The sequence below is a fragment of the Myceligenerans pegani genome (assembly GCF_014892515.1).
GTDB lineage: Bacteria > Actinomycetota > Actinomycetes > Actinomycetales > Cellulomonadaceae > Myceligenerans > Myceligenerans pegani.
The window spans coordinates 1-216,708 of sequence record NZ_JADBGR010000107.1; the positions used below are offsets into that span (position 1 = coordinate 1).

Consider the following 216,708-nt stretch of genomic DNA (forward strand, 5'->3'; position numbering starts at 1 on the left):
CCGTCGCACGTCCCGCCGGAGACGACGCTCACGGGCTCGTACCCGACGGCGCCGCCCGCCCGGCGGGCGCGCCACTTCGCCTGATCGCGCGGGACCTTCAGACCAGCGAGTCCTGCCACGCCGCGTTCAGCGCGGCGAACCGGCCGCCCCGGTCCACGAGGGCGTCGGGGCTGCCGTCCTCCACGACCTCGCCCTGCTCGAGCACGAGCACGCGGTCGGCGATCTCCACGGTCGACAGGCGGTGGGCGATGATGATCGCCGTGCGATCCGCGAGCAGCGACTGCAGGCCCCGCTGCACGAGCCGCTCCCCCGGCAGGTCCAGGGAGGACGTCGCCTCGTCCAGCACCAGCACCGTCGGGTCGGCCAGGAAGGCCCGTGCGAACGAGAGCAGCTGCCGCTGCCCCGCCGAGACGCGCCCGCCGCGCTTGTTCACCTCGGTGTCGTAGCCGTCGGGCAGGCCGGTGACGAACTCGTGGGCGCCGACGGCGCGTGCCGCCGCCTCGATCTCCTCGCGCGTGGCGTCCGGGCGGCCGAGCGCGATGTTCTCCGCGACCGACCCGCTGAAGAGGTAGGCCTCCTGCGTCACCATGACCACGTGGCGGCGCAGCACCGGCGAGGCGATGTCGCGGATGTCGACGCCGTCGACCAGCACCCGCCCGCCGGTCGCGTCGTAGAACCGGGTCACCAGCTTCGCGATCGTGGACTTGCCCGCCCCGGTGCTGCCCACGAGGGCGACCGTCTGCCCGGCGGGAATCGTCAGGTCGAGACCGGGGAGCACCACCGGGCCGTCCCCGTAGCCGAAGCGCACGTTCTCCAGGCGCAGCTCGCCCCGCGGATCGCGCAGGTCGACAGGCTCGGCGGGTTCGACGACGGTCGGTTCCTCCGCCAGCAGCCCCGACACCTTCTCCAGCGCCGCCGCCGCGGACTGGAAGGCGTTGTAGAACATGGCGATCTGCTGGATCGGCGCGAAGAACCGCTTCACGTACAGCAGCACGGCCACCAGCACGCCGACCGCCAGTGTGCCCTCCAGCACCCGCCAGCCGCCGACCGCCAGCGCGATGACGACGGTCACGTTGCCGATGAGGAGCAGGCCCGGCGCGAACCGTCCGTTGATCCCGAAGATGCGGAGGTTGGCGTCGCGGTACTCCTGTCCGATCCGGTCGTAGTCCCGCTCGGTGGTGGATTCGCGGTTGAACGCCTGGACGGCCCGGATGCCGGTCATGGTCTCGACGAACTTCACGATGAGGCGCGCCGACCAGGTGCGCTGCTCGCGGTAGGCGATCTGGGAGTGCTTCCGGAACCAGCGCACGAGGAACCAGGCAGGCAGGAGCCCGACCATGAGCACCAGTCCGGACGGCGGATCCAGGATCGTGAGCCCGACGGCGGTGAGGAGCATGACCAGCAGGGACGAGATGACGCCGACGAGACCGCCGTCGAGCAGCTCGCGCAGGGCCTCGAGGTCGCTGGTCTGGCGGGAGATGATGCGCCCCGACGTGTAGGACTCGTGGAACTCGAGGCTGAGCCGCTGGGTCTGGCGGAAGACACGGCGGCGCAGGTCGAGGAGGACGTTCTGGGCGATCCTGGCGGCGACGCGGCGGTACGTGCCGATGGCGACGCCGGCGAGCACGGCCGCGGCCAGGTAGGCACCGCCGACCGCGGCCAGGGGGGCGACGTCGCCGGGCAGGGCGGGCAGTGCGACGTCGATCGCCAGGGAGACGAGCCACGGGCCGGCGACCTGCGCGGCGCTGGAGGCGGTGACCAGGACGGCGGCCCACGCCAGGATGCGGACGTGCGGGCGCAGGAGGCTGCCGAGCAGCGCGAGGGACCGGCGCCGGACCGCGCGGGAGGTGACGCGGTCGAAGCGGGTCTCGTCGTCGTGCGCGGCGTCCGTGGGGCGACGGCGGCCGCCGGCCGCGCTCACGCGCTCACCTCCTCGCCGGCGGGCGCGGCAGGGGCGGCGGACGAGCCGGGATGGTCGTGCGACACGTAGTCCTCCTCGAGGCTGGAGATGACGTGGCGGTAGTGGGCGCTGGTGGCGAGCAGTTCGCTGTGCGGCCCGACGGCGGTGATGCGGCCGCCCTCGAGGACGGCGACCCGGTCCGCGAGGGCCACGGTGGACGGGCGGTGGGCGATGACGAGGGTGGTGGTGCCGCGCAGCACGTCCGCGAGGCGGTGGGTGACGGCCTCCTCGGTGGTGACGTCGAGGGCGGAGAGCGGGTCGTCGAGCACGAGGACGCGGGGGCGGGCGGCGATCGCACGGGCCAGGGCGAGGCGCTGGCGCTGGCCGCCTGACAGGGAGAGCCCTTCCTCCCCGATGCGGGTCTCGACGCCCTCGGGCAGGTCGTGGACGAAGCTCGCCTGGGCTACCTCGAGGGCCTCGTGCATGCGGCGGGTGCGCTCCGCCTCGTCGACCGCGTCCGGCCCGGACTCGGGGACGCCGAGCAGGACGTTCTCGCGGACGGACGCCGAGAACAGGGTGGGGTCCTCGAACGCGACGGCGACGTGCCGGCGCAGGTCCTCGCGGGTCAGGTCGCGCACGTCGACGCCGTCGAGCAGGACCTCGCCGCCGGTGACGTCGTAGATGCGCGGGACGAGCATCGCCAGGGTCGACTTGCCGGAGCCGGTGAGGCCCACGAGGGCCGTCGTCGTCCCCGCGGGCAGGTCGAGGTCGACGCCCTCCAGGACGCGGGCCCTGCGATCCGCGTCGGGGTAGGCGAAGGACACGTTCCGCAGGGCCACGTCGCCGCGCCGGCCGGCGGGCAGCGCGGCGGGCCGCTCGGGATCGGTGAGGTCGGGCGCGGTCTCCATGACCTCGAAGTACCGGTCGACGGCGCTGCGGGCGTTGATCGTCATGGACAGGCTCATGCCGAGGTCGACGACGGGCCCGTTGACGACGGCGGTCGTGGCGAAGAACAGCACCAGCTCGCCCACGGTGACCTGGCCCGTGCCGGCCAGCCACACGCCGAGCACGAGGCAGACGCCGAGCGTGAGCTCGGGGATGAGGGTGAGGGCGGCCATGAGGCGGGCGTCGACGGACGCCTTGTGCAGCTCGGTCCGGCGCAGCGTGTCGGCCTGGCCGGTGAACGAGTGCAGGGCGTCGTGCCCCCGGCCGAAGGCCTTGAGGACACGGATGCCGTGGACCGACTCCTCGACGGTGTTGGCCAGGTCGCCGGACTGGTCCTGGGAGCGCCGGGAGATGACCCGGTACCTGCGGGAGAAGCGGTACACGATCACCACGACCGGCAGGGCGCCGGCGAGGTACACCAGCCCGAGCCAGCCCGCGGTCGCGACCAGCACGCCCACGCCGACCGCGATCGTGCAGACGTTCAGCACGAGCTGCAGCAGGCCGAAGACGAGCCAGCGGCGCAGCGTGCCGAGGTCGCCCATGACGCGGGACAGGAGCTGGCCGCCGGGCCATCTGTCGTGGAACGCGGCGGGAAGGTCCTGCAGATGCCGGAACATCGCCATGCGCATCGCGTGCTCGACACGCGTGCCCGGGTACATGACGAGGTTGCGGCGCAGCGCGACCAGGCCGACCTCCGCGAGCCCGAACGCAAGGACCAGCACGACGGACCAGGCCAGGCCGGTCCAGTCGCGCGTGGCCACGCCCCGGGTCAGCGGGCCGTCGACGACGTACTGGAGCACGTGCGGGATCGCGAGGGCGGCGAGGCTCGCACCGAGGGCGGACAGCAGCCCGCCGGCCAGCGGCGGGATGGCGGTGCGGACGTACGGGAGGAGGCGTCGAAACGATGCGAGCGTGGACAGGGTGGATCCGGCTGGAATCGATGGCATCGATTCAATTGTCTCACCGGAGGGCAAGTCATTTGCCCGGGCGAACCGTCGGCGTTTCGTGCTTGGCACACTTTTTCAGGTCGTGCGCCAACCTACTGGCGCGCTCGCTCCCGCGTCAGGTACGCCATCACCGCGTCCTTCGGGCCGTGCGGGGACTCGAAGTGCACCCGCTCGCCCGCCTCGAAGCCCATCGCCACCATCCGGGCCAGCGCCGCCGCGTTGTTCGCGTCCGGCTCCCCGATCAGGCGCCGCGTACCCGGCCCGGCGAACAGGAAGCCCGCGAGCGCCGGGCCGAGGACCGCCCAGCTCTCCTCTCCCCCGCCGGCGTGGTCGGGGAGGGTGGGTGCGCGGAAGAAGTGGAGGCCGAGGTCGCCGTCGGCGACGGGGTAGGCGGTGGCGACGGGGTCGTCCTCGGGGTGGTAGGCCTGGATGAGTGCGACGGGGGTGTGGTCCCAGCGGATGAGGTAGGCGTTGTGGGTGGGCAGGGAGTCGACGAACTCGTAGGTCTCGCGCAGTTCGTCGCGGGTGAGGTCGCCCAGGCCCCAGAATCGGGCGCGGGGTTCGGTGACCCAGGCGTGGAGGGTGTCGAGGTCGGCGTCGGGGTCGAGGATGTGGGCGGTGATGACGCCGTGGGGTGTGGTGGTGCGCCAGACCTCGGCGCCGCGGGGGCCGTGCAGGAGGCGTGGGGCGGGGGTGGGTGGCGGCGGGGTGTCCGACGGCGGGGTGTCCGACGGCGGGGTGTCCGACGGCGGGGTGTCCGACGGCGGCGCCGTGTCAGTCCTGTCGTCCATGCGTGTTCCTTCTCGGTTCGGGGTGCGGTTCGGAGGGCCGGCCGGTCTCGATCGGGCCGGGGTCGACGGGCTCGAGCCGGTCCCAGTCGGTCTCGACGGGGATGGTGTCGCCGGCGGCCCAGGTCGCGTGCTGGTCGGCGGTGTGGGGGTCGCCGGGTACGCCGCTCGCGCCGAAGGGCACGACCCAGCGGCTGTTGCGACGGTCCGTGAGGTCCCAGATCCAGCGCGCCACCGAGCCGCGAGCCGCTTGCGGCGAGACGCCCGGTGTGCTTCCGGTGCATCGGACGGTGTCGTTGTCGCCGGAGATCGGTGCGGTGGGGTAGGTGAGTTCGGGGCCGCCGGGCAGGCGGGTGGGGGCGAGGGTGTGCAGGTCGCCCCATGCCGCGGTCGGGGTGTTGTGGGCCGGGTCGTCCGGGTCGCCGGCCCACAGGGTGTCCAGGTCGAGCGAGTCGCTGCCCACGTCCAGGGCGTCCGGGAGTCGCGGCAGGCCGAATCCGATGGCGGTCTCGGGGACGAACCAGGGGGCGTAGATCTCGCCGTACGGTGATCCGGTGCCGTGCGGGTCGGTGGGGCGCAGGCCGTCGAGGCGCGGGTCGTTCGCGAGGTGCCGCACGATGGCGTCGCGCCATCGGGCGAACGTGGCGGCGTCGGTGCTGTCCGCGTCCATCGGGGCGCCCGCTTCCGCCCAGGGCCGGAGCGGCTCGGGGGTGCCGAGGCGTGCCATGAGGGCGAGTGCGGCGCTGCTGGACACGTCGGCGTGGATGCGGTGCTGGGTGAAGGGTGTCTCGCCGCCGGCGGGCGGGTTCGCGAGCAGGTGGCGGATGCGGTCGGCGCGGTAGGGGGCATAGGACCAGCCGAGGGCGTGGGCCTCGCGGTTCGGGCGGCGGTCGCGCGGCCGGCCGGCTCGTCGGCCGTCGCCCTCTCCGGGCGGGTCGTCCGTCGTCGTGTCCGGGCGCGTCACGGGTCGTTCGTTGGCGTCGACGGCGACGCCGGTGGTCACTCGCTCCGGTTCGGGGAGGCGGACCCAGGGGCGTTCGCGGGCGGCGTCGGTCCAGGCCGGGACGGGCAGGACGCGTTCGTCGGGGGCTCGTTCGGTGATGCGGCCGGCGGTGAGGCTGAGGATGTCGCCGCCGGAGTCGGCGGTGAGGACCCGGTTGACAGGGTCGACCCAGCCGTCGCCGAACGTGGCCGCGACGTCGCGGGCCGATCGGGCGCGCAGGAGGCGACGCCACGCGGGGACGCCGGCGTCGGCGAGGACGCGGACGGGCCATCGGATGGTGAACTGGCGGGTTTCCTCGTCGGGGGTGGTGTCGTCCTGCCGGGTCGCGATCCACACGCCTCGCGAGGTCTCGATCCACGGTACGGACTCCCGGAACGGAGGCTGTTCGCCCCGCCCGGCCGTCTCGCCGTCGACGTCGCGGATCTCGATCGTCTCGCGTCCGCTCGCGGCGGGTTCCCAGCCGTCGGGGCCGTGGGCCTCCCAGCCGCCGTCGGCGCCGCGGCGGAGGCGTTCCTCGAAGACCTCCACGTGGTGAGCCATGGCGTTGGTGATGCCCCAGGCGACGCCGCCCGCTCCGTCGTCGGGGTGGCCGCCGGGGTGGCCGCCGTCGGCGAGCGCGTACCCGAAGTGCTGCACGCCGGGGACGCCGGGGAACGCGAGTCCGAGGACGTCGTAGGGGACGTCGTCGTCCTCGGCCGTGCAGGCGAGGCGGATCTGCTGGTAGGTGCCGGGGAGCTCGAGGACGCGGTGGGGGTCGCCGGCGAGCAGGGGGCTGCCCGACGCGGTCGCGTCCGGTGCGATCGCCCAGGCGTTGGAGCCGGCGTCGCTGCCCGCGCCGGGACCGCCGTCGGACGCGAACCACTCGGCCAGGGTCGCCGGCGGCACGCCCGGGAACCGGGGGCCGAGGGTGCGGGCGACGTGGTCGCGCCAGAGCACGGCGGGGAACCCGTTGAACAGCACGTGGTCGACGAGGAACAGTCCGATCGGGGTCCACGTGCGCCAGGGGCCGTCGTGGTGTCCGAGTCCGGCGTTCACGCCGCGGGCGTAGGCGGCGAGCCACTCGCGTTCGGGCGTGGCGAGGGCATCCGCGACCCGCCGTGCGGTGTCGGCGAGGCGGACGCGCACGGCGAAGCGGTCCCAGGCGAGTCCGTCGGGGCCGATCCGGGCGGCGAGGCGCGCCTCGGCGCGGAGACGTCCGGTCTCGAGCTGGTCGGCGCGGTCGAGGGCCGTGACGTAGCCCTGCCCGTAGGCGAGGGCGCGTTCGCCCGCGGCGCGCACGTGCGGGATGCCGTGCGCGTCGCGGAACAGCTGGAAGGGGGGTGTCCGGGGAGGTTCGTGCGGCTGGGTCACGCGGGAACGGTAACTCCTATCGGGTTCCGCAGGCGTCCGGCGTAGATGAGGGACGAGGCCTGGTCGGTCAGGTCGACCATCTGGCGGGTGTCACGCAGCTGGAGGCGGTTGAGGCAGGAGTGCGCGAAGGTCTCGGCGCGCAGGTCGACGCCGAGGCCGCGGTCGTGGCGCGCCGCGATCGCGGGATGTTCCTCGCGGTGCCGCTCCACGACCTCGCCCACGAGCGCCCAGAAGCGCGCCGTGGGCAGGACGCCGTCCGCGGCGAGGATGCCGGACAGGTGCCGCAGCACGCCGTCGAACATGTCGGTGAACACGCCCAGCGCCTTCTCGTCGTCGGACACGACGGCGCGCACGCGCTCGATCCGCTCGGGCAGCGGACGCGGCCCGAGCACCGCCACCTCCTCCCCGATGTCCTTCATGAACACCCGGGTCACGACGTGGTCGCGCAGCACCAGCACGAGGTTCTCGCCGTGCGGCATGAACGCGAGGTCGTGCGCCAGCAGGCAGTGCACCAGCGGGTAGAGGTAGGCGTCGAGGTAGGACCGCACCCAGCTCTCCGCGTCCAGGCCGGACGCGCGGACCAGCGACGTCGCCAGCGCCGTGCCGGACGCGTCGCGGTGCAGCAGCCCGGCCATGGTCGCCACGCGCTCCCCGCCGGCCAGCCGCGGCAGGGGCGACTCGCGCCACAGGGCCGCGAGCATCTTGCGGTACGGGTTGTTGTCCCGCGTGCGATGGTAGACGTCGCCGGTGTAGCCGACGGCGGCCAGCTCGCGCAGCACCCCGAACCCGGCGCGCCGCAGTGTCTCGTCACCGGTCACGACGCCGGCCACCCAGTCGTTCACGGCCGGCGTGTCGCGCATGTACCTCGGGGACAGCCCGCGCAGGAAGCCCATGTTCTGGATCGCGGTGGCCACCTTGACGTAGTGCCGGTCCGGGCGGGTCGTGTTGAACAGGGTGCGGATCGACTGCTGCGGCGTGTACTCGTCGGCTCCGGGCCCGAGGGGCACCAGGTCCTCGCGGGCGACGTCGGCGGCGAACGTGATCGCCACGCGATGCTCCCACTGCCACGGGTGCACGGGCAGGTACAGGTAGTCGTCCGGGTCCAGGCCGCGCGCGGCCAGCCGGGCGGCGAACGTGGCGCGCTCGGCGCCCGCCAGCTCCCCCGCCGACGACGCCGTCCCGTACAGCCCGGACTCGCTCTCCCCCGCGCCCAGCGACAGGTGCGTGTGCTCCCGCCGGGCGGCAAGCCACATCAGGCGCAGCCGGCCCGCGCGCTCGGGCGCGTAGGCACGGTAGTCCGACAGCGAGAACCCGATCCGCCCGTTGTTCGCGACGAAGCCCGGGTGCCCCTCGGTCATCGCGGACTCCACGGCCTGGAAGGCACCCGCGACGTCGCCGCCGGCGAGCGCGTCCACCAGCCCCGGCGACGACGGGGACGCGCCCAGCGCCTCCCGCTCCCGCTTCGCCATCGCCCCGGCCAGCGTGGACGACAGCTCCTCCAGGTACACCGGGAACAACTCCTCCGGCACCCGCAGCAGCGGCTGCAGCTCCGCGACCAGCTCCAGCACGTCGATCGGCGCCGCCCGCCCGGCGTCGCTCCCGTCCGGCAGCGTACGCGTGCGCCGCAGGCTGGACTCGTCGATCACCCAATGCTCCAGCGGGTAGCGACGCGCGGCGAACCGATAGGTGACCCGCCCCCCGCCCCGGGCGTCGTCGAGCACCAGGACGTACTCGCGCGGATCGTCGTGGGTGACCTCCCGGGCCGCCTCGGTCGCGGCGCCGTCCGCCTCCGCGGTCCCTGCCGAAACCGGCTCCGGCAGGAACAGGCGCTCGTGCGTGAACTCCGCGAGCGCCTTGGCCACCAGGTGCCGGTGCGCGGCGCCCGCGAGCGCCGGGCGCAGGTGGGCGGCGGGTTCGGCGCCGAGGGGGCCGGTGCCGTCCCCGAGGGGTGAGGCGGCGAAGTCGTCGCGGGTGCAGATGCTGAGGCGGGCGCGTTTGGCGTGGCCGTCGGTCACCAGGTCGATGTCGCGCAGGACGCGGAATCCGGCGGCGGCGTTCTTGGCGTGGATCGCGCTGTTGCGGGCGTCGGGTTCGACGACGACGCGCAGGGCGCCGGGCCCGGGCGTCGCGAAGCAGAATCGCATGACGGTGGCCATGACGGCGTCGGTGAGTCCGGGGATGCGGCCCCGGGCGCCCTCGGCGGGTGGCGGGGGTGCGACCAGGACATGCATGCCGAGGTCGCCGGGCCGGTGATCGAGGACGTCGGGCGGCACGCCGTCCAGGACGGTGCGGGCGGGGTCGTAGGTCTCGGCGTAGGCGATCGGTGTGCCCTGGCGGCGCAGGAGCCAGCCGTCCTGCGCGTCGTCGTCGTTCACGGCCGTGAGGTAGTCGCGCACCTGGCCGGGCGTGAGGTCGCCCATCTCCCAGTAGCGGGAGGCGGGGTGGGCGAGCCAGTCGTGCAGGAGGGTGGCGTCGCGGGCGGGGTCGACGGGTTCGACGGTCATCTCGCCGACGCGCGTCGCGGTGCGGAAGGTCGTGTTGCCGTTCGCGTCGCTCATCGCGTCGCCTCCTCGCCGGACAGGACGTCCCAGTCCAGTCGAAGCGAGTCCGGCTCCGGAGAACAGAGCCCGAAGGTCTGGAACGCGATGCGGCGCTCGATCGGGTAGGGCTCGCGACCGGTGACGGCCGCGAGGATGACGGAGGCGCGCCAGGGGGCGAAGCCGAGGTCGGGGGCGGTGACGCCGTGGGTGTGTTCCTCGCCGCCGGCGACGAAGACGCGGCGTGCGGCGTCGACGGTGTAGTCGCGCCGCACGACGAGGCGGCCGCGGGCGTCCAGGTCGATCCGGTCCAGCACGGGCACGAGGAACTCGGGCGTGGAGTGGGCGTAGCCGGTGGCGGCGACGACGGCGCGGGTGCGGTGCTCGGTCTCCTTGCCGGTCTGGCCGTGGCGCAGGGTCAGGACGTACTCGCCGGTGCCGCCGGCTGCGTCGGGGTCGAGGCGGGCGGCGGTGACCTCGCAGTCGGGCAGGAGGGTGGTGGGCAGCGGTGTCCCGAGGGCGGACTTGCGGTAGAGGGTGTCGTAGATGTCGTCGACGAGGTCGCCGCTCATGCCCTTGTACAGGTTGCGCTGTTCGCGGCCGAGCCGGTCGCGCAGGTCCTGCGGGAGGGACACGTAGTGGTCGGTGTACTCGGGCGAGGTCATCTCGAGGGTGAGCTTGGTGTACTCCATGGGGAAGAAGCGGCTGCTGCGCGTGACCCAGTCCAGGCGGTAGGGGCTCGCGCCGCCGGGCCCGGTCGCGAGGCCCTCGAGCAGGTCGCGGTACACCTCCCCCGCGGACTGCCCGCTGCCCACCACGGTCACGGAACCGGCCGCGGTCAGCGCGTCCCGGCTGGGCAGGTAGTTGCCGGTGTGCACCACGGGCCCGGCGCCGGCCAGGTCCCGCAGCACGGCGGGCAGGCGCGGGCTGGTGCCGGTGCCCAGCACCAGGTGCTTGGCACAGTATTTCTCTTCGGTGACACCGTCGTGGCCCGCGAGCTGCGCGGTCACCACGAAGACGTCGCCCTCCGCATCGTGCTCGACGGCGGTCACACGCCGGCCCCAGCGCAGCATGCCGGGCGCGGCCTCGGCGAGGCGGGCGGCCGCCCAGCGGCAGTAGGCGTCGTACTCGGCGCGCAGCGGGTAGAAGGACTCGCGGATGTAGAACGGGTACAGGCGCCCGGTCTCCTTGAGCCAGGCCAGGAACGAGTAGGGCGAGGTCGGGTCCGCCATGGTGACGAGGTCGGCGAGGAACGGCACCTGGAGGGTGGTGCCTTCGATGAGCATCCCGGGATGCCAGGAGAAGCCGGCCCGCTGGTCGAGGAAGACGGCGTCCACGTCGCCGAGGGGTTGCGCGAGCGCGGCGAGCCCCAGGTTCATGGGGCCGATGCCGATGCCGGCGAGGTCGTAGGTGCGCATCAGGCGTTCTCCTCCCGTGCGGCGTCGCGGGACAGGCGCGGGTGGACGTCCCGGCAGGGCGGCACGTCGAGGCCGGCGAGCTCCTCACCGGCCAGCAGGCCCTGGGCGGCCGAGCGCACCAGGTCCAGGACGGCGCGCACGTCGTCGAGCGTCGTGTCGGGGTTGAGCAGGGTGAGCTTGAGGCAGGGACGCCCGTCGGCCACGGTCTTGGCCACCAGCGCCCGGCCCGAGTCGAACAGGACGCGGCGCACCTGGGACACGAGCGCGTCGGCGTGCTCCGGGGCGAGCCCGTCCGGCTCGTAGCGGAACATGACGGTGGACAGGTCGGTCCGCGCCACCAGCCGTAGCTCCGGGTCGCGGGCGAGATCGGCGTGCACGGCCGCGGCCAGGTCGTAGGTGGCGTCCACCAGCCGCCCGAGGCCGTCGGCACCCAGCGCCCGCAGGGTGACCCACAGCTTCAGGGCGTCGAACCGGCGCGTGGTCTGCAGGGACTTGCCCACCTGGTTCGGGTCGGGGTTGAGCTCGCCGTTCTCCCGCTCGGGGTTGAGGTAGTCGGCGTGCCAGGAGCCGCGTGCCAGGTCGGCGGCCTCGCGCACGATCAGGGCGCTGGAGGAGACCGGCTGGAAGAAGGCCTTGTGGTAGTCGATCGTGACGCTGCGGGCACGCTCGATCCCGGTCAGCAGCCCGCGCCGGGTGGGGCTGACCAGCAGCCCGCAGCCGTAGGCGGCGTCCACGTGCAGCCAGGCGCCGGTCGCGTCGGCCAGGTCGGCCACCGGCAGGATCGGGTCGACGCACCCGCGGTCGGTGGTGCCCGCGGTCGCGACGACCGCCATGGGTGTGTCGCCGGCGCGCGCGACGTCGGTCAGCGCCCGGCCGAGCGCGTCGGGGTCCATGCGGCCGTCGTCGTCCCCGTCCACCGCCACCACGGCGTCCTCCGACAGGCCGAGCAGCAGCGCCGCCTTCGCGACCGAGAAGTGGCTCGCCCCCGTGGCCAGGATCCGCAGCCGGGCCTGCGCCACCGCCCGCTCGGCGCCGCTCAGGCCCTCGAGCGCGCGCTGCCGGGCCAGGAACATCGCCTGCAGGTTGGACTGCGTGCCACCGGAGGTGAAGACGCCGTCCGCACCCGCGGCCTCGCCGCGCTCGTCCCTCCCGACGGGGAAGCCGATGCGGCCCGCCGTCCAGTCGATCAGGCGCCGCTCCATGAGGGTCGCGGCACCCGACTGGTCGTAGGTGTCCAGCGACGTGTTGATGGCCGACGCCATCGCGTCCGCGGCGACCGCGGGCACGGCGACCGGGCAGTTCAGGTGCGCGGCATAGGCCGGATGATGGAACCACACCGCGTTGCCCGCGTACAGGTCGCCCGCCTCGGCCAGCGCGGCCTCGGTCCCGATGCCCGGCGCGTCCAGGTCGACGGCGTCGCAGCGCTCGCCGAGCTCCGTCCGCGCCGCACCGCTGAACGGCTGGCCGGCGGCCGCCACGCGGCGGGCGACGTCGTCCACCACCGCCCGCGTCACACGGGCGTACTCGGCGGCGGTGGCGCCGCGCAGCAACGCGGTGCCGTCGTGCCGGATCCCGGACGACGGCGGCACGGACGCGGTGCCGCGGGCAGCGGCGGACAGGGGTGAGGACATGCGCGAAGCTCCTCGCGTGAGGGCCGACAGGACGAGTGGCACACCTCGAACCGGCGCGACGGCGGCCGCCACACGCGACCGCCGCACAAGCTAGTTAGGCATGCCTGACCTAAGTTAGCCGACACTTCACCCATGTCCAACAGTCCCGCACTGTGCCGGACGTCACCCCACGCACACCGGGCGCGAGCGGCCTCTGCCGCGCGGGCGTCGAACGCGGTGCGCGTCGTGCCAGGATGTCCGCCGTGACCAGCACACAGGAGCAGGAAGCCTCGCCCGTCTCCCGGTCCGGGACGCTGCCGGCCTCCACGGCCGTCCTCGTCGGGGTCGGTGCCGCCCTCACAGGACTGCTGCCCTGGCTGCTGACCGGGATGCGGCTGCCGCTGCAGAACCTGTGGGCCTCGCCCACCCTGCCCGAAGACATGCCCGTCGCACTGCTCCCGTTCAACCAGTACATGGTCCTGGCGCTGTTCGGACACGATCCTCGCCGTGGTCTCCTACCGGGCCCACCTCGGCGACGCCCAGGCCATGGCCCACATCGCCCTGAGCAACCTCGCACGCGGCCTGCCCACCGCATGGATCGACACCGCGGTCGCCGCGGCCATCGGGACGGCCGGCGTGGCCGCACGGCTTACGAGAGCGCCGTCGGAAACGCCGCACCTGCCGAAGTAGTCGACGCAGAACCGGCAGAGCAGTACGTTTCCCCCATGAGCGAGGAGCGCCAGATCACGTCTGACGACAACGACGCCACGGAGAACGCCACCGACACCCGCGACGACGCGCGCGGTGACTCCCACGACGAGGGCCGCATCGAGCGGCTGCGGGAGCTCCTGACCGCGCCGATCAAGATCCCCGAGTCCGAGAGCGGCGCCCGCGGCGGCGAGGAGTCCTCCGACCCCGAGGACTACCCGGCGCCGTCCGTCGACATCCCGCCGCACGTGCGCGCCGCCGCGGAGGCCGCCGCGCACGCCGGCGACGACGAGCAGCTCCGCGACGAGAGCCGCCGGACCAAATCCGGCAAGAAGCGCCGCACCTGGGCCGACGCGTTCCTCGACACCGGCAGGCGGGACCTGTCGGCCGCCGGCGACGACGCCGCCACCCAGCTCCTGACCCGGCTCGACGAGCTCGACCGCCGCACCGGGGAGGACATCGCCCACGTCCGGGCACGCGCCGAGACGGCCACCGAGACCGCCGCCGGAGCGAACGGGACGGCCGAGGCCGCGCTACAGGGCCTCGAGGCCACGACCGCGCGCATCGACGACGTCGAGCAGCGCGTCACCGCCGCCGGCGAGACCGCCGAGGCCACCGACCGGGCCGTCGCCGCCCTGCGCGAGCATGCCGACGCCGTCCGCGACGAGATCACCCAGCTCACCACCTCGCTGGCCGACGCCGAGCGGTCCGCCGCGACGGCCCGCGACCAGGCGGCCGCCGCGGCGAAGAAGGCGGGCACGGCCACCGTCGTCGCCGTGATCGCGGTCGTGCTGGCGCTGGCTGCCCTGGGCGCGGCGTTCGCGCTCTGACCGGGCACGCCCGGACGCACCACGGCGACGTCCGCGCTGGTACCTTCTTCGCCATGGCGCCCCTCGACGAGTCCCCGCGGCACGCGTCCCCCAGGCCCCAGCGGATGTCCTGGGACCCTCGACCCCTCCTGGCGGACCTGAAGGCAGGCGTCCAGGCGCAGCTCGCCCGCACCGAGGCGCCCGGGGCCGACCCTCGCCACCCGGGCGACGCGACGGTCTCGCAGCCCACCGTCGACGCCGGCCTGAGCGACCCCGCGGGCGCGGACGGCGCGCGCGTCGGCGGCTCCGCGATGGTGCACGCCCCCACCGCGGCCGAGAACAAGGACCGCAAGCACCTGCGCCGTGCCGCCGAGGCCGCGGAGGCCGCCGCCGCACAGGCCGCCGGCGCCGCGTCCCAGGCCGCCATCACCGCCGAACGAGCCTCGTCCGACGCGCGCACCGCCCGCGAGCAGGCCGCCGCGGCGCACGCGACCGCGAACTCGGTGGTCGCGGAAATCGCCGCCGCCCGCGAGGAGACCACCGTGCTGCACCAGGCGCTCGAACGGGTCCAGGCCCGCGCCCGCCGCGACGTGCTCATCGCCTGGACCGCGGCGGGGGTGGCTCTGGCGCTCGGCGTGGCCGCCCTCGCCATCGGGTAGACGGACGGCCGTTCGGCAGGGCCGCGCAGACCTCGTTCAGGACTCCAGGGCCCGGGCGCGCACGCCCGCCGCGTCCCAGAGCATGCCCAGGTGGTCCACCGGGCCGTGGCCGCCCCGGCCGCCCACCCGCAGGCTCTCCCCCCGGGCGATCGCCGCACGCAGCCACGTCGTCGCACGCCGCAGCGCCTCCGGCCACGAACCCGTCACCACCCGCAGCGTCGCCAGCGCCGCCGACAGCGAGCACCCGGTGCCGTGCGTGCTCGTGGCCACCAGACGCGGGCCGCTGACACCCACCACCTCGCCGTGGGCCGAGACCAGGGCGTCCGGCGTGTCCGAGGTGAGCAGGTGGCCGCCCTTGGCCAGGACCAGCACGTCGTGCACGGCCGCGACCTCGCGCGCCTGCGCGACCGCCTCCTCCCAGGTGACGGCCTCCGGCCCGCCCGTCAGCACGGCCAGCTCGGGGATGTTCGGGGTGACGACGTCGGCCAGCGACAGCAGGTCCCGCAGCGCCGCCTCCGCCCTCGGTTCCAGCAGGCGGTCACCGCTGGTGGCGATCATGACGGGGTCGAGCACCACGACGGGCGGGCGGACGCGCTCCAGCCACACGCCGACGACGTCCGCCGCACGCGCCGTGCCCAGCATCCCGATCTTGACCGCGTCGATCTCGATGTCGTCGCTGACGGCGTCCAGCTGCTGGGCGACGAACGCGGCCGGCGGCGTGTGGACGGCCCGCACCCCCTGGGTGTTCTGCGCGGTCAGGGCAGTGATCACGGCCATCCCGTAGCCGCCGTGGGCGGCGATGGACTTCAGGTCGGCCTGGATCCCCGCCCCGCCCGAGGGGTCGGATCCGGCGATCGACAGCACTCGCGGGACGCTCATCGCGCCACCGCCGTGCCCGGCATCAGGTCCGGCATCACGTCTGACATCATCTCCACCGTAGCCGCCACGACCGCGGCAGGAGGACGACGACTCCCGGTTCTGCGCATCTCGACATTCCCTTCGCCGGCACTACCTGGATCAGGTTCGACGGGTGTGTTCTCAGCTGCCACGACGGCGGCACCCCGTGTCGATTTCTTTCCTAGTTTACGCAGCAGAAGACTGGTTTGTCGACAAAAGTCCGGCTCGCCACGGTGTCCGATCCGTCACACCTCAGTCAAGTGTGCCTCGGGAAAGGGCAATCCTTCATCCCCTGGCGCGCTCCAGGACCGCCCGGGCGTGACGCAGGACCGGCTCGTCCACCATCACGCCGTCCAGCGTGAACACACCCGTGCCGCCGGCTCCCGCACCTCCCGCTCCCCCGGCCTCGTGACCGGCCGCCGCCGCGAGGATCCGCTCGGCGCGCACCACCTCGTCCGGCGTCGGCGCGTACGCCTCCCGGATCGCCGCCACGTGCCTCGGATGGATGCACGCCGTGGCCGCGAACCCGGAGGCGACGGCGTCGGCCGCCTCCGCGCGGAGGCCGTCGAGATCGTCGATGTCCAGATGGACCGCGTCGATCGCCTGCTTCCCGGCCGCCCCCGCGGCCAGCAGCACCGCCGCCCGGGCGTGCCGCGCCACGTCGCGGTAGGCCCCCGGGGCTCGCTCGCCCGGACCGAACCGGCTGGACGCCCCGCCCAGAGAGGCCACGAGGTCCTCCGCGCCCCACATGAGGGCGACGACGTCGTCCCGCCGGGCCAGCGCCGGGGCGTCGACGACACCGGCCGCGGTCTCGCACAACGCCACGACCCCCAGCCCGTCGAGCACGGGCAGGCTCGCGTCCGCCTTGGCGACCATCACCGTGCGGAACGACGTGGCGCGCACGGCGGCGAGATCCCGCTCGTGGTCCGGCGTACCGGGCGGGCTGATCCGCACGATCGTGCGCTCGGGCAGGAGGGCGGGCCCGTGGGCCACGAGCGCCTCGCGCGCGGCGGGACGCGCCCCGGGCGCGACGGCGTCCTCCAGGTCGAGGATGACGCCGTCCGCCCGGGACGCGGCCTTGGCGAACCGGTCCGGCCGGTCCGCCGGGCAGAACAGGAGGGCGGGACCAGGAATCGAACCCGGCATCGAGCTCGCGATCACCACTGGTCCCCCGCGTCCGGCACGTCGTCCGGCCCGGCCGGGCCCTGCGCTGCCCGACCCTGCACGGGACCAGCCTCCGCCTCGGCGGCCTCGTGCGCCGCCCGCGTCCAGAACAGGCCGTTGCGCACCGCTCGCGCCACGACGACGTCGTCCTGGTTGCGGCCCACGTGCTCCAGCGTCACGATCCCCTGCCCGGGGCGGGACGCGGACGCACGTTTGGCGAGCACGTTCGTCTCGGCGTACACCGTGTCGCCGTGGAACACCGGGGCCGGGAAGGTCACCTTCTCGAACCCGAGGTTCGCCACCAGCGTGCCCAGCGTGACCTGCCACGTGGACAGCCCCACCAGCGTGGACAGCGTCCACATGGAGTTCATCAGCCGGCGGCCGAACGGCTGCGTGGCCGCCCACGCCGCGTCCAGGTGCAGCGGCTGGCCGTTCATCGTCAGGGTCGTGAACTGCACGTCGTCGGCCTCGGTGGCGGTGCGCCCGGGGCGGTGCAGGTACCGGTCGCCGACCTCCAGCTCGTCGAAGTACCGGCCCCGCTGCAGGATCTCGCGGCCCTGCCCGGCCGCCGCGCCCTCGCCGGCCGGCGTCGTCGGATCCGTCACTGCAACCCCATCTCCCGGGCCAGCACCATCAGCTGCACCTCCGTGGTTCCCTCGCCGACCTCCAGCACCTTCGCGTCCCGGTAGTGCCTGGCCACGGCGTTCTCGTTGAGGAAACCGTACCCGCCCCAGATCTGCGACGCGTCGTGCGCGTTCGCCACGGCCGCCTCGGAACCGATGAGCTTGGCCAGCGAAGCCTCCGCCTTGAACGGGACGCCCGCGACGAGCTTCTGCGCCGCGTCCATCCACGCCAGCCGCGCCGAGTGGGCGCGCGCCTGCATCCGCCCGAGGGTGAACGCGACGTGCTGGTTCGACCCGATCGGCCGGCCGAACACCTTCCGCTCCTTGGCCCGCGCGAGCGCCTGCTCGTAGCAGCCGAGCGCCGCCCCCGCGCACAGCGCCGCGAACGCGACACGGCCCTCGTCCAGCGCCCGCAGGAAGTTCGCGTACCCGCGCCCCCGCTCCCCCAGCATCGCCGAGTGCGGCACGCGCACGTCGGTGAACGTCAGCGGATGGGTGTCCGACGTGTGCCAGCCCACCTTGTCGTAAGCCGGGCCCACCTCGAAGCCGGGCGTGCCCGTCGGCACGATGAAGCAGGTCAGCTCCGGGCCGCCGTCCTCCCTGCGGCCGGTCACCGCGGTGACCGTGACCAGCGACGTGATCGGCGTGCCCGAGTTGGTGATGAACTGCTTGGACCCGTTGACGACCCACTCGTCCCCGTCACGCACCGCCGTCGTGCGCGTGGCGCCGGCGTCCGACCCGGCCTCGTCCTCCGTCAGCCCGAACCCCGCGAGCGCCCGCCCGGACAGCAGGTCGGGCAGCCAGCGCTGCTTCTGCTCTTCGGTGCCGTGCCGGAAGATCGGCACGACGCCGAGCCCGACGCCCGCCTCCAGCGTCACGCCGAGCGACTGGTCCACCCGGCTGATCGCCTCCACGGCCAGGCACAGGGAGACGTAGTCCTTGCCCTGCCCGCCGTACTCGGTGGGGAACGGCAGGCCGAACAGTCCCATGTCGCCCATCCGGGCGATGATGTCGACGGGCAGCTCGCGCTTCGTGTCGTAGTCGTAGGCGCGCGGCGCGACCACCTCGTCCGCGAAGCGGCACACCTCGTGGTACAGCTTGGTCTGCTCGTCGGTGAGCAAGTACTTCATGGTTCCTCCCAGGGGTGTCGGGATCAGCGTGTGATCGGCCGGGACCGCGGGGGTGTGCGGGCCCGGGGGTCTTCGGGTGAAGTTGTCAGCCGGCGGCAACGGTGGCGACCACCTGGTCGCGCCGCACCAGGTCGCCCACGGCCACGCGGATCGTCGCGGCGCCCTCGTGCGGTGCGACGAGCGGGTGCTCCATCTTCATGGCCTCCACGACGACGAGCGTGTCTCCCGCGCCGACGTCGCCGTCGTCCGCGACCCAGGCGACCGTGCCGGGCATCGCGGCGCGCACCTCGGGCCCGGCAACCTCACCGCCTCGGGCGCCACCGGCCCGCACGGCCCGGCGCGCCGCCGACGCCTGCGAGCGCGTGGGCGCGGCCAGGGCCAGGGTGCGCCCGGCCCGGTGCAGCCAGACGGTCCGGACGGCACGCCCGGTCTCCTGCACGACGGCGGTCGCGGACGAAGGGCTGCCGGGGGAGGCCACCCACCCGCACTCGTCCTGGACGGGTCCGTCGGTCGTGACCAGGCGGCCCGCGATCTCGTACCGCACCGGTTCGGGCGGCGCGCCCGGACGGAAGCCGTCAAGGGCCCACGGGCCGCGTGACGGGATCGCACCGTCCCTGGCCGACGCCGTGCGCGCTCCGGCCACCGGCGGCCACGTCCGCCCGCTCGTCGGCGCCACCGCGAACGCGGCCCCCCGCGGATACCCGGCAGCCTCTGTGCCGCGCGCCACGAGCACCCGTGCGGCCACCGTGAGATCGGCGTCGTCCGGTGCGGGTTCGGCGGGGTCGCCGGCGCGTTCGATCAGGCCGGTGTCGAGCCGGCCGGCGCGCACGTCGGGGTGGGCGAGGAGTTCCCGGAGCCAGCCGGTGTTGGTCTCGACGCCGAGCACGACGGTGCCGGCGAGCGCCCGGTCGAGCCGGTCGGCGGCCTGGGTGCGGTCGGTGCCGTGGGCGATGACCTTGGCGAGCATGGGGTCGTAGTCGCCGCCGACGACGCTGCCGGTGGTGATGCCGGAGTCGACGCGGACGCCGGGGCCGGACGGTTCGGCGTAGGCGAGGACGGTTCCGGTGTCCGGGAGGAACCCGCGAGCGGGGACCTCCGCGTAGACGCGGGCCTCGACGGCGTGGCCGTCCAGGACGACGTCGTCCTGGGCGAGCGGAAGTTTCTCGCCGGCGGCGACGCGGAGCTGGAGCTCGACGAGGTCGAGCCCGGTGACGGCCTCGGTGACGGGGTGCTCGACCTGCAGGCGGGTGTTCATCTCCAGGAACCAGAAGGCGAGCGAGGTGGGGTCGGCGTCGGGGCCGGCGGGCCGGCCGGGCACGAGCATCTCGACCGTTCCGGCGCCGACGTAGCCGCAGGCGCGGGCGACCTCGCAGGCGGCCTCGCCCATGCGGGCGCGGACGACGTCGGCGACGTCGTCGGGCAGGCCGGCGAGGAGGGCGGAGGGGGCCTCCTCGATGACCTTCTGGTGGCGGCGTTGCAGGGAGCACTCGCGTTCGCCGAGATGGACGACGTTGCCGTGGGTGTCGGCGAGGATCTGGATCTCGATGTGCCGGGGGTCGGGCACGTAGCGTTCGAGCAGGAGGGAGTCGTCGCCGAAGGCCGCGGCGGCGACGCGGCGGGCGGAGACGAGGGCGGCGGGCAGCGCGGCGGCGTCGTCGACGACCTGCATGCCCTTGCCGCCGCCGCCCGCGGCGGGCTTGACGATGAGGGGGAAGCCGACGCCGCCGGCGGCGGCGAGGAGGTCCTCGTCGGTGGCGGCGGTTGCGCCGGTTCCGGTCTCGCGCGTGGTGCCGGGCAGGACGGGAACACCGCGGGCGGCCACGAGGTCGCGGGCGGAGATCTTGTCGGCCATGGCCTCCATGGCCTCGGGCGGCGGGCCGACGAGGGTGACCCCGGCGCTCGCGCAGGCGCGGGCGAAGGCGGGGTTCTCGGACAGGAAGCCGTATCCGGGGTGGACGGCGTCGGCCCCGGTGGTGCGGGCGGCGTCGACCACGGCGTCGATGTCGAGGTACGACGACGTCGCGGGCGCCGGGCCGATCCGCACCGCGGTGTCGGCGAGGCGGACGTGCGGCGCTCCGGCGTCGGCGTCGGAGTACACGGCCACGGACCGGATACCGAGGCGGCGCAGGGTGCGGATGACGCGCACGGCGATCTCACCGCGGTTGGCGACGAGGACGGTCCCGAACGGGCGGTCGACGGGCGAGCCGTCGTCGTGACGGGCGCTGCTGCTCACGGTCGTCTCCCTCACATCCGGAACAGGCCGAAGCGCGGGGTCGCGCCGGCGTCGTCGAACGGGACGCGGGAGCACACGTCGAGGGCCATGCCCAGGACGCGGCGGGTGTCGGCGGGGTCGAGGATGCCGTCGTCCCAGCCGCGCGCGGTGGCGTGGTACGGGCTGCCGGCGCGTTCGTAGGACTCGCGGACGGGGGCCTCGAAGGCGGTCTGCTCGTCGTCGGACCACGTGCCGCCGTCGGCCTCGATCTGGTCGCGCTTGACGGTGGACAGCACGGAGGCGGCCTGCGGGCCGCCCATCACGGAGATCCGGGAACCGGGCCAGGACCACAGGAAACGCGGCGAGTAGGCGCGCCCGCACATCGAGTAGTTCCCGGCGCCGAACGAGCCGCCGACGATGACCGTCAGCTTCGGCACGCGCGTCGAGGCGACGGCGGTGACCATCTTGGCGCCGTCCTTCGCGATGCCGCCCGCCTCCGCGTCGCGGCCCACCATGAAGCCGGTGATGTTCTGCAGGAACAGCAGCGGGATGCCGCGCTGGTCGGCGAGCTCGATGAAGTGGGCGCCCTTGCGGGCGGACTCGCCGAACAGGACGCCGTTGTTCGCGAGGACGCCGACCGGGTGGCCGTGCAGGCGGGCGAAGCCGGTCACGAGGGTGGTGCCGTAGCCGGGCTTGAACTCGTGCCAGTCCGGGACCGGGCCGTCGGGGCCCGGCTCCGGGGCGGCGTCGACGAGGCGGAAGATCACCTCGTGCGCGTCGTAGGGGGCGTTCACGTCGACGGGGACGACGTCGTACAGGCCCTCCGGGTCCGACGACGGCGGCAGCGGGCGCGGGTTCACGTCCCAGACGGGGTCCGGGTCGGGCGGCAGGGTGCGCACGATGTCGCGGACGATCTCGCACGCGTGCTCGTCGTCGGCGGCGAGGTGGTCGGCGACGCCGGAGCGGTGGGCGTGCAGCTCTCCCCCGCCGAGCTCCTCCGGGGTGACGACCTCCCCGATCGCGGCCTTCACCAGCGGCGGGCCGCCGAGGAAGATCGTGCCTTGGTCGCGCACGATGACGGTCTCGTCGCTCATCGCGGGCACGTACGCGCCGCCGGCGGTGCAGGAGCCGAGCACGGCGGCGATCTGCGGGATCCGCTCGGCGGACAGGCGGGCCTGGTTGTAGAAGATGCGGCCGAAGTGGTCCCGGTCGGGGAACACCTCGTCCTGCAGCGGGAGGAACGCGCCGCCGGAGTCGACGAGGTAGACGCAGGGCAGGCGGTTCTCGCGGGCGATCTCCTGGGCGCGCAGGTGCTTCTTCACCGTGGCCGGGTAGTAGGTGCCGCCCTTCACGGTGGCGTCGTTGCAGACGATCATGACGTGCCTGCCCGCGACGACGCCGATGCCCGCGATGACGCCGGCGCCGGGGACGGCGAAGTCGTCGTCCGGTGCCTGGGGGCTCGCGTACATGCCGTAGGCCGCCAGCGGGGAGAGCTCCAGGAAAGGGCTGCCCTCGTCCAGCAGCCGCGCCACGCGGTCGCGTGGCAGCAGCTTGCCGCGGGCGAGATGCTTCTCGCGGGATCGAGCGGGGCCGCCGGCGGCGGCGCGAGCGATCCGCTCACGCAGCCCGGCGGCGAGGTCGCGCTGCGTCGGCGGTGACGCGGCAGTGGTGGTCGCCATGGGGGCAGCATAACCCGGCTCGGTTAACGATGGTTAACCGACGGGCCGCTCTCCGGCATAGACTGCCGCCGTGACACCCCGGCGCCGGCAGATCCTGGACACCGCGGCGGACCTGTTCGCCGCCCGCGGGTTCCACGGCGTGAGCGTGGGCGACATCGGGGCCGCCGTCGGCATCTCCGGGCCGGCCCTGTACAAGCACTTCGCCGGCAAGGAGGACATCCTCGGGCAGTGCCTGCTGCACGCGTCCGAGCGGCTGCTGGAGGGCGCCCGGGCGCTGACGGCGGACGGCGGCGAGACCGTTCCCGGGGACGCCCTGTCCCAGCTGATCGCGTTCCACACCGACTTCGCGCTGTCCCAGCCCTCCCTCATCGTGGTGCAGGAGCGCGAGTGGGGCGCACTCGGCGAGCAGGCCCGCGCCCAGGTCCGCGAGCGCCAGCTCGCCTACATCGACGTGTGGACCCGGGCGCTGCGCCCGCATCGGCCCGAGCTCTCGGCGGCGCAGGCGCGTGCGGCGGTGCAGGCGGCGTTCGGCCTGCTCAACTCGACCCCGCACTCGGCCCGCATCAGCCGCACGGCGATGCGCGACCTGCTGATCCGCATGGCCCGGGCGGCCCTGGTGACCTGACCGGGGAACCGCTGGGGAACTGCTACAGGAGGAGTCCGCCCACCGCACCCGCGGCGACGACGACCGCCCAGGGCGGCGTCCTCCATTGCGTCAGGGCCACGTAGGCCGTCACCACGAGCGCGAGGGCCGATGGTGGGGACGGGGCGGCGAGGACGCCCTGGGTGAGGACCGGGTCGTAGAAGGCGGCCGCCAGCAGGCCGACCACGCCCGCGTTCACCCCGGCCAGCGCCCGCTGCGCGCGGACCGCGCGGCGCAGGCGGTCCCAGTACGGCAACGCGCCCACCACCAGCAGGGCCGACGGCGTGAACACCGCCACCAGTGCGATCGCCGCCCCCAGCGCCCCGCCCGGGCCCGACGTCGAGACCGCGCCGAGGTATCCGGCGAACGTGAACAGGGGGCCCGGGACGGCCTGGGCCGCGCCGTACCCGGCGAGGAACTCGTCGTGGGTCACGGTGCCGGCCGTCTCCGCCTGCAGCAGGGGCAGCACGACGTGTCCGCCGCCGAACACGAGCGACCCCGCGCGGTAGAACGTGTCGACGAGCCCCGCGATCCCGCCCGCGCCGGCGACCGCCGCCAGCAGCGGCAGCACGGCCAGGCCGAGGCCGAACACCACCAGGCACGCGATCGCGGCGCCGGGCCGGACCGCGCCGGCCAGGCGTTCGCCGTCGGCGGCCCCGCCCTCCGCGACCGACGACGGCGGCGCGACCCACCACAGGCCGGCAAGCCCCGCCGCGACGATCACGGCGACCTGGACGAGGGCGAGGGGTGCGCCGGTGGCGGGCAGGAGGAGCAGCGCGATCACGGCGCCGCCCGCGATGGTGGCGGTGCGGGGCCCGGAGGCGAGGGTGCGGGCCATACCGAGCACCGCCTGCGCGACGACGGCGACCGCCGCAGCCTTGAGCCCGGTGATCCAGCCGGCGCCCTCCAGGTCACCCATGGCGCCGACGCCGTACGCGAACCCGAGCAGCAGCAGGGCGGACGGGAGGGTGAACCCCGCCCACGCGGCGAGGAGTCCGCGGATGCCGGCGCGCCGCCAGCCGATCGCCATCCCGACCTGGCTGGAGGCGGGTCCGGGGAGGAACTGGCAGAACGCGACGAGGTCGGCATACGCGCGCTCGCTCAGCCAGCCGCGGCGCACGACGAACGCCTCGTGGAAGTATCCGAGGTGTGCGACGGGCCCGCCGAACGAGGTGAGCCCGAGCCGCGAGAACACGCCGAGCACCTCGAGCGCGCTCCCGGGGCGGCGGCTTCCGGTGATGTCCATCGCGGCCAAACTACCTCCTACCTGTGACGACGGGGAGCGCTCCGCGCTTGGCACACTTTTACCGCATGGTCGATGCCGACGTGCGGACGTCAGCGGTAGCGGTTGCTCACGTAGGCGCGGGAGTAGTCGCCGGGGATGGTGAAGTACTCCGCCATGACGCGGGCCGGGTCGGTGGCGAGCTGGCCGCGGCCGGGGACGTCGTCGCCGTCGTCCCAGCCCCAGGGCGCGTTGGCGGCGTTGGTGGAGCAGCCGATCGCCCAGTCGCCGCAGCCGCCCGAGGAGTTGCCGGCGAACGTGCCCCAGCTCGCGAACGGCGCGCCGTCGCGGCGCTCCCACAGGCCACCGGGGGCGAAGATGTCGATGAGGCCGTAGCGCACGTCCCGGTCGTCGGGGTGCTCGGGCGTCTCGCCGGTGGCCGCCGGGTGGTAGACGACGCCGTCGCCGACGATGTCGTACCCGCCGCGCGCCTTGAGCCCGTGGCCCTTGGCCTCCTGCGCGGTGACGGGGTGGGAGGCGCCGTCGTGCGGGCTGGTCGCCATCGGGAGGGTGCCGTCGATGTCCTCGCCGCCGCCGGACCAGGTGCTGCCGGCGGGCACGTAGGAGTAGAAGTCGGTGTGCGCCACGGTGACCGCGGCCCGGAGCGTGCCGTGCTGCGAGCCGTCCTTCTCCACGGCGAGCAGGACGCCCTCGGCGTCGTTCTCGTGCTCGGTGTCGAAGAACGAGTCGGTCCAGTCGCGCGGGTGGAAGAACATGTAGACGAGGAACCAGTGGGTCTCCGTCTCCACGGCCGACCAGTAGGCGTACGCGTCCAGCGACCCGGAGCCGGTGTTGTCCCAGTTGTTGGTGCCGTTCCAGTCGCCGTCGAAGTCGACGCGCGTGATGTAGTCGCTGCGCCCGCCCAGGGCGTGCGAGCCGGTCTGGTCGACGTCCTGGTAGTGGATGGGCGCCCAGCGGCGGGCGAGGTCGGCGGTGGACGTGGCGGAGACGGTGGCGTGCTCGGCGGTCGTGGCCGACGGCGCGGCGGCCGCTGGCGTGAGGAACGCCACCGGCACGAGGAGTGCGCCGGTGGCGAGGGTGGCGGTCAGGGCACGGTGCATCGGGATCCTCCAGGGTCGTCGGAGCGAGCGCGTGGCCGGCGACGGCGACGGCGCCGGCCACGCGCCATGGTCCGTGCCGCCGGTTGCCGCCCGACGGCGCCGGGCGGACCATCGGGTGAATATTTCACCCGGGGTCAGCGACGACAAGGGCCCCTGTGCCCACTCCTCCCGCCGTCACGGGCAGGCGCCCGGCAGCCTCGTCAGGCGTCCTGGAGCAGGGAGAAGAGGTCCTTCGGGTCGGACGGTTCCGCGATGAGGTCCAGGTGCGCCAGCAGCTCCGGGCAGCTGGCCGCGACGTCGGACGCGACGAACTTCAGGGTGGTCCAGTCCTCCACCGCGAAGCCCACCGAGTCCCACACCACCAGTTCGTCGTCCGAGCGGCGGCCCGGCTTCGCGCCGGTGACGACCTCCCACAGCTCCGTCACCGGGAAGCCCGGCGCCTGCTTCTGGATCTCGCCCTCGATCCGGGTCTGCTCCGCGTGCTCCACGAACACGCTCGCGCGCGCGATCGTGGCCGGCTCCAGCTCCGTCTTGCCCGGGCAGTCGCCGCCGATCGCGTTGACGAACACGCCCGCGTTCGCGCCGTCGCGCAGCGCGGCGTCGGACAGCACCACCGCGTTGCGCTTGTCCGCCGTGCACGTCGTCACGACGTCGGCCCCGCGGGCGGCCTCGGCCGGATCCGCCGCGATCACGACGTCGAACCCGAGATCCTTCGCGTGCCGCGCGAGCTTCTCCGACGCCGCCGGGTCGACGTCGAACACGCGCAGCGTCTCGATACCGAGCTCCGCGCGCATGCCCAGCGCCTGGAACTCCGCCTGGGAGCCCGCGCCGATCATGGCCATGACCCGCGAGTCGCGACGCGCCAGGTAGCGCGCCGCGAGCGCCGACGCGGCCGCGGTGCGCAGTCCGGTGAGCAACGTCATCTCGGCGAGGAAGGACGGGTAGCCGTTGTCGATGCGGGCGAGCATGCCGACCGCGGTGACGGTCTGGAAGCCGCGGGCCGGGTTGGCGGGGTGGCCGTTGACGAGCTTGAAGCCGTAGGTCTCGGCGTCGGCGGTGGGCATAAGCTCGATGACGCCCTCGGCCGAGTGGGTGGCGATGCGGGGGCGCTTGTCGAGTTCGGGCCAGCGGGCGAAGTCGCGGTCCATCGCGTCGGTGAGGCCGGCGATGACGGCCTGCGGGCCGCGGCGGGCGGCCCAGGCGGCGGCGCCCTTGACGTCGAGGAAGGGGACGGTGGTCATGCGGACTCCTCCGGGTCGGCGGCGCAGTCGGCGGCGGGGGTGTCGGGCCGCAGCTCGAGGGTGCAGCACTTGACGGAGCCGCCGCCCTTGAACAGCTCGGACAGGTCGACAGGGACGACGTCGAAGCCGGCGGCGGCGATGTCGTCGGCGAGGCGGCCGGCGCGGTCGGTGAGGAACACGTGCTTGCCGTCGGAGACGACGTTGAGGCCGAGCACGGCGGCGTCGTCGTCGGACGCGAGGATGGCGTCGGGGTAGAGCCGTTCCAGGGTGGCGCGGGAGGCGGGGGTGAACGCGCCGGGCAGGTAGGCGAGGAGCGGGGCGTTGCCGGTCTCGCCGGTGTCGAGCACGGCCAGGGCGGTGTCGAGGTGGTAGTAGCGCGGGTCGACGAGTTCGAGGGGGACGACGTCGATCCCCTGCTCGGCGAGCCCGAGGCGGCGGGCGGCCTCCTCGTGGGCGGCGCGGGTGGTGCGGAAGCCGTGGCCGGCCAGCAGCGTGTCGCCGACGAGCAGGAGGTCGCCTTCGCCCTCCTGCGTCTCGCCGGACTGGCCGGCGGACGTGATGCCGCGCGCGCGGGCGGCGGGGCCGGTGAACCAGGCGTCGTAGGCGGGGCCCTCCTTGGCCCGCTCGGGGTAGGTGAAGCGTGCGGCGAGCGCCTGCCCGCCGACGACGATGCCGCCGTTGGCGGCGTACACCATGTCGGGCAGTCCGGGTTCGGGATCGATCACGTCCACGGTGTGGCCGCGGGTCTCGTAGGCCTGCTTGAGGGTCTCCCACTGGGCCAGTGCCCGTCCGGTGTCGACGGGGACGCTCGTGTCCATCCAGGGGTTGATGGCGTAGACGACGTCGAAGTGCTCCGGGGGGCACATGAGGAAGTGCCGGTTCACGGCACGGCGCGTGACTGTGTGCGTCATGGCGGCGACGCTATCGACCGCGGTGTTGCGCGACGGCGGTGTTTCGTTGCGTCCTGACCGCGGATTTCCTTCGGGATCAACGCCCTGGCTGAACACATCGCGACCGGTGCCCGACCTGCGCGGACGTACGTTCCGGGCACAGCGGCGCACGCCCTGGGGCAGCGGGTCGCGGTGGGGTGCGGGCCGGCGGACGAGACCCGCCGAGGCGGTACCCCTCGCCGCTGGGGTACCGCCTCGGCGGGTGCACGGCGGACTACTTCTCGAGGTCGAAGCGGTCCAGCTCCATGACCTTCTGCCAGGCGGCGGCGAAGTCGCGGACGAACTTCTCCTTGGCGTCGTCGGAGGCGTACACCTCGGCGAGCGCGCGCAGCTCGGAGTTCGAGCCGAACACGAGGTCGACGCGGGACGCGGTCCAGCGGCCGTCACCGGAGGTGTAGGTCTTCTCCTCGGCGTCCGGCTTCCACTCGATGCCGAGCTCGAGCAGGTTGACGAAGAAGTCGTTCGTCAGGGTGCCGGGCGTGTCGGTCAGCACGCCCAGGGCGGAGCCGTCCCAGTTGTTGCCGAGCGTGCGCAGGCCGCCGACCAGCACCGTCATCTCCGGGGCGGTGAGGCCGAGCAGGTTGGCGCGGTCGATGAGCAGGTACTCGCTCGGCAGCTTGAGGAAGCCGCTGTCGTAGTTGCGGAACCCGTCGGCGACCGGCTCCAGCCAGGCGAAGTTCTCCGCGTCGGTCTGCTCCTGCGTCGCGTCGACGCGGCCCGGGGTGAAGCCCACCTCGACGTCCACGCCGCCGGCCCTGGCGGCCTGCTCGACGCCCACGCCGCCGGCGAGGACGAGCACGTCGGCGAAGGAGACCGGCACCTCGCTGGCCGCGTTGAACTCGGCCGTGATCTCCTCGAGCTTCGCGATGACCGGCGCGAGCTGCTCGGGCTGGTTGACCTTCCAGTCCTTCTGCGGCGACAGGCGGATGCGGCCGCCGTTCGCGCCGCCGCGCTTGTCCGAGGTGCGGTGCGTGGCCGCCGCCTTCCAGGCGGTCGACACGAGCTGGCCGACCGTCAGGCCGGAGTCGGCGACCCTCTGCTTGAGGGCGGCGATCTCGGCGTCGCCGATCGTCCGCTCGGGGGCGGCGGGCAGCGGGTCCTGCCAGGGGAGGTCCTCGGCCGGGACCTCGGGGCCGAGGTACCGGGCCTTCGGGCCCATGTCACGGTGCGTCAGCTTGAACCAGGCACGCGCGAACGCGTCGGCGAACGTGTCCTGGTCGGCGAGGAACCGGCGCGAGATCGCCTCGTACGCCGGGTCCATGCGCAGCGACAGGTCGGTCGTGAGCATGGTCGGCAGGCGCTTGGCGCCGCCCTCGTTCGGGGCGGGGATGACGGCCTCGGCGTCCTTGGCGACCCACTGGATCGCGCCCGCCGGGGAGGTGGTCTGCTCCCACTCGTACCCGAAGAGGTTCTCGAAGAAGTGGTTGCTCCACCGCGCCGGGGTCTGCGTCCAGGTGACCTCCAGGCCCGAGGTCAGCGCGTCCTCCAGGACGCCGCTGCCGTGGCCGTTCTTCCAGCCGAAGCCCTGCTCCTCCAGCGGCGCGGCCTCCGGGTCCGGGCCCTGCAGGTCGTCCGCGTGGGCGCCGTGCGTCTTGCCGAAGGAGTGACCGCCGGCGATCAGGGCGACCGTCTCCTCGTCGTTCATGCCCATGCGGCGGAACGTCTCGCGGATGTCGCGGGCCGCGGAGACCGGGTCACCGTTGCCGTTCGGGCCCTCCGGGTTGACGTAGATGAGACCCATCTGCACGGCGGCGAGCGGCGCCTCCAGGTCGCGGTCGCCCGTGTAGCGCTCGTCGTCGAGCCAGACCTTCTCCGGGCCCCAGTAGACGTCGTCGTCGGCCTCCCACACGTCGGGGCGGCCGCCCGCGAAGCCGAAGGTCTTGAAGCCCATGGACTCCAGCGCCACGTTGCCGGCCAGGATCATCAGGTCGGCCCACGAGATCGCCTGGCCGTACTTCTTCTTCACCGGCCACAGCAGGCGGCGCGCCTTGTCGAGGTTGCCGTTGTCGGGCCACGAGTTCAGCGGGGCGAAGCGCTGCTGGCCCGCGCCGCCGCCACCGCGGCCGTCGTGCGACCGGTAGGTGCCCGCCGAGTGCCAGGCCATGCGGATCATCAGGCCGCCGTAGTGCCCGTGGTCCGCCGGCCACCAGTCCTTGGAGTCCGTCATGACGGCCGCCAGGTCCGCCTTGACCGCGTCCAGGTCGAGGGCCTCGAAGGCGGCCTGGTAGTCGAAGTCCGGGTCCAGCGGGTCCCGCTCGGCGGTGTGCTTGGCGAGGATCTTCAGGTTCAGCCGGTTCGGCCACCACTCGGCGTTGGCGTCGCCTCGTGTCGGGTGCACGCGGCCGGCGCCGTGCGCCACCGGGCACTTGCCCTCGGTCTCGGTCGGGGCCGCGGGGGTGTTCTCCGTCGGGGCGACCGGCTTGTTCTCAGCCGTGCTCTCGGACATGGGGGACTTCCTTCCAGGTACAGGAAACCGTTCATTCGGTCGTCGTGGCACGGCACTCGGGGCACAGCCCCCAGTAGACGATCTCCGCCTCGTCCACGGCGTAGCCGTGGTCGTCCGCCGGGGTCAGGCACGGGGCCTCGCCGACCTCGCAGTCGACGTCGACGATCGCACCGCAGCTCCGGCACACGAGGTGGTGATGGTTGTCCCCGACCCGCGTCTCGTACCTGGCCGTCGCCCCCGACGGCTGGATGCAGCGCACCAGCCCGGCGGCGGTCAGGGTGTGCAGCGAGTCGTAGACGGCCTGGTGGGACACGTCGGGCAACTGCTCGCGCGCCGCCGCGAGCAACTCGCCCGCGTCGGCGTGCGGATGATCCGCCACGGCGGCCAGCACGGCCACACGCGGCCGGGTCACGCGCAGACCCGCCTCGCGCAGCCGCCGCTGCATCCCCTCGGTCGTGCTCACGCCCCCATCCTCACCCCTTTTCTTGAACGAGTCAAAAGAAGGCCCCGACGACGGCGGCAGCCGGGTCGGTCATCAGGCGACCGACCACGCCCCCTGGGCTTCTACCGCCCGTGTCCGACAGTGCCGCTACGGTTGCGCCCATGACAGGGAGCCCCGCCACGATCACCGACGACCCCGACGACACGGGCACCGTCGTCGGACAGGGCGCGCCCGAGCCCGGGTCGGCCGGGTCCACGCGTCCGCCCCGGTGGCTGCCGCGCGCCCTGCTCATGGGAATCGTCGCGGTCTTCGTCGGGATCTTCGCCTGGCACGCGCTCGGGGCGCTCGAGAGCCTGTGGGTGGCGGTCCTCATCGCGTTCTTCCTGTCCCTCGCACTCGAGCCCGCGACCGTCTGGCTGGTGCGGCGCGGTTGGAGGCGTCCCGCCGCCGCGGCCGTCACCCTGCTCGGGTCGCTGACCGCGATCGGCGCGGTCATGGCGCTGTTCGGCAACCTGTTCGTGCAGCAGGTCGTGGCGCTCGGCAGGACCCTGCCCGAGTACTACGAAACACTGCGCACGTTCGTCCTCGGGTTCGTCGACCTGCCGCTGCCCGAGCGCGACGACCTCGTCGGGCAGGGCCTCGACCAGTTCGGCAGCGACCTCGCCGCGAGCGCGCTCGTCGTCGGCAGCGCCCTGCTGAGCGGGTTGTTCTGGAGCATCACCATCCTGCTGGTGGCGTACTACCTGCTCGCGGCCGGCCCTCGGTTCCGGCGGGCGGTGTGCCGCTGGGTGCCCACCGGCCACCAGGACGAGGTGCTGCACCTGTGGGGCGTGGTGCAGCGCAAGGTGTCCGACTACCTCGGCACGCGGCTCGTGCTCGCCGTCATCTCCACGATCGTGACCTGCGTGTTCCTGCTGATCCTGCGCACGCCGTACGCGTTCCCGCTGGCGGTGTTCGTGGGCGTCGTCTCGCAGTTCGTGCCGACCATCGGCGCCTACCTGGGCGGCGCGCTGCCCGTCATGGTGGCGCTCACCGGGCAGGGGGCGTGGCAGGCCGGGGCGGTGCTGGTGTTCGTGGTGGCCTACCAGCAGGTGGAGAACCTGTGGCTGGCGCCCATGCTGTCGGAGCGGGCACTGGAGATGAACGCCGCGGTCAGCCTGCTCGTGGTGCTGGCGTTCGGCGCGGTGTTCGGCGCGCTCGGCGCCTTCCTGGCGCTGCCGATCGCCGCGACGATCCAGGCGATGGCGACGACGTACCTGCAGCGGCACGAGCTGATCGAGTCACACATGTTCAGCGACCCGGAGGACAGGTGGGTGGCGGCGGGCTGAGGCGGGCTGGAGGCCGGTCAGTCCCCGGTGCCGAGCTCCGGCGGCAGCGTGCCGTCGTGGCGGACCACCAGGGAAGTCACCGCGCGGGTGAGGCAGACGTAGAGGCGACGCAGGCCGGTGGTACGGTCCGGCTCGCCCGCCACGATGCCGGCCGGGTCGGCGACGACGACGTGGTCGAACTCGAGCCCCTTGGCCAGGGACGCCGGGACGAGATCGACGTGCGCGTCGAACTCGGTGCGGTCGTCCGCCGCACCGCCGGGCCCCGCTGGCGGCACGTCGTCGTCCGCGGGCTCCTCGCCGACGACGGCGAATGCCAGCCCCGCCCCGGTCAGGTCGCCGCGGGCGGCGGCGAGACCGCCGTCGGGCACGATCACGCCGACCGAGCCCTCCGCACCGGCGAGCCCGGCGACGATCGGACCGAGTTCCTCCGTCGTCAGCGTGAGTCGGCCGCGGGAGCGGCGCACGGCGACCGGCGGGGCGAGGTCCGGCGCGACGTGGGGCAGGAGGCGCGCCGCGAAGTCGATGACGTCGCCGGGCACCCGGAACCCGGCGGTGAGCTCCTCGACGTGCCCGTCCGGCCTGCCGAGGTGCTCCAGCGCCTCGGTCCAGGACGTGCTCGCCCAGGGCGTGGTGGCCTGCGCGAGGTCGCCCAGCACCGTGAGCGAGCCGGTGCGGGCGCGCCGGCCCAGCGCGCGCAGCATCATCGCGGACAGGTCCTGGGCCTCGTCGGCGACGATGTGCGCCAGCGGGGTGGTGCGGTCGAGCAGGTCGGCGATCTCGTCGAGCAGGACGAGGTCCGCGAGCGTCCAGCGGGCGGCGCCCGGCGTGCGGGGTGGGCGATCCCACAGCAGGGCCTCGCGCTCGGCGGCAGTCAGGTCGTCGCCGGCCGCCGCGGCGAGGAAGTCCGCGTCGGACAGCAGGCGGTGCAGCAGCTTGGCGGGCGTCACCACCGGCCACAGCTCCGCCACGTAATTCCGCACCGCGGGCGTGCGGGCGATCCGGTCCCACGCCGTCTCGTCCAGCGCGTCGCCGGAGGCCTCGATCTGCAGCAGGATGCGGTGCGCGAGCGTGTGCCGGAGCTGCTCGCGGCCGGCGTCGTACCGCGGGTCGCGCCCGACCACCTGCACCATCGCCTCCCGCGCCGCGTGCGCGGCCACCCGCCAGCGGCGCGAGCCGCGCGGCAGGACCAGCGGCTCGGACGGCTCCACGAGGTGCGACCACAGGGCCCGGCGCAGCACGCCCGCCATCCGCGCGTCGCCCTTCAGCGTCGCGACCGCGGCGGGCTCGTCGCCGCGCAGCCGACCGTGACCGGCGACGAGCTCGGGGACGGTCGTCTGGGTCGCGTCGATCTCGCCGAGCGCGGGCAGGACGTCGCGGATGTACCGCAGGAAGGACCGGTTCGGCCCGACGACGAGCATCCCCCGCCGCGTGACCTGCTCCCGGTGCGCGTACAGCAGATAGGCCGCGCGGTGCAGCCCGACCGCCGTCTTCCCCGTCCCGGGCGCCCCCTGCACGACGACGGTCCGGTCCAGCCCGGCACGCACGATGACGTCCTGCTCGGGCTGGATCGTGGCCACGATGTCGCGCATCGGGCCGGTGCGGGGGCGCTCGATCTCGGCCTCGAGGATGGTGCTGTGGGCGGGGGCGTCGGCGTCGGGGCTCGTGATGCCGGGCGGGGCGGACTCGCCGGGCGGCGTCGCGGTCGGCATGGTGATCGCCTCGTCCTCGTAGCCGGTCAGGACGCCGCGAGCGAAGCCGTAGCGACGGCGCGCCGCGAGTCCCATGGGCTCGGCCCGGCTCGCCCGGTAGAACGGCACGCTGACGGGCGCGCGCCAGTCCACGACCATCGGGTCCCCCGCCGGGTCGGACACATGACGGCGCCCGACGTGGAACGTCTCGCCCCCGGAGGCGGCCGTGTGGTCGATGCGGCCGAAGAACAGCGGCACCTCGGGGTCGTCGGCGAGCTGGGCGAGCCGGCGGGCCAGCGTCGCCTCCAGCACCTCGGCCCCGAACCGGTCGCCGGCCATCCCCGGGCCGAGGCGGGCGGTGCGCTCGCGCATGAGGGCGAGATTCACCCGGGCGTCCGCGAGGAACGCGCGCTCCCGCTCCAGTTCCGCGCGCCCCGGCTCGCGCGGATCCGGCCCGCGGCCTGCGCCGTGCGTATGCTCCACCTTCTCCGAGACGGCGCCGGACACGGGAGACCTCCACAAGGACGACGAGGGGGAAACCGCCCGAGCCTAACGGCACGACCGTCCCGCCGCCCAGCGAATAACCCCATTCCCCCTCCCGCGCGCCCGGCCGATCCGGCGCGGCCTTGGCCCACGATCAGTGGACGAGCTCCTTCTCCCGGTCCGAGTCCGACGACGCGGCGGCCGCCGGCGGCGCCGCCGCGGCCCCGGCCCGCCTGCCGTGTGCCAGGTACAACGTGAGGCCCACGAACGTGAAGCCGCCCACGAGGTTGCCCACGACCGTCGGGATCTCGTTCCACAGCAGGTAGTCGGCCACGGTGAAGTCGCCGCCGAGCAGGAGCCCGGACGGGAACAGGAACATGTTCACGATCGAGTGCTCGAAGCCCATGTAGAAGAACAGCATGATGGGCATCCACATCGTGATGGCCTTGCCCATGACGCTCTTGCTGATCATCGCGGCGGCCACGCCGGTGGAGACCATCCAGTTGCACAGCACGCCCCGCACGAACAGGGTGAGCATCCCGGCGGCGCCGTGGTCGGCGTAGCCGACGGTGCGCCCCTCGCCGATGGTGCCGATCGCCTGCCCGACGGCGTCCGGCTCGGTCGAGAAGCCGTACGTGAAGTAGATCGCCATCAGCACGGCGACCAGGAACGCCCCGGCGAAGTTCCCGACGAACACCAGGCCCCAGTTGCGCAGCATCGCCGGCCAGGTCACCCCGGGCTCCCGGTTCAGCCACGCGAGCGGGACCAGCGTGAACACGCCGGTGAGCAGGTCGAAGCCCATCAGGTAGAGCAGGATGAACCCGATCGGGAACAGGATCGCACCCGCGAGCGGGTTCTCGGTGCGGACGGAGACGGTGACGGCGAACGCGGCCGCGAGCGCCAGGATCGCGCCGCCCATGAAGGCGCGCACGAGGGTCTCGCGGGTGGTCAGGAAGACCTTGGAACGGCCGGCGTCGATCATGGCGGTGACGAGGTCGGCTGGTTTGACGTAGGGCACGGTGCCTCCCGGGAGGGTCGGGCCCGCTGGAGCGGGCCGGGATTCGGGCCTGCCCCGTAGGGTCCCGCCGGGCGGTTTCCCCCGGCATCCGACGACGTAACCTCTGCGACACGGAGATCTCACACCCCGGCCGGGCCGGAGGTGAGAAGCGGCCGGGTCACGCGGTCGCGGCGCGGCGGGCCTCCAGGAACGTGCGGGTCGGCGGGTCCGTCGTGAGGGCGACGGCCTTGTCGTAAGCCGCCGCGGCGGCGGGGTCGCCCGCCGCCGCGAGCAGGTGGGCGCGCACGGCCCACCAGGGCTGGAACCGGTCCGCGGCCCGGTCCCCCGCCGCAATCGCGACCAGCTCGGCAAGGCCGGCCGCGGGGCCGTCGACGCGGCCCCGCACGGCCGCGCGCGCGACGCGGCTGCCGAGGGTCGGCGCCACCGCGACCAGGGCGCGGTGCAGGGTGTACAGGGCAGGCCAGTCGGTGACGCCGGTGCGGGCGCGGGCGCAGTGGGCGGACTGGATCGCGGCCTCGAGCCGGAACCTGCCGGGCGGCTCGTCGGTGGCGAGCGCGCGGCGCAGCAGTGCCTCCCCGCGGGCGATCAGCGCCCGGTCCCACAGCGCCGGGTCCTGGTCCTCGAGGGGAACCAGCACGCCGTCGTGCACCCTGGCCGCGGACCGCGCGACCGAGAAGCACAGCAGGGCGGCCAGCCCGAGCGGTTCGGGCTCGGGCAGGAGGTCCGCGAGGAGCAGGGCGAGCACGAGGGCCTCGCCGGTGAGCGAGTCGCGCACCTCGGGTGCGGCGCCGCGCCAGTCGATCGCGTACGCGCCGTAGACGGCCTCCAGCACGGGCGGGAGGCGGTCGGGGGTCTCCTCGCGGTCGGGGACGCGGAACGGGATGCGCGCGTCGCGGATGCGTCGCTTGGCCCGTACGAGGCGCTGCGCCATGGTGGGGGCGGGCACGGCGAACGCCCGCGCGATGTCGCGGGCCTCGACTCCGAGCACGGTCTGGAGCATGAGCGGGGTGCGGATCCCGGCCTCCACGGCCGGGTGCGCGCAGACGAACATCAGCTCGAGGCGCCGGTCGCCGATCTCTCCCGGGTCGGGTTCCTCGGGGCCGACGGCCGGCTCGGCGGCGGAGGGTGTGTCGTCGCCGGCACCGCCGTCGGGCAGCGGTGCGTCCTTGAAGGACGCCGCCTTGTACAGGTCGCGCAGCCGGTTGCGGGCCACGGTCAGGAGCCAGGCGTCCGGGTTGCGCGGGACGCCGTCGTCGGCCCACGTGGCGAGGGCACGCTCGAACGCGTCGGCGAGGGCGTCCTCGGCGCGGGAGATGTCGCCGTCGCGCGCCGCGAGCAGCGCGAGCAGGCGGCCGTACGAGGCGCGGGCCGCCGTGTCGGCAGCGGCCCGCGCCTCGTCGGCGGAGGGGGACGTCACCCCTGGCCTCCCGCGGTGGTCCAGGCTCCGTCCGCGAAGTGCGTCGCCGAGGGCCGCACCTCCACGGTGCCCCACTGGACCGAGGGCGCCTTGGCCGCCCAGGCGATCGCCGCGTCCAGGTCCGGCACGTCGATCACGAACGTGCCGCCGAGCTGCTCCTTCGTGTCGGCGAAGGGGCCGTCCTGGACGCGCAGCTCGCCGTCGCGCACCGTCACGGTGGTGGTGGCCGACGACGGCTGCAGCACCTCGGCGGACAGCAGCACGCCCGCGCCGTCGAGCGCCTTGGCGTACGCGTCGAAGGCCGCCTGGCCCTCGCTCCAGCCCTCGGCGCCGATGTCCTCGGGCGTCATCTCCGCGTAGTGCAACAGGATGGTGTAGCGCATGATGTCGTTCCTTCCGATGTCGTGCGACTGCGTGGACACCGTGGTGACGATCGAGCGACACCCCGATCGACAGCTACGACGAGGAAGCCGCCGCGAGGCGGTCCGCGTAGGCCTCGCCCCAGGTGTTCAGGCTCTCGACCAGGCCGGCGAGGGACTCGCCCAGCGGGGTGAGGGAGTACTCCACCCGCGGCGGCACCTCCGGGTACACCTCGCGGTGCACGACGCCGTCGGCCTCCAGGTCGCGCAGCTGGCGGGTCAGGACGCGGGGCGTCACCGGGCCGACCGCGCGGTTCAGGGCGTTGAACCGCAGCGGGCCGCCGAGCAGGTGCTTGACCACGGTCATCTTCCACGACCCGCCGACGACGGCGATCGCCACCTCCACCGGGCACGCCTCCGCGGCGCGGCGGACAGGTTCCCGCATGGCCCGCTCCCCTCCTTGACCCTCTGACCTCCACGCTATCCATTCCGTCACTACTGGACGGCAATGTGCGTACTTGCCACCACCGTAGCGCGGCGCGACGCTGGACGCACCCGACCGGCCACCACGTGAAGGAGACTCGCCGTGCGCATCCTCTGGGTCCTCGCCCATCCCGACCCCGCCTCGCTCAACGGGCAGCTGCGGGACGCCGTCGTGCCGCGGCTGCGTGAGCTCGGGCACGACGTCGTCGAGTCGGACCTGTACCGGATGGGGTTCGATCCCGTGCTGAGCGCCGCGGACCTGCTCGGCGATCCGCCCGAGCCGGGCACGCCGGTCTCGGACTGGCAGCGCACCGGTCACGAGGAGGGACGCCTGGCGCCCGACATCCGCGCCGAGCAGGCCAAGATCCGGGCCGCCGAGCTCATCGTGCTGCAGTTCCCGCTGTGGTGGTACGGCTTCCCGGCGATCCTCAAGGGCTGGATCGACCGCACGCTGGTCAACGGCTTCGCCTTCGGCGTCGTGGACCCCGCCAGCGGGCACGTGCGCAAGTACGGCGACGGCGGCCTGGCCGGCCGGCGCGGGCTCGCGGTCGTCAGCGCGGGCGACCGGACCGGGGCGCTGGGTCCCCGCGGCATCAGCGGCCACATCGACGACGTGCTCTGGCCACTGCTGCACGGCACGTTCCACTACACCGGCACCGCGCCGCTGCCCGCCCACCTCCTCAGCAGCGTGCACCACTGGCCCGGCGGGCAGTTCGAGCGAGAGGTGGAGCGGCTGGTGGAGCGCGTCCACGGGGCGGACACCGAGGGGCCGATCCCCTACCGCACCCTCGCGGGCGGCGACTACGGCCCGGACTACGCGCTCCGCCCCGACATCGCCCCGGGCGTGACGGGCAACGCGGCCCACCTGCTCGACCCGTCGCGCGTATAGGCCCGACGCCGCATGGTCGGTCCGATGTCGCATGGTCGGCCGCTCGGGGGACCGACCTCACGACATCGGGCCGACCCTGCGACAAGCCGCCGACCACGTCGGCGGCAACCCTTGCGCAGCGACGGAACGGATCGCGAGTACCCCTTGCGCCATCCTGGCTAATGCGCGTAGCTTTACAGCTATGGACACGAGCGTAAGTTTCCTCCGGCGCCCTGAGGGCGCCGTCGCCTACACCGACTCCGGCACCGGGCCCCTCGTCGTGGCCGTCCCCGGCATGGGCGACCTCCGCTCCGCCTACGACGACGTCGTCCCCGCGCTCATCGGCGCCGGGTACCGGGTCGTCGTCGCCGACCTGCGTGGTCACGGCGACTCCGACACCACGTTCCGCACCCACGGCGACGACGCGACCGGCGACGACCTCCTCGCCCTGGTCGAGCACCTCGGCGCCGGACCCGCCGTGCTGCTCGGCAACTCCATGGGAGCCTCGGCCGCCGTGTGGGCCGCCGCCGAGCGACCCGACCTCGTGCGCGGCCTGGTCCTGATCAGCCCGTTCCTCCGCGAGACCGTCGGACCCGCCACGCAGCGGCTGCTGCGGACGCTCTACCGTGTGCTCTTCGCCGGGCCGTGGGGGGCGGCGGCCTGGGCGTCCTACTACTCGTCGATCTCGAAGGGGCGCCGCTCGCCGCGGCACGCCGAGCACGTCGCGGCCGTGCGCGCGGCCATGCGCGAGCCCGGGCACCTGCGGTCGTTCCGGCACCTGGCGGTGGCCCTGGACCACTCGGTCGTCGAGGCGCGCCTGGACGAGGTCGTCGCCCCGGCGCTCGTCGTCGTCGGCGAGCTCGACCCCGACTACCCCGACCCCGCGGCCGAGCTCGACCGGATGACGGCCGCGCTCGGCGCGGACGGACTGCTCGTCCCCGAGGCCGGGCACTACCCGCAGCACCAGGCCCCCGACGTCGTCGCGCCCGCCGTGCTGCGGTTCCTCGCGCGGCTCGCCGACACTCCCGAACAGCCCGAACGGTCCGCGCGGAACGGCGGGCACGGTGCCTAGGGCCGGCCTCTCGCACAACGCCGTGGTCCGACTCGCGTGCGAGGTCGTCGACGCGGGCGGCCCGCGCGGGTTCACCGACCTCACCCTGGCGAAGGTCGCCGCCGAGGCCGGCGTCGCGCCGCCCAGCCTCTACAAGCACGTGGGATCCCTCGCGGCCCTGCGGCGCGAGGTCGCCGTGATCGCCGTCCGGGAGCTCACCGCGGCCGGGACGGCGGCGACCGTCGGCCGCGCGGGAGCCGACGCGCTCCGCGCACTCGCGCACGCCTGGCGCCGCTACGCCGTCGAACATCCCGGCCGGTACGCCGCCACCCAGATCGGCGCCGACCCCGACGACCCCGCCGACGCCCGGTTGAACGAGGCCGGCGCGGAGAGCGTCCAGGTCGTCGCCGCCGTGCTCCAGGGCTTCGGCCTGCCCGAGGAGCGCCTCATCGACGCGATCCGCGCGGCCCGCTCCAGCGTGCACGGCTTCGTGACGCTGGAGCTCGGCGGCGGGTTCCGGATGCGCCACGACGTCGACCAGAGCTTCGACACGCTCGTCACCATGCTCGTCGCGGGCATCGAGGCCCTCGCCCGGAACGACCACGAGTCCTCACCCCCAAGGAGTCCCCGATGACCGCCTCCCGCTGGACCCAGGCCGCCTTCCTCGCGGCCGGCCTCGCCTTCCTCTTGTTCCCCGTCCTGCGTCCCTGGCCCGACGAGACCACCGCCACCGCCGAGCTCGCGGCCGCCTTCGCCGCCGACCGCTGGGTCGTCTCCCACCTGAGCGGGATCCTCGGGCTCGGACTCCTGGCGCCCGCGTTCCTCGGCCTGCGCGGCGTCCTCGCGGGGGCCGCCGGCACCGCCGCGACCACGTGGGCGCTCGTGACCGCGTGGATCGGCGCCGGGCTCTCGTCGCTCTACTTCGGCGCCGAGATCTTCGGCATCCGGACCATCGCCGAAGCGGCCCTCCCGTCCGCCGAGTTCGGCCCCATGCTGGCCGACGTCGAGACGCTGCGCATGCAGCCCATGGCCGTGGCCGTCTTCGGCGCGGGCCTGCTGCTGCTCGCCGCGGCCGGGATCCTCGCCGCCGTCGCGCTCGTCCGCGCGGGTGCCGGGGGCCGCACCTGGCCGCGGTGGGCCGGCCTCCCGCTCGCGCTCGGCCTGCTGCTCCTCCTCCCCCAGTTCTACGGCGGTCCGGAGATCCGGATCGCGCACGGCGTCCTCGTCGCGGCGGGCTGCGTCCTGCTCGCCGCGGCGGTCCGCCCCCTGACCATTGCGGCGGACGACGCACGCCAATAGCGTGACGCCCATGTACACGGTGCTCACCGTCGCGTCCGTGACCCTGCTCGGGATGTCGGCCGGGGTCTTCTACGCCTTCTCGTCGTTCGTCATGAGCGGCCTCGACCGGGCCGGGGACCAGGCCGCGGGCGAGTCGATGACCGGGATCAACGACACCGCCGTCCGCCCCGCGTTCATGAGTCTGTTCTTCGGGGCGCTCGTCGTGGCCGCGGTCACCGCCGTCTACGGCCTCGTCATCGACGACGGCGGAGCGGGCTGGGTCCTCGCCGCGGCCGCGGTCTACCTGGTGGGCGCATTCGGTGTCACCGCCGTGCGCAACGTGCCGATGAACAACCGGCTCCTGGCCGCCACCGACAAGGCCGCGGCCTGGCACGACTACTACCGCCCCTGGACCGCCTGGAACCACGTGCGGACGATCGCCTCGGGCGCCGCGACGGTCCTGGCCGCGATCGGGCTGCCCTGAACCCGTGCCTGAATCCCTGGCCGAGGACGGGCCGGCCGCGGCGGCACACGGACCGCCCGGCATGCTGTTGCGTTCTGCATCGACGACTGTCAATATAGAGCCATGTCGATGCAGCATGCCTCCCGGCGGCAGTACGTCTCCCGGCGACGGAGGTCCTGGCGATGACGGAGAACCCCGTGCACGAGGAGCGGGCGCTCCGGATCGTCGTCGTCGGCTCGGTCGCGGCCGGGACGTCGGCGGCCGCCAAGGCCCGCCGCAACACCGAGTCGGCCCGCATCACGGTGTACGAGCGCGATCACGACATCTCCTACTCGGGCTGCGGCCTGCCGTACTTCGTGGGCGGGGAGGTCGAGAGCGTCGACCGGCTCACGCCGCGGGACCCCGCCTGGTTCGCGGCGCGGTACGGCGTCGAGGTGCGCACCGGGCACGAGGTCGTCGCGGTCGACGCCGCGGCCCGCACGGTGACGGTACGGGAGCCGACCACGGGCCGCACCTTCGAGGACGACTACGACGAGCTCGTGCTCGCCACGGGCGTGCGCCCCGTCGTCCCGCCGATCGACGGCATCGACGCACCCGGCGTCTTCCCCGTGCGCACGCCGTCGGACGCGCGGGCGATCGACGCCTGGATCACCGAAAGGGGCGCGCGCCGGGCCCTGGTCGTCGGCGCCGGGTACATCGGCCTCGAGATGACCGAGCAGCTCACCTCCCGCGGCCTGGAGGTCACCGTGGTCGAGACGGCCGAGCACGCGATGCCCCGGATGGACCCGGACATGTCGGCCCGCGTGGACGCCGAGCTGCGCCGGCACGGCGTCGACCTGCGGCTGTCCACGACGGTGGCCGGCGTCCGCGCCGACGACGACGGCGTCACCGGCGCCGACCTCCAGGGGCGCGACGGCACCGCCGACCAGGTGGCCGCCGACCTGGTGATCGCCTCGGTGGGCGTGCGCCCGAACACGGAGCTGGCGCGCCAGGCCGGGGCCGAGCTCGGCCCCACGGGCGCGATCGCCGTCGACCGGCGCCAGCGCACCAGCGTGGAGCACGTCTGGGCGGTCGGGGACGTCGCGGAGTCCTTCCACGTGGTCACGGGAGACCCCGTCTGGGTGCCGCTGGGCTCCACGGCGAACAAGACCGGCCGGATCGCCGGCGACGCGATGACCGGAGGCACGCTGGAACATCGCGGCATCCTCGGCACGTCGGTGGTCCGGGTGTTCGACCTCGGCGTCGCGCAGACCGGCCTGACCGAGCAGCAGGCCGGTGCCGCCGGGTACGACGTCGAGGTGCTGCACAACATCAAGCCCGACCGTCCCGAGTACCTCGGCGGGCGGCCGCTCGTGATCAAGGCGGTCGCCGACCGCGCCTCGGGCCGGCTCCTGGGCGCGCAGGCGATCGGGGCGTCCGGGGCGGACAAGCGGATCGACATCCTGGCCACGGCCATCACGTTCGGCGCCGATGTCGCCGACCTGTTCCACCTCGACCTGGCCTACTCCCCCACCTACGCCACCACCAAGGACCCGGTGCACTACACCGGGATGGCCCTCACGAACGCCATCCACGGCCAGGCGCCGCTGATCACGCCCGCCGAACTCGACCGGCGCCGCCACGACGGGGAGCAGATCCAGGTCGTGGACGTGCGCTCCGCCAAGGACCGCGCCAGGTCGGCCGTCCCCGACTCCGTGCACATCCCGCTGGCCGAGCTCCGCACCCGCGCCGCCGAGCTCGACCCGGCCCTGCCCACCGTCACCTACTGCAACAAGGGCGTCACCGGGAACGCCGGCCAGAACGTGCTCCGCAACCTCGGCTTCACCGACGTCGCCAACCTCTCCGGCGGCAACCAGAACTACCAGGCCCACGCCGCGCTACGTCCCTGACCCCACGGCCGGCGCGCACCCCGCCCGAGCCGGACGACGGATAGATCATCATGGATCGCACGATATTCTCCACGGGTGAGCAACCACGCCGCCCGGGCCGCGTCGTCCGGCGCGAAACCGGACCGCGGCGTCCAGCCGGCCCTCCGCTCCGCCCTGAGCCGGGAGCAGGCCGAGGGCACCGCGGCGCTCCTCCGCGTGGTCTCGGACCCGACACGGCTGCAGCTCCTCTCGCTCATCCACCACAGCGAGGAGGGACGCGCCCGGGTCGCCGACCTGACCCGGGCCCTGGGGCTGCGCCAGCCCACCGTGTCCCACCATCTCAAGGTGATGAACGAGGCCGGCATCCTCTCCCGCGACCCGGTGGGACGCGAGGTCTGGTACGCCATCGTGCCGGCTCGCCTCGACGCCATCGCGGACCTGCTGCGCTGACCGCGGCGCACCCGAGGCCGGGCGGTTCCCCGATCGTGCTCACGACCAAGGAGGGCGTGTGACCGACCTCGACCTGCTCGCCGCGCAGACCGCGGTGATGGCCGAACCCGACCGGCTGCGCCTGCTCGCGCTCGCGCTCACCGACCCGTCCGGGCAGCCCACCGCGGCGCAGCTCGCCGGACCGGGCGGTCCCGTGGGCGACGTCGTCCACCATCTCGAAGTGATGGCCGACGTCTGGCTGCTGGTCCGGGTCGGCGACCCGGACGCCCCCGGCTACCGCCCCACCCCCGACGCGATCGTGCGTTTCGGCGGTGCCGCGATCGGCACCCCGCCGCGCGGCGCCGCCGTCCCGGCCACGGACCCGGGCGACCACCAGCCCCTGCTCGACCGGATCGTCGACGAGCTCACCGATCGGTTCGCCGACGTGTTCGGCCGGGAGACCGTGGCGCGGTTCGTCACCGAGAGCTACGCGCTCCTGGCCTCCCGGGCCTCGGTGCAGCGGTTCCTGCCCGCGCTCACGGCCCGGTTCACCGCCGACCGCCTGACGGCGCTCGCCACCCCGTTGGGCGACGGCGCGCCCCGGGACGGCCGGCTGCTCTCGTCCGTCTTCGCCGCGCAGGTCAACGTGCTGTTCGTGTGCTCCCAGAACGCCGGGCGATCGCAGATCGCGGGCGCCGTCCTGCGCTCCCTGGCCGGCGACAGGGTGCTCGTCCGCACGGCCGGCACCGCATCGTCCGGCCCGCTGGACCCGGGCGTCCGGGCGGAGCTCGACCGGCGCGGCCTGGGCGGGCTCGCCGAGCTGCCCCGGCCCCTGACGGACGAGGTGGTGCGCGCGTCGGGCGTGGTGGTCACGATGGGCTGCGGAGACGCCTGCCCGGTGCTGCCCGGACGGCGCTATCTCGACTGGCCGCTCGACGATCCCGCCGGACGCTCACCCGCCGAGGTGCGCCGGATCGCCGACGACATCACGGAGCGCGTCCGTACGCTGCTGGACGAGCTCTCGGCGTCGGAAATCACATAGACTGCCATCTATCATTCTGAGGACGGTTCGACCGCGGCGGCGATCACGTCCGAGTCCAGCCGGTACCCCACGCCGCGCACGGTGTGCACGGCACCGTCGATCCCGTAGCGCTCGAGCTTGCGGCGCAGCCGGGAGACCGCGGCGACCAGGACGGCCTCCGGGTCGGACGAGCCGGGCGCCAGCCGGCGCCGGAGGCTCTCGTGCGGCACCACGTGGTCGGTCCGGACGGCGAGCCCGTGCAGCAGGGCGAACTCGAGCGCGCTCAGGTCCAGACCGTGCCCGTGCAGATGCACGTCCAGGGTCGAGGCGTCCAGCCGCAGCGGGCCCACGTGCACCACCGGCGGGGGCGGCGGCACGGGCCGGACCTCGTGGAGCGCCGCCACCACCGCGTCTGCCGCGTAGGGCCGGGTGAGCAGCGGCCGCGCCCCCGCGAGGACCGCCGGCCCGATCGCGTCCGTCTCCCCGGGGCCATGGGCGACGACGACGGGGATGTCGAGCTCTTCCCGGGCCGCGCCGACGACCATCACCAGCAGTTCCGTGCCGAGCCCGGCGGACAGCACGAGCATGTCCACGTCGCCTGCACCCAGGCGCGCGAGGGCCCGCAGCACGTCCGTGTAGACGTGCAGGGCCACGTCGCGCTCCCGGAGCCGTGCCGTGAGCGCCGGCTCGCCGTCCATGCCGGGGTCGACCAGCACGACGGTGCCCTCGTCGAACCCGCGCCGCTCCTGGAGGCGGCGGGGCACGACGCCGGGCCCGCGTTCCGGCACGATGGCGACCATGGGGCTCCCCGTCAGCCGAACCGGCCCGAGATGTAGTCCTCCGTGCGCCGGTCGGCCGGGCTCTCGAAGATCTTCGTGGTCAGGTCGTACTCGACCAGGGCGCCCGTCCGGTCACCGGTCTCGCTCTTCTGCTGCACGCTGAAGAAGGCCGTGCGGTCCGAGACGCGCGCCGCCTGCTGCATGTTGTGCGTCACGATGATGATCGTGTAGTTGTTGCGCAGCTCGGCCATCAGTTCCTCGATCTTCAGCGTGGCGATCGGGTCGAGGGCCGAGCACGGCTCATCCATGAGGACGACGTCGGGCATGGTGGCGATGGCTCGCGCGATGCACAGGCGCTGCTGCTGCCCGCCGGACAGGCCGTTGGCGTTCTGCTTGAGCTTGTCCTTGACCTCGTCCCAGAGCGCCGCGCCGGTCAGCGCGCTCTCCACGAGGTCGTCCATGTTCTCGACCTTCATGCCCGTGACCCTCGGACCGTAGGCGACGTTGTCGTAGATCGACTTGGGGAACGGGTTCGGCTTCTGGAACACCATGCCGATCCGGCGGCGCACCTCGATCGGGTCGACCCGCTCGCCGTAGATGTCCAGGCCGTGGTAGCTCACCGTGCCCGCCACCCGGGCGGTGGGAATCAGGTCGTTCATCCGGTTGAGGCACCGCAGCACCGTCGACTTGCCGCACCCGGACGGGCCGATCAGCGCGGTGATCTCGTTCTTGCCGAACGACAGGTCGACGTCGGTCACGGCGTGGAAGTCGCCGTAGTAGACGTTGAGCTTGTCGGTGACGAACACGGGATCCCGCGGTAGCGCTGCCATGGCGTCGTCCCGGGTGGTGTGGTGCGTCTCGGGCACCGGGCTGTGGCGTTCGGTCAGGTCAGGCATGGGAAACCTCTTTCTGGGGCCCGGCTCACGATTCGCGCGAGAATCGCGCCCGGAGCCAGATGGCGACGGAGTTCATCAGGAGCAGCAGCACGACCAGCACGAGGCAGCCCGCGGCGGCGAGCACGCGGAACTCCTCCTGCGGGCGGACGACCCACTGGAAGATCTGGACGGGGATGGCCGTGTAGCGGCCCTCGAGCGGCCCCTCCGGGAGGAACTGGACGAAGGTCGTCGCCCCGACCAGGAGCAGCGGGGCGGTCTCGCCGATCGCCCGGGACATCGACAGGATGGTGCCGGTGAGGATCCCGGGCACCGCTCCGGGGATCACCTGGCGCCACACGGTCTGCCACTTGCTCGCGCCCAGCGCCATGGACGCCTGCCGCAGGGTGCTGGGGACGGCCCGGATCGCCTCGCGCGAGGCGATGATCACCGTCGGCAGCACCAGCATCGTCAGGGTGAGCGAGCCCGCGAACGCGACGGGCCCGAGCGCGAGGGGAGCACGCACGATGAAGGCGAGCCCGAGGATGCCGAACACGATCGACGGCACGGCGGCGAGGTTCTGGATGAACACCTCGATGGCCCGGTTCCACCACCGCTCGGTGTCGGCGTACTCCTCCAGGTACAGGGCCGCGCTCACGCCCAGGGGGACCACGGTGACGAGGACGCCGAGCATGATCCAGATCGTGCCCACGATGGCGGGCAGGAAGCCGGCCGTGGTCAGGTCGATGCTGGACGGCATCTGGGTGAACAGGTTCAGGTCCAGCCGGGGCCACCCGCGCCACGTGACGTACGCCAGCAGCGTCGCCAGCATGAGGACGCCCAGCACGATGCACAGCAGCAGGACCGCCCGGAACAGTTCGCCCGCGACGTCGACCCCGCGCTTCTCCAGGCGGAGCGAGCTGTCGCGCACCGCCTGGACCGCGGTCCGGGTGCGTACTGACTGGTGGCTCATTCGTAGACCTCTCGGAACTTGCGGACCAGGGCGATGCTGATCAGGTTGACGACCAGGGTGACCACGAACAGCAGGGCGCCCACGGCGAAGATCGAGTAGTACGTCGTCGTGCCGTAGGCGATCTCCCCGGTGGACGTGCGCCCGATGAAGGCCGTCATCGTGAACACGGGGTCGTTGGGCAGGATCGACAGGTTCGCCATGGCCCCGGCCGCCAGGAGCACGACGATGGTCTCGCCGATGGCGCGGGACAGCCCCAGCACGAAGGAGGCGACGATGCCCGACAGCGCCCCGGGGACCACGACGCGGGTCGCGACCTGCATCCGGGTGCTGCCCAGGCCGTAGGCCGCCTCGCGCAGCCCGCGCGGGATGGCGGCCATCGCGTCCTGCGACACCGAGGCCACCGTGGGGATGATCATGATGCCGAGCACCACGCCTGCCGCCAGGATGAACTGGGTGCCCGGCTCCTCGCCGAGCTGCCCGGGCAGCCAGGTCCACCAGTTGTCCTTCATCAGCGGGGCGACGAAGGCCACGGCGAAGAAGCCGTAGACGACGGTGGGGATCCCCTCCAGGATCTCCAGCAGCGGCTTGAGCACCTGGCGCACCCGAAAGCTCGCGTACTCGTTCATGTAGATCGCGGCGCCCAGCCCGGCGGGCAGGGCGATGATGCACGAGTAGAGCACCGCCGCGCCGGTACCGGCCAGGAGACGCAGCACGCCGAACTCGGGGTCGGCCTGGGTGGGTGTCCACCGCGCCGTGGAGAAGAACTCGGTGACCGAGACGAACCTGAAGAACTCGGCCGCCGGCTCGAGGAGCGCGACGACGATCGCGATGGTGATCAGGACGGCCGCGAGCGCGGCCAGGAACAGCCACGCGACGATCGCCTTCTCACCGACGCGCCTGCTCTGCGGCTCGAGCGACAGTCCGGCAGGGCTGTCGGCCGTTGACGAGGCCATATCGGATGGTTCCTGCCTTTCTGGGGCGGGCACGGCCCGAGGCGTACCCGTTCGCGGGGTACGCCTCGGGCGCGTGTCACATGGTCAGCTCGGCCAGGGCGTCGGTGGCGACCTGCTCCTGCTCCGGGTTCAGCGGGATGAACCCGGCCGTCTGCGCGATCTCCGCCTGGTTCTCGATGTAGAACTCGACGAAGGCGACGACCTCGGGCTTCTCGAGCCCGGCGTCCGAGGGGTAGATGTAGAGCTGGCGGCCCAGCGGGTTGTAGGAGCCGTCCATGACGGTCTCCTCGGACGGGGCCACGCACTCGCCGGCCTCGTTCTCGATCTCGACGGCCCGGATGGTGTCGCCGGCCTCGTTGACGAACGAGAGCGGGATGTAGCCCGTGGCGCCGGCGTCGCCGGCCACGCCCTGGACCGCGGCGTTGTCGTCCTCGCCGATGTCGTTGTAGTCGGGCGTGATGGCGCCCTCCTCGCCGTTGATCGCCTCGGTGAAGTAACCGAAGGTGCCGGAGTCGGTGCCCGGGCCGTAGAGCGTGATCTCCTCGTCGGGGAAGCCGTCGCGCACGTCGGCCCAGTTGGTGACCGGCTCGTCCGGGCGCCACATCGACGAGACCTCGTCCACGGTGAGGCATTCGGCCCAGTCGTTCTCGGGGTTGACCGCCACGGCAAGGCCGTCGTTGGCGACGCCCAGCTCGGCGTAGGAGACGCCGGCCGCCTCGCAGGCCGCCGACTCCTCTTCCGAGATCACGCGGGAGGCCTCGGAGATGTCGGTCTCCTGGTTGCAGAACTTCTCGAACCCGCCGCCGGTGCCGGACACCGCGACGGAAACCTGGACGCCGGGGTGCTCCGCCATGAAGAGCTCGGCCGCGACCTCGGTCAGGGGGGCGACGGTCGACGAGCCGTCGATGACGACCGAGCCGGACAGCTCCTCGCCACCCTCGGTTGCTTCGCCGCCGGGGGTCTCGGTGCCGCCGCTGCACGCGGCGAGGGGGAGCATGAGGCCCGCGGCACCCGCGAGGGCCGCGGCGCGCTTGGGGAACTTGAACACGTGAGTGATCCCGTCTGCTGGGAGGCGGGAGGGGTCTCCCACCTGTGTGTCTGTCGGACACTATTGATAGAACGCGATCTATGTGAACCTAGGATGAACTGCCGCCCAAGGAGCCATAACCAATCGATCACAATCTATGACTCTGCTCGCCGGGCGTCGTCACCCGGCACCCGGCACCCGGCACCCGGATGCGTCGTCAGCTCCCGCGGAGCAGGTCCGCCAGGCTCAGCGGCGGCGTGCCGGTGAGGCGTTCGACGTCGTCGGTCACGACGTCCAGCTCGCCCGCCGCGATCGCCGTGTACGTCGACACCCACGCCTCGACCTGCCAGTCCGGCGCGCCGTACGGCTCGCGCGAGCGGTACGCCTGCTCGAGGGTCTCGTCCTCGTACGTCGTCGTGCGACCCGTCGCCTGCGCGATGACGCGGGCGATCTCGCTCAGCGTGAGCGCCTCGGGCCCGGTGAGCTCGTAGGTGCGCCCCTCGTGCGCCGCGGCGTCCCTCAGCACGACCGCGGCGGCGCGGGCGACGTCGGCCCGCGCCACGGCACCCACGCGGCCGTCGCCGGCCGGGCCCCGGATCACGCCCTCCTGACCCGCGAACAACGGGAAGACGTCGAGGTAGAACGAGTTCCGCAGGAACGTCCACGCCATGCCCGACTCGCGCAGGTGCTGCTCGGTGGCCCAGTGGGTGCGGGCCAGGGTGAACGTGGCGTCCGCGGCGGCGCCGAGGAACGACGTGTAGACGACGTGCCGCACGCCCGCCGCCGCCGCGGCGTCGACGAACGTCCGGTGCTCGTCGAGCCGGTCCGCGCTCTCCGCCGCCGACACCATGAACAGCACGTCGATCCCGCGCAGGGCCGCCGTCGCCGCCCCGCGGTCACCGAAGGACGCCTCCGCGACGTCGCGGGCGCCCTCCGGCGCCCGCTCGGCGTCGCGCACCACGAGGCGGATCGGGAGCCCCGAGTCGCGCAGGTGCTCGAAGACGGCTCCGCCGACGTGGCCGGTCGCGCCGGTGATCGCGAGGTTCGGGTGCTCGTTCGTGGCCATGCCCCTCATCCCACCGGCCCGAACCGCGCTGCGCAACCGGCCGCGCAACGCTCCACTGCTTTACCGACCGGGCCGCCAGGCTGGTACCGCGTAGTCGTCCAAGCTGGTGACCCGCGCGATCGAGATCGGTTCGCGCCATCCCGGTTCGGTTGAGCGTTCGACGATGAGGGCGATCCGTCCGTCCGCACCAGACGGGATCGCGCACAGCTCGCTCGATTCCAGTGCGATGACGTCGACAGGCGTTTCCACACCGTCCACGACCAGGCTGGCGCGGCGTGAGGCGGCGTCGCGGCGGCGGGCGTTCACCTCGAACCGCGACCCGCGCCATAGGACGATCACCCCGCGTCGCGGTCCAGCACCGCCTGCGCGGCCGCCAGGGCGCCGGCGATGTCGAGTTCGAGCTCGGCGCCGCCCCAGCGGACCGTGGCCGACGGCCGGCCGAACGCCAGGGTGACCGCCGGGTTGTCGAGGTGGGGCTCCGTCTCGGGCCGGCCGTCGGCGAAGCCCTGCGGCACGCCGTCGACGAGGAACGGGCCGTCGAAGCTCAGTTCGAGGCCGGGCGCGTCGTCGCGGGACCAGCGCACGCCGGGGTCCCGCTCCCCCTCGGGACACCAGTCGAGCTCGCTCGCCACCAGTCCTCGCATCCAGCCGGCGAAGTCCCCCGCCACGGCGCGCCGCCCGATCGTGGCGACCCAGGCGCTGCCACCCCCTCGCGCGCTCCCCCGCGGCCGCCATTCCTGACGCGCCGTGTCACCCGCCGTCACGGCGCGCAGGCCGCCCGGCGTCGCGACCGCCACGTAGCCGTCGCCGATCCGGCCGCACAACCAGTCGCCGTCCGCCACGATCTCGTCGAACTGCGCCGACGGGAACCAGAGGTGGGTGGACGCGGCGGGATCGCTCGGGGTGAAGCGCTGCACGTGGACCACCGCGTCGCGGTGCTGGTGCACCCGGCCGAGCACGCGGTGTCCCGCCCAGCCGTTGGGCCGGGCGGCGGATCCCGTGTCCGCGTTCGCCGGATGGGTGACGAACACCTGCGCCTCGCGCCCGAGCGTGGCTCCCCAGAGATGCTCCTGCAGGCCGGGCAGCCCGCTGCGGTAGTCCTGGACGCTCGACAGCATCGCGTCCGGCGTGCGGAACACGCGCACGTCCGACCGGTAGGGGCGCTCCAGCAGATCACGCTCGAACGCCAGGTGCCCGCGGTACACCTGGCGCCCCTCCCACTCGTCCGGCAGGCTGCGCGCGAGCTCGCGCACCACGTCCGGGATCTCGTACCGCTCCGCGAGCGCGAGGGCCGTGACCGGCAGGACGGCGTCGTTCAGCGTGCCGAGGCCGCCGATCAGGCGCAGCAGCGGCGAGGTCTCCTCGTACCGGCTGCTGCGCAGGGTGTGCACGTAGGAGCGGCCGTGCGCCGTGCCGTGCACGCCGCGCCACGAGTTGCTCGTCAGGGTCACGAGCACCTTGTCGAGCAGGGTGCGCGCCGCGCGGCGGAGATCGTCGTCCGACCCCAGCTCGATCAGCGCGACGAGCGCGTAGGTGTCGATGGCGAGGTACGCGTTCGAGTCGAACTCGCTGAACCCGCCCTCCAGCTTGCGAGTGATCCAGGCGGCCGCGCGCGCCCGCGCCTCGGTGGCGTGCTCGGCGCCGGTGCGGCCGTCGACGGCGAACGTCTCATCGGGATACGTCTCCCCCGCCAGCGCCTCCGCGACGTGCCACACGAGCTGGTGGTTCTCGGTGAAGTAGCACATGGCGTCCAGCCCGGGCTGGGTGATCCAGTACTTCATGCCGGTCAGCTCGCGCCGCACCGCGTCGCGCAGCCCGGGCGCCCACGATCCGGCGGGGATCCGGTGCCACGCGAGCAGCAGCGCGACGGCCTCGAAGTCGGCGCAGTCGCCGCGGGTGACCACGCGGCGGCGGGCGGAGGCGAGGTCGCCCGCCGTCACCCGCGTGGCGGGATTCGTCGCGTGGCGCGCGAGCACGCCGGCCACGCCCGGCTCGCGCACGCCGGCGTCGTCGCGCACGAGGTGGGACATCACCTCGGCACGCCACTGCCCGGCGTCGCCCTCGCTGGTGACGCGGCTGTCGCGGGGCAGCCGGGCGACGCGCAGGCGCACGGTCTGGGGGCAGCGCTCGTCGGCGACGCCGACCTCGACCATCGACTCCCCCGTGCTCAGCATCGAGGCGCCCGCGGACCGCGCGACGTCGCCGCCCTCGTCCTCCTCCTCGGCCGCGCCGGCGAGCGAGTACGTGGCGCGGCCCGCGCCGTCGGTCGTCACGTGCTGCCACGCCCCGTCGCCGACGCGCACGCGCAGGGCGACCCCGGGCGGGGCCTCGAGCACGGCCGACTCGCCCTCCTGCGCCCAGCTCGCCGACGCGACGCGGGTGAGCACCGTCTCCGCGAGCCGGGCCGCGGTCTCGTCCGCGCCCGCGGACGGGATGACGACGCGCACCGGCAGGCCGGCGACGCGCAGCCGTGCGATGTGCCGCACCTCGCGGAACGCGACCTGCGCGGTCGCCAGGTGGATCGTCGTCGTGCGCGAGTGCAGCCGGACGCGCACCTCGTGCGCCTCGGGCTCCATGTACGACACGGTGTCGCCCCGCAGCACGGGCTCGCCGTCGACCCAGAGCACGAACGGTCCCGTGCTGTGCACGACGAGCGTGCGCCACTCGGCCTGGTCGACCTCCAGCACGGTCGCGGTGATCGACGCGCGGTACTCGGGCGTGAAGCAGAAGGCCGACCAGTCGACGTAGCCGTCCCAGCCCGTGCGGATCCGGCGCCAGTGCCCGTCGAGCCGCGTTCCGAGCGCCTCCAGCCCGACCGTCCCGCCCTCGGCGATCTCCGGCAGCGCCTGCGCCGCGTCGAGGGGGCGCGCCGCCAGGAGCCGCTCCTTGAACGGGCCGACGTCGGGTCCGTTGGTCAGGACCCAGCGCCCGTGGCCGGACGACGGCAGGCCGTCGGACGCGCGCGCGTCCCGCCACGGCGGCCCGTCGAGCGGGAGGAAGTCCCCCAGGTCCTCGCACGGGAGCGCCCACGGCGGCGAGGCGAGCCAGTCGCGCACGGTGCCGTCGGCGTCGGTCAGGTGGACGGTGCGCCCGGTCGGCGCCGTCGGCTCGGTCATGACTCCTCGCAGTTCCTCACTTGAGCCCGGTGTTCGCGACGCCGGTGGCGATCTGCTTCTGGAAGATCAGGAACAGCACCAGCACGGGCACGGTCGAGACCACGCCCATCGCGAGGATCAGGTTGAAGGGCACCGTCAGCTCCGCGTTGAAGCGCGCGAGCGCGACCGGGAGCGTGTAGACGACCTCGCTCTGCGCCACGACGAGCGGCCACAGGAAGTCGCTCCAGCGCCACATCACCGAGAAGATCGCGACCACCGCGAGCGCCGGCGTGCACAACGGCAGCACGATCGACACGAAGGTGCGGAACTCGCCGGAGCCGTCGACGCGTGCCGCCTCGATCAGCTCGTCGGGGATGGACAGCATGTACTGCCGCAGCAGGAACACGCCGGTGGGGGTGGCGGCCGCGGGGATGATCATGCCCCAGAGGGTGTTGACCAGGCCGAGCGACGCGACGACCTGGTACACGGGGATGAGGATCACCTGGAGCGGGATCATGATGGTGGCGAGGGTGAGCAGGAAGAGCGTGTTCTTGCCCCGGAAGTTGTACTTCGCGAGGGCGTAGGCCGCCATGGAGTTGATCACGAGGGTGAGCAGGGTCGCGAGGACGGTGACGACGACGCTGTTGGTGAGGTAGAGGGTGAAGTCGAAGCGGTCGAGCGCCTCGGTGTAGTTCGTCGGTGCCCAGGACTCGGGGAGGAAGGTCGGCGGGCGTTGCGCCAGTTCGGTCGGCGACTTGAACGAGCCGAGGAACATCCACAGGAGCGGGACGACGCAGGCGAGTCCGCCCGCGGTGAGGACGACGACGCGCAGGGCGTCGGAGAGTCGTACGGGCTTGGCCTTCGTCGTCGTCCAGGTGCGCCTGCGGCCGTCGTCGGGGGCGATCAGCCGGGGTCCGACGGGTCGCGACCCGGTGCGGGGCTCGTTCATACGGCCTCCCTCCGGCGGCTGATCAGCCAGTTGGCCAGGGTCAGGGTGAACACCACGAGGAACAGCAGGACGCCGCCGGCGGTGGCGATCCCGTACCGGATGGGCGACTGGAAGCCGTTCTCGTAGATGTACTGGACCATCAGCGTCGTCGCGCCGACCGGCCCGCCGCCGGTGAGGGTCCAGATGAAGTCGAAGGACTGGAAGCCGTGGATCGTGGCGAGGACCACGACGACGACGATGGTCGGCTGCAGCATGGGGATCGTGATGACGCGGAACTGGTCCCAGGCGCCCGCGCCGTCCATCCGGGCCGCCTCGTAGAGGGTGGGGTCGATCGACTGGAGGCCGGCGAGCAGGATGAGCATGTAGAAGCCCACCTGCATCCACATGCCGACGGCGACGATCGAGACCATCCCCCATGCGCCGTCGACCAGCCAGGGCACGGGCGGGATCCCGGTCGTGGACAGGGCGTTGTTCACGAGGCCGTTCTGGCGGTCGAGCATCCAGTTCCAGATGAGGCCGACGACGACGGGCGAGACGAGCACGGGGACGAAGTAGACGGCGCGGAAGAGCGTTCGTCCCCGCCGCTGGGCGTTGATGAGGACGGAGATGACGATCGCGAGCACCGTGCCGAGCACCACGTAGGAGGTGGCGAAGACGGCCGTGTTGCGCACGACGCCCCAGAACTCGCCGGAGGTGAGGATGCGCTCGTAGTTCCCGAGGCCCTCCCACGCGAACACGCGCCCGTTGCTCGACGAGTACAGCGACATGTTGAAGCCGTTGAGCGCCGGGTAGATCGTGAACACGGCGAAGATCACCATGTTGGGGAGCAGGAACAGGTACGGCGCGAGCCGGATGCCCCAGCCTCCCGTGCGGGTGGCGGCGGCCGTCACGAGCTCGTTTCCTCCACGAGGACGTCGATCTGCTCGCTGAGGTCCTCGAGGGCGGGGCGGAGCTCCTTCTGCCCGTCGACGACGGCCGAGACCTCCTCGACCAGGGCATCGGCCGACGGGCTGAACGCCGGGTTCCCGTTCGCCTCGAACCCGCTCTCGGGGGTGACGGCGAGGTCGGCGAGGAAGGTGTCCATGGCGGCCTGCGCGGCCTCGTCGGTGTAGGTGACGCCGTTGGCGGAGAGGTCGGTGCGCGTCGGGAGCTGCCCGCTGACGCTGACGAACTCCTCCTGGTGCTCGGCGTCGTTCATGAACCGGATGAACTCGGCCGCGAGAGCCGGGTTCTCGGCGTCGGCGAAGGAGGCCATGTACTTGCCGCCGGGGAAGCCGCCGCACTCCTCCGCACAGGGGTTCGGGGCGGCGGCCCAGTCGAAGGTCGCCTCGCCGGCGAACTGACCGACCTGCCAGTTGCCGGACAGGTAGATCGGGGTCTCGCCGGCGAGGAAGATCTCGTTGGCGCCCTCGTAGCGGGTGCCGGAGCCGAGCCAGAAGTCCCGGGGCATGTCGTCGTCGGCCATCAGGTCGACGAGGGGTCGCAGGGCGGCCTCGGCCTTGTCGATGTCGAGGGCGTTGCCGCCCGAGTCGACGAGCTGGGTGCCGTACTCGCTGAGCACGGTCGAGAGGCGGTGCCCGGACTTGTCCATCGCGAAGGCGTACGGGACGCCCGTGGCGTCCTGCACCTCCTGCGCGGCGTCGATCATCTCGCCCCAGGTCCACTCGTCGGGCACGTCGACGCCGGCCTCCTCGAAGAGGTCGACGTTGACGAAGGGGCCGTTCATCGTGAGGTCGCTGGGGACGGCGACGAGCTGGTCCTCCGCGTTGATGGCGCCCGAGACGGGGCCGGGCAGGAACTCGTCGCGGTAGTCGTCGCCGAGGTAGGGGTCGAGCACGAGCAGGTCGTCGCGGAAGTCGGTGAGGCTGGTCAGGCGGACGACGTCGGGCGGGTTGCCGCTGGAGAGGCGGTTCAGGGTGGAGGTCACGAGGTCCGCGTAGGGCAGCACCTCCAGCTCGACCGTCACGTCGTACTGCTCCTCGAACTCGGCGATCAGGTCGCGCGTGGCCTGTTCGTCCGGCCCGTCGGTGAAGTACAGGTACTGCAGGGTGAGGCCCGCGAAGTCCTCCGGGGCGAGTTCCTGGACCTCCTGCTCGCCGCTGCTCTCGCCCTCGAGCTCGCCGGGCGCGCAGCTCGCGGTCAGCAGGGCGACCGATCCCAGGGCGATGCCCGCCAGGGCGCGCAGTTGTCTCGTGGCCATGGTTCCCCCTTGTTGGACTGTCGGCGATGACGGTCACGGGGAGCGTATCGCGCGCCTATTCGATCGGGAAGCGTTTGCCGAGGTGGTCACGCTCCCACGTTGACGGCGCTGTTCGAGTCGAGGTCAAGGGTCCAGTTCTGGCCGACGAGGTCGTGGCCGAAGCTGTGGCGCTGCTCCTCGTCGACGACGACGAAGCCGGCCGCCTCGTAGATCCGGTGCGCCGAGGCGAGGTTGCCGGTGGTGAACAGCGTGATCCGGCGGTAGCCGGCGGTCCGGGCGAGGTCGACGCACTCCTGGACCAGCCGCGTGCCGAGGCCCAGACCTCGTGCCCGGGGCGTGACGAGGAGCACCCGGAGCCTGGCGACCTCGGGGATCTCTCCCGCGACGAGGAGGACGCATCCCGCGCGCTCGCCGTCGACCTCGGCGATCCACGCCGCCTCCCGTGCCGGGTCGTGGGCCTCGGCGTAGTCCGCGACGATCCTCGCGACCATCGCCTCGAACTCGGCGTTCCAGCCGAACTGCTCGTGGTAGATCTCGCCGTGGGCCATGAGCACCCAGCCCAGGTCGCCGGGGCGGTCGGCCCGGCGGATGGTGACGTCCGGGTTCTGCGGCTCTCGCGTCATGGTTCCTCCAGCGGTCCCGATCTACTGACACAGTCGTTTCAGTAGACGATAGGCTAGGCACGTGACGGAGGAATCGACAAGACCCTCGGCCCGCAGGACGGAACTGCTGGAGGCCGCCTACGCCTACGCGCTCGAGCACGGCCTGACCGACCTGTCGCTCCGGCCCGTCGCGGCCGCCGTCGGCTCCAGCCCCCGCGTGCTGATGTTCCTGTTCGGCAACAAGGACGGGCTCGTGCGAGCGCTGCTGGCGCGCGCCCGCGCCGACGAGGTGGCCCTCGTCGAGCCGCTCCGGGACCGTCAGGCGGAGGCGATCGGACTGGAGGCGGCGGTGGAGCGGGTCTGGGCGTGGCTCGCCGACCCGAAGCACCGGCCGCTCCTGCGGCTGTGGGCGGAGGCGTACGCGCGCTCCCTCGTCGAGCCCGACGGCGCGTGGGCGGGCTTCGCGGAGGCGACCGTGCGGGACTGGCTCGGCGTGCTCGCCGGGTGCCAGCCGGAGAACGAGCGGGACACCGCGGACGGCGTGGCACGGCGGACGCTCGCGCTCGCGGTGCTCCGGGGAGCGCTGCTCGATCTGCTCGCCACCGGGGAGACCGAGCGGGTGGGGGCGGCGGTGCGCGGCGTCACCGGCGGCGGAGGCTGCGCCGGGCCCGCCACGACATGATGCCGAAGATGGAGAAGCCCGCCAGGATCATCGCGGCGATCCACAGGTAGACGGGCCAGTAGGTCGCGACGTCCCAGGCGGACGCGTTCCTGTCGACGTCGATCGAGTTCATCCCCAGGTACCCGAACAGCACCGTCACCGGGACCGCCACGGTGGACAGGAACGCGACCACCACGCCCCATCGCAGCCTGCGGGCGTCGTCGGCCATGCGGTGAATCGTCTCCAGGGCCGTGGCCTCCGACCGCACGGCGTTGGCGAGCTGGTCGAGCATGTGGGCGACCTTCACCGCGTTGGCGTTCAGCCCCATGCTCTCCGTCAGGGCCGAGTGGAAGCTGCTGATGCGCAGCGAAGGCACGCGCAGGCTCACGTCGCAGACGCCCTCGACGCCGAACGTGAGCCGGAGCTGGAGATCGCCGAGCCGGTCCGCGGTCTGCTCGAGCTCGTCCTGGCGGTCCCGGGGGTCGGCCGCGACCTGGACCTTCTCGAACGACTTCGACATCGCGAACGCCGCGTCGCTGATCTGCGCGAGCGCCACGAGAGCCGAGAGGGCCTCCACGGCCGACACGAACGCGGCGTTGTCCTCGTCGTGGCTCAGACGGTCGTCGCCGCTCTTGAGGCCGAACAGGACGCTGACGTACGGGCCGACGGCGACGGTGGCCTCGGGCCCGCGGTTGACCTCGGGCGGGAAGTGGATGCTGCTGTAGTCGACGTCGATCGCGTGGTCGTACCGGTAGATGATCCGGCGCACGAGATCCTTCCCGTCCCGCTTGAAGACGTGCCCCAGCCGCGGGCCCACGACGAGCTGGTGCCGGTAGGGCCCGAGGACGCCGTCGCCGGTCGTGGCCGAGCGCTCCGCGGCGAGTGCCGCCAGCGTCGAGCTGAGCGGGTCCCCGTCGACGTTGACCGCGAGGCTGTACAGGTCGTCGAGCAGCGTGATCAGGTCGAGCTGCCGGAGCAGGTTCCCCTTGCGCGGCGCGCCCGAGTCCGCGGTGTCGAGCTCGATCGTCACGGCGGGCACCACGAGGCCCGTCGGAGCGACGAAGAGCCACACCCGGGCGCCGGTGATGTGGTCCATGTGCGTCCACGTCGTGAAGCGGAGGGTGGCCGGGTCGAGATCGATCACCGCCGCGACCCGCGGCATGCGGCCGCTGTTGCGCTCGTAGTGGGTCGCGAGCCCGCCCATCTCCAGCCGCTCGGTCACCGGCCCGGCGTCGTCGAACGACATCAGCCAGTCCGTGCCGTACAGGCTCGTGATCCGCAGCAGACGTTCGCCCGTCACCGGAGCGAGCTCGATCGTGAGCCGCGGCGCTCCGTCGCGTTCGTCACCTTCGTCTGGCATGGGCGCCATGATGATGGCGGCGGCGCAGCAGGTCAACGCCCGAAACAGCAGATCGATCCGTGGCATCGACCCGAATACGGTTGCGGTCGGGACTCGCCGGGCTGGAGGCTGCGCTCATGAGGACGTTTGACGAGCTGGTCACCGAGGCGGAGACCGCGGATGTCGCCGGCTGGGACTTCGGCTGGCTGGACGGGCGGGCGACGGAGGAACGGCCGCCGTGGGGCTACGCGCGACTGCTGGCCGAGCGGCTCGGCGGGGTCCGGTCCGCGCTGGACATCGACACCGGCGGCGGCGAGGTGGTCGCCGAGGCCCAGGTCCTCCCTCCGCGGATGGTCGTCACCGAGGGCCGGCCGCCCAACGCCGAACGGGCCCGCGCCCTGCTCGGACCGCGCGGCGTGCAGGTCGTCGAGTCCGACGGCGGTCCCCTGCCCTTCGCCGATCGGTCGTTCGAGCTCGTCACCGCACGCCATCCCGTCCGCCCCGACTGGGACGAGATCCACCGGGTCCTGGCGCCCGGCGGACACTACTTCGCGCAGCACGTCGGACCGTCGTCGGCCTTCGAGCTGATCGAGTTCTTCCTCGGGCCGCTTCCCGAGACGCGCGGCGACCGCCACCCGGATCGCGAGGTGGAGGAGGCGGAGCGGGCGGGCCTCGTCGTCGAATCGCTGCGGACCGCGCGCTGCCGCATGGAGTTCCACGACGTCGGCGCCGTGGTGTGGATCCTGCGCAAGTGCGTGTGGTGGGTGCCGGACTTCACCGTCGCCCGGTACGCCGGCAAGCTCCGCGAGCTCGACGAACTGCTCCGCGGCGGCGAACCGTTCGTCGCCCACTCGACCCGGCACCTCATCGACGCCCGGCGCTGAGCACGCATCGGTCCCGACCACCGACAACCTTGCCCTGACCTGCTGCGTCATAGAGTCATGCGACACACACGTAGACGCACGATCCTTCTGACCGCCGGCGTCGTCGTCGGCCTGACCACGGGCACGGCGGCCGTCGCCGCCGCCGTCTCCGGCCCGTCTCCGGCGGACGAGACCACCGCCCTGGCCTCCGAGACCGCCGAGCAGGAGGCGGCCGGAGCTGACCTGTCGATCGAGATCGACCCCGCCGAGGCCGCCGAGCTCGAGGCCGCCATGGCCGCCCAGTCCGACCTTTCCGACCTCACCGAGGACGAGCGGGCCGCAGAACTCGACGAGTCGGACGGGTCCGACGAGCCCGAGTACGTGGAGACCCCGATCGAGCTCGGCGACCCCACGCCGGGCGCCACCGACGACTGGCAGACCACCGAGACCGCCGGCGTCGGCTACGCGGTCCCGGCCGACTGGACCGGCAGCGAAGCCGTGGGCGACGGCGGCAGCGGCCACGAGTGGCGGTCCGCCGAGCTCGCCGGGTCCAACCCGTTCGACGATCACTGGCGGATCCTGGTCCAGTCGCCCTTCGTGTCCCAGGAGATGCCCGACCCCGCCGAGCTGAACGAGATCGGCTACCACGCGTCGTCCATCGAGATCGAGGGGGCGTCCGAGGCGGTCCTCGTGGCCGCACAGGGCGGGGTCGAAGGATCGGCCGGGCACATCGACTTCGAGGTCTACGTCCGCTCGGCGAGCACGGGCGTCGTCACCCGGTTCATGGGTGAGCTGCCCCCGGGCGAGGAGGGCCAGTTCTTCCTGGACAACTTCGTGCCCACGATCCAGCCCTGACCGAAGTCCGCACAACCCGATGACCGGGGCGGGTCCTGGGACTGCTCCCAGGGCTCGCCCCGGCCCGCGCTACCGGACGTGATCCGCGATCGGCAGGGACAGCGCGGCCGCGCCCTCCGAGACGATGCGCGCCATCTGTTCGGCCCCGTGGTCCGAGAAGTGCGTGTTGTCGGTGATCCCGTCGGGGTAGGCCGGGTACTCGCCGGGGCTCAGGTGCATGAACACGTCCTTGGCCGCCTCGGGACCGATCGCGTCGAGGTACGCCCGCGAGCGTGCCGACAGGTCGATCATCGCGACGCCGGTCTCGTCGACCAGCTCGTACACCTTGTCGACGTAGTCGGGGAACGAGACCCGGAACCGACCGTTCGAGTCGTAGTCGCGCCGGGAGACTGGCGTGAGCAGGACCGGCGTGGCGCCGCGCGCGGTCGCACCGGCCATGTAGTCGTCGCGCAGGTACCGCTTGTAGTCCTCGGGCGGGGTGTACCGCTCGGGGTTGCCCGAGCTGGCGTCGTTGTGCCCGAACTGGACGAACAGGTAGTCGCCCGGCTGGATGGCGTCCAGGATCGTGTCCAGTCGCCCCTGCTCGATGAACGAGCGCGACGAGCGCCCGCCGATGGCGTGGTTGGCCACGGTCGTGTTCGCGTCGAAGTAGTTCGCGAGCTTCTGGCCCCAGCCCGTCATCGGGTAGCGCGAGGAGTTGTAGGTCTGGGCGGTCGAGTCCGAGGCGATGTAGATCGTCGGCGTCCCGTCCGCCGGCGGAGCGCCGACGGCGATCGCCCGCCACTGCTGGTTGGCGCCGCCGTTGTCGTCGTACTGCGAGATCCGGTCGCCGGCGGTGGTGGACCGTTCCCACACGTCGAGGGCCTTGCCGGAGTTGCGGTTGACGAAACGCAGGTACGTGCCGTCGTCGACGATCCGCCACTGCTGGTTGGTGCCGCCGGTCGCGCTCCACTGGACGACGTCGGCCCCGTTCGCGGTGCTCCTGGCGGAGACGTCGAGCAGCAGGTTCGAGTGGCGGGCCTGGATCTCGTAGTAGCCACCGCCGGCGTCGAGGAAGCGGAACTGCTGGTTGGTCGCGTCGGTGCGGTTCCACTGCACGAGCATCGCGCCGGCCGACGTCGACCTCCCCTCGATGTCGAGGACCAGGCCGGAATGCCGGGACTGCAGGACGTACCAGGTACCGGTCCGGAACGCCGCGTGCGCCGGGGAGGCGGCGAGGAGGCCGCCGGCCGCCGCGGCGGCCCCGGCCGCGAGACCGAACACCGACCTGCGAGTGACTCCGGCCCCGAGCAGGCCATGGGTTTCGGGAGTGCGCATCTGTGCTCCAGGTGTATGAGGGGTGGGCCTCGGCGCCGTCGCCGAGGCCCACCAGGGAGGAATCGCGCCCTGTGCTACAGGTACTGGTCGATGACCGGGGCCAGCAGGCCGGCGATCTTCCGGTGACCGGCGTCGGTCGGGTGCACGTTGTCGTGGGTGTCGGCGGCCGGGTCGACCCAGCCGCTCGTGTCGACGAAGTGGACCCGCGTGTCACCGGCGTCGACGCGTGCCTGGACCGCGTTCCGCGTCTCGGTCACGTACCGGTTCCGGAAGACGCCCATCGCGAAGATCTCGGCGTTCGGGTACGCCTGGCGGACCCGCTCCAGCATGACGACGTAGTTCCGCTGGAACTCGGGGGTGGAGACGCCGTGCCCGACGTCGTTGGTGCCGAGGTTGATGACGACGGCGGTCGCCTGGTAGGTGGAGAAGTTCCAGTCGTCGCGGTCCACCCAGGCCGACGAGCGGCGGAACCAGTCCATCATCCCGTAGCAGCCGTCCGAGGTGCTGACCAGGCACGCACCGCCCTGGGCCACCTGCGTGTGCCCGGCGCCGAGCGCCTCGCCCACCAGGTACGGGTAGGCCGTGAAGGGCCGGTTCCCGTTGGGCTGTCCGACGGTGATCGAGTCGCCGATGAACTCGATGAAGTCCGCCGGGCGCGCGAGCGACGTCGTCGAGCCGCCCGAGGCCAGGTCGAACCCGCCGAACGCCGGGTCACCGGTGTACGACCCGGCCCGCTCGCGGAATCCGATGCGGACCGTGTGGGTGCCGCCGCCGAGGCCTGAGGCGATGGTGACGTCCCCCGACACGCCTCGCCGCCACTGCTCGGCCGCGCCGTCGACCGAGTAGTACATGTCGATGGTGCCCCGCAGGTGGACGCCGATCGAGGAGCCGGTGAAGGCGGCCTCGACGTAGCCGCCGGCCCAGCCCATCGTGCGCCAGGAGCCGTCGGTGGCCCAGCGGCCGTAGTACTGGAGGTTCGGGTCGGAGACCGAGCCGTCGCCGGACGCACCGCCGTCGTCCCCGACGGGGATCAGCCGCCAGCGCTGCGCGGCCGAGCCGTTGCGGTCGTACTGCGAGACGCGGTCCCCGGCGGTGGTGGACCACTCCCAGTTGTCGAGGGCCTTGCCGGAGTTGCGGTTGACGATCTCGTAGGAGCCGTCGGACTGCTCGTTCAGCTGCCACTGCTGATTGGTGCCGCCGTTGGCCGGCCACTGGAGGACGTCGGCGCCGTTCTCGGTGCTCCTCGCGGAGACGTCGAGGACCTGACCGCTGTGCCGGGCCTCGATGCGGTGGTACCCGCCGCCGGCGTCGACGAAGCGGAACTGCTGGTTGGTGGCGTCGGTGCGGGTCCACAGCAACGCCGCGGCCCCGTTGGCCGTCGACCGGCCCTCGATGTCGACCGCGAGCCCGGAGTGCTCGTTGACGATCGCGTACCAGGTGCCGGGGGTGACGGCCGCGGTGGCCGGAGGGGCGAAGCCGGGCAGACCCGCCGCGACGAGGATCGCGCCGATCGAGGCGGCGATCCAACGCAGGGGGTTCTTCCGTCGGGAGGAGGGAGGGCGCAACGGTCGCTCCGATCTCGTCGATACGTCATTGTGAATCGATACAACGAACGGCTCAGGCTAGCTCGTACATCGTTGAAGTCAAGGCTCCGCGAGACCACCTAATCGTTTCAACCAGCCGAAACCCGCCCACCGCCGGACCCACGGCGGTCTCGTTGTCGGTGTCCCGGCCTACGGTGCGGCCATGACCGCACACGAATACCGCCGCACGGTCGAGGCCCTGTGGTCCGCCGCCGAGGCCCGTGACTGGACCACCTATGCCGGGTTCTTCGACGACGACGTCGTCGTCGACATGCCGCCGACCCGCGAACGCGTCGTCGGCCGCGACGCCTGGGTCCGGTTCAACTCGGAGTACCCGGACGAGTGGCACGCCGAGGTCCGGCGCGTCGTCGCGGACGACGACGGCGCGGTCTCCTGGGTCGAGGTCCACGTGGGCGAGGGGTCCGAGACCGGCATCTCGTTCTTCACGTTCGACGACGCCGGCAAGGTCGCGGCGATCCGCGACTTCTGGCCGGTCGCGTACGACCCGCCCGCGGGACGCGAGCACCTGGTCGAACGCTACTGACGGCGCGGCGGCACGTGGGCCCCTCCAGGGGTCGCGCTCTGCCACGATGGCCCGATGAGCCGACGTGACCTGCGGATCAGCCTGGACGACGCCACCTGGCGCGGACTGCACGCCCTCGCGGAGATCTACCACGCGACGCCGGAGCGCATGGTGCGCAGCTGGGCGGAGAGCGAGGTGGCCACGCGGCTCGGCCAGCTGCTCGCCGGCATGCCCGCCGAGCTCGTCGTCCCTTCGGTGGGCACGTTCGTCGAGGTCCCGGCGCCCGCCGAGCACCGGTGCTGGACGATCGGCGGCTATCGACCGCCGGGCACCGAGGAGTCGCTGACCACGAGTGTGATGGTGGCCTCGGGTGAGCTACCGCCGGATCTCTCCTTCGTGGCCCGGACGATGCGACGGTGGTCCGAGCACGGCGCGCTCGCGCGCGGTACCGCCGTGGCGCGGCTGGGGCCGGCCGACGGCGCGGCCCTGGGCGACCCCGAGCTGACCTTCCGCTCCGGGCGGCGCTGGACGGTCCGCCTCGTCCGGCCCGACGCGTCCGGCCGGACCGGGCGTGGCGTGCTGGTCGAGTTCGACGGCGCGAAGGTGACCGGCGTCGAGGACCTCACCAGCCGATGAGACCCGCCGTTCGACGTCGTACCTGATCGCGACGAGCGAATGAGCGCGACGGCCCGGGCAGGCCGAGGGACAGCCCTACCCCCTCCGGGGGCGCGCACGGTGTCCCGGCCGCCCGGCCTCGCGAAAGCCTTGCGGCATGGCAACCAAGAATCTCGACCGGGTCACGCCACACGCGGACGCGATGCCCGCGGCCGAATCGCACACCCGATGGAACGCCCGCCTCGTCGGCCTCGTGGCCGTCCTGGCTCTCGTGAACTTCGTGGTCGATTCAGCCGTGACCGCACCGCTGCTCGTGCTTCCCGAGATGCTCGACCACTTCGGTACCAGCCAGGCGGCGTGGCTCAATGCCACGGCGATGCTGGCGGGGGTGATGTGGGCGCCACTCCTCGGCAGGAGCGCCGACATCCACGGCAGGCGCAGAGTACTCGTGCTGACGCTGCTCATCAGCGCCGCGGGCGCCCTCGTCTGCGCGATGGCACCCAACATCTGGGTGTTCGTGGCGGGGCGCATGCTGCAGGGGGCCGCCCTGGCCGCCATGTTCCTCTCCGTCGCCATCGTCCGAGGGGTCACCGCACCGCGCCTCGCGATGCTCGTCGTGGGCATCGTGACCTCCGGTTCCGCCGCGCTGAACATCGCTTCCCGGTTCCTCGTCGAGCAGCTGGCCGTGGAGTTCGGCTTCCAGGTCCTGTTCGTCATCGCCGGGATCGTCGCGATCGCGATGGCGGTCTGCGTACGCTGTCTGGTCCCCGAGTCCCCGGTCAGGACGCCGGGCTCGATCGACGTGGGCGGCGCCCTGCTCCTCGGCGGAGGCCTCGCCGGCGTGCTCGGCTACATCAGTCTGGCGGCGGATCTCGGCTGGTTCACCGCCGGCCCGCTCGCCCTCCTCGCCGCCGGTGCCGCAGCGCTGATCAGGTGGTTCCGGGTGTCGAGCCGGAAGCCCGACGCCCTCATCGACCTGCGGGACCTCGGGCGGCCGCTGATCCTCACCCTCCTGGTCGTCTTCCTCGCCGCGGGGTCGTACCAGAGCATGCTCCAGCTCCTCCCGCTCCTCGGCGACGTCTCCGCGCACCAGGAGCTCGGGTACGGCCTGGCCGACCAGGGCTCGGTGGCGCTGCTCCTCGCGGCGCCGGGAATCGGCGCCACGCTCGGCGGGCCGGCGGCCGGGTGGCTCGCCACGCGCCTCGGCACCGCCCGGACCCTCGCCGGGGCGGTCGTGCTCGGCTCGGCCGCGACCGCCGGCATGTTCCTCGGCGCGTCGCAGCTCCCCGCCGCGCTCTGCTGCGGGTTCCTGCTGGGCGTGACGGTCGGGGCGCTCGGCACGGCCGGCTTCAACATGGCGGGCAGCCTGGCGCCTCCGGAACGTCAGGGCATCGTGTCGAGCCTCGTGATGGTGATGGTCTCGATCGGGGCCGTCGTCCTGAATTTCGTGGGGGCAGCGGTGCTCACCTCGACTGCCACGCCCGCCACCGGGGAGCAGGTGAGCTCGGCCGTCGGCGTGCTCGCGTACATCGGGATCGCCTCCAGCGCGTTCCTCATCGCCGCGGTCCTCGCCGTCGTGCTCGTGCGCACGACCGGCCGCGGGCGCCGGTACTCGGGCGGGGAGCGTGAGGGACGATGACGAGAAACGGATCGACGACCGTCCTGGTGTCCGGCGCGAGCGTCGCGGGTCTCACCCTCGCGTCCTGGCTGCGCCGGTACGGGTTCACGGTGACCGTGGTGGAGAAGTCCGCCGCGCCGCGGACCGGCGGGTACCCGATCGACGTCCGGGGCACCGCGGTGGAGGTGGCCCGCCGGACGGGAATCCTGCCGCGGCTCCACAAGGCACACATCGAGTCGCGCCGGATGACCTTCCTCGACGCCGGCGGTGCCGCGGTGGCGGTGCTGTCTCCGCAGGTGGTGGCCGGCGGGGTCGAGGAGCGCGACGTCGAGCTGCCCCGCGGCACGCTGACCGGCATCCTGTACGAGACCGTCCGGGACGAGGCGGAGTTCGTGTTCGACGACTCCGTCGAGGGCCTGGCCGAGCGCGACGGCGGCGTCGACGTCACGTTCCGCAGCGGCACCCGGCGCAGCTTCGACCTGGTGATCGGGGCGGACGGCCTGCACTCGCGGACGCGCGAACTCGTCTTCGGCCCCGAGCAACGGTTTCACCGCTACCTGGGGTACTGCTTCGCGATCTTCACCATGCCCGACCGCTGGGGACTCTCCCGGGAGGTCGTGATGTGGAACGCGCCCGGCCGGGCGGCGGCCCTCTACGCCGTCGGGGACCGCGACGACCTGCACGGGTTCCTCACGGTCGCGCATCCGGAACCACCCCTGCCCGTCCGCCGCGACCCGGTGGCGATGCGCGAACTCGTCACCGCGGCCTTCGCCGGCGACGGCTGGGAGATCCCGGCCGTGCTGGACGCCATGAGGGACGCGAGCGACGGATTCCTCGACACGGTGAGCCAGATCCGGATGCCGCGCTGGTCCGCCGGCCGGGTCGCGCTCGTGGGCGACGCCGCCTTCGCGCCGTCGTTCCTGACCGGACAGGGGACCAGCCTCGCCCTCGTCGGGGCCTACATGCTCGCCCGGTCGCTGGCCGTCCACGACGACCACGCCACCGCCTTCGCCGCGTACGAGCGCGACGTCCGCCGATTCGTCGAGCTGAACCAGGCTCTGGTCGGACAAGGCGATGCCGCGCTCTTCCCCGCCACGGCAGAGGCGCTGGAGCGGCGCAACCAGAGGCTCCGCGGCCTCGCCACCGCGCCGCCGAGGGCCGGGCGCCCGGCCCACACCGCACTGGCCCTCCCCGACGCGGCAATCCAGAACACGGGGGACAGCCCTACCACCCGGCAGGGCGCACACCCTGACGCGGCGACCCGCCCACGAGGGAGCGTGGCACCATGACGACCATGACCCACGACCGGCCCGCGGGACTCGGGGCGGTGCCCGGTCGGCGGCTCCTCGGCGCCCCGCTCTCCCCCGGCACGTGGCGCTCGTACGCCTACCTGTGGCTCGTGCTGCTCCTGGCACCCCTCGCGCTCGGCTACGTGCTCCTCACCGTGCTGCTCTCGGCGGCGACGGCGGTGACCGTCGTCGGGCTGTACGGCGCCGGGTGGCTCGTGGGCGGCGGACGACTGTGGGGTGCCGTCTACCGTGGGCTGGCGAGCCGGCTTCTCGGCGTGGACGTCGCCGCGCCCCTCCCCCGGCGCCCGCGCCGGGGGCCGTGGCGGACGCTCGCCGACGCCGCGGGCTGGCGGTCGATGCTGTTCATGGTCGCGTCGATCCCGCTGGCGCTCGCCGGACTCGTCGTGAGCACGGCGTTCCTCGTGATGGGGCTCGGCAGCGTCACCTACTGGTCGTGGCACCGCCTCCTGCCGGCGGAGCTGGCCATGGACGACTCGTGGCACACCCCGGGAGGGCTCGCGGTCGTCGCGGCCGGCGGCCTCGCCCTGGTCCTCCTCTGGCCCTGGGTCGTGCGACTGGCCGTGGTCCCGCTGACCCTCCTGACCGGCGCGCTGCTCGGGCCGACGCCGTCGAGCCTGCGCATCGCCGAGCTGGAGCGGTCGCGGGCGGGCACCGTGCAGGATGCCGACGCCCGCCTGCGCCGCATCGAGCGGGACCTGCACGACGGCACCCAGGCACGCCTCGTCGCGGTCGGCATGCAGCTCGGCGAGGCACGCGAGTTGCTGGCCGCCGGGGACCCGGCCACGGTCGCGGATCTCCTCGAGATCGCGCACGCCTCCACCAAGGACGCGCTGACCGAGCTGCGCGAGCTCGCGCGCGGCATCCACCCGCCCGCCCTGGACAGCGGGCTGTCCGTCGCCCTGGAGACCCTCGCCTCGCGAGCGCCCCTACCCGTCGGGGTGCACGTCGGCCCCGACGTCGAGGCCCCCGGCCGCCTGGCTCCCGCGATCGAGTCGATCGTGTACTTCTCGATCGCGGAGCTGGTCACCAACGCCGCCAAGCACGCCCGTGCGTCGCGCATCGACGTGCGGATCGAGGCGGCCGACGGCGACGCCGTGCGGATCCGCGTCCGGGACGACGGCCACGGCGGCGCGACCGTGGTCCGGCCCGACGGATCCGGGCTGCGCTCCGGCCTGGCCGGCCTCGCCGAGCGGGTCCGGTCGGTCGACGGCGTGTTCGACCTGTCCAGTCCGGCCGGCGGGCCGACGGTCGTGACCATGAGCCTCCCCGCGATGCGCGCCGCGGCGGACGCGGCGGCCCGGCCGCAGGACGGCACGTCGTGACCGGGCCGGCCGCGACGCCGCCGAGTCCCCTGCGGGTCGTGCTCGCGGAGGACACCGCGATCCTGCGCGACGGCCTCGTCGCGCTGCTGACCCGCCGCGGGCACGAGGTGACCGCCGTCCCGGACGGCGAGCGCCTGGATCGCGAGGTCACCCGGCTCGCGGCGGACGGGACCCCGCCCGACGTCGTCGTCGCCGACATCCGCATGCCGCCCGCCTTCACCGACGAGGGCCTGCGCGCGGCGGTGGTGCTCCGTGCCCGGTACCCGGGGCTGCCCGTCCTGCTCTTCTCCCAGTACGTGGAGACGCGGTACGTGGATGCGCTCCTCTCGGACGACGCGCGTGGCGTCGGCTACCTGCTCAAGGACCGCGTCCTCGACGTGGGGGAGTTCGCCGAGGCGCTCGGGCGCGTGGCCGGCGGCGAGACGGTGCTCGACCCGGAGGTGGTCTCCCAGCTGATGGGTCGCCGGGACCGGCACGACGGGCCGGCCGGACTGACCGCCCGTGAGCGCGAGGTGCTCGCCCTCATGGCGCAGGGCCGTTCCAACGGCGGCATCGCGCGGGAGCTGTACGTCTCCCCGAAGACCGTGGAGAAGAACGTCGCCACGATCTTCCAGAAGCTCCGCATCCCGCACGACGCCGCGGACCACCGCCGGGTGCTGGCCGTGCTGCGCTACCTGAGGGAATAGGTCAGGTCGTCGCTCGCGCCCGCGGCGAGTCGCGCCCACCGCGCGATCGGCCGGCCGGGCTCAGCGCAGCTCAGCGCAGACGTGTCGCGATGAGGCCGCCGTCGACGTCGATCGTCGCGCCGAACACGAACTCGCCCTCGTCGGAGACGACATAGCGGACGGCGCGTGCGATGTCGATCGGGCGCACCGCGACGCCGGCGGGCGTGGCCTCGGACATCGCGGCGAGCTGCGCGTCGGCGTGCGCGTTCCCCGGCGTCGCCGTCCCGCCCGGCGCGACGCCGGCCACGCGGACGCCACGCGGCCCGTACTCGGCGGCCCACGCGCGGGTGAGCTGCTCGATCGCCGCCTTCGTCGCCGGGTAGAGCGCCATCAACGGCACGCCCACCCGCCCCATCCACGACCCGATGTTCACGACGACGCCGCCGCCGCGCTCCACCATCGCGGGCGCGAGCTGCGCCATGAGCACGTGGGGCGCCCGGATGTTGGTCGCGAGCACGGCGTCGAGGACGTCGTCGGCCACGCCCTCCGTCGGACCGGCCGGGTACACGGCGGCGTTGTTCACGAGGATGTCGACCCGGCCGCCGAGGGCCTCCGTGGCGCGCCGTGCGAAGTCCCGCAGCTCGTCGGGCGCGGCGGCGAGGTCGGCGGTCACGGCCGTCGCCCGCTCGCCGCGGGCAGTGACGATGTCCACCACCCGGGCCGCACGCTCGGCGTCCCGGCCCGTGACGACGACGTGCGCCCCCGAGGCCGCCAGCACGCGCGCGATCGCCTCACCGATCCCGCTGGACGAGCCGGTGACGATCGCGGTGCACCCGGCGAGCCGGTCGTCGGACGGGAGGGCGGACAGGAGGTGTTCGTTCGATGTTCGCTGGTCCAGTGCGTTCGATGTCATGCTCCCACCGTCACACCGGCCGGGCGGGCGTGGTTGCCTGATCACGTCAGATCCTTGCCGGCTTCGGGCGCACCCCGGCGTGCGTGGCGCCCGTGGCGTTCAATGGTGCGGTGACGGATGCAGGAACCGATGCAGTGACCGATGCAGTGACCGACGCGGTGGACGCGCACCTGGACCGAGCCGCCGCCGGCGTCCGGCGACACCTGGGCAACCCGGCACGCGCCGAGGCCCTGGGGCTGCGGCTCAGCCGGGTCGAGGAACTCACCGGACTCTCCTACCAGCACTACACGCCGTCGCTGGCGATGGTGCTCAGCGGGCGCAAGCGGTCGATCGTCGGCGAGCACGACCAGCGCTGGGGCCGCGAGCACTTCCTCATCACGCCTGTCGACCTGCCGGTCTCGGCCGGGGTCGTCGAACTGGACACGCGCGGCGAGTTCCTCTCCGCGATCTGGCGGCTCGACCCCGCGATCGTGAGCGAGGTGGCGGGATCGATGGCGCGTACGGCCGGACCGACGCCGGACGAACCGCCCCGCCTGGGCACCTGGACCCCGCAGCTCGCCGACGCCGTCGCGCGATTCCTCGGGCTCCTCGACGCCCCCGAGGACATCCCGGTGCTCGCGCCGCTCCTCACACGCGAGGTGGTGCTGCGCCTCCTGCAGACCGAGCAGGCACCACGGATGCTGGCCGCCGTCGGCACCCCACGCAGCGGGATCGTGGTGCGCGCCATCGAGGCGCTCAACGACTCGATCGACAAGCCGTGGTCGCTCGCACGCCTCTCGACGGCCGTGGGGGCCAGCCCGTCCACCCTGGCACGGCGCTTCAAGCAGGTCACCGGGATGACCCCGCTGCACTACCTCAAGCGGCTCCGCCTCGGCGAGGCGCAACGGCGGATGGTCGTGCTCGGCGAGTCGGCCGGCCAGGCCGCCGGCGCCGTCGGATACCTGAGCGCCTCGCACTTCTCCCGCGACTACCGCGCCGCCTACGACGCGACGCCGGCGGCGGACGCCGCCCGGGTGCGGGCCCGCCTCCGCTCCGTGGCCGCGGCCGGATACCGTGGTGACGTACCGGCGATCCGCGAAGCAGCTGAACAGGAGTGAGGAATCATGGCGGCAGACCTCGACCTGCTGCGGCGCGGTGCGGCGGGCGTCAGCGCTGGCGGGCCGGGCGGACGACGATCTCGTTGACGTCGACGTCCGCCGGCTGGTCGACGGCGTAGGCGACGGCACGCGCGATCGCGTCCGGGGAGATGGCGTGGGCGCGGTAGGCGACCATCGCCTCGGCGGCGCCGGGCTCGGTGATCGAGTCGGCGAGCTCGGAGGTGACCACCCCCGGTGAGACGGTCGTGACGCGGATCGAGGGGTCGCTCTCCTGCCGCAGGCCTTCGGTGATGGCCCACTGGGCGTACTTGGTGCCCGAGTAGACGGCGCCGGTGGGGACGACCTCGTGGGCGCCGACGCTCGCGATGGTGACGAAGTGGCCCGAGCCCTGTGCGGTGAAGTGCGGCAGCGCCGCGGCGATGCCGTGCAGCAGGCCGCGGACGTTCACGTCGATCATCCGGTCCCACTCGTCGACCAGCAGGGAGTCCAGCCGCGAGAGCGGCATCACGCCGGCGTTGCTCACAAGGACGTCGACGCGCCCGGTGAGGTCCAGGGCCGTCGCGACGAAGGCGGTCAGGTCCTCGCGGTCGGTCACGTCGAGCCGGACGGGGTGCAGGTGGCCGTCGGTGCGCTCGGCGAGTGCCTCGAGCCGATCCAGGCGCCGGGCGCCGGCGACGACGTGATGGCCCGCCTCGGCCAGGCGCGCGGCGACGGCCTCGCCGATCCCGCTGCTGGCGCCGGTCACGAGGACGGTCTTCGGTGCTGTGGTGTTCATGTCCACCACGATGAGGATCGCCGGGCCGCCGCGGGAGGCCGCCGCTCTCGTGGGAGTGACGCACCCAGGATGTTCCCGCCGGCCCGGCCTACGATGCCGACATGGCTTCCTCCGAGCTCGGCGACTACCTCCGCGCCCGCCGCGCCGCGATCCGGCCGGACGAGGTGAACCTCCCCTCGTACGGGTCACGGCGCGTCCCGGGCCTGCGGCGGGAGGAGGTCGCGCTGCTGGTCGGGGTGAGCGTCGACTACTACGTGCGGCTCGAGCAGGGCCGTGAGCGCAACCCGTCGGCACAGGTCGCCGACGCGTTGTCGAGCGCGCTGCGGCTGGACGAGGACGGTCGCCGGCATCTGTTCCGGCTGGCCGGGCTGAGCCCGCGGGCCCGCCCGGCCGCGGTACCCGACCGGGTCGACCCCAGCCTGCTGCAGCTCATGGACGCCTGGCCCGGCAACCCCGCCGTCGTCTACAACCGCGCCTACGACGTGCTGGCGTCCAACGTGATCGGGGACGCGCTGTTCCACGACTGGGCCCATTCGCGCAACCTGATGCACGTCGTGTTCACCGACCCGACCGCGCGGACGTTCTACCAGGACTGGTACGACGTCGCCCGCAACTCCGTGGCGGGGTTCCGGCTCGGGTACGGCGAGGCCCCCGACGACCCGCGGGTCCAGCACGTGCTCGCCGAGCTGCTCGACGCGAGCCCCGCGTTCGCGCGCCTGTGGACCGGCCACGACGCCCGCGGCAAGACGCTGGAGGCCAAGCGCTTCCGGCATCCCGCCGTCGGACCGCTGACGCTGACGATGCAGACCTTCGACGTGCGGTCGAGTCCCGGCCAGGCGCTCGTCGTCTACCACGCCGAACCCGGCTCCCCCAGCGGCGAGGCGCTCGCCCTGCTCGGCTCGCTCGCCGCGACGGCACGTTCCTCCGGAGGAGACGCCGGCGCGGTCAGTCCGCGCGGACCAGGCCCGCGCGGAACGCCGTGATCACCGCGTGGACGCGGTCCCGGGCGCCGATCTTCGTGAAGATCCGCCCGACGTAGTTCTTCACGGTCGACTCGGCCAGCAGGAGCTCGCGGCCGATCTCGGTGTTGGTCATCCCGGACCCGATGGCGACGAGGATCTCCCGCTCCCGGTCCGTGAGGCGGCCGACGGCGGCCTGCGCGCGCAGCCGTTCGCCGGAGGCCGTGGCGGGCGCGTCCGCCGTGCGGGCGGCGAGCCGGCCCAGCAGTCGCCGGGTGGCGCTGGGCGCGATGACGGCGTCGCCGGCCGCCACGGCCCGGATCGCGGAGAGCAGGTCGGCGGGCTCGGCGTCCTTGGTGAGGAATCCGCTGGCGCCGGCCTCCAGGCCGGCCAGGACGTACTCGTCGACGTCGAACGTCGTCAGGAGCAGGACCCAGGGGCCGGTGCCGGGGTCGTGCTTGGCCGCGACGATGCGACGGGTGGCGGCGATGCCGTCCAGACGGGGCATGCGGATGTCCATCAGCACGACGTCGGGCCGCAGCCGCTCGGTGTGCTCGACCGCCTCGTACCCGTCGGCCGCCTCGCCGACGACGGCGATGCCGTCCTGACCACCGAGGAACATCGCGGTGCCCAGGCGCTGCAGCGCCTGGTCGTCCGCGATGAGCACCCTGGTCGTCGTCCCGGCACCGGTCATCGTCGCGGTTCCTCGCTCTCGCCGTCGTTCCCGTCGGCGCCGATGCGCGCCACGACGCTCCATCCGCCTCGCACGGGCCCGGCCTCCAGGGTCCCGCCGTACGTCTCGGCGCGTTCCCGCATCCCGAGAATGCCCTGGCCGGGGACCCCGGCCGGTGTGCGGCCGCCGGGGTCCGCTCCCGCGGGGCCGACGTCGTCCACCCTGACCACGACGTCCGCGCCGTCGCGCCGGATGGCGACGCCGACCCGGCTGCCCGCGGCGGCGTGGCGCAGAACGTTCGTCAGCGACTCCTGGACGATCCGGTGGACCGCGAGCTGCCGGCCCGCCGAGAGTTGCCGCAGGGAGCCCACGCGGCTCAGGGTCACCGGCAGCCCCGCGGCGCGGACGGCCTCGACCAGTTCAGGGATCTCGCGCAGCCCGGGCTGAGGGCTGAGCGCTGCGCCCTCCGCGCTGCGGTCGTGCCGCAGCACGGCCAGGACGCGCCGCACGTCCCGCACCGAGGACCTGCTGACCGCGCCGATCGCGTCGAACGCCGCCGCGGCGTCGTCGGGGGCGTTCCTGACGGCCACCGCTCCCCCGGTGGCCAGCGAGGTGATGACCGAGAGGTTGTGCCCGATGATGTCGTGCATCTCCTGGGCGATCCTCGACCGCTCCGCGACGACGGCGGCGCGCGCCGCCTCCTCGCGCTGCGCCGCCAGTTGCTCGCGCCGGCCGCGGATCTGCAGGCCCAGGAGGAACGACGCGGCGCACATCGCCAGGACGGCGACCGACGCGCGCACCCGCTCCTCCGTGTCGATCGCGCCGCTCGCACCGGCGCCCGCAGGGCTGACGGCGCTCGTCAGGGTGACGAGGCCGACGACCAGGCCGACGACGGCGAACCGCGCGCGTTCACGCAGGCCGCCGTCCCGCAGGCCGACATGGAACAGCAGCACCCAGACGGCGAGGTACGCCCACGGCACGGCGGTCCCGGTGAGCACCGCGGCGACGGCGCCGACCACGACCGCCGACGCCGCGGCGACCAGCGCGGGCAGGGGCCTCCGCCTCCGCAGGACCAGCGCGCCGTGGACGACGACCAGCAGGGCGACGCCGGGCGGGTGCAGGTCGCCGCTCGCGTTCGCGGAGACCGACCCGACCCCGCACGCCAGGGCCACGTCCCAGGACAGCGGGTGGCGCCGGTCGAACGCGCGCACCCGCCGCAGCGGTCCGGTCGTGTCCACGGGCCTCATCGTCACACGACGTGTCAGACGTCGCGGCTCCTCAGGAGCCACCACGACGCGCCGCCCAGCACGCCGATCCAGGCGGCGGCGACGAACGCGGCCGTTCCCGCTCCGTAGGGCTCGGAGGTCAGGCCGCCGGCCCGCAGCACGTCGAGCGCGGCCAGGGGCATGTAGTCCAGCACGCCGGCGAGCGAGTCCGGCAGGAAGGCCGGGAGGATCTGCGGCCCCATCTGGAACACGCCGAAGTAGAGGCAGATGGCGGCGGCCGCGTTGCGGACCAGGCTGCCCAGCACGATCCCGAGGAGAGCACCGTACGGGAGCACGAGCGTGCCGCCGAGCACGCCCCAGAACATGTCGGGGTCGAACAGGGACACCCCGCGCGCCGCCGGAACGGTGCCGGCGAGCTGCAGCAGCCCGTGGAGCAGGACTGAGGTGCAGACGCCGAGCACCGCGGCGACTCCCGTGGCGACGGCCGCCTTCGCCAGCAGCACCCCGGTGCGGCGGGGCGCGGCCACCATCGTGGTACGGATGGAGCCGCTGCTGTACTCGCCGGTGACGCCGAGCACCCCGAACACCACGAGGACGAGCATGCCCACCGGGTAGATGGCGGTCCAGCCGAACGGGATGTCCTGGGCCTCCTCGCTGCCGAGCATCTCGCCGTCGACGATCATGTAGGCGCACAACCCGATCGTGAGCGCGAAGGCCGCGGCGAGCGTGAGCCACAGGGATCGCACCGACCACAACTTCGTCCACTCCGACGCGAGCAGGCCGCGGGCGCTGATGCGCGCCCCGGTCATCGTGCGGCCTCCTGCGGCGTGCGGTACTCCAGGGCGTTCCGCGTGATCCGCATGAACGCCTCCTCCAGGGTGAGGCTGCGGGAGAGCAGCTCGAAGAGGACGACGCCGTGGTCGGCGGCGATCCTGCCGACGTCGCGCGCGTCGAGCCCGTGGACCTCGAGCGTCGCGCCGTCGATCGACGTGACCGTGACGCCCGGTCCCTGCAGCGCCGTGGCGAGGTCGGCGCTCTGCGGGGACACCACACGGACGGTTCCGGCGCCGGCACGCGCGACGAACTCCTGTGCGGTGCCCGCGGCCAGCAGCCGGCCCTGGCCGATCACCACGAGATCGTCGGCGATCAGGGAGAGCTCACTCATCAGGTGCGAGGAGAGGAACACCGTCCGTCCCTCGCGGGCCAGGCCTGCGAGCAGCCGGCGGATCCACAGGACGCCGTCCGGGTCGAGCCCGTTGACCGGTTCGTCGAGCACCAGGACCTGGGGATCGCCGAGCAGGGCGGTCGCCACCCCGAGGCGCTGGCTCATGCCGAGCGAGAAGCCGCCCGCGCGCCGGCGGGCGACCGCGCTCAGGCCCACCAGGTCGAGCACCTCCGCCACCCGGGAGTCGGGGATGCCGTGCGTCCGGGCGACGGCCAGCAGGTGGTGGTACGCGCTGCGCCCGGGGTGGACGGCCCGGGCGTCCAGCACCACGCCGACGTGGCGCAGCGGGTCGGGCAGGTCGCGGTACAGCGTGCCGTCGATCGTGATCCTGCCGCTGGTGGGGCTGTCGAGTCCCACGAGCATCCGCATCGTGGTCGACTTCCCCGCCCCGTTCGGCCCCAGGAAGCCGGTGACCGCCCCGGGACGGACCGCGAAGGACAGGTCCTCCACGGCCCGCTTCTCGCCGTATCTCTTCGTCAGGTGCTCCGCCGTGATCATGCCCGCCACGCTAGGAAGGCGCCGGCGCGAGCGCGTCTGACCGGGGTACCCGATACGGCGGGAGGGGAGGTACCCGGGTCGCAGTACCTGGGCACCTCCCTCGACGGTCAGCCGCGTGCCAGCAGCTCCAGCGTGTCGATCACGCGGTTCGAGAAGCCCCACTCGTTGTCGTACCAGGCCACGACCTTGACATGCCTGCCGTCGGCGCGCACCAGGGCCGCGTCGAAGACCGCCGAGGCCGGCTGGCCGGTGATGTCGCTGGAGACCAGCGGCTCGTCCGAGTAGTCCAGGATGCCCTGGAGCCGGCCCTCGGCCGCGGTGCGGTAGGCGGCGAGCACGTCGTCGCGCGTGACCTCGCGGGACACCGTCGTGTTGAGCTCCACGAGGGAGCCCACCGGGACGGGGACGCGGATGGAGTCGCCGGACAGCTTGCCGTCGAGCTTCGGCAGCACCAGTCCGATCGCCTTGGCCGCGCCCGTCGTGGTGGGCGCGATGTTCACGGCCGCGGCGCGGGCCCGGCGCAGGTCGCGGTGCGGGCCGTCCTGCAGGTTCTGCTCCTGGGTGTAGGCGTGCACCGTGGTCATGAAGCCGTGCTCGATCCCGGCCAGATCGTCCAGCACGGCCGCCAGGGGCGCCAGCGCGTTCGTCGTGCACGACGCGTTCGAGACGATCACGTGCCGGTCCGGGTCGTACGCGCCCGTGTTCACGCCGTAGGCGAGCGTGACGTCGGCGCCGGCGGACGGGGCGCTCACCAGCACGCGTCGCGCGCCCGCGTCGAGGTGCGCGCGGGCGGCGTCCGCCGAGGTGAACCGTCCGGTGGATTCCAGCACGATGTCGACGCCGAGCTCCGCCCACGGGAGCTTGCCGGGCTCGCGCTCCCCGAGGACGCGGAGGCGGCGGCCGTCGACCACGAGCTCCGCGCCGTCCACCTCCACCGGGCGGTTCAGGCGGCCGAGCGCGCTGTCGTACCGGAGCAGGTGAGCGAGGTCGTCCGGGGCCGTGAGGTCGTTGATCGCGACCACGTCGAGGTCGCTGTCGCGCTCGAGGAGGGCACGCAGGGTGTTGCGGCCGATGCGGCCGAAGCCGTTGATGGCGATGCGGGTCATGAAGCCTTCCTTTCGTCGCCTCCATGCTCGGCGGCCCGGAGGGAGGCCGAAAGTGGCTCGAACGCCATGGTGCGCAAGGATCCCGCCGGACATTGCGCCATGCGCCGCAAGGATCTCGCCACGATCATGCCGAGAACGTGTGCCGGTACTCCGTCGGGGAGGTGCCGAGGATCCGTTGGAAGTGCAGGCGCAGGTTCGCGGCCGTGCCGAGCCCGACCCGGTGCGCGACCTGCTCGACCCCCAGGTCGGTGCGTTCCAGCAGCTCGCGCGCCAGGTCCACGCGGGCGCGGAGCACCCACTGCATCGGCGTGTACCCGGTGTCCTCCGCGAAGCGCCGCGAGAAGGTGCGCGCCGAGACCCGCGCGTTGCGGGCGAGCGTCTCGAGGGTCAGCGGCTCGGCCAGGTGCTCCAGGGCCCACTCCCGGGTCTCGGCGAACAGGTCGCCGAGCGGCTCGGGCACGCTGCGCGGCACGTACTGCGCCTGTCCCCCGCTGCGGTAGGGCGCCGCCACCAGCCGCCGGGCGACATCGTTGGAGAGCCCGACGCCGTGATCGCGCCGCACCAGGTGCAGGCACAGGTCGATGCCCGACGCCGCTCCCGCCGAGGTGAGCACCTCGCCCTCGTCCACGAACAGCACGTTCCCGTCCACCTGCACGCGCGGGTACCGCTCGCCGAGCGCCCGCGTGTAGTGCCAGTGGGTGGTCGCCCGCTTGCCGTCGAGCAGCCCGGTCGCCGCGAGCGCGAACGCGCCGGTCGAGATCGCCGCGAGCCGCGCCCCGCGGGCATGGGCGTTCTTGAGCGCGTCGACGACGACGGCGGGCGGGTCGGCGTCGGCCGGTGTCCGGTAGCCGGGGACGAAGACGGTGTCGGCGCGTTCGAGGGCGTCGAGCCCCTCGGCCACGTGGTACGAGAGCCCGTCGCCACCCGTGACCAGGCCGGGCGCCGCGCCGCACACCCGCACCTCGTACGGCATGCCCGGCCGGTGGGAGAACACCTGGGCCGGGATGCCGACGTCGAGCGGCTTGGCGCCCTCCAGCACGAGCACGGCGATCTGGTGGTTCCTCCGGCCCGAAGCGCTCACCCGATGGATCCTAGGCCGCGGATCCCGGACCTCGCCCCTCCCGCTGCGGCCGGGCCCGATCCCCGCCCAGGCGCCGCGCCAGTTCCGGCACTCCGGCACCGGCGAGTCCGCGGAGGTAGGCGCCACGGCCTGCCATCACCATGACGAGCCCCAGCAACGGACCTTCCACCAGAGGCAGGGCGGGGTCGTCGTTCGCGGCGAACGCCGCGTCGGTCGCCCGCAGGCGCAGCCCTTTGATCTGGGACCGGCTGTTCACCGCGTAGTCACGACCCGCGAAGAACTCCGCCACCCGGGTCAGACCCACGTCCGAGTACGTGTGCTCGATGCCGAGGGGACGGCGAATATCCTCTCCGTGCACGACGATCTCCCCCAGCCAGGGGACGGGGTTCCTGGTCGGCATGCGCACGGGCTCGCCGCCCGCGGACCCGAGCGCCGCGAACCGGCGCAGCGTGTCCTGCGGCGTGGAGCCCCGGAACCGTTCCAACTGCCTGCGGTTGTGCACGGCGGGCCGGAAGCCGGCACGCACGATGCTGCGGATCCAGCCGGCAGCCCCGATGGTCATCGCGGACCCGAGGTGCGCCACGACGTCCTCGACGGACCATCCCGCGCACAGCGACTCCTGGATCCAGTCCTCATCCGTCAGGTGCCGCAGATCCTCCGCGATCGCCTGCCGCTCCGACCCGATGATCGCCCCGAGCACGTCTCGTTCCATGGCCGTCACCGTATCCCTCGACTCGGACACTCCTGCCCCGTCTCCTCGATCCTCCGTCCACGCGCGGCCGTCCCCTCCGAGCCGTCTCCGCCTACGGTGGGGCCATGACCGGCTCCGACCCGCACACCGCCCCCGGCCGCGCGCTGGCCGTCGCCGACTGGCGGCGGCGCGTCTTCGCCCTGTACGACGACGTCCGCGCGCGGGCGGGCGCGGATCCCGCCGAGGCGCACGCCGCCTGGGTCGCCGGGCGGGACGAGCTGTTCGCCACGCATCCCGCGTCACCGCTCCTGGACGCGGACCGCACGGGGTTCACCGGGCTGCGCGTGGCACCGTACGACCCGGCGTGGCGCTTCGAGACGCGGATCGTTCCCGCTCGTGAGCCGAGGCGGCTGGAGGTGCCCACCGGCACGGACGGCGTCGTCCCCTTCGAGCTGCTCGGGGCCGTCGAGTTGCCGGGCGCCGGATCGCTGGACGTGTGGCGGCTCGCCTCGTACGGCGGCGGGCTGTTCGTCCCGGTGAAGGACGCCCTCGCGGGGCGGCCCGGCGGGACGTACGGCGGCGGGCGGTACCTCGTGGACACGATCAAGGGTGCGTGGCTCGGAGAGCCCGGCGACGACGGCGACCGCCTGGTCCTGGACCTCAACTTCGCGTACAACCCGTCCTGCGCGTACGACCCGGCCTGGGCCTGCCCGCTCGCACAGGCCGGCAACACCCTCGCCGTGCCGGTCCCGGTGGGCGAGCTCATGCCTGCCTGAGCGCGCGACTCGCGTGGTCGGCGGCTGCCGGGTGGTCAGGCCGCGCCGTCGGTCGCGGGCGCGAACTGGGTCCGGTACAGGTCCGCGTACAGCCCGCCCGCGGCCAGGAGCTCGGCGTGCGTGCCCTGCTCGGCGACGCGCCCGTCGTCGAGCACCACCACGAGGTTCGCGCCGCGGACCGTGGAGAGGCGGTGCGCGATGACCAGTGAGGTACGGCCCGCGAGCGCCTCGTCGAGCGCGGCCTGGACGGCGGCCTCCGAGGCGGAGTCGAGGTGGGCCGTGGCCTCGTCGAGGATGACGACGTCGGGAGCCTTGAGCAGGAGCCGCGCGATGGCGAGACGCTGGCGCTCGCCGCCGGAGAGGCGGTAGCCGCGGTCGCCGACGACGGTCTCGATGCCCTGCGGGAGCCGGGACACGAGGTTCCAGATGCGGGCGCGGCGCATCGCCTGTTCGAGGTCGGCGTCGGTGGCGTCGGGCCGGGCGTAGCGGAGGTTGGCGGCGACGGTGTCGTGGAAGAGGTGGGCCTCCTGGGAGACGACGCCGACCGTGGCCCGCAGGGAGGCGAGCGTGACGCCCCGCAGGTCCTGGCCGGCGATCGCCACGCTGCCGGACGTCGGGTCGTACATGCGCGTGACCAGGTGACCGGTGGTGCTCTTGCCGGCGCCGGAGCGGCCCACGAGCGCGACCATGGCGCCGGCCGGGACGGTGAAGGTGAGATCGCGCAGCGTGTCCGACGCCGGCTCCTGGGCGGGGGCGGCGACGGCCTCGAGGGAGGCGAGCCCGACCTCGTCGGCCTTCGGGTACCGGAACGTGACGCGGTCGAGGGTGATGCTCACGCCGTGCCGGGCGACGGCGTCGCGGAGGTCGGTGGCGTCGTCGGCGTCGGTGACGGTGGGCTCGAGGTCGAGGACCTCGAGGACGCGTTCGAAGCTGACGAGTGCGGTCATGATGTCGACCTGCACGTTCGCCATGGCGGTGAGGGGGCCGTAGAGCCGGTTCAGGTAGGCGGCCATGGCGACGACGACGCCGACGGTGAGGGTGCCGGCGATGGCCTGGAGGCCGCCGAGTCCGTAGACGACAGCGATCGCGAGGGAGGCCATCGTGGTGAGTCCGACGCGGAACCAGGTGCCCAGGAGCGCGCGCCGGACGCCGATCTCGCGCAGCGCCTCGACCGGGCGGGCGTACTCGGCGGCCTCGCGGGCCGGGTCGCCGAAGACCTTGGCGAGGTGGGCGCCCGCGACGTTGAAGCGCTCGTTCATGAGCTGGCCGACGTCGGCGCTGAGCTCGTAGGTGCGGTGGGTGTAGTCGGCGAGGCGGCGCCCGAACCAGCGGGCGGGCAGCACGAACAGCGGCGTGACCAGCAGGGCGAGGAGGGTGAGCTGCCAGGACATGGCGAACATGGCGGCGAGCGTGAACACGACGGTCAGCGCGTTGGACACGACGGTCTGCAGGGTGGAGGTGAACGCCTGCTGGGCGCCGAGCACGTCGCCGTTGAGGCGCTGGACGAGCGCGCCGGTGCGCGTGCGGGCGAAGAACGCGAGCGGCATGCGCTGCACGTGGCCGAACACGGCGGTGCGCAGGTCGACGATGAGTCCCTCGCCGATCCGGGCGGAGACCCAGCGTTCCGCGACGGCGAGTCCGGCGCTCACGAGCGCGAGCCCCGCCGCGCCCGCGGCGAGGGCGACGACGAGGCCGGAGTCGCCGGCGGCGATGCCGTCGTCGATCAGGTAGCGGAACAGCAGCGGGACGGCGGTGCCCGCGGCGGCGTCGAGCACGAGGAGGATCGCGAAGATCGCGAGCTGCCCGCGGTAGGGGCGGGCGAACGCGAGGATGCGCCGGACCGTGCCGCGGCCCAGCCGGTGACGCGCCACCGCGCGGTCCTGCATGAAGGCGCGCATGGTGCTGCCCTGGCCCATGCCGCGCGAGGAGTTGTTCATGGTCACGCGGCAACGCTATGCCGGGGCACTGACATTCCCCGCGACGTGCCGCTCCGCGGGCCCCAACGGTTCCGGGCCCTCACTCGTGGTGACGGGTAAGGGTGCGGCGGTCCGACCCCCCGTTGCCGCCGCACCCGCCATCCGCCTGCTGCGCCTGTCGTCGATGTCCGACACCCGGCATAGCCTTCGGTCATGTCCTCACCCGTGGTTCTCTCCCCCGACGCCGCCCGGCGGCTCCGGTTGCGCGCGCAGGGGCTGGTGGCGCGCCGCGACCTGTCTCCGGCCGAGGTGGTGCGGCGGATGGTCGCGCTGCAGGGGCAGGATCTCCCGGCGGTCCTGCGGGCCATCGCGATCCGGTGCCGTCCCGGTACGACGCTCGACGACGTCCGCGCCGCGTTCGACTCCGGCGAGCTCGTGCGCGGCTGGACGCAGCGCGGCACGCTCTTCGCCACGACGCCCCGGGACCTGGCGGCGCTGCTCTCGCTGACGGGCGAACGCGTGCGGCGCAAACTGCGCAAGGTCCACGCCGACGAAGGTCTGGACGACGACGTCGTGCGGCGGGCTGCGGCCGTGGCGCGGGAGGCGCTGGCCGACGGCGCCGTGTCGCGCGCCACGTTGATGGATCTCTGGCAGCAGGAAGGTGTGCCCACCCAGGGGCAGCGGGGCTACCACCTCATCGTGATGCTCGCGCTGGACGGCCTGCTGCACTGGGGACCGTTCGCGGGGACGCAGCAGCTCATGGTCGCCACGGCCGGTGCGCACGCCGTCGACCGGTCCGGGGAGCCCCGCGGGGACCTGCACCGCATCGCCCGCGCCTACTTCGCCACGCGCGGACCGGCCACCGTCGACGACCTCGCCTGGTGGCTCGGGCTCCCGAAGACACCCGTCCGCGCCACGGTCGCGGAGATCCCGGCTCTCCAGGAGGTCGAGGTCGAGGGCAGGGCGATGCTCATGGCGAGCGGGGCGGCCGAGCCCGATGCCGAGGCCGCGGGGGTGGCGCTCGTACCGGGTTTCGACGAGATCGTGCTCGGCTACCAGGATCGCGGCCTCGTGGCCTCGAAGGAGGCGATGCGGACCGTCGTCCCGTTCACGAACGGTGTCTTCCGCCCGGCGGTCCTGCTGGACGGGCGCCTGGTCGGCACCTGGCGCCGCGCCCCGAAGAAGGACGAGCCACCGTTCGAGCTGATCGACGGAATCCGCGCCCGCGACCGCAAGGCGATCGAGCGGGCGATCGCCACCTGGAAACACGGCTGAGCAGGCGGGCCGTCAGGCGACCGAGCGGCCCACCTCGCGGAACGCGTCGAGGACGGTGCGGACCGCCAGGCGTTCGGCCCGGTCCGGGCGCGCCATCGCCACGATGTGCCGGCCCGCGGCGATTCCCGCCACCGGGCGGAGCACGAGCCGCGGGTCCGACGTCGTGTACCGCGGCAGCACGGCCACCCGGTCGCCCGCCGCGACGAGGGCCTCGATGAGGCGGTTGTCGCGCAGGCGCTGCACCACCGTCAGCGGCAGGCCCGCGGCCGTCTCCACAGCGAGGCGCAGGCTGTCGAACGGGTAGCCGGCCGGCACGCCGTACCACTCGCAGCCCGCCAGCTCCACCGGGGTGACCTCCCGCCGCACCGCCAGCGGATGCCCCACGCGCATCGCGATGTCCAGCGGCTCCCGCAGCAGGGCGACCGTGGTGAGGTGCCCGGCGCCCTCGGGCACCTCGGAGGTGAAGCTGTGCCCGACCACGATGTCGTGGTCCGTCACCAGCTCCGCGTACGTCGTCTCGGCCACGTCCACGTCGGTGCACTCCAGCAGGACGTCCGTCCCGGCCAGCCGCTCCAGCACCCCCGGCAGCAGGACGGCCGCCGCGCTCGCCAGCATCGCCACCGTGACCGTGCCCGACGGCGCACCCACGTACGCGTCCCACCGCGCCTGGACCCGCGCGACCGCCCGGGCGACGTCGCGCCCGCCGTCCGCCAGGAGCCGGCCGGCCTCGGTGAGCCGCACCCCCCTGCCGTCCGCCTCGACGAGCCGCACGCCGCCGAGTTCCCGCTGTGCCGTGCGGAGCTGCTGCGACACCGCGGACGGCGTGCGGAACGTCGCCGCCGCGACGGCGGTCACCGACCCGCGGTCCGCGAGTTCGCGCAACAGGTCCAGGTGCCGCGGGTCGACACGACTCAATTCCATGAAGGCAGCCTACAGAGAGATGTAGCAAGTTTCACTTGTCCTACAGAGCAGTCCGGCCGCAGACTCGGGTCATGCCGCTCACCCACCGCCTGCTGGCTTTCTCGGTCGCCCTGATGTGGGGACTGAACTTCATCGCGATCAACGCCTCCCTGCAGCAGTTCCCGCCGTTCCTGCTCGTCGCGCTCCGCTTCGCGGTCGTGGCCGTCCCCACGCTCCTCCTCGTCCCCCGGCCACCGGTCCCGGTGAAGTGGCTGATCGGCTACGGCCTCGGGTTCGGCACACTCCAGTTCCTGTTCCTGTACTGGGGCATGGCGGCCGGCTTCCCGACCGGCCTGGCCTCGCTCGTCCTGCAGTCGTCGGCACCGTTCACGGTGCTGCTGGGCGCGACGGTGTTCCGCGAGCGCGTCTCGGCCCGTCAGCTCGCCGGGCTCGGCGTGGCCACGGCGGGGCTCGCCGTGGTCGGCTGGCAGCAGGCGCAGGCCGCCGCGTTCGGCCCGTTCCTCCTCGTGCTCGCCGCCGGGTTCGGCTGGGCGATCGGGAACGTGTCCAACGCCCGCGCGATGGCCGGGGCCGCGCAGCGGCCGAACCCGCTGCACGTCACGCTCTGGATGTCCGTGGTCCCGCCCGTACCGATGGCGCTGCTGTCGCTGGCCGTCGAGGGCCCGGCGGCGATCGCCCGGTCCTTCTCGCCCGGACCCGAGCTGCTCCCGGCGCTCGTCGGACTCGCGTACACGGTGGTGATCGGCACGCTCGTCGGGTCGGGGATCTGGACGTGGCTGATGGGCCGGCACCCGGCGGGGATGGTGGCGCCCTTCTCCATGCTCGTGCCGGTGGTGGGGCTGAGCGCGTCGGCGCTCGTGCTGGGCGAGCAGCTCGGCGTGCTGCAGCTGGTCGGAGCGGCCCTGGTGATCGCGGGGGTGCTGTGGGGCTCGCGATCCCGTCGCGGCGGCCCGGTCCGGCCCGTCCCCCGGACCCGGAGCGCGAACGAACCGGCACGAGCCGCGGCCGGCACCCGCTGACGAGACCGGTTGTCGAGGGGTCGATCGGCTGTCCGGGCGGCCGACCTCTCGACGTCGGGCCGACGGCTCGGCGATCGGCCGGCCGCATCACCCGGCGTCGGCCGCGACCTCCCACCACAGGTCGGCAACCATGTCGCCGGTGCCGTCGCCCCGGGCCGTCAGCATCACCCGGTACTCGCCGGCGGGCAGCTCCGGAGTGACCAGCCACCAGCCGTCCTCCTGCCGTTCGGCCGGGAGGCTCGTCCAGTCCCCGTCCTCCTCGATCATGCCGTCGGCCTCGACATCGTCGGTGGCCAGCACGTCGAACCCGTCCAGGCCCTCAGCCGTGACCTGCACGTGGATCGCCGACGGCGACCCGACGGACGGCGGATCCGAGTCGAACCCGTCCACGCACTCGGTCGTGTAGCAGTACGTGTGCGGGCCGAGCTCCAGTTCCTGGCCGTCGTACACGACGCGGAACGGGGACGGCCCGCCCTCGCGACCGATCACGTCGTGCGTGGTCGTCACGGTGGGCTCCGGTGCCGACGCGGGCGGAGGAACACTCTGCGCACCGCCGGCGCACCCCGCGGCCAGGACTCCGGGGAGGATGACGACGAGAACGGCTGAGACGCCGCGGTGTCTGTTCATACCCGGAATGTGTCCCCGCACCCGCGAGGATTGCGTCCTCCGGACGCCGCCCCGGCGCGTCAATCCTTCTGCCAGACGGAGACGTGCTTCTCGCTGTCGGCCGTGAACGGCGAGCCGTCCCAGTCCGCCCAGCGGTCGACGAGCCGCATCCCGGCGATGCGCGCCATCAGGTCCATCTCGGCCGGCCAGGCGTAGCGGAAGGGAACGGAGTAGACGCGCCCGGCGCCGTCGTCGGACACGCGCACGTGGACGGAGCGGAACCGCTGCGTGGCGACGTCGTACTGGTCGAAGCCGACGTATCCGGAGGTCAGCCCCTCGCCCGTGGTCTCCACGGCGAACGGGACGGTGTCCTGGCCGGGCGGCAGGCGCCGCAGGCCGGGCACGCCGACCTCGACGAGGAACCGTCCGCCGGGGCGCAGGTGGGCGGCGGCGTTGCGGAACACGTCGACCTGGCCGTCCTGGGTGGTGACGTTGCTGATCGTGTTGAACACGAGGTAGGCGAGGGCGAACTCGCCGGGGGCGATGTCGCCGTCGGCGCGCGTCCTGGTCATGTCGCCGATCGTGACGTGGATCCGCTCGGCACCCGGCTTGCCGTCGATGCGGCGGGCCATGGCGCGGCTCAGTTCGATGCCGTGCACGGTCGTGCCGCGCGCGGCGAGCGGGGCGGCGATCCGGCCGGTGCCGATCGCGAGTTCGAGGGCGGGGCCGCCCTCGGCCAGGTCGTGGAGCACGTCGACCGTGCGGGCGACGACGGCCGGGTCGAACTCGGCGCCGTCGTCGGAGTCGTAGCCGGCCGCGACGGTCTCGCCGAACAGGCCGTCGGCCGGGTCGTCCAGGGGCTGCTGGTCGCGCTGCGCGTCGTCGTTCACGGAACCCGACCCTAGGCACCCGCGCGGCCGGACGCCCGTCCTTTTTCGACGCCCGTAGCATAGGGTCATGAACGGTGCGGACCTGCTCGTGGACGCGTTCGGCCGGATCCGCGAGGAGGTGCACGCCGCCGTCGCGGGCCTGACGCCGGACGAGCTCGCGTGGCGCGCCGACCCCGACGCGAACTCCGTCGCCTGGCTCGTCTGGCACCTCACGCGGGTGCAGGACGACCACGTGGCCGACGTCGCGGGCGTCGACCAGGCCTGGACGCACCACGGCTGGGCGGACCGCTTCGGCCTCCCGCTCCCGATCCGGGACACCGGCTACGGCCACCGCCGGGAGGAGGTCGCCGCGGTCCGCGCCACCCCGGACCTGCTGACCGGCTACCACGACGCCGTCCACGAGCGCACCATCGAGTACGTCTCCGGCCTCACGGACGGCGACCTCGACCGCGTCGTCGACACGTCCTGGGACCCGCCGGTCACCCTCGGCGTCCGCCTGGTCAGCGTGTTCGACGACGACGCCCAGCACGCCGGCCAGGCGGCCCTCGTACGTGGCATCCTCCTGCGCCGCCGCGACTGACGACGCGGCCCGGCGGGGCACTTGACCTCAACCTCGGTTGATGTTCGAGACTCCTCGCATGGACGCCGTCATCCTCCGCGACTTCGGACCCGCCGAGAACCTCGAGCTCGCACAGGCCCCGGACCCGGTGCCGGGCCCGGGCCAGGTGCTCGTCGACGCCGTCGCGCACGGCGTGCACCTGGTCGACACCAGGCTGCGCGCCGGCGAGGCGGGCCCGCTCCCCCTCCCCCGGCTCCCCGCCATCCCGGGACGTGAGGTCGCCGGGACCGTCTCGGCCGTCGGCCCGGGAGTCGCGCCGTCGTGGATCGGCACGGCCGTCGTCGCCCACGTCGGGCCGCGGCCCGACGGCGGCGGGTACGCGAGGAAGGTCGCGGTCGACGAGGAGCGGCTGCACCGCGTTCCCGCCGGGCCGGACGGCGCCACCATGGAGCCGGCCGACGCGATCGCCATGATCGGCACCGGCCGGATGGCGGTCTACACGCTCGACATCGCGTCGATCTCCGCGGCGGACGTCGTCGTGGTCACGGCGGCCGCGGGCGGGCTCGGCACGCTGTTCGTCCAGGAGGCGCTGCGGGCCGGTGCCCGCGTCCTCGCGCTCGCCGGCGGCGAGTCCAAGCTCGGCGCCCTGCGGGCCGTGACCGCGGGGACCGACCGGATCGCGCTCGTCGACTACTCCGCCGAGGGCTGGGAGGAGACCGCCCGGGCGGCGCTCAGCTCGCTCGACGCCACGGACGGCGCCACCCTCGTGCTCGACGGCGTCGGCGGCTCGCTGGGCACCGCCGCCACCCGCCTGCTCGGCGGGCGGGGCGTGCTCGTCGTCCACGGCTGGGCGTCGGGCGGCCCGAACGCGTTCGCGACGAACGCGGCCGGGGCCGGCACCGGTGCCCCCGAGGTCGAGGTCCGGTACGCCGTCGGCCCCGACGCCCCGCCGATGAGCGACCAGCGTCCCTATCAGGAGCGGGCGCTGGCCAAGGCGGCGTCGGGCGAGTGGCGCGTCCTCACCCACCGCGTCCCCTTCGCGGAGGCCGCGCGCGCCCACCGCGAGCTGGAGGAACGCCGTACCACGGGCAAGGTGGTCCTGGTGTGACGGCCCGGGGTCACGCTCGCGCCAGCCGCTCCTTCAGCCGGCCGATCGACCCCTCGTAGACCGACGGGTCGATCGGCAGGAGCCACTGCTTGACCTTGACGCCCCGCGAGACGTTCAGGTCGATGTCGTCGAGGGTCTCGTCGACGTTGTGCATCGAGAACGGGATGACGCACGTCCCGCGCGCGTGATGCCCCTGGGTGCGCTCCTCGGTCCAGCGCAGCCGCGCCTCCACCAGCTCCCGCCGCTCCTCCAGCGGCGGCAGCGGCACCTTCCCCGCCAGGTGGGCGCCGATCCAGAGCGCTCCCGCCTCGGCGCTGAGCGGGCTGAAGTAGGACGAGTTGTAGCCGTTGAAGGTCAGGTTCGGCACGTCGTGCGGGAGGATCTGCCGCCACAGGTGGAAGTTGCCGTCGTCGTCGAGCAGCCGCTTCTGGATCTTCTGGTCGAGGAACGGCACCCGCTGGTGCCACCCCGTCCCGCACACGACCAGGTCCGCCGGGACGATGTGGCCGTCCGACAGCTTCGCGTACGGGCGCCCGTCCCTGATGACGAACCGCTCGATCACCGTGTCCCGGTGCACGACGATCTTCCCGCTGCGGATCTGCTCGAAGAACTGGTCGCTGACGAGCGAGACGGACTGCCGGGCGATGTCGGTGAACACGCCGTGCGGCACGAGGCCGAGCTTGCGCAGCGTGAGCTGCCGGGTGGTGATCGTGGCGATCGAGCCGATCATCGCGCGGGTGACGAGGCGTCCCCGGCCGTGCAGGAAGTTCTCGATCCCGACCGGCGTGATGTAGCGGAACAGTCCCTCACCGAGTCGCGTGAGCAGGAGGTACTTGAAGTTGAGCACGCGGCCGATCTTCTTCGGCATCTTCCACAGCAGGCTGCGGGCGACCACCCGCGTGCTCGCCGCGATCGGCCCCAGCGACGTCGCGATGTCGCACGCCGACTTGCCGTAGCCCACGACCAGGACGTGCCTTCCCGCGCCCTCCGTGATGTCGTTGAGCTGCGAGGGCGCCAGCAGCCGCCCGCCGTGCCGCACCAGGTCGGAGTACCCCTCGTACTTCGGCAGCACCGGGTCGGAGAAGATCCCGTTGGCGACGACCAGGTGGTCGAACCGCTCCGGCGCCTGCAGCGAGCCGCCCGCCGGGCGTACCGTGACCAGCCAGCCGTCCTCCGCGTCGGTCGGTTCCGTCCGGACCACTTCGGTGGACAGCCGCAGGCTGGGCCCGAGGCCGAACTTCCGCACGTATGCCTCGAGGTACGCCTGCACCTGCGCCCCGGACGGCCACTCCGGGTACTCCGCCGGCATCGGATGGTCCGAGAACGTGTAGGTGTCCTTGTTGTTCTGCGTCGTCAGCCCCGAGTACCGGCGCGTGCGGCTCCACACACCGCCCACGTCCGGCGCCTTCTCGAAGACCACCACCTCGTGGCCCAGCTCCCGCAACACCTTGAGTACCGCCAGCCCGGCGAACCCTGCTCCCACGACCGCGACCCGCACGTCCGCTCACCTCATCCCGTCGACGTTTCCCGATGTCAGGGACCGAACCGTAACGATGTGCCAGGAGCTCGGACTCCACGGCAGTAATTGACAAGGCCGGATATGAGCGATATGCACGAAGCTGGGTACGCGACCGCCCGGCTACGCCGCGCCGAACGCCACCGGGTCGTCCGGCCGCCGCGGCCGCAGCTCCGCGGGCGCCGGCCAGCCGAGCTCGACGCGCTCGACGACGGCGTCGACCGCGCCGAAGTCGTCCGTCTGCACGACGACGCGGCCCGGGCGCACGTCCACGATCCGGACCCGGAGCGGGTCCTGTCCCGGACGCTCGAGCGTCCAGATCTCCGCGAGCCAGCGCAGCCCGAGCTCGTCGAGCACCTCCTCGGCCTCGACCCAGCCGACGGCGCCCGACACGTCCCTCCCCAGCAGCGAGACCGCCACCCAGTCGTCACCCTCCGGCCGGATCCAGCCGACCAGCTCTCCGTCCTCCCGCCGGTGCGGGATCCACCCCTGAGGAACCATGCCGCCGACGCTAACCGCGTCGCCCCGCCGCGGCCAGCGTTTTCGGCGTCGCCGGCACGAACGCCGTCACATCCGTGGCCGCCGGGTTGTCGGACGGGGAACGGACGAGAGGATGGCCCCATGACCGAGGACACCGCCGGGACCCGCATCATCGACGACGACGCCCTCGACCGGCTCCGGCCGCTGTCGTTCGCGGTGGCCTACCGCATGCTCGGGAGCGTGGCCGAGGCCGAGGACGTGGTGCAGGAGGCGCTCCTCAAGGTCGCCCAGCAGGCCGACGAGCCGGGCGGCGTGCGCAACCCGGACGCGTTCGTCACCACGGTCACCACCCGGCTGTCGATCAACGTGCTGCGCTCGGCGCGCGCCCGCCGCGAGACGTACGTGGGGCCGTGGCTGCCGGAGCCGCTCATGGACGCGACCGCCGTCGCGCACGCCGCTCCCGCACCCGACGCCGCCGCGCACGCCGAGCTCGCCGACGACCTCTCGACCGCCTTCCTCGTGGTCCTCGAGACGCTCACGCCGACCGAGCGGGCCGCGTTCCTGCTGCACGACGTGCTCGGCTACCCGCACGGCGAGGCCGCCGAGATCATCGGGACGACCGCCGTCTCGGCCCGGCAGCTCGCCTCGCGGGCACGGCGGCGGATCGAGGCGAAGCGGTCCGAGGCCCTGGGCCGCACGCACGCCCGCCGGGACCGGGAGGAGGCGAACCGGCTCGTGGGCCGCTTCCTCGCCGCGATCGAGGAGGGGAAGGTCGAGGCGTTCGTCGACGTCCTCGCCGACGACGTCGTCTTCACCGGCGACGGCGGCGGCAACGTCCCGCCCGGGTTCGCCATCAGCAAGCCGATGTCGGGCCGCGAGCGCGTCGCGAAGCTGCTCACCGGCTTCACCCGGCGCGGCATGTCGGGCCTGGCGTACTACGTCCCGGAGGACATCAACGGCGCGCCGGGCCTGGTCATCATGGCCTCCGACGACCTGGGCGGGGGTGTGCTCGGCACGCTGTCCTTCGAGATCGGCACGACGGCGGACGGCTCGGCGCGGATCGCCGCCGCCCACGGCGTCGTGAACCCGGCCAAGCTCGGCCACCTGGGACGCCTGGCGGACCTGGACCGCATCGCGGCGTACGTGCGCGGCGGCCGGTAAATTCCGTTGAGGCCGGCGGAGCGGCCTGGTTACCGTGCCTGCCATGTTCATGGTGATGGTGCGCCGTGGCCGGGCAGCGGTCGAGGCGCGAGTGGGGATGGCACCCGCTCACTGACGAGTTCGCCCGCCGGGTCGTGGCCGACGCCCGTGTCCGCCCCGGCGAGCTGGTCCTGGACCTGGGCGCGGGCACCGGGGCACTGACCCGGCCGCTCGTGGACGCCGGGGCGCGCGTGCTGGCCGTCGAGCTGCATTCGGGCCGCGCACGGCGCCTGCGGGAGCGGTTCGCCGACGACGACGTCCGGGTGCTGGAGATCGACCTGGCCGACCTACGCCTGCCGCGGCGGCCGTTCCGCGTGGTGGCGAGCCCGCCGTACGGGATCACGACGGCGCTGGTGCGGGCGCTGACGGTGCGCGGCTCGGCACTGCGGCGGGCCGACCTGGTGGTACAGCGCCAGGCCGCCCGGCGCCTCGCGGAGCGGTACGCCCGGACGCCCCGGTGGAGCGTCACCGCGTGGCGCCCGCTGCCGCGCCGCGCGTTCCGGCCGCCGCCACGGGTGGACTCGTGCCTGCTGACGGTCCGGCGGGGCTGACGACCTGGGGTAGCGTGCCTCCGTGACCCGCGCTCGCCTGCCCTGGACACGGATCGGTTTCGTCGGCCTGGTCACCACCTCCCTCGTGCTGGGGGGCTGGGGCTTCGCGCTCGACACCGCGGACGTCCCCGGCCGCACCTGGTTCGACGTCCTCTACTACGACCTCCAGCTCTTCGTGCTGGGCGCCGACCCCGCGAGCGACGGCGGCGCCCTGTCGTGGCAGCTCCAGGTGGCCCGTTTCGTGGCCCCGGCGACGGCGGTCTGGGCGATCGTCGAGGCGGTCCGCGCGCTGTTCGCCGAGCGCATGCGGCGCATGCGGGAGCGGCGGACGAAGGGCCACGCGATCGTCGTCGGGCGGACCGACGCGGCCGTGGCCGTGGCCGACGCGCTCCGCACCGGGGGTCACACCGTCCTGCGGGCGGACGGCGACGACGACCTGGACGACGCCGGCCTGCGAGGCGCGGCCGTCCTGTACGCGTGCGCCGACGACTCGGGCAACCCGAGCGTCAACGTGCTGACCGTCGCCTCCGTCGCGAACACGGTGCGCGAGCGCGGCCGCGGGCCGCGGCGGCTGTACGCGCACGTCGGCGACCCGGACCTGGCCGCCGCGCTGCAGGCACGCCACCTCGCGGGCGAGTCGACGGGCGTCGACTTCTTCACGCTCGACGCGCTGGCCGCCCAGAGCCTCGCCGCGCGCGAGGCCGAGGCGCTGGCCGCCGCGGCGGCGGTGGCGGTGATCGGATCGGGCGACCTGGCCCGCGCCCTCGTCGTGGCGCTGGCCCGCGAGTGGGAACTGGTGGCGGGCGTGCGAAGCCGCCTGACGATCCTGCTCGTCGCCGACGACGCCCCCGCCGTCGCCACCGAGCTGACCAACCGCTGGGGCGTCGTCATGGAGGCGTGCGACCTGCTGCCCGTGACCGAGCTGCCGGACTCGGCGGCGCCGGACCGGATCTACGTGTGCCCGGACGACGAGGACGCCGCGCTGTACACGGCGCTCACGGACACGAGGCTGTGGCACGGGGCACCGGGATCGCTCGTGCTGGTGCTCGACCGCCTGGCGGGGCTCGGGGGCGTGCTGGACGGCGACGGCGCCCGCGTGCTGGACGACCTGGACGGCCGCCTGCGGACGGTCGTGGTGCACGACCTGCTCGCGCACACCCGCTATCCCGAGCCGCGCATCCACGAGGACGTGTACGACCGGCTCGCGCGCGCCGTGCACCACGTCTACCTGCGCAACCAGCTCGAACGCGGCGTCGTGTGGGCGAGCACGCCCGCGATGCGCCGGTGGGAGGACCTCACCGAGGACCTGCGCGAGTCCAACCGCGGCTGGGTGGTCGGCCTCCCGGACCGCCTGGCGCGCGTGGGCGGCACGATCGCGCCGCGCGACGGCGGCACCGACGCGGAGATCTCGGGCCCGATGCTGGACCGCCTCGCCAAGGCCGAGCACGACCTGTGGGAGGCGGTGCGCATCGACCTCGGCTGGCGCTACGGCCCCGTGCGCGACGACGCGAAGCGGCTGCACCCGATGATCGGCGTGCCGTGGGAGGACCTGCCCGAGCTCGAGAAGGAGAAGGACCGCGACGTGATCCGCAACCTCCCGGAGATCCTGGCGGAGTTCGGCCTGGAGCTCGTCTTCTACGACCACGCCACGGCGCAGGTTCCCTGACGGTGGCGCCTACGCGGCCGGCCCGTCCGCGCCCAGGTGACGCAGGACCGCGAGGACACGGCGGTGGGCCGTCGCGTCCTGCGGCAGGTCCAGCTTCGTGAAGATCGCCGCGACGTTCTTCTCCACCGCCCCGTACGACAGCACCAGCTCCTGCGCGATCGCCCCGTTCGACAGGCCCTGCGCCATCAGCCCCAGCACCTCCCGCTCCCGCGGCGTCAGGCGGGCCAGGCCCGGGTCCGCCGCGCTGCGCGCCGCGCCCAGCAGCTGCGTCACCACCTCCGGGTCCAGCACCGTCTCCCCCGCCGCGACCCGCGCCAGCGCCGACGTGAAGTCCCGTACGTCCGCCACCCGGTCCTTGAGCAGATAGCCCACTCCGCGGGCGTCCGCCTCCAGCAGCCGCGACGCGTACGTGGTCTCGATCCACTGGGAGAACAGCAGCACCGGCAGGCCCGGCAGCCGCTCCCGCAGCGCGAGCACCGCCCGCAGCCCCTCGTCGGTGTGCGACGGCGGCATCCGCACGTCCGCCACCACCACCTCCGGCGGCGCGCCGGCGTCCGCGAGCGCCGTCACCTCCGCCACGAGGGCGTCCCCGTCGGCCACGGCCGCGACGACCTCGTGGCCGCGGCGCGCGAGGAGGGCGGCCAGTCCGTCGCGCAGGATCACGGAGTCCTCGGCGATGACGACGCGCAGGCCGGGCGTCACGGGCGGGTGCTGGTCGGCAGTGTCACGGTCACCACCGTAGGCCCTCCGGCGGGGCTGGCCAGGTCGAACGCGCCGTCGATGGCGCGCACCCGTGCCATGAGGCCGGCCAGGCCGGTCCGTTCCCCGGCGCCGTCGCCGACGACGACGGCCCCGCCCCGCCCGTCGTCGCGCACCTCGAGCCGCAGCGTGCCGTTCGCGCGTTCCACGCGCACGGCGACGGCGTTCGCGGCGGCGTGCTTGGCGGCGTTGGTGACGAGCTCGGCGACGGTGTAGTAGGCGATGGACTCGACGGCGGGGGCGAGCCGGGGTTGTTCGACGCCGGGCGCGATGTCGACGGTGACGGGCAGCGGCGCCCGGGCAGCGAGCGTGCGGAGCGCCACGGCGAGTCCGCTGTCGAGGGCGGCGGGGTGGATGCCGCGCGCGATCTCCCGCAGTTCGGCGAGGGTCTCGAGCGCGGACGCGTGGGCGGTGTCGAGCAGGCCGGACGCGAGCTCGGGCGCGCCGTCGGCGAGGTGCTCGCGCGCCTCGTCGACCTGCATGGCGACGGCGACGAGGCGGGCCTGGGTGCCGTCGTGCAGGTCGCGCTCGATGCGGCGGAGGCGTGCGTCGGCGCCCTCGACGGCGCCGGCGCGGGAGGCACGCAGCTCGGCGACGCGCAGGGCGCCGCGGGTCGGGCCGAGGAGGGCCTGGCCGAGGATCTGCAGCAGCATCGTGAACAGGCGCATCACCCACGGCCACAGGTACAGCACGAGGATGCCGGCGGCGACGCCCACGGCGATGCGGTCGGGCGTGTCCACGAACCAGTCGCCGAACGACGCGCCGCGGTGCCAGGAGCCGTCGCCCGCCTGCTGCGGCGGGAGCCAGCGGTACCAGGCCGGGTAGGTGATCGCGCCGAGCGCCGTGCAGACGAACACGGTGCTCACGACGAATCCGATGACCGTGACCGGGAACGAGACGAACAGGAACAGGAGCGCGCGCCAGCCGGTGCTGTCGCCCAGCAGGGATCCGAGGCCGCGCCAGAACCCGCGTCCGCGCCGGAAGGGAGGCGGCTCAGCGATCTCGGTGCGGAGCGTCTGCCGCAGGAGCCCGCGGTGGAGGGCGCCCCAGCCGCGTCCCCCCGCCACCATGCCGCCGCCGACCCAGAGTCCGGCCACGGTGACGGCGAGTCCCGCGGTGAGCGCGATCGTGGTCAGCATGTACGCCAGGCCGAACGGGGCGACGAGCAGCGCGAGCCACAGGTAGCCGTACTCGGCCCAGGTCCGCGTGCGGAAGGGCGCGGTGCCGAAGCCGATGCGCGAGGTCATGGTGGTCATGTTCCCAGCCTGCGGCCCGCGGTGTGCGGGCGGCCATGGTGCGTGCCGGTGAACTCGGGAGTAGGGAGAACCCCACCCCGGCTCAGGGGACTCCCCCAGTGCCCGGCGGGCGGCGGGAGGCCTAGGCTCGGCTCCATGAGCAGCGCAGACGACCGGCCCGCCCCGCCCGCTCCCTATCCGCCGGCGGAGCCCGCGGCCGGCTCCGCCGGGCGGGTCGCGGCGCTGGTCGGCGGGATCGGGGCGCTGGTCCTGGCCGCGGGTGGGGCGCTGTTCTACGCGGACGTGGCGAACTCCCGGACGGAGAGCTCCCACCAGTCCTACGACGCGGCCGGGACGGTCGAGCTGGTGGCCGACGGCGATGTGGCCGTGCGGGCCGCCGAGGGCGACGTGGAGGTCGAGGCGATCGCGCACAGCGGTCTCACGGGGCCGAGCTACTCCTCCCGTGAGACCGCGGACCGGCTGGTCGTCACGCACGAGTGCCGGGCGTTCCTGAGCCTGTTCCGGTGCTCCGGCGAGCTCGACGTGACGCTGCCGGCCGGGACCGACGTGGTGGTACGCACCTCGAACGGCGAGGTGATCGCCGCCGGGATCGCGGGGACGCTCGAGGTGGGCTCGAGCAACGGCGACGTCGAGTCGTCGGGCAACGCGGGGCGTCAGGTCCTCAGCTCCAGCAACGGCGACGTCGTCGTGCACGACGCCGGGGGCGACGTCTCGGCGGACACGTCGAACGGCGGCATCGAGGCCGTGCGGATCGCCGGATCGCTCGACTCGGTGACGAGCAACGGACGGATCGTCGTCGCGGACGTCTCGGGTGACGTCACCGCCGGGTCGAGCAACGGCCGGATCGAGATCGAGGGCTTCGACGGCGACGTGCGGGCGACGACGAGCAACGGCGACGTCACCGTGACGGGCGACGGCGAGCCGGTGCGGCTCACGATCTCGACCGGCAACGGTTCCGAGACCGTCGAGGGCGCGACCGATCCGGACGCCGACCGCACCGTCGAGATCGAGACGAGCAACGGCGACGCCAGCTATCTCGGCCGGTAGAGCACGAATCGCCGTTATCCCGCTTAATCGAGATATGGTGCGGGCATGCTGATTGCCGAAGACCTGCTGCTGCTTGCCGTCGACGACGAGTCGGGCAAGACAGTCAACGTCGACAACCTGAATGCCCGCCTCGCCGGCGCCCTTCTGGCCGACCTCGCGAACGCCAACAGGATCCTCACCCAGGGCGGGCCCGAGGCCGGCGCGACGAAGGAGGAGCGCAAGGAGGCGGCCGACGCCAAGATCCTCATCACCAACCCCGACCCCACCGGCAACAAGGCCCTCGACGCGGCCCTCGAGGCCGCCAAGGGCGAGGAGCGCCGGGCGCAGAAGGTGGTCGAGCGCATCGCCGAGAACGCCGAGGAGAATCTCCTCGACGGGCTGGTCGAGCGCGGGATCCTGGAGAAGGAGGAGACCAAGCTCTTCCGCATGCTGCCGCAGACCCGCTGGCCCGCCGCCGACTCGTCCCATGAGAACGAGCTGCGCGTGACCCTGAAGAAGGTTCTGGTCGAGGGCGCGGAGCCGGACGAGCGCACCGCGACCCTGATCTCCCTGCTGCACGGCTCCGGCCTGGTCGCCAACGTGGTGGGCAAGGAGGACCGGAAGGCCGCCGAGGCGCGCGCCGAGGAGATCGCCGGCAGCGAGTGGGGTGCGGCCAGCGTCGCCGCCCAGGTCGCCGTCGCCGCGTCGATCGCCGCCGTCGCGGCCGTGGGTGCGGTCGCCGCGGCGCTGATCATCGCGGCCGCGAAGGAGAACGAGGAGTCCTCCGAGCCGGCCGAGGCCACCTCGCAGGCCTGATCGCCGTCCCGGGCGGCCCGCGAGTCCCTCCTACCTCGGCACGAGGAACTCGCGGGCCGTCGCCACGAGCAGGTCCCTCTCGCCGAGTGCCGTGAAGCCCGGCTCCACCGCGATGCGCTCCAGGAAGCCGTCCATCAGCAGCATCAGCCACGACACGATCCGCGCGGCCGGCAGGTCCGTGCGCACCTCACCGGCCTCCTGCCCCTGCCGCACCCACGGGCGGATGCGATCCCGCTGGGCCTCCGCGTCCGCGTCGAGCGCCGCGGCGACCTCGGGCAGGTGCATCACCCCCGCCGCCGCGCGCACGAACCCGGGCATCCTCGGGTCCGCGGCCTCGTCGGCGCTGCCGCCCACGATCTCCAGCAGCACGCCGAGCGGGTCCTCACGCCCGTCGTAGTCGGCGGCCGACTCCCGCACCTCGCGCGTGCCGTGGTCCAGGATGCCGAGCAGGACGGCGAGCTTCGTGGGGAAGTAGTGGAAGAGCGTCCCCGAGCCGATCCGCGCCTGCCGGCAGATCGCGGCCGTCGTCGCGCCGTCGTACCCGTGGGCGGCGAAGACGGTCAGGGCCGCGTCGATGATGACGAGCCGCCTCGCCTCGTGGCGGGCCGGATCAACGGTCCGTGCCACGCACGCCCTCGGGGTTCACGTCCGACGCCGCCCGCCGCCCGCGCACCCGGCGCACCTGCAGGCGGTCGTCCCGCTCGCGCACCACCAGGCCGGCCGCCGCGAGCGCCTCGTCCGCCGTGCGCCGGGCCGCCTTGTCCTTGCGCTTCTCGCGGCGCTCGCGCAGCAGCGCCTGCTCCTCGGGCGTGAATCCGGGGCGGCCGTCGGCCCAGGGCTGGAAGTCGGCGTCGTACGGGTCGTCGTCGCGCAGGGGCCAGCCGTCGCCGGTCAGGGCGCCGCGGATCTTGGTCCGCGGCAGGTCGCTGATGTCGAGCCGCGCGCGCAGACCGCCGTCGGACGCGAGGAGCACGAGGTCGTTGCGGTCGCGGAAGGCGACCGCCGTCTCGGCGCGCTCCACCCAGAGCTCGCGGTCCTCCTGCCGGTGCTCGAGGTGGTCGCGGGCGACCTCCAGCTCGGGTGCCTCGCCCAGGGCGACGACGGCAAGGAAGATCCCGCCCAGCAGGCCGGCGCCGCCGAGCACGGGCAGCGACCAGGCCTGGTCGATCTCGCCGAGCCGTTCGACGAGGCCGTGCACGGGGAACGGCGTCCGCTCGATCAGGCTGGTGAGGCCGCGGGCGAGGCCCGGGCCGAACAGTCCGAGCAGCACGCCGAGCGCCGTTCCGCCGCCGATCAGCAGGATGGGCACGAAGGGTGACTGGCGGATGCGCGTCGTGGTCATGACGCCAATAATAGAGCGCCTGCTCCATTAATTGCACGTGTCCTCACCCGTGGGCGCCTCACCACGACCGGCGGGTGTTCCGCGCCTCCGTCAGGATCCGGACCGCCTTCGGCCCCACTCCGTGCAGGCTCAGCAGCTCGTCGAGGTCCTCCGGCAGGTCGGGGAGCGCGCGGTAGCCCGCATGCCGCAGTGCGCCGGCCGCCGGTCGGCCGATGCGCACGCCGTCGAACATCGGGCCCGAGTCCGGAGCCTCGCCCATCACCGTCGCCATGGGTCCATCCTGGCACCGGGGCAGCCGCGGGTCACCACGGCCGCCACCAGGGCTTCCTGCGCCGGTCGTCGCCGGCGGCCTCCGCCTCGCCCGGCGTCGTGCGGCGGCCGTCCGTCGTACCTCCGCGCGCTGCCCGGCGTGCCTCGCGGCGGGCACGCCACTGCGCGACCTCCGCGTCGACGTCGCGGGTGGGGGTCACGACCGGCGGCCCGCCCGTGAGCTGGCGGCGGGCGTCGATCACGCGGGCGTTGAACTCCTCGACGATCTCGCGCACGCGCTCCTCGGTGACCTCGCGGTCGAGCTGGTCCGCGAGCCCGGCCGCGTCGTGGCGGAGCTGCGCGGCGGGCAGCACCCCGGTGATCTTCTCGCGCTCGACCAGGTTCTTCACCCACCAGTCGGGGTCGTGCGCGCCCTTGATCCCCGGGATGGGCTTGCCCTCCAGCGGCAGGTTGTCGAACTCCCCGCGGCGGATCGCCTGGTCGATCACGGTGTCGACGAACCGGGAGCGCTCCTCCTGGCTCATGGTGCCGATGCGGCGCTCCTCACCGGAGTCCTCGCCGGAATCGTCCTCCGGCTCGGCCCCGGACCCGACCCGCTCCCTGGCGGCCTCCCGGTCCACCCGGTACTGCGCGGCCCGCCGGACCGGGTCGCCGTCGTCTTCGCTCGTCGCCATGACCAGCACGTTACCGGCTCGCCGTGGTCGGCAGGACGTCGCACGGTCGGTTCCTCGGGCGACCGACAGACCGACATCCGACCGACCACGCGACATCCTGCCGCCGTGTCCGTGTCCGCCTCCGGTGGGACGATCGAAGGCATGAGCACTCTCACCGGACAGCAGATCGCCGACGCCGGCCTGACGGGCTGGGTGTTCCTCGGGGACGCCCTCTACACCCGGGCCGCCACGGGCAGCTTCGCCACCGGCCTGGCGCTGGTCGACGCCATCGGCGCGGCGGCCGAGGCGGCGAACCACCATCCCGACGTGGACCTGCGCTACCCGCACGTCGACATCCGCCTGACGAGCCACGACGCCGGGGGCGTCACCGAGCGCGACGTGTCGCTGGCGCGCACCGTCGCCGGCCTGGCCCGCGACGCGGGCGTGAGCCTCGACGGCACCGGCCTGTCGAGGCTGGAGCTCGCGCTCGACACGCCCGCCCGGGACGGCGTGCGACCGTTCTGGCGCGAGTTCCTCGCCTACGAGGGCGACGCGGCCGACGGCGACCGTCCGTGGGCGGCCGACGAGCTCGGCGACCCCATGGGCCGCCTGCCCGTCGTGTGGTTCCAGGCCTCGGGCAGCGAGGAACCGCGGCAGCGCTGGCACCTGGACGTGTGGGTCGACCCGTCGCAGGTCCAGGGCCGGATCGACCGGGCCGTGGCGGCCGGCGGACGTGTCGTCGACGACAGCGAGGCACCCGCCTTCTGGGTGCTGGCCGACACCGAGGGCAACCGCTCCTGCCTGTGCACCTGGCAGGAGAGAACCGCCTAGGCGCGGCGCGGGAGTGGCTTGAGGACACCGTCCTCGGTGCGGGCCTGGACCATCGACTCCGGTGCGGGCGTCGGCGGGGCAGCCAGCTCCGAGGGGTCCGCGGTGGCGCGGCAGTAGACGCCGCCCCGGCCCTCGCGGCACAGCGTGTGCAGATCCGCGGCGAAGGTGTACAGGTCCTCGCCGGTCGACCCGCGGCGGAAGCGGCGCGACATCGCCCACTGGTCCACCAGGAGCTTGACCGTGTCCGGCTGCACGCGCCCGTACAGCGACAGGATGTGCGCCGAGAGCCGGATCACGAGGCGCGCGCCGTCCTCGCTCTCGGCGATCATCTGCGCGCTCAGGAGGCCGTCGTCGTCCCGGCGGGCACCGAGCAGCCGCTCGAGCTGACCGAGCACCGACGCGGGGTCGACGACGTGCGACCGCACGGTCGAGCCGAGGGACCGCCCGTCGATGGTGCCGGCAGCGGTCTCGTCGTCTGGGCTCGCGAAGTACTCGAACAACATGCGGAGCATCATCCCCTATGTCCGAGCCCTCCCCCAAACCCGGACGCCGCGACACCCTCCGGCCTGCGACACGACCGCGACATCGGGACGACCGGGCCGCGACGAGCGTGCGGGACGGTCGCCACCATGGACGCCCGACCCACGACGACCACCCCGCCGACCGCTCCACCGGCCGCCGGCCTTACGGACACCCACCTGCCCGCCCTCGACGGCCTGCGCGGCGCGCTCGTGCTCGTCGCCGTCGTGCTCGGCCTGACGCTCCTGTGGCTGCTCCCCGCCCCCGACCCGGTGGAGATCGACATCTCCGACCTCACCTGACCGCCGCTCGGCCGACCACGGGGCAACCCCGCGGCTCTCCCGCGTCCGACCCCGGCTCCGTGACCGTGAGCAGCACCCGGACCCTGGTGTCCGCCGAGCCGCCCGCCTGGACGTGCGTGGCCAGGGCCGTGCACGCGATCTGGTCGAGGCCCCGCGGCGTCACGTCGTACTCGGCGAGCGGCAGGTGCAGCTCGATCGTGTCGCCGTCGTGGGTGACGCCCACCCGGGTCGTGCCGCCGGACGTGATCCCGGTGCGCAGCGCCGGGTCCTGCGTGCCGGTCAGCAGCAGCGCCAGCGCGTCGGAGATCGTGCCGAGCCGGCCGGTGTCCCGGGTCTGCGCGACGAGTTCGCCGTCCGGGCCGACGAAGTACAGCGTCGGCCCGGGCGCGACACCCGTCGGCGCGCGGCCGCCGTCTATCACTCCCGACGGCGGCACGCCGCAGCCGGCGAGCAGCACGGCCACCGCGACCAGCACGGCCGGCACGGCCCCGGGCACGGGGGTTCCCCGCCGCGCGCCGTCGCTCATGTCTCCTCCTCCCGCGGCGCGGGCTCCCGCGCCTGCCGTGGCAGCGTGAGCACGAACCGCGCCCCCCCGCCGTCGTCGTTCCCCGCCGTGAGGTCACCGCCGTGCAGGCGCGCGTTCTCACGGGCGATCGCGAGACCGAGGCCGCTGCCGCCGGAGCGGACGCGTGCGGCGTCGGCCTTGTAGAAGCGGTCGAAGACGTGACCGATCACGTCGTCGGGCAGCCCGGGACCGCGATCCGACACCTCGATGCGCAGCGTGTCCGCGCTCGCGCACACCCCGACACGGACCGGCTGCCGCCCGTGCCGCAGCGCGTTGCCGACGAGGTTGGCGACGACGACGTCGATCCGCCGCCGGTCGAACCGTGCCGGAAGGTGTTCGGGCGCGTCGACGCGGACCTGGTCCGTCCAGCCGCGGGCGCGCAGGGTCTCCCGCACGACGGCGGTCGCGTCGGCGTCCTCGACCCGCAGGCGGGCGGTGCCGGCGTCGAACCGGGAGACCTCCATGAGGTCCTCGACGAGCCGCACCAGGCGGTGCGTCTCGGCGATGGCGAGCTCGGCGGCCTCGCGGGCGTCGCGGTCGAGGTCGTCGGTCGCGCCGTCGAGGACCTCCATCACGGCGGTGAGCGTCGCCAGCGGCGTGCGCAGCTCGTGGGACACGTCGGCGGCGAAGCGGCGCGCGTCGGCCTCCATGCGCCGCATGGCCTCCATCGAGGTCTGCACGGACCCGGCCATCCGGTTGACGGTGAGGGTGAGGTCGGCGAGCTCGTCGGAGCCGCGGGGCGGCGAGCGGGCGCCGAGGTCGCCGTCGGCGAGGCGGCGTGCGGTGTCGCGCAGGTCGCGCACGGGGCGCAGCACGCTGCGTGCGGCGAGCAGCGCGAGCACGATCGCGAGCGGCAGGACGATCGCGGCGGTGGCGAGCGCCCGGGTGGTGAGGCCGTCGATCTGCCGCTGCACGTCGGCCAGGTCCCGCGCGGCGTAGACCTCGATGCCCGACGGCGTCCGTGCGCCGTCGGGCGCGGTCGTGACCAGGGGCGTGCCGACCAGGAGCCACGGCGTGCCGTCGGCGACGACGCGCTGCGTCACGATCCGGTCGCCGCCGCGCACCGCGGCGCGCAGCTCGTCGGGGAGGACGCCCGCGTCCAGGCCGCGCGCGGAGGTGCGGTTCTCGTGGACGACGAGGGCGCGCCCGCCGACGGCGTCGCGCAGCCGGTCGAGGGTGACCTGGTCGGGCGGGAGGTCGAGGGTGGGTGCGACGGCGGTGACCCGGCCGCCGATCGTCGTGGCGGCCTGGCGCCGGCTCTCCTCGAGCAGGGCGTTGCGCGCCAGGACCGCGCCCGTCCACGCCGCGGCGGCGGCCCCGAGCACCGTCACGAGCACGAACGCGACGAGCAGGCGGGCCCGCAGGCCGCGGAACCGGCCGGGACCGTCCGTCATACGGGCCCGAACCGGTAGCCGAACCCGCGCACGGTCTGCACGTACTCGGGAGCCGCCGGGTTCTCCTCGACCTTGGCGCGCAGCCGCTGGACGCCGTTGTCCACGAGCCGGGAGTCGCCGAGGTAGCCGTGCTCCCACACCTCCTCCAGCAGCTGCTGGCGGGAGAGCACCCGGCCCGGGCTGCGCGAGAGCGTCAGCAGCAGCCGGAGCTCGGTGGGCGTGAGCGCGACCGGCTCGCCCGCGAGCGTGACGGTCAGCGCCGCGGTGTCGATGCGCAGGTCCCGGTACACGCGCACGCCGTCGGGCGCGCTCGTGCCGCGGCGCAGCACGGCGCGGATCCGGGCGTCCAGGACGGCGGGCTGGACCGGCTTGACGACGTAGTCGTCGGCGCCGGCCTCGAGGCCGCCGACCACGTCGGCGTCATCCCCGCGCGCGGTCAGCATGATGACGGGCACCTCGCCGGCCTCCCGCAGCCGGCGGCACACCGCGAACCCGTCCATGCCGGGCAGCATCAGGTCGAGCACCACGAGATCCGGCGGATGGGTCCGGAACTCGCGCAGGCCGTCCTCGCCGGACCCCGCGGTCCGCGCGTCGTGCCCGTGCCGGCTCAGGGCCAGCTGGAGCCCGCGCCGGACCGAAGGGTCGTCCTCGATGAGCAATACCGATGCCACGTCGCCAGTATGCGGGCGGGCACCCGGCCGCGCGCCGTCGGCGGACCGTCTGCGACACGATCGCGACACGGCGGCGGACCGGGCGCGACGTGGCGGCGGCAGCGTGGACGCCATGAACGACATCACCGGCCGCACGACGACGAACCACGCGACGAACCACGCGACCACCGCGACGGCGCGCGGCCCGCTCCCCCGGCTCCTGACCCTGGGCGCGGGCGCGCTCCTGCTCGCGTCCACCGCGGCCTGCTCGGCCCCCGGCGGCGCCGGGGAGTGGCCCGACACCGCGCCGACCGCCCTCGACGCGTCCGGCCCCGGCCTGTCCCGGGTCGTGCTGCTCGGCGACTCCGTCGCGGCGGGGCAGGCCACCCCGCTGCACGCGGCGTTCGGCTCTGCCGGCGTCGAGTTCAGCTCGATGGCGTCCACGGGCGGCGGGAACGTCGTCGGGCCCAACTCCGAGGAGATCGCGGCCGAGGTCGCCGACCGCATCCGCTCGGCGCGGCCGAGCACGGTGATCTACCAGATCACCACGTACGACTGGGGCACGGTCGACGAGCAGCGCGACGCCTACGGGCAGCTGCTCGACACGGTGACCGCCGCCGGCGGGAAGCTCGTGCTCGTCACGATGCCGCCGATCCGCGGCGACGAGTTCTACGAGCCCCACCTCGACGAGCTCGCGCACGCCACCGAGGCGGCCGCCGAGGTCGCGGACGCCTCCGACGACGCGATCCTGCTCGACGCGAGCGAGGTGTGGGGCGACGAGTTCCGGCGGGAGCGCGACGGGAACGTGGACCGCAGCTCCGACGGCACCCACACCTGCCCGCAGGGCGCCGCGCGCTGGACGAACTGGCTGCTGGGCGAGCTCGCGGACACCTACCCGGACTTCACGCCGCCTGCGCCCGAGGACTGGGCCGACACAGGCTGGTCCGACGACGCCGAGTTCGTGGGCTGCTGAGCGGAGGAACCCCGCGCGTCGAGTGCCCCGCGTACCTCGCGGACGATCCGCGCCATCGCCTCCTCGGCCGCCGCCGCGTCGCCGGCGGCCACCGCGTTCGCGACGGCCTCGTGCGCGTCCAGCGCCTCGGCCTCGGGGTGGACGGGCATGAGGCCGAGGTGCGTGCGCCCGGACAGGACGACGGAGACGACGCCGGCGAGCGCCGCGAACAGCTCGTTCCCGCTGGAGCGCAGCACGAGCTGGTGCATCCGGATGTCGAGCGCCAGGAACTCCTCGTGGTCGCCCTCGCCGGCCTCGCCGAGGGCCCGCATCCGGCGGGCGATCGCGACGAGCTCGTCGCGTACCGCCGCCGAGGCTCCCCGCGCCGCGCCCCGGGCGGCGAGCGGTTCCACGGCCTGACGCAGCTCCGTCAGCGAGCGCAGCTGCGCGACGCGGCCCGGACCGGCGAGCCGCCAGGCGATCACGCGCGAGTCCAGCACGTTCCACTCGTCGTGGCCCAGCACGACGATCCCGACGCGCGGGCCGGACCGCACCAGCCCGAGTCCCTCGAGCAGCCGCATCGCCTCGCGCGCGACCGTGCGCGACACGCCGAACTCCGCCCCGATGCCGTCGAGCGTCAGCACGGCCCCGGCCGGGAGCTCGCCGCTCGTGATGCGGCGGCCCAGGGTGTCGAGCACCGGACTGCGGAGCGCGGAGGGCATCTGCCCAGTCTAGTCCGCAATGGTGACATGATTCACCTGCCAATGAGCCGATGAATGGTCCGCCATGGTCCATGATGGGGCCATGGACACCGAAGTCACCGGGACAGCGAGGTCGGGACGCCGGCCGCGGGCGATCATCGTGATGGGCGTCGCGGGGTCGGGCAAGACGACCGTCGCCGCCCTCCTGGCGGGCCGCCTCGGCGCGACGTTCGCCGAGGGGGACGACTTCCACTCGCGCGAGAACGTCGCGAAGATGGCGGCCGGCCACCCGCTGGACGACGAGGACCGCCGCCCGTGGCTGCGCGCGATCCGCGACTGGCTGGCCGAGGAGCTGGAGGAGGGCCGCACCGCCGTCGTCCCGTGCAGCGCGCTGCGCCGCGAGTACCGCGACCTCCTGCGCACCGCGGGCCGGGCCGGTGAGGTGCGGTTCGTGCACCTCACCGGCTCCTACGAACTGCTGCGCGAGCGCATCCAGGGCCGCGCCGGGCACTTCATGAAGCCGACCATGCTCGACAGCCAGCTCGCCACCCTCGAGCCCCTGCGGGACGACGAGCCCGGGATCGCCGTCGACGTGACGCCCCGCCCGGCCGAGATCGTCGACGAGATCGAGCGGCGTCTCTGAGCCGGGATGCGGCCGGCCTCTCAGACCTTCCTGCGGTAGGTGCGCAGTGCCAGCACGTAGCACAGCGCCCCGATGCCGACGATCCACGCCAGCGCGATCCAGATGTCGTCGCCGACCGGCTGTCCCTCGAACAGCGCCCGCAGCGTCTCGACCACCGAGGTGACCGGCTGGTTCTCGGCGAACCAGCGGACCGGGCCCGGCATCGAGTCCGTGGGGGCGAACGCGGAGCTGAGGAACGGCAGGAAGATCAGCGGGTAGGAGAACGCGCCGGCGCCCTCCATGGTGGTGGCGGTCAGGCCCGGGATGACCGACATCCAGGTCAGGGCCAGCGTGAACAGCGCGAGGACCCCGAGGGCGGCCAGCCAGTCGAGCAGGCTCGCCTCCGGACGGAAGCCCATCGCGAACGCGATGCCGACGATGAGCACGGCGGTGACCGCGTTCGAGACCAGCGAGGTCAGCACGTGCGACCACAGCACCGCCGAGCGCGAGATCGGCATGGTGGCGAGCCGGGCCGTGATGCCCTTGCTGGTGTCGTTGAAGATCCGCAGGGCCGTGTACGCCACGCTGGACGCGATGGTGATGAGCAGGATGCCGGGCAGCAGGTAGTTGGTGTAGTTGGCACCGCCGGTCTCGATCGCCCCGCCGAACACGTACCGGAACAGCAGGAAGATCGCGATCGGGGTGATGGCGACGGTGATGATCGTGTCCGGGCTGCGCAGGATCTGCTTCATCAGGCGCCCGGTGAGCGTGGAGGTGTCGCGAAGCATCAGTTCGCCTCCTTCTTTCCGATGATGGCGAGGAAGATCTCCTCGAGGGTGGGCTGCTTCTCGACGTACACGACCTTGGCCGGCGGGAACATCGTCTTCAGCTCGGCGAGCGTGCCGTTCGCGATGATCGTTCCGCCGTGCAGGATCGCGATGCGGTTCGCGAGCTGCTCGGCCTCCTCCAGGTACTGGGTCGTGAGCAGGATCGTGGTGCCGTTGTCGGCCAGGCCCTTGACCGTCCGCCAGACCTCGATCCGCGCCTCCGGGTCGAGGCCGGTGGTGGGCTCGTCGAGGAAGATGATCTCCGGCGAGCCGACCAGGCTCATGGCGATGTCGAGGCGGCGCCTCATGCCGCCGGAGTAGGTGGCGGCGCGGCGGTCCGCGGCGTCGGTCAGGCCGAACTGCGCGAGCAGGCCGGTGGCGACCGTCCTCGGGCCCGGGACCCGGCGCAGCCGCGCGATGAGCTCGAGGTTCTCGCGGCCGGTCAGCACCTCGTCGACGGCGGCGAACTGCCCCGTCAGCGAGATGGAGCGGCGGACGTCCTCGGGCCGCGCGACGACGTCGTGGCCGTTCAGGGTGGCCGTGCCGGCGTCGGGCCGCAGGAGCGTCGAGCAGATGTTCACCGTCGTGGTCTTGCCGGCGCCGTTCGAGCCGAGCAGGGCGAAGATCTCGCCGCGCCGGACGTCGAAGGTGACGCCGCCCAGGACCTCGTTGTCGCCGAACGACTTTCTCAGGCCGACGACGTCGATCGCCGGCGTGGACGCAGGGCTTCGCATGATTCCTCCAGATAGGTCAGAGCTGTTTCCGGGCGCGCTCGGGTCAGGGCGGGCGGGTGGCTATCGGTCGGGGGTGAGCGGCGGGTCGGGTCAGGAACGGCGGGCCGTTCGCCGGGGCACGCTCAGGGGCGGCGGATGATGATCTCGCCGTACCCGGTATGGGCGTGGACCTCGGCGGTGGCCTCTCCCTCGACGGGAGCGGCGGCGGGTGTGAGCTGGTTGCGGACGGCTCCGTGCTCCGAGGCGACGTCGAGGAACGCGGCCGTCCCCTCGGGCACGCCGACCTCGATCGAGCCGTAGGACGTGCTGAGCGTGACGCTGCCGGACACGACGTTGTTGACGCGGATGCCGGAGTGCGCCGACTTCGCGGTGAGCGTGCCGCGCACGCGGCTCACCGCGATCTCGGCGTGGGCCCCGGTCACGTCCAGCGACCCGATGACGTCGCCGACGGTAACGGTGCCGTTGGTCGCCCGGACCGAGCCCTCGCCCGTGAACTCGTCGATGCGCACCGAGCCGGCGCTCACCCTCAGGTCGGCGGCGTCGACGGTCCGGCCGACGACGGCGTTGCCGGCCGAGACCTTGAGGTCGATGCGGTCCACCTCCTCGACGCGGGCATCGCCGGCGGAGGCGGTGAGCTCGACGGTACCGAGCGACCCCTCAGCGAAGAACGAGCCGACCTTGCCCCGGACGTCGGAGCCCTCGGGCAGCTCGACCGTGACGTCGGCGGTGCCCGCGGCGAACGGGAGGACCCACTGCTTCCAGGAGCCGGGGTAGGTGATCTCGACGGCCTCGCCGTCGCGCTGGACGCGCACCTCCTCCGCGGCGCGCACGCTGCCGGACTTGGCGGGGTCCGTCGGCAGGACGGTGACGACGACGTCGTCCCGCTCGCCCGCGACGACGCGCAGGTTGCCGAAGGGCACGTCGACGCGGATCGGGACGGGACCGGGAGCGGGGAAAGTGGGCATGGCGGACCTCCGGGAGTGGTGTCGGTATGGTGTCAGGTGGACCGGGTGTGGTGTCGCGGCGGGTGTCAGCGCACCCAGCCGGTGTGCCGGTTGCGCCCGCGCCGCTCGGACCCGCTCTCGGGCGCCGGGTTGTCGGCGGACGGGTCGAGCGCCGCGGCGACCGCGCGCACGAGCCAGGTGTTGACCGAGACGCCGTCGCGGGCGGCGGCGACCTCGACCTGCGCCTTGAGGCGATCGGGCAGGCGCAGGGTGGTACGGGAGGTGGCGGCGCCCTCGAGGTCGGCAGCCGGCGCGGCGGGCGCCGTGGCCGGTGCGGAGGGCGCGGCCTGCGCGGCAGGCGGCACGACGACGAACTCTGGGTCACCCCCGCGCAGCCGCACGTCGACCGAGCCGGGCGCGAGCTCGGCGGAGATCTCGCCGGCGGCCTCGGAGAGCGCGTCGAGCAGCACGAGCCGCACGGCGGCGTCGAGCGGCGCGGTCAGGCGCCGGGCGAGCTGCCGGGCGTCCTCACCCGCGGCGTCGGCCGCGACGGCGAGCCGCTGCTGGAGGTCGTCGACGTGGTGCGTGATGTCCATGGCACCACTATGACACCATCTGTGGTGTCAGCGCAAGCCCCAGTGGTGTCGCCTGACATCACACCCCCGGCGCCGCCAGCCGCCGCGCCGCGGCCACGACTGCGGCCCGCCGCCGGGCGGCGTCGTCCGGCTCGGTCCCGGTGACCATGCGGGCGACGTGCGGGGACGCCGACCACCAGTTGGCGAGGGCCATGATCGCGTAGACGAGCATGCCGGGTTCGAGGTCGTCGCGCAGCACCCCGGCCTCCTGCGCCCTGGCGAAGACGTCGACCTTCGCCGCGTAGTGGGCCCGGCGCGCCTCCTCCTCGGGCACCTCGCCCGGAACCGTGAGCCCCTCCCACAGCAGCAGGCGCGCCAGCTCCGGGTGGACCTGGTGGTAGTCGAAGATCCGCCCGGCGTAGTCGCCGATCGGGTCCGCTGCGGCGGGGTCGAAGGCGACCTCGCCGGCGATGCGCTCGCTCTCCACCGCGAGCACCTTCTTGAACAGCGCGTACTTGTTCCCGAAGTAGTTGTAGACCCGCTCCTTGTTGACACCGGAACGCCGGGCGATCCGGTCGACCGTGGTGCCCGCGGGTCCGTGCTCGGCGAACTCCGCGAGCGCCGCGTCGAGGATCTTCCGCCGGGTGGCCGCCGTGTCCCATGCCATCCCGCCATCCTAATTCCAACTTGCACGTTGGACATGTGGCGTGCCAGACTCCAACTCAATCGTTGGATTTCTCGAGGAGGACCAGTGAGTGCTCCGCTCACCGTCGACGTCGTTCGGACGCCGGCACGCACCACCCGATTCACCGGGCCCGTCCCGGTCACCGCCGTTCTCATGGCGGCCGTCCTGCTGACCGTGTCCCACCTGTACGTCACCATCCCCCTGGTGTCCGACGTCGCCGGAAGCCTCGGCACGACCGTCACGACGGCCGCCTGGATCGGCAGCGCCTTCGGGCTCGCCTTCGCCGTGGGGAATCTCGTCTTCCCCACGCTGTCCGACCACGTCGACCCCCGGGCCGTCATGACCTTCGGACTGATCGCCGTCGCCGTCACCGACCTGGCGGCCGGGTTCGCCCCGAACGTGGAGAGCCTCGTCACGGCGCGCACGGTCCAGGGCTTCGTGGCGCCCGCGCTCCCTCCGGTCGCCCTCGCCTACCTGCCCCGGGTGCTGCCCGAACGGGTTCGCGCGACGGCGCTCGCGGTGCTGTCCACGTCGTACCTGCTGTCGGGGATCGTCGGCCAGGCGTGGGGGCTGCTCCTGGAACCGGCGGGCTGGAACTGGGCGCTGTGGGGCCTGGCCCCGCTCCTGGCCGTGGCCGCGTTCCTGATCCCGCGCCTGCCTGCCGCCGAGAGGTCCGCGGCGGCCGGCTCGCCGGGCCGCGCGCTCGCCACGATGGTCGGGATGTTCCGGCGCCCGCAGATCCTGGTCGCGTACACCGCGGCGCTGACCCTCCTGCTCACGTTCGTGGGCATGTACGTCGCGCTCGAGGCCCACAGCGCCGAGCTCGGCGCTACGGGCCCGGTCACCGGCCTGCTGCTGCGGCTGCCCGGGCTCCCCGGCATCGTGCTCGGCGCGTTCGCCGGGGTGTTCGTCCGCCGCTGGGGCCCGCACCGCACCGCGGGGGTGGCCTTCCTGGGCGCCGCCGCCGGGCTCGCGATCGAGGCGCTGGGCGGACCCGTCTGGGTGACCCTGGCCGGCAGCGCCGTCTTCGTGGCGGGACTGGCCGTCGTCGTCCCCGCGGCGGTCACCGTCGTCGGGACGGCCAGCGGTCAGGCCCGGGGCGCGGGGATGGCCGGGTACGCCTTCCTCATCGGGGTCGGCGCGAGCCTCGGGCCCCTGCTGGCCGGGGCGCTGGCCGGAGCGGGGTTCGGCGTGACCTGCTGGGTGCTGGCGGCGGTGCTGCTGGTTCCCGCGGCCACGTTCCTGATCGGCGGGCGCCGCGCCGGCGCGGTCACTCGATGACGACGCGTGCGACCTTGCCGTCGCGCAGGTGGAACTTCAGCGGACCGGTCCCGTTGAACCGGTTGCCGCTCACCTTCAGCGTCACGACGTGCTCGTCCGCGCTCTGGCCGTCCTCGCGCGAGACGACCTCGAAGCGGCTCTCCATGCCGATGTTGTCGGTCTGGTTCCACTCCGCGACGCCCTCGATGCCGTGGAACTCACGTCCCCAGTCGTACAGGTAGGCGTCGTCGGTGAACACGGCCAGGAAACGGTCGGTGTCGGCCGCGTTGGTCGCGTCGACGAACTCCTGGATCGGGGCGGGCAGTTCGGTGGTCATCGTCTCCTCCAAGGTGCGGGGCCGTCCGGTGCACACACGACGGTAGGGGGCCCGCGCGGCCGGTTCCAGGGACTCCCACTCTCCCCCAGGAGCGCGTTCAGCGCAGCAGGACCGTGTGGATCGCCGCGACGAGCCCGTCCGCCACGAGCAGGCGGATCAGCGCCACGGGGTCGCCGTCCTGGGTCGCGACGACGGCCACGCCGTCGTCGAGCATCAGCGGCGCCAGGCGCCAGCCGGACCCCGGGCCCAGGTACCGCAGCGATCCGGCGGCCACCCGTGCGGCGCCGGCGTCGGCTCCGACGCGCTCGCCGCGCAGGGTCGCCCAGCCCGACACGTCGGGATGCAGGAGCCTGGTCAGGGCGTCGAGGTCTCCGCCGGCGCACGCCGCGACGAAACCGTCGACGACGCCCCGCAGCTCAGGATCCGCGCGCGGCGGCCCGTCCGGCGTCGGGCCCGACTCCCGGATCGCCCGCCGGGCACGGCTCGCGAGCTTCCGGCACGCGGCGGGCGTGCGGCCCACCATCTCCGCCACGGTCCCGAACGGGATCCCGAACACGTCGTGCAGCAGGAAGACCGCGCGCTCGCCGGGCGTGAGGCGGTCCAGCACGACGGACAACGCGCGCCGGATCTCGTCGTCGAGGGTGACGCGGTCGGCCGGGTCCGGCGTGTCGGCCGCCGCATCGAGGTCCGCCGCGGCCGGGTCGCGCGGCTCCGACAGCCGCCCGTGCGCCGACCCGATCCGGTCCAGCGCGAGCCGGCGCACGACCACCACGAGCCAGCCGCGCAGGTCCCGGATCTTCCCGACGTCCTGGACCGTGAGGCGCGCGAACGCGTCCTGCACCACGTCCTCCGCCTCGGCGGCGTCGCCGACGATCCGGTGCGCGACGGCGAGCAGGTAGGCCCGGTCCTCGCGGGAGGCGACGGCGATCCGTTGGGTGTCGTTCATACCCACGGGACGATCGTGGCTCCTCGGGCGTGACAGCGCCCGGCCGTCACACCTTCGCCCGGCGATTCGTCCTGTCCGCAACGGCCGGCAACCCGCCGGCCGACGAACCCGAGGAGCACCATGCTCGACACCACCCTCTGGGCGACACAGCTCGTTCTCGCACTGTTCTTCCTGTTCGCGGGCCTGCCCAAGATCCTCGGCCGCGGCATCGACCGCTGGACGGGGTTCGCCGACCTGCCCCGCCCGCTCACCCTCCTGATCGGCATCGCCGAGGTGGCGGCTCCGATCGCGCTCGTCGCCCCCATGCTGCTCGGGGTGGCCGAGTGGACCACGCCGCTCGCCGCGGTCGGGCTCGCGGTCGTGTCGCTCATGGCGAGCGGCTTCCACGTCCGGGCCGGCGAGTGGCTCACCACCCTGGAGACCGCGCTCTGGGCGGCGCTCGCCGGAACGGTCGCCGTCGGCCGGTGGGACCTCCTCGCGACCGGACCGTCCCTGGCCCCCGACCTCCTGGTTCCGGCTGTGGGAGTGCTCGTCGTCGCCCTCGTCGTCAACCTGGTCGCGATCTTCCGCACGCCTGCGCGGCCCGCGGAGTCGCTCACGCCTCGATGAGGCCGACGACGTTCCCGGACGGGTCGGCGATCCAGGCGATCGTCGGCCCCTGGGACGGGTCGGTCGACCGCGCGACCCCCCGCTCGTCCTGACCGAACTCCGGGTACCGGAGCATGCTCGTGCCGGACTCGGCGAGCTGGTCCACGGCCATGTCGATGTCCGGGACGATCAGGTTGAGGACGGTGAAGCTCGCGGGCTCGTGGGCGTCGCCCTTGGCGTAGACGAACACGGGTGAGCCGCCCGTGGCGTCGATCTCGAGCCCCATGGGGGTCTCGCGGACGACGAGGCCGAGGACGTCGCGATAGAACGTCGCCGCCTCGGCGGTGTCACGCACCGAGAAGCTGCTGAAGCCGCGCAGGGTAGTGAGCATGTCGGATCTCCTTCATGGGGTCGCCGCAACGGGCCTGTCGTTGGTGTGACTCCCCCGGTACCCGGGACTCATCGGTACGGCACCGCCGAGGCCTCGTCACGCTCCCGTGAACGCCTCCCGGTGCCGCTCGGCCCAGTCGGCGAACGTGCGCGGGCGGCGTCCGAGCACGGTCTCCACGTCGGGACTGATCCACTGCTCACGCGGAGTCGGGTCCCCGAGGACGCCCAGTGTCGCCTCCACGGCCGGGGCCGGCATGAACCGTGCCATCTCCCGCCTCCCGAGGCGTGAGCGCCTCCGGCCCCGTCAGGACGTCCTCCGACGTGCCGGGGCACCAGCAGGAAGAGCGCGTCATCGCGCTTGCCCGGCCATCTCGTGCATGCCCTCGTCCACGCTCACGCGCGGCCGGTAGCCGAGATCGGTGCGAGCGGCGCCGATGTCATAGGTGCGGTCGCGGCCCATGTTGCTGACCAGCCAATTGGTCAGCGGGGGCGCGGTGCGGGCGCGCAGCAGGCGAGCCGTGCCGTCGATGACGGCCCCCAGTGGTGCGGCCACGGCCATCGGGATGCTGCGGCTTCCGGAGACGTCGACGCCCTGGGTGCGCAGCAGCGCGGTGAAGTAGTCGCGCACCGACATCGGGTTGCCGTCGGTGATGTAGTAGACCCCGCCGTCGCGACCACGCGTCAGGGACAGGGCCACGGCGTCGGCGAGGTTGCCGACGTGGACGAAGTCCATGACGTGGCGGCCGTCGTCGATCCACGTCCACTGCCCCCTCCTGGCGACCTCGGCGATGTCGGCGATGGTGGTCTGCCCCGCACCCCAGATGAACGGTGGACGCAGGATCACCAGGCTCATGCCCGGCGTCGCGGTTCCGCGCAACGCGCGCTCCGTGGCCAGCTTGACCCGGCTGTAGGCGATGTTGGGCCTGCCCTCGTGGGTGTTCTCGTCCACCACGGTCTGGCGCGGACCACCCGTGGTCACGCTGGCGGCGCTGACGAGCACGAACCTGGACACCCCGGCGCGCGCGGCGGCCGCGTGCAGGGCGAGGGTCGGTTCGTGGTTGTCGGCCCGGAAGCCCGCGTCCGGCCCCCAGAACTCCATGCGGGCCGCGGCGTGCACGACGGCGTCGACCCGCTCGAGCCCGTCCAGCCAGGCCGGGCGACGCGCCGGGCCGCCCGCACCCGACAACTCGGCGAGATCGCCGCGCACCGGCTCGGCACCTGCGTCGGTCACCGTCCGCGCACTGGCGTCCGAACGAGCGAGGGCCAGCACGGTGTGCCCCTCGGCCCGCAGCCGGCGGATCAGGTGCCGCCCCACGAAGCCGCTGCCGCCGGTCAGGAAGATGCGCATGAAAGACTCCTCCACTGTCGATGACGATGCATCCTGTTCGATGCATCGGCGCCAATACATCTGCATCGATAGATTGACACCGATGCATACTGGTGTCAAGGCATTACCGAAGGAGAGGCTCCGTCATGGCAGACCAACCCGATGGGAAGAACAGCGAACCCTCGGCCGCCGAGCTCGCGGACACGTTCGGCCGGGTGGCCAAGGTCCTGGCCCGCGAGTTCGACGAACGGCTCGCGGAGGTCGGGGTCTCCTTCCCGCGGGCGCGGGTGCTCGTGGAGGTCGCACGGCTGGGGCCCATCCGGGTCACCGACGTCGCCGCCGCCGTCGGCATCGCGCAGGGGACGGCATCCTCCCTGCTCGATGCACTGGTCCGCGACGGACTCGTAGAGCGCGTCCAGGACTCGGCGGACCGGCGCGTGACGAAGATGGTCGCGACCCCCGAGGGAGAGCAGCAGTCGGAGACGTGGCTGCAGGCATACCAGGCCGCCGCCGAGGAACTGTTCGCCCCGCTACCGCGCTCCCGCCGAGCCGAGCTGCTCGCGATCATGGCGGAGCTCGACGCGCGCTGACCACCGTTCGCCGCAGCATCGCCGGACAGGCGAGTTCCGGCGCATCGGCGAAGGGCATCCGGTTCGGCACGTCGCCGCAGTCTGCTGTTGACTCGTGGCCATGCCTGATTTCCTCGCGGCGAGCCCGCCGTCGCTGAGCATGTTGTGGGAGTCCGCCGATCCGAGCGAGGCTCTGGCCCGACGATTCCGCTTCGATTCCCCGACGGCGGCGGTCAGCTGGCTTTCCGAGGTTATCGCCCAGCACTGGGGACGGACCCTGGACTCGTGCGAACGGCTCGTCATCAGCTCCGGGAACATGATGGCCTGGATCACCGTGGGCGACCGGCGAATGATCGCGAAGTGGTCGATGCACGCGCCGGTCTTCACGCGCCTCGCCGCGATCGCCCGGCTCACCCGCTGGCTCGACCAGCGCGGTCTCCCCGTGTCGCCACCACAGCCCGCGCAGGACGGGAGTCTCCAGCTGGAGGTCGACGGAGTCTCTCTCGGCCTGCAGAACGTGGTGCCCGGCGATCTCCTCGACGTCTCGGACGTCACGCAGGTCCGGGCGGCCGGTGAGATGCTCGCGACTCTGCACACCGCGCTCGCTGCATATCCCAGCGTCGTCCCCACGGCGGAGCCTCCGCGATCTGGCACGCAACTGGTGGGCAACGACTTTCGCTCGGCCAACATCCTCTGGGCCGGCGGCGGGATCTCCGCCATCCTCGACCTGGAGGAGGCCCGGTACGAGCGACGCGTCGACGACCTGGCCAAGGCGGCCGCCTACCTGGGCACCCGATACCACGACTGGAAACCCACGCCACCGGACGCGCGCGACTCGTTCGTCGCCGCCTACCAGGCAGTCCATCCGCTCCCGGAGGACCAACTCGACGAAGCTCGCGCCATCATCGCCGAGCACGTCGCCGGCTGGCCGCACTGAAGGAGCCGGGGCGCGGGAGGTGTCTCGACCGTCGTCGGCCTCGACGGCGAGAGCGGCGTGGCCGTCCAGTGAGCGACGCCGCGTGGGAGCAACGCCTCCCTGCGCTCAAGAACTGGCGCATCGCTACATTCGAACCATGGACGACGGCACCGGCACACCCGGTACGGGACCTGAGGGCGTTCCTGCCCACGCCCAACTCATCGCCCTCGCGCAGGACTGGGCCGATGCGATCGTCTCCAACGACGCCGCCCGGATCGGCAGCTTCATGGCCGACGAATGGGTCATCGTCTCGGAGTCGGGAGTCTCGCCCAAGGAGCGGTTCCTCGCGCTCGTGGAGTCCGGGGAGCTGACCCATTCGGCGATGACGAGCGTCAGCGAACCGAGGATCCGGGTGCACGGCGACACGGCGATCCTCACCGCGCGGGTGACGAACACCGCCCACTACCTCGGCCGCCGCGTCGACGCCGACGAGTGGACGACCGACGTGTACGTGAACCGGGACGGTCGCTGGCTCTGCGTGCTGACCCACATCACGGCGGCGGCCCCGGACCCATGACGGCAAGCGCTTCCCAAATACCCGATGTGAGCGCTAACATTCTGGGAGTTCGTTCACCGAGCAGGCAACGACGCCTGCCGCGTCCTCGAAGGAGAGAGCGATGAAACGAATTGCCGCACTCGCCGTCCTGATACTGGGCTCGGCCGCGATCATCCCGCCCGCCGGCGCGGCCCCCGCGACGATCGACCTCGGGCGGGCATCCCTCGAGTCCGTGAACTACCCCGGGCGGTACATCCGGCACCAGGACTGGCTGGGCCGCATCGACCCGGTCACGTCCTCCAGCACGAACCAGACCAAGCAGGACGCCACGTTCACCGTCGTGCCCGGGCTGGCATCGACGTCGTGCTACTCGTTCCAGGCCGTCAACGGACGCTTCCTGCGCCACCGCGACTACCGGGTGCGCCTGGAGACGAACGACGGCTCGGCCACGTTCCGCGCCGACGCGACGTTCTGCGCCGAGACGGGGTCGGTGTCCGGCTCGGTGACGTTCGCGTCGTACAACTTCCCGGACCGCCGGCTGCGCCACCGCGACAACGAGCTGTGGATCGACCCGGTCCAGGACTCGGACCTGTACCGGGCCGACAGCTCCTTCCGGGTCCGCTCCCCCTGGGTACCGAAGACCACCGCCAACCCCGTCCTGCCGGGCCTGTTCGCGGACCCCCACATCGTCCACCTGGACGGCCGCTACTACCTGTACCCGACCACCGACGGCTACGCGAGCTGGTCCGGCACGCAGTACACCGCCTGGTCCTCGGCCGACCTGGAGACCTGGACCTTCCACGGCACCATCCTCGACCACGGTCCCGACGTCTCCTGGGCCGACAACTCCGCCTGGGCCCCGGCCGTGGCGGCGAAGAACGGCCGCTACTACCTGTACTTCAGCGGTGGCGCCGCCTCGGGGAACACCGCGAAGCAGCTCGGCGTGGCCGTGGCGGACTCCCCCACCGGACCGTTCCGCGACGCCCTGGGCCGGCCGCTCGTGGCGGCAGGCACCTACTCCGGCCAGGCGATCGACCCCATGGTCTTCACCGACGACGACGGCCGCTCCTACCTGTACTGGGGACAGGGTGCTCTGCGGGTCGTGCCCCTGAACGACGACATGACGTCGTTCGACCCGGCGCAGGTGCGCAACATCACGCCGTCGGGCTACAACGAGGGGGCTTTCGTCATCGAGCGCGACGGGACCTACTACCTGATGTGGTCCGAGAACGACACCCGCTCCGAGGACTACCGGGTCGCCTACGCCACCGGGTCGTCTCCCCTGGGACCGTGGACCAAGCGCGGGGTCATCCTCAGCAAGAACCTCGACCTCGGCATCAAGGGCACCGGCCACCACTCCGTCGTCCGGGCCCCCGGCACCGACACCTGGTACATCGCCTACCACCGGTTCGCCGTCCCCGCCGGTAACGGCACCAACCGCGAGGTCGCGATCGACCGGCTGAGGTTCAACGCCGACGGCACCATCGCCGTCGTCGTCCCCACACCCTGACACGTTCCACCCACCCACGACACGAAGGAGTGCTCGTATGACCCACGCCCCGGCAAGGCGGCGCGCGGCCGTCTGGCTGACCGCCCTGCTCGCCGCCCTCTCCCTGGTGGCCGGCTGGACCGTCGCCACCGCCGAGCGCGCCGCCGCGCTCGACCCGTTCACCGGCTACCTCATGGCCCACTTCACCGGCGAGTCGTCGAACAACGGCGAGCAGATCTACCTCGCCCACAGCGACAACGGCCTGACCTGGACCGACCTCAACGACAGCGGCATCGTCCTGCGCAGCGACATCGGCACCGGCGGGGTCCGCGACCCCGCGCTCGTGCGCTCGCCCGACGGCGACCGCTACTGGATCATCGCCACCGACTTGTGCATCGGCTGCGGTACGAGCTGGTCGACGGCGATCAACAACGGCAGCCGGAACCTCGTCGTCTGGGAGTCGACCGACCTGGTGAACTGGTCGGACCCGTGGCTGCTGAACGTCGCCGGCGCCATCCCCGACGGCCGCAACGCCTGGGCCCCCGAGGCCATCTGGAACCCCGCCACGGGCGACTACGTCCTGTACTGGGCGACCAACGTGCCGCAGAACGGCGCCACGAAGCACCGCATCTACTACGCGCGCACCTCCGACTTCCGCAGCATCACGACACCCCGGCCGTACATCACGCCGCCCGGCTCCGACGAGATCATCGACACGCAGATCATCGAGGTGCCGAACATCGTCGGCGGCTACCGCTACTACCGGGCGAACGTCACCGCCCGGCACATCACCGTCGACGCGAGCAACAGCATCCTGGGCTCGTGGACCAACCTCGGGAACCTGTCGCACCTCAACATCTCCAACGGGGCGATCTCCGGCAGCACCGTGGTCGAGGGTCCGATGTGGATGCAGTTCAACGGCCGCGACGAATGGGCGATGTGGCTCGACCAGTTCGCCACGGGCCGCGGCTACATGCCGATCACGTCCACGAACCTGGGGAACGTCGAGAACTTCCAGCGGGCGAGCGGCTACAGCCTGGGCGCCAACCGCAAGCGGCACGGCTCCATCCTCAACCTGACCCAGGCGGAGGAGAACCGGGTCCTGGGCCGCTGGGGCAGCACCGCGAGCAGCCGCGTCCAGTCCTACAACTTCCAGGACCGGTACTGGCGGCACGCCGACTACCAGGCACGCATCGACGCGAACGTCTCCCCCGCGCAGGACGCCCAGTGGCGGATCGTCCCCGGCCTGGCCGGCACGGGCACCGTGTCCTTCCGGTCGGTCAACTTCCCCGGCCACTACCTGCGGCACGAGAACTACGAACTCGTCCTCGAGGAGGACGACGGCTCGGCCCAGTTCCGGGCCGACGCGAGTTTCCGGGCGGTCGACGGCCTCGCGTCACCGGAGTGGACGTCGTACCAGTCGTACAACTTCCCCGACCGGTACATCCGCCACTACGCCTACCGGCTCCGGATCGACACCATCGGCGACGCCACGGCCCGCGCGGACGCGACGTTCCGGGTGGTGGACTGAGCGACGCCGCCATTTTCCGCAACAGGGACGAATCGCAGGGCAGAATGACGCCATGGTCACCATTGACGCCACGAGCAGGCCCCTCGGCCGGCATCTGCTCACCGCGTATCGCGCGTTCGGGATTGCCGTCGCCGTCCCCGCGCTCGCCTACGCCGCCCTCTACGGGGCGCTCCTCGTCGCGGACGAGTTCGAGAGCGGTGAGGGGTGGGGGCTCCTGATCGCCCAGGTGATCGGAGCCTTCGTCGCACTGGTCGCGGCGTTCGTGCTCCACGTCGTCGTGGCCCGCCGACTGCGCCTCGGGTGGGTCCACGCCCTCGCCGTGGTCCCGCTGGCGCTCGCCGGCGTCCTGTTCGCCGGGACCGAGTGGTGGCCCGGGACGGATCTGCCCGTCTGGACGGTCGTCACCGCGCTGGCGGCGCCCGCCGTCGTCGGACTCCTCACCGCTCCGGGCCTGGTCCGCCGCGCACGGTGGCTCGCCGCCGGCGCGGCGGTCCTGCTCCTGGGCCTGACCACGGTGGCCGACCAGGCGGTCATGGACCTCCTGCAGCGCGCCGACGTCCGGGCCGCCGAATGCCCGGAGACACTCCTCGTTCCCCCGCCGGACTCACCGTGGGTGCCGCACGACCTCGACTGCGCGGGAGGCGGGGCCGAGATCTCGCTCCTCCGGGGCAACGACCTCGACGACGAGCAGATTCTCTACCTGACCCCGCTCGGCACCCCCTTCTACGACGGCGCCCCCGAGGTGCACGGCTCCTACGTGACGTTCGAGTACCCCGAGCTGCTGGGAATGCCGGAGGGCGAGTTCGTCGCGACGCTGGAGCCGGTCACCGTCGCCGAGCTCACCCGGCGGACGTCGCGGCTGTCCTGGCTCCTCGGGAGAACGTGACCCGTGGTCGCCCGGTCTCGTCGTCGGGGCCGACCCGCGCGTCGACCTCGTAGACCCGGGCGATGAGCTCCGGCGTCAGCACCTCGTCCGGTGTGCCCGCGGCCACGGCCCGCCCGTCCTTGAGGACGAGGAGCGAGTCGCAGAACATGGCCGCGAGGTTGAGGTCGTGGAGGGCCACCACAGTCGTGACCGGCAGCTCGGTGATGAGCCGGAGCAGTTCGAGCTGGTAGCGGATGTCGAGGTGGTTGGTGGGCTCGTCGAGCAGGAGCTCGCGCGGCTCCTGGGCGAGCGCGCGGGCGATGTGGACGCGCTGCCGTTCCCCGCCGGAGAGCCGGTGCCACGACTCGGCCGCCTTGTCCGCGAGCCCGGTGCGTTCCAGGGCGCCCGCGACGGCCTCGGCGTCCGCTCGCCGGTCACCACCGAAGGTGCCCCGGTGCGGGATCCGGCCGAGGGCGACGACGTGGCGCACCGTGATGTCCACGACCGTGTCGGCGTGCTGGGTGACCGTCGCGATCGCGCGTGCCGCCTCGCGCCGGGAGGTGTCGGCCAGCGCCTTGTCGTCGAGGACGACGACGCCGCGGGTGGGCCGCACCGCGCCGGAGAGCAGCCGGAGGAGCGAGGACTTGCCCGAGCCGTTGGGGCCGAGCAGTCCGACCGTCTCGCCCGGGCGGGGGTGCAGGGTCACGCCGTCGACGACGAGCCGGCCGCCGCGGTTCCAGGCGACCTCACGGGTCCGAAGGGTCACGGCGCCTGCCTCCGGCGGAACATGATGGCGATGAACACCGGCACGCCGATCAGGGCGGTGCCGACGCCGATGGGCAGCGGCGAGGGAGCGAACGCGACGCGCGAGATCGCGTCGACCCACACCATGAACGCGGCCCCCAGGAGCGCGGTCAGGGGTATGAGGCGCACGTGCAGCGGCCCGGTGAGGTACCGGGCCGCGTGCGGGAGCACGAGGCCGACGAAACCGATGGCCCCGGCGACGCTCACCATCACGGCGGTCAGCAGGGCGGTGACGACCAGGAAGGTCAGGCGCGCGCGCCGCACGTCGACGCCGAGCGACGACGCGACGCCGTCGCCGAACGCGAAGGCGTCCAGGACGTGGGCGCGGAAGACGCAGAACGCGACCCCGGCGAGCACGACGACCCCGCACAGCGCGGCGTCGTGCCAGCGCACCCCTTCGAGCGAGCCGAGCAGCCAGAACAGCACGCCGCGGGCGGCGTCGGAGTCGGCGAAGGCGAAGACCACGAACGACGTGAGCGCGGAGAAGAGCTGGGTCACCGCGATCCCGGCCAGGATCACCTTGTCGTCGCTGCCCCCGGCCAGCCGCGAGATCAGCATGACGACGGCGAAGGAGACGATCGCGCCGGCGAACGCACCGGCGGACAGGCCGACCGCCGTGCCTCCGACCCCGAGGATCGCCACGACGACGGCGCCGGTCGAGGCGCCCGAGGAGATGCCGAGCACGTACGGGTCGGCGAGGGGGTTGCGCAGGAGCGACTGCAGGATGACGCCGCACAGCCCGAGCCCCGCACCGCAGGCCGCGGCGACCAGCGCGCGCGGCAGCCGGTCGTGCCACACGATCGCCTCCTTCGAGACCCGGACGGGGATGTCCGCCCCCGCGACGTGGTTGAGCAGGATGTCACGCACGTTGACCAGCGAGACGTCCGCGGGGCCCAGGGTGATGGCCGCGCCGATCGACACGAGGAGGAGGGCGGTCACGCCCACGGCGGTACCGAGGAAACGCAGGCCTGGCGCCTCCGTGCCGAGCGTCGCCGTGCTCACTGCGCCGACTCGAAGGAGCGCAGCCCCTCCGTGAGTTCCTCGAGGCCGTCGATCATGCGGATCGACGGGTTCAGCTCGGCCCCGTGCAGCAGGATGTACCTGTCCTCGGCGACGGCCGAGAGGTTCCGGGTGAGCGGGTCGCTCTCCAGGAAGTCGATCTTCTCGGAGGCCTGGTCGCCGGGCCAGCGCCGGCGGCTGAGGTCGCCCATGACGAGGACATCCGGGTCGCGCTCGACGACCGTCTCCCAGGTGGTGGCGACCCAGTCGTCGTCGAGGTCGGCGAAGACGTTCTCCGCACCCGCGTCGGTGGCCAGCAGGTTCGGGGAGCCGCCTCCGCCCGCGAAGTAGGGCGTCTTGAGGTCCGCGAACCAGAACGCGACCGTGAGCCCCGAGGCGTCGATGGCCTTCAGTGCCGCCTCGCGGCGCCGCTCCAGCTGCTCGATCAGCGCTTCGCCGCGGCCCGGCACGTCGAAGATCTGGGCGAGCTCGCGGATCTCCTGGTAGAGCGCGTCGATCGTGAGCGGGCTCGTGCGAGCCGTCCAGGCGCCGTTGATGCTGGTGTCGCCGTCGCAGTCGGTCGGCGAGAGGTACGACTCGATCCCGGTCCCGGTGAACCGGCTGCGCTCGGCCACGCCGCCCTCGACGAAGTGGCGCCCGAAGGAGGCGGTCACGAGGTCCGGCTCGGTGTCGAGGACGACCTCGTAGGTCGGCGCCTCGTCGGCCAGGCGCGGCACGCCCGCGTTGGCCTCGGCCAGGTCCTCCCGGACCGGGTCGGTCCACGAGGCCGTACCGACCATGCGATCCTCCAGGCCGAGGGACAGCAGGATCTCCGTGGAGCCCTGGTCCAGCGAGACGACCCGCTGCGGCGGTGCCTCGAACGTCACCTCCTGGCCGCAGTTCGCGAGGGTCAGCGGATAGGTCGTTCCGCCCTCGCCGACCGCGGCGGCGGCCGCCGCCTGCTCCGGGACGGGCTCGGAGGCACCGCAGCCGACCAGTGTCGCGGCCAGGAGGGCCGCGCCCACGGCGGTGAGGCCCGCGCGCCTGCCTGCACTCATGGATCGTTTCCTCTCGACGGTTCGCGCGGTCCGGTGACCGCGTGCCGCCGAGAACCTTAGGTTAGCCTCGCCTCAGTTGCCAACGTCCGCCCAGGCTCTGAGGCGAGGCTCACAATTCACTCAGACCGCCGTCGGCTCCGGCGTCCTCGTGCGAACGGGGCCTGCGGGCTCCGCGCTGCCGGCGTTCTCCGGTTCGCCGTGTCCGTCCCCGGCCGCCGTCTCGTCGAACGGGAGCTCACCGCGCAGCACGGCCCGCACCCGCTCCCGGTCCACCTCGCGCGTCCACGTCCCGATGACGACCGTCGCCACCGCGTTGCCCGTGAAGTTCGTCAGGGCGCGCGCCTCGGACATGAAGCGGTCGATGCCGACGATGATCCCCACGCCGTCGACCAGGTCGGGGCGGTAGGTCTGCAAGCCGGCCGCGAGGGTCGCCAGGCCCGCGCCGGTGACGCCGGCGGCACCCTTGGACGCGATGATCATGAAGACGAGCATGCCGATCTGCTCGGGCACGGACAGCGGGGTACCCAGGGCGGACGCGACGAACAGCGACGCCATGGTCAGGTAGATCGCCGTGCCGTCGAGGTTGAACGAGTACCCGGTCGGCACGGTGATGCCCACAACGGGACGGGACACGCCCAGGTGCTCCATCTTGGCGATCAGGCGCGGCAGCGCCGCCTCGGAGGACGACGTCGAGACGATGAGCAGGTATTCGCGCCCGAGATACCTCATGAGCGAGAAGAGGTTCACCCGCGCCGAGAACCACAGCACCGACCCCAGAACGCCCACGATGAACACGATGCACGTCAGGTAGAACCCGACCATCAGCACGGCCAGCGCGCTGACGGCACCCCAGCCGGTCTCGCCGACGACGCCGGCGATCGCCCCGAACGCACCGATCGGCGCGACCCACAGGATCATCGTCAGTACCCGGAACACGATGGTCTGGAACACGCGGATCGCGTCGAGCGCGGGCCGCCCGCGCTCGCCGAGCCCCTGCAGCGCGAAGCCGACCAGCAGGGCCACGAACAGGGTCTGCAGCACCGACTCGCCGCTGAGGGGCGAGACCAGGGTGGTGGGGATGATGCCGAGCAGGAAGTCGACCGTCGAGGACGCCTCGCCCTCGGCCTGGTAGCTCGCGTTCGCGACGGACAGTCCCTCCCCCGGGTGCAGCACGTTCCCCACGACCAGGCCGATGAACAGCGCGAACGTCGACATCACCAGGAAGTAGAGCAGCGCGAGCCCGCCGACGCGCCCCACGGTCGCCGCCTTGGCGACCGACCCGATCCCCAGCACGATGGTGCAGAAGATGACGGGCGAGATCATCATCTTGATCAGCGCCACGAACCCGGTGCCGAGCGGCTTGAGCGCAGCGCCGGCCTCGGGCGACACCAGGCCGACGATCACGCCGGCCACCACCGCGACGATCACCGCGATGTACAGGTAGTGGTTCTTGTCGAGCTTGCGGCGCCCGGTGGTCCCCGAGCCGTCGGACAGCGTCGTCGCCATCACGTTCTCCTCTCACAGCACTGTGTGGTCGGCGACAAGCGTGCGGCGCGGAGCGGGCGGACGACCCATTGCGTACATAGTGTTCTCGGCCGCGGCACGGTTCCCGCCGGGCCCGAGCCACAATGGATCCCGTGACGCGACGCAGAGGAGCGAGCATCGCGAGGTGGTTCCTCGCGGTGCACACCGCGCTGCTCTTCGCCGGCGCCGTCGTCGTCTTCGCGCTCCTGGCCCTGGACGCCCGGTCCTCCGCCGAGGCGCACGCCGCGCAGGAGAGCACCGACCTCGCGGCCACCGTCGCGTCGGAGGCCCTGGTGATCGATACGGTCACGCGCGCGCACGACGCGACCGCGACCGATCCGCCCGGCGCGGTCGCGGAGGCGTCCGCCCGGCTGCAGCCGCACGCGGAGGAGGTCATGGCCGCGACCGGGATCGACTACCTGACGGTCATGGACACCGACCGCACCCGTTACACCCACCGCCACGCCGAGCAGATCGGCCGCCCGTTCATCGGCACCACGGCCCCCGCGCTGCGGGGCGAGACGTTCACCGAAGTCTACGAGGGCACGCTCGGGCCGTCCGTCCGCGCGGTGGTGCCCGTCATGTCCGACGACGGCGAGATCGTGGGCATGGTCTCCGCCGGGGTGACGCTCGACCGGCTGTGGGACAGCATCGGCCCCCGTCTGGTGATCGTCGGCGTCGGTACGTTCCTGGCGTTCGACGCCGGCGCCGTGGCCGCGTTCCTGCTCGCGCGCCGGCTGGACCGCATCACCGCGAGCAAGGGCTCCGACGAGCTGGCGCACCTGTTCGCGGCGCACGAGGCGGTGCTGCACTCCGTCGAGGAGGGCCTGCTGCTCGTGGAGGACGGCGTCGTCGTCCTCGCCAACGACGAGGCGCTGCGCCTGCTGGGCGTCCCCGAGCTGGTGCCGCCGTTCGCGGTCACCGACGAGCGGCTGCCGACCGCGGTGCGGGACGTCCTGGCGGCCGGCACGCAGGGCGACGGCCCGGTGCGGGTCGGCGACCGGGTGCTGCTGGTGGGCCGCGAGCGCGCGACAACCGGCGGGCGGGACCTGGGCGAGATCGTGTCCCTGCGCGACCGGACGGAACTGCAGCGCGTCACCGGCGAGCTGTCCTCGGTGCGCACCATCTCCGACGCGCTCCGCGCCCAGACCCACGACTTCAGCAACCGCCTGCACACCATCGCCACGCTCATCGAGCTGGGCCGGAGCGACGAGGCGCTCCGCTTCGCCGCCGCCGAGAGCGCCCTGGGGCAGCGGCTCACCGACCGCGTGGTCCAGGCGATCGAGGAGCCCGTCGTCGCGGCGCTCGTGCTCGGCAAGGCCGCCCAGGCCCGCGAGCGCGCCGTCGAGATGCATTTCGAGACACACATCGCTCCGGGCACGCACTGGCTCGACCCGGTGGACGTCGTCACGATCCTCGGCAACCTGATCGACAACGCCATCGACGCGGCCGCCGACCCTGCCCTGGCCGACGCGTGGGTCGAGGTGTATCTCGCGAACGGCGAGGACGGCTCGCTGGTCTTCCAGGTCTCCGACAGCGGGCCCGGGATCCCCGATACCGACCTGGAGCGCGTCTTCGACCAGGGCTGGAGCACCAAGGACGCCACGGCCGGCGGCCGCGGCTACGGCCTGACGCTGGTGCGCGAGGCGGTGGACAGCCTCGGCGGCGAGATCGAGGCGTCCCGGGGCCCCGGGGGCGGCGCGGTCCTCACGGTCACGCTCCCCCGGCCCGACGACGCCACTCCCGCCCCGCCTGCCGTCCGCGCGGGTGCCCGATGATCCGGGTGCTGGTCGTCGAGGACGACCCACGCACCGCCGAGGCCCACGGCGCGTACGTGCGCCGCGTGGACGGGTTCGAGCTCGCCGGGGTCGCGCACACCGCCGGTGACGCGGCGCGGGCCCTGCGCGACGCCCGCGCCGCCGGCGCGGAGGTGCACCTGCTCCTGCTGGACATGAACCTGCCCGACCGGCACGGCCTCGTGCTGTGCCGGCATCTGCGGGCGGCCGGGCTGGTCGTCGACGTCATCGCGGTGACGGCGGCCCGGGAGCTGGACGTCGTGCGCGGCGCGGTCGCGGTCGGCGTCGTGCAGTACCTCATCAAGCCGTTCACGTTCGGGTTGTTCGCCGAGAAGCTCGGGGCGTACCGCACGTACTTCGAGCAGATGCGCTCGCCGGTCTCGCGGCTCAGCCAGCGGGAGGTGGACACGGCGTTCGCGGCGCTGCGTACGTCCAACGCGGCCGGCCTGCCGAAGGGGCTGTCCCGGGACACGCTCGACGCGGTGTCCGAGCTCCTGGCCCGCTGGCCCGGCGCGCTGTCCGCGAGCGAGGTCGCCGAGGAGCTGCGCCTGGCGCGCATCACGGCGCGCCGCTACCTGGAGTTCCTCGCGGACCGCGGCCTGGTCACGCGGGCGCCCCGCTACGGCACGCGCGGCCGCCCGGAGCTGGAGTACACCCGCCGGCGGCCGGTCTGACCGGGGCGCCGGTCAGACCGGTGCCCCGTACTCCTGCTCCCGCAGCGACGCCAGGTGGGCGTGGACGAGCGGGAGCACGGAGGCTCCCTCGCCGCTGGCGGAGGCGACGCGCTTCATGGACCCGGCACGCACGTCGCCGACGGCGAAGACGCCCGGCACGGTCGTCTCCAGGCTCGCCGGCGGCAGCCCGCCGGCCCAGGACTCCTGGGGCGTGTCGCGGCCGGTGAGCACGAACCCGCGCTCGTCGACCGCGAGCCCGCCGGGCAGCCACCCGCAGTCGGGTTCCGCCCCGAGCAGGCAGAACAGGGCGTCGGCCATCCGCAGCGCGGAGGAGCCCGTGTCCAGGTCGTCGAACCGCAGCCACCGGAGCTGCCCGTCGCCGCCGCCGTCGCTCACGATCGTGCGGGGCAGCACGGTGATGTTCGGCGTCGCCTCGATCTCGCGCACCAGATAGTCCGACATGGTGTCGGCCAGTCGGGCCCGCCGCACGACCATCGTCACCGACCCGGCGAACTTCGCGAGGTGCACGGCTGCCTGCCCGGCGGAGTTGCCGCCGCCGACGACGTACACGTCCCGGTCGGCCATCTCGCGGGCCATCGACGTCGCGGCGCCGTAGTACACGCCCGCTCCGACCAGCGCGTCGATCCCCGCGACGCCGAGGCGCCGGTAGGCGACACCCGTGGCGAGCACTACGGTGCGGGCGCACATCTGCGCCCCGTCGACGTGCACGTGGTGGTGCGGGGGTTCGTCCGCCGGGCCGGGCGCGATGCGGATCGCGGCGCGCCCGGTGTAGAAACGCGCCCCGAACCGGCCCGCCTGCACGCGGGAGCGCTGGGCCAGCCGCATGCCCGAGATGCCGCGGGGGAACCCGAGGTAGTTGCGGATCATCGAGCTGGAGCCGGCCTGGCCGCCGATCGCGTCGCGTTCGAGGACGATCGTCGCCAGGCCCTCGGACGCGGCGTAGACGGCCGCGGCGAGGCCGGCCGGACCGGCGCCGATCACGACGACGTCCGCGATGGAGCCGTCCGGGATGGAGTCGAAGCCGCCGTACATGGCCTCGGACACCGCCGCCGGGGTGGCCCCGGTGAGGATCCGCCCGTTGTACGCCCGCACGACGGGGAACTCGGCTCCCGGGCCCGCCTCCTCGAGGATGGGCAGCGCGTCGTCGTCCCCGGGATCCAGGCGGCGGCTGGGGATGCCGAGCCGTTCGAGCAGGTCGTGCACCGCACCGGCCTGCCGGTCCCCGGGGGCGGCGACGACGTCGGTCGCCGACACCGTCCGGCGGGCCACGGACCAGCCCCACTCGGAGAGCAGTTCGACCAGCGCCGTGTGGAACTCCTCGTCCCGGGGCCCGCGCGGGATCCCGACGAACGTGTCCATGTCGCGCCGCAGGGTGGCCGCGCGCAGCGCGTCGAGCGCCTCGAAGTACTCCGACACGGGCACCAGCGCGACGCGGCGCGCCGTCGCCACGACGGCGGGGACCTGGTGCAGCAGCTCGGCGCCGCCGCCGTCGGACAGCCGGTACTCGGCCGCGACCATCGCGACCGGGACGCCGCCGGCCACGAGGTCGCGCAGCGCGTCGAGGGCGCCGGCGGCGGACCCCGCGCACACGATCCGGTAGTCGCGGTCGTAGCGTGCCCGGAACTCGGCCTCGATCTCGTCGGCGTGCCGCCCGCCGGCGAGCAGGATCACAGGGAGGTCGTCCATGCGGTCAGAGTAGGTCAGGGTAGGTCAGCGCGGCCCTGCCGGGACCTCCCACGTCTCCCCGGGCGCGAGCGTGTGTTCCCGGCCGAGGACGGCGACCCGGACAGGGAGCTGCTGCGAGCGGGCCATGCCGATGCGGATCCGCTCGTGCGTGCACCGCACGGTGATGCCCCAGTGGTCACGGAAGCGCAGCCGGAGGTCCAGCGCGCCGAGCTCCGGGGGAAGCCTGGGGGCCAGCCGGAGCACGCCGTCGGAGACGTCGAGGCCGGTGTAGCAGCGCTGCACGATGTCGATGGTCCCGGCCATCGCGCCGAGGTGGACCCCTTCGGCGGTGGTGCCGCCCTGGACATCGGTGATGTCGCTGTCGAGCGCCTCGCGGAAGAACTGCCAGGAGGCGCCGCGGTCCCGGCTGGCGAGCACCCAGGCGTGGACGACGGCGCTGAGGGTCGAGCCGTGGCTGGTGCGCGCCAGGTAGTAGTCCACGGTGCGGTCCAGCGCGGCGGCGTCGACGTCGTAGCCGAGGGACGCCAGTTCCTCGCACACGCCGCGCTCGCCGAGGAGAAAGACCAGCATCAGGACGTCGGCCTGCTTGGACGCCTGGTAGCGGTTCACCGAGTCGCCCTCCGCCTCCAGGATGCGGTCGAGGCGCCGGATGGAGTCGTAGCGGGACCGGTACGCGGCCCAGTCCAGTTCCGCGAGGCGGCCGTAGCCCTCGAACTGGCTGATCACGCCGTCCCCGTGGAACACGACCCGCATCCGCCGCCGGACGTGGTCGAAGAGCTCCGTCTCGTGGTCCTCCAGCCGGAGCCGGCGGCGCAGCACGCGCCCCTCCCGCTCGGGCAGCGCGGCGAGGGTGTCCAGGGTGTAGCGCAGCACGCAGGCGACCATGACGTTGGTGTACGCGTTGTTGTCGATCCCGGGTCGGCCGGCGCCGGGGTAGCCGTCGTGGTACTCGTCCGGCCCGACGACGCCGCGGATGTCGTAGCGGTCCGCGGCGGCGTCGTACGTCGTGAGGCTGCAGCAGAACCGGGCGATCTCCACGAGCATCTCGGCGCCGTGGTCGTACATGAAGGCGAGGTCGCCGGTCGCCTGGAAGTACTGCCACACGTTGTGCGCGACGGCGAGGCCCACGTGCCGCTGCAGGTCGGAGTGGTCTTCGATCCACCGGCCCGAGGCCGGGTTGAGGTGCATGCGCTGCGTCTCGTCCCGGCCGTCGCTGCCGCTCTGCCAGGGGTACATGGCACCCCGGTGGCCGGCGTCGGACGCGGAACGCCGCGCCCGTGGCAGGCGGCGCCACCGGTACATGAGCAGCGACCGCGCGATCCGGGGGAAGCGCAGCAGCAGGAACGGGAAGACGAACAGCTCGTCCCAGAAGACGTGCCCCCGGTAGGCCTCCCCGTGCAGGCCGCGGGCGGGCATGCCGACGTCGAGCTGCCCCGAGTGCTCGGACAGCGTCTGCAGCAGATGGAAGACGTGCAGGTCCAGCGCCCGCTGCGGCTCGCCCGGCACGACGACGCCGCTCACCTGCCAGAGCCGCTCCCAGGCGTGGGCGTGGTCCGCCAGCAGGTCGTCGAACCGTGGGAGGCGCGCCGCGTGCCGGCGCGCCGCGTACAGCGACTCGGAGATCGCCCGGTCCCGTGAGGTGTAGACGGCGACCCGCTTCTCGACGGTCAGCGGCACCCCCTCGGCGAGGGCCGGACGGAGGACGACGACGGACTCGCCCGGAGTGCGCTCGAACGTCGCCGGGGCGCCGGCCGGGCTCATGTCCGGCCCGGTGACCGCGATCAGCGCCGCCTGCGCGATCCGGATCTCGGAGGTGGCGGTGCGCACCTGCAGCCAGGCGACGCGCTCGTCCTTGTCGTACCCCTCGACGACGGGGACCAGGTGCCGGCCGTCGAGGTCGCGGTAGCGCGCCACGCCCGCGTTGGTCACCCGCCCGTCGAGGCTCGCGCGGATCTCCAGCGGGCCCGACCAGTTCTCGGCGACGAACGTCGTCTCCAGCGCGGCGACGTGCGGATCGTGCATGGACACGAGCCGCCGCTGGACCACCGCGAGGATCCGGCCCTCCGGGTCGCGGAACCGGGTACGCCGGGTGAGGACGCCCTGGCGCGTGTCCAGCTCCTGGCGGTGGTCGAGGACGTGGCCCCCGGCGAGGGCCAGCGAGTCCTGCCCCGGCGTGCGGAACGTGAGCGGCAGCCAGTTCGGGGCGTTGACCAGGTCCTCGTTCTCCACCGCGCGGCCGTCCACCTCGGACGTCAGCCGGTCGTAGCAGCCGGCGAGGTAGGTGCCCGGGTAGTGCACGCCGTCGGCCCGCGACTCCGGGGCGGCGCCGCGCGTCGCGACATAGCCGTTCCCCAGGGTGCACAGCGCCTCCCGGAGGCCCTCGGCCTCCGGGTCGTAACCCTCATACGACAGGGTCGCGTGCTCCATCGTCCCTCCCTACCACGGCGAGCCCGCCGAGGTCGCCGACGACGACGTGCGCGCCCCGCTCGCGCATCTCGTCGCCACGCCCGCCGGTCCGGTCCACGCCGATCACCCGCCCGAAGCCCCCGCGCCGGCCGGCCTCGACGCCGGCGAGCGCGTCCTCGACGAGCGCGCACCGCCCGGGTCGCACCGCCAGCCGTCGCGCCGCCTCGAGGAACAGCGCGGGATCAGGCTTTCCGGCCAGGCCCAGGCGTGCGGCGTCGACGCCGTCGACCCGCACGTCGGCCAGGCCGTCCACGCCCGCCGCGCGGAGCACCGGACCGCAGTTGCGGCTCGCCGAGACCGCGGCGACGCCGGTCCCCCGGCGCCGCAGCTCGTGCAGGAACGCCACGGCGTCGGGGAAGGCGCGGACCCCGCGTGCGGCGACCTCGTCGAGGAAGTGGCGGGTCTTGCGGTCGAGCAGGGACGCCAGTTCCTCGTCGGGCAGCTCGAGGTCTCGCGACCTCAGGAAGCCGCGGGCGCCGTCGGCCCGCGACCTGCCGTCGACGTACGTCAGGTAGTCGGACCCGGCGTCGAACGGCGGCTGCCGGCCGCGCTCACGGAGCAGCGCGTCGAAGACACGCTTCCAGGCGGCGGCGTGGACGCGGGCGGTGTCGGTGATGACGCCGTCCGTGTCGAGGACGACGGCGTCGACGGCCTCGAGATCCAGCGTGGCGCGCGGTAGCGGCACGTACGCTCCCTTCGCCGGACGGGTTCAGGAGACCGATCCGCTGGTCTGCCGCGGCACGGACCTGGCACCCAGGGTCCTGCCCCACTCCCAGGCGCGATCGAGCTCGCCCTCCGCCAGGGACCCATGATATCGACCACGCGGAAATCGCAGGTGCCACGCCCCCGCGAGACCATCGGCGCCAATCCGTCGCGCCAGGGTCTGCGTCGTCGGCACGCGCTGACAGCCATCGGTCCCGCCGCTCAGCGGACCGCCCGTAGGAAGTGCGTGACGAGTCGTTGCGCGGGCTCATGCGCACCGCTCCGGGACCGGACCACCCCATCCACGGCCTCCAGCAGCAGCCGTAGGTCATCGTGTCCGACGTCGCGCCGGACCTGCCCGGACTCCACGGCGGCGTCAAGCAGCGCATCGAGGCGCCGTTCGATCTCGGCTGAGTACCTGGCGGCGTGATCAGGGAACGCCTGGACGAACCCTTCGGTGCAGACGTAGCCGGCGGCCTGCAACGCGACGCACCGGCGCAACGCCCCGGCGAGGCCGGCAAGCGGGTCCACGCTCGCGGCCCCCGCGCGCAGCACGCCGACGTACTGCGTGAACGTGACCCGGGCGAGCTCCTCGACCAGGCCCCGTTTGGTCGGGAAGTGCCGGTGGACGCTAGACGGGGCGAGGCCGGCACGCCGGGCGACGGCGGTCACCGGCGTGTCGATGCCCCGGTCGCGGAAAGTGACCTGCCCGGACTCCAGGATGCGGCGTCGGTTGCGTTCCCGGTCCTTCCGGCCCGACGCCGGGTCCCCGTCCCTCCGGCCTGACATCTCAGGGAGCGCGATCTGCGACGAACTCATGACGATCCCTCTCGTTTCGGCCGTCCGGTGCGATGGATCGCGCCGTCGGGGCGTTGACACCTCGTGCAAGCCGGCGCCCGTGGTAACGGAACACGATCCCTCTCGTGTCTCTTCCAGCAACCCACGGACCATTTCCAGCAAGGAGCACCGATGTCCCTGACTCATCCGCCTCGCAGCGGCCCCGCAACGATCCACGCGGTCAGGTTCCATGCCTTCGGCCCGCCCGACGTGCTCCAGGTCGAACGCGTGCCCGCGCCGCGACCAGGCCGGGGCGAGGTGCTCGTGGCCGTGGCCGCGGCGAGCGTCGGCGGCGGCGAGACCAGCATCAGGGCAGGCCGGATGCGGTGGTTGCTCCCCGCCCGTCCGCCGATGGGGATCGGCGTCGACTTCGCCGGCGAGGTGCTCGAGGTGGGCGACGACGTGGACCGGGTCGTGCCGGGCGACGCCGTCTGGGGCCTCATGCCGCACCTGCGGTTCGGCAGCTCCGCAGAGCAGGTGGTGGTCCCGGCGGTCAGGCTCGGCCTGGCGCCGGGGAGCCTGACGCCGGTGCAAGCCGCCGCTCTGCCCGTCGTCGGCACCACCGTCCTGACCGCGCTGCGGGACAAGGCGGGGCTCGCCGCCGGCGAGCGGCTGCTCGTCAGGGGCGGGTCCGGCGGGGTCGGGAGCCTTGCCGTCCAGCTCGGTCGGCACCTCGGCGCGCACGTGACCGCGCTGGCGGGGGCGCGGAACCTGGACTGGCTCACCGAGCTGGGCGCGGACGAGGCTTTCGACCACCGGGCCACGGACACGGACGATCTGGGACGGTTCGACGTGATCCTGGACGCGGTGGGCGTGCGCTGGGCGCCGTACCTCTGTCTGCTGCGCCCCGGCGGTCGGTTCCTGCCGCTCGCGGTTGACCCGGACCGCCCGATCCGTGCGGCTGTCGGGGTGGTCTGGCGCAAGGCCGTCGCGCCGTCCCGGGTGCTGCCGTTCAGCAATGATCCGACTCCGGAGGTTCTCGACGAACTCGCTGCGCTCGTGTCCGGTGGCGCGCTGCGACCGGTCGTCGACTCGGTGCTCCCCATGACGCAGGCGGTACAGGCGCATCGCCGCGTCGAGGTCGGAGGCCTGCGCGGCAAGGTGGTCCTGACGACTCGCTGAAGGTCCGTCGCGCCGCCCCCAGGGCAGCAGCCGCCCCAGGGCAGCATCAGGGTCTTACCCCGTGTCGCCCAGGGGCGGTTCCGGGGAGGTCCGGATTCTCCCGAGTTCGGCCGACCCGACAGGCTGGGGCCATGACCACGACGAACCCCCGCTCGACGATGTCGCGAGAGCACGGAAGCCGGTCGCTCGTCGCGTTCTTCTCCCTCTCGTTCCTGATCGGGTGGGGTGCACTGGCGCTCCTGCTCGTGTTCGCCGACCAGCTCGAGCCGCACTTCGGCCCGCCCTCCGGCGGCCATCCGATCTTCGTTCTCGCCGTGTACTCGCCCGCGATCGCGGCGCTCGTCCTCGTCGCGCGGCGCGGCGGCCTCGCGGCCCTGGGCGGCTATCTGCGGCGGCTCACGCTCTGGCGCATGCCGGCCGCGTGGTGGCTTTTCCTGCTGCTCGGCATCCCCGCCCTGAAGTATCTGAGCGCCGCGTTCAACGGGACGGCGGGAGAGTTCCCGTTCTCGCCCTGGTACGGCGTCCTCGCGGCGCTGCTCCCGGTACTCCTGCTCGGCCCGGTCGAGGAGATCGGCTGGCGCGGCTACGCGCTGCCGCTGCTGCAGCGCCGGTTCACCCCGCTCGTGGCGAGCCTGATCCTCGGCGCACTCTGGGGGCTGTGGCACCTGCCCGCCTTTCTCCTCGGCGGGACCGTGCAGAGCCAGTGGTCGTTCGGCGCGTTCCTGATCGGCGCGCTGGCCCTCTCGGTCCTCATGACTCCGATGTTCAACGCCGCCCGCGGCAGCATCCTGATCCCGGCGCTGTTCCACTTCCAGCTCAACGGGCCGGCGTGGCCCGACGGGCAGCCCTGGGAGAACTACGTGTTCGCTGCGGCCGCCGTCGTCATGGTTCTCTGGAAGCGGGACGCGTTCCTGTCCCGGGACGGGGCGGTGACCGACCTCATGGCACCTGCCCGCTGAGGCCCTGCCGGCGCCGTCACCCGTCCGGGTGCCCGCCGTACACGCGAAGCTTGTACTCGGTCGTCTCCAGCGCGAGGGTGAGCTCGCGAAGCTGCCTCGTGATGCGGTCGCGCTGGTCGAGCATGATGCGCCGGCGCTCCGGGATCGTGTCCGGCCCCTGCTCGACCAGCGCGATGTAGCGCCTGAGGTCCCGCATGGTCATCCCCGACAACCGCATGCGGGTGAGGAACACCAGCCGGCGCAGGTCGGACGCCGCGTACTCGCGGTACCCCGAGGCGTCGCGCGCGGGCCGCACGAGTCCCTCCCGCTCGTAGTAGCGGAGCGTGTGCGGGGACAGGCCGACCAGGCGGGCGGCCTCGGCAACACTCCGAGGCGCCGCCGAGGACTCGATCGCGGAGTCGTCGAGCAGCTCGTGCAGGACGTCGATCACCGAGTCCGGCGCGCCCTCCGCCGAGTCGAGCAGCCGGGAGGTCAGCTCGTCGGTCGCCATGCCCGCCATCGTAGGTCGCCCGGCAGGCCGGTCAGAACGCCCGCACCGCGGGCGGCATCCCCGGGAAGTCGGCGGACTCGCTCACCGCCGCCCACGCGCCGACGTCGTCGAGCGCACGCCGGTAGGCCCGGGTGAGATTCCGGACGGCCTCGGCGCCGAGCGGCAGACGAAGCGGCGCGTCAGGGCGGTCGAGCATCTCGCGGATCACGGCCGCGGCACGCCCGGGATCGCCCTCCTGGACGCCGTCGGCCTCCGTCATGTTCGCGCGGACTGCGCCGGTCACGCCGTCGTACGCCGTGTTCCGTTCCGCCTGCCGCAGCACGTCCGAGGCGTTGAACGCGGTACGGAAGCGGCTGGGCTCTACGACCAGCACCCGGATCCCGAACGGTGCGACCTCCCCGGCGAGCGCCTCGGACCAGCCCTCCAGCGCGAACTTCCCGGCCGAGTAGCTCCCGACCGCCGGGAACGACATGCGCCCGCCCTGGCTGCTCATCTGCACGATCGCGCCCGACCCGCGCTCCCGCAGATGCGGCAGCACCGCCCGCACGTAGGCGGCCGGGCCGAACAGGTGCTGGTCGAGCATGTCCCGCAGCCCGGCGTCCGAGATCTCCTCGGCGGCCCCGACCTGCCCGGCGCCGGCATTGTTGACCAGCACGTCCACCCGTCCGAACGCCGCGAGAGCCTGCTGGACGACGGCGACCGCCCCGTCGGTCTCCCGCACGTCGTGCCCGACGGCGAGCAGCCGGTCGCCGTACCGATCCCGGAGCCCGTCGAACCGCTCGGCCCGGCGCGCCGTTCCCGCCACGCGCTCGCCCGCCGCCAGCGCGGCCTCGGCCAGAGCCAGGCCGAGCCCCGAACTCGCGCCGGTGATGATCCAGGTCCTGCCGTCATGAGTCGTCGCCATGGCCCGGACGCTAGACATTCGAGCGCACTCGAACGCAAGCCGGGACCGGCCACGCGTCCCCGGGCGACCGATCATGCGGCGTCGGACCGATCGCCCGACAACCGGCCGACCGCATCCCCGCCTACCCCAGCGCCGCCGCCTCCGTGTCTGGCAACGCGTCCGCCTCTCGGTAGGCGGGCAGGTCCCGCACCAGCTCCACCAGGTGCGGCGCCGGGGAGTCCGCCGCCGACGGCGCCGTGACCAGCGAGACCACCCAGTCCGGCCCCGCATCGCCCCGCAGCGGCACCGTGGTCAGCGACGCCGCCTGCGGCTTCGCCGCCACGTGCCGGGGCACGACGGCGACCCCGAGCCCGCGGCTCACGAGATCGAGCAGCGTGTGCACGTCGTTCACCGCGAACCGCACCCGGCGATGCACCCGCCGCGCCCCGAACGCCGCGTCGTTGAGCCGCCGCACCCCCCAGGACGCGTGGAAGTCGATGAAGCTCTCCCGGGCGAGATCGCCGTGCTCGACCGACGTGCGCGCCCCGAGCGGATGCCCCGGGGGCAGGATCGCCACGAGCGGCTCGTGCCCGATCCGCGTACCGGCCAGGGAGCCCAGGTGCTCGGTCCCGGCCACGAACGCGACGTCGATCCGGCGCTCGCGGATCCCGCCGAGCAGGTCCTCGGACCCGGCCTGGGTGAACTCGACCTCGACACGCGGGTGGCGCCGGTGGAACCGCTCCAGCGTCGTGGGCACGTCCACCAGGCCGAGGCACTGCTCGGCGCCCACCCGGAGCTGGCCCGACACCTCGCGGGAGAGGTGGACGACGGCGTCGCGCGCCGCGGCGGCCTGGCCGAGCATCGAGCGGGCGAACGGCAGGAGCGCCGATCCGGCCTCCGTGGGCTCCACCCTGCGGGTGGTCCGGTCGAACAGCTTGGTGCCCAGCTCGTCCTCGAGGCTCCGGATGGCGGCGGAGAGGCCGGACTGCGAGACGCCGGTGAGGTCGGCCGCGCGGGTGAACTGGCGTTCCTCGGCCAGTGCCACGAGGTATTCGAGCTGGCGCAGCTCCATTGATCACTCCTTCTTCTGGGAGTCATGAGTTGAAGTTGTTGGACTTCTAGGTTACCGCTCTCTAGTGTCGACCCCGGGCGGTCGCGGACCGCCCATCACCCTCACACGACGAAGGAGACGTACCACGATGCAGACCCGCAGCATCGGCGGCCGGCAGGTGAGCGCGATCGGTCTCGGCGGCATGCCGATGTCGATCGAGGGCCGCCCGGACACCGCCCGGTCGATCACCACCATCCATGCCGCGCTCGACGCCGGCGTCACCCTCATCGACACGGCCGACGCCTACCACGTCGGCGCGGACGAGGTGGGCCACAACGAGGAGCTGATCGCCACGGCGCTGCGCTCGGCCGGATCCGCGGCCGACGACGTACTCGTGGCCACCAAGGGCGGCCACCTGCGCCCCGGTGACGGCTCCTGGACACGCAACGGCGACCCCGCCTACCTCAAGGAGGCCGCCAAGGCCTCGGCCCGCCGGCTCGGGGTCGACGCCATCGGCCTGTACCAGTTCCACCGCCCGGACCCCGCCGTCCCGTACGCCGACTCGGTCGGCGCGCTCGCGGACCTGCTCGACGAGGGCGTCATCCGGATGGCGGGCATCTCGAACGCGAACCCGGACCAGATCCGCGAGGCGAACGAGGTCCTCGGGGGCCGGCTGGTCTCGGTGCAGAACCAGTTCTCGCCGCGCTTCCGCTCCTCGCTGCCCGAGCTGGAGCTGTGCGCCGAGCTGGGCATCGCCTTCCTGCCCTGGAGCCCGCTCGGCGGGATCGCCCGGGCGCGCTCCGGCGAGCTGGGGCAGGAGTTCGAGCCCTTCCTCGACGTCGCCCGGGACCACGAGGTGAGCCCGTTCCAGGTGACCCTGGCCTGGGAGCTGGCCCTCGCGCCGGTCGTGATCCCGATCCCGGGCGCCTCACGGCCGGAGTCGATCACGGACTCCGTGCGGGCCACGGACCTCGTCCTGACCGACGACGAGGTCGCACGCCTCGGCGCGGCGGGCGCGGAGGTGACCCCGTGAAGACCTTCACCCTGCCCGGGACGGACATCGTCGCGCCGAACGTCGTGCTCGGCCTGATGCGGATCCAGGAGAAGACCGACGAGGAGATCCGCACCCTCGTGAAGACCGCCGTCGACGCCGGAATCACTTTCGTCGACCACGCCGACGTCTACGGCTCCGAGGCGCACGGCTGCGAGCGCCGCTTCGCGGAGGCGATGCGGCTGACGCCGTCCGAGCGCGAGCGGCTGGTGATCCAGACCAAGTGCGGCATCGTGCGGGACGGGCCGTACTTCGACTTCTCCTACGAGCACATCGTGGAGTCGGTCGAGGGCTCGCTCACGGCGCTCGGCACGGACCACCTCGACGTCCTGCTGCTGCACCGGCCGGACGCGCTGATGGAGCCGGAGGAGGTGGCGCGCGCGTTCGACGACCTCGCGGCCGCCGGCAAGGTGCGCGCGTTCGGGGTCTCCAACCACACGCCCGGGCAGATCGAGCTGCTGCGGCGGCACGTGACTCAGCCCGTCGTGGCCAACCAGGTGCAGCTGTCGATCACGCACGCGGCGCTCGTGGCGCAGGGCGTGGCGGCGAACATGGCCGGCCTGGAGCAGTCGACCAGCCGGGACGTCGGCCTGCTGGACTACTGCCGGCTGCACGACATCACGGTCCAGGCGTGGTCGCCGTTCCAGGCCGGGTTCTTCACGGGCACGTTCCTGGGGTCGCCGGAGTTCCCGGAGCTCAACGCCGTGATCGACCGGCTCGCGGCGAGGTACGACGTCCCGGCGATCGCGATCGCGACGGCGTGGATCACGCGCCACCCGGCCACGATGCAGGTGGTGCTCGGCACGACGACGCCGGAGCGGGTCGCGGGCGCCGCGCAGGGTTCGGAGGTGCCGCTGACGCGCGCCGAGTGGTACGAGCTCTTCCGCGCCGCGGGCCACCACGTGCCGTGACGGCGGCGGGTCGCCTCAATCCTGGTTCACGCCCGTACCCGCCAGCACGACCACGCCGCCCGGATCGAACCAGGCCTCAGGGCGCAGAGACCTGGCCACCCCAGCGGGCGACGTGGTGCCACACCTTCTTGAGGTCCTGCGGGTCGTGCGCGCCCGCGCGCACGGCGTCCCCGATCGACCGGGCGTCCAGCCATCCGTCCGGCGCGTGCCGGGCGGCGACGGCCCGCGCCACCTCCACGATTCGCGGACCTCGGTAGTCCGGTCTCGTGGCCAGGTCGTCGACGTGCAGCCGGAACCCGTCGTGCCATTCCACCCCGACACCGTGCCGCCCCGCCAGCTTCCCCGCCGCGGCCTCGACGGCCGTGCCGCGGTAGCAGGGATCGAGGACGACGGCGGCCACGTCGTCGGCCAGCACGAGCCGCTCGATGAGCGTCTCCGTGCCGTCGAGGACGGCCCGGTCGGGGTGGAAGTTGATCGTGACGGGCGACCCTGCGAACGCGGCCATGTCAGTCTGCTGCCGTCGTCGCGGAGCGGAGGGTGTCCAGCATGTCGTCGACCGAGCCTGCCGGATCCGTGATCGGGGCCTGGAGGTGGCGGATCGTGCCAGCAGGGTCGAGCAGGACGGTGACGCGCTTGAGCCGGTCCGAGCCGCCCGCGCGGAAGACCGGGAGACGGAGGGCCGACGCCGCGCGCCCGTCCTGGTCCGACGCCAGCGTGTAGGGCAGGTTCGCGAAGTCGGCGAACGCGGCGAGCTGCTCGGGGTGCTGCGTGCTGACACCCAGCACGCGCGCCCCGGCGTCGTGCAGCGCCTCGTGCCGCGACGCGTAGGTGCGGGTCTCCAGCGTGCAGCCGCGGGCGCCGGGGACGGCCGACCATCCCGGCGGATAGGAGTGCGACTCGGGGGCGTAGGCGCCGGGGAAGAAGAACGCGACCGTCCACCGGTCCGGGTCCCGCAGATGGACGGTGCCGCCGTCGTGGGTGGCGAGGACGACGTCGGGCGGTGTGGTGCCGAGCAGTCCGTGCACGCGGCGCACCTCGGCGTCGGCGGACGCGCCGCTCACCTCCCCGTCGCCGAGCAGGTGCTGCGTCCCCCACTCCTGGAGCGCGACCAGCACCGGGAGCAGGGACTCGCCGCGCCGGGTGAGCACGTAGTCGTGGCGCGGCGGGCGGGTCGAGTACGCCTCCTTGCGCAGGATGTCGTGCTCCACGAGCGCGCCCAGACGCTCCGACAGTGCCCGGCGGCTGAAGCCGAGGGCGCGGTCGAACCCGTCGAACCGCGTCACGCCGGCGGCGGCCTCGCGCAGGATCAGCAGGCTCTGCCAGTCGCCGACCACGCCCAGGGTCTGGGCGATGCCGCAGTCGGCGTCGGCCAGGTCCTCGCGTCTCATGGATCCATCCTCTCCCGCACACGGCGCGACTTGCCCTGCTCGCGGCGATCCTGCCACACTGCGACCAGTTAGTTCCAGATTGGAACTCATAGCGGGAGGACGTGATGAGCACGCTTGCGACGGAAGACACCGCCCGGGACGACGCCGCACCCGGCGCGCGCCCTTTCTGGCTCTACTGGGCCGCGACCGCCACCAGCAACCTGGGCAGCGCCGTCACCGTCGTCGCGATGCCGCTGGTCGCCGTGACCGTCCTCGACGCCGGACCGGTGCAGACCGGGGTGCTCGCCGCGGCGTCGTACGCCGCCTGGATCGTGCTCGGCCTACCGGCCGGAGCGATCGTCCACCGGCTCCCGCTCCGGGCGGTACAGGTCGCCTGCGACGTCGTCCGGGCCGTCGTCCTGCTCTCCGTGCCGGTGGCCGCCTGGACCGGGCACCTGACGCTCTGGCACCTCGTCGTCGTGGCGCTGCTGCTGAACGCCGCCGAGGTGCTGTTCTTCACCGCCAACACCACCTTCCTGCCGGCGGTGGTGCCCCGCGACCAGCTCACGTCCCGCAACTCCCTCATCTCCGGCACGCACGCCGTGAGCCAGCTCGGCGGGCCGTCCCTCGGCGGTGTGCTCGTCCAGGCCGCCGGAGCCGCGGGGGCACTCCTGGCCGACGCCGTCTCGTACGTCGCTTCCGCCGTGCTCCTCAGCCGGCTCCCGGAACGCCGGCAGCCCGCCGGCGACGGCCCGGCGTCGATGCGCGCCCAGATCGCCGCGGGGCTCCGGTTCGTCATGCGCCACCCCGTCATGGCACCCGCCACCTGGTGGGCCGTCGTGACGAACGCCGTCTGCGGCGCCCAGCTCGCCCTGTTCACCGTCTACCTCGTGCGCGAACTCGACACGCCGCCTGTCATGGTCGGCATCCTCCTGGCCGTGGAGGGCGCCGGGGCGCTCGCGGCCGCGGCGATCACGCCGTGGCTGGTCCGGCGCTTCGGCTCGGCCCGGATCATCCTGTACGACGGCGTCGCCGGGTTCCTCGCCGCGCTGCTGATTCCCGCGGGCACAGGCCACCTGGGCTGGGCATGCTTCGCGCTGGGGAACCTGCTGTTCGCCGCGACCGTGGTGCCGGGCAGTGTGGTGACGCGCACCTACCGGCAGGTCGCCAGCCCGCCGGAGATGCTGTCGCGGGTGATGGCGACCGTGCGGTTCGTGTCCTGGGGCGCGATCCCGCTGGGCGGGCTGGCCGCCGGCGCCGTCGCGGAGGCGGCGGGGACGCGTACGGTCCTTCTCGCGTCCGCGTTCGTGCTGCTGCTCGCGCCGGCGATCGTCTGGTTCAGCCCCGTCCGGCATCTGCGGGACCTGGAGGACCTCCCTACCCGCGCGGTCGTCGAGGCGCGCCCGGATCGCTGAGGCCACCGGGTCCGACGCCGTGCCGTGGTGCCGGTCAGTCGATCGGACCGCGGACGATCGGGCAGGTCATGCAGTGCCCGCCGCCCCGCCCGCGGCCGAGCTCGGCACCGACGATCGTGATGACCTCGACACCCGCCCGGCGCAGGGCGGCGTTCGTCATCGTGTTCCGGTCGTAGGTGAACACCACACCGGGCTCGACGGCGACGGCGTTGTTGCCGGAGTCCCACTGCTGCCGCTCCGAGGCGTACGCGTCGCCCGCCGTCTCCACGACCCGCAGTTCCGGCAGCCCCATCGCGCGTGCCACGACGTCCACGAAGGGGGTACCGCCGTCGTCGGTCACCTCGACCCCGGGAGCTGTGTCGCTCGGCCGCAGCACGTAGGGATGGATGCCGTCGACGATCGTGGGGTGGACGGTGGCGAGGTCGACGTCGGCGAAGGTGAACACGGTGTCCAGGTGCATGGCGGCCCGGAGCTTGGGCATCCCCGCGACGACGACCCGCTCGGCGGCCCCGGCGTCGAACAGCGACCTGGCGAGCTGGGTGACGGCCTGCCGCGACGTACGTTCGCTCATGCCGACGAGCACGGTTCCCCGGCCGACGGGCATCACGTCGCCCCCTTCCAGGGACGCCTGGCCCCAGTCCCGTTCCGGGTCGCCCCACCAGACGGTCGAGGCCCGGTACTCCGGGTGGAAGGCGTAGATCGCCTTCATGAGCAGGGTCTCCTGCTTGCGCGCCGGCCAGTACAGCGGGTTCAGGGTGAGGCCGCCGTAGATCCAGCAGGTGGTGTCGCGGGTGTACAGGGTGTTCGGCAGCGGGGGCAGGAGGTACTCACGGGCGTCGGGCGAGTCCTGGGCCAGGGACACGTAGCCGGTGCGGTAGTCGGCAGGCACGTCCGCGGTCGACAGGCCCCCGATGAGGAACCGGGCGAGGTCGCGTGGCGCCTGGGTGTCCAGATAGGCCCGCGTGCCCTCCACCAGCCCGAGGCCCACCAGGTTCGGCACGACCTTGCGGTCGAGGAGCCAGGCGCGCGCCTCGGGGATCGCCATCGTCTCGGCGAGCAGATCGTGCAGTTCGACGACCTCCACGCCCCGGTTTGCCAGCTTGTTGACGAAGTCCAGATGGTCACGCTGGGCGGACTCCACCCACATGACGTCGTCGAACAGCAGGCTGTCGGAGTTCGTCGGGGTGAGCCGCTCGTGCGCGAGGCCCGGGGCGCACACCAGGACCTTGCGCAGCCGGCCCACCTCCGAATGGACGCCGTGGGCGGGGGCGGTCGGTGTGGCGGTCATGAGGCGGACCTTTCCTCGGCGGGCATGAACGGCGTCGACGGGTCAGATCGAGATCCATCCCGCGGCGAGCCCGGCCGCGGCGGTCACGGCGATGGCCGCCACCACCACGAACAGGACCAGCTCCATGGGCGTGAAAACCTTGCGCCCCTGCTCACGGCGCGTCATCAGGAACAAGATCGTCGCCGGGGCGTAGAAGAGGAAGGAGATCAGCACGAGGCCGATCCCGGCGGCGAACACCAGGAACGCTGTGTAGAGCGTGGCCAGCAGCCCGACCGCGAGGTCGCCGCGCAACGTCGAAGGCCGCGCGTCCTGGTAGCTCTCGCGAGTGACGCGGAGTTTGACGGCGTACAGCGTCGCCAGCAGGAACGGGATGAGCGTCATGACGGCGGTCATGTCCAGGGCGAAGTCGAACGCGTCCTCGGAGAAGTACGTGAGCACGAGGACGACCGTGGACAGCGACGTGCTCATCAGCAGCGCGTTGACCGGCACGTCGCGGTCCGTCAGGCGAGCGAGGAATCGCGGCATGTCGCGGTCCTTGGCAGCGACGAACAAGACCTCGGCGGCCATGAGCGTCCACGCCAGGTAGGCGCCGAGCACCGAGACGATGAGCCCGACCGACACGAAGACGGCACCCCAATCGCCCACCGCCGCCTCGAGGACCCCCGCCATGGACGGCTGCTGCAGGTCGCTGATGTCGGCCATCGGCATGATGCCGTAGGACACGATCGTCACGGACGCGAAGACCGCGAGCACACTCAGGAAGCCGAGGATCGTGGCGCGCCCCACGTCCTCCCGGCGGCGGGCGTGCCGGGAGTAGACGCTGGCGCCCTCGACGCCCAGGAACACGAAGACCGTCACCAGCATCGTGCCCCGCACCTGGTCGAACAGTGAGCCCGCGTAGTCGGCGCCCTGCCAGTTCTCGGCGAACGCCGCCGGGTCGAAGACGAACAGCGCCAGCAGGACGAAGACGATGATCGGAATGACCTTGGCGACCGTCACGATCCGGTTGATCGCCGTCGCCTCCTTGACGCCGCGCCGCACCAGCAGGAAGAACAGCCACAGCCCGACGGTGGACAGCGCGAGCGCGAGCACGGTGTCCCCCTCACCGAGCACGGGGACCCATTGCCCGAGGGTCGACATGATCAGCACCCAGTAGGTGACGTTGCCGACGCATGCGCTCGCCCAGTAGCCCGCGGCGGAAAAGAAGCCCGTGTACTCACCGAATCCGGCCTTGGCGTAGGCGTAGACGCCGGCGTCGAGGTCCGGCTTGCGGATCGCCAGGCGCTGGAACACGAACGCCAGCATCAGCATGCCCGTTCCCGCCACCGTCCAGGCGACGAGAGCACCCGCGACTCCGGTCTCCTGGGCGAACCGACTCGGCAGGGAGAACACGCCGGCGCCGACCATCGACCCGACGACCATCGCGGTGAGGGTCAGCAGCGAGACCTTCGTCGCGGTCCCACCTGGCGGCGCCGCGGTCTCACGGTGCGTCATTCGTCCTCCAGCAGCGATCGACCGGTCAGGCGCGTCGCGCCTGGAGCCGATGACGTGCACACCGGAAACTGCACGGTGGAACGTTCATATACTGGGGACGATACCGCCCAGCTCCTCGGGCCGCGCGCGGTCCATCAGGGCCCGGGAGCATGCCCGGACCGCCGGGCGGGCGGCAGGACACCTCCGCCCCGTCATGACGGACCGACGGCGGACTCCGGACTACTCGTCCGGTCCGCGCCGCCGGCGTGCGATCCACAGCGCGGTGACCACCAGGATCACCCCCGCCGCGAGCAGCGCGAGCAGCGCGGCGAAGGTGCCGCCGCCGAACCACGTCCAGAAGGACCACGGCAGGGCGACGAGCAGGCCGACGGCGCCGATCCCCAGAAGCACCAGATCCGTCATCACGACGGCCATCACGGCGATGGCGGCCGCCGTCGCCAGCGTCACCACGAGTCCGGCGTCGTCGGTCGAGAACGAGAGCAGCAGCGCCCCGACGACCGCGAGCGACGCCCCGAGGCCGAGCGCGAACCTGCGCGGACCGAGCACACGGAAGTACGCCAGCAGGAACCACACCACGCCGAGGGCCCAGACGCCGATTCCGATCGGGTAGTCGGCATCGCTGAACTGCGCGATCGTCGCGCCCACGGCGGTGGCCAGGGCCACCAACGCCACGAGGTGCTGCAGAGCCGTCGGCCGGAACCACCAGAACGCCACCGCCACGACGGCGGTCGCGCCGCTGGCCAGCAGGAAGCCCTCGTCACCGTAGATCTCGAGGACCTCCGAGGTGAGCAGCCCCATGAACCCGGCGAACGCGCCCGTGGCCCCCGCCCAGAGCACGGCCCGCAGCCGGATCCCCTGGTCGCCCGCCTGCCGGGGCACGGCGATCCCGGCGGCGAGCAGCAGCGCGGTGGCCCCACCGAGCACCGCCACGCGGCCGCCCACGCCGAGCTCGTCCCAGAACTCGGTGGCCAGCAGCACGGCGGCCACCAGGATGATCACGCCGCCGACGTAGCCGAGCGCCTCGACGAGCAGCGATCGGGCCGGCGCGGGCGGCGTCGTTTCCGCCCGGTCACGCTCGTGCGCGGTGATGCGGTCGGCCTGCTCCTGCGTGATGATGCCCGCGCCGACCCAGTCGGCGAGCCGGGCCGCCGGTACCGGCTCCCGGGCAGGGGGATGACCCGCGGACGTGCGGGCGACGTTTCTCATGCGCGTGATCATGGCAGACGGCCCCTGCCGCGACCACGAAAATCGGTCACGCGGTCGGCGTCAGGAGCCCCGCCGTCGCGGTGCGGGCACGCTCGAGCCGGGCGGCGACGTCCTGCCAGTTCGCGATGTTCCAGAACGCCTTGACGTAGTCCGCCTTCACGTTCAGGTAGTCGAGGTAGAAGGCGTGCTCCCACATGTCCAGCATCAGGAGGGGCACCGTGCCGCCTGGCAGGTTGGCCTGCTGGTCGAACAGCTGGAACACCGAGAGACGCTGCCCGATCACGTCCCACGCGAGCACCGACCAGCCCGAGCCCTGGATACCCGTCGCGACCGCCGCGAAGTGCGCCTGGAACGCCGCGAACGAGCCGAAGTACTCCGTGATCGCGTCCGCCAGCTCGCCCTCGGGCTCGCCGCCCCCGTCCGGGGACAGGTTGTTCCAGAAGATCGTGTGGTTGACGTGACCGCCGAGGTTGAACGCCAGGTTCTTCTCGTACAGGTTCACCGCCCCGAGGTCACCGGCCGAGCGGGCCTCCGCCAGCGCGTCCAGCGCGGCGTTCGCCCCGGCCACGTACGTGGCGTGGTGCTTGTCGTGGTGCAGCTCCATGATCCGGCCGCTGATGTGCGGCTCCAGGGCGGAGTAGTCGTAGGGCAGGTCCGGCAGGGTGTACGCAGGCATTTCCGTTCCAATCGTCCGTCGTGTCGTCGTGGACGTTCGCCACGCTAGGACCTCAACCAGCATTCAGGTCAACGGTGACACTCGCCACTGCATGGCGGTCGGCCGGCGCCACCACCTGCCCTCCGTCGTCTAAGGTAAGCCTCGCCTCACACACGCCGATCGCCCGGAGTCGCCATGACCCTCACCTCGCGCTACTCGACCCGCCTGCTGCTCAGCACCGCCGCCATCGGCGCCGCGGGCGGCCTGCTCGTCGTCGGGCTGAACTACGCCTTGGTCGGCCTGCCGCCCAGCAGCGTGACGTACGCGATCTACGCGGCGACGACGCCGGCCTGGTCGCTCGGCGCGTTCGTCGCGATGGCCCTGTTCCGGCGCCCCGGGATCGCTCTGCTCACCTCCGTCTTCTCCGGCCTGGTCAACCTTGCCTCCCCGTTCGGGGTCGCACAGCTCGTGAACTTCCTCGTCATCGGGCTGCTCCTGGAGCTGCCGTTCGCCGTCGCCCTGTACCGGCGCTGGAGCGATCGGTTCCTCTGGGTCGCGTTCCCGGTGGGGGCGCTGCTGCTCAGCGCGGGCTATCTCGCCCCCACGCTCGCGGCCGGCGCGATCGTCCCGTCCGACGTCCCGCTGTGGCTCGCGGCGCTCCTGGTCGTGGCGACGCTCGCCCTCGCGCTCGGGCTCACCGCCCTCTCGCTGCGCACGGCGACGAGCCTGCGCAAGGCGGGGATCGCCGTCGGCCCGACGCCGTCCCCCACCACCGCCGAGTAGCGCATGCCGTCCTCCCTGCTCCGCGCCGACCACGTGGCCATCCGGTACGACGGCGCCACCGCCGCCACCCCCACCGACGCCACCCTCGCCGTCGAGCCCGGCGAGGTCGTGCTCCTGCTCGGACCGAGCGGCTGCGGCAAGTCCACGCTCGCGCTCGCGGCCAACGGGCTCGTGCCGCAGTCCGTGCCCGCCGCGGTGAGCGGCGGGATCGTCGTCGGGGACGCGATCGACCCCGCCACCACGCCGACGCCGCGGGTCGCCGCGCGGGTCGGCATGGTGTTCCAGGATCCGGACGTCGGGCTGATCGCCGGCACGCTCCTGGACGAGGTGTGCTTCGGCCCGGAGAACCAGCGGCTGCCCGTCGACGAGGTGCTGGCCCGCGGCGAGGACGCGCTACGGCGCACCGGCCTGTGGGACCGGCGCCACGAGAACCCGGACACGCTGTCCGGCGGGGGCCGCCAGCGCCTCGCGATCGCGTGCGCGCTCGCGCTCGGCGCCCCGCTGCTGGTCCTCGACGAGCCGACGGCGAACCTCGACCCGGTCGGCACCGAGGAGGTGTACGCCACGCTGCGCGACCTCGTGGCCGACGGCGATCACGGCGTGCTGCTCGTCGAGCACGACCTCGACGCGTGCGTCGCGCTCGTCGACCGGGTCGTCGTCCTCGACCGGGACGGGCGGACCGCGCTGACCGGTACCGCGCGCGAGATCCTGGCGGGACGGGCCGGCGAGCTCATGGAGCTCGGCGTCTGGCTGCCCGTCGCGACGCTGGCGGCCTGGCACCTGCGCGAGGCCGGGATGCCGTTCGACGAGCTGCCGCTCACGCCGGCCGAACTGACGGCGGCGTTGGACGCGGGGCTCGACGCGGTTCCGGGGCTGCGGCCGCCCGCACGGACGGAGCCCACGGCGGCGCCGTCGGCCGGCTCGGCCCCGCTGCGCCCGCCCAGCACGGCGCCGTCGTCGGACACGGCTTCATTGCCGGGGTCCTGGAGGACCGACGTCGTCGTGGAGGTCGAGCACCTGACGGTCAACCGGTCCGGCGTGACCGTGCTCGACGACGTGTCGCTGACGGCGGGGCGCGGTGACTTCGTCGCCGTCGTCGGCACGAACGGGGCCGGGAAGACCACGCTGCTGCGCGCGATCGCGGGCGTCGCTCCCCCGCCCCGGCGGACGGTGACGGTCGCCGGGCTCGACCCGGCGCGCGCGAACGTGCGCGAGCTGGCGCGGCGGGTCGGGTTCGTGTTCCAGAACCCCGAGCACCAGTTCGTGCGGTACACCGTCGCCGAGGAGCTCGCCCACGCGCTCGAGGTGCAGCGCGTGCCCGCCGAACGCATCGCCGAGCGCGTCGAGGAGATGCTTACCCGGTTCGGGCTCGCCGAGCACCGCGACCGGCACCCGTTCCTGCTCTCCGGCGGGCAGAAACGCCGGCTGTCGGTGGGGACCGCCCTCATCGCGGGCGCCGAGGTGCTCGCGCTCGACGAGCCGACGTTCGGCCAGGACCGCGAGCGCGCCGCGGAACTCCTCGACATCCTGGCCGGCCTGAACGCGGGCGGCACCACCGTGCTCGTCGTCACGCACGACCTGCAGCTCGTCGCCGAGCACGCGAGCCACGTGGCGGTGCTGCGCGACGGGCGGCTGGTCGCCCACGACCGGACCGAGCGCGTCCTGGCGAGCGACGCCCTCCTCGCGGCAGGGTTGCGACTGCCGCCGCTGGCCGAGGCCACGCGAGGGCTGACCCGGCACCCGGAGTGGCGGGGCGTCACGCGGGTGTCCGACCTGGCGGCGGTGCGCACATGACCGACCCTTTCGCCCGCACGTCGAGCCGGCGGTTCCTCCACCGGCTCAATCCGCTCGCCGTCGTGACGGCGGTCGCTCCGGCGGTCGTCGTGCTGGTCGCTGTGCGCGATCTCGCCACGCCGCTCGTGCTGCTGGTACTCGCCACCATGCTCCTGCTCGCCGGGGCGCAGGTGCCGGCGCGACGGGCGCCCCTCGCGTTCGGCCTGCCGGTCGCGTTCACGCTGGTGGCGGCCGTGTCGTTCGGGTTCTGGGCCGACCCCGACGCCATCCCCGGCACGCCGGTCCTCTTCGAGGCCGGGTCCTACCGGTTCACCGTCGCGTCGTGGCTCGCCGGGCTCGGGATCTCGCTGCGGCTCGGCGCGCTCCTCGCCGTCGTCCTCCTGCCGGGGTTCGCCACGACGGGGCCGGACCTGGTGCGGGCCGTCGTGCAGAACCTGCGCGTGCCGTACCGCATCGGGTACACGGCGTTCGCGGCGTTCCGGTTCGTGCCGCGGTTCGGGTACGAACTCGGCCTCATCCGCGCCGCGCACCGGGTGCGCGGGGTGGCCGGCGGGCGCGGACCGCTGGCCGGGCTGCGGCGCTGGACCGGCTACATCGTCCCGCTGCTCGCCGGCGCGATCCGGCACGCCGAGCGTGTCGCGCTCGCGATGGACGCCCGCGCGTTCGGGGCGCACCCGACCCGGACGGAGCGATACCTGCTGCCGTTCCGCCGACGTGACGGCGCATTCGTCGGCGCGTGCTGGGCGGTGACGGCCGCCGTCGCACTCTTCGCCCAGCCGGTACTGGGGCTGCCGATACCCGTCGCGACGGTCTGAGACGCCGGTACCGGCCTGCGGCCTCCACCCGGCGACCGGCCAGGCGTCCGGACAGGACGATAGGGTGAAAAATCCTGATAACGTTATCCCGCGTTTCGAAACCTGTCCCGATCCCGCCCCGGACGAATGGATCGCACATGCCCCGGAAGAACCCGCCCGGCCCGGAGGCGAGCCACGCTCGCGGGCCGCTGTTCACGCCCCTGACCTCGAACCGCACGGTCTCCCGCCGGGCGGTCGTCGCCGGTGCCGCGGCCGCCGCGCCGTTCATCGCCTGGTACGCCTGGGCGGCACGGCCCGGCGCGAGCACCGGAGCCGCCGAGTCCGCGGCCCCGGGAGGCGGCGCCGCCGGGTCCGCCCTCCACGGGCCGAGCCCGTCCGCGAGTGCTTCACCGTCCGCGTCGCCCTCCCCCTCGGCGGCACCCTCCGCTTCGCCGTCCCCATCCGCCTCGCCGTCTGCGTCGGCCCCGCCGGCGTCGTCGGCCGCTCCCTCGCCCACGCCGACGCCCGCGGACCCGACGCGACCCGGCCTGCTGCACTCCGCGGCCGACCTCGAACGCGCCGCCGAGCGCGTCGCCTCCGGCGCCCAGCCCTGGGCCTCCGGCTGGGACCGCCTGGTCGCCAACGGCCGGTCGCACGCCGGCTGGTCGCCCCGCCCGCTGGCCGACGTCGTCCGCGGCGGCCCCGGCGACAACGTCGGCCAGATGTACGCCGACATCGCCGCCGCCTACCAGAACGCGCTGCGCTGGCGGATCAGCGGCGAGAAGGCCCACGGCGACACCGCCGTCGCCGTCCTCAACGCCTGGTCCGGCACGATGCGGTCCCTGAACGGCAACGCCGACCGCTTCCTGGCGGCCGGGATCCACGGGTACCAGTGGGCGAACGCCGCGGAGCTCGTACGCGACCACCCGGACTTCGACCTACCGCGCTTCCGGAGGATGCTGCTGGAGATCTTCTACCCGATGAACGACGATTTCCTGACCCGCCACAACGACGCCGTGATCACGAACTACTGGGCCAACTGGGACCTGTGCAACATGTGCTCGGTGCTGGCCATCGGCGCCTTCGCCGACCGCAAGGACCTCGTGAACCGGGCCATCGAGTACTTCAAGAACGGCAAGGGCAACGGGTCCATCAAGAACGCCGTTCCCTTCGTGTTCCGTGGCCAGGGGCTGGCCCAGTGGCAGGAGACCGGCCGCGACCAGGGGCACAGCGTGATGGGCATCGGCCTCATGGCCACGTTCTGCGAGATGGCGTGGCACCAGGGCGTCGACTGCTACGGCTACGACGACAACCGGTTCCTCAAGGCCGCCGAGTACGTCGCCCGGTACAACCTCGGCCACGACGTCCCCTTCAAGGACTACACCTACCAGCATGGCCCCGGCACCATCGCGGCCCACGTGAACTGGGAGACCCAGACGACGCCCAGCCCCGTGGGGCGCGGCCACGTGCGGCCGGTCTGGGACCTCGTCGTGGGGCACTACGCCGGACGCCAAGGCCTGGCGGCACCATGGAGCAAGCGCATGGCGCAGAGCATCCGGCCCGACGGCGGAGGCGGCGACTACGGCAACGGCGGTGGCTACGACCAGCTGGGGTTCACCACGCTGATGCATGCGCCCGGGTAGACCGCGCCGGGCCGTCGTCACCGGTTGACCAGGCGGAGAAACCCTTCGATCGCGTGTCGTCGCACCTTGCCGGCGGTGTACCCCTCGATCTTCGCGAAGGGCATGTTGACGAGGAACATCACGTTGTTCGCGGCCAGGGGGCGACCCGCCGCCATGAGCAGCCGGCGCGCCGTCGTCAGCACACGCAGCACCGCCCGCCCGAGCAGGTTCGTGTGTCGCAGCTGGGCGACCGTGTCGTCGAGGCCGAGCGGCGCCGACCTGTCCCAGGACGACGGCGGCGCGGGGCGGCCGAGAAGGGCGGCGAAGGCGTCGTCGTCCACGCGCTGGACATCCCCCGTCGCGTACGGACCCAGCTCGGCACGCCGTCGGGCGGCACTCGCCGCGTCGGGCAGGAGCGGAGCGACGCCCGGCCCGCGCTCGACCTCGACCGTCGTGGAGAGGCGGATGTCCTCGACCGACGCCCCCACCTCGACGAGGAAGGCCCCTCCGGGACACAGCCAGCGGGCGGCGTCCGGGTCGTAGTACTCGACGGCACGGCTGTCGACGGCGATCTCGACGCGTCGTTCCTCGCCGGGCCCGAGCGCCACCGAGGCGAAACCGGCGAGCTGCGCGCGCGGGTGCGGCACCTCCGGCGCCCGCGGCCCGGTGTACACCTGGACGACCTCGCGGCCCGGACGGTCCCCCGTGTTGCGCAGGGTGCAGGCGACGACGCCGCCGGTGGGACCGAGGTCCACGTCCAGGTCCGTGTAGTCGAAGGTCGTGTAGCCGAGCCCGTGGCCGAACGGGTAGCGCACAGGAACGTGGCGCGTCGAGTAGTAGCGGTAGCCGACGAACAACCCGTCGCGGTGCTCGGACGTCAGCTCCCGGCCGGGATACACGGCGGCCGGGCTCGCCGCGCGCGCGGACGGCACGTCCGCGTAGCGCACCGGGAAGGTCACGGCGAGGCGGCCCGTCGGCTCGACCGCACCGGTCAGCACCTCCGCGACGGCGGTCCCGCCGCCCTGCCCGGCGAGGGAGGTGTGCAGGATCGCGGCGACGTCGTCGGCGAACGGCAGCTCGACGGGCGCCCCGCCGGCCAGCACGACGACGACGCGTTCGTGCGCCCGGGTCAGCTGCCCCAGCAGCGCGAGCTGATCGGCCGGCAGGCGCAGGTGCTCGCGGTCCACGCCCTCGGCCTCGCTCGACTCGTCCAGGCCGAGGAAGAGGAGCACCGTCTCCGCCCGCGCCGCGAGTGCGAGCGCCTCGCGGGCGAGCTTCCGGCTGCGTCGGCCGAACCGGTGGAAGCCGCGCGCGAAGCCGACCACCTCGACGTCACGGGTCCGCAGGGCGCTCAGGGCGTCGTCGACGCGTGTCGGATTGACCAGGGACGAGCCGGCGCCCTGGTAGCGCGGGGTGGCGGCGAAGTCCCCGACGACGGCGACGCGTGCACCCGGATGCAGCGGCAGGATGGGCCTCCCGTCACCGGCAGGGGCGTTCCTGAGCAGGACCAGGCAGCGGCGGGCGGCCTCGACGGCGGCGTGGTGCTGGGCCCCGGGATCGACCTGGGGCGGGTCGGCGAGCGCCGCCGTGGTGTCGAGCGCGAGGGCGACGACGTCGTCGACGGCGCGGTCCAGGGTGGCTTCGTCCAGGTCGCCGGATCGCACCGCGGCAACGATCTCCGCGTCGGTGACGCCGCCCGTGGAGGGCATCTCGAGCTGGTTGCCGGCGCGCAGACCGGCCACGCGGTCGTGGTTGCCGCCCCAGTCGGTGACGACGACGCCCTCGAAGCCCCACTCGCCGCGCAGGATGTCGCGCAGCAGGTGGGTGTTCTCGTTGGCATGGGTGCCGTTGACCTTGTTGTAGGCGGTCATGAGCACCCTGGGGTGGGCCTGTTCGACGACGCGACGGAAGCCCTCGAGATAGATCTCCCGCAGGCTTCGCTCGTCGACCACCTCGTCGATCGACATGCGCAGGTGCTCCTGGCTGTTGACCGCGAAGTGCTTGGGGCAGGCGGCGATCCCGGTGGACTGGATCCCGCGGACCATCGCCGCGGCCAGGTCCCCGGACAGGCGGGGGTCCTCCGAGAAGTACTCGAAGGACCGCCCGCCCAGCGGGTTGCGGACGATGTTCAGCCCCGGGCCCAGCAGGACGGCGACGCCGGCCGCGGCCGCCTCCGTGCCGAGCCGCTCCCCCACGCGTTCGAGCAGTCGGGGGTCCCACGACTGCGCGAGTGCCGCCGCCGTCGGGAAACAGGTGGCCGGCAGCGACGCGTTGAGGCCGAGGTGGTCGGCCTTGCCGCCCTGCTTGCGCACGCCGTGCGGCCCGTCGGTGAGCATGATCGCCGGGATCCCGGGCAGGGTCTCGGTGTTCCAGAAGTTGGCGCCGGAGGTCAGGGAGGCCTTCCGGGGCAGGTTCAGGCCGCGGAGGACCTCCGGGTGGCGGAGGGGCTGGGCCGAGGGCTTCGTCATGTCAGATCCGGTTCGTCAGGGTCACGTAGTACAGGATGTGGTGGGCGGCCTCGCGCAGGGCGGTGAGCGTCCCGGCGCGGTCCTCGTCGAGGTACGCCTTGAGTTCCTGCTCGTAGGCGCCGTCACCTGGCAGGTCCACGAGGAGCCCGAGCATCAGGTCGTTGCCCGAGCGGGCCGCCTGGAGCGCGTCGAAGTGCCCGCCCTGGCCGGCGACACCGGCGTCGGTGATGACGAACCCCTCGAATCCCCACTCGGAGCGCAGGATGTCGGTGAGCAGCGCACTCGATCCGCCGGTCCACGTCGTCCCGATCCGGTTGAAGGCCGTCATCGCCCCGTGGGCGCCTCCGTCCTTGACCGCGGCCTCGAACGGCTCGAGGTGCAGTTCGCGCCACGCCTGCTCGGTCGTCCACACGTACAGCCCCATCGCGGCGCGGTTCGTCTCCTGCACGTTGCCGGCGAAGTGCTTGATGACCGCGATCGTGCCCTCCGACTGGAGGCCGGCCACGTACCGGGCGCCGATCCGTGCCGTGAGGAGCGGGTCCTCGGAGAAGTACTCGAAGTTGCGTCCGCCGAGCGGCGTCCGGTGCAGATCGAGCGAGGGCGCGTACACCGCGTCGACCTCGTAGGCCTGCGCCTCCGCGCCCATCGCGCCGCCCACCTCGCGCGCCAGCGCGTCGTTCCAGGTCGCGGCGAGCACCACCGGCGTCGGGAACGCGACCGTCGCCCAGTGCCCGAGGTAGCTGCGGATGCTCGCGGGACCGTCGTACATCGTCGTGCGAGGCACGCCCAGCCGGTCGATCCCGGACGACCAGTACCCGCCGTTGCCGGCGAGCCGGACCAGTTCCTCCTCGGTGAGCTGGTCGAGGAAGTCGTCCCAGAGCGGGTCGTCGATCGCCTTGCCCTCGAGGTCCTCCAGCACGATGCCGCGGTCCGCCCCGGTGGTCGGCGCGACGGCGGACGGCGCGGCCACGTGCTCGAAGTCCGCCTCCAGCAGGCCGTCGGGCAGCAGGAGGTCGTCGGCGGCGGGCGCCTGCGGCATGGTCCGCTCCGGGTCCTGCCGGGACAGGTAGGTCAGGTCGCCACGGGCGTCGTCGAACCGGTTGGTGACCCTCGTTCCCGTGACCGGGTCGGTGCGGTGGACAACGGTGTCCCGCTGGGTGTACGTGGCCGAGCGGACCGTGTCGTGGACGTGACGGGCCACCCGGATCTCGTAGTCGCCCGCCTCGAGCACCCAGGCGCGATGCTCCTGGTCGTCGTACGAGGCCATGTCCGAGGTGTCGAACGTCACGGAGACGGTCTCGGACTCCCCGGGCGCGAGCTCGCCCGTCTTGGCGTACCCGCCGAGCACCGTGGCGGACTTCTCGATGCCACCGGGCGTGTACGGCGCGTCGTAGTACACCTGCACCACGTCCTTGCCCGGCACGTCTCCGGTGTTGGCCACCGTGACCCTCGCCGAGACCTCGGCCGTGTCCGCCTCGATCGCCTCCACCCGCCACTCGAAGTCCGTGTACGAGAGTCCGTGCCCGAACGGGTACTGCACGACGTCGTCGTAGCGATCGTCCTCGACGAACGTCTCGAAGTACCGGTAGCCGACATAGATGCCCTCGAGATGGTTGGTGAAGTAGCGCCCGGTGGGACTCCCCGCGGCGTCGACGTACTCGAAGTCCCCGGTGTTCGCGACGGCCGGGTGCGATCTCACGTCGTACGCGTAGGTGTCGGTCAGCCGACCCGACGGGTTGACCCGGCCGGTCAGCGCCCGGGCGACCGCGTCCATGCCGATCTCGCCGGGGCCGCCGAGCCACAGCGCCGCGTCGACGTTCTCGAGCTCGTCCAGGATGCCCAGCTCCATGGCGTTGGCACTGTTGATCAGGACGACGACGTGCTCGAACGTCGCGGCCAGGAGTTCCAGCGTCGCGCGCTCCTCAGCGGTCGGCCGCAGGTCCTCGGGGGAGAGGTCCATGCCCTCCATCCCGGCACGCGACAACACGTACACGGCGGTGTCGGAGTGTTCACGGGCCCGCGTCAGGACGTCTCGCGGCAGGTCGGCGACGGGCATCTCCCGCGGTGAGGCGGCGAGGAACCCCTTGACCGCCGGCAGCAGCGTGTCGAGGACGTCGGGCCCCGGTTCCCGGTAGGGCTCGGTCGACACCTCCCCGCTCTCCGCGTAGTTGCCGTACACGTCACGCACGGTTTCGTCGTAGTCGATCCCCTCGGCGTCCAGCGCCGCGAAGAGGGACCGCGCACCGACCGGCGAGATGCCGCCCGCTCCCCCGCCCCCGTAGACCGGGGTCACGGCACCGACGCCGAACACGCTGACGGCGCGCTCGGCGAACGGCAGGGTGTCCTCCTCGTTCTCCAGCAGCACCATGCCCTCGGCCATCACCTGGTCCGCCACCTGGAGCGAGTGGGCCCGTGTGCCGGCCTGGGCCGGGGTCTCGGGGCGCGTCGCCGTGTGGTACCAGAGGCCGAACGGAGCCACCAGGAGCGCGACGACGGCGCCGGCCGCGGTGAGCTTCATCCAGCGGTGCTCGCGCCTGCGGAAGGCCTTGTACCCCTTCTTCCGCGCCCGGCGCTCCCGGCGCGACTCCACCGCGCGGATCTCCGCCTTCCAGTCCTTGATCTCGCGGGCGTCGGCCCTGCGTGCCGCGGCCCGCTCCGGCCGGCTCAGGGTCGCCCGGCGCTCCCTGCGCCGCGCCCGGAGGTCGGCGTGACGCTGCCTCGCGTCCGCCGTGTGCCGCCTCACGAGCTGTCGGTACTCACTGCGTTCCATGTCAAGTCGTCCTTGCCTTGGCGTGCGGCCGCGACGGGCCGGGTGGTGCGCGAATACCGTACGCCATTCGGTTTCTGAATGCCAAAGCCCGCTCGGTTTACGATCGGTCCATGGCTCGACGAGGCGGGTACGCGAAGGGGATCGCCAAGCGCGAGGAGATCCTGTCCACCGCACTGGACGTCATCGCGCGACACGGCTACCGCGGGGCATCCGTCAAGGAGATCGCCGACGCCGTCGGCCTCAGCCAGGCCGGGCTCCTGCACCACTTCGGCTCCAAGGAAGACCTCTTCGTCGAGGTGCTGCGCAAGCGCGACGAGCACGACACCGCCGTGGCCCTCACCGCGTTCGCCGAGCGCGGGATCACCGGAGCACTCGACGCCTTCGTGGGCGTGATGCGCGCCAACGCCGACGTGCCCGGGCTCGTCCTGCTCTACTCGGCCCTCGCCGTCGAGGCGGCCGACCCGGACCACGCGGCCCACGCCTACTTCCGCGACCGGCGCGAGATCTTCCGCGCCGCGCTCGCCGGCGGGATCCGGCAGATGCAGGACGACGGCGCCCTCGACGCCCACCTCGACCCCGACACCCTGGCCACCGCGATCCACGCCCTCGCGGACGGGCTCCAGGTCCACATGCTCATCGAGCCCGGCCTCGACATGGCGGGCGTCATCCAGCACGTCGTGGGTGCGCTCCGGCCGGAGCCTCGTCACGACGAGGGCGGCCGCGCGTGAGTCAGAGGGATTCCCGCAGGGGTGCGACCGCGCTCATGGCCTGGTCCACCAGTTCGCCGAGCGGCTGTTCCGCGTCCTCCGACACCCATTGAGTCAGGGCGGAGTCGAGACTCGCCAGGGCCGCGCCGGCGAGCGCGATCGCGGCGATGCGGGCCGAACCGTCGGTTCGCGCGGCGAGGCGCGCCTGGAGGACGTCGGCCAGCACGTCTCGCCAGTGGGCATGTTTGTGCAGGTGAGTGGCGTGCAGCGCGGGCGTGTTCAGCGTCATGCGGGTGATCCGCAGCGACATCGGCCCCGTGCCGAGCTGGTGCACGAGGCCGTCGAAGGCGCGCCGTAGCGCGAACCACGCGTCCTCCTCGGACGGGCGCGCGGCCAGAGCGGCGGCGAGCTGGGCGCCGGTCTCGACGCTCCATTGCCCGATCACGTCCTCCTTGCTGGAGAAATAGCGGTGGAAGCTGCGCCGGGAGAGGCCGGTCACCGCCGCGATCTGCTCGACCGTGGTCTCTTCGAAGCCCTGCTCCACGAACAGCCTGAGCGCCGCCTCCGCCAGCTGCGCGCGCACCGCGTTGCGCGTGCGCTCCCGCAACCCGACCTTCGGCTCGTCCATGACCGCAGTATATCCGGCGTGACTCGCGGAGCTACTTCGAGCGCTTCGAGCCTGTCTTGACACAGTGAGACACGTTTGGCGTAACCTGACGTCACTGATGACGCGGCCGCTCGTGCCGCGTCCCGCATCCGGCGTCCGCCGGACGAACGAGAAGGACCCTCATGTCGAAGACCTGGTTCATCACCGGCGCCTCCCGCGGTTTCGGCCGCGCCTGGACGGTCGCCGCCCTCGAACGCGGCGACCGGGTCGCCGCCACCGCCCGCGACACCCGCACGCTCGACGACCTGGCCGCCCGCTTCGGTGACGCCCTGCTCCCCCTCCGGCTCGACGTCGACGACCGCGCCGCGGGCACCGCCGCGGTCCAGGACGCGCACCGCCACTTCGGCCGCCTCGACGTCGTGGTCAACAACGCCGGCTTCGGCCACTTCGGCGCCATCGAGGAGGTCACGGAGGACGAGGCCCGCGCGCAGCTGGAGACCAACTTCTTCGGCGCCCTCTGGATCACCCAGGCCGCGCTCCCGCTGCTGCGCGAGCAGGGCGGCGGCCACATCGTGCAGATCTCCAGCATCGGGGGCGTGATGGCGCTTCCGGGGCTGGGCATCTACAACGCCTCCAAGTGGGCCCTGGAGGCGTTCTCCGAGGCACTGGCCGCGGAGGTCGCGCCGTTCGGCATCAGGACCACGCTGATCGAGCCCTCCGGGTTCGCCACCGACTGGGCCGGTGCCTCGGCGCACCGCTCCGAGCCGAACCCGCTCTACCAGCCGATCCGCGACAGGATGGCGCACTGGAGCAGTGCCGGCGGAGTGCCCGAGGCGGAAGACAGCGTCGAGGCCATGCTCGCGGCCGTGGACGCCGAGGAGCCGCCCCTGCGGCTGATCTTCGCCTCCCGGGGATACGACATGGTGCTCGCCGTCCACGAGCAGCGCATGGCGACCTGGCGGGACTGGGAGAAGATCAGCCGCTCGGCGGACCCGAAGGAGTAGCGTCCCGGGTCATCGCCACCCAGCCGGGGTGCACCGCGGAAGGTACGCGTGCGGCTCCGTGACCTCCACCCGCTCGCCGGTCACGGTGAACTCGCCGGCGAGCGGAAGGTCCTCCGACGACGTCCCCACGCGGAGGCGATAGGTGCCGGGGTCGACGACGAACGACTCGTCCTCGCACGAGTACCCGAGTTGCCTCATGTCGACGGAGAAGGTGATCCGCTCGGCCGCGCCCGGAGCGAGGCCCACGCGGCCGAAGGCGGCGAGCTGACGCTCGGGTCGCGTGATCGACCGGGCCGGGGCGGAGACGTAGAGCTGGACGACCTCCGCGCCGTGCCGGGAGCCGGTGTTGCGCACACCGACGTCGACCTCGAACGCGTCGGTGAGGGAGGCCGGCGGCCTGACCGCGATGTCGGACAGCTCGAACGTCGTGTATCCGAGCCCGAACCCGAACGGGTAGAGGGGTGACTTGTCCAGGTCGACGTAGCCCGTGAACTGGTCCGCGTCCGTGCGACGCTGACCGCTGCCGACCTTCTGGGCGTGGTGGACGGGTACCTGCCCGACGTGCCGCGGGATGGTGAAGGGCAGCTTGCCGGACGGCGAGACCTCGCCGGTCAGCACGCCCGCGAGGGCCGGACCCCCCTCGGGTCCCGGGTAGTAGCCCGTGACGATCGCGTCGGCGAACGGCTCGACGCCGGCCAGTGCGTACGGCTTGCCCATGTACAGCACGACGACGACCGGTTTCCCCAGGCCCGCCACCGCCTCGACGAGCGCCAGCTGCCGGCTCGGCAGGTCGATGGTCGCGGCGTCGGACCCCTCTCCCTCGGTCGCCCGCCCCGCGAACGCCGCCGAGCGACCGCCGATGGCGAGCACCACGACGTCGCCTCTCCGCGCGACGTCGAGGGCGGCATCGATGTCGGCGGGTTCCTCGTCCAGGACACCGGTGCCGCTCGCGGTCAGCACGGTCGATCCGGGCAGGGCGTCGGTGAGCGCCTGGTAGAGCGACCTGGCGCCGTAGGACTCCCGGGCGACCTTCTCCGGATCGATCTTCGCGAGTTCCTCCGTCCTGGCCCGCACCGTCGCCCGGGTCGCGGGGTCGGGGTCCGACAGCGCCTGCTCCATCCCCGCCATGCGCGACCGTCCCGACAGGATGCCGCGGAGCATCTCGAGGAACGGCGGATGCGTGTAGTTGGCGAACCCGGCCATGACCGAGTCGGCGTGGGGACCGATCACCGCCACCGAGCCGACGTCCGCCGCCAGCGGGAGGACGCCGTCGTTCTTCAGCATCGTGACGGACTCGTCCGCGATCGTGCGCGACAGGTCCCGGCCGCTGACCGAGAGTTCCGTGAGCGCGCGGGGGTCGGCGTCGACGTCGGGACGCTCGAAGAGGCCGAGCGCGAACTTGTGGGTGAGGGTGCGGAGCACCGACCGGTCCACGTGGGCCATGGGCACCGTGCCGCGTTCGATCGCCTCGACGAGCCCGGGCCCGTACGCGTACGGACCCGGGAGCTCGACGTCCAGGCCGGCCCCGAGGCCCGCGGCCCCGGCGTCGTCGATCCGCCCGACACCCTGGCGGTGGACGACGTAGTGGAGGCTGCGGTAGTCGGAGACCACCGTCCCCGGGAACCCCAGGCGGCCGCGGAGGAGGTCGTCCAGGATCGCCGGGGCGGTCGCCACGGGCTGCCCGTCGATCTCGGAGTAGCTGTTCATGACGCTCTGCAGGTTCGCCAGACGGATCGCCGCGCCGAACGGCGCCGCGTACACGTCGAACAGCTCGCGCGGCCCCAGGTGGGTGGCGGCCATGTTCTGGCCGCCCTCGGTCATCGCGTACCCGAGGAAGTGCTTCGCGGTGGCGATGACACCGGAGCGAAGGTCGTCGCCCTGAAGGCCACGCACGTAGGACACGCCGAACGCGGAGGCGAGCAGGACGTCCTCGCCGTACGTCTCGTGGATCCGGCCCCATCGGGCGTCCCGCGCGACGTCGAGGACCGGCGCGAGAGCCTGCCGGACCCCGGACGCGGTCATCTGACGCCGGATCAGGTCGGCCATGAGCCGCACCTTCTCCGGGTCCCAGGTCGCCGCCAGCCCGATCGCCGTGGGGAACGAGGTGTATCCCCCGGCTACGACGCCGTTCAGCGCCTCGGCGTGCAGGATCGCCGGGATGCCGAGACGCGTGTGGTTCCTGAGGTACGCCTGGATCTCGTTGTTGAACCTCGCGATGCCCACGGCGTCGCCGGCGGCCGTTCCGACGCCCGAGATGTGTCCGATGCCTTCGGACAGGGCGGCATCGAGCTTCTCCCTGGTCACCTGGTCCGGGGCGCCGAGGGCCTGCGGGAGGACTCCCGTGAGCTGCGCCACCTTCTCCCTGACCGTCATCCGTGCGAGCAGGTCGCGTGCGCGGTCCTCCGGCGCTCGGGCCGGATCCGTGCGACCCGGATCGGTGCGGTCCACGGCGCCTATGACCTCACGCCGAAGAGGCGCACCGTCGGCACCCCGCTCGTGCCGTCGTCCAGCATCGTGACACCGTCCGCGGTCGCCCACGTCGTCCCGGTGTAGACGAACGGCGCCTGGAGGGCCTGGTCGACCGCGTAGGCGTTGAGCTCGCGATAGGCGGGCAGGGCCTGCTCCGGATCGACCGTGCTCTCGATCTCGTCGAACAACTCGTCGAGCGTCTCGTCGGTGTAGCCGCGCGGGTTCGAGAAGCCACCGGGCGAGTAGTGCGTGTACGCGCTGGTGGCCGTCGAGTTGAATCCTTCGATCTGCAGGTACAGGGGGTACTCGCCCGACGAGAGCGCGCTCTGCGCCTGCTGCGGCGGCACCGGAACCCATTCGAGCCCCAGGCCGATGTCCTCGAACGCCTGGGAGAGCGCCGGCTCGAAGGCCGTCGAGAGGTAGGTGCTCGGGATCTTGAAGGTCGTGCCGGTGAAGCCCGCCTCCTCGACGAGGGCCTTGCCCTTGGCCGGGTCGTACTCGTACCGGTTGAGGGACTCGTCGTAGACGTCGCCGTACGGGCTGAAGACCTGGTTGCTCACCACGCCCGCCCCGCCGAGGATGGACTTCTGGATGTTCTCGCGGTCGATCGCGTGGTTGATCGCCTGCCGCACCCGGACGTCTCCGAGTGCGGGCCACTTCTCACCGGCGCGGTCGAGGATGTTGATCACGGCGACCGCGGATGCGTCGATGGTCGTCATCGAGTAGCTGTCACCGAGCTGCTCGACCATCTGTCCCCGGACCGTCGCGGCGTTGATCTCACCGGCCTGCAGTGCGTTGAACGACGCCGTCGGGTCCTGCAGCACCTTCACCGTGACGGTCGTGAACGGGTAGGCGTCGGCGTTCCAGTAGTCGTCGCGCTTGCGCAGGACGTACGACGTCCCGGGCACCGTCTGCTCCGTGTCCAGCGTGTACGCACCCGAGCCGATCGGATCGGTCGCGGTGCGTTCCTCGTCCATGGTGCCGGGGTGCCCGACGGTCCCGAGGCTCAGGGCGAGCTGGGGAAGGAACTCCGGGTCGTACGCCTCGAACTCGACGAGCACCGTGCCGTCGTCGACGGCGTCGACGCCCGAGACCGCGTCGAACTTCGGCTGCAGCGGGCCGGGAGTCTCCATCGATCGTCGCATGGTGGCGGCGACGGCCTCCGCGTCGACGGGGTCACCGTTGCTGAAGGTCATGCCGTCACGAAGCTCGAGCGTCAGCTCCGTGCCGTCCTCGTTGTACTCCCAGCTCTCCGCCGCGTTGGGCCGCAGCTCGCCGGTCCCGTTCTCCTTCGACAGGAGCGTGTCGTAGACGGACGACCAGACGAACATCTGCTGACCGTCGATGAGCTGCGCCGGATCCATGGAGTTCGGCGGCGAGTTGACCGCGAGCGCGAGTTCCGCGGCCGCCGGGCCGCCGTCCTGGTCGTCGCCGGCGCCCCCGGAACCGCCGGAGCATGCGCCGAGGAACAGGGCCGCGACGGCCACCGAGGCGATCGCGGCGGAGCGGCGGGTACGCCGCCGGGAAAGGGAAGACATGGGATTCAGACTCCTTTGTGTGAACCGGCCCGGCTGACGGGGCGCGACATCGCGCGGCCGGGTGAACGTCTGGCTGGGAGTAAAGCACGGTCGGGGCACCGTTGACAACCGATTGCCATCGGTGCCCCGAGGTGTGATGCGATCGTGATGACGTGTTCCTGGGGCCTGGATCAGCAACCGATTGTCGCCGACCTGCTCACCAGTCGTGGACGGTGCCGTCGGCCAGCCGGTTGTACGGCAGGTAGGCGCGTTCGTACGGGTAGCGCCCGGCCTCGTCCGTGTCGAGCTCGACGCCGAGACCCGGCTCGTCGCCCGGGTGCAGCGACCCGTTCTCCCACCTGTACGACTGCTGGAACACCTCCTTCGTCCGCGCACCGTGCTGCATGTACTCCTGGATGCCGAAGTTGTGGATCGCGAGGCCGAGGTGCACCTGCGCCGCCATGCCGACGGGCGAGATGTCCGTCGGGCCGTGGAAGCCCGACTTGATCTGGTACTGCGCCGCGTACTCGATCGTCTTCCGCAGCGGGGTGATCCCACCCATATGGGTCGCGGCGCCGCGCACGTAGTCGATGAGCTGTTCCCGGATGAGGTCCTGGAAGTCCCACACGGTGTTGAAGATCTCGCCGATCGCCAGCGGCGTCGTGGTGTGCCGGCGCACGAGCCGCAGCGCCTCCTGGTTCTCGGCGGGCGTGCAGTCCTCGAGCCAGAACAGGTCGTACGGCTCGAGGTCCTTGCCGAGCTTCGCCGCCTGGATCGGGGTCAACCGGTGGTGGCCGTCGTGCAGCAGCGGCAGCTCGGGACCGAACTCGTTGCGGACGGCCTCGAACACGCCCGGCAGGTGGCGCAGGTACGCCCGCGTGTCCCAGTCCTCCTGGACGGGAAGAGCGCCGCGGCGGGCGGGCTCGTGGTCGTACCGCGCCGCGCCTCCGCCCGCGTCCGCGGCCTGCGACGCGATGCCGTAGATCGCCCTCAGGCCGGGCACGCCGGACTGGATCCGGATCGCCCGGTACCCCTGGTCGAGATGCTCCCGCACGGAGTCGAACAGCTCCGGGAGCTCCTTGCCGGACGCATGGCCGTAGGCCAGGAGCCCTTCCCGGGACGCGCCACCGAGCAACTGGTAGAGGGGCAGCCCTGCGACCTTGCCCTTGATGTCCCACAGCGCCATGTCGACCGCGGCGATCGCGGCCATCGTGACCGGGCCGCGACGCCAGTACGCTCCCCGGTAGAGGAACTGCCACGTGTCCTCGACGCGGTGCGGGTCGCGTCCGATCAGCAGCGGTACGACGTGCTCCGTGAGGTACGCGACGACGGCGAGCTCACGCCCGTTGAGGGTGGCGTCCCCGAGGCCCGTCACGCCGTCGGACGTCGTGATCTTGAGCGTCACGAAGTTCCTGTCCGGGCTCGTGACGACGACCTCGGCCTTCTCGATCTTCATGGGGGTCCTCACTCCTGTGGCTTGGGCTTGCCGTCACCGAACGAGGTCCACCGGCGGCGCAGCTCGTGGGCCGCCGCCTTGGGCTTGCGATCGCGGGTGAAGACGCCCTTCTTGTTGCCCTCGACGCGGTGCGTCCCGTTCGAGGTCTGGAAGTCGGCGAAGTTCCACACCTGCTCGCCGACGAAGTACGGGATGTCGTCGAAGACGCGGTGGTACATCGCCAGCAGGTTCGCCTGGTACTCCTCGGTCCACGGGCCGTCCCAGACGGAGTGGGCTCCCGGCTGCGTGTCGGCGCCGTACTCGGTCATCATGACCGGCTTGCCGAACTTCTCCCAGCTGGCGAGATCCCTGCGCAGGTACTGCTCGGCCGCCCTCAGGTCGCCGGGCACGACGTACCAGCCGTAGTACCGGTTCAGGCTGATGACGTCGAACAGGTCCACGATCCTGTCGTTCTCGGCGTTCGCGAACATGACGATCGAGTACGTGAGCGGCCGCGTCGGGTCGAGCTCGCGCGCCAGCTCGACGATCGGTTCGAAGTACTCCCGGGACCCGTCCTCGTTCGAGGCGGGCTCGTTGATGAGCGACCACATCACGACGCTCGGGTGGTTCCTGTCCCGTGCGATGAGCTCGCGGACGTGCTGCGCGAGCACATCCCGGGATGGGTCACCGAGCACCTCGGGCCCGAAGGTGCGTTCCTCCCCGCCCGTCGAGATGCCCGCGCCGATCAGCATGTTGAGCCCGACGGCCGCGGTCTCGTCGATGACGACCATGCCGTGGCGGTCGGCGAACTCGAGCACCTCCTCCGCGTACGGGTAGTGCGAGGTGCGGAACGAGTTGGCGCCGATCCAGTCGAGGAGCTGGAAGTCGTGCACGAGGAAGGCGTTGTCGTGCCCCTTCCCCCGGACCGGGGTGTCCTCGTGCTTGCCGAAGCCCTTGAAGTAGAACGGCTCGCAGTTGATCAGGAACTCGCTGCCCCGCACCTCGACGGTCCGCACCCCGACCGGCAGGGTGTACTCGTCGACGAGATGGGACCCGTCCCGCAGTTCGACGGTGAGGTCGTAGAGGTAGCCGGCGCCCGGTTGCCAGAGCGTCACGTCCGCGATCTCCAGGGTTCCCGTGGCACCCGCGGCGGAGGTGACGAAGTTTCCGGCCTCGTCGCGCAGCGTGACCAGGACGTCGGCCGAGCCGCTCAGCTCGACCGTGTAGTCCACCCGACCGGTCGAGCCCTCGTAGCCGGTGACGACCGTGACGTCGGAGACATGAGTCCTGGGCACGCTGTGCAGCCGCACGGATCGGGCCAGCCCGGCGTAGTTGTAGAAGTCGTGGAGATACTTCTGCGACCGCGTACCGTCCGGCCCGGTCGCGACCGTTCCCGGCGGGATCGTCTCCCGCGTCAGCCGGTTGTCGACGGCGACCGTGAGACGGAAGGTCTCCCCTGCCGTCACGTGGTCGGTCACGTCGACGTCGAAGGGCGTGTATCCACCGACGTGCTCGCCGACCCGCAGGTCGTTCACGTACACGTTCGCGGCGTGCGTCGCCGCGTCGAAGCGGATCAGGACGCGCTGGTTGCCCCATCCGCGCGGCACGCGCACCTCACGCTGGTAGAACACCCGGCCGACGTGGTCACGGATCGCGGGGTCGGCGAACTGGTCGTTGTAGCTCGCGGGAACGGCGGCCTCGAGCTTCGTGTCGAGCGGGGCCGCGTGGGCCTGGTCCGGCACCTGCGCGTCGGTCGCGAACGCCCAGAGTCCGTCGAGCGAGATCTGCTCGCGCGTCGCGGTGATCCGGGGTCTCAGCATGTGTGTTCCTCCTGGGGTGTGGTGGTTGCCCGGCGGCGTGACGCCGGGTCTGGGATCGGCGGGGGTCGGCGGCTCGGTCACGAGGCGCTCACCTCGTGGGACTCGTCGTCGGCTGCCGTCCTGCGGCGCTCCTCGATCTCGGCGACGAGCCGGGCGTGCACGGCGTCGGTGAGCGGATAGGCGAGCATGAGCAGGCCGGCGGCGATCACGAAGATTCCCGGCAGGAGCCCGGCCGAGGCCCGGATCCCCCACAGGGCGCCCTCCGTCTGCGTCTCGGCGCCTCCGACATAGCCCGTGAGAGCAAGCGCGTAGGCCGCGAAACTCGCGCCGAGTGCCTGGCCCACCTTGCGGGTGAAGGAGAAGGCGCTGTAGATGATGCCCTCGGCCCGCACGCCCGTCCTCCACTCGCCGTACTCGACGGTGTCGGCCTCGAACGCCCAGATCACGATGTTCATGATCATCACGGCGGGCAGCGAGATCATCAGCGCCCCCATGGCGATCCACACGGTCGGGGCCACGAAGGCGACCAGGCTCGCGGCCCCGGAGAACACCGCCGACGTGATGAACACCGGGCGCTTTCCCCAGCGCCTGACCAGCGACGGCACGACGGGTGCGACGGCGAAGGTGACGACGAGCTGCGAGATCGAGAGGATCGGCATGAGGCTGAGCGCGTCGAACACGTCCCGCATGTAGTACACCTGCGCGGTCGTCTTCGAGAACTGTGCGAGCAGCATCAGCACGGCGGACACGCAGAGGATGAGTAGCGGGCGGTTGCCCTTCATGATCTGCACCGACTGGCGCAGGCTGGCCGCGGGGACGTCCCGCTCCACCGTCTCCCGCACGCTGAGGAAGCAGAACGTGTACAGCACGATTCCGATCACCGCGAGGACCACCGTCGTCGTCGTGAAGAACCGCTGCAGGTCGTCGGTCCGGTCCAGGAGCGGCGCGACGACCGCGCCGAGCGCGGCGCCGACCACCGTGCCACCGATGGTGCGCGCCGACGCGAGCTTCGCCCGCCCCGCGGGTTCCTGCGTCATCGCCGCCGCGAGCGCACCGTAGGGGATGTTCACGAACGTGTACGCGATACCGAGCATCGCGTAGGTGACGTAGGCGTAGAGCAGTACGCCCGTCTCGCCCAGCGGGGGGATCGTGAACGTCGCGATCGACAGCAGGAGGAGCGGAACCGCGCCGAACAGCAGGTAGGGGCGGAACTTGCCGAACCGGGTGCTGGTCCTGTCCACGATGCGGCCGACGACGAGGTCGGTGACGGCGTCGAACACGCGCAGGACGAGGAAGAGCGTGCCCGCCGCGGCGGCCGTGATCCCGGCGACGTCGGTGTAGTACAGCAGAAGGAACTGCGTCGCCAGCATGAACGCCACGTTGTTCGCCGCGTCACCGGCCCCGTAGCCCACGACGCCGACCGTCCGCAGAGGCCTCCCCTGCGCTGGTCCGTCCGCCATCACCATCACTCCCTCGTGATCGTCCTGAGTCCCTCGTGTCGGATCCCTCGTGTCCATCCGAGATCTGGCAATCGATTGCCATGCCGAAGCGTCGCACACCGGACGGTGAACGGCAAAATCCTGTCCGGCAGCCGTCCGGCGTCATGCGGTCACGCGAGACCGTTGCGCCTCGCGATGTCGCCGAGCCACGACAGGCTGGGCTTGGGAGTGCGCACGAACGTGACGCGGTCGACCGCGATCAGGCCGAACGTCGGCCGCCAGTGGCCCCACTCGAAGTTGTCCAGCAGCGACCAGTGCAGATAGCCCCGGACGTCGACGCCGTCCGCGATCGCGGCCCGGAGACCCTCGAGGGCTTCGGTGGTGTACCGCACGCGCTGCGCGTCGTCGCTCGTCGCGATCCCGTTCTCCGTGACGAGGATCGGCACGCCCTGCGTCGTCTCGTGGGCGTGGCGCACCGCCATGCCGAGCGAGTCCGGGCGGTACGACGTCCCCACCAGCGTGTTGTCGGGGAGGTCGGGGTGGGGTACGGGGCCGTGCTCGTCGACCTCCTGGCTCGAGTACGCCTGCACGCCGACCCAGTCGTCGCTGCGGCTGCCCTCCCAGTACACGTCCTCCTTGCCGTAGCGCACCTCGAGCAGCTTCTCCTCGCCGCCGGGCGCCGCCGTCAGCGCGCCCGCCGCGACGGTCCACCCGACCTTCGCGCCCGTCCGCTCACGCACGACGTCGCGCGCCGCGTGGTGGACGCGGGTGAACCTGCGCCCGATCTCCGGGTCGGCGTACGCGAGGAAGTTGCGCGAGCGGCGCTGCCGCTCCTCCTCCGTCTGCTCGCGCTCGACGGTCGGGCTCGTCCACTCGTCGTCGGCGCCGGCCGCCATCCGCCTCATGGCCGTCATGATCGCCGCCTGCATGTTCGGCTCGTTCATGGTGGCGACCCACTCCACCCCCTCGAGGATGCGAGTCGCCTCCGTGGCGTACCGCACGAAGCGCTCCTCCGCGTCGTCGGCCGTCCAGCCCCCGGCCTCCGCGAACCACCGCGGCGTGGTGAAGTGCTGCAGGGTGACCACGGGTGTCACGCCGCGGTCGAGGCACGCGTCGATCATGCGCCGGTAGTGCGCGAGCTCGGCCCGCGAGAAGTGCCCGGGGATCGGCTCGATGCGCGACCACTCGAGGCTGAAGCGGTAGCTCGTGAGGCCCGCCTCGGCGAGCAGCGCGATGTCCTCGTCGAAGCGGTGGTAGCTGTCGCACGCGTCGAGGGACAGTTCCATGCCCGGCGCCTGCTGCTCCTTCGCCCACCAGTCGCTGTTGGTGTTGTTGCCCTCGACCTGGTGACCGGCCGTCGAGGCGCCCCAGAGGAATCCGTCGGGGAACGTCGTCATGGGTGATGATTCCTTTCGTGCCCTACGTCGTCGAGGCGAGGAACTGCTTGCGCTGCTCACGCCTGGCCCGCTGCGTGGCGGGGTCCGCCACGGGTGCGGCGAGGAGCAACCGTTGGGTGTAGGGGTGTTCGGGCGTCGAGGTGACCGTCGCCGCGTCACCGGTCTCGACGAGGTCGCCCCGGTAGAGCACCGCGACACGGTGGCTGATGTGCCGCACGACCGCGAGGTCGTGCGACACGAACAGGTACGCCACGCCCGTCTCGCGCTGGATGTCGACCAGGAGGTCGAGGACACGGGCCTGCGTCGAGAGGTCGAGCGCCGACACGGGCTCGTCGCAGACGATGAGCTTCGGCCCGGGCGCGAGGGCGCGGGCGATCGCGACGCGCTGCCGCTGTCCACCGGAGAACTCCCGCGGGAGCCGGTCGATCGCGTCCGACGGCAGTCCCACGTGATCGAGCAGCGTGCGCACGCGCGATCGTGCGTCACGCGCCGAGGCGCCGTGGACGACGAGGGGTTCGGCGAGGATGTCGCCGATCGTCATCGACGGGTTCAGCGACGTGTACGGGTCCTGGAACACGACCTGGACGTGGCTCGCGAGGCCGCGTCGCGCCTTTCCGCGCAGGCCGCTGATCTCCTGGCCGGCGAAGCGGATGGCACCGCCCGAGGGCTTCACCAGGCCGAGCACCGCACGTCCGATCGTGGTCTTGCCCGAACCGGACTCGCCGACCAGGCCGAGGGTCTCACCGTGGCCGATCTCGAGGTCGATACCGTGCAGCACCTCGTGGGGCCTGGCGCGGAACCCCTTCCCGGGAAAGCTCACACGAAGAGCTTCGATCTCCAGCAGGCTCATGACGTGGCCCCTTCGACGGTGGTGGGCGGGTCCGTGCGCACGGTGTCCTCGTCGAGGATCGAGTCGAGCAGCATCCGGGTGTACTCGTGCCTCGGGGCGGCGAAGATGCTCTCCGTGTCGCCCACCTCGACGATCTCGCCGGTCTTCATGACCGCGACGCGGTCGCAGATGTCGGCGACGAGGCCGAAGTTGTGGGTCACCAGCAGCACGGCCATGTCGAGTTCCTCGAGCAGGTCGCGCAGGAGGTCGAGGATCTCGGCCTGGACCGTCACGTCGAGTGCCGTCGTCGGCTCGTCGGCGATGAGCAGCTTCGGCCGGCTGGCGACGGCCCCGGCGATGAGCACGCGCTGCGCCATCCCGCCCGAGATCTCGTGCGGGTACGAGTCGTACGTACGCTCCGGGTCGGAGATGCCGCACCGGTCGAGGAGGGCGAGGACGCGTTCCCTGGCGTCCGCCTTCGACGTACCCGTCGCGGCACGCACGCCTTCGACCAGCTGGGCTCCCACGCGGAACGACGGGTCGAGGTTCGACATGGGCTCCTGCGGGATGTAGGCGATCTCCCGCCCGCGGACCCCCGCGAGCTGCTGGTCGTTCAGGCCCAGCATCTCGCGGTCCTGGAACCGGATCGAGCCGCTGGTGATCACCGCCTCCGGCGGCAGCACGCCGAGCGTCGAGAACGCCGTCTGCGACTTCCCGGAGCCCGATTCGCCAACGAGCCCGAGGACCTCACCCTGGGCGATGCTCAGGTTCACGCCCCGGACGACCTCGTTCAGTTCGCCGCTCACGCCCGGATACGCGATACCGAGGTCGCGGATCGTCAGCAGCGCCTCGGGCGCCTCGTCGTCGGGGACGTGCGTCGTGGCCACCACCCGCTGACCGGAGCCGACCTTGACCGGCTTGGGCTTCGATCCCTCGAGAGTGTCCCGCAGGGCGTTGCCGAGGAGCACGAGCGACGCCGTGATCACGCCGAGCAGCAGGCTCGGCCAGAGGAACTGCGTCGGAGCGATGTACAGGTTGCGGAAACCCGACGAGATCATCGCGCCGAAGCTGGGGATCTCGAGGGACCCCACGCCCAGGAACGCCAGACCCGACTGCGTGACGATCGCCGTACCCGCCATGAAGGCGGCCGCGATGATGATGGGGCCGCGGACGATCGACAGCACGTGACGTCCGAGGATCCGGAAGGTCCCGAGCCCGGAGACGCGCGCGGCGTCGACGTACAGCTCGTTCTTCACGGCGAGGACGAGGTTCCGCACGATGCGATAGATGCCCGGCGCGAGCAGGAACCCGAAGATGAACATCGTCGCGCGGTAGTCGCCGCCGGTGACCGGCATCAGGATGACGAGCAGCAGGACGCCCGGGAGAGTCATCAGCAGGGCGAACAGCCACTCGGTGAGCGACTGGGTCACGCGGTTGAAGTAGCCGCCGACGAGGCCGGCGGTCACGCCGACCGCCACCGCGACGCTCGTCCCGATCAGCGCCGAGACGGCGGCCGTGTTGACCGAGTGCAGCAGCCTGCTGAGGATGTCCCGTCCCGACTCGTCGGCGCCGAGCGGGTATCCGGGCGTGCCGACAGGCGCGTTGACCATGCCCAGGTCGGCGTCGTTCGGGCCGTGCGGGGCGATCAGCGGCGCGAGCGCGCCGAGGACGAAGACGACGGCGAGGATCGACAGGGTCGTGGCCGCCTGCGGATCCCGCAGGATCTTCTGCCACATCGGGGTGCGCGACGCCGGCTCCGCGGCGACGACCGCCGCTGCTTCCGGAACCGTCCCGGCTTGTGTCCCGGGGCCTGAGGAGGTGCTCAATGGACTCTCGCTTTCGGGTTCAGCCAGCCGTTCGCGATGTCGGTGGCGAGGTTCACGACCGTGACCAGGACGACGCCGAAGGTCGAGATGCCGAGCATCACGGGGATGTCGCCCTGCAGGGTGGCGTTGAACGCATAGTTGCCGAAACCAGGCAGCGCGAAGACGTTCTCGATGATGAGCGCCGCGCCGAACATGTTGATGAACTCCAGCGACATGACCGTGAGCGCGGGGCTGCCGGCGTTGCGCAGCGCGTGCTTCAGCACGATCGAACGCGACGAGACACCTCGGGTACGCAGGGTGCGGACGTAGTCGCGGCGGAGTTCGTCGACCATCCGGCCACGCACCTGCGCGGACATGTTCGCCACCCCGCCGACGACGAGCACGATGACAGGGATCGTGATGCTGCGTGCCCAGCCTGCCGGGTCGTCCCCGAAGCGGGTGTATCCCGTGGCGGGCAGCCATCCCAGCTGGACGCCGAACAGGACGACGAGCCCGATCGCCAGGAGCAGTCCCGGGATGATGTACCCGAAGACCGACACGCCCTGGGCGATCCGGTCGACGACGCCGCCCCGGGACGCGGCCCAGACGCCGAGCACGATCGACAGCGTCGCCGTGATCAGCAGCGCCGGCACGATGAGCGACAGCGTGACCGCGAGGCGCGAGAGCACCTCCGGCAGCACGGGCAGCGAGGTGTACACCGAGGCCCCGAAGTCCCCCTGGAGCGCCGCGGCCAGCCATTCCACGTACTGCACGAGGATGGGCCGGTCCCAGCCACGCGCCTCCAGCAGCGCCGCCGTGGCCTCCGGCGTCGCGGACTGCCCGAGGATCGTCCGCGCCACGTCCTCGAACGAGGTGCCGATCAGGAGGTAGACGATCAACGTGATCACCAGTGCGAGTCCCGCGCCCGCTGCCAACCGTCTGACGATGTACGGAATCATGTGCGTGCTCGCATCCTGGTCATGCCACTCTCCCTTGAGTTGGTGCCCGGAGCCGGGCCGCCTCGCCCGGCTCCGGGCTGTCGCTCCGGCAAAGCCTCGCCGAGCGACGTGTCGTTTGTCAACCGATTGCCATCGCGCGGAACGGCCGCCGGTCCGGAGGTCATTCCGCGGTGTCGAAGACCCGCAGGTCCATGGGCGAGACGGCCGAGCCGACGTACTCGACGTCCTCCGCGGTCGCCCAGATCGTCGTGATCCACAGGACGGGCGAGAACCACGCCTGCTCCACCCCGAACTCGTTGATCTGCCGGTAGAGATCGTCCGCGCGCTCCGGGTCGGTCTCCTCCGCCACGGCGTCGAGCAACTCGCGGAGCTTCGGGTCGCTCGTGCCGAAGGGGTTGTTCGAACCATCCTCGGCGTAGAACTGGGCGACGACTCGCGACGGCGTGGTCGCGCCGCCGATGTTCCAGTACGCGGGCCAGTCGGTGGACTGCGTCGAGGTCTGCGGAGGCACCGGGTCCCAGGTGAGCTCGATGCCGATGTCGTCGAAGGCCTGCACCAGAGTCGCCTGGAAGTGCGTCGACATGATGTTCCCGGGCATCGACATCGAGAAGCCGTCCTCGTAGCCGGCGTCCGCCATCAGCGCGCGGGCGTGCTCGAGGTCGTACGGGTAGGTCTCGTCGAGTTCGGCGGCGTGCCCGGCGGTCAGCGGGTGGAAGATCTGCGCGGTGGGCGTACCGAGTCCGTGGTGCAGCGACTCGACGACGGCCGCGCGGTCGATCGCCATGTTGACGGCCTGCCGCACGCGCACGTCCGCCAGCGCCGGCGTCGTCGTGCCGTCGCGGTCCGCGAGGACGAGCATCGCGAGGCTCGCGCCCTCCACCTCCGTCAGGGTCAGGCCCGCCGCCTCGGCGTGCTCGGCCTGCGCCGGATCCACGGTTCCGGCGTCGAGCTCCCCCGACAGCACGCTGTTGAACATGGCCGTCCGGTCCTGGATCGGGCGGATCGTCACCGTCTCGAACGGATAGGTGTCCGCGTTCCAGTGGTCGTCGCGCCGGTCCAGCACGTACACCGTCCCGTCCTGGGTGCGCTCCTCGTTCAGCGTGTACGGCCCGGAACCGACCGGGTCGAGTGCGGTCTCGGGGGCGTCGAGGGTCTCCGGGTCCCCGATGACGCCCGCCGCCTGCGCGAGCGAGACCAGCAGGTTGTCGTCCGGCTCGCTGAGGTTGAGCACGACCGTGTGGTCGTCGGGGACGTCGATCGATTCGACGGCCGACAGGTTTCCCCGCTGCGGCCCCGCGTTCTCCAGCGTGCGCTCCAGGGTGCCCTGTACGTCGTGGGCCGTGACCGGGTCGCCGTCCGAGAACGACATGTCGTCGCGGAGGTCGAGGGTGAGCGTGAGCGCGTCGTCGGAGTAGCTCCAGCTCTCGGCGGCGTTCGGCTGGAGCTCGCCCTCGTGGTCGAGGGCGAGCAGGGTGTCGAAGAGCGATCCCCAGACGTAGCGCTGCACGCCGTCATGGAGCTCGATCGGGTCGAGGGAGTTCGGCGGCTGGGGCACGCCGAACTCCAGTGTCCGGGCCTCCCCCTGGGCGTCCGGCGCCGCTCCCTGGGCCGCGCACCCGGCGGCGGCCAGGAGCCCGGCCGCCAGGGCGGCTCCGGCGAATCGGTGTCCTGTTCTTCTCGACATGAGATCTCCTTTGATCCTGATGCGATGGAGGTGACGTGTGGGGCGGGATCAGCGGGCGGTGGGGTGCGGCAGGTCGCCGGTGAAGATGTCCCGCCTGGTCAGCGCGTTGAGCAGCGGCTCGCCGGCGCGGTAGCGGCGGATGTTCTCGGTGATGATCTCGATGGAGCGCTGCGTCCGGTCCGGGAGCTTCGGCGTCTGGTGCGGTGTGATCAGGACGTTCGGCGCGTCCCAGAGCGGCGAGTCCTCCGGAAGGGGCTCCGGATCGGTGACGTCGAGCCCCGCGCCCGCGACGGTTCCCGCGTGCAGCGCGTCGATCAGCGCTTCCTGGTCGATCAGCTGGCCCCTGCCGATGTTGATCACGTAGGCCCCGGGCTTCATCCGCGCCATCCGCTCCCGGCTGAGCAGGTGGTAGGTCTCATCGCTGAGACTGGCCGCCAGCATGACGACGTCGGACTGCTCGAGGACGTCGTCGACGGAGTCGCCGGCGTCGGCCGAGTAGAGCCGGTCGACGTCGTCCATGGGGTCGGCACGACGGCGGTAGCCGACCACGCGCATCCCGAACGCCTTGCCGAGCCGTGCCATCTCGCGCCCCGTGTGCCCGAGGCCGACGACGCCGAGTGTCTTGCCCCAGAGCGCGAGGCGGTCCGCGTACCCGGGGATCCCGCCCCAGATCCGGGCCTGCTGCCGGCGGAGCAGGGTCGGCGCGTCGAACGTCAGGGCGAGCGCGAAGTAGAACGCGTGCTGCGCGAGCGCGGGCGCCGAGCGGCCGGCCGAACCCGTCAGGAGCAGGCCGCGTTCGAACACCTCGGGGCGCGCCGAACGGGTGAGCCCCGCGTGGTCGGCGTGCACCCACCGCAGGTGCGGTGCGGCGAGGAAGCGTTCGTCGATGTCGCCCCACGTGACGGCGACGTCGGCGCGGGACAGTTCCTCGGTCAGCTCCGTCTGCTGGCGCGGATGCAGCGAGACGACCGTCGCCGGGGCGAACGCCCGCTCCAGCGCCGCGATCTCGTCCGGACCCCACAGCAGGCAGGTCACGACGTGCGTGATCTCGCGGCCGCGGTTCCGGGTCATTGCTCGGCCGCCCTGCCCGAGAGGCGCTCGGTCTGCAGGAAGAGCGCGGAGTGGTCCAGCGATCCGAGGCCCTGCGCCCGCGCCGAGCCCATCAGGCCCGCGAGCGCCTGCCCGAGCGGGCTCGCGACGCCGGCGTCCCGGGCCGCCGAGGTGTAGATGCCGAGATCCTTGTGATGCAGGTCGATGCGGAACCCGGGCTGGAACTCGCGGCGGAGCATGGCCGGACCCTTCCGCTCCAGCACGGTGCTGCCGGCGAGACCGCCCTGCAGCACGCGGGTGCCGGCCTCCAGGTCCACGCCCTGCGCGTCGAGGAAGACCAGCGCCTCGGAGACGAGCTGGATCGCCCCCGCGACGACGAGCTGGTTCGCGGCCTTCACCGTCTGCCCGGATCCCGACGGTCCGACGTACGTGATCGTGGTCCCGAGCGCGGAGAGCACCGGCGACGCCTCCTGGAAAACGCCTTCGTCGCCGCCGACCATGATCGAGAGCGTGGCGTCGACGGCTCCTTGCTCGCCGCCGCTGACCGGCGCGTCGAGGACGCGGACGTGGCGTTCCGCGGCCCGCCGCGAGACCTCCCGCGCGACGTCGGGCGAGATCGTGCTGAGGTCGATGAGCAGCGTGCCCGCGGCGGCGTGCTCCACGATGCCGCCGTCGCCGAGCACGGCCTGCTCCACGTCGGGCGAGTCCGGCAGCATCGTGAGGACGATCTGCGCTCCGGCGACGGCCTCGGCGACGGAGCCGGCCTCGGTTCCCCCGGCCGCGACCAGTGCTTCCGCCTTGCCGGGTGATCGGTTGAACCCTACGACGTCGTAGCCCGCTCGCCGAAGGTTCACCGCCATCGGGGCACCCATGATGCCGAGGCCGATGAACGCGACACGCTTGCCTGTCGGATCGGTTGTGGTTGGACCAGTCATGCGCCAAGCAGAGCACGCCCGGCGAGCCGCGGTCAAGTAACCGTCGGGAATTCAGCCGACGGTGCACCACGGAGCGTCACCCGGGATGTACTCTGGTCCAACCAACTCGCGGCACAGGAGGATCTACATGGGGACATCAGCCGAAGACGCGCACGCCGGCGGGCGTTGGTGGCACGGGCCGTTCGCGGTCTTCCAGAGCAACCTTCAGGAGATCGACGCCGGGATGGACGTGGAGTCGGCGCTCGACGTCGTCGAGGCCCACGGCGCGAACGCCTGGCTGCTGAACACGGGCGGGATCATCTCGAACCACCCGACGGACCTGCCGTTCCAGACGCGCAATCCCCACCTCGCGGACCGCCCGTCCGGGGATCTCGTCGGCGACGCCGTCGCCGCGGCACATCGCCGGGGAATCCGGCTGCTCGCGCGGTTCGATCTCTCCAAGGTCGCCGCTCCGATCGCGCGGGAGCACCCGGAGTGGTGCTTCCGCACCCACGACGGCAGGCCCCAGGTCTACCAGGGGTTGTGGAGCGTGTGCCCGTCGGGCGGCTACTACCAGGAGCGATCCTTCGAGATCATCGACGAGGTGCTCAGCCGGTACCCGGTCGACGGCGTCTTCGTCAACTGGTTCAACTTCAACATGGTCGACTACAGCCGCCAGTGGTATGGGGTCTGCCACTGCGACGCGTGCGTCGACCACTTCCGCGAGTGGAGCGGCGGAGCCGACCTTCCCGTCGACCCGCGCACGCCCGCGATCAACACGTGGAGCACGTTCTCGCAGGAGGTGCTCTCCGATCTCAACCGGCGTCTCACCGACCACATCCACGCCGCCTCGCCCGACGCCCTCGTCGTGCTCGGCAAGCGGGCCGACATGCGCTACGCGGAACAGGGCAAGATGTTCGGCAAGGAACTCTGGCCGCACGCGGCCGGCGACCAGGTGAGCGAGCTGCGCAACCACGAGCCGCCCGTTCCCGCGTTCGTGAACGGCGTCAGCTTCGTCGACATGCCCTACCGCATGGCCGGCGAGGAGCCCGCTCAGTTCGCGCAGTACCTCGCCCAGGGGATCGCCCGTGGCGGCATGCCGTCCACGTACATCATGGGCGCCCCCGGTCGCATCCCCTACCCCTCCCTCGAGGTCGCCGGTGAGATCACCCGCTTCTTCCGCCGGCACGAGTCGCTGTACCGCGACCTCACGTCGGCGGCACGGATCGCGCTCGTGAAGGCGACGCCCGCCCGCCTCGGCGCCGCACCGTCGGACGAGTACCTCGGGGTCTACTCGATGCTCCAGCGCGGAGGCTACCCGTTCGACGTGCTTCCGCAGGACCAGATCACGAAGCTGCGGGACGCGGGCCGCCTCGCGGCGTACCCCGCGGTGATCCTGCCCGACGTCGGCTCGGTCGAGCCGCACGCCGCCGCGCTCGACGCCTACGTCCGCCAGGGCGGCCACCTCGTCACGACCGGAGACACGGCCGTCGCCGCGGACGGGACGGCGGAGCTCGCCTCCTCCCCCGCACGTGCCCGGAGCGGCGGGGTCCGGCGCGACCAGGAGCTCTGGTCGACCTATGCGACGACGACCCACCAGGAGCGGGCGGCGGATCACGTCTACCATGCCCCCCTGGTGGCGATCTTCGGGAAGGCGTACGACTGCGAGTGGGACGGCGACGCACAGCTCCACGGCGAGACCCTGCCCGCGGCGCCCCACGGACCGCCGGAGAAGGCGTACGGCCACATCGCCTCGCGGGAGAACCCCGCCTACGGCCGGCGGTTCGATTCCGGCGGCGGAAGCGTCACGTCGTTCCCGTGGACCATCGGGACGTCGTACCGGGAGGTGGAGACGTCCCCGGCGCAGGAGATGTTCCTCTCCGCGCTCGACGAGGTCTTCACCGCCTCGTGGCGCATCGAGGCACCCGAGCAGATCGAGGTCGTCGCAGGGCGCTCCGGTGACGACCTCGTCCTCCACCTGATCAACCTGACCGGGGCGAGTCGACGCGGCTTCCGCCCGCCGGCCCCCGTCCCGGGGGTGCGGGTTCTCCTCCCGGAGACGACGGCGCGCACCGGCGCGGAAGCCCTCGTCAGCGGAGAAACCCCGACGATCGGGCCCGACGGCGTTCTCGACCTCGACGTCGTCGGCGATTTCGAGGTCCTGCGGATCACGGGGGGAGCCGGCATCGCATGACCGCACCGTCAAGCCTCCACGCGGAGACCGTGGACCGCCTTCTCACGGCCATCCAGGCCGGCGAGTTCGCGGTCGGCTCGGTGCTGCCGCCCGAACGGGTGCTCGCCCAGAACCTCGAGATCAGCCGCAACACCCTGAGAGAGGCCATCCGCACGCTCGACAACGCGGGCGTCGTGCAGATCCGCGGCCGATCCGGAACCCTCGTGCTGCCCGCCGCGGTGTCGTCGAGCACCGCGCTCCGCGCCCGCGCCGAGGCGACCGGCGACCACAGCCCGCTCGACCTGATGATCGCGCGCCTCGCGGTCGAGCCGGTCTGCGCGGAGCACGCGGCCCTGCAACACACCGAGGAGGACGCCCAGCGCATTCGGGCCGCCCTCGCGGACCAGGCCGAGGCCGTGCGGGAAGGAGCCGATCCGTTCGAGCCCGACCTCCTCTTCCACACGGCGGTCGCGGCCGCCTCCCGCAACCCGGCACTCGCCGCGCTCCAGGCGCAGCTCGCGCAGATGATGCACAGCACGCTCTGGACGGAGCTCAAGGGCCAGGCACGCGACGACCTGAACGGCGCCGAGCGCTACCTCGCGCATCACGAGCACATCGCCCACGCGATCCTGGACCGGGATCCTCGGCGAGCCGGGCAGCTCATGACGAGCCATCTCACGGACATCGAGACGGCCCTGCACTCCCAGGCGAAGCGCCGCAGCGAGGCACCCTCGTCCCAGCCGGCCCATGAGCGCTGACGACGCCGGCCCGCCGCCCCCGCCGACCGGGAGCATCGCCAGGTGGCTGTCGGGCTTCGCAGTGCTCGCGCTCGTCGCGCTCGGTGGCGAGGTCGTCAGCCGTGTGCTCGCCCTCCCCCTGCCAGGCCCGACGCTCGGGATGCTCGTACTGCTCGGCCTCCTTCTCACGCCGTGGGGCGCGGCGCTCACCGACGCGGTCCTGCCCGCCTCCGACTCGCTGATCGCGCTGCTCCCGCTCCTGCTCGTGCCCCTCGCCGTCGGCGTCCTCGCGTCGCTCGACGACATCGTCGAGCACGGGACGGCGATCGCCGTGGCGCTCGTCGTGGGATGGGTCGCGACGTTCCTCACCGCGATCGTCGCGATGCGGCTCCTGAACAGATGAGCTCCCCACTCCTCGCCGTCACGCTGACCGTGGGCGTGTGGGTCGTCGCGACGCGCGCGTCACGTCTCGCTCCGAGCGTCCTGAACCCGGTGCTGACGAGCACGCTCGTGATCATCGGCGTCCTGTTGACGCTCGGCGTCCCCACCGGCGACTACCAACGCGCCGCGACACCGCTGACCTTCCTTCTCGCACCGGCCGTCGTCGCGCTCGCGGTACCGATCCGGCAGAACGCCCGGCGACTCCTCGGGATGCTGCCCGCGATCGTCGTCAGCGCGGTCGCCGCATCCGCCGTCGGCCTCGGCACCGCGGCTGCCACGGCCCGCGTGCTGGGCGCACCGGACTTCCTCGTCGCCTCCGTCGCACCGAAACACGCGACGTCGGCCGTCGCCGCGACGACGTCGGAAGCGCTCGGCGGCGATGCCTCCCTCTCCGCGGTGCTCGCGGTGCTCACCGGGATCCTCGGTGCGGTCGCCGGACCGCCGCTGCTTCGCCTCCTGCGCGTCTCGAGCCCCGAGTCACGCGGGCTGGCGATGGGCCTGGCGGCACACGCGATCGGCACGTCGCGCGCGTTCGACACCAGTCATCGCGACGGATCGTCGTCGGCGCTGGGCATGGCTCTCGCCGCCCTGGCCGTTCCGCTGCTCGCGGTCGGCCTCTCGCTCACCGGGCTGCTCCTGCCTCTGCCCGCGCCGAGATGACGGAGCCGCCGGGAAGCGTTCCTGCAGGTCAGCGGATGAGCACGCCCTTGCCGGAGGCGCCGCCGGAATCGTGCCGGGCGAACTACGGGGCGACGAACGGCCCGGTGGGCGCCTTGTACGGGGTGTACTCGAGGTACGTCCACGATCCGTAGGTGCGCAACCAGGGTCCGCCTCGCCACGCCCAGATGCGCAGAACGCCCTCGTGCACGTTCCACTCGCCCTCACGGTCACCGAAGTTGATCAGGTGCGTCACGTCGTCGGACACGGCGACCGTCAGCACCCTCGTGCCGTCGGTCGCGAAACCCGTCCAGTCGTCGAGCTTGTCGAGCTGCCTGCCGTCCTCGCCGAGGACGTAGTACTCCGTCTTCGCCATGGCTCACCCCCTCTCCTCCCCGCGAGCCCGGTGCGTCACGGGTCCTGCCGTCCACGCTACGGTGCTCCGCCGGTTCCACGCAGGTCGGTCGCCGGCAGGTTCGACGAGGCGGACGGCCCCGCCAGAGAGGGCGGGGCCGTCCGGGGCACGGTCAGGCGAGGTGGAGCCAGCTCCCCCAGCCCTGGCTGATCTTCACCGGGTCGGCGAAGTAGTGGCCGTCGGTCGAGTTGTACCAGTGGGCGTGGTAGTACAGGTCGCCGCCCGCGTTGCGGCCGATGATGTCCGCCGTGCCGTCACCGCTCCAGTCCGCGGCGACGATCGTCGTGTAGTCGTCCCAACCGGACGCCATCTCGATCCGGGTGCCGAAGCCGTTGCCGCTCCCGGTGTGCGGGTAGAGCCAGAGCTTCCCCGAGCCGTCGAGCGCGAAGATGTCGGCGCGCCCGTCCCGGGTACCGTCCTCCGCGGCCACCAGGCGCATCTGGTCCCAGCCGTGCCCGATCCGGACCGGCCGTTCCATGGCGCTGCCGGTGCCACTTCGTTCGTAGAGCAGCAGGTCGCCCGCGCCGTTCACCGCCAGCATGTCGGCGCGGCCGTTGCCGGTCCAGTCCGCCGCCATCACCGTGGTCATGACGTCCCAGCCGTGGCCGATCTGGATCCGCCTGCTGAAGTGGTCCACGCCGTCGTCGTTCCGCTGGTGCGGGTAGTACCAGAGGTCGCCGTCGGAGTCGACGCCGACCACGTCGTCGGTGCCGTCACCGCTCCAGTCCGCGGCCATGACGACGTCCCAGCTGTCCCAGCCGGGACCGAACCGCTGCCCGCTGCCGAGCCGGTTGCCCGCGGCCTGGGGGAAGTGCCACAGGTAGTAGCCGTCGGAGTCGACGCCGACGACGTCGGCCTTCTTGTCGCCGCTGAAGTCCGGGAGGCACCGCGACGGGTCACAGATCGCGGGCGTGGCCGGCGGTGGCTCGGGCTCCTCGCGCCGCACGACGTCCTCGATCCAGCCGGCGACGTCGTCGACCCGCGCCTCGAGCGCGCCGGTGCGCGTCTCGGCCGGGTCGCTCCCGAAGCAGCCTCCCTGCCAGGACCGGCTGTTCACCGCGGCGAGCCGCGGGCCGTCCGCCGTCAGCCGCAGGGCGGGCCCACCGGTGTCGCCGGCGCAGACGGCGGCGCCGTCCTGACCGGTGACGGCGATGTCGCCGCCCGACACCGAGTCGACGACGAACGTGCCCGCGTGCCGGCGCAGCGGGGCCCACTCGGTCGCCGTCCTGCCGTAGCCCGGAACGACGAGCTCGGACCCGACCGCGGGCGGCCCGGCAGCCACCTCGACCGGCTCGATCTCCGGAACCGGCCCGAACAGGCGGGCTAGGACAAGGTCCCGCGACTCGTGCGGGACCAGCTCGACGACGTCGCGCTCCTGGCCCGACTCGGTCGTCAGGTCGGCACGACCGATGGTGGCAACCGTGGTCATGGGCGGTGCCCCCGCCGCGGGCGGCGTGCCCGTCGCCGGGTCCTCCGCGAAGCAGCTCGCGGCCGTGAGCACCCACGACGTCGCGATCAGCGCACCGGAGCAGGCGCGCCCGTTCTCCTCGTCGCCGATCGCGAGCCGCGCGGTGAACGCGTACTCGTCATCCGAGGCCGTTCCGACCACTGCGGTGGCAGCAGGCATGAGTACCAACGTCACGACCACAACGGCGGCTGAAGCTGCGGCACCGATCGCAGCGCGGATACGTTGAGGATTCAAGGCAGATCTTTCCTCTCGCATGAAATCGACACGGAAACAGCAGGTTCACCAGCGGTAGAATTGTGCGATATTTCCATCCCTTTGCAGCACCACCACGTAGATGTGCCCGTCGATCTCACGGCTGAACAGCGAAACCGGTGAGCGCCCCTCCAGGTAGTCGACTATTCGATCCTCGTTGTGCCGGACCACTTCCACGAGGTAGCGATCCAGATCATCCACCGTGTCGCCATCTGCGAAATACTTCCTGACATCAGAAGGATGTACCGCGAAGTTTTCCCACGTCTGACGGCTGAGAATCTCCACCATGCGGTCCCGCGTCATGTGGACGGTCCACTCCCCGACTTCCAGCGTCGGCGGGTTCCAGGACAGGTCGTCCAAGGCGGCATTGACGCGTTGTTCAACACATTGCTGCGGTGACATACCGCTGCTTCCTGCGACAGCCAGGCAGGCAGAATTGCGATATTCCTCGATCATCCGGGCGTTGACGGATGAGACCTCCTCGATATTCGGGATCTTGAACCATTCTTCCCACGCACCGACCCAACTCTCCCAGTACTCCAGCGAAAACGGGTCGTCAGGAACCAGGACGTCAGACGCTTGATCAACGACGCGCTCGACGATGTTCTCGCACAATTTATCCTTTGCGGAGCACAACGCATCCGGTATGCGACCCATTCGGAGGTCGAGCGCGATGAGAGCCGCCGGTTCGATGATCTGGTACGCGACAAATACAGCATCCAGAATCATCTGGTTTTCCATGTGGTTGTCGAAATTCAGGCTCCCCACGTGCTGCATGCAACGCGCGTACAGCTGACCATAAACATACGTCTTCCAGCAGTACTCCGCGTTCTGCTGCATCATTGGTCCGCGATCGAAATCATTGTCGATGATGGCTTGCGCCATGTCGTAGACGTCCTGCTGACACTCGCTGTCCAGCCCTCTGTCATACCGGAATGCGACCAACGGAAATATTCTGCAGCCCTGGGGATAGTCCTGCTGGACCGTACCCCACGCTTCCTCCCAGATCGCGTCTTCCATCATCTCGTACACGGCCTCGTAGGCATCCAGGGCATATTCGGCCGCCTCGGCGAGGCTTTCGCCGGCTTCTCTTGCGTCAGACCATGCCTCCTCCGCGCTTTCTGCCGCGGATCGAGCGAACTTGACGGATTGCACGTGTGCGGCGCGTGCGAAGGCAGCGGATCCTGCCGCCGCCTGGGCCGATCTCCGCGCATCCTTGGCCGCGGCCAGGGCGTTGTCTGCGGACCGTTTCGCTGCTGCGGCGGACCTATTCGCCTCGTCGGCGGCCTCGACAGCCGCGGCAGCATGCTGTCCCGCCTGATTCGCTGCCGTGACAGCCTGGTCGGCGTAGTTCGCCGCGTCCTGAGCGGCCCCGGCGGCTCGTGCAGCTTCCTCCCATGCTCTCTTCTCGTGCTCCGTCGCACGCATCGCCACTTCGGCGGCCTGAGCCACCAACGACGTCATGGTCTGCACGTGTGCGGCGGTGCGTTGGTCACGCGCAACTGCCTCGTACTGCCCTGTCCTCAGGAACTGCTCGCGGAACGCCGGGGGGCCTTCGAGCGCAACCTCGGCGTTGATCCTCAGTTCACTACCCGCTGGAGCGCCCCCAAATATCTGGGTCACCTTGATCTCGTCGTCCGCTTTCTGCGCGGCAAACATCCCTGCCTCGAGGAAATCTCCCAGCGCCGAAACCGATCCGTCATCCAGGGCCGTCGTCGCCGCCGCTACCGTGTGCTGGTCGCCCGACTCGCGTGCTGAGGCGAGAACCTGGTTGACCGCGAGTTCATACTCCACGACCCGCTCGGGGTACTCCGGATTCTCAAGAAAGGCTGCGACCTCGGCGTCCGTGCCGGCCAGCACCGCCTGGGCCGCGTTGCGCATGGATTCTGTACCGGCGGCCGATATTCCAGCCAGGGTCGTCCGATCGTCCATGCCTTCCGCCCGCCGGAGTCCTTCGCGTGCGAAGGCGAGCACCTGCTCGTCGTCGCCTGTCAGCGCACTCCGCGCGGCCTCTCGCGTCCAGGTTCCTCCCGAGTCGACCAGTCCGAGCGCTGCTTCACGAGCTCGTGCGACGGCGATGTGCCTCGGGAGGTTCGGGTCGGTCGCGTCCCGAAGTGCCTCCTCCACGGCCGGCGACCGCCAGTGCGCTCGCGGCGAGTTGGGCATCGGGGCATCCGACCCGCTGGCGTCTTCGACCGCTTGTGCGACATCACGCGCTGCCTCAATCATCTGGTCGCGCTCGCGAGCCAGACGAAGCTGGTCCTGCCTGCGGGCTTCCGCAAAGACCGCATGCGCTTGTTCCGCAGCATCTCGCGCAGCACCGGCAGCCTCGGATGCAGCTTCGGCATCCTCCAAGGCACGCTGCGCGGCGTCGGCGGCATCTCCGGCATGCTCGGCGGCCTCTTCTGCCGCTCGTGCCGCGTTCCGCGCCCGGATCACGGCTGACTCCGCGGCATCACGAGCGATGATCGCCTGCTCATGGGCATACCTGGCGAAGTCGACCGCCTCGTCCGCGGCTTCCTGGGCGCGGATCGCGGCGGCGCGGGCACGCGCCGCCGCCGCATATGCCTCCTCCGCATTCGCACCGGCCGCGTTCGCGGCCTCCGCAGCGGCCTGGGCCGCCGCGTGGGCATCCTGGGCGTTGGCCACCGCGGACTCGACAGCTGCGATGGCGCCATCCACTGCGTCCAACGCGTCGAAGGCGTGGTTCATCCCCTGCTCGACGTCGCTCAACGCGTCCATGGCGGCCCACGCCTCAGCTGCCTTGTCCCTGGCGTCGGCGGCGGCATCGCGGTCGGTTCGTGCCGCAGCCGCCGCGCGGGCTGCTTCCGCAGCCTTCTGCTCTGCCCTGGCAGCGGCCAGGGCTACGCGGGCCGCGGCATTCGCCGCGGTTCGAGCCGCCGCGGCAGCCTCGTTGGCCGCACCAACTGCTTTGCCCGCCGCCGCAGCAGCGCCCCGTGCGGCACGTGCAGCCTTGCTCGCCGCGACTTCTGCACGCCGACGGTCGTTGCCCGCCGCTCGCGCCTCTTCACGGGCTGTCGCCGCGGCCTTCTTGGCCAACCCTGCAGATTTCTCGGCCCGGTCGGCTTCGTCCACCGCAGCGTTCATCGCGGCTTCTGCCTTGCTGCCCGCGGTCTCGGCCGCATGAACCAGGTCGGTGATCGTCTCGCTCTCGTGATCCCTTGCTGCCGCCACACCCCAGTCGATGTCGAGGAACCGGGTGAGTGTCGAGAATCGGCCGTCGTCCAGTGCCCTCGCCGCAGCTTCCCTCACCAACGGCCCGCCTGACGCGAGGGCCTGATTGATCCGAAGTTCTACGTCCGCACGATGAGCTTGCGCCCAGTCCTCGGCCAGAAACCGTTCGAGGTCCTCCGGTGATCCCGCGTCCAACGCAACCCGGGCAGCCTGCTTCACCTGCGGCCCACCCGCTGCCGCGAGCTGGTTGATCCGGATCTCCTGGTCGGCCAGCCACGGGTCGTTCCAGCCGTTCGCGAGGAACGCGCCAAGCGCCTCGGGGTCCTGCGCGTCGAGCAGCCGCGTGACGGCGTCCTTCATCGCCGGCCCGCCGCTGGCGAGCATCTGGTTGGCGAAGATCTCGCGATCCACCAGCTCCAGCTCACCCCACTGCTCGCGCACGAAAGCACACAATTCTTCCTCGTCGCCGACCAGCGCCGCTGCGGCGGCCTCCCTGACCTGCGGTCCACCGGCATCGCGTGCCGCGAGCACGCCGGCCCGGGTGCACGCCACCTCGGAAGGCAGCTCCTCGGCATGGGCCTGATTCGCCTCCGGCACGACGCCGGGCATCACCAGACTTGCCGCCAGGACGGCGACGAGCACGATGCGCACTCTGAAGCTCGATAATCTCGACCACGACATTTCAGGTCCTCCTCGTCCAGACGACTGACGATCGGCGAGCGCGCCGGGGCGGGAACCCACCCGCCCCGGCGCTGCACTGGTGTACCGCGGGCAGCGCGTGTCAGACGGTGATCTGCAGCAGCACGGTCCGCTCGGAGTCCGGATCGGCGCCGATACCGACCGGCGTGTACGAGTCGGCGTCCCCGGTGATCTCCACCGGCTCGCCAGACGGCGTGTCGACCACCGCCGTGTAGTCGTGACCAGTCCCCGTCTCGTACCCGTCGCCGCGGATCGAGTACACGTTCGGCACGCGCAGGTCGATACGACCCGAGTCACCACGAACCACAAGGCAGAGCGTGCGAGCGCCACCGGACTCGACGGTGTACCGGACCCTCATCGCACCCACGCCGTCCTCATCGGGCTGCGTCGCGCACTCGACGTCGACGACGATGTTCCCGTCGCCCGAGATGAGCTCGATGCCGAGCTGCGCCCCGATGCGCTCCGCGTCCGGGTAGGCGAATCGCTCGATGAGCGATGTGTCCCCTGGCGGCCGTGAGACCGTGACCGGCGTGTCCGGCGTCCGGGTGCGGTCCAGGACCACGGCGACCTTCTGGCTCGGGCGGTATCCGAACACGTGGGCCATGCCGCCGTCCGCGGCCTCCACACCGACCAGGCGATCCCGCGTGGAGGCGATGGTGAAACCGCCGAGACCGCCGGACCGGTCGGGGCGGACCGTGGTGAACCCGCTCGCGGTGGCCGTCCGGATCGCCGTCGTGGTCGCGCCCGGCGCGTAGGCGAGCAGGTCGTCGAGCCTTCCGTCGTCGTCATAGGCGGTCGCGATCACGCGGCTGGTCGTGCTGCCCAGGGCGGACCAGGTGCCCTCGGTCTGCTTGGCGTAGGCCGAGGAGTTGTCCCGGCTGACGACCGCGTATCTCTTGGCCGTGCCGGGCCGGTAGACGAGCAGGTCGTTCGGCTTCCCGTCGTGGTCGCCGTCGAACGGCGTCACGCGGTCACCGGCGGCGAACGCCCAGCCGCCCAGCGAGGTGGTGTGCTGCATCACGTAACCGAAGGCCGGGGCGGACACCACGGCGGCCGTGCCGCCCGCGCTCGGGTCGTACTGCATGACCTCGTCGAGCTTGCCGTCGCCGTCGAAGTCCACCGGCACGAGCTGCGGATCGTCGCCGCCCCGCACGAGGCCCCAGGCGTTCTGGTACTTCTTGACGAACCGGCCCGACGCGTCCCGGCCGTACACCGCGACGTTGCGTACGGTGGCGGATCCCACGCCCGGCCGGTACACGAGGAGGTCGTCCAGCTTGCCGTCGCTCTCGAAGTCGAGCGCGACGATCCTGTCGGCCGCGCTGGCGAGCGGCCAGTCGCCGATGCCCGAGCCGCGGAACACCTCCGTGTGCGTACCGTCCGCGTGGCGCTCGGCGATCACCACGAGCCGACCGCCGGGCCGGTACAGGAGCAGGTGGTCCGCCCGGCCGCTGTGGTCGAAGTCGTACGCGATCGCCCTGTCCTTCGTGCTCGACAGGTCGAACCCGGCGATGCCCGCGTGGCTCGTGTGCGCGAACTCGTACTGACTCTCGCCACGGTCGAGCCGCTTGATCGCCCACGCGCTCCTCGCCCCGGGCCGGTACCCGAGCACCAGGGTCCGCGAGCCGGTGCCCGGCCCCTCGAACGGAACCAGCCGGTCGGCGGCCCTCGTCAGGTCGAATCCGCCGAGCCCGCCGGCGCGCGGGCCGGAGAGCGGCTCGTAGCTGTCGGTCGCCGCGTCCCAGGTGATGACGCTAACCATCCCGATGCCGCCGTTCACCGGGCGGTAGGCCACGAGATCGTCGTCCAGGCCGTCGTGGTCGTAGTCCATGGCGACCACCCGGTCGGCGGTGCTCGCCAGCGACGACCACGTGGCGGTGTCCGCCGTGGCGTAGCCGCTCCCGCTCCGGCGGAGGACCGCGTACTTCTTCGCCGTTCCCGGCCGGTACACGAACAGGTCGTTCGGCTTCCCGTCGTGGTCCCGGTCGAACGGGACCACCCGGTCACCGGCGCCGAACGTCCAGCCTCCCAGCGAGGTGGTGTGCCGCATCACGTAGCCGAACGACGGCGCCGCGACCACGGCCGCCCTGCCGCCGGCGCCCGCCTCGTACTGCATCACCTCGTCGAGCCGTCCGTCACCGTCGAAGTCCACCGGGACCAACTGGGGATCCTCTCCCCAGCGCACCGTCCCCCAAGCACTCTCGTACTCCTTGACGAACTGACCCGACCCGTCCCGGCTGTACACCGCCACGTTCCGCACGTCCTCGGACCCCACGCCCGGGCGGTACACCAGCAGATCGTCCAGCGTGCCGTCACCCTCCATGTCGAGCGCGACGATCCTGTCCGCCACGTTGTCCAGCACCCAGTCGCCCAGACCGCTCGTGCTCCGGAACACCCTCGTGTACGTCCCGTCCGCGTTGCGGCGCACGACCTGCAGGAGCTTCGAGCCGGGCCGGTACATCAGGAGGTGGTCCGTCCGCCCGCTGCTCTCGTAGTCGAAGGCGATCACCCTGTCCCGCGACGACGCGAGGTCGTATCCGCCGATGCCCGCCGTCGTACTGCGGTACTCCCAGCCGAACTGCGAGCTCAGGGCCGGTGCGTTCCGCTCCACCCAGTCGCCGAGCCCGTCCACCCGCACCACGGTCGTCCGAGCCGCGGGCTCGTCCTCGTGAGCGAGGCACCGTGACCCGTCGGAGCCGACGGCGAGCCCGAGCAGCACCGCCCCACCGGTGCCCACCACGGGCGCACCGGCGTCGCCGAGGCAGGCGCCCGCCGCTCCGTCGGCGTCCGACCAGGCGAACGTGTCCGCGCTCACCTCATCGACGACTCCCGTGGCGCGCTGAGCGGCGTCGGGCACCCAGGTGTCGGCCGTCCGGCCGAATCCCGCCATGACCGACGCGGCGCCGACGACAGGGGCCGTCGACGGGATCGTGGCACGCGCGATCCCCTCGGCGGGCAGGACGAGACGGAGCAGCGCCACGTCACGGTCAGGGTGCGGCACCACCCGGTCGGCCTCGAGGGTGCGCGCCGGAGCGCCGGCGTGCGCGCCGCCCACGACCGCCTTCACGGCCGCCGGCGGCCTCCCGGTCGTGAGCGAGCCGTCGTCGCCGGCGACGCAGGAGGCTGCCGTCAGCACCCACTGCGGCCGCACGAGGGCGCCGGAGCAGGAGCGATCACCGCTTGTTCGGACCTTCACCAGGTAGGGCGCGCTCCCGGACGCGGCCGGGTCGCCCCCGGTCACCGCCGTCGCGGGAGCCGCCAACCCGGCCATGATCGCTGCCGCACCCGCCAGCGCGGCAACCAACCGTCGCAACATCTCAGCCTCCATCAATGGTCGGGCCATGGTCGATATCGAGCGTCAGACCGTGATCTGCAGCAGAACCGTCGGCTCGGAGTCCGGGTCGGCCCCGATGCCGACAGGCGTGTACGTGTCGCCCTCCCCTTCGATCTCCACCGGGTCGCCCGACGGCGTGTCGACGACGGCCGTGAAGTCGTGGCCCGTCCCCGTCTCGTACCCGTCGCCGCGGATCGAGTACACGTTCGGCACGCGCAGGTCGATACGGCCCGAATCGCCGTGGACCACCAGGCACAGCGTGCGAGCCCCGCCCGACTCCACCGTGTACCTGACCTTCATCGCGCCCACGCCGTCCTCGTCAGGCTGCGTCGCGCACTCGAGGTCGGCGACGATGTGGCCGTCGCCCCGCTCCAGCAGGATGCCGTGCTCCGCGAGGATCTCGTCGGACCGCGGGTAGTCGAAGGTCTCCACCGCGAACGGGGGCAGGTCGTCGGCGGCGGCCTCTCCCCGCACGGCGTCCGCCATCGTGGGCGCGCCGAGGAACGTGGCGGTCGCGGCGACGGCGATACCCGCGGCGATCCCGGCCCGGGACAGAATTCTCATGGTCACTCCTGGCTTCTGGTGAGTGGTGCGTGGCATGACTCGGATCACTGGATCGAGGAACCGAACGCGACGCCGCCCGCGGGGATACCTCCGGCGCCCGGCTGGAAGGTGGTCACGGCCCCGGCGGTGCCTCCCGTTACGTTGCTCCACGGGATGGCGTGGACGGCCCCGGAGGCGGACGGGCCGTCGGGCATGCCGACGTAGAGGTGCTCGTCGGTGGCCGTCAGGGCCTGCCCGAGCCGCTGGCCTGCCCCGTCGCTGCCGGGGAGGCCGCCTTGCCCCGGCACGAGCTGGAACTCGTCCGTGACCGGTCCCTGGAAGGAGTCGAGGCCAGGGAAGACGTGGACGTCACCGGCGTCGTCGTGGCCGTTCAGGTCCTCGTCCGGCGCGCCGACGGTGAGCACCATTGTGTCTCCCGACGCGTCGGCGGGATCCGTGCTCGCGATCGCCACCGACGCCCCGAAGTGGTCGAACGACTCCGGGCTGCTGGACACGCCTTCGGTGGCCTGGTTGATGCCGCCGACCTGGGTCCAGCCACCGCTCGACCGCAGGTGCAGCACCACGGCCCGGCCGGCGTCGTCACGACCGGTGCTGTTGTAGGTGATCGCCTCACCGGGCGAACCGATGGCGAGCAGGGAATCGACCGGCGACGCCGCACCCGACGGCCGGTATTCCGTCATGTCGAGCGCCCCGCCGAACTCGTCGCCGGGCTCCGAGACACCGCTGACGCCGCCTGTGTCCTGGTGGATCTGCGTGATCGGCACGGGGAGTCCGTCGCTGCGGAGCTCGTGCCGGAACAGGTGCACGATCCCCGAGGCGTCGTCGCTGCCGACGGCCTCGTGTGGCGTACCGGCGACGAAGAAGCGACCGTCGCCCGTGACGGTCTCGCCGAACCTGTCACCGGCCTCGCCGACACCCAGGACGCCGTCCTTGTCCTGGTGGACCGCCCGCGGCGGCGCCGAGCCCAGGCAGTAGAAGATCATTCCGCCGTCGGCGACGGAACTCAGGTCCTCGCCGGGCACGCCCATGACGAGCCACGGCGTGCCGTCGCTCGTGTGTCCGGCCGCCAGGGAATAGCCGAGCAGGTCCCCGTCCTCAGGAGCGGACGCACCGAGCGAGCCCTCGCCGTACCCCTGCCGATGGGTGATGTCGGCCGGGCCGTGGGTCAGGCCGTCCCGCGCGCCGTGGACGATCTCGACCCATCCGGTCTCGCGCGCGCCGTCCACGGATTCGTACGGCGTGCTGACCACGAGGTCCGTGCATCCGTCCTGGTTGCCGTCGAAGGTCGCGATGCTGTACCCGAACCGGTCGTTGGGCTCGGAACCGCCGGTGACGCCCGGCGATGCCTGGGAGATCAGCGCGGTCTCGCCGCTACCCCCGTAGACGATCCGGACGGCACCCCCGCGGGCGGCGCCGTCGACGGTCGCCTCGGGATCGGCGATCGCGATGTCACGCACGCCGTCGCAGTCGAAGTCCACGATTCGCGGCTTCCCGATCGTCGTGGTGATCCAGCCGCTCACGTCGTCGGCCCGGACACCGATCGCGGTGTTCCGGGTCTCGGCGGGGTCGGCGCCCCAGCAGCCCGCCCGCCACGACCGGCTGACCACCGCGACCAGCTCCGGGCCGCCGGCGGTGTCGCGCAGCAGTGGCCCGCCGGTGTCGCCGGCGCAGGCCGACGCCCCGCCGCTCCCCGTGATCGTCACGTCACCATCCGCCACGGCGTCCACGCCGAACGGCGCGGTGTGGAGGGCGAGGGGAGCCCACTCGGTCGCCGTCCGCCCGAATCCGGCGAGCCGGAGCGCGTCCGCCGTCGTCGGCGCCGACGACGCGATCGCGACCGGGTCGACGCCGGGAACCGCCAGGTCCAGGCGGGCCATGACGAGGTCCCGCGACTCGTGCGGGACGAGCTCGATCACCTGACGCTCCTGACCGGCGGTGCCCGTCAGGTCCACGCGACCGACGGTCGCGACCGTCGACAGCTCGGGGCGGCCGGCCGGAACGTCGAGTCCGGCGGACGGGTCGTCCGCGAAGCAGCTCGCCGCCGTGAGGATCCAGCGGTCCGCGACCAACGCTCCGCTGCACGCCCGCCGGCCGTCCCCGATGTCGAGGCGTGCGGTGAACGCGTACGAGGCGTGCCCGTCCGTGGTCCCGACGACGGCCGACGCGGGCGCGGCCAGCACGGGCGCGACCAGCGCGACGCCTGCCGCAGCGGCGATCGCTGCCCTCGTCGCCCTGCCGATCCCGGTCATGCGGTCACCCGATGCCTGACCGGCCCGGCAACGCCGTCGGGCCGACGCCCGGAACCATGATTCCCTGCGCATGTTCGCTCCGCTGTCCTGTATCCGGCTCCCCATCGGTCAGTCAGCTTGGCACCCGAACGCCCGACTTGTCCCATAATTTGGCCTCAGCTAAAACCACTTTCACCCGCATGGCGCCCACGCCGTCGCGCGACGTGATCGGCTCTGGGTCAGCTTGCGGATGCCGGTGATCCCGGGGCGGCGGTCTGCCGGCAGAGGGCGCCGCGGCCGTCGCCTTCCTCGGTCTCCGAGGGGCGCTGAACCGGCCGCGCTTTCGCGCAGGAACAAGCGCGGACCCGGGACAGGGGACCGCCCGGGCCGCGCATGTCCAGGCTATTGCCACGGCCGGGAGTTGTCCGTGCCGAGGCGGGTGAAATCTGCTGCCGTTCAGCCTGAGCCAGTCGCCGATGAGCCGTACGCTGCAGCGCCTGCGCGCTGTCGGGCGACGAAGAAGGCGAACGCCATCATGCCGGAGAGCAGGACGGCCGCATGCCGGGCGTACAGCCCGACCGCCCCCCGCCGGCTCAGGCCTGGCCGTCGAGCCGGGCCGCCCGGCTGCGCGCCGGCACCGCCACGTGCAGCGCGTTGCGATCGACCCGGAACGCCGCAGGGGTCGTCGCCGCGAGCTCGCCGTCCAGGTTGACCGGCATCGGCGCGGTCGTGACGACGTCGACGGCCCGGGTCACGACGTGCCGCACCCGGTCGTGCTCGATGAGGCTGCCGTCCCGCAGCAGCCGCGCGATCGACACGTGGTCGCGCAGCCTGCCCTTGACGATCGCGTACACGTCCAGCATCCCGTCATCGAGCGACGCCGTCGGCGACACGGTGTTGCCGCCGCCGTAGTGCCTCCCGCTCCCGACGGCGACCTGCAGCAGCTCGTCGAGCTCCAGCGGCTCCCGGTCGCCGTCGGGGAACTCCAGCCGGGCCGCGAACGGCCGGTGGTGCCGGAACGCGAGCAGCGTCGCCACCGCGTAGGCCGCCGGCCCGAGGAACCGCTTGAGGCGGGGTGTCAGCCTGCGGGTGACCTCCACCGACAGGCCGAACGAAGCCACGTTCAGGTAGGCGCTCCCGTTCACCCGTCCGACGTCGAGGTCGACGACCTTGCCGCCGAGCAGCTCGCGGGCCGCCTCGGCCGGGTCCGGCGAGAGCTCCAGCGTCCGCGCGAAATCGTTGGCGGTGCCCAGCGGGAGCACGCCCAGCACCGTCGTCGTCCCCGCCACGCGGGCCGCGGCCGCGCCGACCGTGCCGTCACCACCACCCACGATCAGCAGCCGCGGCGGTTCCGCCATGACGCGTTCCAAGGCCGCGGCGAGCTCTCCGCCCGACGTCGCCTCGTGCGTCCGCAGGTCCCGGACGCCACCGGCGACGAGCACCTCCCGGACCGTCGCGAGCGCGGCCGCGCCGCTGCGCGCGCCGGCGTTGACCACGAGGTCCACGCACGCGCCGGGCTCCGACAACAGGCCGATCGTCTCCACGATCGTCGAACGTACCCCGGGATCCTGGCCGACTACTGGATGCGCTCCGACCCGAGCGCTCGAACGTGCTCATCCCGGAGCGACCGAGCGACCTACCTGAGCAGCTGGTCGGCGTCCACCGAGAGACGCACCTCGTCTCCTGCGACCGAGGCGATCTGGCCCGGCTCGACGTATCGGTGGCCCGAGAACAGGCCCTTGCCGTCGACCCGGACGAACCCGAGCCGCGCGAGGCGCTCCCGCGCCTCCTGACTCATGCCGCTGTCGGTGCTGAACGCCTCGGCGACCCACGCGATCGGGTTGCTCGGCGCCTCCGACGCCGGGTCCGTCCCGGCCACCGCGCCGGAGTCGGCCATGCGCACCTGCTCGACCGTCCCCACCAGCTCGCCGGCGGCGTCGACCACCGACATGCCGGGCGTCACCTCGCGAATCGGCCCTTCCGGCCCTGCGAACTCGGTCACGTCGACTCCCCTCCTCCTGCGTTCGTGGGCGCCACGTCAGGTATCGAGTCAGGCTAGGCCGGTCGCCGGGCACTCGCCACAGCGGTGGGTCACGGTCGACGCACCCAGGGCGCAGGCCCTGTTCGAGACAACGGGCGGAAGCCCTCACCGGCCCGACCGCCGCCTACGAGCACGACGCCACGTCATCGGTGCAAGCCAGAAAGTCCTTCGAGTGGTGAAGACCATTCACGCATCGGTAACGATTCTGCAACCTCATGGACACCTCATCCACCACGGGGGTACGTTCATCAAAACAGACTGATTAGTCAGTCGGTATTGAGTGATACCGCCACCCGTGGCGCCGGCCCGGCTGATCCACATCGATACCCGAAGCGCTCGCGAAGGAGCGGTCGCTTCGACCCGGTGCGTGATGGCACCGCAGGTCCGAACAGCTCAAGGAGGAGCTCGATGACGACACCGATTGCCCCTGTACCCAGCGCGCAGGTGCGCAGGTACTTCGAGTCTCTCGCACCCCAGGTGAACTACTGGGGTCGCGACATCACCGCGCTGCGGAAGCAGGCCCACGACCACGCGCTGGCATGTCGTGGCCCCCTGGAACACGTGACCTCTGTGGAGGCGGTCGATGCCGGGGGCGTCGCCGCGAGGCTCTACCGGCCGCGGGGCGGCGAAGAGGACGTTCTGGTCTGGATGCATGGCGGCGGTTGGATGCTGGGCGACCTGGACGCTTGCGAAGGCGTCGCGCGTGCGCTGGCGAATCGTGCCGGATGTGCGGTGCTCTCGATCGACTACCGGCTCGCACCTGAGCACCCGTTTCCGGCGGCGCTCGACGACTCGTGGGCCGCGATCAGCTGGGCCCGGCAGAACTTTGCCCGGGTTGCGGTCGGGGGTGACAGCGCCGGCGGAAATCTCGCGGCGGCGGCCGCGCTCAGGGCCAGGGACCTCCGGGTTGATCTGGCACTGCAGCTGTTGGTGTACCCGGTCCTGGACAGCACCATGGACACCACGGCCAAGCAGCGCTTCGTGGAATCGTATTCGGACTTCGCCGGTCGGGGCGACTACGGCAGGACCACGTACGAGCGGATCGCGTACCTGTGGGACGCATACGTCCCGGACGAACTGATGCGGCGGTCTCCCGTCGTGTCGCCACTGCACGCCGAGACGTTGCGCGGCGCCCCTCCAGCGGTCGTTGTCACCGCCGAGCACGACTTCCTTCGCGCAGAAGCCGTCGAGTACGCCAGTCGGTTGCGCAGCGATCAGGTTTCTGTCGAGATCCACGACTACGCCGGTCAGATCCACGGGTTCATCGAGAAGCTCGGCGTCATGCCGGACGCGACGGACGCCGTTGACAAAGCCGGCTCGGCATTGCGGCGAGCATTCGCCAACCGGGAATCGGATCGCGCGAGTTCCGCGATCAACACGTGATCCGGCGGCTCCTGTCGGGCGCCCGATACGGATCACCGCCCTCGATCACCCGCGGAGCGACGTGGCCACGGCCGTCGTCGCGAAGACATCATTCTTGAGGAGTTGTCATGCGTACCAGAAACGCTCGGTCTCGGCGAGGTCGGCGACCTGTCCGCCGGATCGCCCTGCCGACCATCCTTGCCGCCCTGTTGGCATCGTGTGCCGCCCCGGGCACACAGGGTCCTCCCCCTGAGGCACCGGCAGCCGTGAGCACGAGTATCGGTGACGCGCCGGTCACCCTCGAGGTGCTCGTGTCGACGCCCGACGTGCCACTGTACGAGGAACTCGGCTCCGCGTTCCAAGCCGAGCACCCCCATGTCACCGTGGAGGTGACCGGCGAGGACTTCAACAACCTCACGACCAACGTGCCCCGCCTGATCTCCGGCACCGACGTGCCGGACCTGGTCCGGCTCGCGTCCTTCGGGAACCTGGTCAAGGACCATCTCCTGACCGATCTGGACCCGTACGCCGAGGCGTACGGGTGGACCGAGTGGCCACAGTCGCAGTTCGCTTCCACCCGCGTCGCCGATGACGGTCGCCAGCGTGGCACCGGGCACCTGTACGGTGCCGGGCCGGGTTTCGGGTTGACGGGCGTGTACTACAACAAGGAACTTGCGGCTCAGATCGGGATGACCGATCCGCCGGCCACGCTCGGTGACTTCGAGCGGAGCCTGGAGGAGGCGAAGAGCGCGGGACTCCTGCCGATCATGGTCAACGGCAAGGACGGAGGACTGGCGTATCCGCTGCAGAACCTCCAGATGAACTATGCGGGCAGCACGCAGGTGGTCCAGGACTGGAACTACAACGAGCCCGGCGCGGACATCGACACGTCCGCGCTCGTCGAGGCCGCCACGACGCTCCAGCGGTGGGGCGCGGAGGGATATCTGCCGGAGGACGTCAACAGCATCGATCAGACGCAAGCGCCCGCCAGGTTCGCGGAAGGCGAGGGCGTCTTCTTCCCGAGCGGGAACTGGCAGGCGCCAGCGCTGCAGGAAACAGGTCATGGCGAGATCGGCTTCTTCCTCTTCCCGCCCGAAGAGGCCGGTGATCCCTTCACCGCGATGACCGCCGCCGGCGTCCTGGCCATTCCTGCCAAGTCCTCTCAGCCCGATGTGGCAGCCGCGTTCCTGAACTTCGTCCAGACGGATGCCGGTGCCCGCCAGAGCACCCTGGATCTACTCGGGCTCCCGCCCGCCGGGCCCGCAGACGCGCCCATGCCGGACGCCGAGCCTGGATCGCTCGTCGCGGCGACCGTCGAGTCCTTTCAGACGCTGCTGGAGAGCGATGGTCTCGTCGACTTCATGTCGAACTCGACGGCGTCGATGCACGCGAACACCCTGATCCCGCAGACACAACTTCTCGTGGCAGGAAAGACGTCGCCGTCCGAGTTCTCTGCAGCACTCCAGGAGGACTACGAAAATGACACCGAATGATCGACGCCCGAATGCCCGGCCGGCTCCGCCGACAAGCGCAGGCGCGCAGCCGACCGACGCCACCACGGAGATTTCCACGGGTGGCACCATGACACTTGATGCAGACACGACATCGACCGGCCGTGTGGTGAAGCGGTCGAATCCGGTGAAGCCCGACCTCGACTCGCGGACGTCGCTCCCGCTGCCACGCCCGGCCCGCCGGCGGAGTCCAGTGGATCGATGGAGCGGCGTGGTCTGGGTGGCACCGGCGCTGGTCATGTATGCCGTGTTCGTGCTGTATCCACTGGGCCAGTCCGTGCAGTTCTCGTTCTACGACTGGGACGGCATCGGGCAGGCGACGCCGGCGGGGCTGGACAACTGGAAGGCGATCTTCACCGAGCCCGAGCTGTTCGGGTCGGTCGTCCACGCGTTCATCCTTGTTCTCTTCTACACCGTTCTGCCCGTCAGCACGGGGCTTGTCGCGGCAAGTCTGATCCGAGAGCTCCGGGTGGGTACGTTCAACACCGCGGCTCGGGTCGTGCTGTTCGTCCCGCAGGTGCTGCCGCCGGTGGCGGCCGGCATCGCGTGGACGTGGATGTTCTCCACCGAAGGGCTCGTCAATCAGTCCCTCAGGGCGGTCGGCCTGGAGTCCTTCACCCGCGCGTGGCTCGGAGACTTCACGTTCGCGTTGCCGGCCGTCGGCATCATCGGCTTCTGGCTGTCGCTCGGCTTCTGCACCGTCCTGCTGCTGTCGGGAATCGGCAAGATCGACCCATCGCTGTACGAGGCGGCCCGCCTGGACGGGGCAGGCCGCATCGGTGAGTTCTTCGCAGTCACGCTCCCTGGGCTCCGGCAAGAGATCGCCGTCTGCGCGACGATCACGACGATCGCGGCCCTGGCCAGCTTTGACGTGGTCCAGATCGCGACCCAGGGCGGACCTGGCTATCAGACGATGGTGCCGGGCGTCGAGATCTACCGGCTCACCTTCCTGGAACAGCGGGTCGGGCAGGCCTCAGCTCTCGCCGTCTTCCTCGCGGCACTCGTGCTGCTCGTCATCTGGCCCATTCAACGAATCGGGAGGCACGAATGAGCACCGCCTCGTCAACTCTCGTCGATCGCCTCTCTCGCGTCGCCATCCTGATGGCGCTCATGATGTTCGCGGTCATCCCGTTGCTCAGCATGTTCACCGCCGCGCTCGCGCCACAGAACAGCACGCCTCCCGGGCTCGCCTGGCCGGCAGATCCACAATGGCACAACTTCGTCGACGCATGGACCGCAGCGAACTTTCTCGCGCTCTTCCAGTCGAGCGTCCTGATCGTCCTCGGCGTCGTTCCTGCTGCCGTCGCGATGGCCACCGCGGCCGGATACGGCCTGGCGCAACTTGCCGTGCCAGGCGGCCGCCTCATCAACGCCATCCTGCTCATCGGCCTGACCCTGCCGTTCGAGGCACTCATCACGCCGCTCTACTACAACCTTCGCGACATGGGACTGCTCGGCTCGCGCTGGGCCGTCATCCTGCCGCTCATCGGACTGCTCATGCCCTTCGGCGTGTTCTGGATGCGGGCAAGCTTCCTCAAGGCGGAGACAGCGCTCACAGAGGCCGCCAAGCTCGACGGCGCCAGCACATGGCAGATCTTCCGCCGGATCCAGCTACCGCTCGCGGTCCCTGCCTTGTCGGCACTCACGATCTTGTTCTTCCTGGCGACCTGGAACCAGTACCTGCTGCCACTCGTGCTCATCGATGACCCAACGATGCGTACGGTCGCAGGCGGCTTGGGAGCCTTCCAGGGGGAGCACGGCACGAACATCGCACTCCTGTGCGCCGGTTCATTGCTGATCATCGCCCCCTCCCTGGCGGTCTTCCTGATCCTTCAGCGTCATTTCGTGAAGGCGCTCCTGCAAGGAGCTGTCAAGTGACGCGGACCCCGGCGGCGGACGCGACCGATCGCTCGTCGCAGATGGACGACGAACCAGCCATCCAGCGCAATGAGACGACTGCGTAGGATCGGGTTATGAGGCGGGATGACCAGCAGGTGACACAGGGAGCCGATGGCGTCACGAAGACGTTGTCCGCGAAAGGCGAGGCCCGCAGACAGCGGATCGTCGATGCCGCCACTCGGCTCGTGGCCCGCAACGGATCCCGCGGCACCAATCTGGCCGAGATCGCGGCCGCGGCCGGGGTCTCACAGAGCGGCCTTCTCTATCACTATCCGAGCAAGGAGGCGCTGCTCAATGCCGTCCTGGATCGACGCGACGAGGCCGAGGACGGGGTTCTGTGGCATGACGCCGACGTGGGTCTGGGCATCCTCGACGTCATCGCGGACAACGTCACCCGATGGGCCGACCATTCGCATGCGGTAGGCATGCATACCGTGCTGGTCGTCGAGAATCTTGGCGAGGACGGCGTCCTTCATCCTCGGTTGACCAGCCGATACCACGTGACGGCTGACCGGCTCCGCGCCGTCCTGGCGACCGCCCAGGATCGGGGCGAGATCCGAGACGACGTCGAACCGCACCTGAAGGCCATCGAGATCATCGCCTTCGTCAACGGTCTGGAGACCGCCTGGCTGCTCGACCCCGAACTCCCGGTGGCCGCGACCGCGAAGGCATGGGCGGCCCAGCAGCGGCGTGCGCTCGCGACGTAGCCGGCATGGCCGCGATGGTCAGCCTCCATCCGCCCGCTGGACGACAAGGTCCTGGATCCGGCGCTGAGGACCGGCGAGCACCGCCTGCGCCGTGCGCGAGAGGTTTCGGCACAGCTGGTCGAGTGTCCCGGCGGTGAATGCCGGGTGATGCGCCCACAGGTCGCCGGAAACATGACCCTCGTGGGCATGACGCAGCTGAAATCCGAGACTCACGGCGCCGCTGAACGCCGACGTCATCCTCGGCCGGAGCATGGTGGTGGGCAGCGTCGTGGGCCGCATCCTGAGACGGCTGCCGTCCCGTGCCGTGATCGTTGCGACCTTGCCCGGAGCGTGCGGCATGTAGTTGATCGATATGTCGAACAGCGAAGCGTCCCCCTGGACCGCCGGCGGGAGCTCACGGCGCAGCACCCCGACCGGAACGCGTCGCGCGTGGGCCTGTCTGGTCGCCTCGTGGACGCGCGCCGCGAGCTCGCCGAACGACGGGCCACCACGCAGGTCCACACGAACGGGCACATGATCGCTCAGCAGGCCGATCATGTGTGCCAGCTCGGGTGCATCCCGGTTGGCAGTGACACTCCCGATCATCACGTCCTCGCCGAGGTAGGGCCTCAGTGACGCCAGGACCAGGGCACGCATGGCGCTGCCGGGTTTCGCGCCATGCTGCGCGGCGAGCCGGAGCAGCGCGTCGACCGTATCTCTTCCGATGAGCGGGAGCGGGTGGGCCTGCAGCCACAGCGGGCCGTCCGGAGCGCCGGGCTCGACAGGCAGGCGTGGCGGATCCGCCGGGAACCGTCCGCGCCAGAACTGCGCATGCTTCCCGAGCCCGATGGAACGCTCGTGCGCCGCGTAGTCGCCGGGTTGGATCTTCGCTGCTGGTGCAGGAGGGCGGCTGGGGTCGAGCCGAGCACGATAGACCTGGTGGAAGTCGCGGAAGAACACCGCGTTGGACCATCCGTCGAACACGACATGGTGCCAGATGGTCAGCAAGACGTGGCGGTCAGGACCCAGCCGGACCAGCACTGCCGACCACAGCGGTGGAGTGAACAGGTCGATCATCTGCTCGCAACGGTCGACCGCGACGTGTTCCAGCGCGGCACGCTGCGCCGGCTGCGGCAGGCCCGAGAGGTCTTCGAACCCCCACTCGGGATGGAACGGCGCGACGACTTGCTGGGCGATCCCGGTCTTCGTGCGGGTGAACGCCGTGCGCATGGTCTCGTGGCGTTCCACCAGTGCCGCCAGTACGGCGGCAAGGTCACGCAGGTCCAAAGGCCCCGTGATCTCGATGGCGTGCGGGATGTTGTGGTTGGACTCGTCTCCACCGACCGCCTCGACCCACTCCTGCTGGAGATAGGTGGCCGGTAGCACACCGGTCCCGGCGTCCGCGGCAACAGTGGCATCCGCGTCATTGATCGCGTCCGTGCTCACAGGGCCGGCTCCTTCGGGGTGACGAGATCGCTGAGGCGATCGGTGGGACGATCGGCGAGCCCGCGTAGCGCTGCGGCGAAACGCTCGCCGAACCGCGCCGCCCGTGCGCCACCGAACATGTGGGCATCTGCCACGAGGGCACCCGAGAGTCTCCCGGCAGGATCGGATCTGATCTGGAAGTCCAACAGCGAGGCCCCGTCCCACCAGGGGTGGTCCGTGGGCTCCTCGTGGGCGAGGTCGAACGGGGAGAAGGTGACCCCGGCACTCTCGACGATCGCGTCCGTCTGGTGGCGGGGCTGCTGCCGGCTGTAGTTCAGCGACACGTCGAACAACGGTCCTGGGCCGGTATCGGGCAGTGCCGCGCGCAGCACGCCGACCGGTGCCGGGCGCGATATCGCCCGGTCGTAGGCGTGAGCCGTACGGCCGACCAGCGTCTCGCACGAAGGATCACCGGACAGGTCCACCGTGACCGGGACGTGCCCGGCGAGGAACCCGACCGTGCCGCGGATATCGCGCTGTTGGCGGTTCGACCGCATCACGCCGAACGTGATCCTCCCGTTCGTCGCATGATCGCTCAGGGACGCCGCGAGCGCGGCCAGCAGGACGGCGGTCGGGCTCGCCTGCTCCGCGATCATGAGCGAATGGAACGCGCCGAGCGTCGGACCGTGCTCGAGTGGGAGCTGATGCGGCGTCGTGCGCGCGACAGCCCCGATGGCCGGCATGCCGGGTGGGAAGGCGAGGCGGGGGCTGGCGTCGGCCAGGGCCGCCTGCCAATATTCTCGCGTGGCGGGGTCGTCGGCCAGCCCGGCCTCCCACATCGCGTAGTCGACGAGATGGAGCACGGGAGGCGCGAGCGCCGCGCTCGTGCCGTACTCGTACAGGCGCGGGAACTCGTCGCGGATCACGCCGGCGGACCAGCCGTCCATGACCGCGTGGTGCGCAATCAGTGCGAACACCTGATCGTCGTCCGCGAGGGTCACCAGCACTGCCCGGGCAAGAGGGCTGCTCTCCAGCACGAACGGCCGCCGCAGTTCGGCTTGCAGGAGGGCGGCACAGGTTGCCTCCCGCTGATCCTCGTCGGGCTCGGGAACGCTGACCTCGCGCAACTCCAGCGGAGAGGTATCGCCGATGGCCTGTGCGGCGCCGGCGGCGTCCCGCCGAGTCAGGGTCGTGCGCAAGGCCTCGTGCCGGGCTGTCAACGCGTCCAGCGCGGCGCGGATGCGCTCGGGGTCGATGTGGCCGCGCATCCGAATCGCCGCTGCGACGTTCACGCCGGACGCCCGTCCGCCGGTCGCGTCGTAGAGGGAGCGTTGATAGTGCGTGGCGGTGTGCAGCCGGCTCATCCCGCCACTCCGCGGGAGACACGGCTGATGGACCGCAGCTCGTCGTCGTTCACGAGCGGCGCCCCGTCCACCGCCGCGGCGTAGGCACGCACGGTCGGGTTGGTGTTCAGCACCCTTTCGGGCACGTCGCGCCCGAGTTCGTCACCGACAATCAACGCGACCTCGGCCGCCTCGAGTGAGGATCCGCCGAGCGATACCCATTCGGCCTCCGCGCCGATCGTGGCGGGGGCCACGTCGAGGACCCGCGCCCAGATGGCGGCGACCGCGCGTTCCGTGTCGCCGACCATCTCGCCGTGACCGCCGTCCTGCGCGAGCAGCGCGGACACGGTATCGATCAGTTCACGCTTGACGACCTTGCCCAGCGCGTTGCGGGGAAACTGCTCGACCCGGATCACACGCTTGGGCGCGTCGGCCTCCCCCAACCGCGCAGCGGCGAAGGAGCGAACCTGGTCGGGGTCGAGATCGTCGGAACCAATCACCGCGGCGATCAGGTACTCCCCGAGCGTCGGATGCGGCAGGCCGAATGCGGCCGCCTCTTCCACGTCCGGATGCTCCTCGAGCACGCCCTGCGCGGCAAGGGTCGACACATTGCGCCCGCCGACATTCACTGTGTCGGCGCTGCGGTCCTCCAGGTAGAAGTACCCGGCATCGTCGAGACGGCCCACGTCGCCGGTACTCACCCATTGGCCCGCCCCGAAGACGCTCGCGCTCGCACCCGTGTCGTTCCAGTAGCGGCGCGGGCGCACGCCCTCTGCCCGCAGCTGCACGGAACCGGACACGCCGGCCGGAACCGGCTCACCGGCCGCGTCGACGATGCGCACCTCGCTGCCTCCGTGCGCCCTGCCGAGGGAGTACGGCCGATCTGGGTCGAAACGCATCCGTAGCCGCGCGGGCCAGCTCTCCGTCGAGGTGTACATGTTGACGACGCTCGCGTCCGGGAACAGTTCCGCGAGCCGGGCAAGCGTCGCAGCCGAGATGGGCGCACTCGTGGTCCGCACCTGCCTCACGCCGCTCAGGTCGAACCGCGCCTTCACACGCAACAGCGCCAGCGCGTGAGCAGGGACCAACACCACATCGTCCGGCCTGAACTCCTGCGCGATACCCAGGAAAGCCTCGGCGTCGAACCTCTCGGGCACGATCATCGTATGCGGCGCCGCGCTCAGCGTCTGCACCATGAGGCTCTGCCCCGCGTTCGACGCCGGCGGCAACGCATGCAGGACGGTTCGCACCGGACCCGCCGGCGCTCCGTCACCACGCTGCCGGACCGCGTGGGTGAGATTGTCATGCGTCGACACGACGCCCTTGGGCCGCCCGGTCGTCCCGGAAGTGAAAAGGATCTCAGCGTCGTCCGCCCCACTCATTTCCACCCCTGTCGGGCCGCTCGGCCGGCCGGCCTCGATCTCGTGGACCGCCTCGGACCATCCCGGGCGCCCGCCCACGGGAGCATCCGCGATGACACCGACGGCCCCGGCCTCCGCACAGACGCGAGAGATGTGCTCATCACCACCGGACGCCAGGACCGGAACGGCGATCGCCCCGGCCGCCTGCACCCCGACATATCCGATCGCGAACGCGATCCAGTCGCCAGAAGCCTGGACCACGACACGGTCGCCGGGCCGGACGCCCCTGGCGATCAGGCCATGACCGACCGCGTGGGCACGCTGGTTCCACGCCGCATAACGGAGTCTTCCCACACCGACGAGCTCGACCGCAGTTCCCTCGGGCCGTTCCTGCGCCCTGGCTGCGAGCATTCCGGTCACAGTGACGCTCTGCGTTCTCATGGGTCGCTTCCCTTCGTGTCTGCCGCTCTCCGAAACGAGGCGGGCACTTGGGCGGGACGGCGGGGGGCACATCGCGGCTCCTGCCGCCGATCCGCCGATCCGTGCGCCGGTCCCACCGGCGCGGCACCAGCATCGCGACGCAGGAGCAGGCGAGACAAGACAGAATGCGCAGACTTTACGGACAGATCGCGCCAGCCAACTCCGCCCTACCCGATCGCTCACCTGTCAGGTCGCGCTCCCCGATCCGCCGGGGCTGCGTCCTTGAAGCTCGGGGACGGAAGATCGTAGGATAAATCGGCACTGTCGCCGAAGTCCCATCAGTTCTGACTCGGCAGAGGCGGTAGAACGTTGCGCGACGACAGGCCCACAGTGCTCATCGACGGTTTCACGCTCGACGTCGCCGCGCTCACCCGGCTCGCCCGTGACCCCGCCCGCACCCGCGTCACCCTCGATCCCCAGGCCGCCGGACGCATGAAGGCGAGCGCCGACCTGAAGGATCGTCTGGTCGATGAAGGGGCGGTCATCTACGGCGTCACCACAGGGTTCGGTGACAGCGCGCATCGTCGGGTCAGCGCCGGTCGGGCGAGTGCGCTGCAGGACGGCCTCATCCAGTTCCTCCTGACCGGCGCCGGTTCTCGCTGTCCCGACGAGGTGGTCCGCGCGATGATCGCCATCCGGGCCAACTGCCTCGCCCGGGGCGTGTCCGCTGCCCGACCGGAGGTCGCCGAGCTGTTGGTCGCGCTTCTCGAGCACGATCTGCTACCCGAGGTGCCCGAGCGCGGATCGGTCGGCGCCAGCGGCGATCTGGTGCCGTCGAGCTACCTCGCTGCAGCCCTCGTCGGCGAGGGACAGGTACGGCTCCGGGGGCGGACGGTGCCCGCCGCCGAGGCGCTCCACGCCCGCGGCCTCGAACCACTGGTGCTGCGTGCCAAGGAAGGCTTGGCGCTGGTCAACGGCACCTCGTTCATGACCGCCTATGCGGCGCTGGCAGTCCACGACGCCCATCGGCTCGCGTTCGCCGCCGAGGTGTGCACCGCCCTGGCCTCGCAGGCGCTCGGCGGCAACGCTCATCATTTCGCGGCGTTCCTCGGCGAGCACAAGCCCCACCCCGGCCAGGTCCGAAGCGCCTCGCACATCCACCAGTTCCTGGCCGGCTCCGCGCTCACCGGGGTGTCGGCGATCGAAGACCGCATCGGATCGGCGACGGCGGAGCGCCGGATCCAGGACCGGTACTCGGTGCGTTGTGCCCCGCAGGTGATCGGGGTGCTGCACGACACGCTGGCATGGGTGGAGCCCTGGGTGGAACGGGAGATCAACTCGGCCAACGACAATCCTCTGTTCGACACCGCCTCGGGGGAGGTGTTCTCCGGCGGGAACTTCTACGGCGGCCACATCGCCCAGGCGATGGACTCCCTCAAGGTCGCCGTCGCCGGCATCACCGACCTGCTGGACCGCCAACTGGCCCAGGTCGTCGACGAGAAACTCAGTGGTGGCCTGCCGTCCAACCTGGTGCCCGAGGGAGGTACCGCCCACGGCTACAAGGGCATGCAGATCGCGTGCTCATCATTCGCGGCCGAAGCCCTGAAGCAGGCGGCGCCCGCCACCGTGTTCTCGCGTTCGACCGAGGCACACAACCAGGACAAGGTGAGCATGGGATCCATCGCTGCCAGGGATTCCCGGACGGTCGTGGAGCTGACTGCCCATGTGACCGCTGTCGTCCTGCACGCCCTGTGCCAGGCCGTCGAGTTGCGCGGCGTCGACCGGCTCAGCCCGGCCACCAAGGAGGTCTGGAAGCTGGTGCGCGAGCACGTCGCCTTCCTCGACGCTGATCGCCCGCTCGACCAGGAACTGGACGCGCTGGCAGGAGTGATCCTGTCGGGCGAACTGGAAGCCACCTGTCACCAGCAGACCCCACCCGACCGGATCGACGTGGAGACCGCCGATGGAACGCGACGAACAGTACGGTGAAGAGCTCTTCGCGCACGGTCGCCGAGGGGAGGCCGCGCGGCTCGCGGCTCTGGCCGCGGCGCTGGACGACAGCACGTTCAGGTGGCTGGAGCGGCTACCGGTACGCCCGAACTGGCGATGCCTCGACATCGGCACCGGGACCGGGACGGTAGCGGCCTGGCTGTCGCGGCGCTGCCCCGACGGCCGGGTAGTGGCCACCGACCGCGACACCGCTCTGCTGCCACCCGCGGCCGAACGCGGCTGGGAGACGCTCGAGCACGACGTGACCGTCGACGGCTTCCCCGACGGCTCGTTCGACCTGATCCATGTTCGGTGGGTGCTGTCTCACCTGCGCGACCGTGAAGCTGTACTGGCCCGAATCGTACGGTGGCTCGCGCCCGGGGGCTGGGTCCTGATCCAGGACCTCGACCGGTTCCCGATCGCCTCCTCACCCCATCCGGTCTACCGGAAGGTCAGCGAGGCGATGTGCGACGCGGTCGAGGCCAGGATCGGCACCGACACCTCGTGGGCACGCACCTTCCCCGCCCCACTTCGACGCGCCGGCCTGATCGACCTCGACACCGAGGCATTCGTGGCCCCGACCGGCGCCACGGCGATGGGCCGATTCTGGCTGGGCAGCGCCGACCAACTCCGGGGAGATCTGCTCGAGCAGTTCGCCGTCACCGAACCCGAGCTGAGGTACATGCACGAACAGATGGTCAACCCGAGCTATCGCGACTTCGCGCTGGCGTCGGTCGCAGCATGGGGACGCCGCCCCGAACGATGACACACCCCGACGGCAACGTGTCGAGGCAGCCTCCGCGATCACGGACGACCGTGCGCATGCTTGAGCGTTTCGCCCGGCCGCTCGCCGTACCGATGTCGGTACTCGGCTGCGAACCGGCCGATGTTGCTGTACCCCCAACGGGCGGCCACCTCGCTCACCGACGCCGCACCCTCCCGCAGATCGGCGTGGGCCCGCTTGAGGCGCGCCGAGCGAAGGTACTCCCCCGGCGTCGAGTCGAGATGACGACGGAACCCCGCCTGCAGCGCCCGCGCGCTGGCTCCCACCTCGCGGGCGAGTTCGGCGATCGAGGACACGGCGTCCGGCCTGTCCTCGATCAGCTCGACCGCTCGGCGCACCTGCTGCGGACCTGGTGACCGGGTCCGCCCGGTCAGCGCATCGGTGTAGTTGTGCCTCTGCGCCGTCAGGAGTCCCGTTGTCACCACGTGCTCGACCGTGCTGGTCGTCGTCGCCTGCTCGACCAGGTTGTCCTCGAAGGCCAGGTCCTCGGCCAGATGACGCACATGGCCCCACCAACTCCGACCGCGGCCACGGGTCAGATCCATCGCCGCATCGAATCGGATCGACCGGTCCAGCGGTGCGTCAAGCAGGTCACGCAACTCCGCCTCGAGCGCCGTCCGCTCGATCCGGACCACCAGGTAGGTGCTCTTTGCAGCCAGTTCCAATGACAGGTGCCTCTGCGGGTCCGGAACACACGCCAAACCCGGGTGCACCTCCACCCGATCCGTCCCCGAGGTGAACACATCGGCCCCGGTCAACGGAACGTGCACCAGATAGAACGACTCCAGCTCGCCCGGCGTGACCGTTACCTCGGCCCCGTACTGCATGTAGTTGAACGACGTCGTCCGTAGCCGCGCACTGTGCAGCCGCGCGTCCAGCACCCGGTCGGCTCCGGTGGGTTCGAGTCGATGCGGGCAGAACAGCCGAGTGCTCTCCTCAGCCATCTCATCGACATCGGCAGTGCGCAGCAACTCGTGCCGGTGCAACGGAAGCGGACCTTGCTGAGATTGATCGAGCTGTGCCATCGCCGATGTGCTCCTGCCGTGATCGATCCACGCCCCCTCATCGCGGCAAGTCAACGCACCATATGAGTCTAAGCCCGATGAACCCGACACGCACCCATTCAGGCAAGGTCGGCAGGCGTCATGTCGCACGCGGCCATCCGGCCACATCGGGAGCACGATCAGCCGGAGCCACACGCAGTTCAGTGTCGGACGCGGGCGCGGGAGCGGGCTACACCGGCAAGCGTTGCTCGTACGGGTGTTCCGAGATAGATCCCCAGCGAGGCGCCCGCAGCCAGACCGACAGCGACCGACGCCGCCAGGACGAGGGAGCTCGTCCCGGCACCTGGCGCATCGGCCTGCACCACACCGAGCAGCCCGTAGAACACGGCACCGCCAGGTACGAGCGGCACGATGGCCGCCGTCGTGACCGCGACGGACGGGACGTGCAGCCGGTGCGCGACCAGGATCCCGACGAAGCTGGCCAGCAGCGCCGCGACGCCGCTCGCGGCGGCCTCGTGCAGGTCCAGCGTCACCGTGAACGCGTGACCGAGTACCGCGATCGCCCCCAGCACACCGCTGACGGCGATGATGCGCGCACCGGCACCGTTGAACAGAGCGACGGCGATCGCGACGATGACGGCCCCTGCGAGCTGGTTCGGCAGCGGGCCGAATGCCGGCGGCGCGTCCGGCAAGGTCATCCGGAATCCGAGCACGCTGCCGAGCTCGAGCCCGATCAGAATCCCGACGACCAGGCCCACGGTCTGCAGCGTGAGGTCGAGGATGCGGCCGGCCGCCGTGAGCGCGAACCCGTCGATGGCGTCCTGAGCCGCGCCGACCACCGTGAGGCCGGAGAGCATCAGGACGATCCCCGACGCCACGATGATGGACGGGCGCACCCCCGTCAGCGGCTCGAAGCCCGCGGTGATGAGAGCGGACACGGCCACTGCGACCGCCGTGGTCACGAACGCCCCGGCGATCTGGCTGAAGAACGAGGGCACCCGGAGCCGTGCCAGCCCCGCCTGGGTCGTCGCGGCTCCCAGCGCAGCGACGAAGGTGAGCCCCAGGAGCACCGCGGAGCCTCCCGCGAGGATGCTCACGCCGACTGCGAGCAGGGCGCGCGCGATCACGACGACCGGCGACTTGTACCTGAACGGCATGCGACGGATGGCCCGGAACCTGGTGCGGGCCTCCTCGAGGTCTTTGCCGTCAGTGATGTCGACGATCAGCGCCTGCAGACGCTGCAGCTTCGTATGGTCCGGTGCCGCCACCCGCACGACGCGGAACAGCGTGTGCGGCCAGTCCTCACCACCGCGGTGGTACGACACGGCGATCGAGCTGTAGGTCACGTCCACGTGGACGCCCTCGAGCCCGTACGCACCCGCCACACGAGTGATCGCCAGCGTCACCTCGTGCGCCGACGCCCCGACCGCGAACATCGACTCCCCGATCCGCATGGCGAGGTCCAGCGCCCGGAGCATCCAGGCGTCGTCGAGGATCGGGATCGCATCGGTGATCGCCTCCGACGGATCGGTACGCAGCACCCTGCGTATCGAGGAGAACAGGCGCCTGTGGGGTTGCTGGGGCATCTGCCCATTCTGACGAACGGCTCGAGCCCACAAACCTGGGTTCGAGCCATTCCGATGTCCTGCGACATCACAGGCCCCCAGGCATCCAAAGACGCCGCGCGACCTTGTTTTCCCCCAGGCCCTGGGGCTCAGACCGCCTCACCGCAAGGCACGGTGTGCGTGGATTGCATGGTTCTGGTCCCCCTCGCGAGGCCGACCACTCCGTCGATCCCGCCACGGCGGCCCGTTCGACCGAAGGACGCTCCGGACGTCGTCCGCAACAGGCGGAGGGGTGCTCGGCCAAATGGGCAGCCACTTGCCCGGGAGCACGGCGGCCGACGCGAGCTCGGACCTGGCCGCGCGACTGCAGCGGGACCCGTACCAGAACTGTCACTCGACCGTTCTCAACCCGCAACTCCCGGCGCATCGTCTCGGTCGGCTGGATGCTCGGCGGTGCGGAGCGGGCGGGCCGGCAGGTCGGCTCGCGAGGCAAGTTCTGTCGTTGTCGCGGCGAGATTCCAGTTCACTTCAAGCGCCATGACACCGAGCGGTAGGGCTAGGAGGAGGACGGGCCCATCCCGGCGAGAAGCATGCCGGGGCCGACGATCCAGACGGGACGGCTGAGCGACCATGCCGTGATCGGCTCGTCAGAGGGCTTCCCGGACGACACGGGCGAGAGTGCCCGCGCGGGGCGATCGGCGAGGCTTTAGCCCTCACCTTCGCCCTGAACCAGGCTGGACCCTGCTGCCGATCCGGTCGGAACCCAGGTGGCAGCAGGGTTCTGGAGCGAGATCCCGGCTTCTACACACTCCGAGTGGGTGGACGTCACAGCACCGGCGACGATCATCACGATCCCGGCGATCAGTGCGATCAGACCGATGACACGAACAGATCGGGTTCGTTGTTCACCTGCATTCGGGCTACTCATGACACCTCCAGGGTGAACAGTGGTCAGCGGTACGAGCTGACCGTCGAGTGGCTGCTGCGTATCCGGCCCAGGGCCTTGACGACTTCCACGAGGAGGAAGACGCCGACCGCCAGTGCGAGCGTCTTGCCCCACGCCGCGAGGCCGAGCGGTGCCGAGCCGAACCAGTCGTGCATGAACGGCGCGTAGACGAACACGACCTGCAGGGCGAGCAGCACGGCGGCCGAGATCCAGATCACCCGATTGCCCCGCAGCACGTCGAGGGTCAGGCTCGAGCGGTCGAGGAACCGGCAACTGAACAGGTACGCGAGTTGGCCGAGGGCGAGCATGGTGACCGCCGTCGTCTGCGCCTCGGCGACTGGGACCCCCCAGGCGTAGTCGGTGTAGAAGATGAACATCGTCGCGCCGCCGATGAGGAGCGAGACGACGAGGATCCGGCGTGCGAACACGGCGTCCAGGATCGGCGCCCCTGGGTCGCGCGGTGGTCGCTGCATGACGTCTGGCTCCGCCTTCTCGTACGCGAGCCCGAGGGAGAGCGTCACGGCCGTGATCATGTTGATCCACAGCACCTGCACGGGGGCCAGGGGCAGTGTCAGCCCGAACAGCACGGCCACGAGGATGACGAGCGATTGCGCGCCGTTCGTCGGCAGCAGGAAGAGCACGGACTTGCGCAGGTTGTCGTAGATCCGCCGCCCCTCCTCGACCGCCCGCTCGATGGTGGCGAAGTTGTCGTCGGCGAGCACCACCGCGGCGGCCTCCTTGGTAACCTCCGTGCCCTTGACGCCCATCGCGACCCCGACCTCCGCCTGGGTGAGCGCCGGCGCGTCGTTCACCCCGTCACCCGTCATGGCGACTACCTCGCCGTGCGCCTGCAGCGCCGAAACGATGCGGATCTTGTGCTCAGGGCTGGTGCGCGCGTAAACGTCGACGTCGCACACGACGGCACGCAGCTGCTCGGTGGTCATCGCCTCGAGCTCGGGGCCAGTGAGCACCGCCGGCGCCGCGCCTGTCCCGGCTCGGCCGTGGTGGTCCTGGTCGACGATCCCCATCTCCCGGCCGATCGCCACGGCGGTCCCGGCGTGGTCGCCGGTGATCATCTTGACGGTGATGCCTGCGTCGCGGCACTGTCGGATCGCCTCGACGGCCTCGGGCCGCGGCGGGTCGACGATCCCGACGAGCCCGCATAGTTCGAGCCCGCCGTCGAGGTCCTCGGCCTCCAGTGTGCTGGTGTCCGCGGCCGGGAGCGCCCGCGCGGCCGCCAGCACACGGAGCCCGCGGGCGCCGAGCGAGTCGATCTGCTCCTCCCAGGCCGCCCGGTCCAGCGGTGCGCTGCCCCCGTCCGCGGCAACCTGGGTGGCGCACCGATCGAGCACTCGGTCGGGCGCGCCCTTGAGGTGCACGACGACGCCGGCCGGCCCGCGATCGAGCGTGGCCATGTACTTGGTCTCTGACTCGAACGGCACCACGGCCAGCCGGGACCAGGCCCGAGGGTCGACGCCCGCCTTCATCCCGAGGGTTCGCAGAGCGCCCTCCGTCGGCTCGCCGACGAGCCGCCATCCGCCGGCTCCATCCCCCACGACGCGGGCGTCGTTGCACAGCATCATGGTCTCGGTCACCGCGACGAGATCCTGGTGGTCGGCCGGACCGCCGCCGCCAGGTGCGACGTAGTCCGCGGGGGCGATCCCCCCGACGGGTGCGTACCCCACGCCCTCTACGTCGTACACGCTGGCGGCAGTGCACACGGTGCGCGCCGTCATCTCGTTCTTCGTCAGAGTGCCTGTCTTGTCCGAGCAGATGACGGTGACCGAGCCCAGCGTCTCCACGGCCGGCAGCTTGCGCGTGATCGCGCGGCGGCGGGCCATCTGCTGCACCCCGAGGGCCAAGGTGATCGTCACGAGCGCAGGCAAGCCCTCAGGAATAGCGGCGACCGCGAAGCCGATGGACGCGGAGACCAGCTCGGAGACCGAAAAATCGTGCACCAGCCGCCCGATGAGCACCATGACCACGGCCATGCCGAGGATCAGAACGGCGAGCCCCTTGCCGAACCGGTCGAGTTGGCGGGTCAGCGGGGTCTCCAGGCCCTCCACCTCGGAGATCATCGTCTGGATCCGCCCGATCTCGGTAGCCGCGCCGGTGCCGGTGACCACTCCGGTCCCCTGCCCGGCGGCGACGAGCGTGCCGGAGAAGAGCATGCTTGCGCGGTCGCCTACGCCGGCGTCGGCGTTGACGGGGTCGACCCGTTTGGCCGCCGCGACGGACTCGCCCGTGAGCGCCGACTCCTCCACACGCAAGTTGGTGGCGTCCAGCAAACGCATATCTGCAGGCACGCGATCGCCGGAGCGCACGCGCACGACGTCACCAGGGACGACGTCGTCGGCGCCCACACTCGCCCACGAGCCGTCGCGCCGCGCCTCGGCGGACACCGAGAGCATCTGCCGGATACCGTCGAGCGCGCTCTCCGCGCGCCCCTCCTGAACGAAGCCGACCACGGCGTTGATAACCGCGACAGCGAGGATGACTGCGAAGTCGACCCAGTCCCCAAGGATGGCCTTGAGCACGGCCGCGATCAGCAGGATGTAGATCAGGATGTCGTCGAAGTGCACGGCGATCCGCTTCCACAGCGGATCCCGCGGCGCCGGCGGCAGCCGGTTGGGTCCGGTTCGCGCAAGCCGCTCAGCAGCGCCAACACTGGTCAGACCATCACGGGAGACCTGAAACGCCTCGAGCACTTCGTCGGCCGTTCGTGCCCACGCCGCAGTCGGCCCGGCTGCGGCATCCTCCTGTGAGACATCCGACGCGCTACTCACACAAACATTCCAACGTAGGTCGGCAGTCCACGCGCGACGAAGCCGACCGACCCGTAGCGGCTCATGGCGCCCCCTCCGGCGCCGGGTCGGGTTCGAGCGTGATGGACAGCACGCCGAAGGTGCAGCCGCGACACGGTCGATCCGCGTCGGGGAACTCGCAATCGAACACATTGCCGACGGCCATTGCGATGACGCCGGCATGCGCGCCCTGGGCCTCTTGCTAGGCAGAGCGATTCTCGCGCTTCGCGGAGATCCGCAGACAGACACGACGATGCCCGCCTCGCTCGTGGTCATGCAAGAGTTCGTCAGGTCGCACCTCGACGGCCCTCTTCCAGCACCGTCCTTGCCCACGTCGCCTCCTGCAGCATCACAACGGTCGAACGCCAGTTCCGACGGTTCACCGGTGTTCGACGACGTGGCCGCTCCGGCGACCTCCATCCTGACGGCGTCTGCAGGTCGCGTCGAAGTCCGGCCAGGGGAATGCCCTTGGCCGTTCGTCAGTCAGGTCGTCGGGACATCCGGTTCGGGCTTGTCTTCGGGACCGGGCTGGAGGACGTCGGCGGAGTCCCGCGACTCGCGAGTCCGGCGCCGACGACGCAGCCAATACCAGGGCCCGGCGATCACCACGGCCACCACAGTTGCGCCGCCTACCACCAGCCACCACACCCAGGCGGTACTGACCCGGGCTGGAACCGTCATCGTTTCAAGGTCCTCAGCATCCCCTTCCCGGGTGTTGACGGCCGGGAAGTCCTTGCGCAGCAAGAGCTCGTCGCCGTAGTCGAAGATCTCATTGCCGGTCTGGAACTCGGCGAGGCTGCGGTAGTCGTCGCCATTGACGTCCACGATGACGACGGTCTCGTCCGGGGTGCACACCAAGAAGACGACCTGCTCGTCCCAGGAGTCGTCGGCGTGGTGGACGGGGACCCTCTGCGTGAAGGTGTCGCCGGGGGAGTCGCAGGAGACCGGTTCGGTCGAGCCGCATCCGGCGACGGCCAGGGATGTCAGCAGTGCGGCGGCAAGGATCAGGAGTCGAACGGATGGGGATATCGGGGCCATGCACCGTCTCCTGTCGTCGGGCGGGACGCCGTCTGGACCACCTACTCCTGGGGTCGTGGCTCGTTCTCCGGGCCAGCCGCGGGCGGTGGCGCAGGCGCACGCTCGTCCGCGACAGGCCTGGGCTCTCCCGCGAGCCAGTCCTTCGACCTCTTGCTGAGAACGCCAACCATCACCAGCACGGCGAGGGGAACCTGGATCAGACCCGTGCCGAACATGATGATCATGGGCACTCCCACAAGGCCGATCAGGCTTTCCACGACCAGGAGCATCACGTAGGGACCCGGTTGCCGTCGGGCAAGCGCCACGGCGTCGGTCATCAGGACTATGGCGATGCCCGCGAAGACAGCGGCGAAGAGCAGACCCGCCACGAGCCGCGAGGCGGCGACCTCGTCCGGAACGGGCTCCTCCGGCATGCCGGCATAGACCCCGCCCCCGAAACCGGAAGCCAGACCGAACAGGCCGCACACCACGGAGCTGGCTCCCTGGATCCAGAGGATCACGATCGCGGTGGTGAGCAGGCCCGGTCTCCGGTTCAGCGAGGTGTCCATGGGACCGGACGGTAGAACCGCTGTCACGGGACCCCTCCCGGGCCAAGTGCTGCACGCAGTGGTCGTCAGGCTGGCGTCGGACCGGGCTCAGGTGGCGATACGGAAGGCCGGGAGCCGATCTGCGCGTGGTCACCTACTCCGCGGCGAGCAGTTCCCCCGACGCCGGCAAGCTCGAGCTTCTGCGGGC

At 72.3% G+C, this 216,708-nt stretch carries 193 protein-coding genes and 1 riboswitch; of the genes, 70 read left to right on the forward strand and 123 right to left on the reverse strand.

All coding sequences use genetic code 11. The annotated features are described in order from the left end of the window. Positions 1 to 97 precede the first annotated feature (97 nt). The 7 genes from IIE03_RS20795 to IIE03_RS20825 form a co-directional block, all read right to left on the reverse strand. Positions 98 to 1,921, reverse strand: a complete 1,824-nt coding sequence (locus IIE03_RS20795; RefSeq protein ID WP_192864691.1) for an ABC transporter ATP-binding protein — start codon at positions 1,919 to 1,921, stop codon at positions 98 to 100. Next, a complete protein-coding gene (locus tag IIE03_RS20800) occupies positions 1,918 to 3,792 on the reverse strand; it encodes an ABC transporter ATP-binding protein (protein WP_192864692.1) in 1,875 nt (624 codons plus the stop codon). Before IIE03_RS20800 ends, IIE03_RS20795 begins: the two co-directional genes overlap by 4 nt. Positions 3,793 to 3,884: 92 nt before the next feature. After that, a complete protein-coding gene (locus tag IIE03_RS20805) occupies positions 3,885 to 4,583 on the reverse strand; it encodes a GNAT family N-acetyltransferase (protein WP_192864693.1) in 699 nt (232 codons plus the stop codon). Beyond that, the gene (locus IIE03_RS20810; protein WP_192864694.1) at positions 4,567 to 6,933 is read right to left on the reverse strand and encodes a penicillin acylase family protein; all 2,367 of its coding nucleotides are present in this window, start codon (positions 6,931 to 6,933) and stop codon (positions 4,567 to 4,569) included. Before IIE03_RS20810 ends, IIE03_RS20805 begins: the two co-directional genes overlap by 17 nt. After that, positions 6,930 to 9,491 (reverse strand): GNAT family N-acetyltransferase, encoded by a 2,562-nt coding sequence (locus tag IIE03_RS20815; RefSeq protein WP_225998126.1) that lies wholly within the window; start codon positions 9,489 to 9,491, stop codon positions 6,930 to 6,932. Before IIE03_RS20815 ends, IIE03_RS20810 begins: the two co-directional genes overlap by 4 nt. After that, on the reverse strand, positions 9,488 to 10,888 hold the full coding sequence (locus IIE03_RS20820) for a lysine N(6)-hydroxylase/L-ornithine N(5)-oxygenase family protein (protein ID WP_192864695.1): 1,401 nt from the start codon (positions 10,886 to 10,888) through the stop codon (positions 9,488 to 9,490). Before IIE03_RS20820 ends, IIE03_RS20815 begins: the two co-directional genes overlap by 4 nt. Continuing rightward, positions 10,888 to 12,519: a pyridoxal phosphate-dependent decarboxylase family protein gene (locus tag IIE03_RS20825; protein ID WP_192864696.1), complete on the reverse strand. Its 1,632-nt coding sequence runs from the start codon at positions 12,517 to 12,519 to the stop codon at positions 10,888 to 10,890. Before IIE03_RS20825 ends, IIE03_RS20820 begins: the two co-directional genes overlap by 1 nt. A 486-nt stretch (positions 12,520 to 13,005) precedes the next feature. Between IIE03_RS20825 and IIE03_RS20830 the strand changes: the two genes are divergently transcribed. The 3 genes from IIE03_RS20830 to IIE03_RS20840 are packed head-to-tail and all read left to right on the forward strand — an operon-like array spanning position 13,006 to position 14,674. After that, positions 13,006 to 13,188, forward strand: coding sequence for a hypothetical protein (locus IIE03_RS20830; protein ID WP_192864697.1), 183 nt, complete (start codon positions 13,006 to 13,008; stop codon positions 13,186 to 13,188). 35 nt (positions 13,189 to 13,223) lie between these two features. Then, the gene (locus tag IIE03_RS20835) at positions 13,224 to 14,036 is read left to right on the forward strand and encodes a hypothetical protein (protein WP_192864698.1); all 813 of its coding nucleotides are present in this window, start codon (positions 13,224 to 13,226) and stop codon (positions 14,034 to 14,036) included. 53 nt (positions 14,037 to 14,089) lie between these two features. Then, positions 14,090 to 14,674: a hypothetical protein gene (locus IIE03_RS20840; protein WP_192864699.1), complete on the forward strand. Its 585-nt coding sequence runs from the start codon at positions 14,090 to 14,092 to the stop codon at positions 14,672 to 14,674. A 36-nt stretch (positions 14,675 to 14,710) separates the two neighbouring features. Here IIE03_RS20840 and thiD read toward each other — a convergent pair whose 3' ends face one another. The 6 genes from thiD to IIE03_RS20870 all read right to left on the reverse strand — a co-directional run bounded on the left by thiD (position 14,711) and on the right by IIE03_RS20870 (position 22,379). After that, positions 14,711 to 15,553: a bifunctional hydroxymethylpyrimidine kinase/phosphomethylpyrimidine kinase gene (gene thiD, locus IIE03_RS20845; protein WP_192864700.1), complete on the reverse strand. Its 843-nt coding sequence runs from the start codon at positions 15,551 to 15,553 to the stop codon at positions 14,711 to 14,713. 97 nt (positions 15,554 to 15,650) lie between these two features. After that, positions 15,651 to 15,748, reverse strand: a riboswitch (TPP riboswitch). A 108-nt stretch (positions 15,749 to 15,856) separates the two neighbouring features. Then, positions 15,857 to 16,717, reverse strand: coding sequence for an HpcH/HpaI aldolase/citrate lyase family protein (locus IIE03_RS20850; protein WP_192865051.1), 861 nt, complete (start codon positions 16,715 to 16,717; stop codon positions 15,857 to 15,859). 11 nt (positions 16,718 to 16,728) lie between these two features. Further along, on the reverse strand, positions 16,729 to 17,340 hold the full coding sequence (locus IIE03_RS20855) for a MaoC family dehydratase (protein ID WP_192864701.1): 612 nt from the start codon (positions 17,338 to 17,340) through the stop codon (positions 16,729 to 16,731). Further along, entirely contained in the window at positions 17,337 to 18,488 is a 1,152-nt protein-coding gene (locus IIE03_RS20860) for an acyl-CoA dehydrogenase family protein (protein WP_192864702.1), read from the reverse strand. Before IIE03_RS20860 ends, IIE03_RS20855 begins: the two co-directional genes overlap by 4 nt. 85 nt (positions 18,489 to 18,573) lie before the next feature. After that, positions 18,574 to 20,721, reverse strand: a complete 2,148-nt coding sequence (locus IIE03_RS20865; RefSeq protein ID WP_192864703.1) for an acetyl/propionyl/methylcrotonyl-CoA carboxylase subunit alpha — start codon at positions 20,719 to 20,721, stop codon at positions 18,574 to 18,576. An 11-nt stretch (positions 20,722 to 20,732) separates the two neighbouring features. After that, complete coding sequence (locus IIE03_RS20870; protein WP_192864704.1) at positions 20,733 to 22,379, reverse strand: carboxyl transferase domain-containing protein; 1,647 nt, start codon at positions 22,377 to 22,379, stop codon at positions 20,733 to 20,735. A gap of 70 nt (positions 22,380 to 22,449) precedes the next feature. On the opposite strand from IIE03_RS20870, the gene IIE03_RS20875 reads away from it, so the two are divergent. Beyond that, entirely contained in the window at positions 22,450 to 23,004 is a 555-nt protein-coding gene (locus tag IIE03_RS20875) for a TetR/AcrR family transcriptional regulator (RefSeq protein WP_192864705.1), read from the forward strand. Positions 23,005 to 23,026: 22 nt separating this feature from the next. Here IIE03_RS20875 and chrA read toward each other — a convergent pair whose 3' ends face one another. From chrA to IIE03_RS20905, 6 genes are all read right to left on the reverse strand, one after another. Then, complete coding sequence (gene chrA / locus IIE03_RS20880) at positions 23,027 to 24,268, reverse strand: chromate efflux transporter (protein ID WP_192864706.1); 1,242 nt, start codon at positions 24,266 to 24,268, stop codon at positions 23,027 to 23,029. A gap of 89 nt (positions 24,269 to 24,357) precedes the next feature. Then, entirely contained in the window at positions 24,358 to 25,365 is a 1,008-nt protein-coding gene (locus tag IIE03_RS20885) for a hypothetical protein (RefSeq protein ID WP_192864707.1), read from the reverse strand. 200 nt (positions 25,366 to 25,565) lie between these two features. Then, positions 25,566 to 26,606, reverse strand: coding sequence for an ornithine cyclodeaminase (locus IIE03_RS20890; protein ID WP_192864708.1), 1,041 nt, complete (start codon positions 26,604 to 26,606; stop codon positions 25,566 to 25,568). Continuing rightward, on the reverse strand, positions 26,603 to 27,613 hold the full coding sequence (ddaH, locus tag IIE03_RS20895) for a dimethylargininase (protein ID WP_408632860.1): 1,011 nt from the start codon (positions 27,611 to 27,613) through the stop codon (positions 26,603 to 26,605). Before ddaH ends, IIE03_RS20890 begins: the two co-directional genes overlap by 4 nt. Positions 27,614 to 27,770: 157 nt before the next feature. Beyond that, positions 27,771 to 30,002 carry a catalase/peroxidase HPI gene (katG, locus tag IIE03_RS20900; protein ID WP_192864710.1) on the reverse strand — a complete coding sequence of 744 codons (2,232 nt, stop codon included), beginning with the start codon at positions 30,000 to 30,002 and terminating at the stop codon, positions 27,771 to 27,773. 31 nt (positions 30,003 to 30,033) lie between these two features. Further along, entirely contained in the window at positions 30,034 to 30,447 is a 414-nt protein-coding gene (locus tag IIE03_RS20905) for a Fur family transcriptional regulator (RefSeq protein WP_192865052.1), read from the reverse strand. A gap of 158 nt (positions 30,448 to 30,605) precedes the next feature. On the opposite strand from IIE03_RS20905, the gene IIE03_RS20910 reads away from it, so the two are divergent. Next, on the forward strand, positions 30,606 to 31,772 hold the full coding sequence (locus IIE03_RS20910; RefSeq protein WP_225998127.1) for an AI-2E family transporter: 1,167 nt from the start codon (positions 30,606 to 30,608) through the stop codon (positions 31,770 to 31,772). A 17-nt stretch (positions 31,773 to 31,789) separates the two neighbouring features. Here the strand turns inward: IIE03_RS20910 and IIE03_RS20915 are convergent, their stop codons facing one another. The 5 genes from IIE03_RS20915 to IIE03_RS20935 all read right to left on the reverse strand — a co-directional run bounded on the left by IIE03_RS20915 (position 31,790) and on the right by IIE03_RS20935 (position 37,182). Further along, entirely contained in the window at positions 31,790 to 33,967 is a 2,178-nt protein-coding gene (locus IIE03_RS20915) for a HelD family protein (protein ID WP_318843107.1), read from the reverse strand. 130 nt (positions 33,968 to 34,097) lie between these two features. Next, complete coding sequence (locus tag IIE03_RS20920) at positions 34,098 to 34,961, reverse strand: formate/nitrite transporter family protein (RefSeq protein WP_192864711.1); 864 nt, start codon at positions 34,959 to 34,961, stop codon at positions 34,098 to 34,100. Between the two features lie 157 nt (positions 34,962 to 35,118). Then, on the reverse strand, positions 35,119 to 36,378 hold the full coding sequence (locus IIE03_RS20925; protein ID WP_192864712.1) for an RNA polymerase sigma factor: 1,260 nt from the start codon (positions 36,376 to 36,378) through the stop codon (positions 35,119 to 35,121). Then, positions 36,375 to 36,761: a YciI family protein gene (locus IIE03_RS20930; RefSeq protein ID WP_192864713.1), complete on the reverse strand. Its 387-nt coding sequence runs from the start codon at positions 36,759 to 36,761 to the stop codon at positions 36,375 to 36,377. The genes IIE03_RS20925 and IIE03_RS20930 overlap by 4 nt, the downstream gene beginning before the upstream one ends. Before the next feature lie 73 nt (positions 36,762 to 36,834). Beyond that, on the reverse strand, positions 36,835 to 37,182 hold the full coding sequence (locus IIE03_RS20935) for a winged helix-turn-helix transcriptional regulator (protein ID WP_192864714.1): 348 nt from the start codon (positions 37,180 to 37,182) through the stop codon (positions 36,835 to 36,837). Positions 37,183 to 37,323: 141 nt separating this feature from the next. On the opposite strand from IIE03_RS20935, the gene IIE03_RS20940 reads away from it, so the two are divergent. The 8 genes from IIE03_RS20940 to IIE03_RS20975 all read left to right on the forward strand — a co-directional run bounded on the left by IIE03_RS20940 (position 37,324) and on the right by IIE03_RS20975 (position 44,219). Then, the gene (locus IIE03_RS20940; RefSeq protein WP_192864715.1) at positions 37,324 to 38,109 is read left to right on the forward strand and encodes an NAD(P)H-dependent oxidoreductase; all 786 of its coding nucleotides are present in this window, start codon (positions 37,324 to 37,326) and stop codon (positions 38,107 to 38,109) included. Between the two features lie 181 nt (positions 38,110 to 38,290). After that, on the forward strand, positions 38,291 to 39,160 hold the full coding sequence (locus tag IIE03_RS20945; RefSeq protein ID WP_192864716.1) for an alpha/beta fold hydrolase: 870 nt from the start codon (positions 38,291 to 38,293) through the stop codon (positions 39,158 to 39,160). After that, positions 39,153 to 39,773 carry a TetR/AcrR family transcriptional regulator gene (locus tag IIE03_RS20950; protein WP_192864717.1) on the forward strand — a complete coding sequence of 207 codons (621 nt, stop codon included), beginning with the start codon at positions 39,153 to 39,155 and terminating at the stop codon, positions 39,771 to 39,773. Before IIE03_RS20945 ends, IIE03_RS20950 begins: the two co-directional genes overlap by 8 nt. Then, complete coding sequence (locus IIE03_RS20955) at positions 39,770 to 40,438, forward strand: hypothetical protein (protein WP_192864718.1); 669 nt, start codon at positions 39,770 to 39,772, stop codon at positions 40,436 to 40,438. Before IIE03_RS20950 ends, IIE03_RS20955 begins: the two co-directional genes overlap by 4 nt. 10 nt (positions 40,439 to 40,448) lie before the next feature. Next, entirely contained in the window at positions 40,449 to 40,901 is a 453-nt protein-coding gene (locus IIE03_RS20960; RefSeq protein WP_192864719.1) for an anthrone oxygenase family protein, read from the forward strand. Between the two features lie 161 nt (positions 40,902 to 41,062). After that, positions 41,063 to 42,769: an FAD-dependent oxidoreductase gene (locus tag IIE03_RS20965; protein ID WP_192864720.1), complete on the forward strand. Its 1,707-nt coding sequence runs from the start codon at positions 41,063 to 41,065 to the stop codon at positions 42,767 to 42,769. 75 nt (positions 42,770 to 42,844) lie between these two features. Further along, positions 42,845 to 43,198, forward strand: coding sequence for an ArsR/SmtB family transcription factor (locus IIE03_RS20970; protein WP_318843108.1), 354 nt, complete (start codon positions 42,845 to 42,847; stop codon positions 43,196 to 43,198). Between the two features lie 58 nt (positions 43,199 to 43,256). Next, a complete protein-coding gene (locus IIE03_RS20975; RefSeq protein ID WP_318843109.1) occupies positions 43,257 to 44,219 on the forward strand; it encodes an arsenate-mycothiol transferase ArsC in 963 nt (320 codons plus the stop codon). Positions 44,220 to 44,230: 11 nt separating this feature from the next. Here the strand turns inward: IIE03_RS20975 and IIE03_RS20980 are convergent, their stop codons facing one another. The 12 genes from IIE03_RS20980 to IIE03_RS21035 form a co-directional block, all read right to left on the reverse strand. Further along, positions 44,231 to 44,998 carry a winged helix-turn-helix domain-containing protein gene (locus IIE03_RS20980; RefSeq protein WP_192864721.1) on the reverse strand — a complete coding sequence of 256 codons (768 nt, stop codon included), beginning with the start codon at positions 44,996 to 44,998 and terminating at the stop codon, positions 44,231 to 44,233. An 11-nt stretch (positions 44,999 to 45,009) separates the two neighbouring features. Next, the gene (gene pstB, locus IIE03_RS20985; protein WP_225998159.1) at positions 45,010 to 45,807 is read right to left on the reverse strand and encodes a phosphate ABC transporter ATP-binding protein PstB; all 798 of its coding nucleotides are present in this window, start codon (positions 45,805 to 45,807) and stop codon (positions 45,010 to 45,012) included. Between the two features lie 91 nt (positions 45,808 to 45,898). Further along, positions 45,899 to 46,822 (reverse strand): phosphate ABC transporter permease PstA, encoded by a 924-nt coding sequence (pstA, locus tag IIE03_RS20990; protein WP_192864723.1) that lies wholly within the window; start codon positions 46,820 to 46,822, stop codon positions 45,899 to 45,901. Further along, positions 46,819 to 47,775 (reverse strand): phosphate ABC transporter permease subunit PstC, encoded by a 957-nt coding sequence (gene pstC, locus IIE03_RS20995; protein ID WP_192864724.1) that lies wholly within the window; start codon positions 47,773 to 47,775, stop codon positions 46,819 to 46,821. The genes pstA and pstC overlap by 4 nt, the downstream gene beginning before the upstream one ends. 76 nt (positions 47,776 to 47,851) lie before the next feature. Then, entirely contained in the window at positions 47,852 to 48,823 is a 972-nt protein-coding gene (locus IIE03_RS21000; protein WP_318843110.1) for a PstS family phosphate ABC transporter substrate-binding protein, read from the reverse strand. Between the two features lie 196 nt (positions 48,824 to 49,019). Continuing rightward, positions 49,020 to 49,877, reverse strand: coding sequence for an SDR family oxidoreductase (locus IIE03_RS21005; RefSeq protein ID WP_456299264.1), 858 nt, complete (start codon positions 49,875 to 49,877; stop codon positions 49,020 to 49,022). Positions 49,878 to 49,928: 51 nt separating this feature from the next. After that, entirely contained in the window at positions 49,929 to 50,174 is a 246-nt protein-coding gene (locus IIE03_RS21010; protein WP_192864726.1) for a hypothetical protein, read from the reverse strand. A gap of 29 nt (positions 50,175 to 50,203) precedes the next feature. Beyond that, a complete protein-coding gene (locus IIE03_RS21015; protein ID WP_192864727.1) occupies positions 50,204 to 52,984 on the reverse strand; it encodes a hypothetical protein in 2,781 nt (926 codons plus the stop codon). 16 nt (positions 52,985 to 53,000) lie between these two features. Further along, a complete protein-coding gene (locus tag IIE03_RS21020; RefSeq protein ID WP_192864728.1) occupies positions 53,001 to 53,912 on the reverse strand; it encodes a carbohydrate ABC transporter permease in 912 nt (303 codons plus the stop codon). Further along, positions 53,909 to 54,802: a carbohydrate ABC transporter permease gene (locus tag IIE03_RS21025; RefSeq protein ID WP_318843111.1), complete on the reverse strand. Its 894-nt coding sequence runs from the start codon at positions 54,800 to 54,802 to the stop codon at positions 53,909 to 53,911. Before IIE03_RS21025 ends, IIE03_RS21020 begins: the two co-directional genes overlap by 4 nt. After that, entirely contained in the window at positions 54,799 to 56,112 is a 1,314-nt protein-coding gene (locus tag IIE03_RS21030) for an ABC transporter substrate-binding protein (protein WP_192864729.1), read from the reverse strand. The genes IIE03_RS21025 and IIE03_RS21030 overlap by 4 nt, the downstream gene beginning before the upstream one ends. 86 nt (positions 56,113 to 56,198) lie before the next feature. Then, positions 56,199 to 56,735, reverse strand: a complete 537-nt coding sequence (locus tag IIE03_RS21035; protein ID WP_192864730.1) for a GNAT family N-acetyltransferase — start codon at positions 56,733 to 56,735, stop codon at positions 56,199 to 56,201. Positions 56,736 to 56,796: 61 nt separating this feature from the next. Here IIE03_RS21035 and IIE03_RS21040 point away from each other — a divergent pair, with 61 nt between their 5' ends. Next, positions 56,797 to 57,396, forward strand: a complete 600-nt coding sequence (locus IIE03_RS21040) for a TetR/AcrR family transcriptional regulator (RefSeq protein ID WP_192864731.1) — start codon at positions 56,797 to 56,799, stop codon at positions 57,394 to 57,396. On the opposite strand, the gene IIE03_RS21045 is transcribed toward IIE03_RS21040, so the two are convergent. Then, positions 57,356 to 58,735, reverse strand: coding sequence for a hypothetical protein (locus IIE03_RS21045; RefSeq protein ID WP_192864732.1), 1,380 nt, complete (start codon positions 58,733 to 58,735; stop codon positions 57,356 to 57,358). The genes IIE03_RS21040 and IIE03_RS21045 overlap by 41 nt on opposite strands. 116 nt (positions 58,736 to 58,851) lie before the next feature. Here IIE03_RS21045 and IIE03_RS21050 point away from each other — a divergent pair, with 116 nt between their 5' ends. Next, the gene (locus IIE03_RS21050) at positions 58,852 to 59,598 is read left to right on the forward strand and encodes a class I SAM-dependent methyltransferase (protein ID WP_192864733.1); all 747 of its coding nucleotides are present in this window, start codon (positions 58,852 to 58,854) and stop codon (positions 59,596 to 59,598) included. A 57-nt stretch (positions 59,599 to 59,655) separates the two neighbouring features. After that, on the forward strand, positions 59,656 to 60,432 hold the full coding sequence (locus IIE03_RS21055) for a hypothetical protein (RefSeq protein ID WP_192864734.1): 777 nt from the start codon (positions 59,656 to 59,658) through the stop codon (positions 60,430 to 60,432). A 69-nt stretch (positions 60,433 to 60,501) separates the two neighbouring features. Here IIE03_RS21055 and IIE03_RS21060 read toward each other — a convergent pair whose 3' ends face one another. Then, positions 60,502 to 61,749 carry an RICIN domain-containing protein gene (locus IIE03_RS21060; RefSeq protein ID WP_192864735.1) on the reverse strand — a complete coding sequence of 416 codons (1,248 nt, stop codon included), beginning with the start codon at positions 61,747 to 61,749 and terminating at the stop codon, positions 60,502 to 60,504. Between the two features lie 74 nt (positions 61,750 to 61,823). After that, on the reverse strand, positions 61,824 to 63,314 hold the full coding sequence (locus IIE03_RS21065; protein ID WP_192864736.1) for an RICIN domain-containing protein: 1,491 nt from the start codon (positions 63,312 to 63,314) through the stop codon (positions 61,824 to 61,826). Positions 63,315 to 63,495: 181 nt separating this feature from the next. Here IIE03_RS21065 and IIE03_RS21070 point away from each other — a divergent pair, with 181 nt between their 5' ends. The 6 genes from IIE03_RS21070 (at position 63,496) to IIE03_RS21095 (ending at position 69,406) form a co-directional block, all read left to right on the forward strand. Next, the gene (locus IIE03_RS21070; RefSeq protein WP_192864737.1) at positions 63,496 to 63,876 is read left to right on the forward strand and encodes a nuclear transport factor 2 family protein; all 381 of its coding nucleotides are present in this window, start codon (positions 63,496 to 63,498) and stop codon (positions 63,874 to 63,876) included. 54 nt (positions 63,877 to 63,930) lie between these two features. Further along, entirely contained in the window at positions 63,931 to 64,491 is a 561-nt protein-coding gene (locus tag IIE03_RS21075) for a hypothetical protein (protein ID WP_192864738.1), read from the forward strand. 136 nt (positions 64,492 to 64,627) lie between these two features. Further along, entirely contained in the window at positions 64,628 to 66,109 is a 1,482-nt protein-coding gene (locus tag IIE03_RS21080; protein ID WP_225998128.1) for an MFS transporter, read from the forward strand. Then, positions 66,106 to 67,377: an FAD-dependent monooxygenase gene (locus tag IIE03_RS21085; RefSeq protein WP_192864739.1), complete on the forward strand. Its 1,272-nt coding sequence runs from the start codon at positions 66,106 to 66,108 to the stop codon at positions 67,375 to 67,377. Before IIE03_RS21080 ends, IIE03_RS21085 begins: the two co-directional genes overlap by 4 nt. After that, a complete protein-coding gene (locus IIE03_RS21090; RefSeq protein ID WP_192864740.1) occupies positions 67,374 to 68,720 on the forward strand; it encodes a sensor histidine kinase in 1,347 nt (448 codons plus the stop codon). The genes IIE03_RS21085 and IIE03_RS21090 overlap by 4 nt, the downstream gene beginning before the upstream one ends. Next, the gene (locus tag IIE03_RS21095) at positions 68,717 to 69,406 is read left to right on the forward strand and encodes a LuxR C-terminal-related transcriptional regulator (RefSeq protein WP_408632861.1); all 690 of its coding nucleotides are present in this window, start codon (positions 68,717 to 68,719) and stop codon (positions 69,404 to 69,406) included. The genes IIE03_RS21090 and IIE03_RS21095 overlap by 4 nt, the downstream gene beginning before the upstream one ends. Positions 69,407 to 69,476: 70 nt before the next feature. Here the strand turns inward: IIE03_RS21095 and IIE03_RS21100 are convergent, their stop codons facing one another. Beyond that, positions 69,477 to 70,298, reverse strand: a complete 822-nt coding sequence (locus IIE03_RS21100; protein WP_192864741.1) for an SDR family NAD(P)-dependent oxidoreductase — start codon at positions 70,296 to 70,298, stop codon at positions 69,477 to 69,479. A 134-nt stretch (positions 70,299 to 70,432) separates the two neighbouring features. Here IIE03_RS21100 and IIE03_RS21105 point away from each other — a divergent pair, with 134 nt between their 5' ends. Continuing rightward, a complete protein-coding gene (locus IIE03_RS21105; protein ID WP_318843112.1) occupies positions 70,433 to 71,395 on the forward strand; it encodes an AraC family transcriptional regulator in 963 nt (320 codons plus the stop codon). A gap of 49 nt (positions 71,396 to 71,444) precedes the next feature. Here IIE03_RS21105 and IIE03_RS21110 read toward each other — a convergent pair whose 3' ends face one another. Continuing rightward, positions 71,445 to 72,170 (reverse strand): SDR family oxidoreductase, encoded by a 726-nt coding sequence (locus IIE03_RS21110; protein WP_192864742.1) that lies wholly within the window; start codon positions 72,168 to 72,170, stop codon positions 71,445 to 71,447. Positions 72,171 to 72,271: 101 nt separating this feature from the next. Between IIE03_RS21110 and IIE03_RS21115 the strand changes: the two genes are divergently transcribed. Further along, positions 72,272 to 73,153: a helix-turn-helix transcriptional regulator gene (locus IIE03_RS21115; RefSeq protein WP_192864743.1), complete on the forward strand. Its 882-nt coding sequence runs from the start codon at positions 72,272 to 72,274 to the stop codon at positions 73,151 to 73,153. On the opposite strand, the gene IIE03_RS21120 is transcribed toward IIE03_RS21115, so the two are convergent. The 7 genes from IIE03_RS21120 to IIE03_RS21150 form a co-directional block, all read right to left on the reverse strand. Next, positions 73,116 to 73,823, reverse strand: a complete 708-nt coding sequence (locus IIE03_RS21120) for a response regulator (RefSeq protein WP_192864744.1) — start codon at positions 73,821 to 73,823, stop codon at positions 73,116 to 73,118. The genes IIE03_RS21115 and IIE03_RS21120 overlap by 38 nt on opposite strands. Further along, positions 73,820 to 75,040: a histidine kinase gene (locus tag IIE03_RS26920; RefSeq protein ID WP_192864745.1), complete on the reverse strand. Its 1,221-nt coding sequence runs from the start codon at positions 75,038 to 75,040 to the stop codon at positions 73,820 to 73,822. The genes IIE03_RS21120 and IIE03_RS26920 overlap by 4 nt, the downstream gene beginning before the upstream one ends. 23 nt (positions 75,041 to 75,063) lie before the next feature. Beyond that, on the reverse strand, positions 75,064 to 75,837 hold the full coding sequence (locus IIE03_RS21130; RefSeq protein WP_192864746.1) for an ABC transporter permease: 774 nt from the start codon (positions 75,835 to 75,837) through the stop codon (positions 75,064 to 75,066). Beyond that, positions 75,834 to 76,751, reverse strand: a complete 918-nt coding sequence (locus IIE03_RS21135) for an ABC transporter ATP-binding protein (protein WP_192864747.1) — start codon at positions 76,749 to 76,751, stop codon at positions 75,834 to 75,836. The genes IIE03_RS21130 and IIE03_RS21135 overlap by 4 nt, the downstream gene beginning before the upstream one ends. 107 nt (positions 76,752 to 76,858) lie before the next feature. Beyond that, positions 76,859 to 77,857: a type I glyceraldehyde-3-phosphate dehydrogenase gene (gene gap, locus IIE03_RS21140; RefSeq protein WP_192864748.1), complete on the reverse strand. Its 999-nt coding sequence runs from the start codon at positions 77,855 to 77,857 to the stop codon at positions 76,859 to 76,861. 124 nt (positions 77,858 to 77,981) lie between these two features. Then, positions 77,982 to 78,938, reverse strand: a complete 957-nt coding sequence (locus tag IIE03_RS21145) for a GlxA family transcriptional regulator (protein ID WP_192864749.1) — start codon at positions 78,936 to 78,938, stop codon at positions 77,982 to 77,984. Positions 78,939 to 78,948: 10 nt separating this feature from the next. Then, positions 78,949 to 79,650, reverse strand: a complete 702-nt coding sequence (locus IIE03_RS21150; RefSeq protein WP_192864750.1) for a maleylpyruvate isomerase family mycothiol-dependent enzyme — start codon at positions 79,648 to 79,650, stop codon at positions 78,949 to 78,951. A 104-nt stretch (positions 79,651 to 79,754) separates the two neighbouring features. On the opposite strand from IIE03_RS21150, the gene IIE03_RS21155 reads away from it, so the two are divergent. Beyond that, positions 79,755 to 80,405: a DUF1684 domain-containing protein gene (locus tag IIE03_RS21155; RefSeq protein WP_192864751.1), complete on the forward strand. Its 651-nt coding sequence runs from the start codon at positions 79,755 to 79,757 to the stop codon at positions 80,403 to 80,405. A gap of 35 nt (positions 80,406 to 80,440) precedes the next feature. Here IIE03_RS21155 and IIE03_RS21160 read toward each other — a convergent pair whose 3' ends face one another. Further along, entirely contained in the window at positions 80,441 to 82,342 is a 1,902-nt protein-coding gene (locus tag IIE03_RS21160; RefSeq protein WP_225998164.1) for an ABC transporter ATP-binding protein, read from the reverse strand. 192 nt (positions 82,343 to 82,534) lie between these two features. Between IIE03_RS21160 and IIE03_RS21165 the strand changes: the two genes are divergently transcribed. Further along, positions 82,535 to 83,596, forward strand: a complete 1,062-nt coding sequence (locus tag IIE03_RS21165; RefSeq protein ID WP_192864752.1) for a winged helix DNA-binding domain-containing protein — start codon at positions 82,535 to 82,537, stop codon at positions 83,594 to 83,596. A 12-nt stretch (positions 83,597 to 83,608) separates the two neighbouring features. On the opposite strand, the gene IIE03_RS21170 is transcribed toward IIE03_RS21165, so the two are convergent. Next, on the reverse strand, positions 83,609 to 84,517 hold the full coding sequence (locus tag IIE03_RS21170; RefSeq protein WP_192864753.1) for a LysR family transcriptional regulator: 909 nt from the start codon (positions 84,515 to 84,517) through the stop codon (positions 83,609 to 83,611). Between the two features lie 71 nt (positions 84,518 to 84,588). On the opposite strand from IIE03_RS21170, the gene IIE03_RS21175 reads away from it, so the two are divergent. Beyond that, a complete protein-coding gene (locus IIE03_RS21175; RefSeq protein ID WP_192864754.1) occupies positions 84,589 to 85,536 on the forward strand; it encodes an EamA family transporter in 948 nt (315 codons plus the stop codon). An 87-nt stretch (positions 85,537 to 85,623) separates the two neighbouring features. On the opposite strand, the gene IIE03_RS21180 is transcribed toward IIE03_RS21175, so the two are convergent. Both IIE03_RS21180 and IIE03_RS21185 read right to left on the reverse strand, forming a co-directional pair. Then, positions 85,624 to 86,163, reverse strand: a complete 540-nt coding sequence (locus tag IIE03_RS21180; RefSeq protein WP_192864755.1) for a hypothetical protein — start codon at positions 86,161 to 86,163, stop codon at positions 85,624 to 85,626. 59 nt (positions 86,164 to 86,222) lie between these two features. Beyond that, positions 86,223 to 87,032, reverse strand: coding sequence for a class I SAM-dependent methyltransferase (locus IIE03_RS21185; protein WP_318843113.1), 810 nt, complete (start codon positions 87,030 to 87,032; stop codon positions 86,223 to 86,225). Between the two features lie 67 nt (positions 87,033 to 87,099). Between IIE03_RS21185 and IIE03_RS21190 the strand changes: the two genes are divergently transcribed. After that, the gene (locus tag IIE03_RS21190; protein ID WP_192864757.1) at positions 87,100 to 87,612 is read left to right on the forward strand and encodes a mycothiol transferase; all 513 of its coding nucleotides are present in this window, start codon (positions 87,100 to 87,102) and stop codon (positions 87,610 to 87,612) included. A gap of 40 nt (positions 87,613 to 87,652) precedes the next feature. After that, positions 87,653 to 88,699, forward strand: coding sequence for an alcohol dehydrogenase catalytic domain-containing protein (locus IIE03_RS21195; protein ID WP_225998129.1), 1,047 nt, complete (start codon positions 87,653 to 87,655; stop codon positions 88,697 to 88,699). Between the two features lie 10 nt (positions 88,700 to 88,709). Here IIE03_RS21195 and IIE03_RS21200 read toward each other — a convergent pair whose 3' ends face one another. After that, a complete protein-coding gene (locus tag IIE03_RS21200) occupies positions 88,710 to 90,197 on the reverse strand; it encodes a flavin-containing monooxygenase (RefSeq protein WP_192864758.1) in 1,488 nt (495 codons plus the stop codon). A 141-nt stretch (positions 90,198 to 90,338) separates the two neighbouring features. Then, positions 90,339 to 90,716 (reverse strand): hypothetical protein, encoded by a 378-nt coding sequence (locus tag IIE03_RS21205; RefSeq protein WP_192864759.1) that lies wholly within the window; start codon positions 90,714 to 90,716, stop codon positions 90,339 to 90,341. A 120-nt stretch (positions 90,717 to 90,836) separates the two neighbouring features. On the opposite strand from IIE03_RS21205, the gene IIE03_RS21210 reads away from it, so the two are divergent. From IIE03_RS21210 to IIE03_RS26925, 3 genes are all read left to right on the forward strand, one after another. Beyond that, positions 90,837 to 91,856, forward strand: a complete 1,020-nt coding sequence (locus tag IIE03_RS21210; protein ID WP_192864760.1) for a sigma-70 family RNA polymerase sigma factor — start codon at positions 90,837 to 90,839, stop codon at positions 91,854 to 91,856. A gap of 65 nt (positions 91,857 to 91,921) precedes the next feature. Next, entirely contained in the window at positions 91,922 to 92,446 is a 525-nt protein-coding gene (locus IIE03_RS21215) for an rRNA adenine N-6-methyltransferase family protein (protein ID WP_192864761.1), read from the forward strand. A gap of 22 nt (positions 92,447 to 92,468) precedes the next feature. Further along, a complete protein-coding gene (locus tag IIE03_RS26925) occupies positions 92,469 to 94,112 on the forward strand; it encodes a RyR domain-containing protein (RefSeq protein WP_192864762.1) in 1,644 nt (547 codons plus the stop codon). A gap of 9 nt (positions 94,113 to 94,121) precedes the next feature. On the opposite strand, the gene IIE03_RS21225 is transcribed toward IIE03_RS26925, so the two are convergent. Both IIE03_RS21225 and IIE03_RS21230 read right to left on the reverse strand, forming a co-directional pair. Beyond that, complete coding sequence (locus IIE03_RS21225; protein ID WP_192865064.1) at positions 94,122 to 94,802, reverse strand: response regulator; 681 nt, start codon at positions 94,800 to 94,802, stop codon at positions 94,122 to 94,124. A gap of 8 nt (positions 94,803 to 94,810) precedes the next feature. Next, complete coding sequence (locus IIE03_RS21230) at positions 94,811 to 96,127, reverse strand: sensor histidine kinase (protein WP_192864763.1); 1,317 nt, start codon at positions 96,125 to 96,127, stop codon at positions 94,811 to 94,813. 135 nt (positions 96,128 to 96,262) lie between these two features. On the opposite strand from IIE03_RS21230, the gene IIE03_RS21235 reads away from it, so the two are divergent. Both IIE03_RS21235 and IIE03_RS21240 read left to right on the forward strand, forming a co-directional pair. Beyond that, entirely contained in the window at positions 96,263 to 97,174 is a 912-nt protein-coding gene (locus IIE03_RS21235) for a DUF4097 family beta strand repeat-containing protein (RefSeq protein WP_192864764.1), read from the forward strand. Positions 97,175 to 97,219: 45 nt separating this feature from the next. Continuing rightward, on the forward strand, positions 97,220 to 97,969 hold the full coding sequence (locus IIE03_RS21240) for a GOLPH3/VPS74 family protein (RefSeq protein ID WP_192864765.1): 750 nt from the start codon (positions 97,220 to 97,222) through the stop codon (positions 97,967 to 97,969). 30 nt (positions 97,970 to 97,999) lie between these two features. On the opposite strand, the gene IIE03_RS21245 is transcribed toward IIE03_RS21240, so the two are convergent. From IIE03_RS21245 to IIE03_RS21260, 4 genes are read right to left on the reverse strand one after another with little or no spacing between them, the layout of a single operon-like run. Next, positions 98,000 to 98,596, reverse strand: a complete 597-nt coding sequence (locus tag IIE03_RS21245; RefSeq protein ID WP_192864766.1) for a TetR/AcrR family transcriptional regulator — start codon at positions 98,594 to 98,596, stop codon at positions 98,000 to 98,002. Continuing rightward, positions 98,580 to 99,311, reverse strand: coding sequence for a YqeB family protein (locus IIE03_RS21250; RefSeq protein WP_192864767.1), 732 nt, complete (start codon positions 99,309 to 99,311; stop codon positions 98,580 to 98,582). Before IIE03_RS21250 ends, IIE03_RS21245 begins: the two co-directional genes overlap by 17 nt. 58 nt (positions 99,312 to 99,369) lie before the next feature. Further along, complete coding sequence (locus IIE03_RS21255) at positions 99,370 to 99,582, reverse strand: helix-hairpin-helix domain-containing protein (RefSeq protein WP_225998130.1); 213 nt, start codon at positions 99,580 to 99,582, stop codon at positions 99,370 to 99,372. Positions 99,583 to 99,613: 31 nt separating this feature from the next. Then, entirely contained in the window at positions 99,614 to 100,255 is a 642-nt protein-coding gene (locus tag IIE03_RS21260) for a DnaJ family domain-containing protein (protein ID WP_192864768.1), read from the reverse strand. A 141-nt stretch (positions 100,256 to 100,396) separates the two neighbouring features. On the opposite strand from IIE03_RS21260, the gene IIE03_RS21265 reads away from it, so the two are divergent. Continuing rightward, on the forward strand, positions 100,397 to 101,065 hold the full coding sequence (locus tag IIE03_RS21265) for a 4a-hydroxytetrahydrobiopterin dehydratase (protein ID WP_192864769.1): 669 nt from the start codon (positions 100,397 to 100,399) through the stop codon (positions 101,063 to 101,065). Here IIE03_RS21265 and IIE03_RS21270 read toward each other — a convergent pair. After that, a complete protein-coding gene (locus tag IIE03_RS21270; protein WP_192864770.1) occupies positions 101,062 to 101,568 on the reverse strand; it encodes a hypothetical protein in 507 nt (168 codons plus the stop codon). The two genes, IIE03_RS21265 and IIE03_RS21270, sit on opposite strands and share 4 nt — an antisense overlap. Before the next feature lie 126 nt (positions 101,569 to 101,694). Here IIE03_RS21270 and IIE03_RS21275 point away from each other — a divergent pair, with 126 nt between their 5' ends. Continuing rightward, positions 101,695 to 101,886 (forward strand): hypothetical protein, encoded by a 192-nt coding sequence (locus IIE03_RS21275; protein ID WP_192864771.1) that lies wholly within the window; start codon positions 101,695 to 101,697, stop codon positions 101,884 to 101,886. Here the strand turns inward: IIE03_RS21275 and IIE03_RS21280 are convergent. Genes IIE03_RS21280 through IIE03_RS21290 form a run of 3 tightly spaced genes read right to left on the reverse strand, consistent with a single transcriptional unit; the run spans position 101,879 to position 104,516 of the window. Further along, the gene (locus tag IIE03_RS21280; protein WP_192864772.1) at positions 101,879 to 102,412 is read right to left on the reverse strand and encodes a hypothetical protein; all 534 of its coding nucleotides are present in this window, start codon (positions 102,410 to 102,412) and stop codon (positions 101,879 to 101,881) included. The genes IIE03_RS21275 and IIE03_RS21280 overlap by 8 nt on opposite strands. Further along, positions 102,409 to 103,845: a sensor histidine kinase gene (locus IIE03_RS21285; RefSeq protein WP_192864773.1), complete on the reverse strand. Its 1,437-nt coding sequence runs from the start codon at positions 103,843 to 103,845 to the stop codon at positions 102,409 to 102,411. Before IIE03_RS21285 ends, IIE03_RS21280 begins: the two co-directional genes overlap by 4 nt. Further along, the gene (locus IIE03_RS21290) at positions 103,842 to 104,516 is read right to left on the reverse strand and encodes a response regulator (RefSeq protein ID WP_192864774.1); all 675 of its coding nucleotides are present in this window, start codon (positions 104,514 to 104,516) and stop codon (positions 103,842 to 103,844) included. Before IIE03_RS21290 ends, IIE03_RS21285 begins: the two co-directional genes overlap by 4 nt. Before the next feature lie 112 nt (positions 104,517 to 104,628). Between IIE03_RS21290 and IIE03_RS21295 the strand changes: the two genes are divergently transcribed. Continuing rightward, positions 104,629 to 105,468: an SGNH/GDSL hydrolase family protein gene (locus IIE03_RS21295; protein WP_225998131.1), complete on the forward strand. Its 840-nt coding sequence runs from the start codon at positions 104,629 to 104,631 to the stop codon at positions 105,466 to 105,468. On the opposite strand, the gene IIE03_RS21300 is transcribed toward IIE03_RS21295, so the two are convergent. After that, entirely contained in the window at positions 105,387 to 106,169 is a 783-nt protein-coding gene (locus IIE03_RS21300) for a FadR/GntR family transcriptional regulator (protein ID WP_192864775.1), read from the reverse strand. The genes IIE03_RS21295 and IIE03_RS21300 overlap by 82 nt on opposite strands. Positions 106,170 to 106,251: 82 nt before the next feature. On the opposite strand from IIE03_RS21300, the gene IIE03_RS21305 reads away from it, so the two are divergent. Next, entirely contained in the window at positions 106,252 to 106,791 is a 540-nt protein-coding gene (locus IIE03_RS21305; RefSeq protein ID WP_192864776.1) for a gluconokinase, read from the forward strand. A gap of 20 nt (positions 106,792 to 106,811) precedes the next feature. Here the strand turns inward: IIE03_RS21305 and IIE03_RS21310 are convergent, their stop codons facing one another. The 5 genes from IIE03_RS21310 to IIE03_RS21330 form a co-directional block, all read right to left on the reverse strand. After that, complete coding sequence (locus IIE03_RS21310) at positions 106,812 to 107,558, reverse strand: ABC transporter permease (RefSeq protein ID WP_192864777.1); 747 nt, start codon at positions 107,556 to 107,558, stop codon at positions 106,812 to 106,814. After that, positions 107,558 to 108,331: an ABC transporter ATP-binding protein gene (locus tag IIE03_RS21315; RefSeq protein WP_192864778.1), complete on the reverse strand. Its 774-nt coding sequence runs from the start codon at positions 108,329 to 108,331 to the stop codon at positions 107,558 to 107,560. The genes IIE03_RS21310 and IIE03_RS21315 overlap by 1 nt, the downstream gene beginning before the upstream one ends. Positions 108,332 to 108,453: 122 nt before the next feature. Next, positions 108,454 to 109,296 carry a DUF4097 family beta strand repeat-containing protein gene (locus IIE03_RS21320; RefSeq protein WP_192864779.1) on the reverse strand — a complete coding sequence of 281 codons (843 nt, stop codon included), beginning with the start codon at positions 109,294 to 109,296 and terminating at the stop codon, positions 108,454 to 108,456. A 65-nt stretch (positions 109,297 to 109,361) separates the two neighbouring features. Further along, positions 109,362 to 109,871: a toxin-antitoxin system HicB family antitoxin gene (locus tag IIE03_RS21325; RefSeq protein ID WP_192864780.1), complete on the reverse strand. Its 510-nt coding sequence runs from the start codon at positions 109,869 to 109,871 to the stop codon at positions 109,362 to 109,364. A 58-nt stretch (positions 109,872 to 109,929) separates the two neighbouring features. After that, positions 109,930 to 110,517, reverse strand: a complete 588-nt coding sequence (locus tag IIE03_RS21330; protein WP_192864781.1) for a TetR/AcrR family transcriptional regulator — start codon at positions 110,515 to 110,517, stop codon at positions 109,930 to 109,932. Positions 110,518 to 110,601: 84 nt separating this feature from the next. On the opposite strand from IIE03_RS21330, the gene IIE03_RS21335 reads away from it, so the two are divergent. Then, entirely contained in the window at positions 110,602 to 111,816 is a 1,215-nt protein-coding gene (locus tag IIE03_RS21335; protein WP_192864782.1) for an MFS transporter, read from the forward strand. Here the strand turns inward: IIE03_RS21335 and IIE03_RS21340 are convergent. After that, a complete protein-coding gene (locus IIE03_RS21340; protein ID WP_192864783.1) occupies positions 111,806 to 112,132 on the reverse strand; it encodes a nuclear transport factor 2 family protein in 327 nt (108 codons plus the stop codon). The genes IIE03_RS21335 and IIE03_RS21340 overlap by 11 nt on opposite strands. 97 nt (positions 112,133 to 112,229) lie before the next feature. Further along, positions 112,230 to 113,078, reverse strand: coding sequence for a sigma-70 family RNA polymerase sigma factor (locus IIE03_RS21345; RefSeq protein WP_225998171.1), 849 nt, complete (start codon positions 113,076 to 113,078; stop codon positions 112,230 to 112,232). A gap of 120 nt (positions 113,079 to 113,198) precedes the next feature. Between IIE03_RS21345 and IIE03_RS21350 the strand changes: the two genes are divergently transcribed. After that, positions 113,199 to 113,687, forward strand: coding sequence for a DoxX family protein (locus IIE03_RS21350; RefSeq protein ID WP_192864785.1), 489 nt, complete (start codon positions 113,199 to 113,201; stop codon positions 113,685 to 113,687). Here the strand turns inward: IIE03_RS21350 and IIE03_RS21355 are convergent. The 3 genes from IIE03_RS21355 to IIE03_RS21365 form a co-directional block, all read right to left on the reverse strand. Continuing rightward, positions 113,674 to 114,057: a VOC family protein gene (locus tag IIE03_RS21355; RefSeq protein WP_192864786.1), complete on the reverse strand. Its 384-nt coding sequence runs from the start codon at positions 114,055 to 114,057 to the stop codon at positions 113,674 to 113,676. The two genes, IIE03_RS21350 and IIE03_RS21355, sit on opposite strands and share 14 nt — an antisense overlap. A 96-nt stretch (positions 114,058 to 114,153) precedes the next feature. Further along, complete coding sequence (locus IIE03_RS21360; RefSeq protein ID WP_192864787.1) at positions 114,154 to 114,324, reverse strand: hypothetical protein; 171 nt, start codon at positions 114,322 to 114,324, stop codon at positions 114,154 to 114,156. An 81-nt stretch (positions 114,325 to 114,405) separates the two neighbouring features. Then, positions 114,406 to 115,404, reverse strand: coding sequence for an NAD-dependent epimerase/dehydratase family protein (locus IIE03_RS21365; RefSeq protein WP_192864788.1), 999 nt, complete (start codon positions 115,402 to 115,404; stop codon positions 114,406 to 114,408). A 125-nt stretch (positions 115,405 to 115,529) separates the two neighbouring features. Between IIE03_RS21365 and IIE03_RS21370 the strand changes: the two genes are divergently transcribed. The 6 genes from IIE03_RS21370 to IIE03_RS21395 all read left to right on the forward strand — a co-directional run bounded on the left by IIE03_RS21370 (position 115,530) and on the right by IIE03_RS21395 (position 121,330). Beyond that, positions 115,530 to 115,973: a MarR family winged helix-turn-helix transcriptional regulator gene (locus IIE03_RS21370; RefSeq protein ID WP_192864789.1), complete on the forward strand. Its 444-nt coding sequence runs from the start codon at positions 115,530 to 115,532 to the stop codon at positions 115,971 to 115,973. Between the two features lie 100 nt (positions 115,974 to 116,073). Continuing rightward, positions 116,074 to 116,889 (forward strand): phosphotransferase enzyme family protein, encoded by an 816-nt coding sequence (locus tag IIE03_RS21375; protein ID WP_192864790.1) that lies wholly within the window; start codon positions 116,074 to 116,076, stop codon positions 116,887 to 116,889. A gap of 136 nt (positions 116,890 to 117,025) precedes the next feature. After that, positions 117,026 to 117,445: a nuclear transport factor 2 family protein gene (locus IIE03_RS21380; protein WP_192864791.1), complete on the forward strand. Its 420-nt coding sequence runs from the start codon at positions 117,026 to 117,028 to the stop codon at positions 117,443 to 117,445. Positions 117,446 to 117,545: 100 nt separating this feature from the next. Continuing rightward, the gene (locus IIE03_RS21385; protein ID WP_225998132.1) at positions 117,546 to 118,934 is read left to right on the forward strand and encodes a family 43 glycosylhydrolase; all 1,389 of its coding nucleotides are present in this window, start codon (positions 117,546 to 117,548) and stop codon (positions 118,932 to 118,934) included. A 37-nt stretch (positions 118,935 to 118,971) separates the two neighbouring features. Then, positions 118,972 to 120,444, forward strand: a complete 1,473-nt coding sequence (locus IIE03_RS21390; RefSeq protein WP_192864792.1) for a glycoside hydrolase family 43 protein — start codon at positions 118,972 to 118,974, stop codon at positions 120,442 to 120,444. A gap of 52 nt (positions 120,445 to 120,496) precedes the next feature. After that, positions 120,497 to 121,330: a hypothetical protein gene (locus tag IIE03_RS21395; protein ID WP_192864793.1), complete on the forward strand. Its 834-nt coding sequence runs from the start codon at positions 120,497 to 120,499 to the stop codon at positions 121,328 to 121,330. Here IIE03_RS21395 and IIE03_RS21400 read toward each other — a convergent pair. The 4 genes from IIE03_RS21400 to IIE03_RS21415 form a co-directional block, all read right to left on the reverse strand. Then, positions 121,284 to 122,075 (reverse strand): ABC transporter ATP-binding protein, encoded by a 792-nt coding sequence (locus IIE03_RS21400; protein WP_192864794.1) that lies wholly within the window; start codon positions 122,073 to 122,075, stop codon positions 121,284 to 121,286. The genes IIE03_RS21395 and IIE03_RS21400 overlap by 47 nt on opposite strands. Next, on the reverse strand, positions 122,072 to 123,115 hold the full coding sequence (locus tag IIE03_RS21405; protein WP_192864795.1) for a FecCD family ABC transporter permease: 1,044 nt from the start codon (positions 123,113 to 123,115) through the stop codon (positions 122,072 to 122,074). The genes IIE03_RS21400 and IIE03_RS21405 overlap by 4 nt, the downstream gene beginning before the upstream one ends. Then, positions 123,112 to 124,170 carry an ABC transporter substrate-binding protein gene (locus IIE03_RS21410; protein WP_192864796.1) on the reverse strand — a complete coding sequence of 353 codons (1,059 nt, stop codon included), beginning with the start codon at positions 124,168 to 124,170 and terminating at the stop codon, positions 123,112 to 123,114. The genes IIE03_RS21405 and IIE03_RS21410 overlap by 4 nt, the downstream gene beginning before the upstream one ends. A gap of 120 nt (positions 124,171 to 124,290) precedes the next feature. After that, a complete protein-coding gene (locus IIE03_RS21415; protein WP_192864797.1) occupies positions 124,291 to 125,676 on the reverse strand; it encodes a cation:dicarboxylate symporter family transporter in 1,386 nt (461 codons plus the stop codon). Positions 125,677 to 125,807: 131 nt separating this feature from the next. Between IIE03_RS21415 and IIE03_RS21420 the strand changes: the two genes are divergently transcribed. Together IIE03_RS21420 and IIE03_RS21425 are read left to right on the forward strand one after the other, a co-directional pair. Then, a complete protein-coding gene (locus IIE03_RS21420; protein ID WP_192864798.1) occupies positions 125,808 to 127,472 on the forward strand; it encodes a sensor histidine kinase in 1,665 nt (554 codons plus the stop codon). Further along, on the forward strand, positions 127,469 to 128,164 hold the full coding sequence (locus IIE03_RS21425; protein ID WP_192864799.1) for a response regulator: 696 nt from the start codon (positions 127,469 to 127,471) through the stop codon (positions 128,162 to 128,164). Before IIE03_RS21420 ends, IIE03_RS21425 begins: the two co-directional genes overlap by 4 nt. A gap of 12 nt (positions 128,165 to 128,176) precedes the next feature. Here IIE03_RS21425 and IIE03_RS21430 read toward each other — a convergent pair whose 3' ends face one another. From IIE03_RS21430 to IIE03_RS21445, 4 genes are all read right to left on the reverse strand, one after another. After that, positions 128,177 to 129,871 (reverse strand): NAD(P)/FAD-dependent oxidoreductase, encoded by a 1,695-nt coding sequence (locus IIE03_RS21430; protein ID WP_192864800.1) that lies wholly within the window; start codon positions 129,869 to 129,871, stop codon positions 128,177 to 128,179. Between the two features lie 24 nt (positions 129,872 to 129,895). Next, entirely contained in the window at positions 129,896 to 132,298 is a 2,403-nt protein-coding gene (locus IIE03_RS21435; protein WP_192864801.1) for a glycoside hydrolase family 65 protein, read from the reverse strand. Next, positions 132,273 to 133,022, reverse strand: coding sequence for an HAD family hydrolase (locus IIE03_RS21440; protein WP_192864802.1), 750 nt, complete (start codon positions 133,020 to 133,022; stop codon positions 132,273 to 132,275). The genes IIE03_RS21435 and IIE03_RS21440 overlap by 26 nt, the downstream gene beginning before the upstream one ends. A 239-nt stretch (positions 133,023 to 133,261) precedes the next feature. Next, positions 133,262 to 133,858, reverse strand: a complete 597-nt coding sequence (locus tag IIE03_RS21445) for a TetR/AcrR family transcriptional regulator (protein WP_192864803.1) — start codon at positions 133,856 to 133,858, stop codon at positions 133,262 to 133,264. Positions 133,859 to 134,008: 150 nt separating this feature from the next. On the opposite strand from IIE03_RS21445, the gene IIE03_RS21450 reads away from it, so the two are divergent. Further along, positions 134,009 to 134,998: an NAD(P)-dependent alcohol dehydrogenase gene (locus IIE03_RS21450; protein WP_225998134.1), complete on the forward strand. Its 990-nt coding sequence runs from the start codon at positions 134,009 to 134,011 to the stop codon at positions 134,996 to 134,998. Between the two features lie 131 nt (positions 134,999 to 135,129). Then, entirely contained in the window at positions 135,130 to 135,957 is an 828-nt protein-coding gene (locus tag IIE03_RS21455; protein ID WP_225998135.1) for a type II CAAX endopeptidase family protein, read from the forward strand. A gap of 16 nt (positions 135,958 to 135,973) precedes the next feature. Here IIE03_RS21455 and IIE03_RS21460 read toward each other — a convergent pair whose 3' ends face one another. The 3 genes from IIE03_RS21460 to IIE03_RS21470 all read right to left on the reverse strand — a co-directional run bounded on the left by IIE03_RS21460 (position 135,974) and on the right by IIE03_RS21470 (position 138,402). After that, positions 135,974 to 136,447 (reverse strand): MerR family transcriptional regulator, encoded by a 474-nt coding sequence (locus tag IIE03_RS21460; protein ID WP_192864804.1) that lies wholly within the window; start codon positions 136,445 to 136,447, stop codon positions 135,974 to 135,976. Between the two features lie 31 nt (positions 136,448 to 136,478). After that, the gene (locus tag IIE03_RS21465; RefSeq protein ID WP_192864805.1) at positions 136,479 to 137,351 is read right to left on the reverse strand and encodes an SDR family NAD(P)-dependent oxidoreductase; all 873 of its coding nucleotides are present in this window, start codon (positions 137,349 to 137,351) and stop codon (positions 136,479 to 136,481) included. Between the two features lie 121 nt (positions 137,352 to 137,472). Beyond that, positions 137,473 to 138,402, reverse strand: a complete 930-nt coding sequence (locus IIE03_RS21470) for a LysR family transcriptional regulator (protein ID WP_192864806.1) — start codon at positions 138,400 to 138,402, stop codon at positions 137,473 to 137,475. A 127-nt stretch (positions 138,403 to 138,529) separates the two neighbouring features. Between IIE03_RS21470 and IIE03_RS21475 the strand changes: the two genes are divergently transcribed. Further along, positions 138,530 to 139,414: an aldo/keto reductase gene (locus IIE03_RS21475; protein WP_192864807.1), complete on the forward strand. Its 885-nt coding sequence runs from the start codon at positions 138,530 to 138,532 to the stop codon at positions 139,412 to 139,414. Then, positions 139,411 to 140,343 (forward strand): aldo/keto reductase, encoded by a 933-nt coding sequence (locus tag IIE03_RS21480; RefSeq protein ID WP_192864808.1) that lies wholly within the window; start codon positions 139,411 to 139,413, stop codon positions 140,341 to 140,343. The genes IIE03_RS21475 and IIE03_RS21480 overlap by 4 nt, the downstream gene beginning before the upstream one ends. Before the next feature lie 76 nt (positions 140,344 to 140,419). Here the strand turns inward: IIE03_RS21480 and IIE03_RS21485 are convergent, their stop codons facing one another. Together IIE03_RS21485 and IIE03_RS21490 are read right to left on the reverse strand one after the other, a co-directional pair. Then, positions 140,420 to 140,848, reverse strand: a complete 429-nt coding sequence (locus IIE03_RS21485) for a DUF3626 domain-containing protein (RefSeq protein ID WP_192864809.1) — start codon at positions 140,846 to 140,848, stop codon at positions 140,420 to 140,422. 1 nt (position 140,849) lies between these two features. Continuing rightward, entirely contained in the window at positions 140,850 to 141,731 is an 882-nt protein-coding gene (locus IIE03_RS21490; RefSeq protein WP_192864810.1) for a winged helix-turn-helix transcriptional regulator, read from the reverse strand. A 104-nt stretch (positions 141,732 to 141,835) separates the two neighbouring features. On the opposite strand from IIE03_RS21490, the gene IIE03_RS21495 reads away from it, so the two are divergent. Continuing rightward, positions 141,836 to 143,125 (forward strand): MFS transporter, encoded by a 1,290-nt coding sequence (locus tag IIE03_RS21495; RefSeq protein ID WP_192864811.1) that lies wholly within the window; start codon positions 141,836 to 141,838, stop codon positions 143,123 to 143,125. 34 nt (positions 143,126 to 143,159) lie between these two features. Here IIE03_RS21495 and IIE03_RS21500 read toward each other — a convergent pair whose 3' ends face one another. The 4 genes from IIE03_RS21500 to IIE03_RS21515 all read right to left on the reverse strand — a co-directional run bounded on the left by IIE03_RS21500 (position 143,160) and on the right by IIE03_RS21515 (position 147,789). Further along, entirely contained in the window at positions 143,160 to 144,413 is a 1,254-nt protein-coding gene (locus tag IIE03_RS21500; RefSeq protein WP_192864812.1) for an arginine deiminase, read from the reverse strand. Positions 144,414 to 144,455: 42 nt separating this feature from the next. Further along, positions 144,456 to 145,907, reverse strand: a complete 1,452-nt coding sequence (locus IIE03_RS21505; RefSeq protein WP_192864813.1) for a basic amino acid/polyamine antiporter — start codon at positions 145,905 to 145,907, stop codon at positions 144,456 to 144,458. Positions 145,908 to 146,126: 219 nt separating this feature from the next. Next, positions 146,127 to 147,113, reverse strand: coding sequence for a DUF2157 domain-containing protein (locus IIE03_RS21510; RefSeq protein ID WP_192864814.1), 987 nt, complete (start codon positions 147,111 to 147,113; stop codon positions 146,127 to 146,129). Positions 147,114 to 147,159: 46 nt separating this feature from the next. Then, positions 147,160 to 147,789 carry a superoxide dismutase gene (locus IIE03_RS21515; protein ID WP_192864815.1) on the reverse strand — a complete coding sequence of 210 codons (630 nt, stop codon included), beginning with the start codon at positions 147,787 to 147,789 and terminating at the stop codon, positions 147,160 to 147,162. A 174-nt stretch (positions 147,790 to 147,963) separates the two neighbouring features. On the opposite strand from IIE03_RS21515, the gene IIE03_RS21520 reads away from it, so the two are divergent. From IIE03_RS21520 to IIE03_RS21535, 4 genes are all read left to right on the forward strand, one after another. Continuing rightward, positions 147,964 to 148,551, forward strand: coding sequence for an ECF transporter S component (locus IIE03_RS21520; RefSeq protein ID WP_192864816.1), 588 nt, complete (start codon positions 147,964 to 147,966; stop codon positions 148,549 to 148,551). 3 nt (positions 148,552 to 148,554) lie between these two features. Next, the gene (locus tag IIE03_RS21525; protein ID WP_192864817.1) at positions 148,555 to 150,345 is read left to right on the forward strand and encodes an ABC transporter ATP-binding protein; all 1,791 of its coding nucleotides are present in this window, start codon (positions 148,555 to 148,557) and stop codon (positions 150,343 to 150,345) included. Continuing rightward, the gene (locus IIE03_RS21530; protein ID WP_192864818.1) at positions 150,342 to 151,160 is read left to right on the forward strand and encodes an energy-coupling factor transporter transmembrane component T; all 819 of its coding nucleotides are present in this window, start codon (positions 150,342 to 150,344) and stop codon (positions 151,158 to 151,160) included. Before IIE03_RS21525 ends, IIE03_RS21530 begins: the two co-directional genes overlap by 4 nt. Positions 151,161 to 151,297: 137 nt before the next feature. Then, entirely contained in the window at positions 151,298 to 152,782 is a 1,485-nt protein-coding gene (locus IIE03_RS21535; RefSeq protein WP_225998136.1) for an alginate lyase family protein, read from the forward strand. A 17-nt stretch (positions 152,783 to 152,799) separates the two neighbouring features. Here IIE03_RS21535 and IIE03_RS21540 read toward each other — a convergent pair whose 3' ends face one another. Together IIE03_RS21540 and IIE03_RS21545 are read right to left on the reverse strand one after the other, a co-directional pair. Next, on the reverse strand, positions 152,800 to 155,229 hold the full coding sequence (locus IIE03_RS21540; protein WP_192864819.1) for a glycoside hydrolase family 3 C-terminal domain-containing protein: 2,430 nt from the start codon (positions 155,227 to 155,229) through the stop codon (positions 152,800 to 152,802). Between the two features lies 1 nt (position 155,230). After that, the gene (locus IIE03_RS21545) at positions 155,231 to 157,999 is read right to left on the reverse strand and encodes a beta-glucosidase (protein WP_192864820.1); all 2,769 of its coding nucleotides are present in this window, start codon (positions 157,997 to 157,999) and stop codon (positions 155,231 to 155,233) included. Positions 158,000 to 158,109: 110 nt separating this feature from the next. Between IIE03_RS21545 and IIE03_RS21550 the strand changes: the two genes are divergently transcribed. Next, the gene (locus IIE03_RS21550; RefSeq protein ID WP_192864821.1) at positions 158,110 to 158,727 is read left to right on the forward strand and encodes a TetR/AcrR family transcriptional regulator; all 618 of its coding nucleotides are present in this window, start codon (positions 158,110 to 158,112) and stop codon (positions 158,725 to 158,727) included. A gap of 1 nt (position 158,728) precedes the next feature. On the opposite strand, the gene IIE03_RS21555 is transcribed toward IIE03_RS21550, so the two are convergent. Further along, positions 158,729 to 159,334, reverse strand: a complete 606-nt coding sequence (locus IIE03_RS21555) for a TetR/AcrR family transcriptional regulator (protein ID WP_192864822.1) — start codon at positions 159,332 to 159,334, stop codon at positions 158,729 to 158,731. Between the two features lie 161 nt (positions 159,335 to 159,495). On the opposite strand from IIE03_RS21555, the gene IIE03_RS21560 reads away from it, so the two are divergent. Next, entirely contained in the window at positions 159,496 to 160,317 is an 822-nt protein-coding gene (locus IIE03_RS21560; protein ID WP_192864823.1) for an SDR family oxidoreductase, read from the forward strand. A 9-nt stretch (positions 160,318 to 160,326) separates the two neighbouring features. Here the strand turns inward: IIE03_RS21560 and IIE03_RS21565 are convergent, their stop codons facing one another. From IIE03_RS21565 to IIE03_RS21620, 12 genes are all read right to left on the reverse strand, one after another. Next, on the reverse strand, positions 160,327 to 162,765 hold the full coding sequence (locus IIE03_RS21565) for a glycoside hydrolase family 3 N-terminal domain-containing protein (RefSeq protein ID WP_318843114.1): 2,439 nt from the start codon (positions 162,763 to 162,765) through the stop codon (positions 160,327 to 160,329). A gap of 5 nt (positions 162,766 to 162,770) precedes the next feature. Next, a complete protein-coding gene (locus IIE03_RS21570) occupies positions 162,771 to 164,324 on the reverse strand; it encodes an ABC transporter substrate-binding protein (protein ID WP_192864824.1) in 1,554 nt (517 codons plus the stop codon). Between the two features lie 196 nt (positions 164,325 to 164,520). After that, the gene (gene manD, locus IIE03_RS21575) at positions 164,521 to 165,759 is read right to left on the reverse strand and encodes a D-mannonate dehydratase ManD (RefSeq protein WP_192864825.1); all 1,239 of its coding nucleotides are present in this window, start codon (positions 165,757 to 165,759) and stop codon (positions 164,521 to 164,523) included. An 8-nt stretch (positions 165,760 to 165,767) separates the two neighbouring features. Next, complete coding sequence (uidA, locus tag IIE03_RS21580; RefSeq protein ID WP_192864826.1) at positions 165,768 to 167,558, reverse strand: beta-glucuronidase; 1,791 nt, start codon at positions 167,556 to 167,558, stop codon at positions 165,768 to 165,770. A 77-nt stretch (positions 167,559 to 167,635) separates the two neighbouring features. Further along, the gene (gene uidB / locus IIE03_RS21585) at positions 167,636 to 169,018 is read right to left on the reverse strand and encodes a glucuronide transporter (RefSeq protein WP_192864827.1); all 1,383 of its coding nucleotides are present in this window, start codon (positions 169,016 to 169,018) and stop codon (positions 167,636 to 167,638) included. A gap of 149 nt (positions 169,019 to 169,167) precedes the next feature. Beyond that, positions 169,168 to 170,394: a glycoside hydrolase family 1 protein gene (locus IIE03_RS21590; RefSeq protein WP_192864828.1), complete on the reverse strand. Its 1,227-nt coding sequence runs from the start codon at positions 170,392 to 170,394 to the stop codon at positions 169,168 to 169,170. A gap of 22 nt (positions 170,395 to 170,416) precedes the next feature. After that, complete coding sequence (locus IIE03_RS21595; RefSeq protein WP_192864829.1) at positions 170,417 to 171,244, reverse strand: ATP-binding cassette domain-containing protein; 828 nt, start codon at positions 171,242 to 171,244, stop codon at positions 170,417 to 170,419. Continuing rightward, positions 171,241 to 173,049 (reverse strand): dipeptide/oligopeptide/nickel ABC transporter permease/ATP-binding protein, encoded by a 1,809-nt coding sequence (locus IIE03_RS21600; RefSeq protein ID WP_225998137.1) that lies wholly within the window; start codon positions 173,047 to 173,049, stop codon positions 171,241 to 171,243. Before IIE03_RS21600 ends, IIE03_RS21595 begins: the two co-directional genes overlap by 4 nt. Further along, positions 173,046 to 173,987 (reverse strand): ABC transporter permease, encoded by a 942-nt coding sequence (locus IIE03_RS21605; RefSeq protein ID WP_192864830.1) that lies wholly within the window; start codon positions 173,985 to 173,987, stop codon positions 173,046 to 173,048. Before IIE03_RS21605 ends, IIE03_RS21600 begins: the two co-directional genes overlap by 4 nt. Before the next feature lie 160 nt (positions 173,988 to 174,147). Next, positions 174,148 to 175,671, reverse strand: a complete 1,524-nt coding sequence (locus IIE03_RS21610) for an ABC transporter substrate-binding protein (RefSeq protein ID WP_192864831.1) — start codon at positions 175,669 to 175,671, stop codon at positions 174,148 to 174,150. A 48-nt stretch (positions 175,672 to 175,719) separates the two neighbouring features. Beyond that, positions 175,720 to 176,742 (reverse strand): D-2-hydroxyacid dehydrogenase, encoded by a 1,023-nt coding sequence (locus IIE03_RS21615; protein ID WP_192864832.1) that lies wholly within the window; start codon positions 176,740 to 176,742, stop codon positions 175,720 to 175,722. Further along, positions 176,739 to 177,656: a 2-hydroxy-3-oxopropionate reductase gene (locus tag IIE03_RS21620; RefSeq protein WP_192864833.1), complete on the reverse strand. Its 918-nt coding sequence runs from the start codon at positions 177,654 to 177,656 to the stop codon at positions 176,739 to 176,741. Before IIE03_RS21620 ends, IIE03_RS21615 begins: the two co-directional genes overlap by 4 nt. A gap of 127 nt (positions 177,657 to 177,783) precedes the next feature. Here IIE03_RS21620 and IIE03_RS21625 point away from each other — a divergent pair, with 127 nt between their 5' ends. Genes IIE03_RS21625 through IIE03_RS21640 form a run of 4 tightly spaced genes read left to right on the forward strand, consistent with a single transcriptional unit; the run spans position 177,784 to position 181,646 of the window. After that, positions 177,784 to 179,829: an alpha-amylase family protein gene (locus IIE03_RS21625; RefSeq protein WP_192864834.1), complete on the forward strand. Its 2,046-nt coding sequence runs from the start codon at positions 177,784 to 177,786 to the stop codon at positions 179,827 to 179,829. Continuing rightward, the gene (locus IIE03_RS21630; RefSeq protein WP_192864835.1) at positions 179,826 to 180,566 is read left to right on the forward strand and encodes a FadR/GntR family transcriptional regulator; all 741 of its coding nucleotides are present in this window, start codon (positions 179,826 to 179,828) and stop codon (positions 180,564 to 180,566) included. Before IIE03_RS21625 ends, IIE03_RS21630 begins: the two co-directional genes overlap by 4 nt. Continuing rightward, positions 180,556 to 180,948 carry a CidA/LrgA family protein gene (locus IIE03_RS21635; protein WP_192864836.1) on the forward strand — a complete coding sequence of 131 codons (393 nt, stop codon included), beginning with the start codon at positions 180,556 to 180,558 and terminating at the stop codon, positions 180,946 to 180,948. The genes IIE03_RS21630 and IIE03_RS21635 overlap by 11 nt, the downstream gene beginning before the upstream one ends. Beyond that, positions 180,945 to 181,646, forward strand: a complete 702-nt coding sequence (locus IIE03_RS21640) for an LrgB family protein (protein ID WP_192864837.1) — start codon at positions 180,945 to 180,947, stop codon at positions 181,644 to 181,646. Before IIE03_RS21635 ends, IIE03_RS21640 begins: the two co-directional genes overlap by 4 nt. A gap of 82 nt (positions 181,647 to 181,728) precedes the next feature. Here the strand turns inward: IIE03_RS21640 and IIE03_RS21645 are convergent, their stop codons facing one another. The 8 genes from IIE03_RS21645 to IIE03_RS21680 all read right to left on the reverse strand — a co-directional run bounded on the left by IIE03_RS21645 (position 181,729) and on the right by IIE03_RS21680 (position 195,797). Beyond that, positions 181,729 to 182,019, reverse strand: a complete 291-nt coding sequence (locus IIE03_RS21645; protein WP_192864838.1) for a hypothetical protein — start codon at positions 182,017 to 182,019, stop codon at positions 181,729 to 181,731. 151 nt (positions 182,020 to 182,170) lie between these two features. Further along, on the reverse strand, positions 182,171 to 183,685 hold the full coding sequence (locus tag IIE03_RS21650; RefSeq protein WP_192864839.1) for an FG-GAP-like repeat-containing protein: 1,515 nt from the start codon (positions 183,683 to 183,685) through the stop codon (positions 182,171 to 182,173). Positions 183,686 to 183,805: 120 nt separating this feature from the next. Beyond that, positions 183,806 to 187,624: an ALF repeat-containing protein gene (locus IIE03_RS21655; RefSeq protein ID WP_192864840.1), complete on the reverse strand. Its 3,819-nt coding sequence runs from the start codon at positions 187,622 to 187,624 to the stop codon at positions 183,806 to 183,808. 130 nt (positions 187,625 to 187,754) lie between these two features. Continuing rightward, on the reverse strand, positions 187,755 to 190,985 hold the full coding sequence (locus IIE03_RS21660; protein ID WP_192864841.1) for a S1 family peptidase: 3,231 nt from the start codon (positions 190,983 to 190,985) through the stop codon (positions 187,755 to 187,757). 42 nt (positions 190,986 to 191,027) lie between these two features. Continuing rightward, positions 191,028 to 191,567, reverse strand: a complete 540-nt coding sequence (locus tag IIE03_RS21665; protein ID WP_192864842.1) for a hypothetical protein — start codon at positions 191,565 to 191,567, stop codon at positions 191,028 to 191,030. A gap of 44 nt (positions 191,568 to 191,611) precedes the next feature. Further along, positions 191,612 to 193,816: a trypsin-like serine protease gene (locus IIE03_RS21670; RefSeq protein WP_192864843.1), complete on the reverse strand. Its 2,205-nt coding sequence runs from the start codon at positions 193,814 to 193,816 to the stop codon at positions 191,612 to 191,614. A gap of 572 nt (positions 193,817 to 194,388) precedes the next feature. Beyond that, positions 194,389 to 195,339: a lipid kinase gene (locus IIE03_RS21675; RefSeq protein ID WP_318843115.1), complete on the reverse strand. Its 951-nt coding sequence runs from the start codon at positions 195,337 to 195,339 to the stop codon at positions 194,389 to 194,391. 92 nt (positions 195,340 to 195,431) lie between these two features. Further along, a complete protein-coding gene (locus tag IIE03_RS21680; protein WP_192864844.1) occupies positions 195,432 to 195,797 on the reverse strand; it encodes a DUF2171 domain-containing protein in 366 nt (121 codons plus the stop codon). Between the two features lie 447 nt (positions 195,798 to 196,244). Here IIE03_RS21680 and IIE03_RS21685 point away from each other — a divergent pair, with 447 nt between their 5' ends. From IIE03_RS21685 to IIE03_RS21705, 5 genes are all read left to right on the forward strand, one after another. Then, positions 196,245 to 197,219: an alpha/beta hydrolase gene (locus IIE03_RS21685; protein ID WP_192864845.1), complete on the forward strand. Its 975-nt coding sequence runs from the start codon at positions 196,245 to 196,247 to the stop codon at positions 197,217 to 197,219. Between the two features lie 245 nt (positions 197,220 to 197,464). After that, positions 197,465 to 198,691: an ABC transporter substrate-binding protein gene (locus IIE03_RS21690; protein ID WP_192864846.1), complete on the forward strand. Its 1,227-nt coding sequence runs from the start codon at positions 197,465 to 197,467 to the stop codon at positions 198,689 to 198,691. A gap of 229 nt (positions 198,692 to 198,920) precedes the next feature. Beyond that, the gene (locus tag IIE03_RS21695; protein ID WP_318843116.1) at positions 198,921 to 199,760 is read left to right on the forward strand and encodes a carbohydrate ABC transporter permease; all 840 of its coding nucleotides are present in this window, start codon (positions 198,921 to 198,923) and stop codon (positions 199,758 to 199,760) included. Beyond that, a complete protein-coding gene (locus IIE03_RS21700; protein ID WP_192864848.1) occupies positions 199,757 to 200,587 on the forward strand; it encodes a carbohydrate ABC transporter permease in 831 nt (276 codons plus the stop codon). Before IIE03_RS21695 ends, IIE03_RS21700 begins: the two co-directional genes overlap by 4 nt. A gap of 95 nt (positions 200,588 to 200,682) precedes the next feature. Continuing rightward, positions 200,683 to 201,315 carry a TetR/AcrR family transcriptional regulator gene (locus IIE03_RS21705; RefSeq protein WP_192864849.1) on the forward strand — a complete coding sequence of 211 codons (633 nt, stop codon included), beginning with the start codon at positions 200,683 to 200,685 and terminating at the stop codon, positions 201,313 to 201,315. Between the two features lie 18 nt (positions 201,316 to 201,333). On the opposite strand, the gene IIE03_RS21710 is transcribed toward IIE03_RS21705, so the two are convergent. Genes IIE03_RS21710 through IIE03_RS21720 form a run of 3 tightly spaced genes read right to left on the reverse strand, consistent with a single transcriptional unit; the run spans position 201,334 to position 205,864 of the window. Further along, entirely contained in the window at positions 201,334 to 202,740 is a 1,407-nt protein-coding gene (locus tag IIE03_RS21710) for a condensation domain-containing protein (protein WP_192864850.1), read from the reverse strand. Continuing rightward, positions 202,737 to 204,083: a condensation domain-containing protein gene (locus IIE03_RS21715; protein WP_192864851.1), complete on the reverse strand. Its 1,347-nt coding sequence runs from the start codon at positions 204,081 to 204,083 to the stop codon at positions 202,737 to 202,739. The genes IIE03_RS21710 and IIE03_RS21715 overlap by 4 nt, the downstream gene beginning before the upstream one ends. Further along, the gene (locus IIE03_RS21720; protein ID WP_192864852.1) at positions 204,080 to 205,864 is read right to left on the reverse strand and encodes an AMP-binding protein; all 1,785 of its coding nucleotides are present in this window, start codon (positions 205,862 to 205,864) and stop codon (positions 204,080 to 204,082) included. Before IIE03_RS21720 ends, IIE03_RS21715 begins: the two co-directional genes overlap by 4 nt. A 369-nt stretch (positions 205,865 to 206,233) precedes the next feature. On the opposite strand from IIE03_RS21720, the gene IIE03_RS21725 reads away from it, so the two are divergent. Together IIE03_RS21725 and IIE03_RS21730 are read left to right on the forward strand one after the other, a co-directional pair. Next, positions 206,234 to 207,832: an HAL/PAL/TAL family ammonia-lyase gene (locus IIE03_RS21725; RefSeq protein WP_318843133.1), complete on the forward strand. Its 1,599-nt coding sequence runs from the start codon at positions 206,234 to 206,236 to the stop codon at positions 207,830 to 207,832. Further along, positions 207,807 to 208,598, forward strand: coding sequence for a class I SAM-dependent methyltransferase (locus IIE03_RS21730; RefSeq protein WP_192864854.1), 792 nt, complete (start codon positions 207,807 to 207,809; stop codon positions 208,596 to 208,598). Before IIE03_RS21725 ends, IIE03_RS21730 begins: the two co-directional genes overlap by 26 nt. Positions 208,599 to 208,636: 38 nt before the next feature. Here IIE03_RS21730 and IIE03_RS21735 read toward each other — a convergent pair whose 3' ends face one another. The 5 genes from IIE03_RS21735 to IIE03_RS21755 all read right to left on the reverse strand — a co-directional run bounded on the left by IIE03_RS21735 (position 208,637) and on the right by IIE03_RS21755 (position 216,521). Beyond that, a complete protein-coding gene (locus tag IIE03_RS21735; RefSeq protein ID WP_192864855.1) occupies positions 208,637 to 209,641 on the reverse strand; it encodes an AraC family transcriptional regulator in 1,005 nt (334 codons plus the stop codon). A gap of 179 nt (positions 209,642 to 209,820) precedes the next feature. After that, complete coding sequence (locus tag IIE03_RS21740) at positions 209,821 to 211,206, reverse strand: threonine/serine exporter family protein (protein WP_192864856.1); 1,386 nt, start codon at positions 211,204 to 211,206, stop codon at positions 209,821 to 209,823. 930 nt (positions 211,207 to 212,136) lie between these two features. Continuing rightward, positions 212,137 to 215,211 (reverse strand): cation-transporting P-type ATPase, encoded by a 3,075-nt coding sequence (locus IIE03_RS21745; RefSeq protein ID WP_226888071.1) that lies wholly within the window; start codon positions 215,209 to 215,211, stop codon positions 212,137 to 212,139. A gap of 207 nt (positions 215,212 to 215,418) precedes the next feature. Then, on the reverse strand, positions 215,419 to 215,973 hold the full coding sequence (locus tag IIE03_RS21750; protein WP_192864858.1) for a hypothetical protein: 555 nt from the start codon (positions 215,971 to 215,973) through the stop codon (positions 215,419 to 215,421). A gap of 41 nt (positions 215,974 to 216,014) precedes the next feature. Next, on the reverse strand, positions 216,015 to 216,521 hold the full coding sequence (locus tag IIE03_RS21755) for a hypothetical protein (RefSeq protein ID WP_192864859.1): 507 nt from the start codon (positions 216,519 to 216,521) through the stop codon (positions 216,015 to 216,017). Between the last annotated feature and the right edge of the window lie 187 nt (positions 216,522 to 216,708).

What these genes read in the sequence shown, in the direction of transcription:
- IIE03_RS20800 (WP_192864692.1), bottom strand. Translation starts at nt 3,792, where the DNA reads ATGCCATCGATTCCAGCCGGATCCACCCTGTCCACGCTCGCATCGTTT.
- IIE03_RS20805 (WP_192864693.1), bottom strand. Translation starts at nt 4,583, where the DNA reads ATGGACGACAGGACTGACACGGCGCCGCCGTCGGACACCCCGCCGTCG.
- IIE03_RS20815 (WP_225998126.1), bottom strand. Translation starts at nt 9,491, where the DNA reads ATGAGCGACGCGAACGGCAACACGACCTTCCGCACCGCGACGCGCGTC.
- IIE03_RS20820 (WP_192864695.1), bottom strand. Translation starts at nt 10,888, where the DNA reads ATGCGCACCTACGACCTCGCCGGCATCGGCATCGGCCCCATGAACCTG.
- IIE03_RS20825 (WP_192864696.1), bottom strand. Translation starts at nt 12,519, where the DNA reads ATGTCCTCACCCCTGTCCGCCGCTGCCCGCGGCACCGCGTCCGTGCCG.
- IIE03_RS20835 (WP_192864698.1), top strand. Translation starts at nt 13,224, where the DNA reads ATGAGCGAGGAGCGCCAGATCACGTCTGACGACAACGACGCCACGGAG.
- IIE03_RS20840 (WP_192864699.1), top strand. Translation starts at nt 14,090, where the DNA reads ATGGCGCCCCTCGACGAGTCCCCGCGGCACGCGTCCCCCAGGCCCCAG.
- thiD (WP_192864700.1), bottom strand. Translation starts at nt 15,553, where the DNA reads ATGAGCGTCCCGCGAGTGCTGTCGATCGCCGGATCCGACCCCTCGGGC.
- IIE03_RS20850 (WP_192865051.1), bottom strand. Translation starts at nt 16,717, where the DNA reads ATGCCGGGTTCGATTCCTGGTCCCGCCCTCCTGTTCTGCCCGGCGGAC.
- IIE03_RS20860 (WP_192864702.1), bottom strand. Translation starts at nt 18,488, where the DNA reads ATGAAGTACTTGCTCACCGACGAGCAGACCAAGCTGTACCACGAGGTG.
- IIE03_RS20870 (WP_192864704.1), bottom strand. Translation starts at nt 22,379, where the DNA reads ATGGCGACCACCACTGCCGCGTCACCGCCGACGCAGCGCGACCTCGCC.
- chrA (WP_192864706.1), bottom strand. Translation starts at nt 24,268, where the DNA reads ATGGACATCACCGGAAGCCGCCGCCCCGGGAGCGCGCTCGAGGTGCTC.
- IIE03_RS20885 (WP_192864707.1), bottom strand. Translation starts at nt 25,365, where the DNA reads ATGCACCGTGCCCTGACCGCCACCCTCGCCACCGGCGCACTCCTCGTG.
- IIE03_RS20890 (WP_192864708.1), bottom strand. Translation starts at nt 26,606, where the DNA reads ATGACCACCGTCCCCTTCCTCGACGTCAAGGGCGCCGCCGCCTGGGCC.
- katG (WP_192864710.1), bottom strand. Translation starts at nt 30,002, where the DNA reads ATGTCCGAGAGCACGGCTGAGAACAAGCCGGTCGCCCCGACGGAGAAC.
- IIE03_RS20905 (WP_192865052.1), bottom strand. Translation starts at nt 30,447, where the DNA reads ATGCAGCGGCGGCTGCGCGAGGCGGGTCTGCGCGTGACCCGGCCGCGT.
- IIE03_RS20910 (WP_225998127.1), top strand. Translation starts at nt 30,606, where the DNA reads ATGACAGGGAGCCCCGCCACGATCACCGACGACCCCGACGACACGGGC.
- IIE03_RS20930 (WP_192864713.1), bottom strand. Translation starts at nt 36,761, where the DNA reads ATGCGCTACACCATCCTGTTGCACTACGCGGAGATGACGCCCGAGGAC.
- IIE03_RS20935 (WP_192864714.1), bottom strand. Translation starts at nt 37,182, where the DNA reads ATGCGGGAACCTGTCCGCCGCGCCGCGGAGGCGTGCCCGGTGGAGGTG.
- IIE03_RS20945 (WP_192864716.1), top strand. Translation starts at nt 38,291, where the DNA reads ATGGACACGAGCGTAAGTTTCCTCCGGCGCCCTGAGGGCGCCGTCGCC.
- IIE03_RS20955 (WP_192864718.1), top strand. Translation starts at nt 39,770, where the DNA reads ATGACCGCCTCCCGCTGGACCCAGGCCGCCTTCCTCGCGGCCGGCCTC.
- IIE03_RS20960 (WP_192864719.1), top strand. Translation starts at nt 40,449, where the DNA reads ATGTACACGGTGCTCACCGTCGCGTCCGTGACCCTGCTCGGGATGTCG.
- IIE03_RS20965 (WP_192864720.1), top strand. Translation starts at nt 41,063, where the DNA reads ATGACGGAGAACCCCGTGCACGAGGAGCGGGCGCTCCGGATCGTCGTC.
- IIE03_RS20980 (WP_192864721.1), bottom strand. Translation starts at nt 44,998, where the DNA reads ATGGTCGCCATCGTGCCGGAACGCGGGCCCGGCGTCGTGCCCCGCCGC.
- pstB (WP_225998159.1), bottom strand. Translation starts at nt 45,807, where the DNA reads ATGGCAGCGCTACCGCGGGATCCCGTGTTCGTCACCGACAAGCTCAAC.
- pstA (WP_192864723.1), bottom strand. Translation starts at nt 46,822, where the DNA reads ATGAGCCACCAGTCAGTACGCACCCGGACCGCGGTCCAGGCGGTGCGC.
- pstC (WP_192864724.1), bottom strand. Translation starts at nt 47,775, where the DNA reads ATGGCCTCGTCAACGGCCGACAGCCCTGCCGGACTGTCGCTCGAGCCG.
- IIE03_RS21005 (WP_456299264.1), bottom strand. Translation starts at nt 49,877, where the DNA reads ATGAGGGGCATGGCCACGAACGAGCACCCGAACCTCGCGATCACCGGC.
- IIE03_RS21015 (WP_192864727.1), bottom strand. Translation starts at nt 52,984, where the DNA reads ATGACCGAGCCGACGGCGCCGACCGGGCGCACCGTCCACCTGACCGAC.
- IIE03_RS21020 (WP_192864728.1), bottom strand. Translation starts at nt 53,912, where the DNA reads ATGAACGAGCCCCGCACCGGGTCGCGACCCGTCGGACCCCGGCTGATC.
- IIE03_RS21030 (WP_192864729.1), bottom strand. Translation starts at nt 56,112, where the DNA reads ATGGCCACGAGACAACTGCGCGCCCTGGCGGGCATCGCCCTGGGATCG.
- IIE03_RS21035 (WP_192864730.1), bottom strand. Translation starts at nt 56,735, where the DNA reads ATGACGCGAGAGCCGCAGAACCCGGACGTCACCATCCGCCGGGCCGAC.
- IIE03_RS21045 (WP_192864732.1), bottom strand. Translation starts at nt 58,735, where the DNA reads ATGCCAGACGAAGGTGACGAACGCGACGGAGCGCCGCGGCTCACGATC.
- IIE03_RS21050 (WP_192864733.1), top strand. Translation starts at nt 58,852, where the DNA reads ATGAGGACGTTTGACGAGCTGGTCACCGAGGCGGAGACCGCGGATGTC.
- IIE03_RS21055 (WP_192864734.1), top strand. Translation starts at nt 59,656, where the DNA reads ATGCGACACACACGTAGACGCACGATCCTTCTGACCGCCGGCGTCGTC.
- IIE03_RS21060 (WP_192864735.1), bottom strand. Translation starts at nt 61,749, where the DNA reads ATGCGCACTCCCGAAACCCATGGCCTGCTCGGGGCCGGAGTCACTCGC.
- IIE03_RS21070 (WP_192864737.1), top strand. Translation starts at nt 63,496, where the DNA reads ATGACCGCACACGAATACCGCCGCACGGTCGAGGCCCTGTGGTCCGCC.
- IIE03_RS21075 (WP_192864738.1), top strand. Translation starts at nt 63,931, where the DNA reads ATGAGCCGACGTGACCTGCGGATCAGCCTGGACGACGCCACCTGGCGC.
- IIE03_RS21080 (WP_225998128.1), top strand. Translation starts at nt 64,628, where the DNA reads ATGGCAACCAAGAATCTCGACCGGGTCACGCCACACGCGGACGCGATG.
- IIE03_RS21085 (WP_192864739.1), top strand. Translation starts at nt 66,106, where the DNA reads ATGACGAGAAACGGATCGACGACCGTCCTGGTGTCCGGCGCGAGCGTC.
- IIE03_RS21090 (WP_192864740.1), top strand. Translation starts at nt 67,374, where the DNA reads ATGACGACCATGACCCACGACCGGCCCGCGGGACTCGGGGCGGTGCCC.
- IIE03_RS21100 (WP_192864741.1), bottom strand. Translation starts at nt 70,298, where the DNA reads ATGACATCGAACGCACTGGACCAGCGAACATCGAACGAACACCTCCTG.
- IIE03_RS21110 (WP_192864742.1), bottom strand. Translation starts at nt 72,170, where the DNA reads ATGAACACCACAGCACCGAAGACCGTCCTCGTGACCGGCGCCAGCAGC.
- IIE03_RS21115 (WP_192864743.1), top strand. Translation starts at nt 72,272, where the DNA reads ATGGCTTCCTCCGAGCTCGGCGACTACCTCCGCGCCCGCCGCGCCGCG.
- IIE03_RS21120 (WP_192864744.1), bottom strand. Translation starts at nt 73,823, where the DNA reads ATGACCGGTGCCGGGACGACGACCAGGGTGCTCATCGCGGACGACCAG.
- IIE03_RS21130 (WP_192864746.1), bottom strand. Translation starts at nt 75,837, where the DNA reads ATGACCGGGGCGCGCATCAGCGCCCGCGGCCTGCTCGCGTCGGAGTGG.
- IIE03_RS21135 (WP_192864747.1), bottom strand. Translation starts at nt 76,751, where the DNA reads ATGATCACGGCGGAGCACCTGACGAAGAGATACGGCGAGAAGCGGGCC.
- gap (WP_192864748.1), bottom strand. Translation starts at nt 77,857, where the DNA reads ATGACCCGCATCGCCATCAACGGCTTCGGCCGCATCGGCCGCAACACC.
- IIE03_RS21150 (WP_192864750.1), bottom strand. Translation starts at nt 79,650, where the DNA reads ATGGAACGAGACGTGCTCGGGGCGATCATCGGGTCGGAGCGGCAGGCG.
- IIE03_RS21155 (WP_192864751.1), top strand. Translation starts at nt 79,755, where the DNA reads ATGACCGGCTCCGACCCGCACACCGCCCCCGGCCGCGCGCTGGCCGTC.
- IIE03_RS21160 (WP_225998164.1), bottom strand. Translation starts at nt 82,342, where the DNA reads ATGAACAACTCCTCGCGCGGCATGGGCCAGGGCAGCACCATGCGCGCC.
- IIE03_RS21165 (WP_192864752.1), top strand. Translation starts at nt 82,535, where the DNA reads ATGTCCTCACCCGTGGTTCTCTCCCCCGACGCCGCCCGGCGGCTCCGG.
- IIE03_RS21170 (WP_192864753.1), bottom strand. Translation starts at nt 84,517, where the DNA reads ATGGAATTGAGTCGTGTCGACCCGCGGCACCTGGACCTGTTGCGCGAA.
- IIE03_RS21175 (WP_192864754.1), top strand. Translation starts at nt 84,589, where the DNA reads ATGCCGCTCACCCACCGCCTGCTGGCTTTCTCGGTCGCCCTGATGTGG.
- IIE03_RS21180 (WP_192864755.1), bottom strand. Translation starts at nt 86,163, where the DNA reads ATGAACAGACACCGCGGCGTCTCAGCCGTTCTCGTCGTCATCCTCCCC.
- IIE03_RS21190 (WP_192864757.1), top strand. Translation starts at nt 87,100, where the DNA reads ATGAACGGTGCGGACCTGCTCGTGGACGCGTTCGGCCGGATCCGCGAG.
- IIE03_RS21195 (WP_225998129.1), top strand. Translation starts at nt 87,653, where the DNA reads ATGTTCGAGACTCCTCGCATGGACGCCGTCATCCTCCGCGACTTCGGA.
- IIE03_RS21205 (WP_192864759.1), bottom strand. Translation starts at nt 90,716, where the DNA reads ATGGTTCCTCAGGGGTGGATCCCGCACCGGCGGGAGGACGGAGAGCTG.
- IIE03_RS21210 (WP_192864760.1), top strand. Translation starts at nt 90,837, where the DNA reads ATGACCGAGGACACCGCCGGGACCCGCATCATCGACGACGACGCCCTC.
- IIE03_RS21230 (WP_192864763.1), bottom strand. Translation starts at nt 96,127, where the DNA reads ATGACCACCATGACCTCGCGCATCGGCTTCGGCACCGCGCCCTTCCGC.
- IIE03_RS21235 (WP_192864764.1), top strand. Translation starts at nt 96,263, where the DNA reads ATGAGCAGCGCAGACGACCGGCCCGCCCCGCCCGCTCCCTATCCGCCG.
- IIE03_RS21240 (WP_192864765.1), top strand. Translation starts at nt 97,220, where the DNA reads ATGCTGATTGCCGAAGACCTGCTGCTGCTTGCCGTCGACGACGAGTCG.
- IIE03_RS21250 (WP_192864767.1), bottom strand. Translation starts at nt 99,311, where the DNA reads ATGACCACGACGCGCATCCGCCAGTCACCCTTCGTGCCCATCCTGCTG.
- IIE03_RS21255 (WP_225998130.1), bottom strand. Translation starts at nt 99,582, where the DNA reads ATGGCGACGGTGATGGGCGAGGCTCCGGACTCGGGCCCGATGTTCGAC.
- IIE03_RS21260 (WP_192864768.1), bottom strand. Translation starts at nt 100,255, where the DNA reads ATGGCGACGAGCGAAGACGACGGCGACCCGGTCCGGCGGGCCGCGCAG.
- IIE03_RS21265 (WP_192864769.1), top strand. Translation starts at nt 100,397, where the DNA reads ATGAGCACTCTCACCGGACAGCAGATCGCCGACGCCGGCCTGACGGGC.
- IIE03_RS21270 (WP_192864770.1), bottom strand. Translation starts at nt 101,568, where the DNA reads ATGTTGTTCGAGTACTTCGCGAGCCCAGACGACGAGACCGCTGCCGGC.
- IIE03_RS21275 (WP_192864771.1), top strand. Translation starts at nt 101,695, where the DNA reads ATGGACGCCCGACCCACGACGACCACCCCGCCGACCGCTCCACCGGCC.
- IIE03_RS21280 (WP_192864772.1), bottom strand. Translation starts at nt 102,412, where the DNA reads ATGAGCGACGGCGCGCGGCGGGGAACCCCCGTGCCCGGGGCCGTGCCG.
- IIE03_RS21285 (WP_192864773.1), bottom strand. Translation starts at nt 103,845, where the DNA reads ATGACGGACGGTCCCGGCCGGTTCCGCGGCCTGCGGGCCCGCCTGCTC.
- IIE03_RS21295 (WP_225998131.1), top strand. Translation starts at nt 104,629, where the DNA reads ATGAACGACATCACCGGCCGCACGACGACGAACCACGCGACGAACCAC.
- IIE03_RS21300 (WP_192864775.1), bottom strand. Translation starts at nt 106,169, where the DNA reads ATGCCCTCCGCGCTCCGCAGTCCGGTGCTCGACACCCTGGGCCGCCGC.
- IIE03_RS21305 (WP_192864776.1), top strand. Translation starts at nt 106,252, where the DNA reads ATGGACACCGAAGTCACCGGGACAGCGAGGTCGGGACGCCGGCCGCGG.
- IIE03_RS21310 (WP_192864777.1), bottom strand. Translation starts at nt 107,558, where the DNA reads ATGCTTCGCGACACCTCCACGCTCACCGGGCGCCTGATGAAGCAGATC.
- IIE03_RS21315 (WP_192864778.1), bottom strand. Translation starts at nt 108,331, where the DNA reads ATGCGAAGCCCTGCGTCCACGCCGGCGATCGACGTCGTCGGCCTGAGA.
- IIE03_RS21320 (WP_192864779.1), bottom strand. Translation starts at nt 109,296, where the DNA reads ATGCCCACTTTCCCCGCTCCCGGTCCCGTCCCGATCCGCGTCGACGTG.
- IIE03_RS21325 (WP_192864780.1), bottom strand. Translation starts at nt 109,871, where the DNA reads ATGGACATCACGCACCACGTCGACGACCTCCAGCAGCGGCTCGCCGTC.
- IIE03_RS21330 (WP_192864781.1), bottom strand. Translation starts at nt 110,517, where the DNA reads ATGGCATGGGACACGGCGGCCACCCGGCGGAAGATCCTCGACGCGGCG.
- IIE03_RS21340 (WP_192864783.1), bottom strand. Translation starts at nt 112,132, where the DNA reads ATGACCACCGAACTGCCCGCCCCGATCCAGGAGTTCGTCGACGCGACC.
- IIE03_RS21345 (WP_225998171.1), bottom strand. Translation starts at nt 113,078, where the DNA reads ATGAACGACACCCAACGGATCGCCGTCGCCTCCCGCGAGGACCGGGCC.
- IIE03_RS21350 (WP_192864785.1), top strand. Translation starts at nt 113,199, where the DNA reads ATGCTCGACACCACCCTCTGGGCGACACAGCTCGTTCTCGCACTGTTC.
- IIE03_RS21355 (WP_192864786.1), bottom strand. Translation starts at nt 114,057, where the DNA reads ATGCTCACTACCCTGCGCGGCTTCAGCAGCTTCTCGGTGCGTGACACC.
- IIE03_RS21360 (WP_192864787.1), bottom strand. Translation starts at nt 114,324, where the DNA reads ATGGCACGGTTCATGCCGGCCCCGGCCGTGGAGGCGACACTGGGCGTC.
- IIE03_RS21365 (WP_192864788.1), bottom strand. Translation starts at nt 115,404, where the DNA reads ATGCGCATCTTCCTGACCGGCGGCAGCGGCTTCGTGGGGCGGCACCTG.
- IIE03_RS21370 (WP_192864789.1), top strand. Translation starts at nt 115,530, where the DNA reads ATGGCAGACCAACCCGATGGGAAGAACAGCGAACCCTCGGCCGCCGAG.
- IIE03_RS21375 (WP_192864790.1), top strand. Translation starts at nt 116,074, where the DNA reads ATGCCTGATTTCCTCGCGGCGAGCCCGCCGTCGCTGAGCATGTTGTGG.
- IIE03_RS21380 (WP_192864791.1), top strand. Translation starts at nt 117,026, where the DNA reads ATGGACGACGGCACCGGCACACCCGGTACGGGACCTGAGGGCGTTCCT.
- IIE03_RS21385 (WP_225998132.1), top strand. Translation starts at nt 117,546, where the DNA reads ATGAAACGAATTGCCGCACTCGCCGTCCTGATACTGGGCTCGGCCGCG.
- IIE03_RS21390 (WP_192864792.1), top strand. Translation starts at nt 118,972, where the DNA reads ATGACCCACGCCCCGGCAAGGCGGCGCGCGGCCGTCTGGCTGACCGCC.
- IIE03_RS21395 (WP_192864793.1), top strand. Translation starts at nt 120,497, where the DNA reads ATGGTCACCATTGACGCCACGAGCAGGCCCCTCGGCCGGCATCTGCTC.
- IIE03_RS21410 (WP_192864796.1), bottom strand. Translation starts at nt 124,170, where the DNA reads ATGAGTGCAGGCAGGCGCGCGGGCCTCACCGCCGTGGGCGCGGCCCTC.
- IIE03_RS21415 (WP_192864797.1), bottom strand. Translation starts at nt 125,676, where the DNA reads ATGGCGACGACGCTGTCCGACGGCTCGGGGACCACCGGGCGCCGCAAG.
- IIE03_RS21425 (WP_192864799.1), top strand. Translation starts at nt 127,469, where the DNA reads ATGATCCGGGTGCTGGTCGTCGAGGACGACCCACGCACCGCCGAGGCC.
- IIE03_RS21430 (WP_192864800.1), bottom strand. Translation starts at nt 129,871, where the DNA reads ATGGACGACCTCCCTGTGATCCTGCTCGCCGGCGGGCGGCACGCCGAC.
- IIE03_RS21435 (WP_192864801.1), bottom strand. Translation starts at nt 132,298, where the DNA reads ATGGAGCACGCGACCCTGTCGTATGAGGGTTACGACCCGGAGGCCGAG.
- IIE03_RS21445 (WP_192864803.1), bottom strand. Translation starts at nt 133,858, where the DNA reads ATGAGTTCGTCGCAGATCGCGCTCCCTGAGATGTCAGGCCGGAGGGAC.
- IIE03_RS21450 (WP_225998134.1), top strand. Translation starts at nt 134,009, where the DNA reads ATGTCCCTGACTCATCCGCCTCGCAGCGGCCCCGCAACGATCCACGCG.
- IIE03_RS21455 (WP_225998135.1), top strand. Translation starts at nt 135,130, where the DNA reads ATGACCACGACGAACCCCCGCTCGACGATGTCGCGAGAGCACGGAAGC.
- IIE03_RS21460 (WP_192864804.1), bottom strand. Translation starts at nt 136,447, where the DNA reads ATGGCGACCGACGAGCTGACCTCCCGGCTGCTCGACTCGGCGGAGGGC.
- IIE03_RS21465 (WP_192864805.1), bottom strand. Translation starts at nt 137,351, where the DNA reads ATGGCGACGACTCATGACGGCAGGACCTGGATCATCACCGGCGCGAGT.
- IIE03_RS21470 (WP_192864806.1), bottom strand. Translation starts at nt 138,402, where the DNA reads ATGGAGCTGCGCCAGCTCGAATACCTCGTGGCACTGGCCGAGGAACGC.
- IIE03_RS21475 (WP_192864807.1), top strand. Translation starts at nt 138,530, where the DNA reads ATGCAGACCCGCAGCATCGGCGGCCGGCAGGTGAGCGCGATCGGTCTC.
- IIE03_RS21485 (WP_192864809.1), bottom strand. Translation starts at nt 140,848, where the DNA reads ATGGCCGCGTTCGCAGGGTCGCCCGTCACGATCAACTTCCACCCCGAC.
- IIE03_RS21490 (WP_192864810.1), bottom strand. Translation starts at nt 141,731, where the DNA reads ATGAGACGCGAGGACCTGGCCGACGCCGACTGCGGCATCGCCCAGACC.
- IIE03_RS21495 (WP_192864811.1), top strand. Translation starts at nt 141,836, where the DNA reads ATGAGCACGCTTGCGACGGAAGACACCGCCCGGGACGACGCCGCACCC.
- IIE03_RS21500 (WP_192864812.1), bottom strand. Translation starts at nt 144,413, where the DNA reads ATGACCGCCACACCGACCGCCCCCGCCCACGGCGTCCATTCGGAGGTG.
- IIE03_RS21505 (WP_192864813.1), bottom strand. Translation starts at nt 145,907, where the DNA reads ATGACGCACCGTGAGACCGCGGCGCCGCCAGGTGGGACCGCGACGAAG.
- IIE03_RS21510 (WP_192864814.1), bottom strand. Translation starts at nt 147,113, where the DNA reads ATGAGAAACGTCGCCCGCACGTCCGCGGGTCATCCCCCTGCCCGGGAG.
- IIE03_RS21515 (WP_192864815.1), bottom strand. Translation starts at nt 147,789, where the DNA reads ATGCCTGCGTACACCCTGCCGGACCTGCCCTACGACTACTCCGCCCTG.
- IIE03_RS21520 (WP_192864816.1), top strand. Translation starts at nt 147,964, where the DNA reads ATGACCCTCACCTCGCGCTACTCGACCCGCCTGCTGCTCAGCACCGCC.
- IIE03_RS21525 (WP_192864817.1), top strand. Translation starts at nt 148,555, where the DNA reads ATGCCGTCCTCCCTGCTCCGCGCCGACCACGTGGCCATCCGGTACGAC.
- IIE03_RS21530 (WP_192864818.1), top strand. Translation starts at nt 150,342, where the DNA reads ATGACCGACCCTTTCGCCCGCACGTCGAGCCGGCGGTTCCTCCACCGG.
- IIE03_RS21535 (WP_225998136.1), top strand. Translation starts at nt 151,298, where the DNA reads ATGCCCCGGAAGAACCCGCCCGGCCCGGAGGCGAGCCACGCTCGCGGG.
- IIE03_RS21540 (WP_192864819.1), bottom strand. Translation starts at nt 155,229, where the DNA reads ATGACGAAGCCCTCGGCCCAGCCCCTCCGCCACCCGGAGGTCCTCCGC.
- IIE03_RS21545 (WP_192864820.1), bottom strand. Translation starts at nt 157,999, where the DNA reads ATGGAACGCAGTGAGTACCGACAGCTCGTGAGGCGGCACACGGCGGAC.
- IIE03_RS21550 (WP_192864821.1), top strand. Translation starts at nt 158,110, where the DNA reads ATGGCTCGACGAGGCGGGTACGCGAAGGGGATCGCCAAGCGCGAGGAG.
- IIE03_RS21555 (WP_192864822.1), bottom strand. Translation starts at nt 159,334, where the DNA reads ATGGACGAGCCGAAGGTCGGGTTGCGGGAGCGCACGCGCAACGCGGTG.
- IIE03_RS21560 (WP_192864823.1), top strand. Translation starts at nt 159,496, where the DNA reads ATGTCGAAGACCTGGTTCATCACCGGCGCCTCCCGCGGTTTCGGCCGC.
- IIE03_RS21570 (WP_192864824.1), bottom strand. Translation starts at nt 164,324, where the DNA reads ATGTCTTCCCTTTCCCGGCGGCGTACCCGCCGCTCCGCCGCGATCGCC.
- manD (WP_192864825.1), bottom strand. Translation starts at nt 165,759, where the DNA reads ATGAAGATCGAGAAGGCCGAGGTCGTCGTCACGAGCCCGGACAGGAAC.
- uidA (WP_192864826.1), bottom strand. Translation starts at nt 167,558, where the DNA reads ATGCTGAGACCCCGGATCACCGCGACGCGCGAGCAGATCTCGCTCGAC.
- uidB (WP_192864827.1), bottom strand. Translation starts at nt 169,018, where the DNA reads ATGGCGGACGGACCAGCGCAGGGGAGGCCTCTGCGGACGGTCGGCGTC.
- IIE03_RS21590 (WP_192864828.1), bottom strand. Translation starts at nt 170,394, where the DNA reads ATGACGACGTTCCCCGACGGATTCCTCTGGGGCGCCTCGACGGCCGGT.
- IIE03_RS21595 (WP_192864829.1), bottom strand. Translation starts at nt 171,244, where the DNA reads ATGAGCCTGCTGGAGATCGAAGCTCTTCGTGTGAGCTTTCCCGGGAAG.
- IIE03_RS21605 (WP_192864830.1), bottom strand. Translation starts at nt 173,987, where the DNA reads ATGATTCCGTACATCGTCAGACGGTTGGCAGCGGGCGCGGGACTCGCA.
- IIE03_RS21610 (WP_192864831.1), bottom strand. Translation starts at nt 175,671, where the DNA reads ATGTCGAGAAGAACAGGACACCGATTCGCCGGAGCCGCCCTGGCGGCC.
- IIE03_RS21615 (WP_192864832.1), bottom strand. Translation starts at nt 176,742, where the DNA reads ATGACCCGGAACCGCGGCCGCGAGATCACGCACGTCGTGACCTGCCTG.
- IIE03_RS21620 (WP_192864833.1), bottom strand. Translation starts at nt 177,656, where the DNA reads ATGACTGGTCCAACCACAACCGATCCGACAGGCAAGCGTGTCGCGTTC.
- IIE03_RS21625 (WP_192864834.1), top strand. Translation starts at nt 177,784, where the DNA reads ATGGGGACATCAGCCGAAGACGCGCACGCCGGCGGGCGTTGGTGGCAC.
- IIE03_RS21630 (WP_192864835.1), top strand. Translation starts at nt 179,826, where the DNA reads ATGACCGCACCGTCAAGCCTCCACGCGGAGACCGTGGACCGCCTTCTC.
- IIE03_RS21635 (WP_192864836.1), top strand. Translation starts at nt 180,556, where the DNA reads ATGAGCGCTGACGACGCCGGCCCGCCGCCCCCGCCGACCGGGAGCATC.
- IIE03_RS21640 (WP_192864837.1), top strand. Translation starts at nt 180,945, where the DNA reads ATGAGCTCCCCACTCCTCGCCGTCACGCTGACCGTGGGCGTGTGGGTC.
- IIE03_RS21645 (WP_192864838.1), bottom strand. Translation starts at nt 182,019, where the DNA reads ATGGCGAAGACGGAGTACTACGTCCTCGGCGAGGACGGCAGGCAGCTC.
- IIE03_RS21650 (WP_192864839.1), bottom strand. Translation starts at nt 183,685, where the DNA reads ATGCCTGCTGCCACCGCAGTGGTCGGAACGGCCTCGGATGACGAGTAC.
- IIE03_RS21660 (WP_192864841.1), bottom strand. Translation starts at nt 190,985, where the DNA reads ATGTTGCGACGGTTGGTTGCCGCGCTGGCGGGTGCGGCAGCGATCATG.
- IIE03_RS21665 (WP_192864842.1), bottom strand. Translation starts at nt 191,567, where the DNA reads ATGAGAATTCTGTCCCGGGCCGGGATCGCCGCGGGTATCGCCGTCGCC.
- IIE03_RS21670 (WP_192864843.1), bottom strand. Translation starts at nt 193,816, where the DNA reads ATGACCGGGATCGGCAGGGCGACGAGGGCAGCGATCGCCGCTGCGGCA.
- IIE03_RS21685 (WP_192864845.1), top strand. Translation starts at nt 196,245, where the DNA reads ATGACGACACCGATTGCCCCTGTACCCAGCGCGCAGGTGCGCAGGTAC.
- IIE03_RS21700 (WP_192864848.1), top strand. Translation starts at nt 199,757, where the DNA reads ATGAGCACCGCCTCGTCAACTCTCGTCGATCGCCTCTCTCGCGTCGCC.
- IIE03_RS21705 (WP_192864849.1), top strand. Translation starts at nt 200,683, where the DNA reads ATGAGGCGGGATGACCAGCAGGTGACACAGGGAGCCGATGGCGTCACG.
- IIE03_RS21715 (WP_192864851.1), bottom strand. Translation starts at nt 204,083, where the DNA reads ATGAGCCGGCTGCACACCGCCACGCACTATCAACGCTCCCTCTACGAC.
- IIE03_RS21720 (WP_192864852.1), bottom strand. Translation starts at nt 205,864, where the DNA reads ATGAGAACGCAGAGCGTCACTGTGACCGGAATGCTCGCAGCCAGGGCG.
- IIE03_RS21730 (WP_192864854.1), top strand. Translation starts at nt 207,807, where the DNA reads ATGGAACGCGACGAACAGTACGGTGAAGAGCTCTTCGCGCACGGTCGC.
- IIE03_RS21735 (WP_192864855.1), bottom strand. Translation starts at nt 209,641, where the DNA reads ATGGCACAGCTCGATCAATCTCAGCAAGGTCCGCTTCCGTTGCACCGG.
- IIE03_RS21740 (WP_192864856.1), bottom strand. Translation starts at nt 211,206, where the DNA reads ATGCCCCAGCAACCCCACAGGCGCCTGTTCTCCTCGATACGCAGGGTG.
- IIE03_RS21745 (WP_226888071.1), bottom strand. Translation starts at nt 215,211, where the DNA reads ATGACCACGAGCGAGGCGGGCATCGTCGTGTCTGTCTGCGGATCTCCG.
- IIE03_RS21750 (WP_192864858.1), bottom strand. Translation starts at nt 215,973, where the DNA reads ATGGCCCCGATATCCCCATCCGTTCGACTCCTGATCCTTGCCGCCGCA.
- IIE03_RS21755 (WP_192864859.1), bottom strand. Translation starts at nt 216,521, where the DNA reads ATGGACACCTCGCTGAACCGGAGACCGGGCCTGCTCACCACCGCGATC.